Source organism: Lysinibacillus sp. CTST325 (assembly GCF_054665055.1).
Genome location: NZ_BAAFHO010000005.1, coordinates 56,356 through 287,041 on the forward strand (window position 1 = coordinate 56,356; position 230,686 = coordinate 287,041).

Sequence of the window (230,686 nt, forward strand, 5' to 3'; positions counted from 1 at the left end):
GACGTACCCCGTGATCTTCTACTTTGAAAACTTCCATTTTGTTTAGGTCTACATACGTTACAATACCTGTTAAAGGGTAAGCATATCCGTTATCTTCTAGTGATTGTTTTTTCCAACAAATCGCACGAAGTAAGCGTTTACCTTCATGTTCCTGAACACCAAAATTCCCCGCTGACCAAGGATCCACCATAATTAAATCAGGATTGTCAATGCCACGTTTCTGTAAAGCTGCTATAAAATCAGGGTGGCTCTTTACTAATTCTTCACATTGCTCAAATTCCTCTAAGGCTACATTTGGTTGTACGCCAGGAATATATTCGAAGGAATCAACTTTTTCTAAAGTTAAATTTACAACTGCTTCAAATGTTTTCAATTCTTTATCATCTAAAATCACTAAAAATACTTGGCGATCTACAGTATTAACTGGTTTGTAATTTAGTACTTCTGATTTCTTAGGTTCATGTAACATTACCGACATAAATCGTACATGTTCAGACAACTGTTGCTGTTCCTTGACTATTTGAACAGCTTTTTCAATTTCTACTTCAGATAATGGTGATAATGGGTGGCTTAGCTCAACGTTTGCATTAACCTTTACTGACATTCTATCAACCCCTTATAATTTGTTCCCTTTAATTATAATCAGAAAATTCAGTGAAGTGATTGTAAATAACGGCATTTTTATAGATAAGTTACTTTTCAACTATAAAAATGCGATATTTTCTACTTTAAGTATTCTTTATTTTCATAAAAAATACTAATTGAGCTGCTGTCTAGGTCATTTTTTCGTAGCCAATTTGAGAAGCAAGTTGTTTTTGTTGAAAAAAAAAACAGCTAAGCACCTATTCGCTTAGCTGGGTTTATTTTAAAATTATGCCTTAATTCTACCCATGACAATCGTATTATAATAGTTGCCATCTGAAAGGAGCTTATCATTTTTTAAGACGCCTTCAACTTCAAAGCCAAGCTTTTTATAGAGCAAAATCGCTTTTTCATTTGTCTCTACAACAGTCAAGGCCATTTTTTTTATGTCATTAGCGTCAGCCCACTCTACTGATGCTTTTAAGAAGTTTTTTCCTATACCATAGCGCCAAAATTCCTTTAAAACACCTACACCAAAGTCTACTTTATGTGCAATTCTTTTTAATGGAGACCCCGCACATCTAGAAAATCCGACAATGCGATTATCAACTTCTGCTACTAAACACAAATTCCTTGGACTTACCGTGTCCTCCTTAATGATCTCTTCAAAACCTGTCGTATCGATGAAGCCTTCCCCTTGTTCTCTATCGAAGTTTTCCGTCTCTCCATCAAGCTGTAGCCTCAGATTGGATAATGCTTGGGCATCTTCTATATTGGCAGATCTAATAATATAATGAAGTTCATTTACATTAAATTCTTGGCTGTTTATGCGCATTATTGAAACCCCTTTTACTTAGTTTGAAAAAAGTACTTGGCTGAATGGTCACGAATCGATTATGCCAAACGGACTCGTGGTGCCTTATAATTTGCTGTGCATTTAATACGTGACTATCTAGTGTGGTATGTGCATCTTCAACTAAAATATTATGTTGGTATCCACGACTATAGGCATTTCGGATGGTCGTATCAAGACAAAATTCTGTTTGAGCACCAGCGAAAATAAGCTGCTCAATTTGTTGTTCCTGTAAGTATTGCGCTAATTCCGTTTGATAGAATGCATCCCACGTTGTTTTTTGAATCACTTTATCCTCTGATTGTCGTAGAAGCCCGTGATATAGATCCCAGCCTGGCTTACCAAACGAAAAATCATCATCTTTATTTGAATCCGTATGCTGGATAAAAATAATCGGAACTTCGCTGTGGCGCGCCCAAGTTATTAACATATTAATATTTTCTAACACTTTTTCATAATCAAATAAGTAGTTTTCACTATCCAAAAAGAATGCTTCCTGCATATCCACAATAATTAATGCCTGCTTCATATTGTTCTCCTTTAGGAATCTGACTTTAATTCTCTTATTGTACAAAAATATGTTTTCCATTTAAAGAGAATTATGAGAAATAAATATAAACCCCCTCCGCATAATGCCACGAAGGGGGTAAACAACATTTTATTTCATTAATTCTTCAACAAATTCAACTGGTACATATGTTTTAGTTGGTTCTAATAAAGCTGGTGCTACTTTAAAATAACGAAGTGCTTTATTATAGCCGTATTCTTTTTGATCACGTGTAATTGTATAAGATAATGCGCCTTTAGAGATAATAGCGCCTTTTCCTGTTGATTCTACTTTAAAGCCTAACTCTTCGGCAATTAAACGTAGTGGTACCATTTTAGTACCTTCAACCTCATAAAAGTCTTTGTTTATAATTTCTTGTACAGCAGCTTTAGATGGATCAGTTTCACCAGGATCAACCTCACCCGGCTCTTGTGCAATCGTATCTAAAACGACAACTTTTGAAGGTGGTGTTTGTGCCGGGATACTCATTGTTGCAATTGTATAGAACACTAGTAAATGTTGTTCTGCTAAATCCTCATCCTTTACTTTTTTACCAGATAGGCTAAGTAATTCCGTTTCTTTACCAACATTTAATTTTAGCGTGTTATCAGTATTCACTAATTCTTTATTGAAAAAGTCTACTTCAACAGTTCCCATTTCTTTTGTTTCAACAATAATTACTTCTGGGTTATATTGTGGTGGATAAATCATCAGCATTGGCTTATTTGCATACGTGTATGCCGTTACTTTATCACCTTTTTGTAGTTTAACTTCTTTACCAGTATTATCGAAAACTAGTGTATCGTCATTTACGACAAATACATTTGTATTTTCTTCCTCTTTTACAGTGTAATATGTTGAATCCTCACGTTTTTCAACATTCTCAATTGTTCCAGCTATTTTAATAAAAATAGGTTGAACTTGTGGATTTTGCTCATTATTATCAGTAGCGTTCGTCACAACCGCTGTCCCTTCGTTTGCTGATGCAGTTGGAGCTACTACAGCGCCCCCGATTAATAATGCTGACATGGCAAATGGTACGACTTTCATCATTTTCATAAAAAAGCATCTCCTTCATTTCACGAATTCATAGTAGTAGTCGGTTATAAAAGAAAAAGGTTACAACATTGCCAACATTTTTTTCATTCCGTTGAAAAAGCCGTGATTCTTTTACGATGAAGAATCACGGCTTTCTCTTATGCTATTTGAATGAGTATTTTGTTCGATTCGGGAGTATCCGCTTGCCTTCCGCTATTTCCTTCCTTGTTTCGCGCGGGTATTTGCTTGCCTTCCGTGAGTATTTCCTTTCTTGCTTCGCGCGGGTATTTCCTTCTTGCTTCGCGCAAGTATTCGCTTTCCTTCCGCGGGTATTCGCTCTCCTTCCGCGGGTATTCGCTCTCCTTCCGCGGGTATTTGCTTTCCTTCCGCGGGTATTTCCTTCTTGCTTCGCGCGGGTATTTGCTTTCCTTCCGCGGGTATTCGCTCTCCTTCCGCGGGTATTTCCTTTCTTGCTTCGCGCGAGTATTCGCTTTCCTTCCGCGGGTATTTCCTTTCTTGCTTCGTGCGAGTATTCGCTCTTCTTCCGCGGGTATTTCCTTCTTGCTTCGCGCAAGTATTCGCTCTCCTTCCGCGGGTATTTGCTCTCCCTCCGCGGGTATTCGCTTGCCTCCCGCGGGTATTCGCTCTCCTTCCGCGGGTATTTCCTTTCTTGCTTCGCACGAGTATTTCCTTTCTTGCTTCGCGCGAGTATTCGCTTGCCTTCCGCGGGTATTCACTCTCCTTCCGCGGGTATTCGCTTTCCTTCCGCGGGTATTTCCTTTCTTGCTTCGCGCGAGTATTCGCTTTCCTTCCGCGGGTATTCCCTTCCTTGCTTCGCGCGGGTATTCGCTCTCCTTCCGCGGGTATTTCCTTTCTTGCTTCGCACGAGTATTTCCTTTCTTGCTTCGCGCGAGTATTCGCTTGCCTTCCGCGGGTATTCACTCTCCTTCCGCGGGTATTCACTCTCCTTCCGCGGGTATTCGCTTTCCTTCCGCGGGTATTTCCTTTCTTGCTTCGCGCGAGTATTCGCTTTCCTTCCGCGGGTATTTGCTCTCCTTCCGCGGGTATTTGCTCTTCTTCCGCGGGTATTTGCTCTTCTTCCGCGGGTATTTCCTTTCTTGCTTCGCGCGGGTATTTCCTTCTTGCTTCGCGCGGGTATTTGCTCTCCTTCCGCGGGTATTCGCTCTCTTTCCGCGGGTATTCGCTTGCCTTCCGCGGGTATTCACTCATCTCCCGCGGGTATTCACTCATCTCCCGCGAGTATTCCCCCGATCCGCGCGGGTATTTGCATTTAATCATATTAATTTAAAACATAAATTGAAGGAAATTTAATATACGCTGTAAAAAATATTCACGCTCATTTTGTTTTTTCCTTATTTTCATAGCCATATCTGGGAGATCGGTGATGACTCCATTGACATTTTTCCGAATAAAATCGTGTAATGACTGATCTTTATTTAATGTCCAGACAAACAGATTAATTTTTTGTTGCTTCATCTCTGCGATCAGCTGATCTGTTACCCATGCTTCCTCAAGTGATATAAAATCAACTGTTTCATCCATCGGCCCGATGTTTAATGCATAGACAATCCCAACACGTAAGTTTGGCGCTAATTTTTTTAACTGTGACATCATTTGTGGGTCTGATGATTGCACATAATACGTATCGAGCACCTTATACGATTTTAGTTTTTCTACTAACTTGGGTAATACATCTTCCGTTTCTTTACCATGAACTTTCAATTCAATCAGTAAGGAAACATTTAAAGCTTTTGCTATTTCAATAAAATCATCTAAAGATGAAATTTTGTCGTTAAAACCATTTGCATGAATCGTTAATGTCTTTAATTCACCGAGCGTCATATTGGATATAACACCATTTTTACCTGTAAGTCTTCTTAATGTTCGATCATGAAATACAACGAATTGTCCATCTACCGTTTGCTGAATATCGACTTCGATTAAGTCTGCACCTGCACTTGCTGCGCTGACAAGGCCACTGATTGTATTTTCCACATTCCCCTCCGTGTAGCCACGATGAGCAATAATTTTTGTATCTGGTGCATAGACACTTTTCTCTAACGAAATGATATTCATCACACTTAATGCGATGAATACAACCAAAACAATGAATAACAATGGCTTATAGCGCCTTCTTCGAAATTTCGGTGTAAACCTTGACTTGCCTAATGGCGTATTATAGGTAATAGCCACCATTACTTGTGAAATCATTGCTTGCAGTATACTAAATAACACGACGAAAACCATTTCTAAAAAAGCCATAGTAATCCCCGCTGTGACAAGTGCTGTACTCGGTATCAAACGCTCCAAAATATATAATGGCAAGGTGCTTATAAGTGTAATTCCAAGCATTACAAGTAAAAGAACCGTAACTAGCATAGCTAATAATCCAAGGAGTTTAAACAAGCCCTGCTTTGTAAAGCGCCAGCTGTGTATTAATGAACGAAATAATGATATTTTTGGCTGGATTGTAAAGATCGGCAAAGCCAAAATACTGCGTATGCCCACTATTACTAAAATAATTACCACAGCGGCATAAAGTAAACGACCCGAACGACTGCTCATTATTTCATCAGTCAAAAAATGCGGAATGGATATTGCTTGTGTTAACGTTAGTGGAAATATAGATGAAGCTAATGGCAATAAAAATGCAATATAAATAAATAAAAAAATGACTTGAATACTAAAAAATGAAAGTACTTTACGATTGAGTTGTTGCCATATGTGTAGATATCGATATCGAATTTCCCTTTGTTGATAAAAAGCCATTAAAAAAAGAAAGCCCATTTCATAATAAATAACTATAAAAATAAGCAAAATCAAAAGAATAAACATCGAGATGACAAAGGGATGCACCATAAAACTTTGAATATTTTGCTCCGTAATATGTGAGTAGCCCGTTACTCGCAGCATTAGCTTACATACGATAGCCGTCATAGGAACAATTAATAAAAACTGAAATAATTTAATCAGCGCGAAAACCTGTATATAATCGATGCGATACTTATAAATATTGTAGACAGCTTGTCGCATTACTTGTCCCTCTTTGTGCATTTCCTCACCCCAGTCATACCTATCGTATCCCCTATCTTAAGCATCTTTACGATTTTTATAAGCTCTTCCTAAACGATATGTAAAGCCATTTATTTCTAATTGTCTTCCGCTCTAGAAATACAATTTGTTTCATATAATATGCGAGGAAAAATGATAAGATTTCTGTATTTTTAGAGTCTATAAATATTTTCTTGAAACTTTTTTGTATGTAACTCAGTAAATAATACAATCCATACAAAAAAGGGGGCTAATAATTATGAGACAAACAATGTTTAATCTTGGTGATATTATTAGTACAACCGTACTTTTTGTCATTTTCCTAGCGATATTTTTCGTGATGATTAATACGATTAAAAAAATGAAATCGACTGTTCCTTTGCCTCCCCAAGAAACACTTCAGCAAAAAGTAGATGCTTTAACAACACGAGTGACAACACTAGAACATCAAGTGAAAAATTTATCAGAAAGACGCTAGCTTTTAAAAAACGAAAAAACGCTGTAAAGTTTATTCTTTACAGCGTTTTTCATATTCTTATAAAAATATTATGTCAATGAATTAAGATGTTATAGCTCTATTACAAAACGTGGGGTTGATTTCTGTTACGACTGCTCGCTTTTTTCATAAACGATACGGCCATCAACAACCGTATAGGCTACTTTTACTTGTGGAATGTTTTCGATAGCTATTGTAAAAAGATCTTCTTCCAAAACTGTGAAGTCTGCTGTATAGCCCTTTTCAATTTTACCTCTAACATGATCTTGCGCTATTATTTGTGCAGCTCCTACAGTATAGAGCCTTACCGCCTCAAAGCGTGAAATCTTCTCTTCTAGACCGTAGCCGTTATGGGATTCCCCGAAATTTCGTCTTGTTACTGCAGCATATATACCAAATAAAGGATTTGGAACTTCAATTGGGGCATCGCTGCCACCTGCAACAACTAATCCACGATCTAACAGTGATTTTAACGGGTGCAAACCTTTTGCTCGTTCCTCCCCTAGCCTAGCTAGTTCTGCCTTATACTCTCCCTGCACGAATTGGGGCTGCATATCCACTGCGATAGGCAACGCAGCCAGTTTTTCTAAAATACCTTCATCGACCAAGCTACAATGAATAACACGATCTAATTGACCTTCGCAAGGAGGATGGGCGGCAAATACTTTTAAAATTGTTTCAATAGCTAAATCGCCAATGGCATGCACTGCCACTGTTTGTCCATGTTGACGTGCAAGTTGAACATATTCCACTAATTGTTCTGTTGAATGTACAAGCATACCGCAATTGTCTGGTTCATCACAGTACGGTTCACGAAGAGCAGCAGTACGTCCTCCAAAGGCACCATCGATAAAGATCTTCATGGCACCAAACTCTACATACGAAGTAGATACTTCTTCCATCTTGGCAACTTCCTCAAATACCGTGTGGTGTTGTAATAAATGAACTTTAAACGCTTGCTTTGCCTCGACGATTTTCCGAAAAGCATGTATCGGTTGAAGCGGTGGCCCGTAATAGCTTAAATCCTCAGAATGACCACCTACTAAGCCAAATGATTGCAAGGATGTTACCGCCTTTTCAAGAGCGTCCTCAATATACTTGGGCGTAATATGAGGCATATGGTTGACAATCATATACAATGCCGCATCCTTTAAGACTCCTGTAAGCTGTCCATCCACCTTATCAATGACCCCACCTTCTGGAGATGGTGTGTCCTTTGTTATTCCCGCAAATGCCAGCGCCTTAGAATTAGCCAAAATTAAATGATGACAGCTGCGCTTAATGATTAAATGTGCTTCACCTAGGGCATCAAGCTCCGCTAATGTTGGGAAAATAGGATTTTCAAATTGTGTCTCATTAAGCCCTATCGCGATGACCCATTCATTAGCAGGAACTTCTAGCATCCGCTCACGAATAATTGCCAGTAGCTCGTCCTTGCTTCTGACGTTCGAAACATCAATATGCTTTAATTTCTCCCCGTAGCCAATCATATGTAAATGACTATCGACAAAGCCCGGATACATCACATTTCCTTGTAAATGTCTAATAGAAGTAGCTTGTGGCGACAAGCTATCTACTGAGCCTGTCGCCACAATTTTTCCTTCTTTTACAAGGACTGCTTCAACTGTATCGCCAACTTGCGCCATTGTGTAAATTTTTCCACCTGTCCATAACGTAGTCAAAACAATTCCTCCTATGCAATCGCTTCTAATCAATTATGCCTCGGCATAATTGCGTTCGGAAGCTTTGGGCCAACGTGATGTTGGTCACTCAGTCGTGTGTTGCTGTCGCTTCGCTTTCGCACAGATAAATTGCCACAGGACGTGGCGTTCTTAGACTGAGTTCCTCTGTTCAGCTGATGTTAGGACCCCGCTGAAAGAAATTAAATGTGCTCGCTCTAAGCGACGACGAACAATTACGCCAAACCATGCTGCTAGAACCGCTTTCACAATACCTACAACGATAAATGGTGCCGCACCACCCATAAAAGCAGCTGTCCAAGTTAAATCTCCAACAATTTTTAACCAAGTCGTTCCAAACGCCAATGTCACAACCATCCCAATGATGTTCGCAACAATTGCGTGAAAAATTGTAAGCCCAAATTTATCTAAGTATAAGCCCATTATAATTGCCGTAACAAGGAATCCAACAATATAGCCACCTGTAGGACCAATTAAAATAACCCATCCCCCTGACATACCGCTAAATACCGGAAGACCTGCTGCACCAAGTAAAATATAAAGCAGTACTGATAACGTACCAACTCTTGTCCCTAAAATCGTTACGACTAAGCCTACTGCTAATGTTTGTCCTGTAATTGGAATAAGTGGTAGCGGAATCGTTACTTGTGCAAGAACAGCAATAATCGCTGCACCAAATGCCGCTAACACATAATTATATGTACTACTCTTTTTCAAACTAAATGGCCTCCCTTTGTACGTTAACTCATGATGTAAATAAGTTAACACAAAGATAAAGCAAATAAAAACTGTTGTCAATCTATTTTGAAAAATTGCTATAAAAAAAAGAAATTGCTATAGTGAACTAGCAATTTCTCTTCATACATTACCAAAGCGGATCATTGGTAGGATCATCTTCTTGTAAATCAAAGACATATGGTGCTAATTGACGATAATAAATAAGAACTGCCACCACAAGGGAAATAATCCCAATCGTAATATTATTAAAAATAAAATGCATTAAAGAAATAAAAGGAAACGGAAATGCTAAAATGCCACCCATTTGCATAGATTTTTTTGTACGATATTGTTTTTTCCCACAATAAGGACATTCAAGTTGTCCATTTTTTCGGTACATTTTTCGAGCATGCTTCTCTGACCAAGTTTCCCCGCACTCAATGCACATCGGTAGGCCATATCCTTTCTTGATTAGCACACGTTTAATAATAAAGGCAATACCTACGAAAAAACTAAAAAGCAATATACCTCTTACTAAATCGTATTGTAAAAACGTCCATAAGCTCCATGTATCCGTTTCTTGCTGTAAGCTAGCTGCCTGATGACTCCCTGAATTTTTATTGTGTGATAATAAATAACTAAAACCAATGACAAAAATCGTAAATGTTGCTAGTACCACACGATATTGCCACGGGCTACTTCTTCTTTGTTTAGTTTTACTACGAGCTTTTTGGGCAATTGCTTGTTTTTTGTCATCTGTAAGCTTTACATCCTGAAGTTCATTTAGCACATCTTCTTTAAATTGATTCATGGCGTAACACCTCCCAATCATAATCACCGATCGCTGTTGCAAGTTGCTTTCTCGCACGCTGTAATCTTGTACGTATTGTTGCTTCTGGACAACATACGAGCTGTGCAATTTCCACTGTTGTCATATCTTCAAAATAATAGAGAATCAGTACTTCCCTATATGCCACAGATAATGTAAACAAAGCTTCCACTAACTCTCGTTTCGTGGACTTTGCAAGAAATTCTTTTTCAGGCGTGACTGCCGTTGTACGCCCTGTTATTTTTTCAAAGAGTGTCAGTCGTTTACTTTTCCAGCTACGCAAATAATCATGGCTTCGATTGACCGTCATTTTCACTAAATATGTACGTAATGATGATTCTTGACGAAATTGCTCCTGCTTTTGATAAAAGGCGATAAACACATCTTGCACAATGTCCTCAGCCGTTGCTTCATTTTTCACATATAAATAAGCAACCTTTAGTAAATAGTCACCGTGCTCTGCAATAATTTTTTCGATATCCATTTGTTGTCCCACCTTCTTTCTAAACTACTGACGGATGCCACTTCATTTCCGATTCATTTTTTTAAAAAAATTTTTTAAAAGAAAAGAATCTGCCAAACTCCAACGACTGTTCGTTGAAATGCAGCAGATCCTTTATGATTGAATCAATTATACCTCAGCATAATTGCCTCCTCAGCGGATGTTTAGATACCCACTGAAAAAAGTTAAAAATATTTCGCTGAATAGAACGCTTACATTTTAAAATTCGCCAGTACCATCATCTGACCTGTTTATTTACTATTTCCCACATCACTATATTGATTAAAAAACGTGATTTGGTTACGGCCATTGCGCTTGGACGTATACAGTGCTGTGTCCGCATTATGGATCAGCTCTTCGACCGCGGTAATTTGGCCCTGTTTATTTGTACTTACACCAATACTGAATTCCAACTGAACAGTCTCATCATTAATGATTAAGGACAGAGAATTTAATGTTTGATAAAGATTTTCCGCCATTGTTAGAACAGATTCACCTTCCTGTAATTTGCAAAGTACAATAAACTCATCCCCGCCAAAACGAGCAACGATCGACTCAAATGCTTGAAAATAGTCCTTTAATGTAGTTGCAGTTATCGTTAAAGCATCATCACCAAATAAATGACCATTTGTATCGTTGATTTCTTTAAAATGATCTAAATCAATCATCATTAATGCTAATTGCTGATTTTCTACTGAAGCTTTCTCCACCATTTTCTCTGCGTTCTGATCAAAATAGCGTCGATTATAAATATTCGTTAATGGATCAAAGTAAGAAGTTTTTTCAAAATGTTTTTTCTGGTCATCGTACTCCATCTCAAATAATAAATGAGTATAATTTTCCCTTTGAATTTCTAATAAAATGTCAATATATTCCTTTTGTATCGAGCACAATATAAGTTTATTACCTTGCTTTTCTATTAGCTTCACCAAAGAATTGTAGATCGTTTGAAGCATAGCTAAATCATTATTTTGTAAGGCATAGTGCTTCGACTTTTGGTACAAATCAATGGCCTCGCCAATGCGTCCCTGTTTTTCACAAAGTAAAGCATAGGCATTCATAACCTCCAATTGTAGCTTGGAATAAGGTGGTTTCTGAATCGTCACTAACAGCTCTTGCAATAATTCCCCTGCATCATCAAATTCCTCCAGGGAAATTTGCGCAACAGCTAAATTTATTTTTGAATACACAATCCCTGTATATGGATTTTCATGCTTGGTCTCAAAATAATTGGCATAGTATAAGCTCTTTAATGCAAAATCCTTCGCTTTTTGATAGTTCCCTAAAGAGTTTTCTAAGTCGCTCAAATTATTATAAATTTTCCCTATACTATCTGTATGCTGAATACGCTCAGCAATCTTTAGTCCCTTAATCATAAACTCTTTAGACTTCTTTATATGGCCAAACGTTCCCCAATAAATAGCTACAATAATATAATGATGGATTAAATCAATATCATCGCCATATTGAAAGGTTAATTCGCGATACTTCTCAAGTACACTAATGGAAACTTGCAAATCACCTGTTTGAAAATAGCTTGCACAGCTATAACGTAATAACAGGATAGCTTTTTTATACATACCTAGCTCAATAGCACTTTCAATTGCGGCACTACTTAATTCTATATATTCTATAAAGCGATTCGCATCATACAATTCATTTAGTGTAATCCATAGTTCTTCAAACTCCGGTGTGTTCATACCGCCCCTCCTTATATTAACCCCTACTTCTTTAATACTATCTTTATGTGCATAATATTACAATTCCTCAGACTCATTTATTTGCAAATTAATGAGTAAAATTAACCTTAAAATACCATACAGTGATTCATTTCTCCCAAAAAGATAATATACAACCCTGTAAAAACGACTCTTTTTATACTTTAAATATTTACAACAGTACAAAAACTATAATTTCCCAACACTGAAAAAACAAGCCTCTTAATTAAAGAGACTTGCAGAATGTTGGAATGAATAAAAATTAACGTGAACCATCATCTCCATAACTTGGGGTGGCTGGGCGCTTTCCTAGGCGTCAGATGTAGGGTCTCATCTGGAATCAATCATCTAAGAATGATTTTCATTTCAAGTGGACAAGAAAAAGCGTTTGTTTCTTAAGATTCATTAATACCTAATATTTTCTTTAGCTCTTCTGATCTTTTTGGACTAAGTTTTACAGTACCTGAACCTACTTTATACAAATAAAGTGATTGACTGTAACTAACCCAGACATCTACACGAGCTCCCTCTAGTATAAATGAATAATCTGGAGGGGTCCCCATATTCTCAGTAGGCTGCCACTCTGTTTGTCGAAAGAATTGTATGACTTTCTGTTCATTTTGGTTGTTGAGCTTAGTAGTGACTGTTGGTTCACAAATTTCCACATTGTTTAATACCCCGTAGTGTGTGACAATTCCATTTTCATCAATTGACTGGCTACTATTCGATTCTAAACTGACATAATCTCCTTGATGTACCGAAATATTATCCATAATCGGATACCAAGTAGCTTTGGGATACTTTTTCAAGGTTTGCTCTTGCGAAAGGTTTTCTAAGTCCTTCGGAACAACTCCTTCAACAAATAGAAAAGCATTGGATTCTACCTCTACTTTTATAATTGTTCCCACAAACGTAATTCCATGCGAACTACTATAATAATTCTTGATGTCTTTTTGTTCCTGAAACGTTTTTGCCTGCTCTTCGAAATGTTTATTAAAATAGCGGAGAGCATCTTGAGCAGCCATTTGTTGTACTATACCTTTCGGGAAAGTAGGATATTTTTCTTGATAAAAGGTATCAAGCTTTTTTTTAGCTGTATACATCGGTAACAACGGCTCTATATACGTCTTAAAATATTGTTCGACTCCCTTTTCTTTAAAAAGCTCAGCATATTCGGGTAATTGTTGTAGCATTACAAGCTCGTCATAACGCTCCTTGCTCTCAACCTTTAGCTCTGCCTCAGAATATTGAAGACCAAGTGACTTCGCATAATTATACGTGGCAACTACCCCCTTGTAGCGTTCAAATGCCTCTTTTGTATAAAATTCCTCGTCTTGTTTGCTCCAATTAATGCGTGTGATTTTTTCAAAATGAGTAAACTCTGTATCGTTAAACAAGTTTGCCGATTGTTTCGTTTCCTTACTTAGAATTTGTACCATGACAAATCCAACTAAGCAAAACGTCACAATTGCCGTTAAAAGCGCGAAACGAACGGGTTTTTTAGCTTTGATATTCTGCTGTTGTAAGACACGTTTTTTGACACGTTCTTTACTCTCTTCCATGTCCCCTGCTACTTTCACCAATTCCTTTTGCCATTCATTCATGTCCAAGCACCTCCCATTCTTCCTGCTGTAAATGAGACTTTAAGGCTTCTCTCGCCCTTTTTAACCTTGTTTTCACTGTGTTTTCTACAATCCCTAGTACTTGTGCTATGTCGGCAATCTTCATTTCCTCATAATAGTAAAGGATGATTGGCTCTCTATATATTAATGGAAGCTTTAAAATAGCTGCCCCAATATGCGATCTTTCCTCCGCTTCAATCAGTGTATCGCTCTGCATGTTTGCCTTCACCGGAAATATTTTTTCTTGTAAAATTAATTTTTTATAATGCCAGCTTTTTAAATAATCCTTGCTTTTATTAATCGTCAACCTTGATAAATAAGCATGTAGCTGTCCACGCTCTTCATAATCATGCTGTGAAAATTTGATAAAAACCTCCTGCACGATGTCCTCTGCCGCGTGTCTATTTTTCACATAAAAATAGGCGAGACGCAATAAATGTTCTGCATGTTCATCCATAATTTTTTCAAGTATGCCGTCCACCTCCCCCTCTTACACTATAAACGACTGCCATTCACCGACCGTTTCACCATTTTTTTAAAATTTCAATTATCGTATTGACCTTGGAGCATACTCCAATGTTAGGATAAGTTTAGGAGGTGAGGTGCTCACATGCTTATCAAACAATTTGCAACTAAGTATAATTTATCTACTGATACCGTACGTTACTATGAAAAAGAAGGATTACTACACCCAAATAAACGGGACAATGGTTATCGGGTGTATGATGTCACTTGTGAACATACAATAAAATTTATTTTAGTATTAAGACAGCTCGGCTTTACTTTACAAGAAATCAAACAGCTTCTGACACTGGAGCAAAAGCCAATTTCAAATGTCTGCAATCAACAAACATCTCAGCTATTCTCAACAAAGATTACCCACATTGAACAGCAGTTATTTTTTTATCAGCAGGCACTACAATCATTACAGCTCACACAAACATTAATGGCTGAAGGAAAATACGCAGAAAATAAGTTGGTCATCGGCTCACTTATCGAGGATATGTATAATAAATTACAAGAAGGAAGTGGTCATCATGAAACTACGTAAAATTATCTCATTAGAATATTTAATAGCATTTTTAGTAAGTATATATTTCTACTGGTATTTTGAATTTTCGTTCCTATATTTTATTCTGCTTTTATTACTACCGGATATAACGATGTTAGGCTACATAGTAAACACTAAAATAGGCGCGTTATTTTACAATATTGGCCATAGTTTAGTCGTACCAGCTATTCTCTTGATTATAGGCTTTGTCACAGTATCGACCCCGCTACTAATGGCCTCTATAATCTGGCTTGCTCATATATTTTTAGATCGTACGTTAGGCTATGGTTTAAAATATGATGAAGACTTTACTAAAACTCATTTACAACAAATAGCTTAAGTTAGAAGTTGCGATTGTATCGATAGGTTGGATCAGCGATGTTCGTGGTTTATCAGCGATTCTTGCTCTTTTATCAGCGATGTTTGTGGTTTTATCAGCGATTCTTGCTCTTTTATCAGCGATGTTCGTAGTTCTATCAGCGATTCTTGCGCTCTTAGAAATTTGCGTGTTAATGGCATATGGATATTGGGGTATACAAACTGGGAAAGGCATGTTTTCCAAGATTTTACTTGGTATTGGAGCACCGGCTTTTTTCGTAGTTAGTTGGAGTTTGTTCGGTTCACCCAAAGCAACATTTCCATTGAATGGGATTTCGCATTTTATGTTTGAATTTGTGATATTCTCTTTAGCCGTTATAGCTCTGAATGCAACTGGACGAACACAATTAGCTATTGTATTTGCCATACTCATCATCATTAATCAGATATTATTGTCTGTATTTCATCAACGCTAAAAAATCCACGTTTTTAGAAGTGGATTTTTTAGCTTTTTTGAAGGTACTTGTATATCGTTGTAAGGTTAGCTTTCATACCGTTTACTCCCTTCCATTCCTTATAATCTTTAGGTAGATCAAACTCAGCAATAAAATCTTCCAGTGACAATTTTAGGTGAAGAGCTTCTTTTGCTCGGTGAGTCATGAAAAATAAATAATCAATTAATGTATCGCATAATGTCAAATCTGCCACATTACCATGACCAGGTACAATTATATTTATCTCAATTTGTTTAACTTGCTTTAATATCGTCAAAAATTCTTCATGGTTATAAATCGGTACATGTAAATCTTCTGTCGCTAAATCACCCATAAACGCTATTTTTTCTTTAGGTAGGTACATAAATGTATCACTCGGTGAATGTCCTCCGCCTAAACAGTATAATTCCACAGTTCTATCGGAACCGATGATAGTCAATTTTTCTTCAAATAACAAGGTTGGTAACACAATTTGTAATTGAGATAGGTCATCTAACACTTTCGACATTTCTTGATATTGGTTGATCAAACTCGCTTTTATAATGATGTCTTCTGTTGAATCGATTTGATTTTTTAGCTGAAGGAGGTAATGATTCATGTCCTGCTTTTCCTTCTCATAATCTTCAATCTTATTTTTTTCTTTGCATAATTTCTCCGTTACATATGTAGAAATAATCGTTGTATCTGAAAATGCTTGATTCCCAAAAACGTGATCCCCGTGATAGTGACTGTTCATCAAATACTTTACTTTCTTACTCGTTAAACTTTCAGCTTGGCGTCTTAACTCTTCCCCCGCTGAAGGAGTACTTAGCGAATCAAAAACTAGAAGTTCGTCACCTAAATCAATTATTCCTGCATTACTCCAAGCACCTTGACCTGGTTTAGCTATCGCAGCAAATACACCGTCACATAAAGTATGCAATGTAAAATATTTCGTTTCTACAATCTCCCGCTCCATTCTAGCTCCCCCTAGAAGTTTTTACATATTATAGCATTCATACTAGAAGATAAATCAATGTTTCGTGAAATAAAGTTGTTTAATTTATTATCAATACCTAAATTGTAAAAAGCCATAAAAAATAAAGGGTGATATATATTAGTTATCAATAATATGTATCACCCTTTTACTTCTTGTCAACAATCGCTCCTTATAATGGAATAACGAACATACTTTATTAATTTTGAACCCTTTCCATTAATCGCTTTAATTTATTTTCTGTATCCGTTTCCTCTACTGGTGTATAGACACTGCACCGTAAATCCATCTCACCTTGAACTTGAAGAGAAGTTAAATTAAACAACATTTTGCCTGCTTTAGCATGTCTGAATTCAATTATCATTTCTGGAGCTTTACTCACTTGACTTTCTTGCCACAAATTCTGAAATTCTGAATGTGAATGACTCATTTCATTAATAAATTGGTTGTACCATTCATCGCCTAAATAGTGTCCATAATAGGTACGGAAAATAGCAAGAAAACCTTTCGCAAAATGCTCCCAATTGACGGCCAATGCTTTGAATTCTTTTCTAGTGAACACTAATCGAATCAAATTTCTTTGATCATTCGGTATTTGTTCAAAATCTAAAAAAACATGAGCAGCTGCCGGATTCCAGCCCACTATATGGCAATGACGATCTGTAATGATAGTTGGACAATATGTTAATTCAGTTAGTATTCGCTTTAAAGAAGGGCTAAGCTCTGATTGATTATTTTTTTGATTTGTAATTTCTGATTTTGTCCCTAATGCTAGGTCATATAAGTAGTCTCTTTCATCATTATTTAATTGTAGAGCTGTGGAAATGCAATCAAGTACGATTGAAGAAACTTTTATATCTCTTCCTTGCTCTAGCCATGTATACCAAGTGGTACTTACACCTGCTAATTGTGCAACTTCTTCTCTTCGTAATCCAGGGGTCCTTCTCCGGTTTCCAGCAGGTAAACCAACAGTCTCTGGCTTGATTTGAGCACGTTTAGCTTTTAAGAATGTCGACAAAGCTTCAAGCCTAGTATTATCATTCATTTTTAAAACTCCCCATCTTATCAAGTTATTCTATTAGTAATTATACCAGGATAAACTATCACTTGTAATAGGATAAAAGAGATGTAAAATACAAGTAAATCATTTATTTGGAGGTATAAAAAGTGGAAAGAGTTGTGATTACTGGTATGGGGATCGTGTCTCCTTTAGGAAACAACATCCAAACATTTTGGAACAATTTGATTAATGGGGAATCTGGTATATCCACTATTGATACATTCGATGTTACTAATCATAAGACAAAAATTGCAGGTAACGTCCAAGGATTTGATGCAATTGAAGTTTTAGGAATGAACGCAGCTAAACGTTTAGATCGTTTTGCTCAATTTGCTTTGGCGGCAGCTGAACAAGCTTGGGTAGATTCTAAGTTAGACCTTGATTGTATAGATGTAGAAAGGTTAGGCGTATATGTAGGCTCAGGTATTGGGGGAATTGAAACCTTGATTGAAAATATTGATGTGCTTAGACAGAAAGGGCCTAGAAGAGTTAGCCCGACCCTAGTACCTGCCATGATTTCTAATGCTGCTGCAGCACAAATTAGTATCAAGTGGAACGCAATGGGACCTTCTATGTCGCCCGTTTCTGCTTGTGCAATTGGAAATACAGCTATTGGTGAAGCCTTTAGACTAATTCGTTCTGGAGAAGTTGACGTTGTGTTCGCAGGTGGAACTGAGGCAGCTATAACAGACTTATCAATTGCAAGCTTTAGTAATGCTACAGCAATATCAAGAAGAAACGATGACCCCACTAAAGCTAGTCGTCCTTTTGATGAAAAACGAGATGGATTTGTCATGTCAGAAGGAGCTGGAATTCTAATCTTAGAATCTTTATCTCATGCTTTAGGTAGAGAGGCAAAGATTTATGCAGAAGTCATTGGATACGGAGCAAGTTCAGACGCACACCATATCGTAGCTACTCATCCGGAAGGTAAAGGGGCCTACCTTGCAATGAAATCAGCTTTAAAAAATGCAAATTTATCGCCTGAAGAAATTGATGTTATTAGTGCCCATGCAACAAGTACAAAAGTTGGAGACATCTCCGAAACGATGGCTATTAAGCAGCTGTTTGGTAAACAAGCTTATCAGATTCCAGTAACAGCTAATAAATCTATGCTCGGTCATATGTTAGGGGCAGCAGGCGGGGTTGAAGCAATTGCTTTAGCAATGAGTTTAAAGGAAGGTATAATTCCTCCAACAATTAACTTAGAAAATCCTGATCCATTATGTGATCTCGATTATGTACCATCTATTGCTCGCCAAGTGAATATAAATACGGGTCTGTCAAACTCATTCGGTTTCGGAGGTCATAATGCCGCTATTGTTAAAGAAATACGAGTGAATAAACTATCTAACCGTTTCTTAAGGAAATGGTTAGATTTATTCCGTTCAATGGCCCGTTTGTTGAACAAGTAGAAAACGGAGTACCCTTAGATTTTCCTATGAGCTTTTGAATTGCATCCGTCCACGTTTGTGGACTAATGCTTATTTAGACTTCAATATTATATAACTTTATTGTTATTACACAATCAAGACAAAAAGAAAATCCACTCTTTTTTCAAAGTGGATTTCCTCATATTAAATAAGTCGCTTAATCTTCGTTTCATATAACGCAACAATTAGTAAGCCACCAAGTATAGGGATTAAAGAACTAAAGCTAAAATAAAAACCTTCATCATTGTATTGTCCTAAGAAATGAAATTGTAGCCATGGAACGCCATATGTTTCACCTACACCGTATAAAAAAACTGTGCTAAATAAAAACAATGCGAGACATTTTATAAATTCATTTCTTTTCATTACCATTCACCTCATTTAACGATGGTCATTTGTTTTGCATAGGCTACAAGATCTTCGATTGTTTGCTTAGAGTCTACAATAAACATGCTATATTGATAGCCGTTTTCCTGCCAGCTAATACAATGGAATTTATTCTCGTCCATTACAGTGCCTTTTTGACCTCGGATGTCCATTTCTTTTTCACCTTTAATAGGCTCTACATTCTTAGCATTACTATTTGCTTTAAAAACTGTTACTGAAATATCTTGCTGACCATTCTTCGCATAACTAAAAGTATACTCTGAACGATCTTCTATCCCTTTATCTAATGAAATTTCTTCCAAAGTTAGTCCATTTCCTTCTGGCACCATTAAAAATTCGCCAAGTTGTTCTTTCACTGTATCCAGTGTCACTGATTCAGATTCGGGTACATCTATTTCTTCTACTTTTGCATCCTTTGGAATATCAAGTGTAAATTGTGCTTCATCAATTTTTGCATTTTCATCCATTTTTGTATACTCTGTTATCATTTTATTTCCAGCACTATTTGTTATTGTTTTTAATGTTACCCATGTTTTTTTATCGACCCATACTTCAATATCACCTATTAAAGTATCATCTTTTTTAGCTTTCGCTACAACTTTATACGTATCTCTTCCAGCAATCTTCTCCTCTCCTGCCATTTTCACATCATGTGTATCCTTTACTGAGTTAAATAGTAATTCTAATTGGTCTCTTTGTGATGGGATTTCGTCTAACCCACCTTTGCTAATATCTATTTTATGAACAGTATTTTTAACAACATCATACATAATTACTTGTGAGCCATCGTTGACTGCGATGCTATGCTCACCATTTTCAGCTGTTGACTCAATACGTCGTTTACCATCTTTAGTCCAATATTTGACTTGAACTTTTCCACCAGCCTCACCCAAATCCATTGCGTATTCACCGTAATAAGCAGGTGGTTCTTTCGTTTCCTGTAATGCATGATCAATAATTTCCTGCGGTGAATATGACCCCTCTGTATTACAACCTACTAAGCTAAATGTTAATGCGGCAACTAAACCTGCTGCACGTAATGATTTTTTCCAATTCATTATGAATTCTCTCCTTTAAATAGTGGCAGCCAGCAAAGTACAGCTGTTCCATAGCCTTCTTTCGATACAAGCTCTACTGTCCCACCGTGTTTTTCTATTATTTGTTTTGCTATATTTAATCCTAGTCCAGTGCCGCGCTCCCCAGCCTTTGTTCGTGCTGTATCTGCTTGGTACATGGGCTCGAATAACTTCTCAATATCCTCTTTTTTGACACCTTGCCCGCTATTTTGCACAATGATATACATACCGTTCTGCTTATTCAGTGCTGGCGATACAAAATCAAAGCACCCTATAGGACACTGTCCAGCATTCACGGCTGCTAAACCTATCGTTGTACCTACCGCTCCATAGCGCCAAGCATTACTCATTAAATTGTCGATCACCCGTTGAAGCTGCTTCGGATGCACTGCATACATACCCGCTATGTCACAAGTAACTTCAAGCATAAATCCTTGGTCTTTGCATAGCTGATCATAATCAGACAGTGCCATTTCAAAAAACTCGGCCCCATCAACTGCAACAAGTTCTAAATGATAGCTTGTCGATTGCAGTAAAGTGTACATTAGTAAATCCTCTAACATATGCTTCATCGTTTCAGACTTTGTTAAAATAATCTGTCGATACTCGTCTTGTTGTTCTTCTGATAACGCCTTGCTTTGTAAAGATTCAGCATATGCTTGAATAGCTGTAAGAGGTGTTTTCAAATCATGGGAAATACTTGCAATCATTAACTCCTTTTGCTGTTGTTCAGCTTTTAAGTGAGTACGAGCAGTTTCAATTTCGTCCTGCATGGCAAGAAAGGTTTGAGCAAGTTCTCCAATTTCATCTTTTCTTGCCACTAAATTTGATTCCACATGCTCCCCCTTTGCAAAAGCACGCATTTGCCGCATCAGTTCATGTAACGGTCGATTTAATTTACGGTTAAGCAGCATTATAACTGCAAAATAAATAAGGAGAAATAATACTATAGAGCTAGCTATTACAAGCCAAGAACGACTTTCAACACCTTTTACCCAATCCGTCCTAACTAATTGAATCTCATAAACCCCAAGTAATTCTCCATCTTGATAAACAGGTTCTTTATAAGTAAAGGCATTGTAATTTTGCTTTAGCTCATATAAACCTTTAAAAATTCTTTCTCTAGAATCAAACACCTGTTTCAATGGATTTGAGGAATACAAAATCAAATCTGATTTCGAGTAAAGAGTAATTGCAAGATGCTCATTCGTTAGTGCTTCAATATCCTTTACATCCGCATTTTTTGTATAATACTTGGGATTTTGCAGAACAGACTTTACCTGATTAAGCTCTGTTAATTTTTCGAAATACTCACCAACGTTTTTATCTTGATAATAGGCATTAATCCACACATAAAGGCTATAAGCACCTGTTATCGGTAAAACCATCACGATGAAGAAAGTGATGAGTAACCATGTTTTAATCTTCATAATAGTTCACCGATAAAGCGGTAACCCTTGCCCCATACTGTTTGTATATAATACGGTGATTTTACTGGATCATTTAGCTTTTCCCGTAGTGCCTTTATATGTACTGTTACTGTATGTGTTTCATCTACGCTCGCCTGTTGCCAAATATGCTGATAGAGCTCTTCTTTTGAAAAGGTTTGGCTTGGATTTTTCGCAAGTAGTTTTAACAGAGCAAATTCCTTCTGTGTTAAGGCAAGTTCTTGATCATCAAGGCGCGCTGTTTCCTTTTGCCAATCAATTTTTAAGCCGTGTGCAAAGGATGCTACATCTTCTGCTATTTCTTTTTTCGTATAACGTTTCCAGCGACGTAAGTGTGAGGCTACACGTGCCTTTAACTCCTCTAAGCTAAACGGTTTCGCTATATAATCGTCAGCGCCCTGCAAACCCTCAACCTTATCTGCCTCTTCCTTACGCGCACTCATCATTATAATAGGAACATCACTTTCCCAACGAATATTTTGGCAAACCGTCAAACCATCCATCTCAGGTAACATCCAATCGACTAACACCAAATCAAACGTATCGGCTTGAAAATCAGCTAGCCCTTCAAGTCCTGTTGTTGCCCAAGTAATTTGGTATCCTTCTTGCTCAAGCGTATCCTTCACAATACGTCCTATCGCCGTATCATCCTCAATCAGTAATAGCTTTTCTCTCATCTGTTTTCCTCCTGTACTAACCTTACTATGTAAAAAGACATTTTTTCTGAACTTTATACTTTCTTTATAATTACCATAGATTTTGTTATCCGTCACTTCTCGTTTTTTATCCGTCGTTCGGGATGAGCTATCGGTCGGCGCGAGATTTTTCCGTCGCCTTTTCATCCGTCGTTTAGATCGAGCTTCCCGTCACTTCTCCTTCTCTATCCGTCGTTCTACCCGGACTTTCCGTCGCCTTCTTTCCCATCGGTCGTTCTGCTCGGGCCTTCCGTCGCTTCTCCTTTTCTATCCTCGTTCTACCCAAAATGCCCCTCAATTCTTATCTACAGCAACTTCAAAAACTCCATTTCGAAAAAGATTGTTCAATATGGAGTTACTCTTTTAGATAAGTATGAAATTTTTAGTAAAAAAGCTTGAGCGTAGAATCCATGGATGAACTACGCATAGTATTATGACTAGCCCCAACTCTTCCAATATAAAAACATGTGAAGATTTATCAAACCCCATACCTTTTAAGTCTTCGCGGAGTCTAATACTTGAAGAATATACAGTGTCTATATCACGTGTTGGATAGTTATTTTGCGTATAAATCTCTACCGATAACTACCATCTATTAACCTTCATAAACGATCATAGATCTATATGTATTTTTAACTCTTAAAAAATTATTAATCAAAAATAACGGATTTTGTTCATTTCTTTTTAGGACATTCTAGGAGTGGCTTGGTGATAGTGGTTGGTGGTACCAAGTTAAAAAGTGTGACAAAATGGGTAATATTTGTAATTTTTTAAAATAACTGCAATTTTCGACAACATTTTCATTTTTGTTGTGTTATGGTTGTATTGTTCTATTAAATGCAACTTATTAATAGAAAAAACAATTGTAAAGGGAGAGTTAATTATGTTTAAATCAAAAATTTCAAAAATGGTAGGATCACTGGCTTTATCAGGGGCTATACTAATTCCTGCAGTATCAGCGAATGCATGGACTGAGTATGTTTATGTTAAGGACTTATATCCGAACGCTGAACATTTTGTATTTGTAAATAGCGGGGCAAATGACAAGTATGTAATAGTACAAGAAAGAGGATGGGATGATAGAATATACGAAACAAAGGTAAAATGCGATAAAATGATGGATGGTAAGTGTTATGTAGCACGTGAAAGATAGTTCAAAATGTGCTACTAGGTGGGGCATTTAGTATTTATTGAAATACATAAATACAAAAGCGCATTGGCTCATTAACGAGTTGTGCGCTTTTTTTGTTTCTCGGGGAGTGAACCTAGAGTTGTTTAGTTAGTATCTGGTATTATAAAAACATCATTTTAAGTAAGTGATTTATTATTTGTTATATCCAGCCAATCATTCTTCGTACAAACTCTTCCAGAAGATTTAACATTTACTACGATTCTACCTGCGTGTATTACTGCACTTTCTTTATTTATTATCCTTTTTTCAATATACGTTGAGTAAAGTTCTATTGATTAGTTCTTCTCTTCTAATACATTTCCTTGTACATCATATTTTTTAAAGCTCACTAAGCCACCTAATACTCTTATTTCAACTAATTTTAAAACACCATTTTCATAAAACTCTTTTTGTATACCTTCTTAAGTATTTTTTTCGATATGTTTAATTTCTTTGACTTGGCCATTTGGATAAAAATAAACCATCTCCCCGTTCTTAATTCCATTCTTAACCATATAGTAGTTCGCTAAGGTACCATTTTCATAACAGTCATAAATTATACCTGTAAAAAGATGTTCATTATTATTTTGATCATATTCCACTATAAAGGAATCATAATCATCTCCTCCATACCCAAAATTTTTTCCAAATTTCTTCCCATTTTTCATAGCGCATTCTTTGTTTAATATTTTATCTTTCAACTTTGGATACCTCCGATATTACTTCAAATCCATCTAATAAATACGAAGAGTGTGGACAACATTTTAACATTACCCCAGCAGGTTTATTCTTATTAATTCCTGGTCTAATTACATTTACAGTCAAACCTTCTATTTCTGGAACTGCACTATCGATAGTATTTATCGCATGATAATATTCCCCAATTTTTTTCATATACTCCTGCAAATGCTGGTCCCATTTTATCTTTTCCAAAATTAGGTTCACCATTATATATTTATTTAAGTCTCTCCAATTCATTCCTTGTCTCACCAGTAAATTAATTCGTTGATTAATTTATTCAAATGTTAGCGTTACTTTTTTCGCTCATTCACCCAAGCAAGTTCTTCTTTCTTTAAAACTTAGCCAGTCATATTTAGCGGCAAACACCGCTATGACTTTACTACAACTATAACATTTATCAAGCTCTGAATAATTTGATTTTATCAGTAGTTTGTGTATTCTCTCCAAGTCTAAAAGCAATATCATTTATGATTTTATAATCAGTATCTGTATCCCTAAACATCTTTTTCAACTGCTTTCATAGCTTTAAACATCGAATTTTCAGGTTGTAGAGAAGTATCAGGAGCGTTATCTTTGAGTTCATTTATGCTACTTTGAGCGTAAAATTCAAATTTATTTATCCCACTATGTCCTAACTAAACTGCTTCTATGTGCGAATTCTTCTTGTGATAACTTTAGAGATTTGTGCATTTTCGATTTCACTCAAGATAAAATACCCCTTTTAATCAATTACAATGATAGAGTGAGATATATTCCACGTACTATGCCCTTCAAAATACAGACAACACTCTACTTTTTATGGAATATTTTTCTTTTATATGATAATCTTACACGAAGGAATATGAGAAAAAAGAAGTAAAAATAAGTGGTGTTTTTATAGGTCGATAGGAGGATTCATTTGTGAAAATAAGATTAGTAGCATTAATTTTTTTTTTGTAGTATTTGCTTCTTTAGTATTTAGTTCAGAAGCTAAAGCAGAATGGGAGAATTACAAGCCATCAAGTGCAATCTTTGATGAAATTGTTTACTTAGAAGAAAGAGGTTTGTTGCTTTATGGAGCGGAAAATAAATTAAAATCACTCATAAAAAAACAGTCAGCATACAGCTGACTGTTTACATTGCCTAGCGATGTCCTACTTTCACATGTGGAAGCCCACAACTACCAAAAAAGGCTCTTCAAGCTTTTCTATTTGCTATATAATTCCCACTCAATCATCGCTGGTAGAGCGAAATTTTATTTACGATAATATATTAATCTTGCTGTTGTATAAAGTTTGTCATCATTCACAGAGATCAAAGCAGTGTAATCATTCTTTTCCCATCTTGAATATAAATGGCTATATTCTGTATAGGTAAATCGGTAATCATTACCGAATTCTGCTACCCCTTGCCTATGTAGTCGGTCATGTAAAGAAGACATTTGAGCCCATGTGTGATAACTATCTTGTTCAGGAAGGAAATCATAGCTAATCATATCTAATTGCCCACCAGTAAAAAAGTATGTCAACTGTGCTGAAAAGCCATATTTTGTCGTTCCATAGACTAAATAAGTATCTCTACCATCCTGAAGTTTTTGTATAAGCTTTGATTTTTCATTTTTCTCTACATCACGAATAGTCAATTTAAAGTTAATATTATTGAAAGGCACAACAGGCTTCTTTGTAGATAAAAATGCATCTACTACGTATCCTTTGATATTACCAGCAGTCACATAGGACCAACCTACTAATGTAGAATGTACAGTTACCTGTGTACCATTACTTAATGAACCTACTGATGCTCCCGATTGACTGGCAATATTTCGAACGATAACCCCACTACCTGTATTAACGTACTTTGTCGTTGTTTTAGTCTGCCCAATAAAATCGGATTTAACATAACCTACCACATTGCCATATTGCACAAATGACCAACCATTTCCTACTGATCCATAGTCTTCAACAATCATATTATACTTTAATGTAGCTAATGTTGATGCTGAAGGAGATGGCTTAGATTTCACAACGAGACCACTTTTAGAATTTGCAATTTTAATCGTCGAAGGTGGAACACTTAAAAAAGAGGAAGAAACATATCCCTTTAGATCACCTGTTTGTATATGAGACCAACCATCTGAGGAAGAAAACTCTATCACAAATTCATCCTTAGCTAGATTACCAATGGAAGCAGATGTATCATTCGGCGACTCTCTCACAACCAAGTTGGTGCCACTTACAACCTTCACTGTTCGATAATCAGCCGCATCTGCTACTTGATGCTGAATGCTAAATAGCATCATGAGTACAAAAACTGCAACAAACCATTTCTTTAGTATATTCAATCAATTTACCTCCTTTTACAACTCTGTTATTCTACCATTTATCCTATTGATTGTATATATTTTCATATTTTTTATTACTAAACGTGTAAAGACCCATAAAACATTTTTAACATATATATACCAAAGAAAATTTCGATTGAAAACAAATTATAAATTAATAGATCAAAATTGGTCTCATCGCATCTAAAAAAGCTCAGAAAACCTATTATTTATAGGCATGCCAAGCTCAACTACACTTTTTACTTCATACAAATCTTCTCATCATTCGATTGTGTAGTTATTCGAAACTTCTTTAATCATGATATCCTCCTTATTTGTTATCTAATTTTAATTGACCCTTAATGAATATTAAACAGTCTCATTTTGGTTAGCAAAATACTTATTAGGGTCAATTTCATCAATTTTTGGTAGCTTACGTAACTGTGGTATGATAACCCAAGCTAATGATACAAACAACATACCAAGACTCCCTATCGCAAACGCTAAATGACTATTGGTTACGGTACCAATATAACCTCCAAATAATGAGCCCAATGGCATTGCAGAAGACGAAATACTAGCAATAAGAGAGAATGTTCTAGCCAAATATTGTTGAGGGATAATTCGTTGTCCAACAGCAGCCATTGTTACTTCAGCTGCACCTAGAGGGATTAACGCTATCCCAAATATAATGATTGATAATATATTTGATGAGACAAAAACTGAAGAAAGCCAAAATAATGAACTAATAAAGAATGTTGTTATTACCATTTTGCCGAAGTTAAATCTTTTTAAATACGGAGATAATATTACTCCACACAAGAAACCTGCGGAATATGTACCCATAAAAATTCCGTAAAGCTCAACCCCTCCCCTAGAACTTGAATATGCGGGAAGAACAGCTAGGGCTATTCCGAATGAAAAATTTGCCGCTATTGAGCCATAAAAAAATTTAGATATTATCGATCCGCGAACAAATTTGTATCCATCAAATAAGTCATTGATATATCTTTTAGTGTGACCCGTTAAAGTTCCACTTCCGGATTTCACTTTGAGTTCCGTAGGTTCTGAATAACTAAAAAGCAGAAAGATAAATATAGTTATTAAAAACAAAAATGCATCAAAAAAGTATATATTAATTGCGCCAATAATTGTAATTAACACCCCCCCAATACTATTTGCTAAGATATTGACTCCCGAATTAGCAAAACTGAAAAGTGAATTTGCACCAACTAAATCATCAGTTTCCACTATTCTGGGTAGTGCAGCGGATTGGGCAGGAAAAATAAATTGATTTATACAAGTTACTATTGGCATTATAATTAGTAATAACGTTACATTTAAAACTCCAATGTAATGTAAAAGTGGGATAGTTAGAACAAAAATGAATTGAATTAATTGTGTAACTATCAATAATTTTTTTAAAGAAACCCTGTCTACTATAGGTCCAATTAAAAATTGCAACATACGAGGAGCCATAGTTAAGAATCCCGCCAATCCGGTATAAAAAGTTGACCCCCCTATTTCATATACCAACCATATTGCGGCAATAGCATATAAACTATCACCGAAATTAGAAATGGTTCTTCCAAAAAAAAGCGCTGCGAAATTACGGTTTTTAAATAACTTAATCATTCACTCAACCTCTTCTCAATTTTAGACTATAATTATCTGTGGTCCTGTTTAAAAAAATAAACCGAGTTAAAAAAATGAACCGTGTGCCTAAAAAGGCGCCGCGAACTTACGATTTTTAAATAACTTAATCATTCACTCAACCTTTTCTCAATTTTAGACTATAATTATCAGTGGTGCTGTTTTAAAAAATAAACCGAGTTAAAAAAATAACCGTATACCTAAAAAATTATTTTTCCCTAAAAAAAGCATTTGTTATTTCAAACCCAAAGCTGCCTAAATAATACATTCTCGTGTTTGGATTAGACTTATTTTCTTTTTCCATTAAAATAAGCTCATCAAACAATTCATTTATTTTATTAGATATCTTTTCAAATTGATCTTTAGTTAGATTAACCTCCGCTTGAATCATAGATGTGGCAAATTTATCATCCTCAAAAAACGCTTTACTTGGTGCATTAAATACTCGTTCTTTGACCCTATCTATTGTTTTTATTAGCGCCATTCTATTAGCCTGACTTATTTCATCTGCATAAGGGAACAATTCTATACCTGGAAGGAAAGATAATGCAACAGCTCTATAAAACTTTTGTACAGTGCCACCTTTTACCTCTTCACGTATAAGTTGGATAAAATTCACCTTTTCTAAGGCCTTTAAGTGATAATGAACCTTTGAACGTGGGATTTCTAAAACTTCAGATAGTTGTTGCCCAGTATATTCCTTCTCAATGAGTAATACTAATAGCTGGACCCTTAACGGATCGCTTATTGCCTTAAGTTGTTCTCTTGTATGTACAATTTGTGTTTTTTCCATTCTATCGCTCCTCTTTTCTTGTTTGAAATGGTTAATTCCCCCTTCCCCCCTTTTTTATGTAAAATTGAAAGTCCTCGATTACTTGGAACTCGCATCGAAATTTAACTATCATGTATTTTCTCACTATCAAAAATAACTTGCAACTAAATCTCTTCAAAACTTACTTAGCGTTGGATAGGCTACACTTACTTGGACAATGAAATTAGGGTCTTGTAGAATAAAATTCAAATGCTCCATTCTGAAGATCATTGAAGGTTTTATTTAACCATGCAGTAAACTTCTCCTTCTCTTCGAACTGTGGATAATGAGCCGACTCTTCAAATATAATGAACTCTTTTATAGATGCTTCCAGTCTATCATAATATTTTTTTTTGCAGCATTAACAGACGTCATATAATCGAATTTCCCCATTACAAAATAAACTGGGAATCCACTTGCTTTACAAGATCCGGAATATTATGCTTTGTCCCTTCCTTCAACAACGCTTCTTGTGTAACATGAATACCTCTTAGATAATTAAGTGAGATTGGAGCGAATTGCTTCGATCTCTTTTCTTTAATACCCACACATTTTAAAGAACCCCTTTGAAACTCTTCAGTCTTTAGTTATTTGCCGTTTCCTATAAACAATCAAAGCAATAATCGCAAGAATTAAAACTAAAATACTAGAAGTCAAATAGAATAAAGATAAAGCTCTCTTTTCTCCCCAGTTGTTAAACGCTTGCGAAAAACCGATAAAAATCATCCAAAAGGATAGTACCAATTGAAGTTTTGAAACGTCTTTAAACAATAGAATACCTCCCTTCCATACTCCTTCTCCGCAACCAACATATTATATATTGTAGAAAGGAGGTGTTTTTTATGGGATACTATGGCGGAAATGTTGGTGGCATTGGTAACTGCGGCTATTCCGGCGGCGGTTATGGTAATGGTTCTGCATTTGCCTTAATTGTTGTTCTATTTATACTTCTAATTATTGTCGGCGCTACTTTCTTAAATACAAGGTATTAACATTTCCGATGTAAGGGTCGCCCTCCCAGCCTGGTGACCCTTTATTAATTTCTTACATCAGAATGCCCCACCTTACTGAACATTTTCTTTCAGGTATTCATTCAATATAGTTATGAAATTTATAGTTTCACTTTGGTATCTCTGTTTAAAGTAACCTTCTACTCCTTCTTCTTCAACTAACCTGCACCGTTAGCTCAACTAGAAAAAAGATGCTGCCGCTGCAACACCTTGTTTAACTCTAGCCCCCGTTAGCTTAATTAGATTATTTAAGAATTATGAAAAACGCCCCTCAAGAATCCCTCTTCGGTCATTTTAAAGATGAAACCAATATGAAAGCTGCGAAACATTAGAAGAAGTAAAAGAAGTGAAAAGTTATATGATGTATTACAACCATTATCGAGGGCAATGGAACTTGAAAAAGCTGCCGCCTGCAAAATACAGACAGCAGCTCCAAAAGGTTGCCAAGCTTTTTTCAAAATGTCCTTTACAAAGGGTACACTTTAATGAACCGTGTAGCCCTTTTTACTATTGTTTTGAGTAATATTTAGCTCGATCTTCACTATTTGATAGGAAGCCTAGCTCCACTAGAATGGCTGGAATATTCGTACTTGCAATTACAATGAAATTTTCTTTTTTGACCTTTTGATCATTCATATTTACGTTTTTAACAATTTGATTGTTTACAAACGTCGCAAAATCAATGTCTCCCTGATGCATATCACCTAGTGTTTTAGCGAAAAATGTTTCGGTACCTTGCGCAGAAGTATTATCTGCATAATTAACATGGATACTTACGAAAATCTCACCATAATTAGCATGTGTAAAGTCAAGTTGAACAATATTCCCCCTTTTTTAACCTATAAATCTTGAGATAAACGAACCATATCCCTGCACTGAATACCGTTCTCAAAAATTTCTTCTGGGTAATGCTTAACAAAAAAGTCCATATCAACACCAATTATTCTAAAACCGCATTTTTGATAAAGAGCCAATTGCCCTATGCTTGAATTTCCAGTTCCAATTTCTATTGTTTTGTATCCTTTTGTCTTAACTACCTTAATTGCATCCATTACCAACTGTTTCCCTATACCTCTACCGTGTTGCTCCTCTACGACTGCAACATTCACCAGCTCCACTGTTTCTGGTCTTGTTGGAAGTAATACATAAACTCCAATAATTTGCTGTTCGATTTCAGCTACAAAACATTCGCCTCTATTGACATATTCCTCAATAATCTCTCTTGAAGGGTCAGCCAATAGCAACAATTCCATTGGAAGTTTTTCATCTTTATTAAGTTTCCTAATATCCATTTTAATCTCCTTTTTTAACCTCTGACTTCTTTGATAATATATCATTGTTTTTTAAACTAATCTGTCCGTTAGTGAAAAAGCGATTGCTCTAATTGAACAATCGGACCCCGTTAGCCATCCATGAAGCACAAAAATCAGCACTTCACCACAGAAAATGAAAGATGATTAAGTTCTTTCATGGGCGTTGAAGAAATGTATCTACTTAAATTCATTTGCAAATGCACCATTTTCGTTATGCAATAAATATCTTTTATCATTAACTACATTATGGTAATCAATTTCTAAAAAATATGTTGCTTTACTTAGAACGTCATAAAAGAAAGGAACAAACTCCAAATCTTTAAAAACATAGACTTCTATTTGTTCATCATTATTTCTATATGCTTCAAATATACGATGGTTTCCATTGATACAATAAGGTTTGTTGTTGGTTAAATATCGACTCTGAAGTACCATTACAGGATTTTTATGATTGGGTTTTATTCGGTTTGGGTCTTTATTTATGTTACCTTGGTCAACAGCTTCAATTATATTCGATGGAGAAGTCTTTATGGGTTTATTGTTTTTTTCTTTTATAAATGTAGTAGCCCCGTCTATATCTAAGGTATACTCAAATACCCCAGTCGTGAACTCTGCATATAACGAGAATGTCTCCTGACCAATTGGATGTATCACTGGGTAAGTTTCATCTACAAGAGTTTGGTTTAAAATATCAGTCCATTTTGAGGCAACTTCAGCCCCATAGCTGGATTCTTTCCGCATTACTTGAATGCGTGAAATAAAGTGTTTAAAAGGTTTGAATTCCTGAGACTCTTTTTCGTATAATTCTATTTTACTCACCATTTAATATCCCCTTTGCTACTTTTATATCAAAAAATCAAATTCACTTTTTTTAGATTTCTAATAATAACCACCGTTCATACACCCCATTATTTTTTAAGACATTTTATTTACTTCTATGTAAAACAATTATTTTCCATCTTCAATTAAACTGCCTCGTTAGTAAAAAAATAAGAGCTGCCTAAACAGCTCAATGATCTTCAAGTAAAGCAGCTGTTAGTTCAATAATAAAATTATTATTTATTAATAACTACTGACTCACTAAATATTTGTTTTTAACATCATTCTTTGTTCAATTAGTCTGCCCCTACAGCTACAATTTTGCAAGTTGAAATTGCAAATCTAAAGATTGGTTGGTTAGGACTTATTGGTAGAGTACCTAACACAATACCAAGACCTGTTTGTTCCACGTTAAAATCTACTGCAGTAGACCCATTACTTACCAAAAGATTTACTGTTGAACCAATAAGTGTATTCAGCAATTGTCTAATTGGTCTTTCGCGACAATTGCATTCACATCCAGAATCAACAGGTGGCAACAAATTGATAGTAGGTCCTGGTGGGAAAAAACCTACCCCTGTTACATCAGAAATATTTACAACATAAGTTGTAGTTCCATTTGTAACAGTAACTAAAAAATCATTCACCTCAACAATAGTGAATAAAAAAAGGAGAGGAGGTACATTAGGTGCGTCTGCAATAGTACCAAGAATTACAGTTTGCCCAACAAGTTGTTGTAAGACGGACTGAAGTGGAGAAACACAACAGTCACAAAGACATGAAGATGAGGGGACTGAAGGACAATGACTATTAAGAGCTGTGTATTTAACCGGAGGACAACATCCGTTAGGTTTTATTCCAGTAATTTTCTTTTTTTTAGACATAATTTCACCCCACTATTTCTTATAGAGTATGCTTTTAAGAAATATTAGATTAGATTAAAAACTACTCAAGTTTTATTGAACATGAACAAACCCAATGTGCCATCAAATAATGCTTGTGGTGAAAGTAAAATAACCTTTTCAATTTCAAAATCATTAGGTTTTCTAATATCTATTAAAATCAGTCATTTCTATATCCTTATAAAAGTTAAGCTTAGAATTACAATAGAAAATAATATTTTCAGGAATCCCTAAATTAAATTTCGGAAAACGAATAGTTAAACCTCTCTCCCAAAATCAATTAAAAATTTAAAAACTTTTAAAATCTATTTTTATGTAATTTCTCTCTTATTACCATCATCGAATTACGAATATCATTAATTTCACTATCAGTTAGTCCATTAAACAATTGAATTATTTGGTCATCTGACTGAATATTAATTTGACCCAGCAGTTCCTCTCCTTTTTTTGTCAAAAAGAGAAGGCTTTTTCTACTGTCGATTGTTGAGCTTTTTTTCTCTATTAATTCTTCCTTCTCTAATTTACGTAAAATTCTGCTCATATAGCTTCTATCAATATTAAGTTCTTGCACGAGAATATTGGCAATACACTCAGTTCTCTCGCTTATTTCAAATAGTATTCGTGCTTCAGTCAATGAATAATCTGTATCAAGAATTTGGTTATTAAATAAACCAAGTACCTTTGTATAAAATCGATTGAATTGTCTGATATCATAAATAATCTCTTTATCCATAAATTCTCCTTTAGTTGACTTTGTCCACATTTAACATTAATATAACTATATCCTTACAACGTGGACTTTGTCCACATTATAAGGATGCCATTTTCAAAAATCTTTCGCAATCTTTATTATTACCGAATTGAAGGAGATTATATATGATAATTCGAGAAATTAGAAAAGAAGACAATGCAATAGTAAAGGAAATCATACAAGATTCACTAAAATCACTAGGATTAGCAATTCCAGGGACAGCTTATTTTGACCCTCAACTTAACGACCTTCACCAGTATTATAATAATTTAAAACATGCGAACTATTGGGTGGTCGAAATGGAAGGAGAGGTTGTTGGTGGAATTGGTATAGCACCGTTTAACGAACATGATAAAGTTTGTGAATTGCAAAAGCTATACTTAAGTACAAAAACACAAGGTTTAGGATTTGGAAAGATGCTAATGGAAACAGCTTTATCATTTGCATCTAAACATTATGCAAAGTGCTACTTAGAAACAATGCATGAATTAAAAACTGCATGTATATTATATGAAAAGTTTGGATTTACACTTTTACATGAGCCGCTATCAGGTTCTGACCATTCTACTATGAATGCATGGTATTTAAAAGGTTTGAATTAACCATAAGTCTGGTAGCTTGCCAAAACAACTCTTCGGGAACTTCCTGCATCACAATTGTGGTAAAATAGGTTAATTATGGTGTGTTATGTTATTGGGGTACTATAATTGATGAAGAAATCCATAATTATTTTAGTAGTGATAGGCGCAATTGGTGTATATTGGTTTTGTCCTAAAGCACACGTTGAAGAACCTATTGTGATATCCGTTCAACTTGACGAAGTAAGTAAAACATTAGCCGTTTCATACATAGTTGAACAAAATAACGATACGTATTTAATGGAAATTGCACATAATACAAAAGGATTTTACCCTCCACGAAACAGTGGTAATGGGGATGGGGAAACTAATTTTACAGAAGTATTAGCAGTACAAAATGGCTATGAGCTACGAGAAGATGTAGTTGAACTAACAGACGAACAGCTCTCCTACTTTCTTTCATTAGAAGGGCGCACATTACCTGTTGACATTTCATTTGAAAACTATTCTCCAATTGAAACAACAATTGTTCTACTAATGAAAGGTGAGGCAATAGACGTAATAAAGAATGATGATTTACTTCGCTATACGTATACATCCTCTAAAGATGAAACGATTGATTCAATCGGTCATTATGATAGTGTAGCTACGATTTCATTCGAGCAGAATAATGAGAAAGTTGATTTTCCACTCACACTTACACAAGGAAGTTCAGTAGATATTCTTATCCACGAACCATACAAACTTAGTTCGAAGGATAAACTTTTACTTGAAATTACAATGATTGATGGACAATCAGTTACGAATAATATCTTAATGACTAGATCTATTCCAAAAGGATACTTAAAGCAAATTGTAAAGGAAGCGAATGCTAATAATAATTGAGTAGATTATTTATAATCTACCAAAGCCTATTTAAATACATAAGCGTTTTAGTTGAATTAATTTTTACTATATACAAAACAAATCTAATAAACGTTCCTAAATGCTAATTTGGGCACACATAAACCTCAAAATGTTGATAGTACAACGTTCTGAGGTTGTTTTGTGTGCGATACGTCCATACGTTTTTTTATGCAAAGGCCTTGAACGCAGTTACTGTAAGTCTTTTTTTAATTTGCAGAAAAATGCTGCTGGTACACTGTCTGTATAAAATCGTACATATTCAGGCTATTTCTTAACGTCGTAAATATGCACTTTTATTACGAGCCCCTTATTGAACTACCCTGCTCCGTTAGTTGAATAGCAACAATTTTTTCGAAAACAGCCTTAATATTTTATGTACTCGCTATTTAATACAATAATTATAAGAGTAATTATCAGAATTATATATCCCAAAGAACCTAATTTATTATCATTATGTTTATTTTTCTTTTCAATGATTTTTTCAATAATTACAAAGAAAATAGATAGAAAAACAAAAGCTCCAATATACAAATAATCAGAGAATAATAGGATTAATAATAATGCGCAAAATATTAAATATTTAAAAAGTTTACTTTTAAGCATAAATTCTCCTTCAATATATTCTTTAATTCCTTTGTGAACTAAACTGCACCATTAGTTCAATAAGAAAAAAAGAGCTGCATATGCAACTCAATGATCTTCAAGAAAAGTACTCCGTTAGTTTAATTTAGCTAGCTGTTTCAATTAATATTTTTTATATTATAAATCAATTCTTATGTTTTCACTCGGGTTTAAAATTGTAGAGTTTTCCTTGTTCAATACATCACTCGTAATACTCGTAATAATATTTATTGTATTAATTTCACTAAATGGAACCTCTAAATTGGGAATAGCAATATAACTCTCATCGACTACTTTATTTTTGAGGGTTATCGAATCAAATGATGGAAAATAGAAATCCTTCGATTTAATTTGAGTTTTATTATTAATTGTAAGTGTATCAGCAGGGTAGAAAACTATATCTTTATCGGTTGTATTTTCAACTTTATAAGATATATCAATTAAATTTAATTCATCATTGAGATCTTTACCATGTTTCTCTTTGATTCGTTTTACAGTAAACTCAGGTAAATTTGTCAATTGTACAAAATTGATAGATTTAATAGTAAATTTAATAGCACCCATATCATAGGTTTTGTCTACATTTTTTATTTTAACTAATGTAGCTTTATTAAAACCATCACCCAAAAATTTCCACTGCCCTACTTCTGTAAGTGGACCATTTGTTGGTTCGCTATTTTTGACACTTAATTGGACCACCTCTGTTTTCCCTTTTTCTTCATTTAATTCCGTATTTTCATTCATCTGGTTAGTCGGTTTATCTACACGTGCATTTACTAAAGATATAGATGAGACAGCGATTAAAGTAGCAACGCCAAATACAGACCAACGATAAGAGTTTTTGAATTTTTTTATCATAAGGATCCTCCTTTTCAAAGTTTTTTTATTTCTACTTAAGTTTGCCAAACTTGGTATTTGATAAAAATTTGAGTAGTGTTCTAAAAGGCTAATAATAGTATGACCGTATGCAAGTTGCTCCTCTGAATTTATATATGTAAGAGCTAATGAATCACAGGCTAATTCCTGATCTTCTCTCATACATGAGTAGGCATACCAAAGAATAGGATTAAACCAATTTAGAATGAGTAAGCCATACATAAGCCAATTCACCCCAACATCTCTTCGTTTGATGTGGGCTAATTCGTGAAGAAAAATGTATCGTAGCTGTTGCTCATTTAATACTTTCGAGTGTACGCCTGACAATAACACCTTTGGCCTAATAAATCCGACTACAGTTGGACTTGAAATATTTCCAGCAAAAAAAAGTGGGATTTTCTGTTGAACAGACATAGATTTTTTACAATTCTCAAAGATGGTGACAATTCTCTGATTTGTAATCATAGGCTGTTTTTTTATGAAATGAAGTAAACGCCTATTTATAATGATAGTAGTAAAGCCCAAAATGATAACCCCAGTAAGCCAAATGTATATAAGGATTGTATAAAAGGAAAAAGTCTCATCATTTTGGTTTGCATTATCGCGACTTAGTTTCTTATTTTCCTTAGCTACTTGGGTTGAACCAGTTGCAAAGGAATCTTCTTTAGTAACTTTTGAATAGTCTATATCTGTCGATTCTTTCATATGTTCTTTTGAAGAAGAAACAGTGGTAACAGCAGTCCCATTACTGTATGAAAAGATAGAATAGATACTGTAGGTACTATTCAAAGACCATGGCAATAAAAGTCTTACAATTAATATCATCCAAAGTAGATATTGCCATCGTGGATTTAACTGATTTCTAAACAAAATTTTTACACATAAGATTAGAACAACTAGAATACTTGCCATAATTGAGGTTTCTATCAACCAATTAAAAAAATGAGGTAGATAGACGTTTATAAGCTTGTCCATCATTATTAGCTTTCCTTCCTCTGATTTTCCTCAGTCTTCTCATCCAGAATACGCTTAAGTTCGTTAATATCTTCTGAAGATAACTTTTCTTCTTTTAAGAAGTTCACAAAAAGTGGTTTAAATGCTGCGCCATAGAAACGTTTAAGTAATGATTCTGTTTCTACTTGAAGATACTTATCTTGTGACACTAAAGGAAAATATGCATATATACGTCCTGTATCTTGATGGTAAGAAATGGCTTCTTTTTGGACTAATCGATTAATAAGTGTTCGAATTGTCTTCGGTTTCCAATCCGTTGTTGACTCTAATACTTTAATTACTTCATTTGCTGTTTGCGGGGATTTTGACCAAAGAACTTTCATAACTTCCAATTCAGCTTCGGAAATCTTAGGTAATTCTTTCATAATATAAAACTCACCTCCCTGTATTACAAATGTAATCCATATACAAATATTACGTTTGTAATCAATAATTGTCAATCTTATTTTAATTTTTAAATAGATGCTCACAATACGCTCATGCTTTCCGTCGCCTTCTTTCCCAGCCGTCGGTCTACTCAGATTTTCCGTCGCTTCACCCTGTTCGACCTATCCTCACCTTGCCATTTCTATCCGTCGAGCCTACTTTTTAATCAAATCAAAAAAGGAATGCACACAATTTGTGCATTCCTCCCATTTTGTTAGAAAAATAAACTTAATATGAAATAAATAGCTGCAGCCATGACTGCGGAAATTGGCATGGTAATTACCCATGTTGTCACGATTTTTCGTGCCATGCCCCATTTAACACCTCTTACACGGTGTGCTGTTCCTACTCCCATGATAGATGAAGAAATAACATGTGTTGTAGATACTGGTAAGTGAATTAATGTCGCACCGAAGATGATGGATGCAGAAGCAAGGTCTGCTGCTACCCCGTTTACTGGACGGATTTTCATAATCTTGCCACCGACTGTTTTGATGATTTTATAACCACCTACAGAAGTACCAAGACCCATCGCACATGCTGCCGCAAAACGTACCCAGAATGGAATATCGTCTGTATGATGCAATCCTCCTGCAATTAAAGCGAGCGTAATAATCCCCATTGCTTTTTGCGCATCGTTTGTACCGTGTGTAAAAGATTGTAAAGCTGCTGTACCAATTTGCATTGTCCGGAAGCCTTTATTCGTTCGATATAAATTCATATCCTTAAATAACACTTTAAATAAAGACATCATTAAGAAACCGGCTGCAAACGCAAGTAATGGCGAGAAAATAAGTGCCTGAATGATTTTTATAAAGCCGGTATAGTTCAATGCATTAAAGCCAGCAGCCGCAATTGCAGCACCCGCCACAGAGCCAATTAATGTATGTGACGAACTAGATGGAATTCCAAAGTACCACGTTACTAAATTCCATGTAATCGCTGATAATAATGCCGCTAAAATAACGACAGAACCTGTAGTATCTCCATCAAAAGCATTTAAGCTGAATGGGTCAACAATATCCTTTGTTAATGCTTTTGCTACCCCAACGAATGTAATAGCTCCAATGAAGTTCATAATTGCAGCCATATATATTGCGGTACGTGGCTTTAATGCCCTTGTTGATACCGAAGTTGCTATCGCGTTGGCCGTATCATGGAAGCCGTTAATAAAATCGAACACAAGCGCGAATATAACGACTAATATTGTTATCAGTAATATCGTATCCATTTCGTACTCTCCATCTTACGCGTTACGCATAATTATTGTTTCAATTGTATTTGCTACAGTTTGACAGTAGTCTGCAATATCTTCAAATTGTTCATAAATACTTTTGAACACGATGATGCGCATCGGATCTTTTTCTTGAATAAATAATTGCTTCATCGAAGAGCGGAAAATTTCATCACATTCACGCTCATAGTCCTTAATTTGAATAGCATGTTTACGCATTTCAACAAGCTTTTTACTATTTAATAGCTCCATTGCTTGGACCATTTCGTCTGTACTTTTCGCAATATATGTTAAGAATTGGCGCATCGGGTCTGTAACTTCTGTTAAATTGTACATGTCAAAATGAGCAATACAGCCTTCCATTCCATCAATAACATCATCTAATTTATTGGCAAGTGATAAAATATCTTCACGCTCAATAGGTGTCATAAATGATTTATTGAGCATGACGATAAGCTCGTGAATCAATTTATCTCCACTTGTTTCATATCGCTTCATTGTGTCTGCGATTTCTTTTAGTGAATCTATATTTTCAATACGTGCGTTATGAGCGTAATAAATACCTTCTTTAACGTTTTTAGAAATGTTTAATAATGCTTTAAAAAATGGATCTTGCTTGTTTGAGTTGAACATCATGTTCCTCCTGTTGAATGAATATTGTCGATTTCTGCAATCATCATAACAAAACTTTCACATAATTCTACAGATTTTTAAAGATAAAATAGTTGAATTTACAAAAATGTAATATAAAATTTGCCACAATTATTTTTAGGTACTTTTCCAAGTTGAAAACGTTGGAAACTCGATAACAAAAATTATCGATTTCTCTTTAAATATTACCGTTTTTTCTTTCATTTTTATAAAAATACTTGAAAAAACATTTTTTTCTTCAATTTTTTCATCGTTTTAAATGTTAAGGAATTGTAAACGACATTTACATTCCTCCATTGTCATTTATTACAATTCGCAGTACTGTTATAAGAAAAGTTTATCTTACAAATAAGGATGTGGGTATCATACATATGGACATCGATTTACTATCACTTGTAATCCTTTTAGTACTTGGCTTTATCGCATCCTTTATCAATAATGCCTCAGCATAATTGCGTCTGGAATCGGCTTTGTGCTTGGACCTGCACGAAGCAGGTCAGTTAGCCGTTATCGCATGGATGCGATGATTTTTAGGCTAACATCCTTTAAGAACTCCTTTCCGATTCCGTGACATCCGCCGGAGGCATTAACTTCTTTCAGCAGCTGTTTGGACACCCACTGGAAAGTGACTTAAAACCTGTAACTGACACTTTGCTTTCGCTACAAAAGACATTTGCTGAAAGAAGTTAAATGCGATTGTCGGTGGCAGAGGATTAATTTCGTTATCTGCGCTTTTAGCTGTTGGTTTACCCCCAAGTACAGCAATTGCCACAAACAAACTCGCTAATACAATTAGCAACGGGACTAGCATGTTAACTTTTTTACGAGCTGGCAAGGTTGATGTGAAAAAGAATAAGAAAATAATGCCTTTTATTTTTATTGGTTCATTCATTGGTGCATACACCGTACATCTCGTATCGCCAGCTATTTTAAAGCCTCTAATGCTTGTTATGCTCGTACTAGTTACAGCTTATACGGTTTTCAAAAAAGATTGGGGTCAGAAACCTGAAGAGCAGACATTAAGTACTGTTAAAAAAATTGCCTTTGTTGGCGCTTTTGCTGCTGTTGGCTTTTACGATGGTTTCTTCGGACCTGGCACTGGTTCTTTTTTTATTTTCCTTTTATTAATGATGGGAAATGATTTCTTGCAGGCAGCGGGAAATGCAAAAGCCTTTAATTTCACATCGAACTTAGCCGCGCTTGCTATGTTTTTACTATTAGGAAAAGTTAATTTTTTATACGGTTTACCTATGGGCTTCGTCATGATTTTCGGTGCGATAATGGGGTCAAAATTTGCGCTGAAACGCGGGACAAAAAATGATGCGTATTATTTTTATCATCATGACTTGTACATTAATTATCAAAAATGCCTGGGATTATTTCAGTATTCATTAAGGTGGATCATTACCATAACGTGTGGTTGATTTCCGTTCCAACTGGGCGCTTTCCTGGGGGCGTCCGATGAGCCGCTTCGCTTGGCTGCAGGGTCTCATCTGTGACGCTAATCCCCAAGGAGTCGCCCAGTCTCCACTCCAATCAACTAATATACAAGGCATACGTTTTAATGAATGTCATCCACAACTTTTGGTGATGAGCCATTAAGGCCCAGTTTTAAAAGATCACCAAGGAGAAATACTATCGATTTCATCGGCAAAATTTATCAGCCAATTGACAAAAATTATTAGCGTGCTATAATTCTTTTAGGCTTCACCGCGTTGAAGCGAAGAAGTAACTAGTAGGAGGATTAGCATGTTTCGAATAGAAGCTAAGAGTAACCCTCGATTTATTGAGGCAATCTTTATAATAATATTAATAATTGCCATGATGGCAGTCAGTATTGGGTATTTACAAGCAACACCCCATATACCTATTTTTCTTGTTATTTCACTTTTAATTGCCTATGGATTACTAAAAAAAGTTCCTTTTCGTGAGCTTGAAACTGGTATGATTGCTGGTGCAAGTGCTGGACTTGGGGCAGTTTTTATTTTCTTCTTTATTGGCATTTTAATTTCAAGTTGGATTATGGGTGGCACAATTCCAACACTTATCTACTACGGCTTTTTAACAGTTACACCAAGTTTTTTCTTTGCAATCGTATTTTTGATTTGTAGTATCGTTGGTGTTTCTGTTGGTAGTTCTTTAACTACTGTAGCAACTGTAGGCGTTGCCTTTATGGGAATTGCTGGTGCAATGGACATCTCTTTAGCAATAACAGCTGGTGCGATTGTTTCAGGAGCTTTCTTTGGTGATAAAATGTCTCCGTTATCAGATACAACCAATCTTGCCTCTGGTACGGTTGGCGTCGATCTTTTCGAGCATATTAAAAATATGGGTTGGACAACGATTCCAGCATTCGCAATCTCATTCGTTCTTTATGCAATATTATCGCCAACAGAAGCAAATACTTCATTTGAAACAGTTGAGCAATTTAAAGATGGATTACTGTCAACTGGTCTTATTCATTGGTATACATTATTGCCAATTGTTGTTCTTGTTATTATGACTTTTTATAAAGCGCCTGCACTTATCACACTCGCAGTCGTCTCAATTCTTGGTGTTGGACTTGCCTACATACAAGAACCGATTGCACTATCGAATGTCTTTAAAATGCTTTTTGAAGGCTATAAATCTTCTACGGGGAATAAAGACGTGGATGCATTACTGAGTCGTGGTGGTATGAACAGTATGCTATTTACAATTGCCTTAGTCTTATTAGCATTAACAATGGGTGGTCTTTTATTTACGCTCGGCATTATTCAAAGTATTTTAGCGAAGGTAGAGAGCCTCTTTAAAAGTGCTGGCTCTGTCATTACAGGAGCTGCTATTACAGGGATTGGTGTGAACACTTTAATTGGTGAGCAATATTTATCCATCCTACTTACTGGAGAAGCATTTAAAGCACAATTTGCGAAGGTAGGGCTTGCCCCTAAAAATTTATCCCGTGTTATGGAGGACGCAGGTACTGTAGTCAATCCTCTTGTTCCGTGGAGTGTTTGTGGTATTTTCATTGCTAGTGTACTAGATATACCAACAACAACTTACTTGCCGTTTACCTTCTTCTGTCTACTCGGACCAATTTTGACGATTATTTTTGGTTGGACCGGTAAAACATTAACGAAGCTTGAAAAATAAGATTGGTAGCTGATGAATTCGTCAGCTACCTTTTTCTATCTCCCTCTAAAATTTTGGCTATAAATTCATGAAGATCAAATAAAAGAATGACAATAGAAGAGTCGATTACACCCATGCTTCAATTAACCAAACAACCAAATCAGCAGCTATAAAAGGCTATGTGTTATGTTAATAAGTTATTTAATGAATTTATTTGTTTTATCTTACTTTCCTCTGCTATGCTATGCTAAAAGTAATAACTAGTTTATTTGAGGGGGTATAGAAATGACACCAGCTGAATTAATTTATTTTAGCGTGATTGCTCTTGCTCTATTAATCATTATTTTACTAATCGCTTTCATTTTTAGAAAACGAAAAAAATGCGTATTAGCTATTATTATTCTGCTGATTATCAGTTATATAAGCTATATTGCTTACTATCCTACTTTAAAAATCAAAACTCATGCAGAAAGGTATATTCAATTAGAAACTTATTTGAACCAAACATATCCTAATCAACAATTTTCGGTAACGCCTGAGCACTTTGAGCCTGGCTATACAGTTGGTCAGTTTAGTGTGCATGCAATGGAAACACCTCAAATTGGAGTCGATCTTAGAGTTGATAAACAAGGAAAAGTTACGCAAGTCTCTACATGGACAAAAGAGGAATACCCTACACAAGAGAATCTATGGAAGGTGATCGAATTTCACCTTTTTGAAGAATATACACTCGATAAAAATATACCTTTCATTACAAAAAAAGATTATTGGTTTAATGGAGATGGATTAACTGTTTTTGCTTTAAAGGTCAATGATTCACCAGCCATTGCTGTTTTTACATATAGTACAGCTGGATACAGTTTACGACATTTTGTCGAAGGTAAAGCTGGGGAAATGATTTCTATTGAAACTGAGGATTTTGTCTTTGCTTATATGGATGAAAAGTATACAGGCGAAGCAGCAACAATTACTACAAAGTCTGGGGAACAATATGTATTAAATCCAGATAATCAAAAAATGAAATTAACTGTTATTCCTATTGCTAATTAATCTTTCGTTACTTTAACTACAAGATATAAAAGGCGCATTCAAAATACTTGTCTTAAACTCTTTATTTTAAACCCAGCTTATTTATGATAAGGTTCATCGAAACTAATGCTAAATTGACGTTTTTCCTTTCTCTATGACCAAAACCATTTTTTAATTTGCTTGCATCAATTAATATGAGAATTTTCACGAATCTGATAGTAATGTAAGTTGCAGATAAAAAATCTCCAATAGAAGATTGGAACGATGTACTCTTTTCTCGAAAAGGAACCTATAAAATAACAAAAGAGTATGTTTTGAAATAATTGTTCAAAACATACTCTTTTTTTGGCCATGCTGACTACTTAATTATATTGTTACCTTTTGTCTCGTCGAGTATCTTAGTCTTTTTTTCCATTGTCCTTTGATGATAAAAAGTCTTCTAATGCCTGTTTGTTCTTATCTAAGTCAATATCCAAGACGTCACCTACATCGACACGTTTGTCTTTATAAGCATCTGCAACAGGAATTCGTAAAGTATCAATACCTTTAGATTTTCCATTTACTATCCCTTTTGCAATTGTAAGGATTGTTTTATTATCAACATTTGTATCAATGTAGGAATCTGCAACGCCAAGTATTTTTGGCAAACTCATTAAGCTTGAAACACCGATTTGTTCTTTCACCTTACCCAGAACCTCTTGCTGGCGTTCCACTCGCCCAAAATCACTTAAACGATCATGGCGGAATCGTACATAGCCTAATAACTCGTTACCATGTAAAACTTGTTCCCCAGGATGTAATGTCATACCAATTCCATGAGACATTTCATAAGGAATATCGACCTCAATCCCATCCGGTGCTAAAAGATCTACTATTTTAGGGAAACCTTTAAAATCCACAAGTGCGTAGTAATTAACATCAATATCAAAATTTTGCTTAATTGTTTTCCTTACAAGTTCAGGACCCCCTAAAGCAAAAGCAGCATTTATTTTATTCATTCCGTGATCTGGGATGTCGACATACGTATCCCTCATAATCGAAACAAGTTTGACATCATTTGTCGTTTGATCATAGTGTGCAATCATTAAACTATCCGATCTACCATCTTCGTCTCTCGCGTCACTTCCCATTAATAGCACATTAATCTGACCAAATTGGACATCTGCACCTTCAAATGGGTCAAACGCCTTTTCGTTATCTTTTATATGACTATCGTCTGCCATAGCTAATCCGCTATTGTATTGATAAACCCCATAAATAATCCCTGCTACGATTACTAATGCGAATGCTAAGAACAAATTTCTTAGCCATTTACGGCTCTTTTTGCTTCTTCTCATAAATCAATCCACCTATCACTTAAGTCTAAGTTATTTTTTTAGTAATGTCTTTGTAGTAAGTTGCACAGCTATTGCATCGTCTAAATAACCAATAGGAAATAGATAATCCGGTATAACATCTACTGGAATAATAAAATATAATAATGTACTTCCGATTAAGGTTAGTTCAAAAAGTGTTCCTTTCCCCGATGCAAATTTCTCATATAATTCTTTTAATTTGCTTATAAACGGGCCAATGCTTCCTACACTCTTAATTTTTTCGTCAAAATCCTTAAGAATCGAATTTTTACCTTCTTCTGTTTGCGCATAGAGTCCATAGCTTTCTAGTTTCTGTTCAACATGAGACACCGAAAATTCATCATCATAAACATTAGAAGATTTAAGAAGAGATTGTATTGCGTCAACAGAGGTATGAATATCAGAATCTGATTCTGACCCTTCTTGTCTCTGTTCAATTGGGTATCCTGCTGCTTCAAAAAGATTGATTAAAGGCACATCAAGGCAGTCTGCAAATTTTTCTAAATGTTGTGGTGTCGCATTTCTCTTACCATTTATTATCCGTGAGATCGTAGCTGTGTCGATTCCAGTGAGTTCACTAAACTTCCGCATAGATAATGAACGTTCTTTCAATAACTCTCTCAGCAATAAACCAAGTGTATTACTGTTTCTCAGTTCAGCCATTTTCGATTCTCCCTTCTTACAGACTTTAAAGTAGTTGTCAAACATGAAATGACCATTCTCAAGAAGTGTATAATTACGTTGACATTTTGTCAACACATTAATTAGAAGAAAGCAGCAAATGCGATTATTATCAACATTACTCCACTAATAATTGTTCCAAATTGCCCTACAGTAAATGAACCGATCCGAACATCCGCTACTTTACTCCCTAACTTGACACCTAACCAAACAGTAATAAAACTCCCAATTGCAGCAAGTATCGAGATGACAAGCGGCGAAAGACCGAGTAAACCTGCGCCTACCCCGTTCGTAAGTGCATTCGCCGCTAAGGCAATGCCGAGAAGTACAGCCTCTCCCCATCCAATTTCCCCAGACTTGTTGAATTGAGCTTCCTCGGGATTTCTTAAAATATCTTGAACATTATTATTATCATTGTTTCTATTCACTATTGAAGTTTCTTGTTTCCGCGGTTTAGCCAAAAGAATAATCCGAATTCCGATTATACATAATAATATCGCCCCGATAACCACAGGAAGCATACCTGGAAGAATTTTTGACAGCCATACACCAAATGTAATGCCTGCCATACTCATAAGAAAACAAATGACCGCGATTAAAATATTTTTATCAAATCTAACATTTATCTTTCGAATCCCGTAAGAAAGTCCGACGCCCAAATTATCAATACTTGATGAAAAAGTAAAAGCCAAAATGATTAACCAAGTCACCGTACCACATCCTTTATTTTTTTATATCATATTACTCGTATTGACAAATGGTGCCTATTTTCCGAAAATTGTTGACAAAAAAACAACATTATTTTGGTAACACAATACAGTGCGCGAATTAATAAAGTGTATTGGCTATCAGCATAATGTGAGGTTGATTACATTCCGGCTGGGGCTTTCAATGAAGCGATTGTGTCAATGGGTATTAGTTCGAAGGCGATATCGCATTATTACAGCGTTTATCCCTTCTATATTCCACTAGGGAATCAAAACTGATCATTTTACGTATTTCTGTTCAACTAAACTTTTTGGTAAGCTCAAAGAAAGGAGATGAGGGACAATGACAACAAAATGGAATGCCAATTTGTATGATCAAAAGCATGACTTTGTTTCAAAATTTGGAGTGCGCTTAGGATTTGCTTGCACCAAAAAAAAATGAAGGAATTTTAGACGTGGGTTGTGGCACAGGTGATTTAGCCTATGAAATTGCCGCTCTCGGTGCCAATGTTCAAGGGATAGATGCCTCCCACGACATGATTATCGCTGCACAGCAAAAATACCCAAACATTACGTTTCACACAATGGATGCTACCGCACTTCACATCACAAATCAATTCGATGCAGTCTTTTCAAATGCAGCATTACATTGGATGAAACAGCCAGATGAAGTCATTCAAAATATGTACATTGCACTGAAACAAGGTGGGCGTTTCGTTGCTGAAATGGGTGGTCACGGTAATATTGCTTCAATTGTATGGGCACTGCAAAAAAGTATGGAGGAATTAAAATTTTCTTATATTGAGGATTGTTTCCCATGGTATTTTCCAACTTTAAAAGAATATCTGGCGAAGTTGGAAGGCGCTGGATTTACAGTTAAAATGATTACGCTATATGAGCGCCCAACACCGCTTCAAGGCAAGGATGGGTTACGTAATTGGCTAAAGATGTTCAGTAATAATATGTTAAAGCATTTATCAGAAACTGAAAAAGAACAGATTTATGCAAAATGTGAAGAATTATTAAAGCCAAAACTTTATCAGGATCATCAATGGGTTGCTGATTATTGCAGATTACGCTTTGTTGCAATAAAAAAATAACAGCCATTTCACAAATAAAATCGCAGAAAGCTTTGATGAGTAACGTAGCACGTAAAAACGCTTGGAAAATATCCAAGCGTTTTTCTTTATATTTATTTATTTAAAATTCCAGACTGCATTTCGTAATTTCTAACGAGCATCCCGTTTGATTTTATCATTCTAAACTTCTCATAATAAGGAACTAAGTCATCGTCACAACACAAATCAATCATATAGATATCATCAAGTTCCTTTAACATTTGTTTGACTAATTCCTTACCGATGCCTTTATTTTTATACTCTGGCAAAACTTCAAGGAACGGAATGTAGGCAGATAGAACGCCATCGCTAATCGCTGTTATAAATCCAACTACTTGATTCGTATGATCATCTAAAGCAATAACCACCGTACTACTGTTTTTTAACAGCTTTAAGTGAGTTTGTGGATTTGGTGGATTCGGCCAATCAACAAAAAAGCCATTCAACATATCAGAAGAAATTCCATCAAGAGATTTTTGGTATATCAACTTATATCAACTCCTAAATTATTTTGAACATTTTTAGGTAGATGATAGATATTAAAAATAAAGTAGCAAAATTGCGACCTCCAAACATTTCTGGGATTACTATAAGATATTCGATTCAAACTCTCAAAATCCTTCTTCATTGTACTTTTTGATTAAATTCAAGGAATAAACTTTAGTTATATCCAGTAATTTAAGTAAACAAAAAGAACGTATATTTTCATTTGGTAATATACGTTCTTCCATATCGTTTTGAGAATTTAATAGTTTTACATGTACTTTTAGCAAACTTCTAGTTTTCAAACTACATTAATGAAAAATTGACCTTTTTTAGCCTTAATTTCAAAAGAATATTTTATATGATTCTTTAGTCCATCCAATTTTATGCTTTTTCCTGGTGAAATCTCAATTTCATCAACCACAACATGACCATCTACATCTTTTATTCTTAGAATTACATTACCATTACTATTTGCATGATTAACGACTTCCTTGTCCCAAAAAATACTATCGAACATTAAATAATTTTCGTCATTAAAATATAATGTATTCCATTCTTCCTTATCATCCGTTAAATTGACAATAGCCGTACTCATCGGAAAAAAGATTTGATTTACAGCTCCCACTTCTTGAACAACAAAAGAGCCTATAATTGTAATTATAAAAGTAATCAAAATGGAAATTACGATTTGAATACGACGCTTTTTATTTATTCTTTTAAATGGCGCTTTTGCAATCATTACTTCTTCTGGCAGAATATCATTTGTTGGCTGCTCCATCACTTCTAAATACAATCGACACTCTTCACAATGATGTAAATGTTCTTTGACAACTTTAGTAGTATCTTCACTACAAATGCCATCAATATATGAGGGTAATAAATCTTTTATAATATTACAGTTCATCATCATCACCTCGAACCCTTTCTACCAATTTTAATTTAGCTCGATAATACGTTACCCTTGCCCAGTTCTCACTTTTATCGAATATCTCTCCAATTTCCTTGAAACTAAGATTGACGGAAGTTCTAAGTAAAAATATTTCACGATACGGTTCTTTTAATTGATGAATTTCTCTATGTAATGAAATAAATGTATTACGATTGGCAAGCTCCACGTCTGGTAATTCCGAATTAGACGGAACATCCAACCCCATTTCCATCATTTGTTCTACACTACTATGGCTATAACGTTTTTCCCTTTTTAAATGGTTATAGTATGTATGCTTTGCAATTTGACATAACCAAACGGACATCTTACATTCACCGTTGTATCGCTCAATTGACTTTACAGCTTGATAAAAAGTTTCTTGCGTTAGTTCCTCAGCTAAATCGACATTAGTTGTTAAACAAATAAGAAACCGTTTTACTTCATCTGCATAAGATTTGTATATTTCACTTAAATCCTTCACTTTCCGCCCTCCTCTCTCTACTTTTAACGGTGGATACTTATATATAGATTTTAAAGAAGTTTCGTTACAAAAAAATTATATTTTTTTAATTAAATTTTTAATTTAAATCAATTTCTTTTAATTGAATAGCAACAATCTTTTCGAAAACAGCAGCCTTTATTTAAAATAAAAAACCTTCACAATTATGATTTTACTCAAATTGTGAAGGTCCTTAAAAACATTCTATCTATCATGAACGAGGTATTAAAATCACCAAAACACCAATCAAACAAATGCCTGCTCCAACGAAATCCAAGATGTCTGGTTTTTTCCCGTCGATTCCCCAGCCCCACAAAATGGAAAGGACAATAAAGACACCTCCATAGGCAGCGTAGACTCTTCCAAAGGTTGGGAAGGACTGAAAAGTAGCGACAACTCCATATAAAGCCAACACAATCCCGCCTATAACTCCCCAATAAAATGGTTTACCTTCTCTTAACCAAAGCCAAATTAAATAGCCGCCCCCTATTTCGCCAATTCCTGCTAGGATAAATAATAATGTTGCACTAATCATTTTTTTCACTCTTTCTGTATATGTTTCAGTATCTGCTCTATTATACATAAAGCACGTTACCAATAATAAAATCAAAAAATTTCGCTTAACTCCTGTGTAACGAAGGGTAAGAGACGGTTTAATTAAACGGAGGGATGCGAAAATATTTAAGATGATATCGCTATAATGTTTTTACTACACTCCCCTTGCTTATAACACTTTTTAGATATGTTCAGTCTTTATTTTTGGCTGTTTTCGTATAGATTGTTGTTATTAATTGATTAAGACCCCATTAGTTGAATAAGGCCTTTGATTAATTACCCCATTTTGTAATTGCGTATATTATTTCTTTGGGATTTGGATCGTGTTCCAAATAACCTGGATAACGAGAAACTAGAACACCATAGTTAAAATCTTGACTAATAATCCATATATCATCATTGTTGATATGTTCCCATAGAGTGCTAAAGTTCATTAATGCCCATTTTCCGTCAACAAGAAATATTGGACAATCACCGATCCCAACTAACAAGTACACTAATTTATTTTCAATATCAATTCCTTGTACATAATGAATAACCTCTTGTTCCCAACTAAATTCTTTTCTGTAATCACTATATTTAATCGCAAAATCCACTTTATGTAATTCATAATTCCATTTCTCGTGAACTTTATTTAGAATTCTTTCTAATTCTGGAGACGTAATCAACTCACTTTTTTCTATAACAATTGAAATATATTTTGGAAATAAATTCATTAGATTAGTTCTCTGATTTTTTTGTTTGACAACTTTTATTTTTTGCTGCATTCGTCTTTTTCGTTCATCCATAATCTCACCCCACTGCATTTTAGCACCCTTATAATACCATTAATTTAGCAATGAAAAGGACCTATCTTATACAACTATCCTGTAAGTTTGTTAAATAACAACAATCTTTAAGGAAACAGTCTTATTTTTAGATGACGAAATGTTCATAATAGCTGTCTGTGTTTTATGTATACCAACTTGGTTTTACATTACTAAAATACTGATATAGGCTATACAAAGTCCAAAATTCATCACTTTAAAGGCTCTTTAAACGTTTTAGAAGCAAAGGCGCTTCTTCCTCTTTAATACAATCCCCAATATGTAATCGTATCTGCTACCCCTATAATAATCAGAATAACACCCGCTACAATTTGAATCACTCGTCCCATTTTCATGCTTGTACGCATAATGAATCTTTTTGCGTCAAACAAATGAATAAGTCCCAGCATCACTAGTAGTGGTACAGAAGTTGCTATACCAAAAATGGCCGGCAATACTACACCATATGAAGAGGTTACGACTGTTGGCATTAACCACACGAAAAATAGCACAAACATCGTAGGGCAAAAGGCTACGGAAAAACTAGCACCCATCAGAAAGGAGCCCAATTTCCCCTCTTTTAAAACAGGCGGAATATACTTAGGAATTCGGTTTAGAAATTTCAATTTTAAAATTCCAATTAGCACGAGCCCTGTTATGAGCATGATCGGACCAATTGCTTTGCGAAAAATAGGAAAATACTTAGTCATCTCAGTTTCAAAGGACTGACCGAAAAGCCAGGCGAATAAACCTATTAAACTAAATACAACGACTTTCCCTAGAATAAATAACACAATTTCTTGCCAATTGTTTTTCGTTTGAAATGTCCGATTTCCATAAAAAGTGATTGCACTTATATTCCCCGTTAATTGACAAGGTGCTAAAGCGCCTATTAATCCAAGAAGAATCGCAACAATGAAAGGAGAATGTTCATAGGAGTTCAAAAATACTGTAATAGGGTCACTAATGAATTGGCTTATTTTGGACATTAAACTATACATCTATAAACACCCTCTATTTTTTATTAAAGTACGATTACAGATTTAGTACCTCAAGTTATTTACTGCTTCATTGTATATCAGATGACAAACTGCTTAAAATGCCTCAATATCCGCTCGTAAAAAAATAGCTTTTCACGACAAGAACATAAAAGAAAAATCCCGTATTAAAAATTAACACAGGATTTTAATCAAAACACAAATAAGCATTAATCCACCTGAATTTGACCCATCATTCCATTATCCTCATGCTCTAGAATATGACAATGGAACATATAGATGCCCTTCTTTTTAAATTGTACAGCTATTTTTACTGTCTCATCTGGTTTTACGGAGATAGTGTCCTTCCATCCTTGTTCATTTTCAGGTGGCTTTTTCTCATCACGAGAGAGTACTTTAAATTGTGCTCCATGAATATGGAATGGATGAATCATTCCACCCATTGTATCCGGCTTATTATAAATTTCCCATACCTCAGTAACACCTTGTTTTTGGGTAAAATCAATTCTTTCCGGATCAAATTTCTTTCCGTTTATCGTGACCATGTCCATCATTCCAAAGAGTTCCACTTTTTTTGTAACAGGTAGATCAACTTCTTTACCTTCTAATAATAGATCATTTAATTTTTTAGGAAGCATACTCGTCTTTCCACTTTGATCAGTAACTACAAATGGTAAAAGGACAGATCCATCCTCATTTATTAAAGCTAGGTCATTATTGTCCTTCATTTTTGAAAAGTCAACTACGATTTCTGCCCTTTCAGATGGCGTTAGTGTAATCTCTTTTAAAGAAACCGGTTCATTCAAGAAACCACCGTCCGTGGCGATTTGAAGAAATGAATCCCCTGTATTCAATTTAAAGGTATAATTTCTCGCATTAGATCCATTTAATAAACGAAGGCGCACTTTCTCTTTGTTGACAGTCAATTTAGGATTGAGCGTTCCATTAATTAATAATGTATTTCCAATCGTTCCGTCTGTGTTCATTGCAGCGCTATAATTCAATTGCTTCTTATCATCAAATGTTCTATCTTGGAAAATCAAAGGGAAATCGTTCTTTCCATAATCATTTGGCAATCCAAGACTCTTTGAATGATCATCTTCAATATAAACTAAGCCTGCAAGCCCGTTATATACCTGTTCAGCTGTTTTTCCATGTGGATGGGGATGGAACCATAGCGTTGCTGCTTCCTGATTCACTTTAAATTCGAGAATTTTTTCTTCTCCAGGTTTCAGAATGCTTTGTGGCCCACCATCTTTTTCCCCTGACACTTCTAGTCCATGCCAATGAAAAGTTGTATTCTCATCAAGTTCATTGATAGTTCTAATCTTTACAGTTTCACCTTTTTCAAGACGAATCATCGGTCCGAGAAACGATCCGTTATACCCATACGTATTTGTTTGAACACCATCAAATATTTCTGTTTTTCCTTTTTGTGCCCTAACTGTGTATACAACTTCATCCTTTTTATTACTTTTAAGTTCAGCAGGGACTTTTACTTCATTTACTCCTGTCGAATTGTTTAAACTTACCACATTGCTATGACTCTCATGGCCCTTCATCTTGTCGTGATCCATACCCTCCATCTTCATAGAGGAATGTTCCATGTCCTTCATATCGTTACTATTTCCTTGGCTACAAGCCCCAAGTATGCCCAAACTTGCGATAATACTTGCTGCTAATGCTATTTTCCTCATATCAACCATTCCTTTCACCTAAAGTATATAGAACAGTTGTGTAGGAATTATGTAGAAAGAGGCATTTGTATACAAAATGTAGCTCCTATATTTTTCTCACTTTTGACGGAAATTGTACCGTTATGTGCTTCCACTAGTTTTTTTGTAATTGTCATACCAATACCATTGCCAGTATATCGATTTTCCACTCGGTAATTTCGTTCAAAGATTTTTTTACTTATTTCTTCATCCATACCAACGCCATTATCCTGTATAAGAATTATATAAGCGCCACTTTCTTTAAATAATTTAATTAATATCATGCCATCTTTTTGAACATGGTACATTGCATTTTTTATAATATTGTGTAGAATTTGATTCAATCTCAAGGCATCTACCTTTGCATTGATTGTTTTGTCTAAATCCAATTCTACGTGTATTTCTTTTTCAAGTAATTCACTTGCCAACGTTATAACAGAATTTTCAATCACATTAGCAATCGGTTGCTCTTTCATCATGACCTTAAATGTAGGATTATTAATATCATTTAATGTATCTAATTCTCCAACAAGGAGAGTTAGCCTATCAATTTCCTCAACACATGCTTTTAAACGATCTGGAGTAGCTGTCCATACCCCATCTTCAAATGCACTTAAATAGCTTTTTATTGAGGCTAATGGATTCCGAATTTCATGTGCAAGATCCTGTGTCATTTCTTTACGACGGAGTTCATAAGCGTTTAACGTTTCATCTAGTTTCATCAGTGATTTACCTAATTGACCAATTTGATCATTAATCGTATAGCTTATCTTTAAGTGACGATCTCCACGCACTAGTCTTAACGCAAAGTGATTCAGTTCTTGGATAGGTTTCGTTAATGTTTTTGCGATTAACAAACTAGAAATTAGTATAAAAATAAGCAAAAGTCCTAATGACCAAATTGCTGTTTCCCTTAATGCCATGTCAAAGTGGTGAATTAATTCTTTAGAATCTGTAATATGAAGCATCATCAAATGTTCATGACCTTTATAAAGTAATATCCCAGTGATGAATAAAAGTATGCTTGTAGAAAAGATAGCTATAATTAAGGCAATTTTTATATGAAATTTCATTGATTAATAACCTTTTCATTTATTTTGTATCCCAAACCAAAGACAGTTTGGATGTACTCTTCCTTCATTTTTTTACGAATATTTTTAATATGCTGATCCACAATACGAGGATTTATGTTCAAATCAAAACTATATATTTTTTGAATGATATCATCCCTGCTAAAAACCTTTTTAGGATTTTCAGCCAGTAATAGTAAAATGCTAAATTCATGTGGCGTAAGCTGAATACTTTGATGATTTACAAATACTTTTCTCTCATCTTTATGGAATTCCAACTGTCCTAAAATAATAAGTTGTTTTTTATGTGAACTAGGTAACAACCTTTCTGCTCTTATTAATATTTCTTTAGGATGAAATGGTTTAACGACATAGTCATCTGCCCCCATTTCAAATCCAATTACCTTATCATCAATAGAGATTTTTGCTGTAAGCATAATTACAGGAATATCGTAATTTGATTTTACATATTGGCAAATATCTTCTCCGTCCATATCCGGCAACATTAAATCTAAAATAATCATATCAAGAGGAACTTGATCGATTATTTGGATTGCGGATTCTCCTGTATGTGCAATATATGTATGATCTCCGTTTTTTTCAAAATAAGATGACAATACCTCAGTAATCTTTTCTTCATCATCTACGAGTAACACTTTCATTTTCCAATTACACCAACTTTATATAAGAGATTCAAAAATATTATAAACAATAAAAATAGTAAAAGCGCTTCATTCATACTTTTACTCAATCTAATAGCCCTTTAATGAAAGAACATCTACTCTCTAGCTCTCCTATTAATCACTAATAACGTCCTTGTATATCAGATTACAAACTGCTAAAAACGCCTCAATATCCGCAGTTCCATATTTCGTTAAACAATAGGTATTTGAAACAATATGGGAACATTCCTTTAACGAATAGCTTTGAAGCAATTGCTGGTGAGATTCAGCATCGATTACACTCTTTGGTAAAAGAATTGAATGGCGGGGTTTTGCTGCTGAAATGTATGAATGATTACGGGCAATGTAGAATTGGCGATTTGTGGTGAAACACCAATCGTTAACTGGGACGTATAACCATTCAAAAAGGATCTAGTATTTTGTAATCCTTCATCAATCGCTGCCACCATTTTTTCAGCGTGTTGAAGGAAGTGCGCACCGATATGATTTAATTTCACCTTTTTCCCCTGTCGTTCAAAAAGTGTTGTTTGTAGTTCTTTTTCTAGATGTTGAATATGCTTCGATACCGTTGATTGTGTAATAAAACGCTGTTCAGCCGTCTCACGAAAATTCTCTGTTTTCGCAGCAACAATAAAAGTTCGTAACCATTCTGTTTCCATAAACTTGCCTCTCTAGTTTTTCATTCATTATATCGAATACTATTTAAGTCTTGAAACCTTTTCTAACAAAATACTAACGTAAACTTAAAAGCAGTTGAAGTAATACAATTTCTTGTATCTTCAACTGCTTAATAAGCGACTAGCTGGGCGTGCAGGAACTTATTCCTTACTCTTGTATATCTGTTAATATCATAACATTTGGATGCTTTGTTAAAACACTTGCTGGCACATCTTCAGTATAGTCAGAAGCGAGCACACGTTTTAATACATCACGTTTTGCATCTCCAACAGCGATTAACAAAATGCATTTTGCGCGCATTATAGATTGGATCCCCATCGTTATGGCTTGCGTTGGAACTTCATCGATTGAATCAAAGAAGCGTGCATTTGCTTGGCGAGTTGATTGTTCAAGCGTTATAAGATGTGTCAATGAATCAAATGGCGTTCCTGGTTCATTGAAACCGATATGGCCATTTTGTCCGATACCAAGCAATTGGAAATCTAACAGATGCTGTTGTAATTGTGATTCATAGCGTGCAGCTTCCTCTGTAGGATTATTAGCTAAACCATTCGGTAAATAAGATTCTTTAAACGGTTTATGACGAAATAAATGTGTATCCATGTAATACGCATAGCTTTGTTCATGTTTAGCACTTAATCCAACATATTCGTCTAGATTAAAGCTAATACAATTGGAAAAATCAACCTCAGTCTCACAGATTTTAGAATATAGCGGTTCCATTGTACCACCTGTAGCTAAACCGAACGTTGTAGCACCGTTATTTTTTGCATTCGTTATAATGTCTACTGCACGAGCGTATAAATCTTTTCTAGAAGAATAACGTTCTAATTTCAATTCTAGATGCCCCTTTACTCAAATTTTTAATCGTTAAAGCTCCATAACATGTAAATCACATTTCAAGAGTTGTAATCTTCCCATAGAAAGTGATGATGTTCATCTTGTTTATTACTTCTTAATAGAAATAATATTAGTAGAACCAGATCGTTGGAAACCGGATTTTTCAAGTGTAACTTCTCGTCCAATTAAACTTGTGAATACAATTGGTGTGACGATAGAAGGTACTTTGTCTTTAATGTTCTCAAAGTCTACTTTTAATAACAGATCACCACGTTGGATTAATTTGCCCTCTGTAACTATCGTTTCAAACCCTTCACCGTTTAGTTTGACCGTATCTAAACCGACATGAATTAATATTTCTACACCTGTATTGGATATTAAACCAATAGCATGTTTCGACGGGAAAATCATGACTACTCTTCCATCAAACGGTGCATAAACCGTACCATCTGTCGGATGAATGCCAAAACCCGGCCCCATTATACCTGATGAAAAGGCTTCGTCAGGCACTTCAGATAACGGTATTAAATCACCAGTAATGGGCATTTCGAAATCATCTGAAGAAATTGTTGCTTCTGCTGCAGTCTCTTCAATAACAGACGGATCTTGCTGTAAAGAAATATTTGCAGGAGTTGGGTTACCTTTTTTCAAGCGATTTTTCATAGCTTCTGCTAAAAATTCTACAGACGTACCGATAATCACTTGTACGTTTGTCTTATTAATTCGCATAACACCACGCGCACCCGTTTGTTTTAACTCTTTTTCATCCACCTGATCCACATCGCCAACAGTTATACGAAGACGAGTTGTACAGTAATCAACTTGCTTAATATTAGTTGGACCACCTAACGCTTCAATTGTTTTGTAAGCTCGAACATCCAAATCATTAGATATAGCTGAATCAGCTTCTATTCCGTCCTCATCTTCGTCTTCTCGACCTGGCGTCTTTAAATTTAATTTCTTGATTAAAAAATAGAAAATGACAAAGTAAATAGCCCCAAAACCTAATCCCAATGGAATTAATAGCAACGGATTATCTGCTAAACCAAAGTTTAATAAATAGTCTATTAAACCTGCTGAAAAACCGAACCCATCACGGAATCCGATAATATAGGCAACGGCAAGCGAAATACCTGTTAATACAGCATGGATACCATAAAGTACAGGTGATAAGAACATAAATGTAAATTCAATAGGCTCTGTTACACCTGTTAAGAATGCTGTTAACGCGATGGATACAAACATACCACCGACTACTGTACGTTTTTCCTTTTTCGCTGCAAAGTACATCGCAAGACACGCTGCTGGTAATCCAAACATCATGATTGGGAAGAAACCTGCTTGGAATTGTCCTGCTGATGGGTCACCTGCTAAAAATCGATTAATATCCCCTTTAACAAGTTCGCCTGCAGCATTGGTAAATTCACCGAAGTCAAACCAGATGATTGTATTAATAACATGATGTAGACCGACTGGAATTAATAGACGATTGAAAAAACCATACATTCCAACACCAAGTGATCCTGCACCAATAAACCAGTTCCCTACTGCATCGATCCCACCTTGAATTGGTCCCCACACTAAAGCTAAAATACTAGCTAAAACCGCCATTGTAATAGACGTTATAATGGGTACAAATCGCCGTCCTCCAAAGAAGGATAACCATTCTGGGAATTTAACATTATAAAATTTGTTATACAGTAAACCTGCTGTAACACCAGCAATAATACCGCCAAATACGCCCATATTTAAGTCTTTATTAACGGCCTTTAAGACTGCGACTAAGATAAGATGAGCAATGGCACCTGCTAACGCTGATCCACCACTATTATCGTGCGCAAAGCCCATAGCAATACCGATTGCAAAAATAATAGGTAAATTACCTAAAATAGCATCACCTGAAGCAGCCATAATGCTCGCAATATAATGAACAACGTCATTTGGTACCGCACCAAGCATATCATCAGAGCCTAATCGTAATAATAATGCAGCTGCTGGTAATGTTGCGATTGGAAACATTAACGACCTACCTATTTTTTGTAAGAAAGCTAACAATTTTCCGCCTCCCTAGGTATAGTTGTCTATACCAATTATTGTACTATCTATTATATTCTTTATCTTGAAAAAAACAACCTATTTTCAGAATTTTCAATATTTAATGCTTATATTCAACCTCTTATCTTTATGTATCTGTTTTATTTTGCATAAAGTTATCTATGGTCATCCAATACATATAACAACTAAAATTGTCTCATTCAGACAAAAAAAGCACCTCCAATTGTTAGTTATAAATCTAACAATCGGGGTGCAGTAACGCCTTTTTTTATGCTGTTACATCACGTTTCATAAAGGACATATAGCTGATCACAAGGAAAATCACAGCGTAAATCGCAAGAATTGTGAGTGAGAATGGCATTGTCATATCATCTACTATAAAATGGCCTTTTTCATACTGTGTTAAGTCTGAATGTGTTAGCCAAATATATTTAACGATTTCAAATCTGCTTAGGAACATCACAATCATTCCACCTGTAAAAGATAAGAACATCGTTAAGCCAATCGCTAAAGAGCTTGAACGGAAAACTGAGCCCACTAAGAAAGCAAACAATATTGACATGACAAAGTCTCCGCCAGAAAGTAAATAGTGATAAGCTAAATCATTCCATACTGCTTTTTCAACAACTTGACCGTTGACCATTTCTAGCTCAACACCAGTTGAACCGCCAAATAGTATCAGTCCAACAAGAGCACTTACTACTACATTGACCACAAACAATAAGAGTCCAAATATGAAAGTTGTAAGTAATTTTGAAGTTAATATTTTTGCTCGCGAAACCGGACGTGTTAATAGCATTTTAATCGTACCTGTAGAGAATTCACTAGATACAATACTTGCTGCAGTAATAACCGTAAATAATGTCACTAAAGTTAGCATGCCACCTGTAAATGACATAAAGCTTTCAATGCTTCCATTTTCTTGAGACGGCACATTATTGGCTAATCGATACTCCGAAATAGCAATTTGCTCCTCGAAGTATTTTTTATCCTCTGCCGATACATTGTCATCTTTCATCATTTCTTTATTAGTATTAATGGCATTCTGTTCAATTTCCTGCCACGTTATATCCTCTGTCGTTTTTGTATCATAGTATTTCATCATAATACCAGGACCAATAATAAAGAGGATTACTAACGCGACCATTGCCCAAGTTCCTTTTTTATGCCATAATTTCATCCATTCATTTTGAATTAGATTCAGCAATTTGGCCACCTCCTGTCATTTCTAAGAATTGATCCTCTAACGTTTTTTGATGCGGTTGTACGGCAAATAATTGAATGCCTTCATTAACAAATTGCGTAATGAGTTTCGGTATATCCGCTTTCTTTATTTCCACTACATGACCGCTATTTTCTGTAACAAAGTTGTAATCAAGCTTTTGTAAAAGTGCTGCAGTCTGATCATTTGGTGTAGCTTCAATATAATAAAACGAAGAAGTTTCAACGTTAATATCACGAATATCGATAAGTTTACCATTTTGTATAACAGCTACTCGATCACACATTAACTCAATTTCGGATAATAAATGACTGGAGACAAAAACAGATACTCCATCTTCCTCCGCAATTTTACGCAAATACATACGAAACTCGCGAATACCTGCTGGATCCAGACCATTTGTTGGTTCATCTAAAATTAAAAATTTTGGTCGATGAAGTAGTGCCTGTGCGAGTCCTAAACGCTGACGCATCCCTAACGAGTAAGTTGATACCTTTTCATGAATGCGCTTTTCAAGACCAACTTGTTTAACGACTTCTAGAATACGCTCTTTTGTAACGTTTTTATGCATACGCGCAAAGTGCAATAAGTTTTTATAGCCCGTCATATATTTATACATTTCCGGATTTTCTACAATTACGCCGACCTTACTAATCGCTTCCTCATAATTGTCCTGTAAGGAAAGGCCATCAATAATAACTTTCCCCTCAGTTGGACGCATAAGCCCTGTCATCATACGAATTGTCGTCGTTTTCCCTGCGCCATTCGGTCCTAAAAATCCAGTAATTTGACCTGGATATAAATCGATATTCAATTGCTGAATCAATTGTTTACCACCAATGGTTTTTGATATATTTTGCAATTGAACAATTGGTTGTGTTGTCATTAATTTCACCCTTTCTTATAATACGCCTTCATCCATTGCACAGCATCCTTATTCGAGACATCTCGAATCGTCTCTACTTCCTCATGTGCAATAATCGAACCATTTTGCAATAAAATGATTTGATCTAAAATAGGCTCTACCTCATATAACTCATGTGTTGATAATAATATTGTCTGGTGTTCAATATCGGTAAATTGAATTAACCCTTTAATGAGCTGCTCACGAACAATTGGATCAAGACCTGAAAATGGCTCATCCATTAAATAAAAGGGTACTTCTCGCCCAAGTGTTGCGGCCATTTTCATTCGACCACGGTTCCCCTTAGATAATTGCCGTAGCTTCATATTTTTATCAACCTGTAAAAACTCTGCAACAATACATGCCTTATCATACGAAAAATCTTCGAATTGAGAAGCATAGTGCTGAAAAAGCTGCTCACCTGTGTAAAAATCAAAAAACAAATCAATATCTGGTAAATAAGCAATTTTATCAGCACTTCTGCGTGTAACAGGTGTTCCATTTAACAATACCTCACCACTTGAAGGACGTAATAAACCTGCCAACACTTTTAATAGCGTCGACTTGCCACTACCATTTTCTCCAACAAGCCCAATGATTTGTCCAACAGGAAAGGAAAAAGACACATCTTGTAAAATAGGCTTTTTCATATAACGAAAAGAAACATTCGATAACTGTAGCATTTATTTCACCTCACGATTTATTTTGTAAAACAACGAGCATCTCTTCCTTTGAAAATCCAAGTGCTTCAATGGAAGTTAAAAAATGATCTGCTAATTGAGTTTTCATTTCTTCGCGTAAAAGCGCAATTCGCTCTTCTTCAGTTGTAATAAATGTACCTTGACCTCGTTTGGTTTCCGTTATATTCATCGCTTCTAACTCCTTATACACCCGTTGCACAGTATTTACATTAACACCTGTTTCCACTGCATATTCTCGTACCGAAGGAAGTCGTTCCCCAAGCACTAGATTCCCCTTCAAAATGTCCCCACATATCCGATCTACGAGCTGACTATAAATAGGCTTATCACGTGAAAAGTCGATTGTCATCGTAAAACCACCTTTTCAAGCCACTTTGTCGATATGATAAATAGGATGGATACCAAAATAAAAGTTGCTACTTCATCTAAGATATACATTGTGCCCCAGCTTAAATTCATTGTTGGTGACTTCGGGAAAAATTGTTCCAGACCCGTTAATGGAACACCAATACGATGGAAAATATTATCATATAATTTACTTTCTGTAAATTTGAACCATGAATTCAAACTGAAGAAAAAGGTAAACATAGTGATAACTACGGAAAAGTTACCAATAAAATGTTTCATTTGGAGATTAAATGCAAAAAACAGTAGCACTATCACAAACATCATCAATTGGAAAATAACAATAATTGTCACAACAAGTATAAGCAATAACAGTATTTGGACGAAGTTGCCTATAATTTCTTCTTTGATATTGTATATAGCTATACTCACAAAGATAAAATTGAAGATAGCGTATCCTATTAAGGAAAATACAATTTTCACACCTACAAGCTGTGCAATGGAACTAGTTGAATGCAGCCAGATCTCTTTGGTCCTTAAGTCATTACGAATACTAACTAGATATTGTAATACCGAAAAAAATCCACCTAACATAAGTACTAATATTGAAAAGAAAAATGGCAGTTGGTTTTCCATCGTAAATTCACCACTAAAACGCCTTATTAAATATGGAACTACCATGGACAGCATGATCCCAATAAAAATCCCACCGAATAGCCATCCCCTATAGAGCATCCATTCCTTTTTCAATAGCCCTGCAAAATTTTTCAAAGTAAACACCTCATGTCATAGTGTACTAGTCAAATAGTACACTATGACTTTTTGATTTGCAAGCATTAAAAGCAAAAAAAAGGAAGAACCTTTAAAATATAGGCTTCTTCCTTCAGGTTGTAATGAAATTAAGTATGCATCTTCAGCAATTTTGGGGAGTGATTTCCTGAGGGCGTCAAGTCTTCACTCCAATCAACTTATCCACATGACAGACGTTTTAATTTTATCGGAACACTTTTACGTTTTATCACCCAACTTTTTAGTTTTATCGACTAACTTTTGCGTTTTATCGACCAACTTTTTAGATTTATCGACTAACTTTTGCGTTTTATCACCCAACTTTTGAATTTTATCTGACATCCACGACCGGGCGCTTTCCTGGGGGCGTCTCTATACAAAGTTTTTCAACTCTGACTTTAGTCTTGTCAAATTGTCCAGCTTATGTTGGAATTCGCCGCTAAAAGTGTGTGTTGCGCCGCTAACCAAGAAAGAAACAGTCCGATGAACAGCTTGAGACGACACGATGTTGAACAAGAAGGCGTTATCACAGAACGTGAAGCTTTTAGCCTTCGTTCCACTAGTGCTGATCCCCAAGGAGTCGCCCAGTCTTCAATCCAATCAAGAAAGTCCTTATATATTTTATCGTGATTTATTCTACCTCTACCGTAAATCTATAGGCCGTATCTAATGGAGAGAAACTCATTTCGTCCATTACATTAGTAGGGTTAGGAATAATGATTGCTGAATATTCATATAAACCTGCTTTATTAGGTACTTTTACAGAAAAAGTTCCATAATCTACTTTTTCTGAATCATTTTCTAACAATAAATAGTCATCATTATTCATCTTTACTTGCTTCCAATCTATCATAGAAATAATCAAATAATCTTGTATATCTTTATCATATTTCCCTGAATAATATGCTAGTTTTAAATGTTCTCCTTTTTTTGCTTTAATAGAATAACGAGGGAATAATACTTCATTAGATTTTTTGAAATCATTATTAATCATCAACCCTCGATACTGTAGATCAAGTTTATCTATAGGCTGATGATAATCTTTAGTCACTGTCTCTTGTACATTCTGTTTTTTGTTTCCTTCAAAATAAATTGTATATGGAAGCGTCATTCCGTAAAAATTTGTTGTCGCTTTAATTGTTTTAGCATTTTTTTCAGGTGATGCATAAATTGCGACAATTAATTTATGGATTTTATTATCTTTGTTTAATTTTTGGTCTAAAGAAAAAATAATATCTATTGATTTACCAGTTTCTAAATCAAACACATAGGAACTAGCGTAATGATCTTTTTCAATAGAAAACTTAGTTTCTTTAAAGTCATAAAATACTTTCAATATATATTTACCACTATTCCCTCTGTTTTTAAAATTTACTTTTAATAGATCCTGTGGATTTTTCATTAATATTTGACCATTCTTTTGACTTTCTTGATCAATTATTAAACTATTCACTCCCATGCCATAACCAGCACCTATTGCTAATTCTTCTTGCGGTAAACTGGAAACTTCGAGATTTTCTTGTGTTTCTACTTTAGTATTTTCATTTCCAAAAAGAATAAACCCTATATACCCTATAAGTACTATAATTATAAACGAGAAGAAGAATATGCTTTTTCTACTATTGAATGGATATTTTTTCATAAAAGCATCTCCTAAAAAAGTACAGACTATTTTTAGTCTGTACTTTCTAATTTAATTAAAATGAAACTTGTGTTCAGGCTGTTTCCCAATCACTACTTTTATATTTTTTAATTTGATGATATCCAAAGAAAGTAGTTTTCTCAGTTAAAGCTACTAGCGTGGATGTAGAAACCTTATTAGTATTTGATAAAGTGTGCCATCCTGATGTACTAGTATTTGTACCATTATTGTTACTATCAACTTTGGCTTTAACTGTTACAGCTGTTCCACTATTCACAGTAGTGGAAGCAATTGCTCTAGGCTTTAAACCAAAAGGATTACTCCCTTCAAGATGCCCTTTTCCACTTGATGCTCTAACGCTTAAACCCTCAGCTGTTAAAAAGGAATCATCAGATAATGTAATTTCCGGTCCTTCAACAGAATCGTCAACTGGTTCTGAAAAATCTTCAGAAGCCACAGGGGAAGTTAATAAACTAAAACTCAAAATAGAAGATGCGATAATAGACATTGTAAATTCCTCCCTTTCTTTAAATATACTTTTGTTAATCAGAATTTAAATTTCCAAATTACATTACAGATGTAATATTTGTACTTGGAGTCCCAATTGCAATGTAATGTTCTTATTTGCAGTAATATTAGGACGCGTCGGTTTCATTACTTAATCTATATTTTGTATTCTTTTCTACATGGATATAATTCCTAATTTTAAAATTTTAGCATGGTATTACCTCCTTATTTACTTTTCCCGGGAATGCTAGTAGCTTATCATTAGCTATAAAAGTTTCAAAATCAAGTTTTGTAACCAATAGAGAGAAAATTGATACAGATCAGAATCGTTATGGCTATGCTAGTAGCTTATCGTTAGCTATAAGTGTTTCAAAATCAATTTTTGTTGAAAATCAAACAAAATTTGAAAAAATCAAAAAATTAATTTTTACTACTAAAAAGTGAAATTTCTTATGAAGTTACTACTCAAAAAGCAATATATATTTTTAGCATATTTGTTTCCATCTTTGTTTTTTGGTTTATACAGGATTTTGTACAAGAGGTAATCCGTAAAGTAGTCACAAAAATAATTAGTTATTTTAAAAAAGGCAGTAACGACAAGAATTCGTTCCTTGTCGTTACTGCCTAATTCTTTATATTATTATCATCGATTTTGACAGAAAATTATCTAACACAGTGAAGAAAACCTAGACCATCTTACCTATAACTTTAACTTTTAATCTAGTTGCATTTTCTGGGTGATACGCAAGGGGTGTTTCTTCTACTTCCACTAATTCAATCGTCTCAGAAAGTGCTCCAGCTAATACAGCTTGTTTCACTGCTTTTTTTGTGCATCTTTCAATGATATCTCAACCAATTGTAGGAAATATACTGTTGAAATCATTTGAATTATTTTTCTGCTAATCTTCTTTTAAATATAAAGAAGATCAGCAGTGAAAATAGCAATTATAGAGATAAAAAAAGTCTAAATGCTATTGAATTTGCTTTGAACTTATAATTAATTTCATTAAATGGTTGATTTTAATATTAAAACTACACTTTATATAATAAATGTACATCAAAAATTATTAGAGAAGTGGTATATTATGGCTAGTATTATTGATGCAAATATTGAAGTTACAAGTGTTGAAAAAAAACACACTTTCTGATTTTTATAGAGTTTTAATAGAAAATCAATGTAATAATGCCATAGTTTTTGGAGAGTTTTGAGTCTTTAAACAGCCTTATGATTAAGTTGTATCAAAAAACAATGCAAATAAGGAGGAATTAATTATGGCAATTATCAATGGTAATACGGTTTCAATTTGAAACTAACACGTTCTGGCAAAAAAGGAATTAATGTTGCTTGGAGCAAAAAGGGTGGTATTGGTTACAACGGTAAAGTGGAGATCTTCCGTGCGGACGGCAAACTAGTATACACGAAAGATTATTCTCAAACTACTGCAAGTGGTTCATTTGTGTACGATTGCGAGTATCTTAGTGAGTATAAAGTGCATATCAAATCTAATAATGGTTATAGTTATGACTTTGCTTATATTCCAGTACACCTTACAACAGTAGAGACTAAAACGCACACTTACACGGCTGCTGATGTTAAAGCGTACCGAGATAAAAGTCTTTTAGCGGTTGCTGCAATGACTGTTATTGGAGTTACTATGACTATAACTAGTGCAATTTTAACAATCGCCTTTGGTGCATCGGACGCTACAACTACTCGTGTTAGTTTCCCAGCGCCTCGTGTAGGAGATACAATGACAACTACGCTTACGCCAAAAACAGGCGGATTTGAAACAACTCTTGTATATAATCAAAAAGCATACACAGATTCTTCGGGTAATAAACAGTCGGCGGCGACTTATAAAATGAATCCTGTTTTTAAGAAATACCTTGTATACCCACGATAATGATTAAAAATGGGCGCTTATTTATTAAGCGCCCTTTTTTAATCTAATAAAGTTGTAGTAAAAGTCAGCGGCAGAAAGGATAAATATAAAAAATGCGAACTTAGAAGTTAATGACGGCAATGGAAAAGCTACATCTCTAATACCTATTAGCCAAAGTGCAGTTGATAAAAGAACTATGGCATCCATCAACATAGATAAAGGGCGTTTTTTATCTTTGTAGAAAAAATTAAACAAAACTAATCTTGCTAATAGTGGAATTGTCAGAAAAAAAGAGTAGATTAATGAAAGCGCTAAGAGTCCTTCCACAATATCACCCCTTTGTTAATTATCCTATTAAGGTATAAGTATATTGTATAATAAGATTAATAAAACGAGAATATACATTCCTAAAAGGAGGGTCAAGTTACACATGTTGAGAAAAACACTAGTAATGGAACAATTAAAGTAACTTATAAGGTAAAAGCAAAGGATGCAAGGAAAAAAGGCATTGTAATTGGATACGAATGGCCAAGTAATTATCAATTAAGTGATAGTTATTCTACAGGAGTAGCTAATAGTGTCGATTCTCATACCATTACGATTCCTAAACCAAAAGTTAATGCTATTGGGACTCAAAATGTAGTGGCAAAACTTACTGGTAGATATACAGAAACGAAACACCTTAAGTCAGTATTTAACTATCCCTCAAACAGGGTAACAGAATACAAAACAGTTTCAAAGGCAGATGCAATCGCTGAATATATAGTAGTTGTAGATCTTGGTGTTGGTGTGAAGTTTATGAAAAATAATTCTATTGCATTTATAACAAGAACACTCTACGCAGGATTTACTACTCATTATGGACTTAAATCAATTGGTGTAATATCTGGATTCCCTCCGAGAGTGGTAGGACAATACTATAAAGTTGACACTTGGTATTCTTCAAGTGGTCTTCATATAAAAACTACAATTTGGAATACAAAAGCAGCATTTAATCGTAATCATCAACCGAAATATTCTGATACACAAACTTCTACATGGTAAAATTTTATTTTAAGTAGTCCAACAAAAACACATTCTCAAAAGGTTTCTATCGAATAACATCTTGTATTGGCTAATCTATCAAAACTCTATGTATTCTTTTTCTTTTTTATTTTTTCAATTCCATCTATTAAAATACCAATTCCCAAAAGCATGAACCCTATAGAAAATGAATATTTAAAATAAGTAGAGCTGTGATATCCTAATTGATAAACTAGACCAATTAAAATCAAGATTAAACTTAACATAATAATGCTATTTCCAATTTTCATAAAAAGATATACCCCCTATGATTTTATTTTAAATAGCCTCTAATAAATCGTTAATTATAAATTACTTGTAGAAGAAAAAGTTGTTTCAATCAATCATCTTACTATATTGTTTGTTTAACAGACAAAACCCCTGATTTACGACTGATTATATCATGTTATCAGATAAAACAGAAAATTAGAGGCTAAACTTAACCGAAATTCATCTCACACCTTCTTATCTTAATTTCTAGTTACGGGATCTCTGCCATTTATAAATACCGGGGATGTTCTTTCGTTTACAAATGATTGTCCTACAAAGGCTTGGATATCGATATTTTAATTTTCAGTTTATTTTAAATATCCATTCGCACTTTGGCTACATTATGTAAATAGTTTTCTCAGTTAAAGCTGAAAGGCTGTCACAACAAGGTTTATCTTTCATTGAGAATCAGATGGAACATATATAGTTTGAAGAGAATTCGAAATTTCACCATAGGCATTAAGGAGTTCTCCCTGTCTGCACCTCAAAAGGATCCCGCTATATTGTTGACAGGTTGTTGAAATTGTAATAACTGGTAAATAGGGTATTCCGAGAAAAGTTTGAAGAGACAAGAAGTAAGGGGCATAAGTTAAAAAAGAAGCAAAAAAAGAATGAGCTATTTTCAGCTCATTCTCGATCGAGGTCGACGTTATCGTTTCATAGTGGCACTAGCTAATATACTCTGCTGCCAAATGTTTATTGCCAACGTAGTAAGTTAAAATCTTACATTTCTCATTAAGAAACAGTGTTAGGTTGATACAACAAATCATATTCCTACTTCCCACATTTTCTCCGTTACTTTCTCTACTCTACCATCAATATCTGTACCGTCGAACTTCGGAAGTTTCAACTCACTTACGATTTTTCCATCGCGCATAAACATCACACGCTCCGTACGCGCCGCAACCTTCGCGTCGTGAGTGACAAGCATAATCGCAGTACCGCCCGCGTTAATTTCGGAAAAGATGTCCATGATCTCCTGTGCTGATTTTGAGTTTAGAGCACCCGTAGGCTCATCGCCGAAGATAATTTTCGGGTTGTTCAAAAGCGCTCGACAGATTCCTGCTCGCTGTAGCTGCCCTCCCGAAACTTGTGTAATGTCTCGCATTTCAAGCTCCGCAATGCCTACCCTCTTCATAAGTGCTCTTGCCTTCTCTGATATTTTTGCAACGTTTTTTCTGTTCTCGCGCATCGATGGAAGAATAATATTATCGAGAATATTTAGATTTTTAAGCATCGTTGGCTGCTGAAATACAAAGCCCATTTTAGTTCTACGTATATCTGAAAGTTCAACCTCCCCGATTGACGATAAATCATTGCCATCAAAAATAATCCTTCCGCCATCAACGCTGTCCATGCCACTCAGCGCAAACATTAGCGTTGATTTGCCAGAGCCTGAGGGTCCCATTATCGCAACAAACTCACCCTCGTTTATGTCAACGGACGCTCCGTCGAGAACATTACACTTTTCATCGCCCTCGCCGAAAGATTTTACAATATGTTCACCGATGATAATCTTCTTCATAAACTACTCCTTTATATTTTCGGATATTTTTATTTTCCCCGCGCCCAATGTGCCAATTATTGTTGTGATTAGTACCGAGCAAACCATCATTAACGGACAAAGCACATACGCCGAAAGTGGATTGATCGAAAAACTAAACGACGACGCCCCAAACGAGGAGATAACTGCGCCCGCAAGTACTTCTCCGAGAGTATTTGCTAGTAGAGTGCCAATAATAATTCCGATCATTGATATGAATACCGCTCGCGAAGCAAACTGTATCGAAATATCGGAGTTTGTAAAACCTAATGCTTTTATGACGGCAATCGAATATCTGTCCTTTGCGACAAGCATTTTCATAAATAACAGTGTCACTAGTACCGTTATTACGAGCGCTATGGCAATTGCAGCAATGGATGCCTTGCCGACCGATTTTATAGTCGAGCCAAAAGTTTGAGTAACAAATTCATCGATATTGGAAATTTTAGCGAAAGTAAATCTGTCCGCATACTCTGAGACTTTTTCATTAACAAGAGATTTATCTGAAAGCTTCGCGCAAATCACGCTCCACATTATACCTTCCGAATTATCGGTAAAAACAGCCTTTGCCGTTTTTCCGCCGTTCGTAATGTCGGAATAAATGCCGCTTACTGTTAGCTTTGTCTCCTTCCCCTTCATTAAGATCGTAATGACATCGCCAACCTTTTTGCTCATTTCATCAGCGTTCAAAGATGAAAGTGCAATTTCGTTTTCTGCTGCGGGTGCTCTGCCCTCGGTATATTGAATTGGGAATATCGAATGGTCGCCGAGTTCTATTTTTATATTTTCCTCCGAACCGTCTTCCATTTTTGTTTTGAATGTCTTTGTTGTAAGGATAGTATATTTTGAAATGGAACTATCGCTGTTCATAGATGTTAAAACTTCGGCAGATTTTTTAGAAATATGATCAGTCTGTTGAATATCGATACGAATATCGTAGTTTCCAATACCCATATATTTAATGAAGCTTGTTGAGGAAATCGTGTTGTAGAGGTTTTGTGGAACAATAATCATAAATGCTGAAATGACAAGTACTGCAAGGATTGTGGCGTAAAGTCTTTTCCTTGCAAGAACATCTTTGATACCAAGAAAAACATTCGTGTTAAGCAGTTTGTTTTCATTCAAACAAAAACGCTTCGCGCCTGCGTTTTTTTCCTGTGAAGTGCCAAAACGTATTGCTTCTGCAGCAGATATTTTCCGAAAGCGTCTCAGCACTCCGCTTACATAGGCAATGATTGCGAGGAATACAAGCAGAATTCCGATTATTCCTAAAGCCGCGGCAAAGGAAGAGTTTTCGCTTTCCCCCATATAAAGCCGGATATTTTCAAGAAGGATGTCTTTGAATAACAACGAGAGTGCAAAACCAAGAATACTACCTCCCGCCGCGATAGCTGTGTACTTCGCAAGATAAATTTTCTTAATGTCAGAAAGACGCAGCCCTATCGCCTTCATAACACCAATTTCACGGTAATCGTCCTCAATTTTCGCAAGAAGTGTAAAGCGAATGCACATAAATGCGATTGCAACAACGAGAACGCTTATAAGAAGAATAACTGCTATCATTATCCCGTCAGAAATTGCGTTAAGTGTTTTGAAAAGTGGATATGTAATCGTTGGTCCGTTCGCTTCAAGACCTGCGGAGGCATAAGCAGTTTCAAATTCGCCAAGCGCCGATATATCCTTTAATCTAAACTCAATCAAATACTCCGTACTTCCATGGCTCTTTATTTTCGCGTAATCATTTTGACTGACCAGAAATCTTTTTGAGGAAGACAGCATAGAATTCATCTGTGAATCACGGAGGAAGCCCGCAACAGTAAATTCCTTTCCACCTATTACGGCTTTATCACCGACCTTTATGGCGATGTCCTTCATATAGTTTATCGGAGCATAAAGCTCGCCATCGGAGACGTTTATGACGTTTCCGTCAAGATCAAGAAGATAATCAAATTTTTCACTTTGTATGCTAAAACCATTGTCTTGAACATTATTCGCAAGCGAACGATCACCTAAAATAATTTGCCCATTGTCCATATTAAGAAACTCAAGCACTTGAAATTCATCAACATTGCTGTTTTGCTCCGCGAAATTCGTAAGTCGTACAGTATCAATATCCCCCGAGTGCATTTGCATAAAATGCGGCGTTTTCGCCTGATTTATCAGTGAATCGATCGCACCTGAAAGATTGATGATAAGTATCGCCGAGAGGGAAACGAGCATAGCCGCTGCGGCGACAAATATTGTTGTTGTCAACGTTATCAGTTTGCTTTTAGAAATATCATTACGGATTAATCTGAAATACATAAGTCACCTCGGTTTTCAAGTTGAAGAAAATAAATGAAGTAACACAAATTCCCAAGCCCACTTCCTATTACTGAAATGAGCTTTCCCGACTTTTGCAGAAAAATCTTCTGAAGAATCCTCAGAATTAACCACCGTCCGTCGTTTCCAGTTCCTTAACTCTCACCCCCACTGCCAAACATCTTCATCATGTACATAAGACTTCCTCTTTCGACACCGAGCAGTCTTTCTACGTTGAATATAAAAGCTGGTATACGTGCAGCACGCTCTTCATCTGTCAGATCTACCATATCATCATCAAAAACGGTATTCGTATATGCCACAATCATTTCCATACATTCATACGGATATGGCGTACTAAATAGTCCTTGCTCAATACCCTCACGGATTATTCCCGTCAATATCGGCGGAAGACCGTTAATGATGACCTTTTGTATTTTCTGATGCATAAGCGCGTTCTGAGGCTTATGTATATGGTCAATAATTTCCTTGCCGTTTTCGCCGCTTATGTTTAGTGCCATTACAACACGAACAATACGCTCGTGAACGGCTATGCTCTTATCTGCTGCAATTCCATTAGCTGCACCTAAAATTTGAGTATTATATCGATCAATGAGCGCGTCCATAATATCTTCCTTCGACTTGAAGTGATAATACAGCGTTCCTCGTGCAATTCCGACCTTTTCGAGAATATCGTTAGTACTTGTGCCGTCAAAACCCTTCTGACCGAAAAGCTCATCAGCCGCATCGAGTATTTCGTTTCTGCGTTCCATCGCTTCTTTTCTCATGTTTATTCCCCCTCATTAGACCGACTGTCTGTCGATAAAAATTATACCATTTTACAATAAATTGTCAATGGGCTGTTCCTATTTTGTAAAAAACTATTAATTTATTTCCTGATTATCGAGAGGTAAACGATAAATTCATCCATACAAAAATATCTTTTTACGCATAATAAGTGATAGAATTATATGTAAGAAGTTTATGCGTTAAGAGAGGAAAACAATAATGTCTGAAGTACAAAAAATGGATTATACAATAGGAAAAAAGATACGTGAAGGTTTACAGGCTGATTGTCAACGCTGTTTTGGTCTATGTTGCACGGCTTTAAATATTGCTGCTTCTAGCGACTTTGCCATTAATAAAGCAGCTGGGACACCTTGCCCTAATCTACAATCAGATTTTAGCTGTCAAATTCATAGTAAACTTAGAGATCAAGGGTTTAAAGGGTGTACCGTTTTTGATTGTTTAGGAGCAGGACAAAAGGTTTCACAAACAACCTTCCATGGACAAGACTGGCGACAACACCCTGAAATTTCTGAGAAAATGTTTCGTGTCTTTCCGATTATGGAACAACTTTATGAAATGATCGCCTACGTAGCAGAGGCTTTATCGTATACGGTTGATTCATCCCTATTTAATAAACTACATATTCAATTAGAACAACTACAGCGAGCAACTGAGCTAGAAGCAGATGCATTACTAGCAATAGATATTCCTAATTTCCGACTGCCAGTGAATGTTTTACTGTTAGAAACAAGTGAGCAAATTCGCCAAAACCTTATCGAGAAGATTAATGGGAAAAACGCTCGAAAGTATGACAATCGTGGGGTTGATTGGATGGGGAAGAATTTAAAAGGCAAGGATTTAAGAGCAACTGATCTTAGAGGAGCTTATTTAATTGCTGCCAACCTACAAAATGCAGATTTAAGAGGTATTGATTTTATAGGTGCGGATTTACGTGACGCCAATTTACGTGGCGCAGATCTTTCTAGCAGTATGTTTTTAACCCAAATGCAAATAAATTCAGCACAAGGCAATCACCAAACAAAATTGCCCTCCCACCTAAAACGTCCGTCTCATTGGGATAACTAACTTCAACAAAAGAGCAAATGAAAGCAGTTCCCCCCTCAAACTGAGAAAAACACTTTGTTTATTGAAAGCTAAATGGTATTTATAAACCTTGAAAAAATGGAAAAGGCGTGTTTTGAAAAAAGTTTGATCAAAACATGCTTTTTCTATATTCAATTGAACTGTTCCTGTCGCTACGCTTTCGGTACAGAAATTGCTGAAAGAAGTTAAACTCCAAACTGTTTAAAATGATGGTCAAGGTGCTTGTATATTCCCTTACCCCATTGCTCAGAAGTGAGTTTCCCAAAAAAAGGATGAGGATGAGGATGAGTTGTGCACTTCTCAGGTCCGTTATTTTGGAATGTGATAATTTTTTGTTTAAGCTTTTCTTTTTCTGTCTCAAATTCTCTATCATCTGCAATCAAAATAGTTGGAATAGTAGACATATTATGAGGCAATGTCTTGTCATTGTAAACGATTTGTTTTGCAAACCTTCCTACTATTATTCCTAACCAACTCCTTGGTGGAAAAGAATTTCCCATTGCGATGTCTTGGAAAGATGAACAATGCGCTAGCATTTGAGCAACATCCATTTTCCCCCATTGCGGTTGTGAATTGGGACTCAATTTGGCAATACGCTTTAAAACTTCTGCTGTATGTATATGATTAAAAATATTTTTCATTAGTTTGCATTCCCCTTAAAAGATCTATGGTATTATAAACGGCCGACACCGCTTTTCTAATAAAGTTTGATTAAGACTACAGAAGTATTCAAAGCAGCTGTAGTACTTCTGAGCGTTGATTCAATCATAACCACAGCTTTGACTGCTCAAAGAGATGCAATGCCACATATGAAGATGTAGAAGCGCTCTTTGTAAGTGAGTGAACAGCATAACAAAAGGACTTACGTGTATGAGTTGTAATACGCACAAGTCCCCTAGATTGTTGGAGCTAAAAATTCATTATGAAAATCGCACTTAAAGATTAAACAATCCCTATTTCAGTAAAGCTACATTTATAGATTATTAATGACGAATAAATTCAGAACCCAACCAAGAATTGAAACAATAATAATACTCCAAGCATGTTTCTTACGCTGTATTACACCTACAATTCCCATAATCACCCCTAGTAATGGTGAAAATAGAATACCGATAATATACGCAAAAATATTGTAGGTTTGATAACTGTAGATTTCGTTACTTTCATTACCGTATTTGTCACTATCCATCTTCATCCCCCATCTTGCCTTTTTCTTTACTAAACGAAAAACCTTTCAATTCAACTATGCCTCGGCATAATTGTGTCCGGAATCGGCTTTAGGCCAACTAGATGTTGATCACTTAGTCATGGGTTATTGTTGCTTGGCTTTCGTACAGATAGATGCCACAGGACATGATGTTCTTAGACTAAGTTCCTCTATTTTAGAGGATGTTTGGACATCCGCTGAAAGAAGTTAAAACAATTGTAGCACGGATCCAACTTTGAGTTAGCTACCGGAGCAATTTTATTAAGCCTATTCGAATAATAACCAAATAAGTTATTCCTTCTTCCATTTATAGGGGATATTTGCCCAATCGTATAAAATATTAAAAAGGAAAAATAAAAATGAAATTCCAATAATTTGTCCCCATTGAATGTCATCACGAAATAACCATTGAATTATAATAAATAGTATGAAAAAAATTAGCGAATGTTGTATATTTTTCTTTATAATTTTTACCATATTCATCCTCCCCATACAATAATACTCCATTTCTACTTATTGAAGAAACCCCCTACCGTTCGTTTCAATAGCACATACTTTATTCAGAAAAAGTAACACAACATTGTAGAAAATGAACCTATTATTTTCCTTTTGTAACGATGCAGTAGTAATTATAGTAACGTCCAATTCGTTAGTAGCACCGTATATGAAGTCCTGAGTTTACATAAAATAACAAATCAACTTTTTTTATTGATACACTTTAATTTAAATTTATTTTTATCTACAAGTAAAAAGGCAGATGAAAGTATATTCATCCGCCCTCTACTTATTTTTGTTTCTTTTTATAAATAATCGTAGCTACAACAAGTAAAAGTAAAATTGCTTGTCCAATCATTGTTTCTACGGTTGGATAGAAACCAATGAAGCTGACAACTGGCAAGCCATCTACAATTGTTGTTGACACAGTACCTCTTAGCTGCAATGTATGCAGACTGACACCAATAATTTTAAATGCCAATACATAGATTAACACCGTTGCCACTGCGAAAAATTTATGAATAGGAATTTTTCCACTTGCTTTCAATAACACAAATGCAAAAATAGCTAATAATAAAAGTGCTACTACGATACCTAGTACAAATTGAGAGGTTTCCATTTTAGGTGCAATCCCTGCGTAGAAGACAAGTGTTTCTGCCCCCTCACGGAAGACCGATAAGAAGCTAATTGCTGCCATCGCAAACACAGAGCCACTCGAGATGGCATTGCCCATTTGTTTAGAAATATAGCGATTCCAGCTTGTCACACTTGATTTACTATGGAGCCAAATACCAACTCCAATCATCATTGCAGCAGCTAGTAAACCAATATAACCTTCCATCAGCTCTCGACTTGTATCAATTGTCGCAGATTGGAAAAGTGTTGACATTAAAACAGCTGCTACCGCAGATAGTAAAATCCCTACAAATGCACCAACATATATCCATTTGCGCATTGTTTTTTGCCCAGATTTCTCTAAGAACGATACTAATGCCATAATAATGAGCAGTGCCTCTAAGCCCTCTCGCAGTAAGATTAATGCTGCATCCCACAGAGTATAATCTGAGTCACCTTGAATCAGCTCAATTTCAGTACGGAAAGTATCAAGCTTACTTTTAATTGCTTTGACATCGACGTTAGATTTTAATAAGTCACTAACGAGAATCGGCATATCACTTTCAATTTTTGTATAAAGGCTACCGTTACGTGTTGAAATATCTATCTCTACACTCGGCCATATTTTAATGAACTCTCGAATTTTATCAGATGCAGCCTTGTAGTCACCTGCATCGATAAAATCATTCGCCTCATCAATATAAGCGACTAATGTTGCTAAAGAATATTCCCCTTCAACAACTTTCGCCGTATCATTACCTGCTACAAAATCCTCGATTGTTTGTTTTAAATCTGCATATTGCGATTGCATTAAAGCTACATCGGGCTTTTCAGATGCAAGTGAGATCCGAATAAAAGCCATTTGTGTTTCAATTTGGCCGTACATCGCAATGCTTTGCTCACGTACAGGGCGTTCAATTTTCTTCCACTTTGCATTAAAATCCTTATACGCTGCGTCGATTGTAGTTAAATCACCGCTTGCTAAAGCATCTTCAAATGCTTTCATGATAGGTTTAAATTTCGTGCCAAATTCTGCTCGCTGCGCCGCTTCATCTACAGGATTCTCAAGCTTTTCTAATGCACGTAAGGCATTTGACAAGTCAGACAATGCCTTTAAACGTTCATCCTTAGATGTAGCTTCAACTGCTTGCGCAAGAATTTCGTCCACTTTTTCTTTTGCGTCCTTTTGCTCAGAAGTGACTGACGCCCAGGCTGTTGCAAATTGTTCTAGGGCATGTTTTGCCTCAACTTCTTTATCCTGCTTCGTATTCATTAGCGCATCACTAATAGAAATGTACAACTGACTATAGGATTGCGCTGCCTGCACTGGTACAGCAAGTGCCAGTAACAGGCAAAGTACTAAACTACAGCGCGTTAAAAAGTGCTTCACCTATATAACTCCCCTTTGATACACCAGGGAAGCAAGCAAACACTGCACTGCCTCGATGTGTAATATATTCATTCATTTTATCCATACGCCCTAAGCTATTTTGAACTGTCGTAAATTTGGCAGGATCTTTTTGATACGAAATAAATAATAGTCCGGCATCATGCGCACCTGTATTTGTCATAACTCCAGATGCATAAGAGTAAGAACGGCGTAAAATACGTGCACCTGACTTACGTGCCAAATGCACATGCGACGTATCTGGCATAATATACTCACCTTTGCTATCCTTCGCCTCTACATCGAAATCATCGAACTCTTTCTTTTTACCAAAAGGTGCACCACTATCGCGATAACGACCGAATGTTGCCTCCTGATCTTTTAAAGATGTGCGATCCCATGTTTCAAGATGCATCTGAATTTTACGTGCGACTAAATATGAACCGCCTTTTAGCCAACCTTTATCGACCCATACTACTTTATTTAAATCTTTTTCATCGGTATTCGATGGATTCACCGTACCATCCTTGAAAGCAAATAAATTTCTCGGTGAGCCTCCGCCAGCTGGGAATGAGTTAAATCCTGCCTGTGACCATTTAATTTCTACCTTACCAGATGCTGCACGAACTAAATTACGTACTGCGTGGAATGCCACCTGTGGGTCATCCGCACATGCCTGAATACAAAGATCACCACCAGTAAATTCTTTTTGTAGCTGATCCTTTGGGAAATGAGGTAAGTCTTTTAATTCCTCAGGCTTCAAATGCTGGATACCAAGCTTATCAAACAAGGATGGTCCTACACCTATTGTAATCGATAAATTTGAAGCATTTAAGCCCTCCGCTTCACCTGTATCTCCTGTTGGTACTCTAGTATTTGTTGTTAAATCTACCATTAATTCACCATTCATTAAACGCACAACAAGAGGTGTCCATTGTTTGAACAACTCTTGTAGTTCTTTCTTTGATGTAAATAAAACATCCAAAGAAGCAAAATAAATATTTGTTTGAACAGGTGTAATAATGCCAGATTGATGTTTTCCATAGAAATCAACTTTGTTAACTGCTGTCGTGCTGTCCGCAACAGGCTCAAACACATCATAGCCCATTACTTTCATAACACCACCTAAGCCGGAAGCACCGATAGCTACACCAGCTACTCCCATGCCTGTTAGCTTTAACATGTCACGTCTAGATATTTTTTTATTGCTCCATTTTTCATCATTTGACACTGTCATTTATTATCACTCCAAAATAATACCCATTTGACTTAATGGTTCTCCAAGTTGATTTACTGCTGCCGCAAGTGCTTTTGTGTTTTCTTCAGTTAATTTTTCATAAGACACATACCCGCCATCAGCTGTTGCATGCTGTGCCAATAAATCATCTACTGCTTTGAATTTTTCATCTAATGTTGCTACTAAGTCTTTGTCTTTCGCTTCTAATTTTGGACGTAGGATTTCAAAGATTTTTTCTGCGCCTTCGATGTTTGCTTTAAAGTCATATAAATCTGTGTGAGAATAGATTTCTTCTTCACCAGTGATCTTAGATGTTGATACTTCGTTTAATAAATCAACAGCACCCGTAATCATTAAATCCGGTGTTACTTCTACAGTTTGAACTAAAGCGTGTAATTCTTTTGCGTCTGCTAGTAATTGATCTGCAATTGCCTCATAGCCTGCAGTTTTATTTTCTACCCAAAGCGCATGCTCAAGCTTATGATAACCTGTCCATTCTTCTTCGCCCTTGCCTTCTTCTTGGATATCAGCTAAACGACCGTCGATACGTGGGTCAAGGTCACCAAAGCTCTCTGCAATCGGCTCCGAACGCTCAAAATACATACGTGCTGGTGCATATGCTGCTTTTGCTTTTTCAATGTCACCGGCTTTAAATGCGTTCACAAATTTTTCTGTTTCTATTAAGAATTGATCCATTTGCTCTAAAGCAAATTTTTGATAAGCTGCTAGTTCAGTAGATAAATCAACTTTTGTTCCTTTTTCTGCTTGCTCTGTTGCAGGCTTATCTTCTTTTTTAGCTTCATCTGCATTGCCACAGCCAGTCATAAGAATGCCCCCTGCAACTAATACTGACAATAATGATGTTTTTTTCATGCTAAGTACCTACTTCCGAAATAGTTTATATCGAGAATGATAATGATTATCATCTTCGATTGCAAGAACTATTTTCATTTAAAGAAAAAAACATCATTATCTAGCTTGATCATGATGTTTTTTCTTCAATATAACATTTCTAAATTATGAAATTTTTGCTTGTTATCAATTATGCCTCGGCATAATTGCGTCCGGAATCGGCTTTGTGCTTGCACAAAGAACTCCATTCCGATTCCGTGACATCCGCCGGAGGCTTTAACTTCTTTCAGTGGATGTTTGGATACCCGCTGAAAAGTGACTTAAAATTGCATTCATCTCACCAACTATAGAGGTGGGAGATTTCTACTGGAAGAAGTTAATTTTTCATGTTTTCCATATAAGAAATAATAAAGGACAATTGATATTAAAATAACGAATACCATCGCGAAGAAAATAGCACTGTACCCCGACGTAGGAACGAAGAATCCTAAGAAATAAGGACCAACCCCTAAACCTAAATCATATAAGATAAAATATGTCGATGTCGCAAGTCCTAAACGCTCATTTGGTGTAACTTTAATAGCTATTGCTTGCGCTACTGAGTTGAAATTGCCATAACCAATCCCTATGCAAGCAGCAGCTAGTAAAAAGACAACACTACTCGTCGCCGAACTAAAGGCATACATACCAATCGCAAAAATGACTAGACATGGATAGATCACAATGTTCGCACCTCTAGTATCTAGTAATTTCCCTGTAAATGGTCGTGACGCTAAAATGACAATTGCATAAATAATAAAGAAATAACTTCCCGCTGTTACCAAATCAAGCTCTTTCGCATAAAAGGTCATAAATGACATAACCCCTGAGTAGGCAAAGCCAATAACAAGCGCCACAAAAGCAATTGGCACAGCACGCATTTCGATAAAATTGCTTAGCTTAAAGCCTGTTTTCTCTGCCATTTCTTTAGCCTTTTTCGGTGCATCTGGAACGGTTACGATAAAATACATTAAAAAGCAAACAATAGCTAATACAGAATCAACAGCAAAAATCATACGATAATCTTCAAACAGCTGTGTTAAAAGAATACCTACAAAAGGTCCTATAGCCGTTGCTAAAATAGCACTTAAGCTGTAATAACCAATACCTTCCCCTCGTCGATTAGGCGGTAAAATTTGTGCAATAATTGTTCCTGTCGCCGTACTAGCCACCCCAAGTGCAATCCCTTGTACTAAACGATTGATCATTAAAAGCGGCAAATTCGGCGCGATAAAATAAGACATCGTTGATAGCATAAACAAAAATAATCCACAAAATAATGTTTTTTTGCTACCCCAATCTCCAATGATCCGTCCTGTCCCGAGTCGACCAAATAAAGTACCAATAATAAAAATACTCGAAACAAGCCCTGCCGTACTAGTTGAAGCCCCAAAATGCTCAACCGCATAGCCTGCAATTGTTACCATCAATAAATAAAAAATTAATGTAATGGTAAAGTTAATAAGTGAGACGATTAAAAAGTCCTTCGTCCAAAGTTTTTGTCTAGATGCTTCCACTTTTCTCTCTCCTACCGATTGATGTTTGCACAAATATTCGCTAAAACCTGTGTCGCAATTTCAATATCCTGCTTGGATACGCCTGCGAGTGCCTGTTCAAAAAATGGTTTTAATTGTGCATGAATTTCTTGCACAATCTCCTCACCATTAACCGTTAATTGCACAAGCTTTTCGCGCTTATCCCTACCCGCTACCGTTTCCACATAGCCAAGCTCCACAAGCTTTTGCACAAGCCTAGTCACACTCGGCTTTTCAATATACATAAAATTCGCAATGTCAACAAATGTATGTGGCCCTTTATCCTTCAATAATCGAAGGAGCGCCCATTGAGAACTATACAACTGATATTGTTCTAACAGCACATTCACTTGATTGATAAACGGTCTGTACATTAAGCGGTATTGATTAAAAAATTCTTGCTCGATTGTCAAAATTACCACTCCTTTTAAATTAGTTAGCCTAGCTAACTATATACCTAAAAATTCTATTTGTCTAGTGGGTTATTAGAGAGAAGACTGGCATTTTGGGAATGTTCTATACGTCGGTGTAGTAGTTCTTTCTGTTGGGGCCAGGGTTCTTTCTGTCGCTCTGTGACTCTCTTCCGTCGTTGAGGCCTGGTTTTCCGTCGACGCTAATTCTATCCATCACCTTTAGATTACTATCCGTCGATGGAGGAGTTCTTTCCGTCGCTCTGTGACTTTCTTCCGTCGTTGAGGCCTTCCTTTCCGTCGACGCTAATTCTATCCGTCACCTTGAGGGTTCTTTCCGTCGATGCAGGAGTTCTTTCCGTCGCTCTGTGACTTCTTTCCGTCGTTGAGGCCTTCCTTTCCGTCGACGCTGATTCTATCCGTCACCTTGAGGGTTCTTTCCGTCGATGCAAGAGTTCTTTCCGTCGCTCTGTGACTTCTTTCCGTCGTTGAGGCATTCCTTTCCGTCGACGCTGATTCTATCCGTCACCTTGAGGGTTCTTTCCGTCGATGGAGGAGTTCTTTCCGTCGCTCTAAGACTTCTAACCTTCTACAACATTTCTAGCAAAAATTCAGACCGCTTGAATTTTTGCTCTTTAATTTACAATCCAATACTTCCTGTTACTTTTTGTACCCTCAGCTTTCAACGGTAACTTTTGTAGTAATTTATAAGCTGTATTCGGCGAATCTATTGCAAAAAACTCACAAAAGCTTTTATTTGTTAACGTTTCGCCTACTAGCAATCGATAATCTTCAAGCGTCCTAAAAATTGCCTCTTGATCAACCGCTCCGCAACGCTGACAATACCATTTTGGGAAACGATAGTTCATTGTCTGTCCATTTAAACAACTTTCGCATAGCACACCTTTTACTAAATCATGTACAGGCAGTTCAATTTCTCTTTTGATTGGCCTATGCATGGACAACAATTTAGAAGCAAATTGAAAAAGCTTTTCTTCATCCATCGCCGCCACTTTATGCTGTTGAAATAATTCTCTAACATAATATCGTAATCCTGATACATGAAAAATTGGTTGCCCCCTTAAACTCTTTGATAAAATAGCATTTTTCGTTGCAAAAACGACTGCATAATGAACGGGTATCTCAAGCTGTGACTGTTGTAACATACTCATCATCCACTCCATATGCCTCCTTCCTTGATGAAGTGGATTAGTCATTCCCTCGACATCTCCTTCTGCAGTAGTTCTTGTAAATTGATTAAAGGATTCATCAAAATCTAGGAAGCCTGTTACATTTTTAATTTCGAGTATCAATATAAATTGAGGACATAGTAAAACCGTGTCTATTTGATGTGTAGTACTAAAGTGATTGAGTATTTGCAAATTATGAAGAAAATAATGCGGAGGAGGTAAAATAATTTCAAGCCATTCGGCATCTACTCTTTGCTCCCCAGCAAAGCCTGCGTGAATACGCCTCAACTTCTCAAAATAGTTCATGTATTCAGTATGTGTACTAGGTAATCTTCGTATTAAAGCTTCTAAAATTTTGTGCTGCTCCGATTCCTGACGATCTAATAAAATCATTGTTCTCATCACCTCCTATGACTATTTTATAAAAAAAGAACCTAATTAAAAGAGGTTCCAAAAAACTTGAAATGCCTATAGTACAAATTAAATCTTTCATCAACTTTTTTAGATAGAAAGAACGGAAAAATCCCTACTATTCAGCTCTTGCTAGTATTTTTTTGCCCGCTTTCCGTCGATGTAGGCGATCCTTCCGTCGCTCGGAGACTTCTTTCCGTCGATCTGGCCTTGCTTTCCGTCGCCATTAATTCTATCCGTCGCTTTGAGACTTCTTTCCATCGGTCTGGCCTTACTTTCCGTCGATGTCGCTTTTCTTTCCGTCGCTCGGAAACTTCTTTCCGTCGGTCTGGCCTTGTTTTCCGTCGCCATTAATTCTATCCGTCGCATCGGACTTTCTTTCCGTCGATGTCGCTTTTCTTTCCGTCGCTCGGAAACTTCTTTCCGTCGGTAGGGCCTTGCTTTCCGTCGCCATTAATTCTATCCGTCGATGCAGGAGTTCTTTCCGTCGATGTCGCTGTTCTTTCCGTCGCTCGGAGACTTCTTTCCGTCGGTGGGGCCTTGCTTTCCGTCGCCATTAATTCTATCCGTCGCATCGGACTTTCTTTCCGTCGATGTCGCTGCTCTTTCCGCCGCTCGGAGACTTCTTTCCGTCGGTCTGGCCTTGTTTTCCGTCGCCATTAATTCTATCCGTCGCTTTGAGACTTCTTTCCATCGGTCTGGCCTTACTTTCCGTCGCCGTTAATTTTATCCGTCGCATCGGACTTTCTTTCCGTCGATGTCGCTTTTCTTTCCGTCGCTCGGAGACTTCTTTCCGTCGGTGGGGCCTTGCTTTCCGTCGCCATTAATTCTATCCGTCGCATCGGACTTTCTTTCCGTCGATGTCGCTTTTCTTTCCGTCGCTTTGAGACTTCTTTCCGTCGGTCTAGCCTTGCTTTCCGTCACCATTAATTCTATCCGTCGCATCTGACTTTCTTTCCGTCGCCCCGGGCTTTCTTTCCGTCGATGCAGGAGTTCTTTCCATCTCTCTAAGACTTCTTTCCGTCGGTGGGGCCTCTCTTTTCTTCGCCGCTAATTCTATCCGTCGCCCTGGGATTGCTATCCGTCAATGTGGCCTTACATTCCGTAATGCCTTTCAACAAAAAAAACAACCGAACAGCCTAAGCCATTCAGTCGTTTTTTCGTAGTAAATATAAAAAATAAGGTGCACCGATACATGCTACGACAATACCTGCTGGCACTGTCGAACTTGAAATAGCTACGCGGCCAATTGTATCGGCTAGCATTAGTAAACTTGCACCGATAAACAATGTCAGGGGTAAAAAGAACTGGAAGCGCGGTCCGACAAGTTGCTTTGCAATATGTGGAGCCATAAGACCGATAAAGGCAATACCTCCTGTGACCGATACAGCTGCTGCAGCTAGTGCTACAGAGACAATTAATAATTGCAATCGCTCTCGTTCGATATTTAAGCCTAAGCCAACCGCCGTTTGTTCTGTCATCGCCAGTACATTTAACACATTTGCTTTATAAAAAATAAATGGAATGCCTAGCAGAAGCCAAGGCAATAAAGCCCAGAAAAATGGCCAGTCTGTTCCCCAAATATTGCCTGCAAGCCATTGCGCGATAAATTGCACATCACTACGCTCAGCTGAGGAAATTAATATGATCATTACACCCGATAAGGCAGATGCTACACCTACTCCGACTAAAATGAGTTGGACCGGCTGCACACCTTCATTGCGCTTGTACGAAAAAAAGTATATGCAAATTGCCGTTAATAAAGCACTACAAAATCCTACAAGTGGTAACATATACGCAAAGTTTGGTAAATCACCATTGACAAGGAGATAAAAAAGCGTAATTCCCACACCTGCACCTGCATTAATCCCAATAATACCTGGGTCCGCTAAGTCATTACGGGTCACCCCCTGCAAAACGGCACCAGCTAATGCTAACGCCATCCCTGCAGCTGCCAGCACAAACAATCTTGGCAAGCGAACAGAGAACAATACGAATGATTCTTTGAAGCTACCGTCTCCCATTAAAATCGGTATTATGCGATCGATTGAAACCGAAGCTGCTCCCATTGAAATACCCATAACAAAAATAACTATTGTTAATAAGATCCAAGTCATTAACCATCTACGTTGTTTTTTTCGTACGACATTAAACAATCTGACGACCTCCCTTCCGAACAAGAAGTAAGAAGAATGGGAGGCCGATAATTGAAATAATGGCAACTACCGGTGTTTCATATGGAGCATTAATCATTCTACCTGCAAAATCTGCTGTCACCATAAACCATCCACCGATAATAGCACTCATCGGTAAAACAAATCGATAGTCTGTCCCTACAAGGGCACGGACAATATGCGGCACCATTAAACCAACAAATGCTAGATTACCTACAAGTGCTACTGCGGACCCTGCAAGAATTACAACGACAATCATCATAATTCCTTTAATAACGGCTGTATTTTGTCCTAATCCAACGGCCACTTCTTCATTTAAACTTAAAATAGTTAACTGACGACTAAATGCAAACGCAACAATTAATCCGACAACAATAACAGGGGCAATCATTAAAGCTTGCCATGTAGTGCCTATTAAACCACCACTCGTCCACATCGAAACATCTTTTGAAATTTGAAATAATATTCCCGTACCATCTGCTATTGCTTGTAATAAAGCGGATACAGCTGCCCCAGCCAAAACTAACTTTAATGGAGAAAAGCCATTTTTTGTTGAAGCACCAATACCATAGACAACAATCATCCCTACGCCTGCACCTACGAAACATGCAAAAATAAGCATATAATACGACGTATTTGGGATAAATGCCATTGTCAATGCAAGTGCTGCATTCGCACCTGCTGTTAGGCCGAGAAGTCCCGGATCTGCTAATGGATTTCTAGTAACCCCTTGCATAATAGCCCCAGCAACTGCGAGTGCACTACCTACAAAAATAGCAGCAATAATTCGTGGAAATCGAATTTCTCGTAAAATAGCATAATGCTTACCGCCGTCTTGTCCAACAATCGCTTGATAGACATCTTCAATACTCGTATTTGCCGCGCCGACACATAGTGAGATCGTAACTGTCACTGCTAATAAGATCAGTACAAGCAATACTTGAAGCCAAAATGGGAAATGCCGAAACTTTATCATTTTCCTTCGCTACTCTCTACTGAAATTATTGTAAAAATTTCTTTTCAAAGAAATCTAGTTGATTATCTAAAGTGATTGGGTCATTAAAGTAAAATTCGTTGGCGTTCACTTCAAATAAATGACCATTTTTCTCAGCCTCTAAATCTTTAAACCATGCAGCATTTTTAATGGCGCTATCCTCACCTTTAAATGTACTAAAAATCACATAGTCACCCGCATAATCCCCTAATACCTCTTGAGAAATGGCTAAATAACCTGGTTTTAAAGCACCTTCTTTCACTTTCTCAGGCATTTTCAAGCCCATTTCTTGATATAAAATTTCTGTTCCACGACCCCAGTTATCGCCGTAAACATACAATTGTTTATTGAACATTTCTGCGACAGTAACGGTTGCATTCTCACCGATTTTTTCTTTAATTTTTGTACCCGCTTCTGCAGCACGCTCTTTAAAATCTTTTACCCAATCTGTTGCTTCTTTTTCTTTATTAACAGCCTTACCGATTTCAATAAATTGCTGTAAATAATCTACTTTACCATAAGTAAATAATACAGTTGGTGCGATTTCTGCTAATTTATCCGCATTTTCAATACCATTTAAACCAATAATCAAATCTGGCTCAAGCTCGATAATTTTTTCGATATCCGTATTCTCAACAACTACTGCATCTTTAATATCATCTTGGAAGTTTGGATTATCTGCAGCCCATGAATCAACACCTACAACATTAACGCCAAGCTTTAGTAAATCCCCAACAAAAGAAGATAACACAACTACTCGTTTTGGGTTAGCTGGTACTTCAATAGGACCTGATTCTGATTGATACGTAATCGTTTCTGCAGATGCTTTATCTTTAGAGCCCTCGTCTGCCTTCTCTTCTTTATTGCCGCACGCTGCAAGCACTAGTACGACCATCATAAACATTGGTAATAGGCACTTTTTCATAAATATATCTCCTTTTATACTGTTGCTAGTAAGTTATATGTAATGCACATTGGTTTATCTGTACGTGGATCTTTACCAATGACTGCATCAATATTAAACACTTTTTCTAATACTTCAGGTACCATGACTTCCTCTGCAGTACCAAACTTCACAAGCTCTCCTTTTGACAGCGCAACGATAAAATCTGAAAAACGTGCTGCCTGATTTAAATCATGTAGCACCATAACAATTGTGCGCCCCTCTTCTTCGTTAAGCTTGTGAAGTAATTCCAAAACTTCTAACTGATGGGCCATATCTAAATACGTGGTTGGCTCATCTAAAAAAATAATATCGGTCTCTTGCGCTAATGCCATTGCAATCCACACCCTTTGACGCTGTCCACCTGATAAGGCATCAACCGTGTTCTGACGAAAGTCATCCGTTTTAGTTACCTTTAAGGCCCAGTCAATCATTTCTTTATCCTTTTGTGATAAATTACCGAAGCCCTTTTGATATGGAAATCGACCGTAGGATACAAGCTCTTCGACTGTTAAACCATGTGCACTTTCCGGGCTTTGTGGCAAGATGGCGAGTTCTTTCGCTAATTCTTTTGTGTTCATCTCGGAAATATTTTGACCATCTAATATGACTTGTCCACTCTTATGCTTCAAAATCCTTGTAATAGCCTTTAAAAGTGTAGATTTACCACAGCCATTGGAACCAATAATGGTCGTTATTTTACCATCTGGAATTTGTAGCGATAAATCATGCACAATCGTTTTGTCCTCATAGCCGATACGAATCGATTCAACTTGTAAACGCACAACATAACCTCTCTTTCCTTTTACTTCTTTCCATGCTATGATAACGATTAGCCGATAATGATAATCATTATCACTAAAGTTAGTCTAGTTTTCCTATAAAGTTTTGTCAAATACTTTTTTATTATTTTCTAAGGATGTGGTGATATAAATGCAACATTTATACGATGTAACAATTATTGGCGGTGGCCCTGCAGGTCTATATAGTGCCTTTTATAGTGGTTTACGAGGATTGAAAACGAAATTAATTGAGAGTCAACAACAGCTTGGTGGTAAAGTTTTACTTTATCCTGAAAAGCTAATTTGGGATATTGGTGGTCACCCTCCTGTATTAGGCGAACAATTTGTAAAACAGTTAATTACACAGGCACAAACTTTTGATCCAACCGTTTTAACAGGCACAAAAGTCGATTTTATCGAGCGCCAAGATGATATTTTTGTTCTACATACTGCGCAAGGAGATAAACATTATTCTAAAACAGTTCTTTTAGCAGTTGGTGGTGGTATTATTAACCCTCAAAAGCTTTCACTTGAAGGTGCAGAAAAATATGAAATGACTAATTTACACTATACAGTGCAGTCTTATCGACACTTTGTGGACAAGGAAATTATTATTTCAGGAGGCGGAAATGCGGCGATTGACTGGGCAGTTGAGCTTAGTCCTATCGCTAAAAATGTAACTGTAGTTTATCGTAAAGATAAGTTAACTGCCCATGAAGCAACAATACAAGAGGCTTTAGATGCTGGTGTAAAGATTGAATGTCATACAACTATTTCAAAATTGACTGCTAATGCTGACAAAACAGCGATTCAACTAGTGACATGTGAAAACTCAAAAACAAAGCAAAGCTATACGCGTCAAATCGATGAAGTAATTGTTAGTCATGGCTATAACCGCGAAGCATCATTAGCATTGGATCAAACACTGACCATTCCTAAAAAAGATGATTACTACTTCGAAGGAAAAGCAACGGGAGAAACAGCTCAGCCGGGAATTTTTGCAGCAGGTGATATTTTAGCGTTTGAAGGAAAAATCAATCTTCTTCTAGGGACCTTCCAGGATGCAGCCAATGCCGTAAACTCTATTAAAACGTATTTAGAGCCTACTGCCTATCGTCACGGGGTCGTGTCATCACATAATGAAGTGTTTAAAGAGAAAAATCGTTCTATTATTGAAAAGCACCTTATACAAAGTTAAATGCAATAACCCCTCTTAAGAATTTACGCTTAAGAGGGGGTTAATTCAGCTCAAACACTAACAATGCCGCAAGCCTCTCCTGCTATTTTTAATAAAGACAGACTTTACGTTCCTCGAAATAAACTATCTAAAGAAATTTAAAAATGCCCCCATTTGCCTTAACATACCAACTCCATTTGTTATTGTTCCCGCATGACCCATAATTGTATTTATATGCTGTGGTAATCTTCCAAATCTAGAAGTTTGGGGTTGTTGATTAGGGTTAAAGAAAGGTTGCCCCCTTCTACCTTGAATAGGAGGGCCAAAACCTTGTCTATATCTTGGTGGGAATGGTCTCATTCTAGGATTCGGTGGATAAAATGGCATCAATTCACCCCCTATCAAATATCTTTTTACTAGTATACGTCTGTATTTTTTTATTGTTTAGACTATAGGAGAGGTTGCTAAAAAAATATATAGATATGTATTGTAAAAATGTTAAAGCCCAAATATTTATAATTCTCTCCTTCCTTTCTGTAAAGGTTCTTCATGACAACTCAGGAACCATACTATTTTTAATTTCATATTATACAAAAATACGAATAAAGAAGGGATTCCGATTCAAAATTCAAAATATCTAGATTTTCTGTCCAAATTTGGCGTTGGTGGTGCGCATCCTGGTGGCATTAATCTAACAAAGGAAATATTCAAGGTAGAGAGCATTAACGAAAACTCCCGCATTTTGGATGCAGGGTGTGGTACAGGCCAAACTTCTGCCTATTTGGCGGAGACATATGAAGCAAAAGTAACTGGTATTGATATCAATCCTGAAATGGTCGCAAAGGCTAAAAGGAGAATGAAAAAAAATCACTTACCCGTAAAAATAATTCAATGCTCTATAGAACATGTCCCATTACCTAATCATACATTTGACTTTATTATTTCTGAATCTGTTCTTTCATTTGTCAATAAACCTAATGCCCTGAAAGAAATTTTTCGTTTATTAAAAAAAGGCGGTCGGTTTATTGCCATTGAATTTACTATTCATCAACCACTTGAAGAAAAAATTGAAAAGGAAATCAAACAATTTTATGGATTTGATTCTTGTTCAATGAAGAAAGATTGGGTCGCTTTGTTTAATCAGGCTGGTTTTAAAAATATTCGTATACAAAAAAACAAATCAATCTTCTCCATTCCCGAACTTCATCACTCGAAGGATATTGCGCCTGAACTTTATGAGGTAATGGATAAACACTTTGATATGAACTTAAAGTATGAAGGCGTTTTAGACTATAGAATTTATTCATGCACTAAATAGTGTGGGGATGTTTTTCACTTCGTAACTGCTATGTAAATGAAAAAAAGCAGCAGACTCGTTCAACGACAAATCTCCTACTCCAACTTCAATATTAGCGGGAAATTAATCCTCTGTGTCATTTCCCGCTTCTTCTTATTTTTCAAGCCCCCACTCAAAATATTCCGTTTTAAAAAGGAGCAAGATTTCCTCCTTAGTCATTCGTTTGCATATATTTATCTTCATTAATCGTCACTGCATGAATGCCCTCAATAAAAGTATTGATTAGGATTGAAAAGCTTTTATTGATATCAAGTGGCATCCCAAATCCCCCCATTTGTTCAATAGAAGTGAATCCATGTAGAATACTTCGTAATCCTCTGACCATATGAATCGCAATTTCTTCTTGCAAATTATAGGCATTTAGCACTTGAAGTACAAGTTGTACGACAGCTTCTTGGGCTTGCTGTAGTTCTTGATCGTTAGTATCTGCAAAGCGAGTGCTAGCATCATACAGCCCCGGATGCTCTCTAACAAATTGAATATATGCCTGACTAATTGCACGAACAGCATCATCACCTGAACGTCCTACTGCAGCTTGAAGCATATATTCATGTAATTTTTTTACTCCTTGAATGGCTAACTTCTGCTTCAATTCATTTAATCCATCAAGATGGTTATACAAGGAAGGTGGCCGAATTTCCAATTTTTCCGCTAATAGTCCAATTGAAAGTTGCTCCAATCCTTGTTCATCAACTAGCTCCGTAGCCTTTTGTAAAATAATCGATATATCTATTTTCATTCGACGGGACATTTTTTTCACTTCCTATATTGATTGTCTAAATTTTTTTCTGCTTCTGCTATTGCTATGTCCAAAAGTTCCTGTGGTTGCTTCAACATCTTCCCGTGCCCTACTGCAAGTAAGCTTGGATTTAAATCCCTTAATTTTTTTGCACTTATGAGAGCTGTGCTTTTATCCCATGTTGCTAGAGAAGGAAATGGAAACAACGGATTCATCACTCCCGATACTAGTATCTTTCCTCTAGTTACGAGGGCATCACCAGCGATTAAACTTCTATTGCGCGTGTCGAAAAGTGTGATGGAACCAGGTGTATGACCTGGAGTTGCAATCACTTCTAAGGAACCAACTCGATCACCTTCTTCAAGTAATATGTCCGGTTTAGTTTTAATATTTTTGGGAATGCCTCCTCGAATTGGTGTGTTTTTTTCATTTGGAAGTAATGCACTATTTCCCTCCAATAACAGAGCATCTCTGGAAGAAATGCACACCTGACTATCTGGTAATAATTCTTTTAACGTATCTAGCGCTCCTATATGATCACTATGTGCGTGAGTAATGATGATTCTTGTAATCGGTTTACCAATACCCTCAGCCGCTTTTATTATACTTTTTGCACTATATGGTAAGGCTGCATCGATCAGTGTAAGCTCGCTTTCTTCTTCTACAATATAACAATTAACAGGAAAAATCCTTGGCATAAATGACAATTGAAACACTGTACCAATCTTCGTAATTTTCATTCTAAATCAAATCCCCTTTGTAAACTAATTGTATTTCAATTTTAACTAATGCGATTAGTTTTCACAATATTAAAATTGAATTTTCTTACAATAAAATAGCAGTCGATTTCTGAGGGCACTGAAAAAGTCTATATCTTCTCACATTGCGAGGTATTCAATGATTAAATCGTTGAATACCTCGCTTTTTTCATTTGGCACTGTGACTCTACTGTTGTTTTCCGAAGCATTCCGCTCGCTTTCGTTACCTGATAAACCATAAAATGACACCTGTCATAAAGAATCTTTGACTGGTGTGAATATGTTTTTCCTATTCGTTTTCTTATCATTACTGTAAGAAAACAAAGAAAGAGTGATTTTATGATGAAAGTTCAACAAAGATTACCCCTAATCGATATGTTACGAGGCTTTGCTGTATTAGGGACACTTGGTACAAATATTTGGATTTTTGCTTATCTTGGAGATATTTCGTATATCACAACGAGTAGTTATTCAGGTTGGTGGTCATTGAACGACTTTTTACGAATGGCAGTCCTATTTTTAGTAAACGGTAAACTCCTTGGTTTATTAACAATCATGTTTGGTGTTGGTTTGGAATTAAAATATCAGCAAGCATTGCGAAAAGGAAATGCTTGGCCAGGCATGTATATTTGGACGATAGTCTTTTTATTTATGGAAGGTCTGATTCACTTCACCTTAGTCATGGAATATGATATTTTAATGAGCTATGCTGTGACAGCTGTTATCGTTGCCTTTATCGTTAAATTTGGTGATAAAGCGATTAAACGTGCGTTATACGTTTTTGGCAGTTTCCATGCACTGATGATTCTATTGATTTTAGTCGGCACATTGCAGGGTGCCGCCAATGCTTCCATTGCTGGACTCGATTCAGTCGTTAGTCTTTATGAAAATGGCACTTGGTTTGAGCAAATACAATATCGTTTAACACATTTTCTTTATTATAGAACGGAAGCTATTTTTATTATCCCAATGAATATCTTTTTATTTTTACTTGGCGTTAAGCTGATGAGGAATGGTGTATTTTCACAAGATGACAAAGGACGTCAGGCGCGTCAAAAACTATTCAAAATCGGTATTTTTATTGGCGTACCTCTAAACCTTTTAATCTTTATTCCCGGTGGAGCATTTGATTTACCTGTTCGTTATTTATTCGCACCAATTCTATCTATTGGCTATATTGGTATTTTAGGTAAAATGATAGAATATAAGAGGCTTGATTGGTTATGGAAAAGATTTGGCGAGATTGGGAAAATGTCTTTAAGTTGCTATGTGCTGCAAAATGTTATTGCATCTATTATTTTCTATGGTTGGGGATTAGGTTTAGGTGGAAAATTGAATAGTATTGAAGTTATCAGCATTTGGCTAACCCTTTCCCTTCTACAACTTTTCATTGCACATATTTGTATCAAGCATTTTCATGTTGGGCCAATGGAATGGATTCGAAAACACGCCATTCAAAGTGTCACACAGAAATAATCGACAAAGGTTGGTGTGAACTATAAAAATATATCCAAGAGATCAGGCAAAACGCTATTTAATTATCGACGTCGTATCACTAGTTTTTTTATTTACTATGGTATTAAGTTCGAATTCTTCATTACCATTAATGGCTAAAATAAGTATCCTTATGTTATTTTTAGTAGCCTTCTATATTGCTTTATGGTTTAAAGATTGGCGTTTACTGTTAGCTTCTTTACTTGGCTTTACGCTTATTATCATACTGGGTATTTCTGAAGGATCTTCTATGTTACTTTTTGGATTTACATTTGCTGATTTAATTGGGAGAGCTAAAAAGAAATGGCATATTGCTATAGGAATGATTGCCATTGCCTTTATGTTTTTTGTAGTTATATGGTTTGAATCAGGAGCATCTTACAAATTACAATTTCAAGCATTAATACCCATTATGATCATTCAACTACTATTTCCTATGCTAATTTACTTCGTAGAAAAGTCCAAAAAATTACAATTAGAATTAACAGAGGTAAATACCCAGCTTGTTCAGCAAGAAGAAAGACAGCGTATCGCGAGAGACCTCCACGATACGCTTGGTCATACATTAACAATGATTAAAATAAAAACCGAACTAACATCAAAATTAGTCGATAAAGATACTTTGCGTGTTAAAGATGAGCTAAATGATATTTTAGCAACAACACGAACAGCACTAAAGCAAGTAAGAGAATTAGTCTCCGATATGAATTTTATTTCGTTAGAAAGTGAGCTTATACATTGTAAACAACATTTACAAACAGCCGATATCTCCATAAAAATAAAAAATAACTGTCCAAAGCTGCTACTAGCTAGTGTGGAGGAAACGATGCTGTCCTTATGTCTTCGGGAAGCCACTACAAATATTATTAAGCATAGTCAAGCAAAAAAATGCCAAATAGCTATCAACTATTTAAACGGAATTTTAAAGATAAACGTTGTGGACGATGGTGTCGGCTTACATAACCAAGGGCATGGAAATGGACTATCATCGATGAAAGAACGGATGAATGCCCTTCAAGGAAATGCTTCTATTTGCAATTTACCGACGGGCGGAACGATTGTGACCTTAACAATGCCTATTCAACAGTATAGAAAGGAGCCAACTACATGATAAGAGTATTACTAGCAGAGGATCAACAAATGTTACGTGGCGCCTTGAGTTCCTTATTATCGTTTGAGCCTGATATAAAAGTGATTGCAGAAGTTTCAGATGGTCAAACAGCGTGGGAATATATTCAACAAGAGCTACCCGATGTTTGTGTATTGGACATCGAAATGCCGAATCTTACTGGTCTTGAACTAGCTGAAAAAATAAGACAGGCAAATTTACCGTGCAAGGTGATGATTGTCACTACTTTTGCACGCCCTGGCTATTTACAAAAAGCGATGGATTTTGAGGTACAAGGTTATTTATTAAAAGATGAACCGATCGACTATTTAATTGAAACAATAAGAAAAGTGATGAATGGTGAAAAAGTAGTTAGTAGAGATTTAGCTGCAACGTTGTTTATGAAAGAACAGAATCCGCTAAATGAACGTGAAATTGCTGTTCTGCAGCTTGTAAAAGAAGGACTCACAACAAATGAGATTAGTAAAAAGTTATTTTTAACGAAAGGCACTATTCGAAACTATTTATCAACCTCTATTCAAAAACTACATGTCGAATCTAGACAACAAGCTGTTCAAGTAGCCAGTGATAAAGGGTGGCTTTAGAAAAAGAAAAGCGATACTGTATTCCTTATCTATAAAGGATACAGTATCGCTTAGCATTTTAATCGATTTCTTTTTTATTTTTAGACACTAAATTTATAATTATTTCAACGAGCACGACAGCAATTAAAGAAAGTCCAAATAGTGGCATCAGTATACCTAAAATAATCATGAAAATGATAAAAGGAATGGACACCTTTTGAGAGATTTTAGGTGGTGCAGATAGCATACCTTGTTTCTTCCGTAGTAGCCATGTTCTAACTCCCCAAACAATAACTACTAAAAATGCTAGACATACTAGTAAATTTATTAATTTATTTGGCCAGCCAAACAAATGACCTTCATGTAAAGGGATTCCCCACGTGAACCATTTGGCAAGAATGCCATAGTCCTCATATCCAACCTTGTCTATATATTTTCCGCTATATTGATCAAAATACATTGTCGTTTCATCATACGGACTAACATCAAGACCTGTGACACCAGTGTTACTAGATTTTGCAACTGTATAGACACCGACTTCACTAGTAGGATAAATAATCGCGTAAGGTTTTGATATATTCATTGCATCAATTTCATGTTGTAGCTTTTCTACGCTTAGTTGGTAAGGGTTAGCAGCACAGAGCGTATTGGCTCCCATACCGTGATGTGCTGCATGTCCTGAATCTGACGTTGGAGGGGTTTCTTGACGAGTAGCCCAAGGAATCTCACTTACATCAGATGTAGGTGGCTGTTGCTGCAATAACGGCGTACCGAAAGTTGGATGATCTTGTGAAGCTTGATAAATATATTTCCCCATAAACGCAGACCATGGTAAACCTGTGAAAATAATAACAAGCATTGGAATCGTAATAACTGTTCCAACAAGTGCATGGAATTTTCTACTTTTTTGACGTTTGTTTGTCTGCTTTGTTTTCTTTAATATTTTTGCTTTAAACGTCATGTAAATGCCTGAAAGCAGTAAAAAAACAGCCCAGCACGCAGCTAATTCTACTAAATAATTGACAAACGTTCCCCCAATAAATAAGGAACTATGGGCATTTCTCATAATATTTGCAAATGTGTAATCAGCATCTTGACCACCGATAATTTGGTTATGATCATCTAAAAACACATATTTCTCTTTGCCATCTGCATTCTTCATCGATAAACGAGTATTGTAAGGCTCTTCTAACTCTATAATTTTATTTGTTTTATAGCCAGCATATGATTCTTCTGCAAGTTTAACAGCATCATCAATAGATTGTACCTCGGTTTTTCCACTTTCACCAAAAAAGTATTTATCATATAACTGATTTTCAACATTGGTATAAAATAAAAAACCTATACCACTTAATGTTAGCGAAATAAGAAGTGGAGTAATAAATAATGCGGCATAAAAGTGCGTTCGCCAAAAGCTCTGATAAAGCGTGTTCTTCATGTCTAAATCTCCAATCTATAATAATAAGCGCAAAATTATTATATAGTTTAAAAGTGAAATAAGTATGAAGTCCTAGAGTTTTTTTTATGACAAATAAATGTATTCCTATTGAGATAATTAGATTAAAAGCTTGTTTTCATAGAAAAAGGCTACTTAATGTCCCGTAAAATGGTGAACATTAAGTAGCCTTTTAACTTTGGTGAAGACTAATAATCAGTGGGATATTACGCCCCACTGATTAAAGCTTCACTTTATCCCGCTTTAACGGGCAGTAATTTATCTGCTCCGAAAGCGTAGCGTCAGGTACCAGACTCCCACTTCAAATTTCAGCGCAAACAAAGAAGTAAGTTGTGAGATAAACTGCCCGTAAAAGCCCGATTGGTGAAGACTAATAATCAGTGGGGATAATACGCCCCCACTAATTAAAGTTTCACTTTATCCCGCTTTAACGGGCAGTAATTTTTGTACCGAGAGCACAGCGTCAGGTACAACTCCAAACGTTAAATTCGGCAAAAGCGATGAAGTTTGGCGCAAGATTAACTGCCCGTAAAAGCCCGATTGGTGAAAACTAATAATCAGTGGGGATAATACGCCCCCACTGATTAAAGTTTCACTTTATCCCGCTTTAACTGGCAGTAATTTTTGTACCGAAAGCACAGCGTCAGGTACAACTCCAAACGTTAAATTCGGCAAAAGCGATGAAGTTTGGCGCAAGATTAACTGCCCGTAAAAGCCCGATTGGTGAAGACTAATAATCAGTGGGGGTAATACGCCCCCACTGATTAAAGCTTCACTTTATCCCGCTTTAACGGGCAGTAATTTATCTGCTCCGAAAGCGTAGCGTCAGGTACCAGACTCCCACTTCAAATTTCAGCGCAAACAAAGAAGTAAGTTGTGAGATTTACTGCCCGTAAAAGTCCGATTGGTGAAGACTAATAATCAGTGGGGGTAATACGCCCCCACTGATTAAAGCTTCACTTTATCCAATTAGTTCTTTCATTACATTCGTATAAGCTATTAAAATATCATTTTCATGAACAGCATCCTGCCCTACATACTGTTCAACTATCTCTATTAATGTTTGAGAAGTACTTGTATATTGTGTTTCCATGACTTCAAATTTTAATAGACTTTCATAATACTCGATTACTTGTGGATTCATGTGTAACACTCCTTCAATTTTAGCATAAAAAAACATCTTTCCTTCTTCAGAAAGATGCCTACTATGACAAATACACGACATAATACGGTGATTGACACGGCGATAAAAGCTTTCTATTCGTTATAGAAGCCACCTTTTTAGCAATCATCGTACTATGAGCATGCAGGAGAATTTCTCTAGTCACACTCAACACCCCCTATCCTCGTAGGTTTTTTGGTTGTACTAGATAAAGGCAGGTCTCCTGGCTTATGTTCATCACACTTTTCACCTTCCCATTACAATGCGTAACAGTGGTCTTTTGAAACGTGCTCACATTTACAGTTGCGGGACAGCGTCGGATTTACACCGATCTTCCCTTTTAAACAAATCGAATTTATGATTTGTACCTCTATCTTATTATTCCGTTTTTATTATTATACCATAGTATATGGTATAATCGAATACTTCTATCATTTAGTCGTTTATTTGACTGGTCTATGCATCATTTCGAACAGACTAGCCGTCGCTTAAACTTCTTCTGTAGTTGTCCCTTCATTTTTGCTATAAAATTTTCTGTCAACTGAAATAACAGAAAAACCTGACCTCAAAAAAGAAGTCAAGTTTTCTACTTAAAGTATAGATTGTTGGACTTGTTGGCGAAGGGTTTTTGCAGCAGATACCATATGAGCCAGTGCCGCAACTGTTTCTGTTTCCTTCCTTGTTTTTAAACCACAGTCAGGATTCACCCAAAATTGGTTTTTTGATAAGACTTGTAAGCTATCTTGCATAATAGTCAGCATCTCTTCTTCACTTGGTACACGTGGACTATGAATGTCATAAACGCCTAGCCCAATCCCTTTTTCATATGGGTTGACTTGTAGAGAAGAAATCAGCTCGCCATGGCTACGTGATGTTTCTATTGAAATAACATCAGCATCCAGTGCACTAATTGGTTCGATAAAATCATTAAACTCACAATAGCACATATGTGTATGAATTTGTGTTTCATCCTTCACACTAGATGTAGCAAGTTTAAAAGCATTCACCGTCCATTCTAAGTAAGCTCCCCAATTTTCTTCACAAAGTGGCAAGCCCTCTCGTAAAGCTGGTTCATCAACCTGAATAATAGAAATACCTGCAGCTTCTAGTGCTTCCACCTCTTTTCGAAGTGCCAAAGCAATCTGATATGATACATCATTCGGTGAAATATCATCTCGTACAAAGGACCAATTTAAAATTGTCACAGGGCCTGTGAGCATTCCCTTTACATAGCGATTTGTTTGGCTTTGGGCATAGGCTGTTTCTTTAACTGTCATCGGTACTTCCCATGCAACGTCACCGTAAATAATCGGTGGCTTCACACAGCGAGAGCCATAAGATACAACCCATGCTTTCTCTGTAAATGCAAAACCAGTAAGTTTTTCCCCGAAATATTCAACCATATCTGTGCGCTCAAATTCACCATGTACCAAAACGTCGATATCTAATTCCTCTTGAATAGTAATCCAACGCTTTGTCTCTTGTTCTACAAACGCTGCATAATCTCCATCAGAAAGTTGTTTCTTTCGCCATGCACTTCGTGTGCGTTTGACTTCGTCTGATTGAGGAAAGCTCCCAATTGTTGTCGTTGGGAACAGCGGTAATTGTAAGGCTTGTTGTTGAATATTTTGACGTGTTTTAAAATCACTATGGCGTTCAAAATCTTGTGCCGCCACTGTTCGAATCGCTTGTTTAACATCTCTATTTTGACGAGTTGGGTGATTTTTCAATGCTTCAATCGCCTTCATACTTTCAGATATTTTCTGGTTTGAAGGACTTCTTGTGCCTTGTAAATATTTTGTTACTTCAAAGATTTCAACTAATTTTTCATCTGCAAAAGAAAGGGCATTTTTTAGAACTGGATCGAGCTTTGTTTCAAGAGCAGTTGTAATTGGAACATGCTGTAAATTACATGAAGATTGAATCCATATTTCTTTAGCACCACTCAGCTGTTCAATAGCTTTAATAGTTGAGCTAGCCTCTGCTAGATTGGAGCGCCAAATATCTCGTCCATTTATAATACCGGCCGCTAATACTTTATCTTGCGGGAAGCCAAATTGACGTAATGCCTCCATATTTTTGCCATAGCCATGCACAAAGTCTAACCCAATCCCTTGAACAGGAAGTGTCACAATTGACTCATATGCCGATAATGATTCGAAATATGTTTGTAGCATAATTTTAGCCTCGGGTACTGATGCAACTAATTGTGTATATATTTCTTGAACAAGTTTAATCTCCGCTTCATCTAGTGTTGTGACAAGAACAGGCTCCTCTAATTGAATCCACTTAGCACCTGCATCTACAAGCTCCTTTAAAACCTGTGTATAAAGTGGTAGTATTGCTAATATAAATGCTACCTGTGATAACTTGTCATAACCTTTTGTTAATTTACAAAATGTAAATGGGCCAATCAATGTAGGCTTTGCTGTGATACCAAACGCTTCCTTAGCCTCCAAAAAATCTGCCAATATTTTATTTTCTGTTAATTGCAGAGATTGTCCCTCATATTCTGGCACGATATAATGATAGTTTGTATTAAACCATTTCGTCATTTCACTGGCTACGGCTTTTTGGCTACCACGAGCTACCCCATAGTAAGTTTGTAAATCAACTTTATCTCCCTGCCAATTAAAGCGCTTTGGAATTAAGCCAAACATCATTGCCGTATCCAACATTCTGTCATAGAGTGTGAAATCACCAACAGTTATCATGTCTATGCCGAGGCGAAGCTGCTTGTCTATTCGAGCTAAGCGAATATCCTTTAATTGCTGTAAAAATTCATCCTCTGAAAGCTCATTTTTCCAAAAAGCCTCTAAAGCCTTTTTCCATTCGCGATCTTCTCCGATATACGGATAACCAACTGTAGTACTTGTATACGCCATGTTATTCTCTCCTATCATTTCATTAAAAATAAAAAAAGCCACTCTCCTTTTTGGAAAATGGCTGTCATTGCATATCAAAATTAGCTATGAATAAACAATACGAAATCCTTTCAAAATATCGCATGATTCATTGTCGCACAGGGCCGTTACGGTCAAATCTCACCACCTATTTCCACGTAGGTATTTGGTGTGTACTAGATATTGGCAGGTCTCCTGGCTTCTCATCAACACGCCTCACAGCCTTCCCAGTTTCCCAGTGACAATTGTGATTTGCTCCGATTTACAGTTGCGGGACAGCGTCGGATTTGCACCGACTTCCCTTTTAAGCCAAACTTTCATTCGGCACCAACTCTTACACAATATTTAATTATGTTTTACTATAACACATATTTTTCTGAAAAGTAGATCTATTTTTAGATTTGTTTGATTCCTCATACTGCTGTTATCCCGAACATATGGAATCATCAAAGACTAGCAGCATGATCCCCCTGTTGCTAAAACAAACTGGTAACTAGAGGAATATTCTGTTATTTTACAGTTAGTTATTCAACTAACTAATAACGATGGAGGCGTAATTGAATGGCAAAACCAACTGATATCGAAAAGTCAGATTTATTGACTGCTGCCAAGCAAAGTTTAGTGGAAAAAGGGATTGAAAAATTCACCTTAAAGGCTGTTGCTGAGCAAGCTGGTGTGACACAAGGAACTATTTATTATCATTTCAAATCAAAAGAGCAAATCATTCTCGAAATTGTTCAAGACATCTGTGAAAATTCTTGGAATGAGATGTTGACGACCGATCAACAAATGATTCAATCTGCACTTCTCTCTGCAAAAAGTCGATATGAAAATGATGCCTTTTATCATAAATTATTTTTAACTTTAATCGTCTACGGCTTTACGAACCCGACTATTAGACAGCAAATTGGACAAATTTTAGCAGTTGAAAATGAACATTTATGCAACGTTTTAGATAAATTATGGGTTACATCACCCATTGATGGCGTGTCGATGGAAACTTGGAGTATTTTTTTCAACGCCCTTATTGATGGCTTGGCCATACAAGTGATGATGCGGGACGATTTCGATGTAGATGTATTCTATCAGCAATTAGAAAAAATTCTTCAGACATTACATCGTCTAGGAAAATAAATAGAGGAGGAACACTATGCGATTCTTTTTATGCTGGGGTTTTGGAATTTGGCTATTTGCTAGTGCCTGCGTTTCGATTAATAGGGCATTACTTTTTTACCATTGAAGAACCTTTCCTCTTGATCAGTGCTTACATTTTAGTTATTCCGCTCATTTGGATATCGACAATACCTATTTATTCTATGACAAAAATAAAAGGTACAGAGCGATTACTGGCTGCAATCTGTATTGCATTACCCGGAATGCTCATTGATGCAGTCGTATTATTAGTTTTCGACAATGTTTTTCTGAATTTATCGCCTGATGTAGATCGTTATTTCGCCTCATGGCTTCTATTGGCCTATTCTCTAATACTTCTTACTGGTTTTACAAAGGCTTCATTCGTGAGAAAAAATACTATTCATTCGTCAAATTAAAGGATTTTACATTATTATCCTAGAAGTAAGTATCGATGAAGAATTAAAGGAGGAGAAAAAATGGTTATAGGCTTACATCACGTTCAAATAACAATTCCAAAAGGTGAAGAAGAAAAAGGGAAACATTTTTACTGTCAAGTATTGGGACTAAAAGAACTTGATAAGCCAGATTCGCTGAAAGGACGAGGTGGATTTTGGTTACAGGTCGGCAATAGAGAGGTACATGTAGGTACAGAGGATGGCTTTGATAGATTAACGACAAAGGCTCATATTGCTTATCAAGTTGAAAATATCGAACATTGGAAGAAGGTATTAGCCGAACAACATGTAGAAATTTTCGATTCAGTTCCTATTCCTCATTTTGAACGCTTTGAATTTAGAGATCCATTCGGTAATAGAGTAGAGATGATTCAGGAAATTTAAAAGTAAACAGTTATAGAAGGCATGCTGATAAAAATTATTTTGTGAAATAAAGTATGAATCTTCAGCACATCAACGACTTTTCACAGAATGTCATCCAACTTTTTAATTTTATCGGAACACTTTTACGTTTATCGCCCAACTTTTTAGTTTTATCGATTAACTTTCGCATTTTATCACCCAACTTCTGAATTTTATCGACATCTGCTTTCCAAAGAGTAAGAAAAGATAAATCGTAGGCATGATGAAAGGTTGATTTCCATTTCTACTGGGAGCGTTTGATGACCTGCTTCGCTTGCGTTCCAGGATCCCATTTGTGGCGCTCCTCTCTCCTATTAGCCTATAAGAAAACCCCCTCTCATTGTAAAACTCCTCCTCAATAAAGATATCTTTGATCATTTTATTTTCCAACCGTAATTTCGCTAAGTATTCCATTGTGGTTGGTGGTTCGTGGTTGGTGATTATCGTTTAGTCTTTCAATGCCTCCTTCCAACGCTTAGAAAGGCTTGTACTGCAGGCCCCTATGCCCTTTCGTTTCTACAAACACTTCACCCAACTGAAACATTTGTAATAAAACTGTAAATTAAGGCGATGAAGCCTTTTATATCAGGTGTTTACAGCGAATTCCCATCCAGCGTGGTAACAATTACCTCAAAGAAGCCCTACTTTTTCATGCTACGATTAATTCCAGTGACAAACCAAATCAGGATTAATCCTAACAATAGCTTCAGGAGGAAATAACAACATGAATAAACGATTTTTAACAACAACATTAGCATTGACGATAGGTTTTAGCACAGTGGGGATGGTACAGCCAACTGTTCAACCTATAGAAGTTGAGGCTGCAACAACAAATGCGCTAAATAACACACAAGCAGTTAATGCGAAAGCAGATCAACTAATTCAAACTGGAAACAGCTTAATTGGTAAGGCGACATACAGCACTTCCGAATACAAGGCTACATATCCTTATAAATTTTCTTGTGCTTCATTTATCATGTACATTTTCGAGAAAAATGGTGTGGATATAGGTACTTATAATGAAGATTATATGTTACAGCAAGGAACATCTGTTAACAGAAATCAATTACAAAAAGGTGATTTACTTTTCTTTAAGAGTAAAAAGACAGGAACAGACCCTGATCATGTAGGAATGTATATTGGTAACAATAAAATGATTCATATGGCCGATTCTAAGCAAAATATAGTTGTTTCTGATTTAAATAGCAAACCATATTATACAGATAATTATGTAGGGGCCCGTAGAGTATTACCTACATTACTTTCAGCTAATCCTGCATCGAAAGGCGATAAAATTGTTGAAAACGCCTTTAATTATAAAAATAAAGTAACTATGAGCTCTACAAATAATGAAGCCAGTCTTCGCTTTACAGCGCCAGGATATGTAGACTTCATCTATCGTAAGAATGGTATTAAACTTGGTACAACCAATTTAAAGGAACTAATGAATGTTGGAACAACGGTTTCACGTAGCAATTTAAAAAAGGGTGATTTAGTGTTCTTCAATAGTGTTATAGGCTCTAAAACCCCTTCACTAGTAGCTATCTATGCCGGAGATCAACGTCTTATCATTCCAAGTTCAAGTGGTATTACTACAAGAGTACTACTGGTTGACTATTACAAAGATCATTATATTACAGCAAAACGTGTTTTTTAAGAACGTTTCTAGAATCATTTCAAATGCTTAAAAAATTGAAAATTTCAATAGAATTAATGTTTTGAAAAAAGAAGCTTTCGTTAAGCGAGGGCACTGAAAAAGTCTATATCTTCTCACATTGCGAGGTATTCAACGATTAAATCGTTGAATACCCCGCTTTTTTCATTTGGCACTGCGACTCTACTGTTGTTTTCCGAAGCATTCCACTCGCTTTCCGCGAGGGGCGAGCGATGCTTCTCCAAACAACGCAATGTATCACACTATTATTTTAGTCACGCTTTCCTCTATAATAAAAGAATTAATGTGCAGGTGGTGACCCCGTTGATTTCAAATCAAAAACCCCTTCATTTACGTCCATATATGGCGATCTACGATATTGTTGTGCCAAATGATTTTTCATTCATTTTAGAAGAGTTAAAAACAAAATATTGTGTAGACAATGGACGTAATGCTATTCCTCTTAAGTACTTATTATTAAAAGTCGGATACACATGCCGAACAAGAGGCATTTCAAAATAAGCATTTAAGCAATTAGCCGCAAATCGCTACAAAGTAGAAGCGAAGAATAGTGAATTAAAAAACGGACACGGGTACGATACGGCATCGACTGCGGGTCTATTTGGCATGGAAATTCAAGGTGCTTCAACGATATTCGCTGTCAATTTGAAACGGATATTAACGCTACTAAACGAAAATGAATAAGGAATAGAGACAGAAATAAGGCACTTCCTGTTCAAAATTGAACAAGAAGTGCCTTATTTTATCTGAAAAAGGTTCGCTTTTATGAAAACGTAATTTTTCTGTGCCCGCCGTTAAGGAAGCTTCTTTTTTCTATTATTATTTATTTTTTAACTGATTCGCAAATTCTATCATAGATTTGCTAGACATTGGACCTTTAATAAGTACAATCGTTTCACTATCGAGCTTATGCTTTAGTACTTCTAAAACGCCTGTAACATCTTTAAACATATGAACATCGGCCTTCGTGCCTTCCTTCAACGCTTGGTTCGCAATATTTTCTGCTCTATTGCCAATAGTAATAAGTGTATCAACATTTCTTTTCGCGACCATTGTGCCAATCTCTCGATGATATTTTTCTTCAAAATTTCCTAACCTCTTAATGTCACCTAAAATAAGAATTACTTTTTTCCCTTTCCCGATCGTATCTAAAACCTTTAGTGCCGCTTCAACAGAAGTCGGGTTATTTGTCCAAGTATCATCTACTATCGTACATTCACCGATGCCCGTAGAAAATTCTAAGTGTCTTGCCATCGCTTTGAACGTTTTTAATTGCGAAATTGCGACAGCAATGGAAAGTCCCATTTCCTTTACGGCAGCTATAGCCGCTAATGCATTATATACTTGATGTTCCCCGTATCCTGGAACAAATAAATTGTATTTGTCATTTGACACTTTTAGTACAAATTTCATGCCGCCTTTTGTGAATTGTATATCCGTAGCTTGATAATCTGCCTTTTCGTTGACACCAAAGGTAATAATCTTCCCTTTAAATTTATTTAGGGGGATTTTTTTAATATTTTCATCATCACCATTAATGATTAACGTACCACCTTTTCTTATTCCTTCTACAATTTCAGCCTTTGCTTTGATATAACCATCAAGATTATTGCATCCATCTAAATGATGGACACCGATATTCGTAATAATACCAATAGTAGGCTGATAGATCATACACTGGTGTTTAATATTCCCTATATTCCCCAATCCTAATTCAAAGATAGCTGCTTTTGTGTTCTGATCGATTCCAGTCAAGTACGGTAAGGATTGCCGTGGCTCATTTTTACTGCTGACAGATGCTTGAACATTCCATTCCTTACTAGCTATATGTTTAATCATTTCTTTCGTTGTCGTTTTACCACATGTTCCGGTCAAAGCAACGACTGGTATTTGAAATAGATTTCTGTAATGCCCCATAAAATTCCAATATGCATGTAAAATATTCTTAACGCGTATAACGGTCGTATTCTTCAGCGCATTTTTCAATTCCTCTGATGATTTATCAGAAATGACTAGAGATGGTCCCTTTCGATCTATTTCTTGCCAGTTAATTTGATCACTTTTACTAACAAACATAAGTGTATGATTTTGAGTCAGTTCATGCCGGTTATAATAAATTGCATGTTTAACAGACCAGTGTTCAGAACCGCTTAATAATTCTCCTTGTAATAATTTTCTTATATCGCTCACACTTATATGTTGCAAGTTAACTACGCCCCCTTTCTATAAAGTATATTTCTGAATAAATGAGTATCATAGTTTATGCATTTCTAGCAATTGACTATAGATATGCTCATTCTAGTAAATGATGAAAAATAACATTTATTTAGGTGAAATCTATTCGGAAGTAGATGATTTTTTTATTTTTAAATCATCTGCCAACTTAGAAACTTCTTTACTATACATATCTCCTTTAATGAAAAGAACCGTATTTTCATCTACAATTTCCTCTAACAATTTATAGACGCGTGTACTATTTTTAAAAATATACACAGGTGAACTCATTCCTGCCTCAATGGCATGAAGCGCCATAATACTTGCATGTTCCCCTATCGTAATAAGTACATCGACCCCTATTTCACTAATTAATTCTCCCGCTTGTTCGTGAATTATATATCCCCAAGACCCTAAATCTGTTATCGTTCCAATAATGGCAATCGTTTTCTTCCCTTCTCCGAGCGCTTTCAAAACCTTTAATCCTGCCTCCAAAGAAGTAGTCGTAATATTCCATGTATCATCTAGTAATATGGAATTATTAATGCTCTTAAACACCTGAAGCTGCTTATTCAATTTTCGGAATGATGGCAGTTGTTCAGCTGCTAAAGAAATCGGCAAACCCATTTCACAAATAGCTGCAATCGCAGTAAGCGCATTATATACTTGATGCTCGCCAAAACCTGGTACAAAGATTTCATAGAGTTTCTTTTTGTGACGAACGTTGAACAGCATACCATTTTTGTGGTAGCGAATATTACTTGCTTGAAAATCACAGGATTCATGCTTACCTACTTTAATAATACGTCCTTGAAACTTCGATAAATCTATTTTACTTGAGTTGATATCATCAGCATTAAGGATTAAGGAGCCTGTGGGACTAATAATGTCCAGCATTTCACCCTTTGCTTCGATATACCCCTCTAAAGTTTTACAATAATTTAAATGATGTGCTCCTATATTTGTAATAATCCCAATTGTTGGCTTGAAATATTGCCCCGCAAGTTTGATGTCCCCCGGTGAACCAACAGCTGTTTCATAAACGGCTGCGTCGGTATGATCATCAATATTCAGTAAATATTGCAAAGAAGCAGTTCTAGAATTACTACTAAGTGGCGTGGATGCTACATTTTTTTCTGCAGAAAGTATATGTTTGATCATTTCCTTCGTCGTCGATTTACCAGAAGTACCAGTAATGGCTACAACAGGGATATTAAATTGATTGCGATAAAAATTTACAAACTTCCAATAGGCCTCATCTGTATCTTCTACTTTAATGACGATTATTTGCTCAGGTAATTCATTTTGACTGTATAGTCTATCGGTTACAAGCACTATAGGATAAAGTGACTCATAATCTTTCCAATTCACAATACGCTTATTTATAAAAAGGGCGGTATTTGGTTTTTTCACTTGCTTCAGTCGATAAGCGCCATGTTGAATCAACACTTCCTCCGACCCTTGCACTAATTGGCCTGCAGTTATCGCTTTTAAATCCTGCACCGTAAGAGGCTTCATATCAATTTCCCCTCCTTTCCTCTCTAGTATATGTACCTTCTTAAAAGTTGCTTGGATGTATGCAAGATACATAACTAGAAGAAATCTATTTCTTCGCATATATATATAGTTGATTAAGTATCTAACGAACAATAGAAGGAGTGATATACCTGAAAACAATTATATTTATCGGCACTAACAAATCCGGGTCAAGTCGTGAAGCAACAAAAGCAGCAGAAAAATTAGGTTATTTTACCGTCCTATTTACAAACAACGAAAAGCAGTTACAGCAGAGAAAAGCCTACCCAGATATTCATAAAATGATTCTAATTGATACTTCGAATATAGAAGACATGAAAGATGAAATTTATAATTTAACTAAAACTGGGTTAGAAATAAAATCTATTGTTAGTTTTGTCGATCCTTTTGTCCATATTGCCTCAATTTTATGTGATGAATTTTGTAATAACTATACATCTTCAACAGCTATTGAAATGATGGAGGATAAAGAAAAAACTAGAAATTTTTTAAAGAACCAGCCTTACTCTCCTAAGTTTTTTCTTCTCAAGCCAAATGAATCCGTCTCAAATAACATGGCATTTCCACTTATTGTGAAATCTCCAAAATCAACAGGCTCCAAAGATGTTTTGTTAGCAAACGACTCAGACCAACTGGAGAAACACTTGAGCCATCTGCGAAGCAAAAATCCTCGTGAAACAATAATGATTGAAGAATATATCGAAGGTCCGCAATATTTAGTAGAAGCACTTGTCTATAAACGGCAAGCTAATATCATCGGTATTATTGAACAAGAAATTACACAGGGTAAACGTTTTATCATTACTGGTTATGGCGTTCTCGTTAAAGCTCCTAAAGAAATTCAAACTGGTCTTGAGGAAGTTCTCCAATCTATTGTTAACGCGTTTAACATCGAAAATGGGGCTCTGCATTTAGAGCTTCGTTTAACAAAGAACGGATGGAAGCTTATTGAGATTAATCCACGAATCTCAGGAGGAGCAATGAATACTATGCTTCACGCCGCTTTTGGATTTAATTTAGTGGAAGAAACACTTAAATTATTTTTAGGTGAGCGCCCCGATATCAATCCAAGGCATAGAAAGTTTGTCTATACAAAATACGTCATTGTTGAAAGTAAAGGTATTTTAGAAAAAGTTATTGGAAGAAATAGAGCAACGAATTCACCAGGAGTTGTGGATGTATATGTAAAGCCGAAAAGAGGGACATTGCTGACCCCTCCTTTATCGATGGGACATCGTTATGCATATGTAATTGCGGAAGGCACAACATTAGAGGAAGCTAAAAATAAAGCTATTAACGCCGCAAAAGAAATAAAGTTCATTCTAAAAGTATCTTAGATTTTGAAAATGCTCTCATACGATGATCTCTTTAACAAAAAAATATCCCGAATAATTGCTTCCTTCAAAAGGTCAATTACTCGGGTTTTTTATTTATTCTTGATATTTTTGATCTAAAAATTTAACCGTATCAAACATATTCGTTTTACTAGCACCCTTTACTAAAATGGTGTCGTGAGGTTGTATCACTTTTTCTAAGAGTGCATGCAATTCATCCTTATTGAGGAAATGATAAATTTTAGAAGGATCCATCCCTATTGCCTTCGCTGCTGCTCCCATTTCCTCCGTTCTAAAACCATAAGTGATGAATAAATCTATGTCTTGCTCGTAAATGTATTCGCCCAATTTACGATATTCCTCTTCTCTCAAATCCCCTAATTCTCGCATTTGACCAATAATAGCAATTTTACGTTTCTTCGCTATATTTGTCAGTACTTCAATAGCTGCACGTACGCCCTGTGGGTGAGAGTGAACGGTATCGTCAATGAGTGTTATGTCATCGCGACAGTTATAAATTGTTAATCGTCTAGGTGGTTTTTTGAAATTTAGCCCTGCTTTAATATCTGCTGGACTAAATCCTAAATAATCTGCAACTGCAACAGCATTAAGCGCATTATAAACATGATGTTCTCCTAAAATTGGGATATACATTAAAGTTTCCTGTCCATGCAGAATTATTTTAAAACTCATACCGATATCTTTATATTGAATATCAAAAGCTTGATAGTTCGCTGTGCTATGAATACCTACTGTTAAGATTTTTCCTTTAAACTGCTGTGTCTCTAAATACTTTGAATTTTCATCATCCTTATTCAGGATTAATAAACCGTTTTGGTCCATGCCATGTATTAATTCCGATTTTGCCTTGGCTACTCCTTTAATATCGCCATCAAAGTTGCCCACATGAGCTAAACCGATATTTGTGATAATACTAATATTCGGTTGAATAATGCTACAGTGATTTGTTATGATACCTGGATAAGCCATCCCATACTCAAGCACAACAGCCTCATGCGAAGCATTAATTTCTTCTTTATGTTTTTTCGTATGTTCTGTTGTATTCCAATAATCTTTTGACTCAAAGATATTCCATTTTACCGATAAAATGGAGGCTAGGAATGCTTTTGATGTCGTTTTTCCAGCACTGCCGGTAATCGCAATAATCGGTAAAGCCTTTTCTTCTGCTAAAGTTTTTTCTTCTGGTGATGCTTTTACTTCTGGCAAAGATTCTTCTACTAAAGCCTTTTCTTCAGCCGAATCCTTATTTTTCCTATGTTGCCTAATTTCCCTTTTGATTTGCTTCTGGTTCTTAGCAAGGTACATTGCATACCTTATAGTATTGATGACCACATCTAATTCTAAATAAAATGCAGGAGGGCAACCTGGTCGCCAGTTCACTTCATACATCCAAATTTTTCTTTGTTCATCTAAGCCTACATCAATGCCAATTTCATCTATAACTTCTCCAAATTGCGCCATCTGAATGTCATCTAAATGTCGAGCCAGTGACAAGGAAAAATGCTCTAACATACGCCGAATATCATAAGCATCTTCTTTAAATTCCTGCTCTAAAAAAGGATCTAAATAATTCGTAAAACCACCATTGTTAATATTCGGTATAATCGAGCCATTTGGTGCAATTCGCGGATAAACCGTCGTTATAACCCATTCACCCTCACCGTTTTTTTGAACATGTAAACGAAAATCATAAATTTGACCTGATTTTGTTTTTGATTGAATATAGGGCTGCACGATAAAGGTGCCTGTAGAAAGCTGCCCTCTAATTAACTCATCTAGCTGTGACTGTGTACATAAAGTTGTTTCCCTATCCTTCTTTACCTCAAAGTTAGTTCTTCCTACTTTCGAAATAAAATAAATCCCTTTTCCCTTCCTGCCATCTATCGGTTTAAATACAACTTTTTTATAAAAAGCCATAAATTTATGCAGTAAATCAACATTTTCAACAACCTCAGATGGAATTAAATACTTATCAAATTCCTTTGCTTCTTTAAGTCGTTTCATAACATTCCATTTATTTCCTATAGAATGAGTTGTGAAAGGTATTTCCTTTTTCAATTTCTCAATAATGTCCTTTGATACCGATAATTTTTCTGGACTTCCTGCATTGTATATAACATCCGGAAAGGGCATCATTTTTTCATGCCAATCACCATTTTCATATACCTTTCCTCTAATGGAACGTTTATCGAAGTCAACGCTTTTTGGTGTAAAGTAAAAAAATTGAGCTCCTTCTGCTTGTGCAACGGCCGCAAAAGCATATGACTTAAGAACAGTTCTAGGATCTAGCCGATGATGCAGCATTCCGATAATTGTCATTCATTAATCTCTTCCCTTCATAGGATTCTCTCTCTAATAAATTCAATGATTACAACGTGCACCTAGACAGATGCTCTAATTTTTTTGTTATTTTAGTAGTTAAAAATTTACTCACCATTTGGGCTCAATAATAAATTTCCCTTTTAACATGTCAGGCTTTAATAACTGAATCGCAGATATACCACTTAAATCAATGGATTTTTCTGAGGATGTTCGCTCTAATCGGACAACTTCTGCCATTAAATTCGTATCATGCCCTTCATAATCATAGGCTCGCAAAAGCGAAACAGTTCCACGACACCGTTCTCTATCAATAGCCTCTATGCGAAAAAATTCTGTTTCAAACCGCTTTACAGTATCCATAAGCCTTAAATGAGTACCGTTGTGTGTTATTAAAAAAAAGGGAATCGTATCGCTTCCCACTATTTTCACAAGCAGCTGACCAAAATATTTAGAATGAAAATCCTTTATCACATCCTGGAGTGCTTTTATGTCGTAGAGCGCTTCACATAGAAAATGGTTTTTTTTGTTTTCATTATTCATTTCCTCCGCTCCTTCCAAATCTTAATGAGCCATTTCCCAATAATTATTAAAATTTCTAGCATAAACGAGCAGTCCCTCCTACAAGATATAAAACAAAAGATACTATTGGGAGATTAACTGCCCTGAACGAAGTTTCACTTTATTCAACATCCTCTCGTTATAATATGTAAAGACAAGAAATATGACGACCTTTTTCGTTTTACATATAAAACTGGTCCTTTTGATTTAATATGTATGCTTCAAAGTAGAGGGAAAACATTTACACTATTTCTACGCCATCTTCGTAAAAAAGGACATCGGTTAATACTCTTTCTTCGAAAAATCAAATTAATTTAAAAAGATTTTTTAATCCAGGATAGCTTTCAATAAAAAAAATCGTATTTAATAGTGAACGATGAAATTCATAGATGCCTCACCTGTTTGCCTTGATGAGTTTTCGGATAAACAATGTTTTTATTCACTGACCATTCAATCAAACTGGTAAGAAGCAACTTAATTTAGAAAGGAGCTTGTTATGAACATACAAGCTGAAAATGTTGTTTATGAACTACAAAATCACAATGAACATGCTTTACATTTCATCATCGAGCAATATGGTGGATTACTAAAAAGCATCATCACTAAACATCTCTTTCCTTACTTAGAAGAAGTTGATGAATGTTTGGATGACACACTACTTGCTATTTGGGAGAATGGTGAATTTTTCGATGAAGCGAAAGGATCTTTTAAAAATTGGATTGCAATCATTGCAAAATATAAAGCGCTGGATCGAAGAAAAAAATTACAACGTTATAATGAACGCTACATGTCAACTTTAGAATTTGAAGAGTCTTTCACAAATACTGAGAGGACAGAATTAGAGGACGTCGAAGAGCTTTTACAACATTTATCTGTTGAGGACCAATTATTATTTAAAAAATATTATTTAGATAATGTAAATTCCAAGAACATTGCAAAAGAATTTAATGTGTCTGTCCCCGTTATACATAACAGACTTTCCCGTGGACGTCATAAACTTCGTGCATTAAAACAAAAATGGATTACAGGGAGGCTATAAAAATGAGTCAATTATTTAAACTATTTAATCGAGCAAAGATTCAAACAGAAGAATATGATGAAACCCCGTTGTCAGATTTAGAAATAGCACGTTTAAAAAAACGACTGCATTCAAAATTGAAAACTCAAACATCAAAAAAGAAGAAGCTTACAATTTTAAGTGGGGTAGGTGTCGCTATGCTTGCCACTACCATAACCATTTCTAGCCCAAATGCACTTGCTAAATTGCCCATAATAGGTAACATTATTGAACAATATATGAATCACCCAGATGTTAATGACGATATGTATACAACGTATAAAAATATAATCGGACAAACTAAAGAAAATAAATATGGAACCTTAACGTTAAATGAAGTTATGTTAGATCAAGGAGAACTTTTCATCACGACTACTTATCATAGCAATAAACCCGTTCCAAACTCGGAATATCTTCAAGTTAATAAGCACCTTCCAGACACAGATTACCTGCCCCTTTTCCCTGAAATAAAATTAGATGGGAAGGAAGTAGAGTCTGGAGGAGGAGGAGCAGGTAATGATAAAATCGATGACCAAACATTTGTCATTTATAGTCAGATTAGCATTCCAAATATAGAGCTTTCTAAGCCACATAACATTCAGCTTTCTTTTGACACATTAGATGATAAAATTAGTGACCCTTGGGAATTTAACTTCACTGCCACAGGTGAAGCCATTGCGGCTAAAACAACAGAAACCATGATTAATCAATCTTTTGCTTTACCGAACGGACAGAAAGTTGTAGTTGAAAAAATTACTCAATCACCAGTTTCATTAATTCTTTATTATCATATGTTTCCGTCGCCTGATAAGACAATGGATTATGATGTCCTATTTAGATTATACGACCAGAATAATAATCAGTTAGGTCAATCTTCTTCTCAAACAATGCTTGAAAACTCTACACTTCGATTCCAGAAGGAAAACATGGATCCAATAACAAATATTACACTTGTTCCTCACTCTATTAATGTAAAAAGTGGCGTTCCTGACAAGGATGTTGTCAAAGTGTTTCATGAGTACACAATTACTACACAATTGAACAATTAAGTCTACCAATCTTAAAATATAAAAAAGAAAACGTCCAATTTGACAATGGACGTTTTCTCTTTAGACGTTACGTTGTTGCATTATTTCGACTCCCAATATTTAGTAGAATAACACCACCAATGATTAATATAATACCTAAAGCTGAGTAAAGATTAAAAATATCTCCCCATACAACGATACCTACAATGACTGTTAATGCTGTACCTATACCAGACCAAATGGCATAGGCAAGGCTTAATGGTAATGTTTTTAAGCATAGGGACAATGAATAAAACGAAATGCCATATCCTACTGCGACAGCTATGGATGGACCCAGAATTGTAAATGCTTCTGAAAACTTAAGCATCGTTGTTGCAATTACCTCGCTAACAATAGATAACGCTAAAAATAGATATCCCTTCATTTTCAAATTCCTCCTTAATGTCCGCTACCCGCAAGGTTAAGAATAACCACACCGACAATAATTAATAAAATACCCATAATTTTTTTTAGATTGAATAATTCCTTATAAAAGATTATACCGATGATCGCCGTTAGCGCCGTTCCTAACCCTGCCCATATGGCATAAGCAGTGCCAATTGCTAAAGATTGTAATGTTAGAGAAAAGAAATAAAAAGCCGTTCCATATCCAACCACTACACCTATTGAAGGGAATAATCGTTTAAAGCCATTAGTAAGTTTCAGCATCGAGCTTGCAAAAACTTCTGAGATAATTGAAATGAATAAAAAACCCAAAGCACTCATGTATGATAGTCCTTCCTTGTCATGTGCATTAATTGTTCAAAGACACCGTCTGCTGCCTTAGCGGAAATCGGTGCGATATTTAATAGCTTCGAATAATACAATCCATCAATCGTTAACCGAATCAAATGAACAACGGGTTCCTCCAAGCCATCTTGGAACAACTCGTCTAGTAAACATTCATAAACGGTTGAGATGGCTGAATGGTCATTTTGCATAATTTGAATCGCAATATTTAAGGATGCCCCATTTGCAAGATCTTTTTGAGAAGCTAAAATAAATGCTCTCGTTAATCTCCCTGTTCCTTGTTCAAGGCTTGCAAATTGCTCATAGGATTGTACAACCTCGTTCAAAATCGTTTCAGCGATTGCTGTTTGAAGCACATCCTTCGTATTAAAATGATACAATAATCCACCTTTGCTAATGTTCGCCCTACTGGCAATTTTATCTAAAGTTAAAGTACTTAAATCATTGTCCTTAAAATAATCGATCGCCGTTTGGACAATATGTAAACGTTTTAAATCTGCTTTTGATGACATAAAATCGCCCCCTTTTCAAACAAAAACCGTCTGGACGGTCTTTTTTATTTTATAGCTTACATCATACATCGTCAATTATTATGGATTTCATACGTCGCCTTTTCTGCTAATTCCTATCTCTATCCCTTCCATAAATGAAAGTAAACTTTTTATCCTTTCCTAAATAACTTTTCCACAATACACACTTTGTTTTGTATAATATTACAAAGAAAAAAGTTACGGCTTGGAAGGGATGATAAATAATTGGATTCTTTAAATACATACAGAACAATCTTGCAAATGGATCATAAAGGAATCTCTCATACTACAATTAACTTCTTAGTGGAGAATAGTGAATTAAAAAACGGACACTGGTACGATACGGCATCGACTGCGGGTCTATTTGGCATGGAAATTCAAGGTGCTACAACGATATTCACTGTCAATTTAAAACGGATATTAAAGTACTAAACGAAAATGAATAAGGAATAGAGACAGAAATAAGGCACTTCCTGTCCAAAATTGAACAAGAAGTGCCTTATTTTTATCTGAAAAAGGTTCGCTTTTATGAAAACGTAAATTTTTCAGTGCCCTCTCAAATTGTGAGAGGGCTCCTGTAAATTATTTCGGTAATGTAAACGTTTCTTTTTTACCTTTTGAAGTATCCTCCGCTCCTTTATTTCGGATAGGACCTAATTCAATTTCAAAGGCTTTATCTTTCCAAATTTTTTCATATTGCTCTTGATCTAATACGAATACTTGTAATAGCTCGCCAGTTTCGCTAGCTTTAATAACGTCATTATACTTGTAATTTAATAGCATACCTTCGCTTAATGCATATTGCATGCCATCATTGACTGATAATTTCGAAGACATAGAAGATAAGCCAATTTCACTATTAGCTTTATTTTCTAGCTTAAATTTCACTGTTAATAAAGTAACACCATTAGTGAAATTAGAGAAACGAGGGGCTTCGACCTCATTAGGTGTAAACTTTGTAAACTGATACCCTTCTAGAATTGCATTGACATCCCCTATTTTCTTACTTTCATTAATGTCGCTTTTTTCCTTCAACATCGTCTTTTCACCCATGTTGTCCATTGTTACTTTATCTTGATAAAATGAAGAATTACTTGCTACTTTTTTCGACCCATCCGTATTTATAGCAAGATTAAATCTGCCATCTGAACCAATCGTAGAGCCGTAATTTTCCTTTTCAGTAAGCGGTTTTGGAACCACTACTGCTACAGTGCCCAGTTCATTGATTTTTGCTAAATCTGTTTCACCGAATGGATAAGCGATATACCCTGTTACCTCTTCACCGGCTTTTAGCAAATAGTCTGTTTTGTAGTTTAGTTTTGTTGGTAATTGATCTGCTTCAGGAATTAAATCTTTATAATTCGAATAATCTTTATTTGCACCCGTAAATGTTACATATAAACTAGGCATGTAATACACATCTTTATCCATGTCATTCTTCACCGTATATTTAGCTAAAAGGACGCCACCGTTTGTTTGTTCACCAAATGGAATATTAAAATCTGTGTGGAAATCCTTTAATTCTACTACTGAATATGCATCAAGCGAAATTGAAACATTCTCCATTTTATGTACTTGTGGTTCATTGTTTTCAAAAAGAACTTTAGTTTTCCCTTGAGTTTCTTTTTCCATATAAGAAATTAAAGAAGCAAAGTCAGCTGATCCTTTTGTTGATTCTTGATCTTTTTTAGGTTCTTCCTTTTGGACTTTATCTTGTGCTTTTTCCTCTTGTGCTTTCTTTGGTTCATCGTCTTTCTTTGTTTCGTCTGTGCTTTTTCCACAACCACTAAGAATGATTGAAGTTGATAAAATTAGCGAAGACATTAAAAATAAACTCTTTTTCATTTCTTCCTCCACGATGTATCTTTAAATTTTTTGGCTCAACTGTAAAAACGAATTAAAAAAGATATTTTTTGAGCTGATACCCATTTTAATCCACATTTATCACCAAAACAACTTTAACTGGAAGAAATTGTACTAACGAAGGAATGAGTATCCAAATATTGTTTATTGAATAATTCTATCCTATTTTTCATTTCCCATTATTCCCCACATTTAATCTTTTTCGAAGTAATTCCTTTGAGTAATAATTATTTATGTACTAAAAAACGGTATTTCTCTGAAGTTATCAGAAAATAAGGATAATATACCCAAGATTATAGTCGCATGTGAATTCGCGCATTTTTACCTTAGCGCCGCAAATATATTCTCTTATAGAAATGTCAAAATTAAGCTTCACTTTTTACATTGACTCTCTTCAAAATCCGAGATAAACAAAAAAAGCTAGATAAAAGATAAGCATCTCTTTTCTAGCTACTTGTACCATATGATTTTCGTCTTACAACAATCCTGCCTTTGTTAAATAGTCGCGTGCCACATCTTCTATGTTTTGGCCTTCTACATTTACTCGATAATTCATTTCGCGCATTTCATCATCTGTTATTTGATTTGCCAGCTTATTTAATGCTGTTTCAATCTCAGGATATTTCTCTAGCGTCTCTTTCCTTAGTAAAGGAGCTCCTTGATAAGGTGGAAATAGTTGCTGGTCATCTGCTAAAACTTGCAGATTATATTGACGTATTTCACTATCCGTTGAATAAGCATCTAATAAATCTATATTTCCTGATTCGATCGCCTGATATCTAAGCTTTGGCTCCATCGTTGTTATGTTAGAAAGTGTAATACCATAACGCTTTTGAATACCCAAATAACCATCTTCTCGATCATTAAATTCCAATGTAAAACCAGCTTTTATCGTTTCTTGAATAGGCTTAATGTCAGAAATTGTTTGCAAATGATAAGTATCTGCCATTTGTTTTGATACTGCCAATGCATACGTATTGTTATATTTCATCGGACTAAGCATCACCATGCCAAATTTATTATCCATTCCTTCTTTTGCCTGATGATAAACATCTTCCTGATTATTATTGATGGCTTCCTCTTTTAAAAACTCTGAAATTGCCGTTCCCGTGAATTCTGGATAAATATCGATGCTGCCAGATTTAAGTGCATTAAATACAAAGGAAGTTTTACCAAGTCCAGGTTTTAATTGCACCTTTAAGTCTGTTTCATTTTCAATAAGCATTTTATACATATTAATAAGAATCTCTGGCTCAGAGCCGAGCTTACCTGCAATGACAATTTCTTCTTTCTCTTTGAAGTTTAGGAGCGGGAAAATCATCATTATTAATGCCACTACACTAATAATGCTCAAAGATGTCATTGTTTTTTTAAACGACAGTGATTCCAGTTTTTTTAGTAAGAAATCGAACACTAATGCTAAAATCGCCGCAGGGACAGCCCCTAAAATAATAAGTGCGGTATTATTTCGGTCAATGCCAAGCAAAATGATATCCCCTAATCCCCCAGCTCCAATTAATGCTGCTAAAGTTGCCGTTCCGACGATTAATACCATAGCTGTTCGAATCCCTGCCATGATAACGGGCATAGCAAGAGGCAATTCTACTTTCACTAATCGCTTTCGAGTATTCATCCCCATCGCCATCGCTGCCTCTTTTAAAGACGGATCTACTTCGTTTATCCCAGTAAACGTATTACGTAAAATCGGAAGAAGTGCGTAAACAACTAAGGCAATAATTGCAGGTACTTTTCCGATACCAAACAACGGAATCAATAACCCTAATAACGCCAATGAAGGAATCGTTTGTAAAACTGCACTAATACCGATAATACTTTCTGCTATTTTCTTTTTATTCGTTAAAAAGATTCCTAGAGGGATAGCAATCACCACCGCAAGAAATAATGCAATGAATGAAATTTGAATATGCTCTAATAAAGATGCCAATAGCTGGCCTTTTCGTTCACTAAACACATCAAAAAAATTAGCCATTTATATTACCTCTTTCTAAGGAATCATGTGCTAAGTACTGAAGCATTGCTGCTCTCGTGACAACGCCAATTATTTTCCCGTTCTCTTCCACACCTAAACATTCATCATGAGCTAATTTTTGAAGAATGGTATGCAAAGAATCTTTGGTAGAAATGGTGTTCTCTCGATTTCTTTGATGAACCTCATCATCAATTGGTTCCATTACAGCCTGGATATGGAAGGTTCCATACTCTTTTATCCCCACAAATTCTCGAACAAAATCATTAACAGGATTGTCTATGATTTCACGTGGAGTACCTATCTGTACAATCTCTCCATCCTTCATAACACATATGCGATCACCCAGTTTTAAGGCCTCTTGCATATCATGCGAAACAAAGACAATTGTTTTTTGTATCGTTTGCTGAAGCTCAAGAAGATCATCTTGTAATTTCGTACGACTAATCGGATCTAAAGCACTAAAAGGCTCATCCATTAAAATAATTTCGGGATCAGCTGCTAATGCACGAACAACACCGACCCTTTGTTGCTCACCACCAGAAAGCTCTTTTGGCTTACGCTGACTATATTTATCTGGTTCAAGTCCAACCATATCCAATAATTCACAAACTCGTTGCTGAATTTGCGGTTTACTCCATTTCTTTAATTCAGGCACAACAGCTATATTTTCTTCAATCGTCATATGGGGAAAAAGTGCAATTTGTTGAAGGACATAGCCGATATTCCATCGCAATTCATGAATGTTGTAATCACTAATTCTTTTACCGTTAATGCGAATGGTTCCTTCTGTTAAATGAATTAATCGATTAATCATTTTTAATAATGTTGTTTTTCCACAACCACTCGGTCCAATAAGAACAAAAAATTCTCCCTTATGGATCTCTAAATTAATAGATTTCACAGCGACTTGGTCATTTACATATTTTTTTGTTACATTTTCAAATGCTATCATCGTATAAGCTCCCTTTTTAGTAATGCACCTTAATAACGACATACTCTTTTACTCCACTTAGTTCAGAACGGAATTCATCTTCAACATTTGCAAAGATTACCTTGACCATTTTGACAACTATATATATTGACTTGATGTTTTAATATAGAAATAAACTACTATTTTTATCCTCTTCATTTCATATACGTTAAGCATAGTAGGTCTAGAACTAACTCTTTTTAAAGAGACATCGTGTTACTATATATATTTCACTAACTAAAATCATTTCAAACTTATTTCTTTGTTTTATATCAAGACGTTGGTCCTCTTGACGCTCTACTCTATTTGTCTCATAATTTTCATAGAAAATCGTATACTGTCTTTGAGTACAAATAAATAACCTTCAATTAAGATTTCCTTTCAAAATGACTAGCTTCATAAATGTTCATACTATCATTTTTGATTTTTCAGTAATTATTTCAACTATATTTAATTGGCCTTTTATTTCTCGATTATGCTGGAAATAAAGGAACTAAATGAAGGGTTTTTTCGTTCTATGAATGATGTACTCTATAAAAGAAAACTGACTTTATTTCTATTTATAACTCTGTAATAATTAGAAATATATGAACCTCGTTATTGAAAAGAAAGGAGGGAGATGTGGTAATCTACCAACATCAATGAACAATGAAATACTTCATAAATTTTTTAAAAGGTCTTCTGATTACTGTTATTGTTATCTGTATTTCGTTTTTTATGGTGACACAATTTTTCAATACTCATGAAACTGAAGAGCCTGTAGTTGTCGATAATAACCCTAGTGTAGAAGAGTTTATTGGCTCTATTGCTGAAATTGCTCGAAAACAAGGTTCCGAAAATGACTTGTATGCATCGGTTATTATTGCGCAAGCGGTGTTAGAAAGTGAGCATGGACAAAGTGGCCTTGGATCCGCTCCAAATAACAATTTATTTGGTATGAAAGGCAGTTACCAAAATAACTCCGTAACATTGGAAACATCTGAGGATGATGGTTCAGGTAATATGACAAGGGTGATGGCTGCATTTCGCAAATACCCTTCCTATGAAGCTTCCATACAAGATTATGTGAAATTAATGCGTAATGGGGTTTCCTGGAACAAAAATTTCTATGCAGGGGTTTTTAAAAGCAATACAAAGTCCTATACAGATGCTACGAAGTTTTTAACAGGCTCCTATGCAACAGATTCACAATACAATGAAAAGCTTAATACAGTAATAGCAAAGTATGATTTACAACAGTATGACAGTCCTGTCAAAGATAAAAAAACAATTACCGTAGCAGATGGAGACTCTCTTATGCATATTGCAGAGGCTCATAATGTTAAAGTTACTTCCATTAAACAATGGAATCAGCTTCGATCTGATAGACTTGAAGCCGGACAACAATTAAATATTTATAAATATTAACCAAAACCTCCAAGCTTAATTAGGATTTATCCTTGTAGCATGGAGGTTTTAGTAATATTTGCTTTCTATCACTCTTTTAAACGCCACCATGAAAACTCAGTATTAATATCTTTCTGAACATTCAATATCACTGTTTTATTAAGCCTTCGCTAGTCAACTCGTAAACTGTTGTCGCTACTTCGTTTAAATAGCGACGATCATGCGAAATACTAATAATGACTCCACCAAATTCTGCTAATGCACTATACAGTACAGGAGTCGTCAAAGGACTAAAGTTTCTTGTTGGTTCATCTAATACCAATATTTCGCAACGTTCCAATATCATTTTTAACAAGAGTAGTTTCGCCTTTTGCCCCCCACTTAAGTTTCCAATCGTTTGTTGCATTTCATCGTGGGTAAATTTCATACTCCCTAATCGGTTAAAAGCTTTCGTCATAGTTTCTTTATTGCCGGTTGTTTCTAAAAATTTAATAGGTGTTTGAGTTGGATCCAATAAATCCTCATAATTTTGAGGCATGTATCCTATTTTTAAGGAACAGCATTCAGTTAGCTCATCCATTATTCTCTTCAATAAAGTCGTTTTCCCTACCCCATTTTCTCCAATGATCGCAACTTTCTCGGGTCCAGTTATGGATAACTTTATATTTTTTGAAAGCTGTTTATTGTCTATTTGAAGAGCTTCGATCGATAGCTCTAGAATTTTCTTACTGCGATGCACGTATACCGAGGAATCAAAGCGAAATTCGCTTGCCTCTTCTATACTCGGTACTTCTAAAAATTCTTCCGTTGCTTTCTCCATGCGTTTCTTTTGATTTTTTAATGACTTTATTTTCTTTTGTAATCTGGGATCTGAGCGAGACACATTCTGATGTTGATGTTCAGCCTTTTTCCAAACATCTTGCCATTTATTCATTTGTTTTTTATAATCTGCTGCTTGCTTTCTCGCAGTCTGTTCCTGTTTATTCAAATTATTCTCTCGATTGAGAAGATACTTTTCATAGGGTTCTCTTGAGAATGAATATTTAGGTATTTGCTTCCTTTTTATTAGCTCCATGTGAATAATCGCGTTCGCTGTATTACTTATAAATGTTTCATCATGTGATATAAAAATGACAGGCATCGTCGTCTGTTGAATAAATCTTTCCAACCATTCTATCATTCCAATATCCAAATCATTTGTCGGTTCATCTAACAAAAGAACATCTGGATTTTTGGCGAATATATTTAAAAAACGATACTTAAATCGTTCACCTCCCGAAAAATCACCTATCCTTTTTTCTGAAACTAATGATTCAACCCCAAAATCATCCATTACCTTTAACAACTCTTTACTCCAACTATTTTCTGTAAAAAATTCAGTAACGGTCATCTTTTTTTCTTTAGCTGACAGTTCCTGTGAAAGAAATCCTAGTGAGTAATTATTTTTAAGAACTTTTCCTTCAAAAGTACAATAATTAGCAATCAATTGTTCATCGTAAATGAGTTTTAATAAAGTACTTTTTCCATTGCCCTCTTCACCAATGATGACAATCTTGTCTTCCTTTTGAGTACTAAAATTAAAATTTTCAATTAAAGTTCGGAAATCTTTCTTCGTTTTAATTGTAAGATTGTGAATTTCAATCATATAGATTCCCCTTTCATTTTTCCACCCTTACCGTTTGTCTTAGTTGCTCATATGCATCACCCCAAGTCTTTATAAAAACAAAAAAAGATGCCCCTGTTAGTAAACAGAAGCATCTCGCTCAACAAAAGTATTTACTCAATGTGTAAAAATCAAAGAGTAATAGAATAGATATATGACAGGTGAAAATTAGCTTCTTGTTTATTTATTATGGAATTTGCTTTAATAATAAATAAACAATTGCTCATATTCTTCACCCTCCGTTCATTCAAATATAGCTGATTGGTTTAATCTAACATTATATTTATATTTTGTCAATTGTATGAAAACTTATGATGATAAAATGATTTCATTCAGAGGATTAAAATAAGCTCCCTACTGCTGTTATTGTTGTTGCTAAATCTGTTCTATATAGCGGATGTAATTCATTCAGACTATTAATATTTACTTCATTCCCACCTAGTGATGAATGGACATAAAGATCATCTCCAATGTACAGTGCAATATGTCCTGGGAAGTATAATAAGTCTCCCTTTTGTATGTGCTCTAGCGATATTTCCTTGATAGGAAAACCTTCAACGATTTTAGCATCGCGATAAATATTTACCCCGTTTAGCATATATGCCATTGAACATAGACCTGAGCAATCAATACCTAACGGCGATTTTCCTCCCCAGCGATAGGGTGTTGTTAAATAGCTAAGCGCTGTTTGGACAACATTTTCTCGTAATTGTTGCTCGGGTAAGCTGTTTTCTAGAATTTTTTCTTGTAGCCATTGCCTACGTAGATAACCTAGCTCACCCGACACTAATTGTACTGCTGCCCATTCAGGATCTAGCTCGTCAATGACAATCGAACAGATGATAGAGCCTTTAACGAGTGTCATCATTTTCGTACTCTGAATAAGAGGTTGTTGCAAAACATCTGCAAAGCTTTGGCTAATAAAATGGTTTGCCTTTTGTAGCCAAATGTCCGTTTTTACTTCATCAACTAGTAAGTTATCTTTCTTACAATAGCCTTCATAGCGATAAGCAGTTTGTATGCGGACCCAGTTTTCATCTATTTCTTCCATGATTTGAACCGTCATTCCGTATAGTACCTCATCCACTAATTCTGAAGCTTCATCTGGCTTTTCGTGTAAATTCGCAATCATTGACGTCACAATGGCATTCATTCTATCATCTCCTTCCGCTTCACCAAATAATCATAAACAACTTTGGAAATACGACCAATTAGCTGCCTAGCATAATCATTATTAGTAACCTCTGTGACGAAAACGCCAATAAGATAATCCCCAGAGCTACTATATACAATCCCAACATCATGATCTACCGTATCAAGACCACCTGTTTTGTGAGCAAGTTTCACTTCATCTACTAAATAACGCTTTAGTGATTCGTGTACACGTTGACGACATAAAATATCTATCGTAAGCTCACTAAATACTGATGATAACAAGTCCCTACGATAAATTCGTGCAAATAGCAGTGCCATATCACATGCTGACGTAGTATTATCAAAGCCTTTTGCTAGTCTTTCGAAATCCATCATCTTACGTTGAACTGTAGTTTGCAGAAGTCCAATTTCACTAAAATATTGATTGAGCGTATCCATTCCAAGAAAATCGATTAGTACATTTGTTGCTGTATTATCACTCGTAATAATCATCCATACTAAAAGCTCATAGATGGTACTTTGCTCTAGCCGCTGCTCACTAATAACACTAAATTCAACCCATTCTTCTGGTGCTATCTTAATCTCTTGCTCTAATGATAGATTGTTGCTTTCTACATATTTCATAACAGCAAGTAGTATTGGCACTTTAATTAAGCTAGCACTGGAAAACGTGTCTTCTATTTTTTCTCTAATATAAAAATGCTCCGTTTTACAATCTTTCACAAACATATGCACTTTATAGGGTGCTTTTTGAAGAATTTGTGTAATCGTTTGCTTCATATTTCACACCTACTCTATAACTTTTATCATTTGATTCTCCGTGTCCATTGTAATAGTTCGACCTAATGGCAGGGACATCGTTGGTAAACAGTGGCCACAAGTAATGTCTTTAACGATAGGTATATGGAGTGGACCTAAAATTTCTTGAAAAATTGTTTGTAGTGATAAGCTATTCAACGGATGTTTTGGATTTTCTGGACCACAATTTGTCCAAGCTCCCAATAAGATACCAGCCACCTCATCTAGTTTGCCTGCCAATTTTAGCTGTGTAAGCATCCGATCCACACGTTGCTCACTCTCATCTACATCCTCTAAAAATATGATTTTACCCCTTGTATCAATTTCATAAGGTGTCCCAAGAGATGCCGTCACTAGTGTTAAGTTCCCACCAATAAGCTGCCCTGTCGCTTTGCCAGCTACAAGCGTTGTCATTGTACGTCCAGGTGGATTTTCAAGGCAGTAGTCCGTACGTTCTGTTGCTGTCACACTGTCGATAAAGGACTTCCATGTATATTCATCCATCTCCGGCCGAATAAATTCTGTAGAGGGCATTGGTGTATGATACGTGACAAAGTCACATTGTTGGTTAAAAGCGATATGTAATGCTGTTACATCGCTATAGCCAGCAAATACTTTTGGGTTGGCTTTTATCATATCGAAATCTAGAAGCGGTAAAATTTTCGTCGCCCCGTAACCTCCACGTATACAGAAGATGCCGTCAATATTAGAGTTCCTAAACATTTGATTAACTTCAGAAGCTCTTAATTCATCTGAGCCTGCTAAGTAGCCATGTCTTGCTCTACATGTTTCCCCAGCGACAACCTTAAAACCTAGCTTTTCAATACTTTGAACGGCAGGGAGAAATTTTTCAGGTGGGGTAGCACCCGAAGCACTTATCAAACCAATTGTGTCACCCTTTTTCAATGCCTTTGGACGAATCATTTGCTTACCTCCATTTTTAGTGAAGTTCGGTATCTATCCAATTCCTCTTCATTAGCCAAGACAAAATGACCTTCTTCTATTTCGGTAAATGACGGTGGCTGAATGTCATAGTTATGCTGTGAAGGATTGTAGATTTCTACGACTTTATTACGCTCCTTATATGGATTTGGTTCAGGTACTGCCGACAATAAAGCTCTTGTATATGGATGAAGGGGATTAGCAAACAGTTTTTCTGTCTCTGCTAACTCAACAATTTTACCTTTATAAATAACAGCAGTTCGATCCGTAATAAATCGGACTACAGATAAGTCATGAGCTATGAATAAATAGGTTAAATCATTTTGCTGCTGTAGGTTTGCTAGTAAATTTAATACTTGTGCACGAATGGATACGTCTAATGCTGAAATTGGTTCATCCGCAATAATAAACTCTGGCTCCATTACTAGTGCACGTGCAATGCCGATACGCTGACGCTGTCCTCCTGAAAATTCATGTGGGAAGCGACTAGAAAACTCCGGTAATAATCCTACATTTAATAAGGCATTGCGTACCTTCTGTTGACGATCTGCCTCATTTTTGAAGTTCTTTGTATTAATAAGTCCCTCTGAAATAATATAGTCTACCTTTGCGCGTTCATTTAGCGACCCCATAGGATCTTGAAAAATCATTTGGATTTTCTGTGTAATTTCTCGATCCCACTCCTTCGGTATTTTGCCATTTAGTTTCTTACCGTGATACAGTATTTGACCTTCAGTGACTTCATTGATACGCATAATAGCTCGGCCGATTGTTGTTTTTCCAGAGCCTGATTCACCTACTAAACCAAATGTTTCACCTTTAAAAATATCGAAGCTGACATCATCAATCGCTATAAATTTATGTTTACCTTTCCCAAAAACAACCTTTAAATTTTTCACCTCAACTACTACTTCTTTATGACTCATGCGCGTATCGTCTCCCTTCTTCGAAAAAGGCTTGTAGCGCTTCAGGGGGCTCCACTTTCGGCGCAAGTGGATCTAATAGCCACGTACGAGCATAATGTGTGTCACTGACCTGAAAAAATGGTGGACGTTCCATAAAATCAATCTTTAACGCATATTGATTGCGAGGTGCAAAGGCATCTCCTTTAATTTCTTGAAAAAGATTTGGTGGAGTACCTTTGATAGAATAAAGCTGCTCCCCTTTTGAGCCTAGTTGCGGTAAAGAAGAAATGAGTGCCCATGTATAAGGATGCTTGCCATTAAAGAAAATTTCATGCGTCTTCCCTATTTCGATGACATCACCTGCATACATCACTGCAATACGGTCAGCAACCTTCGCTACGACGCCTAAATCATGCGTTATATAAACAGTCGTTAGTCCATATTTTTGTTGAAGATTTTTTAAAAGCTGCAAAATTTGCGCTTGGATTGTTACGTCTAATGCAGTTGTTGGCTCATCACAAATTAAGATCTTAGGCTTACACGCTAGTGCAATAGCTATTACAATTCGTTGACGCATACCTCCTGAAAATTCGTGAGGATATTGCTTATAACGCTTTTCCACATCGTGAATCCCAACATCTTTTAACAATTTTAAAGTTTCTTCGTATGCTGCCTTGCCCTTTAAATTCTGATGTAAAATAACACATTCCTCAATTTGCTTGCCAATCGTTTTCAGTGGATTTAATGATGTCATTGGATCCTGTGTAACCATTGCCACTTCTTTTCCACGAATGCTTAGCCACTCCCGCTCGGATTTAAACTGTGCTAAATCCCTATCATTGTAGATGATCTGCCCCTGATCGATGTAGCCATTTTTATCGAGTAAGCCCATGATTGATTTCATTAGAACAGATTTTCCTGAACCTGACTCGCCAACGATTGCTAGACTTTCACCTCTGTATAAATCGAGGGAAATATGACGAATAGCCGTTAGCACTCTGCCACGAAGTTTAAATTTAATAACAAGGTTTTGGATAGTTAAAATAGGTGATTTTTGTGTCACTTCCAACATCCCCCTTTATACGTGATTTTTCGGATCTGCTGCGTCTGCAAATGAATTTCCTATAATATAAAATGCGATTGTAATCATACTTAATACAATACTTGGAAAAATGAGCTGATATCTTAATTCTGGAGACATCATGAGTACTCGTCCTTCATTAATTAAATTTCCTAAAGACGGCTCACTAATCGGTAGTCCTAATCCAATATATGTTAAAAACACTTCTGAGCCTATAGCAAATGGTATGGCTAGACTCATTCGTAACATAATGACGGAAATGAGATAGGGTAATAGGTTTTTTAAAATAATTCGATAATCGGGTGTACCTAAACATTTTGAGGCTAAGTTATACTCACGATCACGCAAAATAACAATTTGATTGCGTATAAATCTTGCCATTTCTACCCAGCCCGTAATACACATGGCAATAATAATAGTTGAAATACTTGGTCGCAAAATATAAGACATTAAAATAAGCACAATTGTTGTCGGTATATTATCAACGACGTTGTAAAGCTGTGTAATGGGCATCTCTAATTTCCGCGAAAAACCCCAAAGTGTGCCGATCGTAATACCGACGATAGCCTCTACTAAAGCAACTACACAGCCAATAAATAACGATGTCCTTGTCCCTGCCCAAATACGTGACCATAAATCCTGTCCAATGGAATTTGTCCCAAACCAAAATTCGGCGTTAGGTGCAACATTACGTGCTTGGAGACCCGTCTGCTCATCTAAATATATTTCAGTCGGTGATTTTTGTGCTGGTAAATACGGCTGTAAAATGGTAAAAGCTACGATAATAAGCACGCCAACTAATAAAAAGACAGCGATGCGATTTTTCAAAAAGGATTTCCATGTTGAACGCCAATAGGAATAATTAGAATAGGCTGTTTCTTCAGCTTGACGGTCATCTACTTCCGCAAAATCGAACAATGTTTCACGTGATTTGTTTGAGATATTATTTATTTCTTCTGAATACATTCCCATTAACGTACACTCTCCCCTTTCCCCAATTTAATGCGCGGATCAACAAGAGCCATTGCAATATCACCTAAAATTAGTCCGATAATTCCAAGTGAAGAGAACACAAGCACTAAGCCTTGTACAATCGCATTATCCTGTCGCTGTATAGCATCTACGAGTAAGCCCCCCATACCAGGAATAGAATATAAGGATTCAATGTAGATGGAACCTGTAATGGTAAAAAGAATAGTTGCTGGTAAATACTGTGCCATCGGAATAAAAGCGTTTCGTAGTACATGTTTAAACATTAATGCACGCTCTTTAACTCCTTTTGCTCTCGCTAGCTTAATGTAATCTTTGTTTAGTTCATCCACCATGTACCGCCGCATCCACATAGCATAGGAGGCAGTCGGTGCTAATGCCATTGAAGTCAGTGGTAAAATCCAAGTAATAGGATTATATTCATCAAAAAGCATAGGTAAATGGAAAATTTCTGTAATATACATTTGGATGACTAAATAATAGACGGCGGCTGGCACTGCAACGATAATGACGATATAGCCTGTCCCTAAGCGGTCCAGCCAGCGTCCCTTCATCTGGGCCATCAATATGCCGAGCGGAACTCCAATTAGAAGAGATAGCGCAACCGCCCCTAAACCAAATAACAAGGAATACATGATCTTATCTGCAATAATCGTGACGACTGGTACATCTGTCCGATATGTAACGGATTTACCTAAATCACCATGAAACAGCTTAGCGTAAAAATTTCCTAACTGTACAAGTAACGGGTCACGTAAGCCTAAATTCGTTAAATATACTTCTTGTTGTGCAGGTGACATTTTATTCGCTGCTGCCCCTAAATAGCCTTCTTCTGGCATTAAACGTAGTAATGAAAAAACAATCGTAATAATAATAAATAGTGTTAAAACTGATTGTAATAAACGCTTACCTATATACCTCAGCATCATTTCATCCTCCTTCTTCAGAAAGACAGAAGGAGATGCCGACTTTTTTATTTCGGTATCTCCTTCATAAAATACTAACTACTTTTGACTTTTTCTTAAATGTCGCAATGAACCTACTATTTTCACCATCATCCAATGTCCGATTCAACTATCAAAATTTGAGCATTGATTGAAGTTTCACTTTATTTTGCTGCTTTAGCTAACGCATCCGCACGTTCCTGCTCCCACTTCGCTAAAGCTTCTTTAAACTCCTCATTACTCATCGGTTTATCTAACACTCGCTGACCTTTAAATTTCTCAGCAGTCACACCAAATGGAGAATATTGAGCCTCAAATGGATTTAATTTAGAAGCAACATAGCCACTTCCCCCTACTGAATAAGGGATAACAAATGCCTCATCAATTAAGAAGGCTTCCGCTTTGGCAAACACTTCGTACCGTTTTGCTGTATCGATCGTCGCTTTTGCTTCGTCCACTAAATTTTGATATTTTGATTTTCCATTTGCTTCAGTATAGCCTTCAGCTAGCTCTGGTTTATTATAAGTACCGTCTGCAGTGAATGGATCTGTATACGTTGATGGATCGGCATAGTCTGGACCCCAGTTTGCTTCAAGTAATGCAAATTTACCAGGTTTACGAACCTCTGATAAAAATCCTGTAGATGGTCCGGCCTCTATGATAATATCTACAAAATCAGTACCTAATAGTTTTTCAATTTGCTGTTCAACCACTTGTGAACGATTTGCCCAATCTGGACCACCGGAGTTATAAGGCATTAACACTTTTACTGGGAAAGTTACTTTTCCTTCTAGAGCTTTTTTCGCTTTTTCTTTGTATTCCAATGCCTTCTCCTTGTTGAAGGAGTCATTATTTGTAATATCAGCTAATGGTGCTAACTGTGTATAGTCAGCTCCCTCCACATTGACAAAGTTTTTAGGAGTAATCGTGTTGCTAAGCAAATCTTTTGGATTATAAGGTTCTAAAGTTAACATTGCAGATTCACGGTCGAGTGCATGGAATAGAGATTTTCGGAAATCTTTATTATTGACCGCTTTCTTCCAATTTTCAGGCTCGTATTCCGCATCAAATTGCGGGTTAAAGTTTAATGCATAGAAATACGTATAGAAGTTATTTTGTGTTTGACGAATTTGTGATTTTTTCTTATCATCTTTAAACCACTCATCAATTATAGAAGTTGGTATGCTTGCTGAATCGACTTCTCCTCGTAAAAATAATTCTGGTTCAACTGTAGCCGCTTCTTTATTGTATTTATAACGAATGCGATCGATCAGAACATGGTCTTTATCCCAATACTTATCATTTCTCACAAGTACTCGCTCATTTTGCGGCTCAAATTTATCTAAAATAAAGGAACCGTTATAAAGGAAATTTTCACGAGTTGTACCAAAACTATCACCTTTTTCTGCTATAAACTTGCCATTAACCGGGAAGAAGCAGACATAGTTCAACATAGAAAGGAAATAAGGTGTTGGCTTTTCTAAAGTATATTCTACTGTATGTTCATCTATTGCCTTTATGCCAACCTTCGTAAAATCTGTCATATCACCGTTATAGAAGGCTTCCCCGTTTTTCACGACTGTAGCAATCCAAGCTGTTGATGATTCATTTTTCGCATCAAGTACATAATGTAAGCCATCTACAAAATCTTGAGCAACAACATCCGCATACTCTTTCCCGTCATGAGTGACCCATTTTGCATCGTCACGTAGCTTGAACGTCCAAACTGTAGCATCGTCATTTGATGACCATTCTTTGGCTATGCTTGGTTGTACAACGCCATACTTATCATACTCAATTAATCCATCAATTAAGTTCGCCGCCACAGCAAACTCATTGGTTTCAGAGGTCTTTAAGTAATTTAACGTTTTTATTTCCCCCGAATAAACAACGCGATACTCTGATTTTTTTTCACTTGAAGAATCATCACTACATGCTGCACAAAGCATGACAACAAGACACACGAAAAGCAACCAATACCTTTTCATTATAAGCATCCCCCTAGTAATCTTATTTATCTACATAAAGTGACAGTAAAAATCCCACTTTAGTGAAGCATAAGTGAGAGGTCCACTATCCTAAAGCCCGATTGGTTCTATTTACAGTCAGTAGGGATGACGAACCCCCTCACTGATTGAAGCTGCACTTTATTATGAAAAGCCAATTCCAACAGCATCCGTCATCCTAATTCGATCATTTTCAAATATTGGACCACCCGCAATAGAATCTTTCAAACATAAACTTGGTCCGTCTAAATCAACCATCGTGATATTTTTCTGTGATGCGGCAAAATGTGCAGCGGCACTAACGCTAATTTTTGTCTCTAACATACAACCAATCATGCAAGGTATGTCGTTCGCCTCCGCAATATGGCAAATTTTCTGTGCTTGATAAATGCCTCCTGTTTTCATGAGCTTAATGTTAATCAAATCTGCCGCTCGCTTTTCAATAATTGTATAGGCATCTTTTGCAGAGAAAACACTTTCATCTGCCAAAATATTTGTCAACGTATTAGCCGTCACGAATTGCATTCCTACTAAATCATGGCAATGAACAGGCTGCTCCACCAATTCAACATTCGTACCTGCATCTTCAAGTGCACCAATAATTTGTACAGCTTGCTTCGGTGTCCAGCCCTGATTCGCGTCAACTCGTAATGTTATGGCGTGTCCAACTGCATCTCGAATGGCAACTACTCGCTCTACATCACCTGCTGGATCTTTCCCCACCTTGATCTTTAAAATTTGAAAACCTCGTTGTACAGCGGCAATACTATCCTTCACCATTTTTTCAGCATCATTTACACTTATCGTAATATCTGTTATTAACTCTTTCCGATAGCCACCTAATAATTTATACAGAGGTGTTTGATAGTGTTTTGCAAACAAATCATAAATCGCCATATCTACCGCAGCTTTTGCACTGGTGTTTTGATAAATACTGTTGTCAATGCGAACCATGATTTCTGTCAATTCTTCAATATCCATTCCGATAATGGCTGGCTTTATATACTCTTCTATAGCGTGCGAAATAGACCCTAGTGTTTCACCAGTAATGGCTGCAGTTGGCGCCGCTTCACCGATGCCTATTTGCCCATCATCAGCATGGACATAGACGGCAATATTGTGAATGCTATGAACTGTTCTTAAAGCTGTTTTAAACGGTGTTATTAGCGGTGCCTCTACCTTCCCCACGACAATATTTTTAATTTTCATCCATTCACCTACCTTTAAGTTACTTATGTTAAGAACTGTAAAAGACGAAGCACCTCATAAAAATCCTCCGTTACGAATTCCACTGTATTATGTGGTTTAAACGTAGCATTCGGATAGAAAGAATTTCGATACGCTCGTGTATGATCACGATAAATGATTTCTACAACAAAGCGCTCTGGTAATGTCACTTGTAAATCTTCACGTGCCACCTTCATCGAGTCCTCAACAAGTCGTTTCGTTTCTTTAATCGTCAGCTGTGGACTCACGCTAATGGTCGCATTTCCTATGCCTTCTTTCGTAGCAAATGTGATGATATTATCATTGATAGATTGAATTTCCTCTGTTAACCCCACATCTCCACTGACAAACGAAACGGGAACACCATGTAAAGCAGCCGCATACGTATTAATTAAAAATTCGCTCGTGTACTCCCCATTAATTTTCACATCGGCAAAAACACAAAGCGTATGTGCTAAAGGATTACGCGCACTGCCTCCTTTACTGTGATAGCCAATAAAAATGGCGCGATCAAAGCTCTTGTCTAGTCCCGCAACCATACACATCGGATCATACGTCCAACCACGAATAACCTTGCAGTTTACTGGTAGATTAGAAATATCAAGATTACGCGCTGAATCATGAGCGTCCTTTAATAAAATTTCGGTTGCTCCACCAAGAATAGCCCCCTCTATAGCGGCTTCTACTTCCTTTGTCATTTGCTTTTGGAAAAACTGATAATCTGGCGCGTTTAGCTCCGTCTCACTCCAAGCTGTTGTGCCAGTAATCCCTTCAATATCTGCACTAATATAGACCTTCATAGAAATCGAAACTCCTTTACTTTATTGTCTTGGATCATTGCTTCCACAGCTCCATAACTAGCTTCTTGCGCCCCAACACGTCTTGCCCATGAAACATTATTAAAATCGTAATGCCACCATTCCTCTGAATAATTCGTAAAGCCAACCATTGTCATACAGTTATATAGTAGACGTCGATGAACACAGGCTTCCCAATCTTCCTCTGGATGTTGTTCAAAATAGCGTGTCGCAGACTTTTCACTGATTTCATCAAATGCGGTACCTAAATTTAAAGCATTACCATCTAAATCGCCTAGTGTCACATCAATCGCTCCACCTGTTAAATGAGGGGCAAGATGAGCATGTTCAATGCTAGGAAATGCAACATACTTTCGCGTTTCTCTTTCAACCTCTTGCTCAGTAAAATGCGGAAAACTTTGTGCGATTTGCTTTGAAAAACTCGTAAACAAAAATTGCTGCACTTGGAACGGACGATAGCCATCATATAAAATAAGGCTATAATTTTTAGACAATAATAATAGCGCTTGTGTTAATCGCTCATATACACCCTGACGTAAATAAATCGCTTGTAAACTGTTTGGTATTTTTTGATGATAGTAAATTGGCTTAACAAAAATCCTCGAATGTTCTTCCCTGATTTGAATGAATGGCTCGCCATTTTCACGAATTGTTGGCGTTGAGTCCCCAATTAAAGTTTTATTTACTTCAATTGGATAAAAAACAGCGTCATGTATAGTACACACCTCCAATTTCAGATTTCGATAAAATTTTCGGATAATTCAGTTTTCATTGAATGTATCATACCTTATATTTATTGACTAGATAAAAAAAGAAATATTACAGAGTACTAGCTATTCTCTGCTTTTCAAACAATATCCGCCAAATAATTTATGCAAGAAGTCGAAAAACAATGTTTCTTCACCTATTTAGGAATTTTATTCGCGGAGGGAATAGAAGATTACAGAAAATGATAAAAAATGGCGAATAAATCTTCAACGATTTCATTAGTTTAAGCTCCTCTCCATAACATATGGTTGATTTCGCCTTGGCCTAAATTGTCGCTGCCGCTTCGCTTTCGCGCAGGAAACATTTGCCGCTGTCACTTCTCTTTCACACAGCTAAATTACCGCAAGACGTGGCGATCTAAGACTGAGTTCCTCTATTTCAGTAGTTGTAGGGAATCACATCCACATTTATCCCACCACCTTCAGAGGTAGGAGTCTTCTACTTAATGGAGATAGATGGTATACATTTTAACAAATGTCATCCACAGCTTTCGATGATGAGCTTTGGTTAATTGAATCAAATTTAATTGGTTATAAAAGGATATTCCCTTAAGAATTGTTGCTTTTAGACATAAAAGAGGAATTTACTTTTCATGGTATGATGGTTATAGAGATTTAGTCGATTGAGAAAAATAGAAGTTAAGGAGAATACTTAATGAAAGTTAGATTATCAGATTACACTGGGAATTGGAAAGTTATGTTTGAAGAAGAAGTAAAAATATTAAAAACTATTTTTGGTGATGAAATAATATCTTTTGAGCATTTTGGTAGCACTTCCATTCCAGGTATGAAAGCAAAGCCTGTAATAGATATGATGTGTATAGTAAATGATATCAAAAAAATAGATTCATACAACGAACAAATGAATTCAATGCAATATGATGTAGTTGGTGAATGGGGAATTGAGGGGAGAAGGTTATTCCGTAAAGGTGGAGAAAACCGGACACACCATATTCATTTTTATCAATCTGATAACCCGCAGATTAAGCGTCACATAGTTTTTCGAGATTATCTTCTTACAAATCCAGAAGAAGCTAGTAGATATAGTCAATTTAAAGAAGCTTTAGCGAATAAATATGAGTCAACTCATGATTATAGCCCTGCTAAAAAAGCATTTGTTTCAGAAATGGAGAAAAAAGCACTTGCTTGGCACAAAAGAGAACATGCAAAATAAATTAAAATAATTGTTTGTTTGTTTGTTTGTTTTGATACCGTATAAAGGAGTAGAGCTGTTTTTTGATGAGACGGCTTTGTTAGCTACTTGATTGTTGACAAGCACCTTAGCAGCATTTGACTTTTCCCTCCATTTTCTTTGTTGAAGAAAACCGAACCAATAGAGGTAGTTGTTCAAATATTTAGTTGCTACGCCTTGAGATCTATCCATCCTGTCCTTTAATCGTTTGTGATAGTTGCTGATATTATTCAGATGGTAGTACCCTTTTTTACATCCCCTTCTTTATTTAGATTAAAAAAACCTCCATTTTGATAGTAATCAAAATGAAGATAAATTCTTCTAGATATTTCTACTAAACGGGCCAACTAAATAGTATTTTTATTAATATTTCACGCACTAAAGATGACGTTTCATTTACTGAAGAACGAATATGACATTGAATAATTTTATTATCAAACCTAAACCAGAACCATCTCGCTGGATTTTTAGTTTCTTGAACTCCATAATATACTTCAATTTTTCTATTTTCATATGGAATTTTCAATAATCTAAATCTCCATTTTTGACGAGTTCCAATATTTCTTCCCAAAACTTTTGGTAAATCTTGTTCTAATGTATGCGGTGCAATTGAAATCCAACACCCATCTGTAAGGTTTTCATTTTGTCGATATAGTAATTGAACTTCATTCGCTTCTTTACCAATCCCAACCGAATCTAGCTTATAATCTAATAATGTCTCTGAGAAAGTATTATCCAAATTAATTGTTTCTGGTTCAAACCATTTTACTCTCGTTACTTCATCTTCTCCCCATTTTCCTTGATTATATCTAACTGTATAACTTACAGTAGCAAATGACTTTTTTGACAAATCCAAGTTTATTACCAATAAATCCGCAAGATATTCTATTAACTCATCATCAGCGGCATCACCTTCAAAAACAGATATTTCGACAGTTGTAAATCCTACAGAATAGCTTAAAGCCTTGTTATTTTTATAATCAATGCCAATAAAGCCGACTCTATTATTTATTACGAAAGGATTACCTTGTTTAACCAAATTTGTATCTGCATAAATAAAAGGGAAAGCCCAATCATAGAAAAATTGTTTTACTCGAATAATTCCATTCTGAAGTTTTGCATAAAAGTAAATCGAACTACGATTATCTTTTGTTTCCGGGCGCAATGAAAAATTATAGATATTTTGCATTTGCTTTTCATTCGGTAGTATAGGGCTAAAATTAATATGGTCTACAAATTCCTCTAATGACATCCCATCATATATAAAGTTAAAATTGATAAGCTTCAACTTTATGTCCATTTCGACCAATCGTAGTCTGTGCCTGTGAAAGTGAATTTAAAATGGCTTCCTCTGTTGCTTCTGCAGCTGCTGCAAATAATTGATTCATAATAGGATGATCCTCACGTAGTTGTATCCGTGTTTCGACGAGCTGATCTGATTGATGAGCGATATGATGTGCTGTTGTAAAGCCAATGACTATATCTCCGCTGCCATGTGAAAAGTGACTGCCTGTACGCCCTAGACCGATACCACAACGTTTAATGACACGTGTCAGTTGACGACTACTAAGCGGAGCATCTGTGGCAAGTACGATGATAATGGAGCCATCTGTCGAAGATAATGTCGATACACTTTGACCATTAGAAGCAAGATATTGGTGTGCTAAAAACTCAGAGCTTTGCCCGAAATTACTTAGGACCATACAGCCTACCGTATAGTTCGTTGACCCTTGCGTCACGATTCGAGAAGATGAGCCAATCCCACCTTTATAGCCAAAGCACATCATTCCTTTTCCTGCACCAACTGCCCCTTCCCCTGCAGTATCATTCGACGCCTTGTGAATCGCTTCTACAGCATGCTCGGGTGTGATAGGACATTCTCGAATGGAATTTAAATAGCTATCATTACACTCCCCAACTACGATATTAATAGTGCCTGTCGAATGACCTATTTCACTATTCGTATCTAGCATAAATTGCAGCGTTCCCTGTGTTACAGCTGGAACGCCAAATGTATTCGTTAACATAATTGGTGATTCAATAACCCCAAGCTCATTTACTTGCACGAGCCCTGTTGTTTTTCCAAAACCATTTATCACATAGCTTGCAGCAGTAACCTTTTGCTGAAATAAATTGCCTTCATGCGGTAAAATTGCTGTTACTCCTGTACAAGCATAAGCGCCGTCTTGATTCATTTTCTCATCAAGCGTTACATGACCTACACGCACGCCAGCTACATCGGTAATACAGTTTTTCGTACCAGTTGGTAACGTTCCAATGACGATCCCTATTTCTCGTACTTTTCTTGGCATTTTACTCCCCCTTATGAATCGCCATATTTACCGCGGCCTGTGCATGTAAAACAGTTGTATCAAAAACAGGTACGTTTACATCATCTTGTTTAATGAGTAATCCAATCTCTGTACAGCCTAATATAATTCCTTGTGCTCCCGATTGCACAAGGTTCCCAATCACCTGTAAATAATAGTCCTTCGATGCTTGTTCAATTCGACCCAAGCATAATTCTTCATAGATAATACGATTGACCTCAGCGCGCTCCTCAGCAAGTGGAACAAGCACTTCAATGCCAAACTCCTCTACTCTAGCTCGATAGAAATCTTGCTCCATCGTGTACTTTGTCCCAAGAAGGGCAACTTTCTGTAAACTAGCTTTTTTTATTTGATTTGCTGTCGCATCAGCTATATGTAAAATTGGAATGCTAATCTTTGCCGTAATGATATCAATAACCTTGTGCATAGTATTTGTACAAATAACAATAAAATCTGCCCCTGCACTCTCCAGAGATTGCGCTGCCTCTGCAAGAACTTGCCCGGCCTTCTCCCACGCTCCCTCAGCTTGATAATGCTCAATTTCTTGAAAATCTACACTATACAAAATACATTTAGCTGAATGCAAGCCTCCTAACTGTTGCTTTACCTCTTCATTCATCAGACGATAATATTCTGCTGAAGACTCCCAGCTCATACCGCCAATCATACCAATTGTTTTCATGCATATTCCCCCATTTATTTGGCTCATCATCATACCTGCATACGGTTGATATAGATTTTAACAAACGTCATACCCAACTTTTGGTGATGAGTCTCTAATTTTAATTATTATACTAAAAATTCTTAGGGTAAATAAGGGAATTTTCAAAAAAAATAACCTTTACTAGCTTTACTCCACTTCCATTTCTTCAGCTTTTCTTTTCAAGAATAGTAAGTATCTAATTAATATGATGGGAATAGAAGTAACAATAACATTTATACTAATAAGAAAGTATCTAGCGTCCGTGAAATCAATTAAAATGGAATACACTAAACCAATTAAACCACTAATGATCAATACAACAATAGAAGGAAACCTTGGAAATAGAAAAGTGATAATACCTGCAAATATTTTAATAAGCATAACCATCAGAAAAAATGCCAATATAACAGAAAATAAAATGCTATACTTAACCCCCTTTTATTACATGCATTTTTTCTTTTGCATCATTATATTATTTTCTTGCTGTAAAGTTTCGACAAATGGTTCATCACAATAATCTATTTCTATTCTAAGTATAAGTAAGTCCTTCACTGCACTTGCATTTGAACTAGATATTTCAACTATTGGAAAAATATTTATTAATAAAATTATTTTCTAAAATTCAGTATTTTCAAAAAGTGGATATATTACAAAAAAACAGTGTAAACTGAAGCGTATTGAGATTGGAGGTAAGCAAAATGGAATGGATATCGAATATTGTAAATGATACTAATAGTATTTTATGGACATATTTCATTATCACACTATTATTAGCTGCAGGATTATATTTTTCCTTTGGCACAAAGTTTGTTCAAATTCGACTTTTCCCTGAAATGTTTCGTTTAATAGTGGAAAAAAGAGATGGAGAGTCAGGTGTTTCTCCGTTCCAAGCCTTTACGATTAGCGCAGCCTCGCGTGTAGGTACTGGGAATATTACAGGCGTTGCATTAGCTATCGGAGTAGGTGGACCAGGAGCAGTATTTTGGATGTGGATTATCGCCGTATTAGGAATGGCGACTGCCTTTATTGAAAGTACGCTTGCACAGGTGTACAAAGTAAAGGATGGCAATACGTTCCGTGGTGGACCAGCCTATTATATGGAAAAAGCATTAGGCCAACGAAAATTAGGGATCATTTTTAGTATTCTTTTAACGTTAAGCTTTGGCTTTATTTTTAATGCTGTACAATCGAATACGATTGCAACTTCCGTTGGTGAGGCATTCCATATTAAACCTTATATCATTGGTATTATGTTAGTTGTGTTAACGGCCATGATTATTTTTGGTGGCGTACATAGAATTGTAAAAGTTACGCAAGTACTTGTACCCGTGATGGCAGTTTTCTATTTAGCTGTAGCCCTTTTTGTTGTTGTGACAAATCTGTCTGAAATACCTGCCGTTTTCAAGCTGATTTTCACTGAAGCGTTTGGTCTTCAAGAAGCTGCTGGTGGAGCGATTGGTATTGCAATTATGCAAGGCGTACGCCGTGGTTTATTTTCAAATGAAGCCGGTATGGGTAGTGTACCTAACGCCGCAGCTACAGCAAATACCTCACACCCTGCAAAGCAAGGGTTAGTGCAAAGCTTAGGTGTATTCTTTGATACAATTATGATTTGTTCTGCAACAGCGTTTATCATTATTTTAGCGGGTCTATATAATACAGGTGAAAGCAATGGAATTATTCTTACACAAAATTCATTAGCTGTACATGTAGGTTCATGGGCTCCTTACTTTATCGCTATTGCTATTATTTTCTTTGCCTTTAGTTCCATCGTCGGAAATTACTATTACGGTGAATCTAATATTGAGTTTATGAATGCGCATAAAGGCTGGATGTTTGGCTACCGTATTTTAGTTCTTGTTATGGTGATGTTTGGTTCTCTTGCACAGGTACAGCTTGTTTGGAATTTAGCCGATCTGTTCATGGGACTAATGGCTATAATCAATATTACGATCATTATGTTACTTGGTAAAATCGCCTTCCTCGTGTTAGACGACTTTACAAAGCAAAAGAAAGCAGGCAAAAATCCTGTATTTTATGCAAAATCAATCCCAACATTGAAAAATACTGATTGCTGGGAAGAAGATCGATAATTAGTCAAAAACGCCATTCCTCAAAAGAGGAATGGCGTTTTTGGTTATGTCCGATTTCTAATTCTATTAATATTTAAATTGACTAATTAGCTGTTTTAGCTCATCTGCCATATGCGCAAGAGCTTGTGCAGAAGCATTAATCTCCTCCATCGAAGCTAATTGTTCCTCTGTAGACGCTGCAACGTCCTCTGAAGCAGCTGAATTTCCTTGTGCAGAGAATGCTAAATCCTCCGTAATAGCTGTCACTTCTTGTACACTTGCTGACATTTGTTCAGATGCAGAAGATACCTCTTCCATTTTAGGAGTGATTTTATCCATGCTTGTCTTAATGACTTGGAATTTTGTGATGGCTTCATCCGATACATGTAGTCCATTTTGAACATCCTCTGTAACTTTTGCCATGATGTTTACAGATTGTTCTGTTTCTAATTGAATGCCATGAATTAGCTCAAAAATTTGTTGTGCAGACTTCTGCGATTGCTCCGCCAGTTTTCTTACTTCATCAGCAACGACTGCAAAGCCTTTTCCGTGCTCTCCTGCTCTTGCTGCCTCTATCGCTGCATTAAGAGCCAGTAAGTTCGTTTGATCTGCAATGCTTGTAATTACATCTAAAATGGATGTAATTTGCTTCGAGCGTTCATGTAATGTTTGAATTTTCGTGTTAGAGTCTGTTACCGATAAATGGATAGATTGCATTTGATCTTTAGTATCCTGGACTGCTTTTCCACCTTCATCTGCCTGTAGCGTTGCATGCTGTGAAAGATCTGTCACAGTAGAAGAAATCTCTGCAATATGAAGAATGGCCTTAGAAAGTTCCTGTAACGATTCTGCATTCTTGTTGGCACTCGTCGTTTGCGTGTCCGCGCTCGTCGCAACATCTTGAATCGAAATGGCCACCTTTTCTGTAGCAACGCTCGTTTGAGTGGCATTTGCTGTTAGTTCCTCTGCCGACGAAGCTACCTCTTCAGCATTTCGTTCTATTTTTTGAATAAGTGTCCTTAGACTGTCTTGCATATCATTAAAGGCTTGCCCTAGCTGACCTATCTCATCATGAGAAGCAATTGTCACTTTTTCAGTTAAATTACCTTTACTAATTGTCACTGCACTATCCTTAAGAGATTTAATCGGTTTTATGATTCCCTTCATGACAAAATAGAAAACAATCGTACTTATGACAATCGCAATAATTAACACAAGTAACGTATGATTTAAAATGGATGATGCTGATTTATCAATTTCCTTCGAAAAAATTGTGCCAGTAATTTTCCAATTCGTTAATTCATTTGTTGTATAGAACAAAATACGGTCTTCACCTTCAAAGACATATTCAAACGTTCCGGATTTACTTTCATACATCTTATCTGCGAAGCTCTCTTTTAATTCCCCACCTGCTTTTAAAGTAGGATGTGAAATGACCATTTTATTTTCGTCAAAAATAGAAGGATAACCATTTTTTCCGATTCGAATTGAGCTTGCGGTTTTTTGAATGTCTGCCAATTTTAAATCAATCGCTATTACCCCAGATTTGTCCTTTAACTGACGTGCAACTGTTACAACCATCTCTCCAGTAAATGCATCAATATAAGGATTCGTTATTAAAATTTCTCCCTTTAAAGCCGTAGCCTCTTTATACCAATCTCTTTCTAAAACATCGTAATCCTTAACTTTCAATTTTGGTTCTAGAAATAATGCTCCCTCATTTGTTCCAAGATAAACACTTAAAGCATCTTGATTCATCTTCATATATTGTTGGAAATTTGTTAATATTGCGGCTCCATTCTGTTTATACGTAGAAGAATTTATTTCCTCGCTAAAAACATTAATGTCATTTATTTTAGCACTAATGGTTTCATCAATTACTTTATTTAAAATATTTACACTTTCATTTGCACTAAATAATATTTCTTCTTTTATCGATTTTTTTGCCGAAAGATATGAAAAACTTCCAACAGTAATAACTGGAACTAACAAGATTAGAGCAAACAATGTGTAGAGCTTGCCCTTAAAGCTTCCAAATAATTTTTTCATGCAATAATTCTCCTTTTGTCTTCATTAGTTCTTAAGATGTGTGTGTTTTTGTATATTTTTGTATTATCTTTTACTGGCACTATACTCGATGATTTAGACTCAATAAGAATGCCTCTTCTATCTACTCTTTACAACCTGCCCTTCTTTTATGGATGAAATTTCACCCTAGGCTTTTATCGGACGGAATACATATATTCAAACCTTTTTTTTCATTTTTTTTGATTAACTAATATAAATTCTTCTATTTCGTCCTTCTTCATCATTCAACTAAACTTAGAATCTCACTTTAAATAGGTTTATAGCTGTCGCTTCGCTTATGTATACAAAAACCTGTTGTGCCCGAAAAAGAATATGTAAGACAAAAGCTTTCAGAAAAACAGGTGCCATCTAGCGACAACGGAAAAGCGATGTAGAACCCGTTTTGAATTATTGAAGGCAAATTTGCGTTTCACTCAAGTCCATAGAAAATCAACGGTTGAAAACGAAATGTGCTTTGCATTGATGACAGTAAATCTCCCGAAATATACTGCCGTTATTAACAGAAAAGTAAGGTAAAGAAAATAGAATGACTTGATCAAACAAGAAAAAAGAGAAATCGATGCTGTTCGATTTCTCTTTTTCTTAATATCAGCTAGTTATGACCCAGCCTCATTTATTAGTGTTGATAAACAAAATGGTCACGCAGTCGAGTCTCAAAACAGAAATCGCTAAAGGTGATTTCATTCGTTTTTATAGGAATACTTTGTAGAATTATCGCAAAACAATCTCTTTCTACCAAGAAACGACTCAAGTAAGCGCCCATTCGTTTTGTCTAAGAGTCATACTTTATTTAATAGGACACCTTAATCTCATTGACACAATAGTTTTTCGTATATTTGATTCTGTTAATATTTAAATTGACTAATTAGCTGTTTTAGCTCATCTGCCATATGCGCAAGAGCTTGTGCAGAAGCATTAATTTCTTCCATCGAAGCTAATTGTTCCTCTGTAGACGCTGCAACGTCCTCTGAAGCAGCTGAATTTCCTTGTGCTGAGAATGCCAAATCCTCCGTCACAGCTGTCACCTCTTGTACACTTGCTGACATTTGTTCAGATGCAGAAGATACCTCTTCCATTTTAGGAGTAATTTTATCCATGCTCGTCTTAATGACTTGGAATTTCGTGATGGCTTCATCTGATACATGTAGTCCATTTTGAACATCCTCTGTAACTTTTGCCATGATGTTTACAGATTGTTCTGTTTCTAATTGAATGCCATGAATTAGCTCAAAAATTTGTTGTGCAGACTTCTGCGATTGCTCCGCCAGTTTTCTTACTTCATCAGCAACAACTGCAAATCCTTTTCCGTGCTCCCCTGCTCTTGCTGCCTCAATCGCTGCATTGAGAGCAAGTAAGTTCGTTTGATCTGCAATACTTGTAATCACATCTAAAATGGATGTAATTTGCTTAGAGCGTTCATGTAATGTTTGAATTTTCGTGTTTGAATCGGTTACCGATAAATGGATAGAATGCATTTGATCTTTTGTATCCTGGACGGCCTTTCCACCTTCATCTGCCTGTAGCGTTGCGTGCTGTGAAAGATCCGTTACCGTAGAAGAGATCTCTGCAATATGAAGAATGGCCTTCGAAAGTTCCTGTAACGATTCTGCATTCTTGTTGGCACTCGTCGTTTGCGTGTCTGCACTCGAAGCAACATCTTGAATCGATATAGCCACCTTTTCTGTAGCAATGCTTGTTTGATTAGCATTGGCTGTTAGCTCTTCTGCTGACGAGGCTACTTCTTCAGCATTTTGTTCAATTTTTTGAATAAGAGTTCTTAAGCTGTCTTGCATATCGTTAAAGGCTTGCCCTAGCTGTCCAATTTCGTCTTGAGAAGTGATTATCACTTGCTCTGTTAAATCACCTTTACTAATGGTTACTGCACTATCTTTGAGCGATTTAATCGGTTTTATGATTCCCCTCATAACAAAATAGAAAACAATTGCACTAATGACAATCGCAATAATTAACACGAGTAAAGTATTAAATAAAATGGGTGATGCTGATTCATCAATTTCTTTTGCAAAAATTGTGCCGGTAATTTTCCAATTCGTCAATTCATTCGTTGTATAGAACAAAATACGGTCTTCACCTTCAAAGACATATTCAAACGTTCCGGATTTGCTGTCATACATTTTGTCGATGAAGCTTTCTTTTATTTCGCTACCCGGTTCTATAGTCGGATGTGAAATGACCATTTTATCTTCACCAAAAATAGATGGATATCCATTTTTCCCGATACTGATAGAGTCCGAGACTTTTTGAAGGTCTGTCAATTTTATATCAATTGCAACTACCCCAGATTGATCCTTTACCTGACGAGCAATTGTTACGACCATATCTCCAGTACCCTCATCTATATAAGGATTCGTAATTAAAACTTCTCCTTTTAATGCTGTAGCCTTTTTATACCAGTCTCGTTCCAAAAGATTATAATCGGCGCTATTCGATTTTGGTTCTAGAAATAATGACCCCTCATTTGTTCCAAGATAAATGCTCAGAACATCCGGATGTAGCTTTATATATTGTTGAAATTTTGTTTGTACGGCAGATCCCTGCTGTTCATACTTAGAAGAATCTATTTCCTCACTAAACACATTGATGTCATTTGTTCTTTCAGTAATGGTTTTATCAATTAACGTATTTAAAATTTCAACACTTTCATCTGCACTAAATAGTATTTCATCTTTTATCGAATTCTTTGCTGAAAGATACGATAAGCTTCCTACAGAAATAACTGGGATTAGTAAGATAAGAGCAAATAATATGTAGAGCTTACCCTTAAAGCTTCCAAATAATCGTTTCATGCAACAGCTCTCCTTTTGTTTTCATAAGTTTAGAAATATGTTTTATCCGATTCAGTTTCTTTTTATATTGAAATAAGAATACCGCTCCGGTTTGCCACTTCCCTTCTCTTATAGATTAAATTTTCTTCATAAGCTTTTATCGGACGAAATACTTAAATTCAAACCCCTTTTTTCATTTTTTTGATTTTCTTAACATAAATTCTTCTATTCTCGCACTTTTTCATAATATGTAGTTAAACATAAAACCCCTATGTATCATGCTTTAGCTATGATGCATAGTGGCTCTTGTTGTTAGTATTTAAATGCCTGGATTGATTCTTGTAGGTCAATCGCCATTTTTGCCAAATGTGTTGATGCTGCAGCTACTTCCTCCATCGCTGCATTTTGTTCCTCAGAGGATGCCGCAACACTTTGAACATTACTACTCGATTTCATAGATACTTCGCTAATGTAGTCGATTTCTTTTACAAGTTTTTCAATATCTTGATGGATTGTTCGAATGGCTGTTGTAACTGATTCAGTTTGTGCTTGCACGTCATTAATGGCATCGTCAATTTGTATGAAATTATCCCTTGCCACATTTACTTTTTCACGACCAACTTTTACAGAATCATTACTGTTGATCATGTCTTCCTCGATAATTCTTGTATCATCCGTAATTTGCACAACAATCTTTTCAATATCTACTGCCGCTAAGTTCGATTCATCCGCTAGCTTCCGTACCTCTTCTGCTACTACGGCAAAGCCCTTGCCATGCTCACCGCTTCGTGCTGCTTCTATAGAGGCATTAATAGCCAAAAGATTTGTTTGCGTTGCAATATTTTTAATAACATTGACTGCTGAGACGATAGCTGCTGTATTTTCATCTAAGTCTTTAACACGTGTACTTAGCTCCGCTGTATTATCCGCAATTTCATTCATCTGTCCAATGACATTACGGACTGAGGATCGTCCTATGCTAGCCATATTTTTAGTTTCTACCGTTGCATCGTTCACATGATCAATACTCGTTGATATGTCATTCATTTTTTTCAAAATGTGGGAGGATAAGTTACGTACATCACCTGTCAATGTATCCTGTTCTTCAATACCATGGGCAATATCTTGAATCGATTCTGAGACAACTTCTGTTGCCTGTGTCACTTCCATACTACTCGCTGTGAGCTGCTCGGAAGTTGCTGCTACCTGCTCAGATGAATTAGCGACATGCTTCATAGTAATGCTAAGCTTTTCGGACATCGAATTAAACGAAGCTGCCAGCTGTGCAAACTCATCTATTGTTTTAAATTGCAGGTGCGTTTGTAAATTGCCATTTGAGAATTTGTCCATTTCTACTACAGTTTGTTGAATATTTTTCGCTACTCTACGACCAAAAACTGTCGCAATAATAATGCTTATGAGCAAGGAAACAATTGCTAGTACGGCAATTTCTTTGCCACTGTTGTCGCCTTTTTGCTTTGTTGCTTCTATACGCGCCTGCATTTCGTCTTGCTGAGCCGTTGCCATCGTTTTCCCAAACTCAACAAGCTTTAGCGAGCCTTCCCCTAAAATCGGTAATGCCAATTCCTGTGCCCGCTGTTTTTCACCACTTTGAAAAAGCGGTACAATTTGTTCATCTATAGGCTTTTCCCATTCCTCTAACTGCTTTAAAAACTGTTCAAAGTCCATATTTTTATGTGCGAGCTCTTCAATACGATGAATAGATTTATGTAAAGTATCTCTTATTTCGAGATGATTATTGAGCATGTCTTCTTTACCATATAACATATACCCCCGGATGGCAGCGTTTGCCCGAACCGTTTGGAAGGAAATATCATTATATAAATTGATTAATTCCGTGTTTTTTTCGATTTCCGCAAGTGTTTGTTTATTATCATTTAAAAAGTACATGGCAATACTAGTAATTAGTAATAGAAAGACTAAAACTATACCAAAAGAAAATTGCAGTTTTCGTTCTACCGTTGATTTCATACGACACCCTCTATTCCCCTCTAAACGTTATTACTCTTGAGTATAGACTAAATTTACCTATCTCCCTATTAGAAATGCGCCTTTTGTCATAAATTAACACAAAAATTTTACAAAAATAAAACACATCACCAAATGTCTTGACTTCTATAAATTTTATAAAGCTGTTTAGATATTCAAAAAAGAACACTTAGCAAGTCACTCAACCAAAAATGTTCCTACGGCTCGTAATTATTTATTAATAGGCTGTTTTGACACATCATCAATAAATTAGAGATATCATTTTTAAAATACGCATCCTATGGATATAGGCTGTTTGGAGTGGAAGCTGGGTGAATCCTCGGGGATCAGTGTCACAGATGAGACCCTGCAGCGGCAGCGCGAGTGAAGCGGCTCATCGGACGCCACCAGGAAAGCGCTCAACAGAATGGAAATGACCAATATTTTTAAAAGGTCCAATTCTACCGGTTTTAAAAAAATAATCAGTGAGCTTTTATCATTCATTTGGTTACGACTTCCAATTTCAGATATACTATTACCATAAGTATAAATAAAGGAGAATAGTAGAAAATGAGTAAGCCAGATTTGTATGTTAGTTTAGTAGTAGGCTCTAATTGTGATATCGAATCTCTTGCATTACGCTCAGTACTCGAGTCATTTGGTGTTCGAGTAACACTTCATTTAATAGGAAGACCAAATGATTTTATTGATGTTTTATCTGGAGAAGATTTGGATGATCGAGTAGATTATTTAATTTTAAACTTCCACGGGGATGAAGGACGCTTTTGCATGCCAGAGCTAGGCCCAGAAATTTATGAGTTAAATGAACCAAGAGGTGAATTTTTCGGTCCTCAAGAGATCTCGAATTATTGTAAATTAAAAGATGTGAAGGTTATTGCCTCTGGCTGTACTTTAGGTGAAAAACAGCTAGCAACTGCGTTTTTTAAAAGTGGTTGCCATTCATATTTAGGACCGGATGATTACATAGATGGCAATGCAAACTTAATGTTTCTCATAAGATTTATGTATGAAATCATTGCTAATGAGCGAACACAGCAAGAAGCCTTTGAAATCACAAAATCGATTGACAAAGAAACTTCAATGTATCAGCTTTATTTTGCTTAGAAGACAAATCCAAAAAAGAGGCTGGGACAAATGTGTTTCAGCCAACAAAAATACCGAACTATCCAATGAAACTCTCATGACGTGTTTCGGAATAGTTCGGTTTTTCTATCTATCGTGTTTTGTTCATTTAGAGATTATTCGGCTTTATGAAGGAACCATTTAGTTACGTCCCAGCCTCTTCTTATTTATTGTTGATGTTTTTTTACCATAGACTCTGTAAAAGCTTGAGATTGCCCCTTTGGAATACTTAATGTTTGCCACTCAGAGCCCTTTAGTTGCTTAGCGATGTAAACGATTTGACCTACATGTTGTGAGTAGTGGGACATTTGTCTTTCGATAGCGTCTATCACGGAATGCCGTTCTCCTCTTATCGTTACAAACCCTTGTAAATCATCTTCTGTCAATTCTTGTAAAGCGTCTAAAAATACTTGCCAGCCCTTTTCCCATGCTCTCATAACCTCATCTTTTGTCTGAAGGCTATCGGTAAATTCATCGTCACGATTTCTCGTTGCTTTCTCACCGTCTGTCGTTAGAAAGTCAGTCCATCTCGATATCATATTTCCACTAACGTGTTTTACAATCACTGCGATACTATTTGAATCTTCATTATACACCCAGTGCAATTGGGCCACTTCCAGTTGGTCGAGTGTTTTATCGCCTAGCTCTTTGACACTTCTAAATCTTTTTTGAACAACATTTAAATACGTTTGCGCTACCGTCATTGTTGACCCTCCATCCTCTTTTTTACTATTTTAATATAGACAGAATGAGATGTGCCAATTTGGTAACTAGTTGTTGCCAAAAATAGAGTAATACTTACTCACTGAAGGGTTCTTTATCACCACTGAATGCTTAGCCTTCACCAATCGAGCTTTTACTGGCAGTTTATCTTCCACCTTACTTCTTTGCTTTCTATCAATTTAAGTGCGGGATAAATTCTCTTGCAAGAGCAACCATTTTTTCTCGTGCTTCCTGTTGATCACCATTTAATTGATAGCCTATTTGATATACATAGCCATTATAATACGTATAAAACTCATTGGCTCTTGTACTCATTCGATAAATGCGCTTGTCTGCCTCATCATAATTATAGTATAAATAAGCAAACCATTTATCTGGTGTCATCGCACGATAATACAAAGGATTCATAAAATTCAAACCTACATTCGTGATTTCCTCCTGACTATCTTCCGTAAATTTATAGTTTATTAAAGGATTATGATCTACATTTGTTACCGTCAAAATAATATATTGACGATCGACTCCAGTGAGAGACTTTTCTTTATAACTAAACTGAAACTGCTTTTGCAGGCTACCATCTTGCATATCTGATGTTACCGCATAGACCTCTTGTATATTTGATTTAAATGGAAGATTTTCAGGGTCTATTAGATGGACAGCACTCTCCATAGTATCCGCCACTTCCTTCATAGCCTCGAAGCCCTGAAGCGGTGCATAAAATTTGATATTTTCGCGGTGATGTAATTGATCTGCTATTTGAAAAGTCTGACTGAATGTTGTCTCTTTTCCTTCAACTTCTGTTTGAAATAAATCAGTGAATGATTGTTTTTCTTCTTTATGAAGTATTTCTGTCGTTACATGGTCAATCGGTTTCGAAGTTTGCCATGCAATAAATAGTAAGATAGAGCTTGTTATCATGACGGCCAGTGCACGATACGGCCAAAGTTGCTTTGATGGATACGATCCTTGTTGAACTTGTTGTCGAACCTTATGAATGATTGCTTCTTTATGGGCTGAGACATCCTTCAATACATGCATTGTATGCTTATCCATGGAAAAGTACCTCCCATTCATATGCTGTAAGTCTACTTTTAATAATTCCTTCCCTTTCTTTAAACGAGATTTCACGGTACCCTCAGGGATTGCCAGTAGCTCTGCTATCTCCTTAATCGTCATCTCCTCCAAATAAAAATAGACAATTGCTTCACGTTGCTTTAATGGTAACCGTAAAATGGCTTCATCTAAAAGAGCTTGTTCATCTTGACGAATGAGTGTATCTTGTAAAACAGTTTTTTGTTTGGCAAAAAAATTATGCTGAAATGTAATTTTTCGATAAGCCCAGCTTTTTAAGTAATCCTTGCATTTATTAATGGTCATGCGTGCTAAATAAGCCTTCATCTCGCCTCTTTCTTCATAATACTTTTGGTGATGATAGAATTTAACTTCTTTCAGCAGAAGTCTCCCACCTCTATAGGTGGTTAGATGAATGGGTTATTAGTCACTTTTCAGCAGGTGTCCAAAATCCGCTGAAAGAAGTTAAAGCCTCCGGCGGATGTCACGGAATCGGAAAGGAGTTCTTTGTGCAAGCACAAAGCCGATTCCGGACGCAATTACGCCAAGGCATAATTGATTAAATACATCTTGAACAATATCCTCAGCTATTCGTAGATTTTTCGTATAGTAGTATGCGATTCGAAATAAGTGGTCTGTATGTAGCTCCATTAGTTGCTCTAAATATTCTGTATCCGACAAAATCTTTCCCTCCTTCTACACTATAAACGAGGCTACAGTTAGAAAAGATTATATTTCAATCAAAAAAAAACCGTCTCTTTATTAATTGAGACGGTTTCCTTCTATCCATTATAAATTTTCATCAATATATGTTTCTATATCTGATGCAATTGTGTCAATAGGAACATCCTCTGTATTCTCTGCAAATCCAGAATACATTTTTACGATTTTGCCATCTTTATCAACTAAGAAAAATTGATTTCCGTGAACCACTTGGTCGGTGTTTGGATCATCTTTGACGATTATTTTTGTTGATTTCACAGCGAACTGCTCGATATATTTTTGTGAATAACCAGTAAGTAGATTCCATTTTGAATTATCTGGTACATTATATTTTTTCAAATAATCTGCTAATACTTCTGGTTTATCAACGTCAGGATCAACGGAAAACGCAACAATATTATAATCTTCCACTCCTTTTTTCTTCAGCTTTTCCTGAACTTGCTTCATATTATAGGTCATTGGTGGGCAAATGGATGTACAGTTCGTGAAAATATACATACCAATCCAAGGTTTTCCTTTTAAACTCTTTAAAGAAACTTTTTCTCCACGTTGATTGACATGTTCAAAATCTGGTAACTCCAAGCTATAATCTGCTTTAAATTTTGTATTTCCACACGCACTAAGCACTGCTGCTAATGCAAAAAGTAGAACAAGTCCTATTATTTTATTTCTCATCTTTAACACGCTCCCTACTTACACTACCCTCATCCTAACGTACGATGCAAATATTGACAAGGACACCCAAGTGACAGCTTTCGTACATCTTTGTGAAATCGATTTCACTTTAAGGAAACCAGTGCATCATGAATTGCATCTAATTTAACTTCTACTCGGTGCAGTAAATAAAACGACACTAGGATAGGAAAACCGATATCCGATATCATGTTTAACCACTGTTCCATGTTGACCCCCTCCTTCACACTAAGCTTATTAAAACCATTATTGTCGAAAATGGTCCTTGCAGGAAATTCTGCAAAGACCATTTCACGACTATTCGATTCCTAATTCAATTTCTCTTACTTGTCGATCAACGATGCGAGCCCCAGTCATTGCAACTAGAGCACTAGCTTGTCCATCAAAAACATTTTTGGCGATGATCGTTTGCATGACCTGTTGAATTTCCTCCGCTGTTACATTTGGCTTCGGCGCATCAATCACAATCGTTGTCGTTTTCCCCGCTGCTGTCTCAAATTGCAGCTCTAAAACTTGTGTCATAGCTCTCCCCCCTTAGGATAAATCTGTTGTTTCTTGTTTTACAATGCTATCTAGTTCGTGTGAAGATAGACCTGCAATTGCTTTTGCTACCTCTACTAAATCCTCTGCTGTATGCGAGCCGTTTAAATTGCGGTACGTTTTAATTGTAAACATGGGCTCGTTATGTGCATTGTGTCCAGCGACATACTTTAAGCGTAGTGTAGCACCTATGAAATTGACTTTTGCCATGAGCGTCACCTCCTTTACACAATATATACTGACTTATTGCTAAAAAAGGGACATTTAGGATGGATTTTTTTCTGCAAGCTTTTATAATAGAGTAAGAGAAGGCAAAGAGGTGAACGATTTGTTAACTGGTTGGTTTTTATGGTTTATCCTATTTTGGGTAGTTGTGCTTATTTCGTTTATGGCGATAGGCGGATTTTTCATGTTCCGCAAATTTTTAAAGGCATTACCGAAGCAAGATGGTAAATCTGATTTAGATTGGCAAGAGTATTATTTAGATAAAACTATTCATTTATGGGGACAACCTGAGAAGGAGCTTTTATATGAACTTGTAAGCCCTGTACCTGAGCTATTTAGACAAGTAGCTAAGGAAAAAATAGCAGGAAAAATTGGTGAACTTGCTTTAGAAGAAAAAGCACCTGCCATTAACCAAGATTTGATTATTCGAGGCTATATCCAAGCAACACCTAAGCGCGACCATAAATTTTTACGCAAAAAATTAGATGAAATGCAAATTGACATCGCCCCATATCAACATCTATTTGATTAATGGTACGCTGCACAATGATATGTGCAGCGTTTTTACTGACCTTAGATAAGTTTCATCATCTATTTTTTCAATAAGCTTTTCCTGGAACCTCGGGGAGTCTTTCTGTCGCTTCTGTCTTTCATTCCGTCGCTTGAACGACTCTTTCCGTCACTCCGGCAATTCTATCCGTCGCTCTGAGTTCTATCCTTCACTTTGACTCTTCTTTCCGTCGCTCGAACTACTCTTTCCGTCACTTCGGCAACTCTATCCGTCGCTCTGAGTTCTATCCTTCACTTTGACTCTTCTTTCCGTCGCTCGAACTACTCTTTCCGTCACTTCGGCAACTCTATCCGTCGCTCTGTTTTCTATCCGTCGCTTGGACGATTCTTTCCGTCGCTCGGACGATTCTTTCCGTCGCTCGGACGATTCTTTCCGTCACTCCGGCAACTCTATCCGCCGCTCTGTTTTCTATCCGTCACTTTGACTCTTCTTTCCGTCGCTTTCGCCCTTCATTCCGTCGCTTCGACGATTCTTTCCGTCACTCCGGCAACTCTATCCGCCGCTCTGTTTTCTATCCGTCACTTTGACTCTTCTTTCCGTCGCTTTCGCCCTTCATTCCGTCGCTTCGACGACTCTTTTCGTCACTCCGGCAATTCTATCCGTCGCTCTAATTTCTTTCCGTCACTTTGGCTCTCCCATCCGTCGCTTCTGTCTTTCATTCCGTCGCTTGAACGACTCTTTCCGTCACTCCGGCAATTCTATCCGTCGCTCTAATTTCTTTCCGTCACTTTGGCTCTTCCATCCGTCGCTTCTGTCTTTCATTCCGTCGTTTGAACGACTCTTTCCGTCACTCTGGCAATTCTATCCGTCGCTCTGAGTTCTATCCTTCACTTTGACTCTTCTTTCCGTCGCTTTTGGCTTTCTATCCTCCGCTTGGACGATTCTTTCCGTCACTCCGGCAATTCTATCCGTCGCTCTAATTTCTTTCCGTCACTTTGGCTTTCCCATCCGTCGCTTGAATGACTTTTTCCGTCGCTCTGACAACCCTATCCCTCGCTCTGAATCCTTTCCGTCACTTTGACAACCCTATCTATCGCTCGAACCGCTCTATTCATCAGCCAAACTGCGCGCAATAAAAAAACTACACTAGATGAAATCTCTAGTGTAGTCTTCATTAAATATTCTTCAGAGGGATAGTTTTTTTGATTTTTATAAATTGAACAAGCATTGCGATTCGCCAAGGGAGTAACATAGCGAACGCTAAAATCCAAAACATTCCTGCTAACTCACCAACGTCAATGGAGCTACTTAAAATCATTTTTGCAATTATACGGAACACTAACAGTCCGATTAATATAAAAACAAATGCTTTTGAACGTTTTAAATAAATATCTTGGCCTTTTACTTCAAATTTAGAAGTGGCAATTAAGATTGTTGAGAACAATATGCCGACTGCTGCCGCTTCAAGGATTTGCATAGGCGGTACTCGAAATTGTTCAAATAAAAACATTAACGCACCTGAAGACATTGCAATAGGTGGAATGATAATTTTCTTCTCATTTGTCGGTTTCTTAGATGCTCGCATACGTAAAACCATGACAAAGGTACCCATAAAAATGGCCATTATGGTCGAACCTATTACATAATATTGAGAAGGGATATTGCTAAACATAAAAATTCCTCCTCTAACGTCATTAACAATTTTGTCCTAGTAATTGATCAACTACAGCTTTTAATCTTTCTGGCTCGAAAGGCTTTGTTATAAAATCCTTTGCACCACTTTCAATTGCTTCCACGATTAACTTCTGTTGTCCTAAAGCTGTAATCATAATTATTTTTGCATCTGGAAATTCGGGGATGATTTCTTTTACTGCTGCGATACCTGTCATAACGGGCATTGTTACATCCATCGTTACAAGATCTGGTTGTAACTCACGATACATCGCCACAGCTTCTTTACCATTTGCTGCCTTGCCGACTACCTCATAACCCCAATCAGTAAACATATTACTGATTGCAACACGCATAAAGAGCGTATCATCCACTACTAAAACTGTAGGCACATGTTCATCTCCCTCCACGTTAAAGTACGGTATGGCCTTTTTAGTTTAGCAGATTAGAAGCCTGTAAATCCACCAAAAATAGGCTGTAAAATGCGTGTTAAATACGATAATCCGTCAAAGAATAACAATACACCAACGACAATCATAATATAACCGCCGATTTTCACAATTTTTTGGCTGTGTGTACGAATCCAAGTCATACGTGCTATAAAGAAAGATAACACGAAAAACGGAATCGCAAAGCCTAAATAATAAGCTAACATATAGCTAAATCCGGCGCCTGGATTTGCACCAGCTAATGAAATAATCGATGCTAAAATCGGACCTGTACAAGGCGTCCAACCAGCCGCAAAGGCTATTCCGATTAATACTGATCCCAAATAACCAGATGGTCGGTTTTTAAATTGGAATTTTCGATCCTTCATTAAAAAGTCAATTTGTAGTAATCCCACAATCATTAAACCAAATACAACGATTAAGATGGCACCAACCTGACGTAATAATGTGTGATAATTAAGGAAGAACTCTGCTGCTAATGATGTGCCTAGTCCAATCATAATAAAGATAATTGAAAATCCTAGTAAAAAGAAAAGGGTATGCAAAATTGCACGCTTTTGCATCATACCTCGTTCTGATTTCAGCTCATCTAATGACATACCTGTTATGTATGATAAAAATGCTGGATATAGCGGTAGGGTACATGGTGAAATGAAGCTTAAAAACCCTGCACCTAAAGCTAAAAATAAGTTAATATCAGTTTCCATATTTTCTCACTCGCTCCTTACAGTTACTGTCTCCATCGTACCAAAAATCACTGTAAATTGCGCCCTTCCTGTTTGTGAACGTTTCATGGCAAAAAGATGTTAAAAAAGTGAAGTTCCATCATATTATCATACAAATTTTTTTCAGACCTTATTACATCAATTTGTATTTGCTAATGTACTTTTGCATTATGCGCTCCCCTTATATTATCTGTCAACAAAATACGCCATAATTCTACATATCAAGTTATGGTGAGGATGCATTTATTAACATAACCTGTTTTAAAGCCGTTACCTACCGCTTCTTGCAGAGTTGTAGTACCCTTTTTATTTACTGTTAATAGTTAGTAAATTAATCTTCTTCATGTATAATAAAAAAAACAACAGAGCAATTGATAGAGATAAATGAGGTGTAGTCCTTGGAATTAAGAAAAATTAAACCGAAAAAAATATATGAGGAAGTATCTGAAATCCTCTATGAAAAAATTAGAGCTGGTGAACTGAAGCCGGGTGACCGACTTGATTCAGTAGAACAACTTGCTGAACAATTACAAGTAAGCAGATCTGCCATCCGAGAAGCTCTTTCCGCGTTAAAAGCAATGGGACTTATTGAAATTAAACAAGGCTCAGGTACATTTGTTAAAAGTAATCAATCCAATCAACTCGATTTTCCCTTATCTACTGCCATTCTAACAAACAAGCAAGATATCTCACATTTGTTAGAAGTACGTAAAATTATCGAAGTAGGCGCAGCGGCTAGCGCAGCTATTCATCGAACAGAAGAAGACATACAGTCCATGTTGCAAATTTTGGATGAGATGAAACGAGTACAAGGAGATGGAGAGCTAGGAGAGAAAGTGGATTTTCAATTTCACGCGGCCATTTCTGCAGCATCTCAAAACCCCCTACTTACAACTTTATTAGACCAGGTTTCAGGTTTAATGATTGAAACGATGAAAGAGACACGTCGAATTTGGTTGTACTCAAAAAAAATTACAAGCGAAAAGCTGTATGATGAACATATGCAAATTTTCCTCGCAATTAAACAGCAAAATGAAGAGCTCGCAAAACATGCTATGGCTTCACATTTAAGTAATGTGGAAAAGGTCTTAATGCAATATTTTGAAACAACTGAATCTATGGAATAACAGCAGCTGCCTAGTTTTTACTATGGGCAGCTTTCGATTTTTTTGAAAATTAACAATAAACACCTTTTAATCATCTGAACAGTTGTAGTATTATAAAAACAATATATTTATTCACCAAGTCATCAGATGACCTGTTGATTAGTTATTTATGGATTAATAGAGTCAAAAAGGAGCGATTCTCATGAAAATAACACTTTTTGTGACTTGTTTAGTTGATATGTTTCAAGGTGATGTAGGAAAAGCCGTTGTTGAAGTTCTTGAAAGGCTCGGCTGTGACCTAGACTTTCCTGAAAATCAAATTTGCTGTGGGCAGCCTGCCTATAATAGTGGCTATGTAAAAGACTCTAAAAATGCTATAAAAAAAATGATTATGGCCTTTGAACATGCCGAATACGTTGTCTCTCCTTCTGGTTCCTGCGCTTATATGTTTAAGGAATATCCAGAAGTGTTTAAAGGAGATCCTGTTTGGGAGCCAAAAGCGCAAGCATTAGCAGATAAAACATATGAATTTACACAGTTTATCGTAGATGTATTAAAAGTCGAGGATGTAGGAGCACAATTAGAGGGCAAGGCTACTTATCATACCTCCTGTCATATGACACGTCTACTCGGGGTTACAGATGCACCATTTAAACTATTAAATCAAGTTAAAGGACTACAGTATGTAGAACTCCCAGGAAAAGAAAGATGCTGTGGATTTGGCGGAACATTTTCAGTAAAAATGGGCAATATTTCTGGAGAAATGGTCAATGAGAAAGTACAAAATATAGAAGAAACAGGGGTAGATATTTTAATCGGTGCAGATGCTGGTTGCTTACTCAATATTGGTGGTCGAATTAATCGACAAGGTAAACCTATTAAAGTCATGCATATTGCAGAAGTATTAAATTGTCGCTAAGAGGGGGTAAAAAAATGTCCATGAAAACAAGTGATGAACGCTTTAATCATCGGGTAACGAAAGAATTAGAAAATTCGTTTATGCGCGGAGCTGTGTCAAGCGCACAGGAGCGCTTACAAACACGTCGACTAAAACAAGCTGATGAGCTTGGACATTGGGAGGAATGGCGCTCTCACGGCGAAGAAATTCGAAAGCATGTGCTAGCGAACTTAGATTATTACTTATATCAGTTGAGTGAAAATGTCGCTAAAAGAGGGGGACATGTCTACTTTGCGCAAACAGCGAAAGAAGCGACAGACTATATTCAAAGTGTCGCTAAAAAGAAAAATGCCACTAAAATTGTGAAATCAAAATCTATGGTGACGGAGGAAATTGATTTAAACGCCGCTTTAGAAAAGCTCGGGTGTGAAGTCATTGAAACAGATCTTGGAGAGTACATTTTGCAAGTAGATGATCACGAGCCCCCCTCTCATATCATTGCCCCAGCTTTGCATAAAAACAAGGAGCAGATTCGTGACATTTTTAAAGAAAAACAAGGTTATGAGAAAACCGAAAAGCCTGAAGAACTAGCTCTTTATGTACGTGAAAAATTAAGAAATGAATATTTAACAGCAGACATTGGCATTACGGGCTGTAACTTTGCTATTGCAGAGAGCGGCTCGATTACACTCGTGACAAATGAAGGGAACGCAGATTTAGTAACAGCTTTGCCAAAAACACAAATTACGGTAATGGGAATGGAAAGAATTGTTCCTACATTCGAAGAGATGGAAGTACTAGTAAGCTTATTAACAAGAAGCGCAGTTGGGCAAAAGCTAACAAGCTATATTACTACATTAACGGGGATCAAAGATGAAGGTGACACAGATGGACCTGAGGAATTCCATTTAGTTATTGTTGATAATGGACGTTCTAATATTTTAGGCAGTGAATTCCAGCCTATTTTACAATGTATTCGTTGTGCAGCTTGTGTTAACGCTTGTCCTGTTTATCGACATGTTGGCGGGCATGCTTATGGTTCTATTTATTCTGGTCCAGTAGGTGTCGTTCTTTCACCATTATTAGGCGGCTATGAGGATTTTAAAGAGTTGCCATACGCCTCCACATTATGCGGTGCCTGCACAGATGCTTGTCCTGTCAAAATCCCGTTACATCAGCTTATTCATAGACACCGTCAAGTAATTGTCGAAAACGAAGGAAAGGCACCTGTATCGGAAAAGTTATTAATGAAGGCTTTTGGTCTAGGTGCTTCCTCCCCTGCCCTATATAAAATAGCGACAAAAATGGCTTCACCAGCGATGGCTCCATTTACAAAAGATCAGAAAATTTCTAAAGGCCCAGGACCACTAAAAGCATGGACGGAAGCAAGGGATTTTCCAGCCCCTAATAAAGATAATTTCCGTGACTGGTTTAAACACCGCCAAAAAGGAGGCGATGAATAATGACAGGTACTATTGAAAAAAGAGATGTATTTTTAGCAAACATTGCGAAACAGCTTGGACGTTCACCAAAAACAGAAATCGTACGACCTACATGGCAATATAACCCTCAAAATCGCGTCCTAAATGAAGCGACAAAAGATGAATTACTAGAGGTTTTAGTTGATCAATGCAAAAATATTCATACGGATATTGTCATTACAAATACAGCTAATCTTCCTGCAGATTTCCAAAAAGTAGTTGGACATTATGGAGGTCAATCTGTTATAACATGGAAAGATGAGCGTTTCCAAAACTACGGCCTAGGAAAATTAATGACCGAGCATTGGCCTCAAGAAAATATTCAACTGTACGAATGGAATTCTGAACAGCCAGAGGAAAATATTCGACAGGCTGAAAAAGCTAACATCGGCATTACGATAAGTGAAATAACATTAGCAGAATCAGGAACTGCTGTACTTTTTAGTGATAAGGATAAAGGTAGATCAGTTAGCTTTTTACCAGAGAAGTCTATTATTTTAATTCCTAAAAGTACAATTGTTCCACGCATGACGCAAGCAGCCCGCCTTATTAATGAAAAAATCAGAAGTGGCGAGAAAATTGCATCCTGCATCAACTTTATAACAGGACCAAGTAATTCAGCAGATATCGAAATGATGCTGATCGTTGGTGTACATGGACCAATTAAAGCCACTTATATTGTGATTGACGATCAGTAAAATCAATCAACCAGGCATACTTCAACATTGAAGAAATGCCTGGTTTTGTATGTTGCTATATAATCTCGTCGATAGATGGTTACAAATCGCTGATAAAACTGCTATTATCGCTGATAAACCTCACGAATCGCCGATAAAACTACGCATTTCGCTGTTACATTAATTTGCAACACTCTCAGTTACTATCTTCTTTTGCTCATAAAACTCTGGATGTGCTTCTTTTAAGACAGATGTTCGTAGCATAACTAGTGATATCGTCACGATAATTGCACTCGTGACAAGTAAAATAACCGTTGCTGGGAATGTATCATACAAGATGCCATAAACGACCATACCAATCGGCATCATTGACATTGCCATTGTTTCCATTAATCCCAATACACGTCCACGGTATTCTTCTGAAATTAGCTTTTGCATATAAACCATAATTGGCATGTTAATCCCCATCTCAAAAATAGCGAAAATAAAGTAGATTACAATATAAAAGATAACAATAGCTAAATAAGATAAATTCGTTACTAATGGAACAACCGCCAGCCCTAAACTACTAGCCAACAGCAATAAGCTGAATTTAGAAAAACGTAGTGGCGCCTTAACCTCTTTCCGTGTAGCGAAAACGAGGGAAGTAACAAGCATACCAACCGCACCCGATGCCTCTATAAAACCAAAATGAGTTGATTTTACTTTTAATAATTCAATAACAATATAGGTCCCCCCAACAACGATGGCAGAGAAAAACAAATTAATCCATAATGAAAGCCACATAATTGTTTTAATCACTTTTTGTTGCTTAATATAACGAAAGCCACTAGCAAGCCCAGCCCATATCTTTTCCTTTTCTACAGTCTGCTCTCTTGTACTATAGAGAGTAAAATTCATTGTCGCTTCTAAGCAGAATGCAATCACATAGGCCACCATATGTACAAGCAAAAATGCTTTCATGGAGAAAAATCCATACATCATTCCCCCAATTACTGGCCCACCAATTGCTGCTAATGACACTGACATTTGATTGAATGACATTGCTTTCTGTAGGCGTTCTGGATTTACTAGTGTTGCGATAGAGGAAGAAAATGTTACACCTGAAAAGGCTGAGCATATTGTATTAAAAACAGTTGCGATATAAATAGCATAAACCGACAAACCGACCATTTCTGTATAGAGTAGTAGCCCTGTAACGGTCAATATTGTACCTGCTTGTGCTAATAAAATCGTACGTTTCTTTGAATAATTATCAGCTACATAACCCGCCAGTGGCGCGACTAATGCTCGAGGCAAAATAGAACATATCATCGTTGTCGCAAAACTCATCGCTGACCCTGTCAGTGCCAAAATATATAACCCTATCCCAAATGACAATACATGTGACCCTAACAACGAGATCATTTTACTGGTTGTGAATGTCCATAAATGATACGTCGCCTTTTTATATTTTTCCGCTTCATTCATCTAAAATCCCTCCAATTTTTTAATTAGATTAAAAAGTTTAATTTAATTAAACAAAATATAGCACAGCTCCCCCTTTTCACGCAAGAAAAAGTTTAATATAATTAAACAAAATGGTTGTATTCATTTTTAATGAAAACGGAGGCGAGGCAATGAACTCTTTAGGCACAAGAATTCGTAAATTAAGGAAGGAACGAAAATTAACATTAGAGGAACTTGCTGGTGAACGTCTAACAAAAGGTATGTTAAGTCAAATTGAAAATGATAAGGCCAAACCTTCGATGGAAAGTCTTGATTATATAGCGGAACGTTTGGGAGTAAAAGCAAGTGAATTGCTTGAACAAGTAACACCCTCTTCGCTACGTCATCTTTTAGAGCAGGCAGAAATTTTGTTTGCACCATTAAATCTTGGTGATATAGATAATGCGCGGCAAATCATTGAAATGATTGAGCCTTATGTTGAAGAGCTTCCGCTTAGTTATGAAGCGGGTCGTTTACTGTATATATATGCAGCTGCGCAATATTTTGCGGAATTAACGACATGGGAGTCACCACTTCAACAGGCACGTATTATGTTTAAAGAAATTAATTTACTAAGTCATTGGTTTGATACCTATATATTACAGTTGGGTATATTAGCAGAAAAACGACAATACAATATAGCTTATTCCTGTATTTTACAGGCGAAAGAAGAAGCAGAGCAGGAAAATTACCAGTTAGATTCACGAGATGATGTGAAAATGGCTTATTATATTAGCATTTTTCAGGTAGCAGTTGGTGAACTTGAAGCAGGTCAACAGCTCATTAATGAAACCATTACCAATGCACATAAAAATCAATTTTACTCTTATATAGATGATATGTATCGTATTGGGGCATTTTGTGCCATGATTGACAATGATTTCGAGCAAGTAGAGCAAATGCTGAAGAAGCTTGAGCAGTATCGGATTTTTGCCGAACAAGTGAGTGTGGATGCTTTTATTTTCGTATTAAGAGCGCATTATTATAACAATTACACTCACGATTATAAGCTGGCACTCGAGGAAATAGAGCGTTTTGGCGCGATTAAGCCTGAGGTCTCAATCAATTTCCAAAAAGACCTTTACTATGCAGAAAAAGGGAAATCCTTATATTTGCTAGGTCAATATGAAGAAGCTAAGGAAGCATTTGAACATTTTACAAACGTTCCCCCATTCATCTTACATCCATTTGACATATTAGGTTTAAATGAGTGCTTTTCCTATAAAGCACTTTGCTATGCTCATTTCGGTGAGTTAACAACTGCTTACGAAATCGCCAAAATGGCCTATATGGATTCCCGGGATTTAATTGATCTGCCCTATAAAGAAAAAATCGAAGAAACTTATTATTCAATTAAAGCACAAATTAATTCGTTTCAATAAATAAAAGGGATTGCACAATTTAAAATTTATGTGCAATCCCTTCAGATTATTAGCTCGATTTATCTCTCTTTATTTCTTTCTGAATCTTGCGAAGAGCTTTTTTCGAACCACGCTCTAAATCATGCTGAAGCTTTCGTTCTTTATAGTCCACAAACAATGTCTCTACATCATATCCTTCTGGGTATAATTCTGTTGCTGGTAGCTCTAATGCTAGACGCTTGACATTTACCTTAATAAATTCTCCCTCATAGAACACGACAACATTATAGAAATTATCCATTTCTTGATAAACGATTCCAACGTCATCATAATCTAACAGCTTCACACGATCTCCCTTTATAAAGTCATACTTTGCTTTGGTTCTCTCTTGCTTAATCTTAGGCTTCCTGATTTTACTGTCATTTACTTGTTCTAGATGATAATCCTTATTGTCAATATAGCCCTTCGCTCTTTGTAATACTGTTTCACGTATATTCATTTTCTTAGAAATCCATAGCGCATTACTTTCTCCAGATGTTCCGATGACTAATTTATATAACGGTTCTAAAGTTTCACTATTAAAACGCATAGCCGCATTCATAAAATCACTATGCATTTCAGAGAAACGCTTAATTTCTCCATAGTGAGTAGTTGCCACTGTTATACAGCCCATATGATAGAACTCTTCTAAAATAGAAATCGCCAGTGCTGCTCCTTCATTTGGTTCCGTACCACTTCCTATTTCATCAAATAGCAAAAGCGTATTATTATTGGATGCCCTCATAATATCCGAGAGATTTTTCATATGAGATGAGAACGTACTAAGTGCATTTTCAATACTTTGATTATCACCAATGTCTACAAAAATATGATCGAATACAGCTATTTCAGTACCTATATCTGCAACAATATGGAAGCCTGACATTGTAGCCAATGTTAACAAGCCAATGGTTTTTAGAACAACGGTTTTACCACCAGCATTCGGTCCTGTAATGATTAAGCTCCGATAGTCTTTACCAATTTCAAAATGAAGTGGCACCGCCTTACCTGTTAACAGTGGATGCTTACAATTAACGAGCTGAATATAGCCATAATCATTTAAGCTTGGTTCAACTCCTCCAATGTGTTTGCTAAACTTGGCTTTGGCAAACACCATATCATATTGGCTAATCAACTCCATGTTGATATTGATTTCATGAATATTTTCCATCAGGAGCCCAGATAAAGTTGCCAAAATCTGATATTCCTCCACCGCTTCCTCTGCTCTTAAAGTGGCTAATTCCACATTAAATTTCGCTACTGTATTTGGCTCCATAAAGACTGTTGCGCCTTTAGATGAAACCTCTACAATTGTCCCTGCACATGATTTTTATAAGAAGCCTTAATGGGAATTGTATATCGATCATCCTTTTTACTGATAAAAAATTCCTGGATATATGTTTTATTGGCACTATTATTTAAAAATTTAGTTAGGCGGTCTTTAATTTTTTCCTCTGTTGTTTCAATATGATTGCGGATACGCTTTAACTCTCTACTAGCAGCTGAATCAACTCGATTTGCTTTAATCGCAAAGTTAATCTCCTCTTCCACACTTTTAAATTCAGCCATCGAATTAGCATAGGATGCAAGTACTGGGGCAAAAAATTCCTTTTCCAGCATAAATTTTTTAATTTTTCTACAGCCTCTTAAAAAGTCTGAGATGCTAACCAATTCACTAGGGTCTAAAATAATCCCCTTTTCAAGTTTTTTAATCGTATTGTCAATATTTGATACCCCTAAAAACGGGACATGACCTTCCGCATCTAAAATTGCTCGTGCCTCTGTCGTTTCATTCAAACGATTTTTAACAACTGTCAAATTTGGGCTCGGTGTTAATTTATCTAATAACTGTTTACCTAATCCACTGACACAGTATGATTTAACGATATCCTTCAATTCATTGTATTGTAACTTCTCAAAAGTAGTATGATTCATTTTAAATTCTCCTCACCTTGATTTTTCCATAATCATTCATGAAGATACCTACTCAATAGATATCAATGATTTTTTATTTATTCAATTAAAAAAGACAAAAAAAGCTGTGGGAGAACCCACAGCTTTTACATTACAAGGCATGTGTAAAAAGCATCGTGAAAAAGACTTCATCTACATGAAGTTTAGTCAGTGCATTACAAGCTTTATAAAGTATTGTAGGTATCTTCATAGGTATCGAAATAAATCCACGACTAAATAAAGGGTGACATACTGACATAAATCCCCTGGCGTCATTAAATTTATTTCATTAAGTTGTTCCTATTTAGAACCTACCGCACTCATCAAAAGCACCTCTCATTAATTTATAATATTCATCATTGTTATCTAATTGATTGACATTATATTACTATATGTTGGTAAGAAAGTAAAGTTGCTTATGACTATTCATCATTTGTTTTCTCTAATACATCAATTAAAATCTTTTCATTTTTTTCAGCAATTAATTTTAATTCTGGGTCATTTAACAAATCTATCATAGCAGTTGGTTTTGGAAGGCCGATTTTCGTTTTCCTTGCATCTTATATAAACCGTTATCTTACACGGCAGAAAGTATCCAACTAATGCATTATGACCAAGTACCTTTGCAGCTTCTACTGGATTACAGACCTCGAGAATTCTATAAGGCATTTTAAAACCATCTACACCTTTTTTATGCAACGTTTCAGTCAAGTGGAGCTCCATAAAACGCAAAATTACGTTCTTTTAAATTAATTGCTATTGCTGAAATTGTCTCTTCAATCGTTTTATTTGATGACTGTATAGTGAAAATCCATAAAGTAGTTTCTCCTCTTTCATCGTAAAAGAAATTCATTCGTGACATTTTTTATCTGAGTTTAAGATAGAATAGCTTGATTTTTATGGAACATACAAAAAGGACCTGTAGAAAATTTCTACAAGTCCCTTTTTAGGCAGATTTATGTTGAGCCCTTCTCACTTCAATGATTTTCGATCCTGAAAACAGTAGTAAGGCTGCCCAAATAATACTAAATGCCAAAAGCTCTATTTGACTAAACGGTTCCTTATAAAGTACGATCCCTATAACTAACGTAATCGTTGGCGATACGTATTGAATAAAGCCTAATAAATAGAGTGGAATATTTTGTGCACCTTTCGCAAATAAAATTAACGGTACTGCTGTCACGATACCACTTACAATCATGAGGATGTCTGTTTTCACATCAACATGTAAAAATGAGGCATGATTCGTTGTAAAGAGGTAAACATAATAGCCTAATGCAAACGGTAGAATAAATAACGTTTCTATGGCTAGACCTCTTGTCGCATCAAGCTTAATTTTCTTTTTCAGAACACCATAAATAGCGAAGGATATAGCAATAAGAAGTGCTACCCATGGGATTGATCCATAATTTATCGTTAAAATAATAACAGCAATAAAGGCAATCCCGGTAGCCACCCATTGCGCACGACTAAGTGCTTCTTTAAAGAAAATAACCCCTAAAATAACTGACAGTAAAGGATTAATATAATAGCCTAAGCTCGTTTCAATTAAGTGGTTATGGTTAACTGCCCAAATATATAAATACCAGTTCATCGAAATAACAAATGAAGCTCCAGCAAGCTGCCAAAAATGCTTTTGGTGTGACCACAAATATTTTAAGTCTGCGAGGAGATCCTTGCGCATTCCAAATACTATTACTGCTAGTACTGTAAAGACAAAGGACCAAATGACGCGCGATAATAAAATTTCCATACTCGGTACATGTTCAAGTAGTTTCCAATAAAGCGGAAATGCACCCCAAAAAGCATAGGCAAAAAATGCCGCCAAAACCCCTTTTTTCTCATTTGACATTGCCTCTAACTCTCCTACCCCGTTTGAATCTATACGACTTTCGCGTAATATTACCATTTAAAGAATAGACTTATTATAGGACTTTGATTGAAAACTGTAAATGAAAACTTGTATATTTACTCTTTATTTTCAGATTCAAGCTCTGAAATATATTTACGCACCATACTATAGCTGATATCAGAATTTATTTGACGTTTAATGCGAATGTGAATTTCTTTAATTCCAACACCCTGCTCTCTCATATCACGAATCATAGATTTTAACGGACCTGACAGGGCATCCTTAGACAGAACAGTATGTTTACTTAATTCAATTAATAGCTCTGTATTTTGTCGACGAATCTCCTTTAGCTCCTCTACTACACAATTATATTCCATTAACTTTTTTTGCAAGACCGCATTTTGCTGCTTCATTTTTTTCATATCATCTACAAGCTGTACATTTAGTTTTTTTAAATTTTTTTGATCCTGCTTCAAAACATGATGCTTTTCATCTAAATCTTTAGGTAAAGCATTATATTGCTTTTCTATATGTGTCAATTCTTGATAGCGACTTTGCGATAACAGCATAAGTGGTTCTGTCATATCAATAGCAAGTGTTCCATCTTTTAACGTTTCACACGATAATATTGTTGTATTTATTTTGTTCATCGACTTCTCTTCACTCCATCACGTATTTGTTCGTGTAATGGTATAGCCTTATTTAACATTTTTCCTCTTCCTTCACAATTGAAAATAATTCTCATTGGTCTTATTATCGTATTAATTTCTATTTTGTCAATATAAATAAGCTTCTTGCGAAAAGAGATGCAAGAAGCTTTACGATTACATTTTTTTCAGTTTTTCGTATTCAAGCTGCAGACGTTCAATACGTTTACGGCCTTCCTCACGATTTTTAGCTGTTTCTGCTTGAATTTGCTTCGTTTCTTGAATACCAGACATAATTGTTTGCCATGTCGTTTCAATTGTTTCGATTTTAATGCTTGGGCTACCAGCCGCACGCGCGATATTAACACTATTTTTACTAATATTTTCAGCATTACGTACAAGCATTTCATTCGTACGACGGTCTAATTCAGTCATTGAATCGGAAATAAGCTTTTGGCGCTTTAACGTCACTGCATGAATAAGCCCTTGCTTGAATATAGGAATTGTCGTCACAAACGCAGAGTTAATTTTAGCAATTAAATGGTTATTGCCTTGCTGCATTAAACGAATTTGTGGTGCAGATTGGAATGAAACTTGCTGCGCCATTTCTAAATCATAACGACGTTGTTCTAGTAAATCAACAGCACGTAACATTGTTTCATATTCCATTGCCGCTATTTGATCACCAGTTTGTGCTTTTTGTTCAAGTGCCGGTAATGATGAACGTACTTCATCTGTTTTCACTTCAATTGCCGCAATAAATTTACTTAAAGTTTGGAAGTAATTTAAGTTTTGATCATATAAATTTTCAAGATCAATTGTATTACGTTTCATTTCACCTTCGTATTTTTGAACTTCACGGAAAATGACATCCACTTCCTTGTTCATGCTGTCATATTTGGATAGAAACTTTTCTAATTGTTCCTTTCCTTTACTGAATAGCTTAGTAAGGAAGCCACCTTTTTTATCCTCCGCAAAATCTTGAGGATCAAATTTATCCATAATTCTATTTAAATTATTTAATAATACACTTGATTCCTCAAGCTTACTTGTTTTCATCGTTGCTAGCATTTTATCTGAAAAAGTAGAAATACCATTCGCAGTTTCTTTTCCAAGCTCTAACATAGCAATTTGGTCTTTTACATCAATTTTTTGTGCTAATGCATGAACCTCTGGATCTTGCTTTAAAGCAAGTTGATTTTGAGCAATCTGTGATAGCTCTTGCTCAGAAACAAGTACTGGTTTTTTTGGCTCTTGCTCCACCTGTAATAATGGATTAGGCTGTAATAATGGATTTTCTGATGCAAATGGATCTTTTGATTTTAATAGGTCGTTGTCGAATTCAGACATAAAAGTTTTACCCCCTGCGATTTATCTCTTTTATTTACATACGATTCTAAGCTGAAAAAGTTTCATTTTAGTCAAGCCTTGCAAAATAAGAGTCACTTAATATATATGAAGCCTCATGATGCTCTAGGTGAAAGCTATAATGAACTGTGTTAAAAACTTTACTTGCCCATGATTTTTAAAATGTCTATTAATTCATCTCTCATGGATACTTGACGCTCAAGCTTTTGAAAGAAAACTGTACCTTCTCAATAGACTTGCTATAAGTTTGGTCGGCTAAAGTTTCAACCTCTAATTTACATAACATAGCAGCATCATTCCTAAATTAAATTATAGCTCGTTTTAATAGGAAATTCGAATGATTCTGTAAATCACTTTACATTACTTTCTAATATTGGCATGCTTAATCTAATAAATCAACCAAATTATGATCATCAAAATTTAACAAACCCTATCGACTATTTAACGTGTGTGAATGAGCAGAATTTATTACAAAGTGACCTCATAAATAGGTTTAATACATATCTGATTTTAACTCAACGTTTTCTATTACTCATTTAAGGGTGTTTAAGTGAAGGTATTAAAACCATTTTTACATAGAGTGCGATAAAAATAGAAATATCAGAAAGGAAGTTACTGAATGAATATTTGGGCGTGGATTGGGCTACTAGGAATCTTGTTGTTTTCACTATTGCCTTTACTAAAAAAAAGAACAGGACAAAGGAGGAAATTAGAAAGACAATCGTAACTGGATTGATTGTACTAGGAATCATCGTTGCTGTGCTATTTTTTAATGTTAATTATTTACTTGCATTGATTGTGGGCTTCATTGCAATGATTGTCTTCGATAAAAAAACATATACGAAGAAACGAATAATAATTTATGGATCCTTTATTCTCGTTGTTGGAATTGCGAGCTACTTCTTTTTCAGGGATAATCCTGATTATGTTCTAAACCATTTAAAGGACTACCCACAAACAACTTCTCTTTACGTCGCGGAAAATGGTGAGGAATTAATTACATATCAATCGGATATAGTCAGGCCACTAGCAAGCACAGTAAAGATGCTAATTGCTGTCGAATATGCGATGCAAATTAATGCAGGAATCATAACTAAAGACAGCCCCGTGTCGTTAGACAATTTAAAGCGTTATTACATTAAAAATACAGACGGTAACGCACATGAAGATTGGCTGAAAACAATGAGCAGTGAAGGTAAAGTTAAAAACAATGAAGTAACATTGCATGATGTTGCAAAAGGAATGATTACTAACAGCTCTAATGCCAATACAGATTTTCTAATCGATTTACTAGGCATAACTAACATCAATGAAAGAGCAAAATCTCTAAAACTGACACAGCATGAGGAGGTCTATCCAATTGTTAGTGCACTGTTACTACCTGAGTACATAGAGAACGAAACGTCGAGTGAGAAACAGTTGATCAAAAAGCTTAGGAAGATGCCGGTAGCAACATATCGTTCTAAAGCGGAAGAACTAAGTGAACTAATGAAAGTTGGAACGATTAAAGCTGAGGATGTATCATTTGATATGTCTATGGATTTGCAAAAAGTATGGTCGGATCGTTTAATAGGTGCATCAGCAAATGACTACGGGAAGTTGTTAGCAATCATATCGAATGACGAACTTCCAGGGACAGCTGCTGATACTATAAGAGATTTATTAGAATGGCCAATGCAATATAACGAGCAGAACAATGAACGTTTTATCCACCTTGGAGCAAAAGGTGGTTCGACTGCATTTGTGTTAAACGACGCAATATATGCAGAAGATCACAATGGCAATAAAATTGAAATGGTAATTTTCACAAATGACTTGAACTTCTGGCAAGGGCTACTAATCAGAAAAAATGTGAATTCATTTGAATCCAAATTACTAGGAAGTAAAGACTACCGTCTGAAAGTCCAGAAAAAACTTTCCGAATCTTAATTCATACGATTTTTCACAAATTATTTGCACTTAATTAACGATCCTTATAGTATCTAATAACGCTACCTGAACAATAAGTTAGCACGCTATGTTTATAGCATGATAGGCTGGATAAACAAGCAACAATTAGAGTCGCTATTAAAATACCTAACGATATAAGTGATACCATTACTCCTATATCAGTAGCCCTGATACGCATCGGCATGACCATTTAGGACGTAAATGGAATATAAGAGAATATCTTAATGAAAATTGGATCTGGACTGCCAATTCGCAGCTTGATTATTTAATTCCAACAGCGTGAAAGTAGAAATTTCGGAATGGAGTTGACCATTTTGATCTATTATTTTAATGATTGCATCTAGCTTTTCATCCTTTGCCTTTTTCTCTAACGCCGGTATATTTGACTCATTTTGTAAAATTTCACATCCCCAATAGATAGTTGTTTCTGGGATAAATAATTAAAAATATGGAATCATCTGATAAAATAACTATGTAAAAAAAGGAGGTAATCCGTTGTCACAGGGACTAATACACCATATTGAAATATATGTTTCAGATTTAAAGAATTCAGTTAGCTTTTGGGGGTGGTTATTAGAAGAATTGGGATATGAGCCTTTTCAAGAATGGGATCGTGGACAAAGTTGGAAGATTGGAGAAACATACATCGTTTTCGTTCAAACAGATGAACAATTTATGGACATACCTTACCATAGATGTCGAGTAGGTTTAAATCATTTGGCTTTCCATACAAGTTCACGTCAACAGGTTGACGATATGACAAAAAAGTTAAAAGAAAAAGGTATTAAAATTCTTTATACTGATAAGCATCCCTTTGCAGGAGGGGAAGAACACTATGCAGTTTATTTTGAAGACCCAGACAGAATTAAGGTTGAATTAGTAGCGCCCTAACCTCTATATTTAGAGGTCTTTTTTATGTTTTCCTTAACCTTTCGACTGTTGTGTAGTTGGACTTTTAACACGCTGAAATTAGCTTTGTTTATCTCGCTAAACCTTTCAGTTTTTAGTGAGCACTCCTTATCTGCTCTCACTCTCACCCCACACCTTAAGGATGGGGCTTTCCCGTTCGGAAAAACTGTCATTATAAAATGTATAACCCCTTAATAAATCATTCAAAATAAAAAACACATTACTAATTTTTCATTTTAGTAATGTGCTTTTTAAATGTTAAATAAATTCAAAATACAATTACTTGTACTTAATCTTAAAGAGTGTAGCTGCTTTCATCATCATGTTGTCACTTTTAGCACAGTTTTAATTTTCTTAATAACGCCACCTGAACTATAAGTTAGAACGCTTCGTTTATAGAATGAAATACTGAATAAATAAGCAACAATAATTGTCGCTATTAAAATACCTAACGATATAAGTGGTACCATTACACCGATATCAGTAGCCCCGATACGCATCGGCATGATCATTCCAGACGTAAATGGAATATAAGAGAATATCTTAATGATAAGAGTATCCGGATTTCCCATTCCCGATAACATAACATAGAAACCAATTAATGTAATCATCATGGCTGGCATTAATACTTGACCTGCTTCTTCAACTTTAGCCACTAAAGAACCGAATAATGCGCCAACAATTAAATAAAGAATAATTGTTAATAGTAAGAATAGCACGGCATATATGACATAACCAATCGATAATTCACTAACGATACTAGCTGCCATATCCCAAATAACACCGTTCTTCGCAAATTTCGCATAGATTAAGAAGACAACTATAATAATACCCATCTGTGTTAACGCGAGTAATAATACACCAGCAATTTTTGCTTTAAAATGGGTAGCTGGTTTAACACTTACTAGTAGCATTTCCATTGCACGTGAACCTTTTTCAGTCGCAATTTCCGTTGTAATCATAGATAGGAATGTAGAAATAAAGAAATAAATTAAAATACCTACTGCATAAGATACAAATTGTCCTGATTGTTTTTCTTCTTTGCTTTTACCACCTGTAGACTCTGTATTTAAGTTTTTATCAGTAATAATCGTTTTGGCATCCATAATTTGAGCTGCTTGGTCTGGTGTTAATGATAACTGTTGTACAGCATAATTTTGGCCAGCAAGTTGCAATATCGAATTTATCGCACCTTGATCATTTAATTTCAACGGAGTGAAAGTGGCAATTTCAGCATGTAGCTGTCCATCTTGATCTGTTATTTTAACGATCGCATCTAGCTTTTCATCCTTGACCTTTTTCTCAAGCGCCGATATATTCGATTCATTTTGTATAAATTCCATATCGCCATTCGATACAAAGAGACCACTTAAATCAGCTGTTGTTTCATTGACGATTGCAATTTGTTGCGCTTGATCATCACCTGTAAAAAGCTCTTTAATATCTGACCAGAATACTGCAACGGACATCCCAAGTATATAAATGACTGTCATTACAACAAAAGATTTTGATTTTATTTTTGATATGTAAAGCTGTTTCATTAATAAATTAAACTTCGACAACGTTGCCACCTACCTTATCTTTAAAGATCTCATCTAACGATAAATAATCTAAACTAAACTTTTCTATATATTTGCCATTTGATAGCTTCTCGAAAATACTTTGTGCATAGCTTTCATCCTCTAGAGTGAGTACTGTTTGCTCTTTCTCTACTCGAACATCTTTGACACCTTCAAGTTCCATCAATTGAGTTGTAGACCACTCTGTACGTACTGCCAATCTTGTTTTTCCGTATTGTTTCTTTAAATCTAGTAGACTACCTGAAAATAGAGAGACTCCACGTTTTAATAGACAAAGATGATCGCATAGCTCCTCTACATTATCCATTTGGTGACTGGAGAACAAAATCGTAGTGCCCTGTTCTTTTAAAAGCAATATAGCATCCTTCAGTAAATCTTTATTCACAGGATCAAGTCCACTGAAAGGTTCGTCTAGTATTAAGAACTGAGGTTTATGAATAAAGCTAGCAATCAGTTGTACTTTTTGCTGATTCCCTTTTGACAAAGTTTCAGCCTTATCTTTCCGTCTTTCTTCAAGCTCAAATCGACTAATCCAATAGTCAATCTCCTTCTTTAACACCGACTTCTTCATGCCACGTAGCTCACCAAAAAAGTAAAGCTGATCCTCTACCTTCATTGTCGGAAAAATGCCTCGTTCCTCTGGTAAATAACCAAGTACATCACGGTTTATAGCATTAACCGGCTTGCCATCCCATGTAATTGTACCAGCTGTTGTCTCCTGTAAATCTAAAATCATACGAAACGTTGTTGTTTTTCCTGCTCCGTTTTGTCCAATCAGTCCAAAAATCTCTCCTTTTTCAATGGTGAAATTTAAATTGTCGACCGCTGTGAAATCTTTGTATTTCTTCGTGACATGCTCTAATTGTAATGTCATCTTTTTTCCTCCTACGCTTCAAATATATGTAATTCTCTTTGCAGTCCTTTTTTACGTCTTTCAACCTTCAAAATTTGTGTACACATTATTATTACGACTACAAAATTTAAGATTGATACTCCAGTGTTTAAGATTCTTTCTGTTGATTCACCAAGTACCATATAAAGATTGATAAATCCAATTAATAGATTAAGAAATGTTACGGCTATAAAAAGACGGCTTATCGATGTTAAATATTTTATTTTTGAAGAATTATCTGAAAATAATTCAAACGGACCTTCTGATTTCTTTTTTCGGTAATAGGCCCATACACCAAATTTTGAAACAAACTCAATATTCATCGTCTCTAAAAAATCATAGTAGTCCTGCTTTTTACCTTTAACTAGTTCATTGCGATAAATGTATTGACCAGGTTCCCCTTTTTCAAAAATAAAGTATCCGACCATTGTACGCTTTAGATGCCAACCTTGTTCTGCCATATCATTTACCCATGCTTCTTCCTTTTCATAATCAAGAAAAAAGCGATACACTCTTTTTTTCATAAGTCCCACCTCCAATCTTATAAAGCTGATGCGAACTCCTGGTTAAATATGAGCCTTAATAATAGTTTTATAACTATTGATTGATTTTTCCGATTTCCCGGAAAATAATTTCGAGGCAAATATGACATCCCATATTAATGACGCTTTCTTATTGGCATTAAATGCAACCCTTTTTCAGCCATACATTCTCCTATACTAATCTGTAAACAGATCCAAATCCTTCTTCAATTTATTGCGCACGCGCACAAGTTTTAATAATGGAATAGAAAATAACACGACTACAAGAATATTAGTGATATTCATTGATAATTTAATCCAGTCTATAGCCTGTACTGAAAAAATCCCACTTAGACCAATTACTCCTATAGCCAAATTAAGAAGGATGAGCGATAGTAGCAACGAAATTCTTTGGGACAGCTTATTCATTTTATTTCTCTTATCAGAGTAAAGTTCAAAAGGTCCATCATTTGCTGGTTTCCTAAAGAACACGAGATTGCCAGAACGATCTACCTGTTCAATTCCTGAGGACCTCAGAAATTCTATGTATTCGTCTTCATATGAGGCACCATATCGCTCCATTTCATCATGCCGATAAATATAGCTACCTGGTTCTCCACGTTCGAACGTGAAACGTATCCAAGCGAACTTTTTTAAATGCCAACCTTGGCTTGCCATATCGTTAACCCATTTCTCAATATCATACGGGTTCACGGTCAATCGATATTTATCCATTTGTTCCATCCTCCTTCGTTATACGGATGCCATTGTCAAAAAGTTCCCTTAATCTCAAAATTTCGTATTCAACAACTTCTTTTCCACTCTCTGTAATGATGTATTCCTTTTTTCGTCCATCACCATCTAGCGCCTCAATCCATCCTCGCTCGAGTAAAGTTTTGATAGCTCCATAAATCGTCCCTGCTCCAAGCCGAACACGACCATCGCTCATTTCTTCTACCAGTTGCATGATGCCGTAACCATGTCTTGCATCAAATAAAGCTAATAAAATATAATAAACACCTTCTGTTAATGGCGGATGTTCTTGAGTCATACAAACCCCCCTCTTTATATCGTCTAACAATATATCGTCATACGATATACCAAAAATATATCAGCCCACGATATAGTTGTCAATGTTATTTTTTCCATTAAAAGTTATTAAAACTTTTCATACTAGCAGTGTAGCACTATGTTGTTGTTTTGATTCACCTTGAGTGATTTTTGATTTTATCTTAGATTTTCCTGGCTACTCGAGAGGTTCTTCGTCTTCTCTTGGTTATCCGAGCAATTCCTCTTATCATCCAAACATTACTGATTTCCATTGTCTGTTAATATTTTTTATTGCACATGGAATTACTCTATGCTAACATGTAAGTAATCACTTGCACGGAAGGAAGAATTCTATTGTCAACAAAAAGCACCGCAGAACGAATCATTGAAGCTGCTTTACAACTCGTTAGTGAGAAGGGCTATACTGCGGCAACTACTAAAGCTATTGCTGAATTAGCAGGGGTCAATGAAGTTACAATTTTTCGCCATTTCGGCAACAAACGTGGCATTTTGAAGGCCATTATTGAGCAATTTTCCTATTTCCCTCTTCTACAGCAAGAGATCAATAAAAATGTTACATGGGATTTGGAAACGGATTTACTAAATTTCTCTGTAAAGCATTTTAACTTTTTAATGTCTATTAAAGACTTTGTAATGATTGGCTTTAAGGAAGCGATGCAGTTTCCGGAAATTAATGAAGAGATTGCTAATATCCCTCTTCATATTAAAAATGAGCTAATTCATTATTTTCAGGAAATGTATGAAAGAGGAAAAATTAGAGAGATTGATTTTGAAGCAGCAGCGTTATCTCTTATCGCTATTAATTTTGGTCATTTCATGTCACGGGCACGCTTAGGAACCATTGTTTCTAATATGCCTACTGAAGAATTGTTAAAAACGAGCATTTCAATTTTTTCTAGGGGATTGACTCCCTAGAAAAAATTTTTCCTTTCAATGCAAGTAAGTACTTACTTTACAGGAGGTCTTTTATGAAAGGGTTACAAGCTTTATTTAAAATTCGAGAAACTTATATTGGCATTGTCATTACAATTGCATTCCAGGTGATTTTCTTTTCCGTCTGGATGACTGCCTATGATGGTGTAAATGACAGAACAGAAAATTTAAAGATTGGACTAATTAGCGAAGATACTGAAATAGGGCAACAAGTGGCAAATGAACTAAAAGGAAAACTACCTTTTACAATAGAAAATTACACTTCTCTAGACAGAGCTGAACAAGAATTAAATCAACGTGATATCCATATGATTATTCATATTCCAAGCAACTTTACGAGTCAATTACAAGCAGGTAAAGAGGCTGAAATCATTTACTCTATCAATCAAGCAAATGCAAGCATCGCAAAAAATATGATGGATGGAATAGCAAAACAAGCAACAGTGGAAATTAACCATACTATCTATCCTTTACAGCAAGGCAAAACCATTGAGGCATTTTCTCAAAAGTTCTCACAGCTTCCAATGGAGCCAAATACAGCACAACAAATTAACGAAGCCGTTGCTACAACAATTATGAGTGTAAAGGATCATACGATAGGTTCTACTATTATTAAAACGAATAATGTTGAAGAGTTTGCAGCGAATTTTGTGCCATTGATGGTTATTATTTCGTCATTTGTTGGTGCAATGGTAATGATTATGCAGCATCAGCAGGCTGCACAACTTGTGCAAGATACAGTTTCCAAATGGCAATTGTTCCTAGCAAGACAGCTCATTAATATTAGCGTAGCCTTCGCTCTTCCACTATTAACTATTGGTTTAATGCATCTATTTAATATTTCTAGTCAAGCAAATTTTTTAACAGTATATCTTTTTCAAGCATTAATGTTTTGGGCTTTCCTCTGCTTGGCACAAGCCTTTATCATAGTTTTTGGTAACTTGGGTATGATTTTAAATATTTGTGCTCTTTCGATTCAGCTTGTTACTTCAGGTGTTCTTGTTCCACAAGAAATGCTATCTGATTTTTACAATAAACTAGCGTCACTTCTCCCAGCTACTTATGGAGCTGATGGCTATTTCACCATTATTTTTGGCGGAAGCACTGATAATTTAATGAGTGATTGTAGCTCGTTAGGAATTATCATAGCTGTAACACTGGGCATTTCTACTATTGTCGTTGCTTTAAAAAAATCAAAAGCAAAGAGTGAAAGCGAGCAAATTTCATCTGCTACTTTTCAATAATATTGTCGTAAAAAGCGATGTACTAATGATGAGTTAGTACATCGCTTTTATAGTAAAATCATGAAACAGTGAAGATACCTTCGCTAAGATGCGGTACTTTAAATAAAGATGATTCCCGTTCTAGGCTATCGCTTTCCTGTGGGTGAAAGTCGAGCCACCTCCTCCTCTTATATTGTTGCTGTCGCTACCTTTTCGCATAGTAAACATTTGTACTGACGCTATTACTATCTTTCGGCTATATCATTGAAAGTGACCATGCCAGAAGATCCATATTTAGCAAACGGTTGATTGAAGTGGAGACTGGAGAACTCCTTGGGGATTAGCGATAGGGGAACGAAGGCTAAAACCATCACGTCCTGTGATAACGCCTTCGTGACCAACATCGTGTTGGCCTGAGACCCTGCAGCGAAGCGGCTCATCGGACGCCCCCATTCGGAACGGAAATCACCCCCTTGTTTTGCCGAAGAGCGATTCATTATTTACTATGATACCTAAATTTCATCATCCTTCATTACTTTTCACCAATTCGCAAAATGGCCGCAAGTTGTTTATTCAAGGTACTTACGCTTTCCACAAAATCTTGACGATACCATTGAATGATTAGGCCAATGATTGCGTTTGCTTGATAAGCACTATAATACTCAATGGATATCTCATCATGTACTTGATTATGGAGTGTGATATCTCTTTTTAGCAGAGCGAAAATTCCATCAAATAACATGTAATAGTATGTCAGTGGCACATTTTTAGAAAAAACAATACGATAGAACATTTTAAAGCGCTCAATATGATGAAAAATACGAATAGTATTTGGATCTATTTGGTTTTTATCCAATGTTGTTACTGCACGGTACGGTTCCTCATAGGAATTATTTAAATCCTCCATAATTTCCTGAAAGTATTCCTCAAATAGCCCCTCCTTTTGCTCATAGTGCAAGTAGAAGGTACCCCTATTTACCTTTGCCACCCGACAAATTTCTGCGATTGTAATGTTTTCTAAAGGCTTCTCACTCAATAACGTTAGTAAAGCATTATGTAATGCATGCTTTGTTTTAACAACTCTTAAATCGTTAGTGCTCAAATTTTTTCCCCTTACTAAACAGATTTTTTTATATGTGTTGATTACTGAACAGTTTTTAGTATTTTGCGCATTGAAATCGCTTACAAAATCATTATATTATTTTAATGAACACATGTTCAATATCTAACATTTTATATCCTCGAAATCACTGGAATAAACTCTGGTGAAAGAACATAAATTATAGGAGGTTTTTGTGATGAGATTAGAAGGGAAAGTAGCCATCGTAACAGGTGCAGCGTCTGGTATGGGTAAAGCAATTGCAGAAGGCTATGCAAAAGAAGGAGCAAAGGTCGTAGTTTCTGACTTAAATTTAGAAGGTGCACAAGCTGTTGTTGAAGGTATCCAAGCAGTTGGTGGCTCAGCGATCGCCATTCAAACAAATGTTGCATCAACAGAAGATTTACAGCGCTTATTTGATGAAACAAAAGATGTTTATGGCAAATTAGATATTGTAGTGAATAATGCTGGTATTATGGATGGCATGGAGCCGGTCGGTGAAGTTTCTGATGAGCGATGGGACAAAGTATTCGCGGTAAATACAACTGCCGTAATGCGTTCGATGCGTATGGCAACAGAGATTTTCCTTGCTCAAGGACATGGTGTCTTTGTTAACAACATATCTGCTGGCGGCCTATATGGCGCTCGTGCTGGGGCTGCCTACACTGCTTCTAAGCATGCTGTTGTTGGTCTCACTAAAAACACAGCATTTATGTATGCAGATAAAAATATTCGATGTAATGGTATCGCACCAGGTGCAGTTATCACAAACATTGCTTCTTCCATGACAAATGTTAGTCAAACAGGTGCAGCTCGCCAAGGACTTGGTTTAGCTATTAACCCACGTGCAGGACAACCTGAAGAAATTGCTCAGCTCGCTATATTCCTTGGCTCAGATGAAGCAAGTTTTGTTAACGGACAAGTAATTGCTGTTGATGGTGGTTGGACAGCTTACTAATCTTCTATATAGCACATATGAAAAGGATATTTCTTTAGGAGCATTTTAAAAATGAGTTCGGTATTGTATCGAACTCATTTTGTATTTTATCCGTAAAGTTGATTCATATCAATGTTTAGAAGGACACTTGCGTAATAAAAAATGATCTCTTAGAAACACGCAATCTCAAGAGACCATTTTTATCATATTTTATTGTAAATTTACAGTATAAAGCTATTGTATTGCTAATTGACTTTAGCCTTACTTAATAGATTATCTATGGCAAACGAAAATATTTACTGTGCTTTCTTAAAAGTGAGTGACTTCCCTTTTGTTTCTTTTACAAGCATGATACATGAAATAGAAATGATACTTGCTATGACCAAATAAATTGATATTGGGATGGAGCTATTAAATTTATTTAGAAGACTTAATGAAATTAATGGAGCCAATGAGCCCGCTAAAATCGGTGCTACTTGATAACATAAAGACAAAGCTGTATATCTGATATGAGTTGGAAATAACTCTGTCATTAAAGCAGAGTATGGTGAATACGTCATCGATTGTATGAATAAACCAATCGTAATGGCAGACATAATAATCCAATCATTTCCTGTATCCATCATTGGAAACCCAATAAATCCCCAAAATGCAGTTAGAACGGCTCCTGTAATATAGATTGACTTCCGCCCCCAAACATCACTTAAGTGTCCCATTAATGGTATAAAGAAAAAGTGAATAGCATGGGCGCCAAACATTAATAATAAAATTTGTGAAGTATCTTTATTGACGACAAGTTTTAAATAACTAATGGAGAAAGTGACAACCATATAGTATAAGATGTTTTCTGCAAAACGAGCTCCAATACCAGCAATGATCGCTTTTTTATGGTATTTAATCACTTCTATAATACCTAATTGTTGTTTTTCTAGTTGGGCTTGTTTTTCTTGCGCTTCTTTGAAAACAGGGGCATCATCTACACTTTTACGAATCCAAAGACCAATTAATACCACAACTGCAGAGAACCAAAATGCTACACGCCATCCCCAGTCCATAAATTGATTCGGGCTTAAGTTTTTAGATAAAAGTAAAAGGACAACTGTAGCTATTAAATTCCCCAACGGCACACCCGCCTGTGGCCAGCTTGCCCAATAACCTCGTCGATCGTCAGGACTGTGCTCAGATACTAAAATAACTGCTCCTCCCCATTCTCCACCAAAAGCAAATCCTTGAATTAAACGTAAAGTAACGAGTAAGATAGGAGCCCAATAACCAATACTATTGAATGTTGGAATACATCCCATTAAGAAAGTCGTAATTCCAACGATAATCAAACTAATCTGTAATAAATTTTTACGCCCAATTTTATCACCATAATGACCAAAAACAAGTCCGCCGATAGGTCTAGCTAGAAAACCTACCGCATAGAGAGCAAATGCAGCTAGGATTCCGTCAATGGCGTTCCCTGTTTTTTGAAAAAATAATTCTCCAAAAACGAGAGCAGAAGCGGTACCGTATAAGAAAAATTCATACCATTCAGCTACAGATCCAATCATCGATGCAGCAACAACTTTTTTTAGCAGCTTTTTATCTGTTTTCCCCATATATACTCCCCCAAAATAATCCGATTCAAATTATTATGAATGAACGTACCAAATTCCTTTTGTCTGCACATATTGTTCAAATGCTTCTAAGCCATTGTCTTTGCCACCAAAACCAGATTGCTTAAAACCTCCAAATGGCGTGGTAATATCGCCCTCGCTAAAGCCATTTACAAAAACGGTTCCTGCTTTTATGGCACGTGCCACGTGCATCGTCCGCTGTACGTTTTGGCTATAAAAAGAAGCGACCAAACCACCGGGTGCGGTTTTCTAATTTGCTGGCTGCAATCGTAAAACCATCAATTAAGTTGCCTGCCCATAGCTTTCCTTCATTAGCAAGGGCAAAGACTTGTTCTTTGATACGATCATCTGTCTCTCCTCCCTATTTATTTATTAAAAAAAGCCAAAAATTCTGCTTTTTCCGCTTCTGATAAATCAGATAAAGGTAGGCGTACCGAACCCACGTTGATTTCACCTTTTAGGCAGCCTAATTTAGCTTTTTGGTTATAGTTACCGGACTCCATAGAATGAATAGCTGGGTAGATAGCCCTCATGATTTGCCGAGCCTTATCCCAGTCACCAGCTTGCGCAGCATTGAACATAGCTACTTGTTCTTCCGGGAACACATTACCAGCACCAGCAATCCAACTTTTCGAACCCCAGAAGAAAAAGTCCACAGGTTGATCATCACAACCGCAAATCACTTCAAAATTCTCAAATGGCGTTTGTAGTAAACGTAATGCGCGGCTAAAGTCACCACTACTTTCTTTAATAGCAACAATATTCCGATTTTTCGACAAATACACCACTGTGTCGTATTCAATTTCAATGCCGATGCGAGCTGGAAAGTTATACATGATAATAGGTAAATCGGTTGCCGATGCCACCGTTTCATAATGGGCAATCAATCCAGCTTGATCTGGCAGGCTATAAGGTGTGGGTGATAACATTAAGCCTTCATAGCCCAAATCTTTGGCTTGTTTGGCACGGTTAACCGCACCTTCAGTTGATAAATCATTGATACCTGCAATTAAAGTTATGCGACCTTTAGCAACTTCTACCACTGTTTTTAACACGATTTCACGTTCTGCTTCGTTCAAGGCGTAGTATTCGCCTGTTGTGCCACACACAACTAAACCAGTAACACCTTTGTCAATAAATGTATTAGTCAATTGTTTTAAAGTATCTACATCTAAACTTTTATCGCTTTTAAACGGAGTCACTAACGGAACCAAAATACCATGAAATTTCATCTTCATTCTCCTTTATTTGTGATAGATTACTTGATTTTAAAAAGCTATAATTGAAGTACGACTTCAATTACCCATGATAATAACACATTGAATTTTCATTGTAAACGGAATTTTCTGAATATTTTAAGTTTCCTTTACGAGCTATTAAAGTGGTACTTCAACATTAATTAACACTTTTCATTTTGTCATTACGGTACAATTTACTATACTTCTACAAGTCGATTTTTTGTAATCTAGCGCTTTTATGTTATCCTTATCAACGCAACTCCTTATATTTGGGATTTACAAAAACTGCGTTACTATAAATCGAAAAGTAATTAGGTGTTCTGAAAATATTTAAGGACAATTAACCATTAACATACATCTATGCAACAGATTTTAACAAATTTTATTTACATATCAGTAACAGGAGTTGAGGAAAGTGAATAACTTAATTGGAGCAAAAATGAAGAGTTTACGAAAAGAGCGAAAGTTAACCTTGAAACAAATTGCTGATCAAACGAATCTTTCAATTAGCTTTTTATCTCAGGTCGAACGATCAAAATCATCCATAACGATCGAATCATTGAAAAAAATTTCTGAAGTACTCGGTGTCAATCCAAGCTATTTTTTTTCAGAATCCGATGAGCAAACAGCACCATCAACAGTTATGAGAAATATTATTAATAAGACAAACACCATGCATAACCAATTTTTTTATAGAGATTTAGCGAGAAACGTTGAAAATCCACTCTTTAATCCGATTTTAGTATTACTGAATCCAGGTGCAAATCGAGAGGATTCTTATTCACACTCGGGGCAAGAATTTCTTTACGTTCTAGAAGGGACGCTAACTATTGTCATTGACACAGAAGAGCATGATTTGAATCCTTATGATTGTATTTTCCTTGATTCAACCACCCCTCATAATTGGATAAATAAAACAGATTCCACTGTAAAGTTCCTTTGTATTTCTAGTATTCCAGTATAATGTTTTAGCGGGATCGTTAAACACTTTGATTTAAGGAAAAAACACTCACAGCGCATTGCACACTGTGAGTATTTTTTATGAATTCGAAGTTGAATACGGTCAATGACCAAACTTCCTGAAAAAAGCAAAATAGAAGAAACTGCTCTAGTATTCTTCTAAAACGTGGAATTACATGCGAGCCTTTCTGTTACATGTTTTCATGTCAGTATATGAATAAATCTCAAAACAAAAATACCACAACCCAAAGTTGAGGGCACTGAAAAAGTCTATATCTTCTCACATTGCGAGGTATTCAACGATAAAATCGTTGAATACCCCGCTTTTTTCATTTGACACTGCGACTCTACTGTTGTTTTCCGAAGCATTCCGCTCGCTTTCCCGCAGGAGTCGAGCGATGCTTCTCCAAACAACGCAATGTATCACACTATTATTTTAGTCACGCTTTCCTCTATAATAAAAGAATTAATGTGCAGGTGGTGCCCCCGATGATTTCAAATCAAAAACCCCTTCATTTAAGTCCATATATGGCGATCTACGATATTGTTGTGCCAAATGATTTTTCATTCATTTTAGAAGAGTTAAAAACAAAATATTGTTTAGACAATGGACGTAATGCTATTCCTCTTAAGTACTTATTATTAAAAGTCGGATACACATGCCGAACAAGAGGCATTTCAAAATACGGAAGCATTTAAGCAATTAGCTGCAAATCGCTACAAAGTAGAAGCGAAGAATAGTGGATTAAAAAACGGACACGGGTACGATACGGCATCGACTGCGGGTCTATTTGGCATGGAAATTCAAGGTGCTACAACGATATTCGCTGTCAATTTGAAACAGATATTAACGCTACTAAACGAAAATGAATAAGGAATAGAGACAGAAATAAGGCACTTCCTGTTCAAAATTGAACAAGAAGTGCCTTATTTTCATCTGAAAAAGGTTCGCTTTTATGAAAACGTAAGTTTTTCAGTGCCCTCCACAAAGATTGTGGTATTTTTAATTTTCACTCTCTCCTTGCTGGGAATAAGCATCCTATAAAAGCACCCATTAACGCTGGTAATATCCATCCTAAGCCCAAGTCGTAAAAAGGTAAAAAGTTCGAATAAGCTTTTTCAATCGCATCAAAAATACCTAGTTTCGCTGCAGGAATGCTGCCCACTAACGCTTTATAACCATCAATTACACTAATAAAAATTGTAAAAATCATCGCAATCGCATATACAGTTTGCTTATTTTTAAATAGTGATGAACATAATGCGAGGACAATTAAGACAATTGCTAGTGGATATAAGAACATCAGCACTGGAATGGCAAACTTAATAATATTTGTTAATCCGAAGTTGGCAATTGTAAATGACACAACACACAATATGAAAACAAACCATTTATAGCTTATTTTCGGGAACACTTCGTGGAAAAACTCACTACAAGATGTGATTAAGCCAATACTTGTCTTTAAACAAGCTAGGACAATAATAACTGCCAATAAAATAGCCCCGTATGATCCAAAATAATGATCTGCCACTGCGGCAAATATTAAGCCACCGTTATCAAATGTACCAACAGCATCAATACTCGATGCACCCATATACGTTATTAAACCGTATATTAACGTCATTAATGCCATTGCAAAAATACCAGATTTCCACGTCGCTTTAGCAATTTCCTTTCTATCTGATATTCCTGCGCTTTTAATTGCGTTAATAACGACAATACCAAAAGCTAATGAGGCTAATGCATCCATTGTGTTATAGCCTTCTTTAAAGCCTGTCATAAATGCTGAATCAATATAATCTCCGATTGGCTGCTGGAAATGCCCCATCGGTTTTACAATACTAATAATAATTAAAATAAATAACACAATCAAAAAAGCTGGTGTTAAATATTTTCCGATATAATCCATAATTTTCGCTGGATTCAATGAGAAATAAAAAACGATGGCAAAAAATACGAAGCTAAATAAAGCAAGTAAAAGTGTTGTATGCTCGGCTTGTATATAAGGTTCAAAGCCAACAACAAACGGAACTGTCGCTGTACGTGGAATCGCAAAAAAAGGACCGATCGTTAAATAGAGGGCTAATGAAAAGATGACACCGAATAATGGGTGAACACGGCTCGCTAAGTCACGCAAACCGTTACTGCCTGATAAACCGATAGCTAAAATACCTAGAAACGGTAAACCGATAGCTGTTACTAAAAATCCAATTAGGCCAAACCAAAAGTTGGTCCCTGCTAATTGTCCAAGTTGAATCGGAAAAATAAGATTCCCTGCTCCAAAATACAGTCCGAAAAGCATTGTACCAATGACTGCATATGTTGAAAAAGGTATTTTCTGTTGCATTTTGATGTACTCCTTAGATGTATTTAACTTCTTTCTGCAATTATTTTCTGTACCGAAAGCGTAGCGCTAGGTACAGGCAAATTTGATCCATTGAATAATTTAAATCGAAGAGATTTCTTGCTACAATTCCACAATAGTATCAAGCATTTATTTTAAAAACAATAGTTTTTTCTTTTAAAATCGTTAATTGTACAGTTCCTAGCTATAAATAGACAAAACTAAAAGAGCTGTCTGCTGACAGCTCTTAGTTTGCTACAGACCAATCTATATGATCTAAAAACTTATATACGTCCTCATACACTTTTTCGCGCTCTTTATCTAATGTAATAATATGACCAGAATTTTCATACCAAATAATCTCTTTATCATCAGTTTCCACAGTGTCTAAAATGAATGGTGCACTTTCTTGATAAAGTTCATCATCTAATGAACCTTGTAGTATTAATGTAGGTGCTTTAATTGCAGATAATTCATCGCGTGTTTCAGTAGTTAAACGTGTAACACCGTCTAATGAATCCTTTGGTGTAATACGTAGTTCATGTAATTCAGAAATAATTTGATCTTTTGATTTATTTTCAAAATGTTTATATAAGCGAGCGTAATGATAAAGACGAGTAAATAAACCTTTAGAATTGTCGCGTGTTATTGGTGCACACATTGCAACAACCGCTTTAACTGGAAACGTCTCTGCTACTTTTAAAGAAAATACGCCGCCAAGTGAAATCCCTGCTACAGCAATTTCTTCATAGCCTTTACTTTTTAGGAAGTTATAACCTTCCACAACATCGTTCCACCAGTCTTCTGGTCTTGTTTCAAGTAACGCTTCTGGCTCTACGCCATGCCCACTATAAATCGGTGCATGAACTGTATAACCACGTTTTGATAAAAATTCACCTAGCTTTTTCACATCTTTTGTGCTACCTGTGAATCCATGCAGTAATAGTACGGCTTTTTTGCCTCCCTCAATTGTTAGAGGTTGTGGCTTTGTTAAATTCATTTTATAATATCCCCTTCACGGAAACTTGTAATTGTGTAATTTATGTGTCTATCTTAACACCCTTTATTGATAATGTACAATTTATAGTTTTTATCATATTAATGTCTTTTATGCATTAACGATGTGAGGTTAATGACTGTTATAACACACTTTCTGCTACTTTCATTTTGCAATCCTCATTTTACGTACTTCGTTTTTTAAAAAATTTTTCATCCCGCATTTCCAGGTAGTAATTTATCAGCACCGAAAGCGAAGTGACAAGTACAAGACTACTACTTAAAATTCGGCGAACTAAAGAGATGAACTGCCCGTAATCCGATTGATGAAGACTAATAATCAGTGGGAACATCTCTACTGATTAAAGTTTCACTTGATGTGCCTATACTTCCTACTCTTTTACCGTTATAATGCAGTTAACTCAAAATAACGGGACTTGAGGTGAAAAAATGGAATGGCAGCAATTAGAATATTTTGTAGCAGTAGCAAAGCTTGAGCATATGACTCGTGCAGCTGAAGCATTGGCGATTTCTCAACCAGCATTAAGTCGTTCGATTTCAAAGCTTGAAGAGGAATTAGGCGTCCCCTTGTTCGACCGTCAAGGACGTTCGATTATGCTCAACCGATATGGCGAGCTTTTTTTGTATCGTGTCCAACGCATGCGTAAGGAATATGAAAAAGCAGTTCTAGAATTACAGGAGCTTAATAATCCAGAGCTTGGAGATGTATCACTCGGTTTTTTACATACTCTAGGGACTAGCATCGTACCTGACCTGATCCGCGCTTTTCGTCAGAACCATCCGCATATACGCTTTCACTTTACACAAAATTACTCACATTCCCAGCTTAAGCAATTACTCGCGGGAGAGTTAGATCTTTGTTTACTTGCATCGATTGACACGGAACCACCTGTTTGCTGGAAGGAGCTGTGGCGTGATGAGCTTTATATTATGGTGCCGATTGACCACCCCTTCGCCAACCGGACAAGCATTAAAATGAAGGAACTTGAACATGAGAATTTTGTTCTTATGAAAAAGGGTTACGCATTGCGACGTACAGCTGATAAATTATTAAATGCTGCAGGGATCAAACCGAAGATTACTTTTGAAGGTGATGAGGTATCAACCGTAGCTGGTTTTGTAGGTGCTGGCCTCGGCGTATCGTTACTGCCTGTTGACGAAGACTTGAATCCAAATAAATTGGCTAAAATTCGTGTAGAGGATATGGTTTGTGAACGGATAATAGGTATGGCTTGGATTGAAAATCGATACCTTCCACCTTCAGCACGACAATTTCAGCAATTTGTATTCGATTTTTATGAAAAAGAATAATCGAAAGCTCCTTTCATTCATAAAAAATGGGCTAAAGCATAAAAGCGAGTAACTATTTCACCTTTGCATAATTGTTACTCGCTTTACTTTAAATATTCAAATGGGTTTAGAAAAAGTCAGTTATGCATTTTTACCTGCAACCTTACTCTTATGGTATTGTGATAAAACTAATACTAGGCTCGTCACAAGGACGATAAGTAATGCAATAAATTGCGAAGTCGAAAATATACCTACTTGTCCCCGAATTACATCACCTCTGTAAAACTCAATTACAAATCTTCCTGCACTATAAAGAAGCAAATACACACAAGAAACTAGTCCAGGTTTTTTAGTCTTTCTCGCTAATAGAAGCAAAAGTATACATAGTGTAAAACTAAACACACTTTCCATAATTTGTGTAGGTATTAATTTAATATCATTCGGTGCAATTATTGAGTTATGAAAAGTAATTCCAAACGGACTATGTGTTTCCTCTCCATAGCAGCAGCCAGCAAGTAGACAGCCAATTCTTCCACATCCTTGAGCTAGTGCAATCGAGGGGACAAAAAGATCAAGGTATTGCAAAAATTTAATATTATGTAGTTTACAATAAATGAAACCGGACAAAATCCCGCCAATAATTCCACCGTAAACAACGAATCCTTCACCTATGTTCCAAAGAATGCTAGGATTATTGATGATATTTGGGAATTGAGTAATCCAATACAAAAGCTTTGCCCCAGTAAAACCACCTATCAATCCCCACACTGTCAAAGAATAAATATGTGATAATTCAAACTGACGATTCTTAGCACGATAAACAATGAGTTGGTATGCAAGGAATATGCCCAGCGCAATCATTAATCCATACCCATATATGGTTATCGGTCCTATTTTGAGAAGTTCATTATACATACTCTTCCTCCTTAAACTTAATTTATTTCAGTTGTTGGTGATTTTCATTACACCTATTATATCCACAAATTAAATTTTTTCTAAATAAAAACCACCTTCTTCATAAAAGGTGGTTGCTTCAAAGAAATTTATTATAACTTTCCTACATATTTTACTTGATACGAATACATATCTGTTGTATTTCCATCAATCTCAAAAAGTCCCTGCTTTGCAAGGGTCCTCAAGCGTTTTTCCACAAATTCTTCACTTATATAGTCATCAATTGCTCCAATTGTTTCACCGATGATACGCATCGGTATAAGCCATTCTTCTTTTAGTTCGGCATGTGCTCTTCCCGCACTTTCCATAATGATAGAATCCAATGCGTCTTCCGTTACGTGTGCAATTCCATCTTGCCAAATTCGCAGTGTACTAGGGTTTTGTTTCAGCTCTTCCCATTCCTTTGCAAGTTGCTGACACTCATCAATAGAAAAACGCTTAGCCTCAGAACGGAGCTTCATTAGCAAGTCTGACGCTAGTTCACCTGATTGACGAACCTTCATGTTTGGCTGTACACGCTTTAAGCCCTCTGTAGCATCAATCCCATATATCATACTACATTTATTGATCAACTCACTCATGACAAAACGTAACCCAATCTCTTCATGAGTACTTTGGCTATACCAAACCCAGACATCAACATCGCTCGGTAAATCTGCAATTTTTTTCTTCCATGCTTGTTGAAGATCCTCATACAATTTACGTTCTTCATTGTCCCTAAAGATATGGGCTTCTAACCAGCTTTTTCGTTCTTCTGCGCTGCTTAGTGGACCAATCGAGAAAATCTCATTGACACTAAGCACTGACTCATCTCGTTGTAAATGATGCTGTCGTATTGCATGTTTTATCGAACCTTGTGTAGATAAGCTAAACGTTATATGTAAAATTGCCATGATAATCCCCCATTTTACTGTTTACTCAGCGCTATTTGTATCCCAATAAAAGTGAAAAGTACGCCTTGAATCGTATTTAATCGTTTAGCAATTGCAGGCTTCCCAATAATTACTTTTCTTACTTTACCGGCAAAAATGCTAAATAATGAAAATAGTATAAGCGCTTGTACTAAAAATACAATACCCAAAATTAACATCTGTAAACCTACATGGCCATTAGAAGGATTTACAAACTGTGGCAATAGTGCTAAGAAAAATAAAGAAACTTTTGGATTTAAAATATTCATTAAAATACCTTTTCGATATAACGTCATATAAGCTTGTTCATTTTGCTGTTCCAGCGTGAATGGATCACCTTTCGCGCGAAACGATTGCCAAGCTAGGTACAATAAATACGCTGCTCCTGCAAACTTAACAATAGAAAAAATAACTGTTGATTGATAAATAATAGCTGAGATTCCTAGAACAGCCGCTCCTATATGAACGAGCAAACCTGTACAGAGACCAAGTGATGTCGCTATACCCGCCTTTTTATCCTGTGTAATGCTTTGCGCAAGAACAAATAAATTATCTGGTCCTGGCATTAATGTTAAAATAATTGCTGCTCCTAAAAACGCCAATAACGTTGAAAACGTCAATACTACCCCTTCTTTCCATTACTTTTAAATAGGCTCATCAACTTAACATACGTTTTAACAAAATGTCACACCCAACTTAACTTTAGGTAATGAACAATTACTTTTAGAAAAGAACCATTATAATATGGTTTTATTTCCATTATACTACACGACGACTCGCTATTTCTAAATTTTTACAAAAACCTCCAACCAATTATGCTCGCTTAAGCAACACTTTTCTCTTTTAATACATTATAATAAATATTATCATAACGTAAAGGTGTATTGTTTTGGAGAAAGAGGTGTTTGTCGATGGCAGTAAGTGATATTGTAAAGCAATATGAAGACGAGCAAGGAAATATCTATTATAAAATGAAAACACATGATATCGAGGTACAAGCTGCGCAAAATTCAGGGTTAGCACCAGTTATTACTTATTGGATGGGTGAAAAAGAGATTACTGATGATATTCGAAGTTTACGTTTTAGCCCTCGCCCTCCCTCAAGTTATATTCAAGATTACGATGAATTTCAAACTATGCTTTATGCTAAAGAACAACGTGCCATCAACAAACTATATGAACAAATGAGTATAAAACCAAAAAATATGTCTTCAGGAAAACAAATAGTATGGAGCTTTTTCGTAATTGTTTTAGCGATGCTCCCACTGTTAGTCGCAATCTGGTGGTACAGATAAACAACGTTTTCCCTTCTCAGCTTGCCCTCGATTGTTCAGAATTACCTACTTATTTTTTAGATCTTTCTATTAACATTCCTAATCAGCTTGACAGACTTGCTAAAGTAGTGCATTCTTTATTCAATTACTTTTTGAGGAATAAGACATCATTCAAAAAAGATAGTCAATTATAAAAATAAAAGCGGCGAAGACTAGTACCTAGAAACTGCTTGATCAGAGAGCGATGTCCATCGGCTGTAAGGCATTGCACAAGAAAGACTAAAGAACCTACTTCGTAAAACGTCCTAGCTAAACTAGGCGCAGTCTCAAGCGTTATGAGCAAAGTGGAATGTCAATGACGTTCAATGTAGGTGGTACCACGGAAAGCAAGCCTTTTCGTCCTAATTTTTTAGGATGAAAAGGCTTTTTATTTTTAATTTTTAGCGAATCTTAGCAGTTGCTAAAGTTTTAATCATAATGCAAATGTAATGGCGAAATGGAGGTATTGCAATGGAAAGAAAAAGAATCGTCGTCAAAATTGGGAGTAGCTCCTTAACAAATGCAAAAGGTGAAATTGATAAAGTACGTTTAATGGACCATGTTCAAGCGATAGCTGAATTGAAAAAAGACGGTCATGAAGTATTGCTTGTTTCATCAGGTGCAGTTGCAGCAGGCTTTAAACAGCTGGGGTACCCTTCTCGTCCTGTCACAGTAAAAGGTAAACAGGCGGCAGCGGCAGTTGGGCAAAGTTTGCTTATTCAAACCTACAATGCTTTATTTAGCATTTATGATATTGTACCTGCTCAAATTTTATTAACACGCACTGATTTTTCTAAAAAAGAGCGCTATAAAAATGCCTGTGCCACATTTGAGGAATTATTAGAGCGCTCCATACTGCCAATCGTTAACGAAAACGATACTGTATCTGTTAGCGAATTAACCTTTGGAGATAACGACATGTTATCGGCACTTGTAAGTGGTCTCGTTCATGCCGATCAGCTCATTATCTTAACAGATATCAATGGCTTGTATAACGCCAATCCAAATAAAAACCCACAAGCCAAACGCATTGATCGATTAACAGAGGTATCAGATGAAATGCTAGGTTTTGCAGACGGTGCAGGTTCGAAGGTCGGAACAGGTGGTATGGAATCTAAATTACTTGCAGCTCGAGCAGCTTTAAATGCAGGCGTCAAGGTGTTTATCGGAACTGGCCACGGTGCTAAAAAGCTTGTAGACATACTAGATGGCCGTGGTGATGGTACGTATGTTGAGCATGATGCGCTTGCTGTTTTAACAAATAATAAACAGTGGATTGCACTCACGGAAGTATCTGGTAAAATTTTTATAGATAGCGGTGCTGAGCATGCATTATTGGCAAATGGGAAAAGTTTGTTACCCGCTGGTGTATATCGTGTCGAAGGCGACTTCGCAAATGGAGACGTTGTCGAGGTCTACAGTAACAATGGACTACTTGGTCGTGGTGAGGTCTTATATTCTTCCCTAGAATTAGCACATGCGATGGGAAAACGTACAGATGAGTTAGCGAACTATCCTATTGAGGTCATTCACCGAGATAAATGGCTAAAAATTCAAACAAATTAAGGAGGAATTCATATGACAAGTGAAGTTCAACAAAAAGGAAAGCTAGCAAAAGCCGCCAGCTATATTTTAAATATTAAAACAACTTGCGAAAAAAATGAGGCGCTCACAAAAATTGCTGAGCAATTAATCATCGACCAAGATACTATCATTGCTGAAAATGCAAAGGATTTAGCTCATGGCGAGAAACAAGGAATGCCCGCTTCTACACTTGATCGCATCATGCTAAACAAAGAACGAGTGAAAGCTATGTCAAGTGCTATTCAGTTACTTGTTGAATTAAATGATCCAGTAGGCAGTCTCTTAGAACGTATAGAAAAAGATAATGGGCTATTGATTGAAAAGCGTCTAGTACCCATTGGCGTTATCGGGATGATTTACGAGGCGCGACCTAATGTTACAGTGGATGCGGCAACATTATCATTGAAAACAGGTAATGCAGTCATTTTACGTGGTAGCTCTTCTGCCAAATTTTCTAATGTAGCACTTGTGGCAAGTATTCATCGCGCACTTAGCAAAACGTCTATCCCTGTGGACGCTGTACAATTAATCGAGGATACGAATCGTGAAACTGTTAAAGAGTTATTCCATTTAAAAGAATACTTAGATGTATTAATTCCTCGTGGCGGAAAAGCACTTATTGATTTAGTAGTAAATGAAGCCACTGTACCAGTACTAGAGACAGGTGCTGGCAACTGTCATATTTATGTGGACCATACGGCCGATTACATAAAAACAGAAAAAATTTGTATCAATGCGAAAACGCAACGCCCATCGGTTTGTAATGCAGCAGAAAGCTTACTTATTCATCCTGATTGGTTTAAGGAGCACGGCAAACAACTTCTAAGTGCTATGCATCTAGCCGGTGTGACAATTATCGGTGATGAAACCGTTTGTCAAGCTCTTGAATTCGCTCAACTAGCAACAGCTGAAGACTATGCAACTGAATATTTAGATTTAAAGATCAGCGTTAAAATTGTGGAAAACGTTTATGAAGCAATCGAACACATTAATAAATACGGCACGAACCACTCTGAAGCCATCATGACTGAAGATCAGTTAGTAGCAGATACGTTCTTAAATAGCGTGGATGCTGCAGCTGTTTATCACAATGCCTCCACTCGCTTCACAGACGGCTTTGAATTTGGCTACGGTGCAGAAATCGGCATTAGTACGCAAAAATTACACGCTCGGGGACCAATGGGTTTACCAGCATTAACATCAACAAAGTATTACATCCACGGTAACGGCCAAATCCGAGAATAATTGTAGAACTATTAATGAAGAGCCGACAGCGTATGTCAACTGTCGGCTTTCTTTTCTTAAGATTTGTAGAGGAGCAGGGGCGGATTCTTCTCCAAGATGAGCAGTTTGAAACTATATCTGAGCGAAAAACTTTGAGAACGAAGCGAAATAACGTTAAGTTTCCCCTATTTTCACAAGCGACAAAAATTATAATAATTCTATAGAAAGAAGGATTTGGATGAACATTTCAGCGATTATCAAACTAACTGTTTCAATGGCCCTTTTTGGCTCTATTGGATTTTTTACCGTTCATACTGGCGTACCTGCTACCGAGCTAGTATTTGTCAGGTGTATTTGCGCTACCCTCTTTCTAGGAGGAATGTGGTTGATCACAGGTGGTCATAAAACAGAGGTATGGGATAAAAAAGAAATATTGCGTACACTTCTATGCGGTGTCTTTATTGTCTTAAACTGGGTATTTTTATTTAAAGCCTTTGAAGAAATGTCAATTTCCATTGCCATTTCTATCTATAATTTAGCACCAATATTCGTATTAATATTTGGCGCATTGTTTTTAAAAGAAAAGATGACTATTCAAGCATTGCTAGCAACAGTAACTTGCTTTATCGGCAGTATGCTCATTATTGGTTTAAATAATTTTATGTCACTCTCTGAATTTATGAAATCCGGTTTTATTTGGGCATTATTGTCTGCATTGTTTTACGCGTTTACGATGCTCACAAGTAAAACAATCACAAAGCTTAGCTCCTATGCCTTAACATATATCCAAACTGCAGTCGGAATTATCATACTATTGCCATTTGTTAATTTTTCATTATTTGATGGCTTAACGACAACAAACTGGCTATATATTTTAGGAACGGGCTTTATTCATACAGGATTTGTTTACTATTTATTTTTTGATAGTATTCGTAGCCTCTCTACCATTCTAGTTTCAGTATTAGTATTTGTTGACCCAGTTGTGGCTATATTCCTTGATATGCTGTTGCTTGATTTTATACCGAGCTTTATGCAAACGGTTGGTATTGTATTAATTTTTGGTGGCATTTTTTACACAATTTACGTTCCAAAGAAAAAGCGTGTGTCTCAGACTTAGTTTTTATTAAAGGAGATTTTTCCCGTGAGTAAACTTTATGCAATTGGTGAATTATTAATTGATTTTACACCTACTGAACAAAATGCTTCCCTTGCTACAGTTGAGCAATTTACTAAAAATGCCGGTGGGGCTCCTGCTAATGTTGCAGCTGTTTGTGCAAAACTCGGGCAACAAGCTGCCCTCATTACACAGGTAGGTCAGGATGCTTTTGGAGATTTTCTCGTTGAAACGTTAAAAAAAGCCGATGTCGATACGAACTATATTGTTCAAACAGATAAGGGTGAAACGAGTCTAGCTTTTGTTTCTCTGGCAAGTGATGGAGGCCGTGATTTCTTATTTTATCGTCGACACGCAGCAGATTTACTTTACAACAAAGAGCAACTCCCACCTAATCTATTAACAGATCACGATATTCTTCATTTTTGTTCAGTTAATTTAGTGGAAAGCCCTATGAAACATGCACATATGGCATTGATTGAACAAGCCCATCAGGCAGGTAGTCTTGTATCTTTTGATCCCAATGTTCGCTTGCCACTATGGAATGATGAGAAGGCATGTCGTCAAACTATTTTAGAATTTTTACCAAAGGCCCATATCGTTAAATTGTCCGAGGAGGAGCTTTTATTTTTAACAGCGATTGAGGATGAGGAAACAGCTGTCCATTCATTATTTCAAGGGGAAGTACAAGTAATCATAATTACTCGTGGCGCAGAAGGTGCAAGTCTTTATACTAAAAAGCTTCATGTAAAGGTGCCAGCTGACAACGTTCATGCGATTGATACTACTGGCGCAGGTGATGCCTTTATTGGAGCATTATTAGCTATTCTCCTTCGCAAGCAAATTACAGCGACCAATCTAATTGAGTTTTGTAAGCAACATGCTGTCCCGCTTCTTACTTTCGCGAGTGGCTATGCAGGAGCTTCGACAGAAAAACATGGTGCCATAGCATCTTACCTTACCAAGGATGAATCGCCACTTAAAGATAATATGCTCTTTTAAATATTTCACAACTTATTACGAGGAGGGGATCTGGTGAACTCTATTTCAAAAAAACGAACAAAAGCATTTCTAATCGATATTGCTATTTCGTCGGCTGTCACGGCTGGCGTGGCGTATATCCTCCGAAAAAAGGTAAAAAACGAGGCGATTCATGCCATCGTTACACCGACAGTCGTTATGTGGTCACTTGAATTTGCACAATTACGTAAAAAAGGGCAAACAGTTGGCTACAAAAAAATGGGACTAGTTCTCGAAAATAAGAATGGGACTAAGGTGACTTCCTCCCAAATTATAAAACGCATGGCTTACCGTGACTCAATTAGCACATTCGATTACTTGAAAAATCCAAAAGCATTCGAACAACAAAATGGACAACTTCTTCCACACGATAGCTTCTCAGGCACTGTTGTTAAGGAAATCTAGCAAAATAAGGCTGCTCAAAAATAACTTGAGTGGCCTGTTTTATTAGAAGGAGAGGATACACTTGAAATTAGATCTTGTAGTTGAGATTTTACTTGAAGTTTAAAAGATGATCAATATATTGAAGCTGTATTTTTAAGAGGATCAATGGCTAGAGAGGAGCATGATGAATTTTCAGATATCGATATTTATTGCGTTGTGAATGAAGAAAATGTCGAAGCTTTTTTACCCAACCGCAATCAACATATTGAAGCTTATAAGAAAACAATTTTTGTAGATGATATCTATATTATTGCTCCCCAGCTATTAGTCATATATGAAGATTTGATTCATATCGATTTATTTACAGTAACTTCCTCTGAAATAAGTGAAAACGATGCGATTAAAATATTATTTGATCCAAATGGGATCCTTACAGCAAAACAAAAGAATACAACTTTGTCATTAACTCCACACGAATTTCAAGATGCTGTAGATGATACTGTCTGGTATTTGTATCAATATTATTGGAGTGCTCAACGTGGAAATGAGATTTGGAGTGTTCATTTACTGCGGAATAGTTTAGAACACTTCGCAAAAGTACTACTGCATAAGTATTGTCCAAGCGGGCTTTACTTGGACTTAAAACGTTGTCTAATTCATTACCCCCTGACCCATTACATGACATAGTCGATATCATGAATTGTATGAGCCTTGTAACTCATGAGATGGCAGTAAAGAAATTAGTGAACGCCTTCAACAATGAATCAGATTGGATTTTTGAAAATGTGCCGAATAAAGAAAAAATTAAGCCGTTATGGGGAAAAATAAATGCGCTATTGCATTAAAATAAAATAGCAAACTAACATTAAACCTAGTTTGCTATTTTTTAAAATGAAAAATAAATACCATTACACCCTATTAAATTGTTTTTTTCATTAAAATATGTGGGATGCCACAATCCATAAATTCTTCACCTTCACGCTTATAGCCTAATTTTTCATAAAAGCCTTCTGCATAGGATTGTGCATTTAATTTATATTTTGTTAAACCTTTTTCAAGTGCTATTTCCTCTAAACTTTTGATAATCACTTTACCTAAACCAAATTTGCGGAATTCTATTAATATACATATACGTTCTAGTTTGCCATAGCCATCAACAACTCGCAGTCTGCCCGTGCCAACAGGTTGTTCGTTATAGTACACGAGAATATGATCACATGCTGCATCTAGTGTATCGAATTCATCAAATTCTTCTTCCTCTGGTACCTCTTGTTCCTCTATAAAAACTTTTTGACGAATGGTAAATGCTGTTTGTAAATCTTGTTCATCTGTAATTTTTTTCGTGTTCATTTTTACATTCCTCCTTGTTTTTCGGAGCGTACTCTCCGTTGGTAGAACTTTGTTTTCCGACGGTAGAACCGTCTACTTCGACGGTAAAACTGTCTATTGCGCGGCATAATCTGCTTTTTCCGCCGCTAAGCCGTCCACTCCTCAACTAGAACCGCTTTGCAAAAGAACCTCCATTGTAGATATAAAGTGAAATTTCCTTGCATGGATGATAATATATAGTATAGAGCATTTTTTATTGCAAATACAATAAATTTTTCGGAGGCAATCAATGAAGGAAATTTTGCGAGATATTGGTGCAATTGCGCGGGCACTTGATTCCATTAGTAATATTGAGTTTAAAGAACTTGATTTAACAAAGGGACAATATTTGTATGTCACCCGCATCTGCGAAAACCCTGGTATTATTCAGGAAAAGGTAGCTGAACTATTAAAGGTAGATCGCACAACTGCCTCCCGAGCAATTCAAAAGTTGGAGACAAAAGGTTTTATAGAAAAGCGTAATGAGATTGGCAATAAGAAAAACAAACAGCTTTTCCCGACAGAGAAAAGTCTCAAGATTTATTCATTGTTAAAGCGAGAAGAAGACTATTCGAATGCTAGAGCATTAGATGGTTTTTCTCCTAAAGAAATTGACAGTATTCATGACTTATTAATTCGTATTCGTCAAAATATTGAAACTGATTGGGAATATGTAAAGAAAGGTCATACACGAAATTATTAAAGGCGATTCCATGCGCTTCTGAACATTTGGAATCGCCTTCCTTTGCGAAGAATACCTTTTTAAATAATGTCAGCGTGAGCTCCTTTCCCTTCACCAATTTTAATGATGTTATAGCAAGCCTACGTTCAATGCCTTTAAGTGTAATATGATCACTCCTCGCATTATTCACCGATTTTACTCTATTATTCTATTTAATATTGAAATTTTCTGATTAATCAAACATAATTATTGTACATTCGAAGGGTAGGTGCTTATTTATGTCGAAACATCCTCTACTTGTACGTGATGTATTAAAGCGAAAGCATTTTGAATCTGCCAAGCTAATCGCAGGACAACAAGGCCTAAATCGACAAGTACTATGGACACATATATTAGAAATAAAAGATTTTGATACTTTAATAAATGGCGGTGAGCTCATTTTAACAACTGGTGTAGGTTTACAGTTAGAGCGTGAAACACAAATTGCTTATTTGCAAAACCTTATTCGTAACGGTGCTGCAGGTCTTTGTATTGAGATTGGTGATTATTTTAATTATGTCCCTATAGAACTGGTTACAATGGCTAATGCTCATGATTTTCCTATCATCATTTTTGAAGAGGTTGTAAGATTTATCGATATTACGCAGGATCTACATACGTATATTATTAACCAGCACCAGCTAGCATTAACACAGCTAGATACACTATCAAAGACTTTTATGGAATTGTCGTTAATGCCAAATGGAATTTTAAAAATTTTACAGGTGCTTCATCAAGATACCGATGCATTATTTTTATTTGTCTCCGAAGATACAAAAAGCTTCTATTATCCAATAGAAGCCAAAAAGTATTTACAATTTATGGAGGACCACTGTCAGCAACTAGAATTACAAGAACCCATTCAACAACTATCCATTGACAAAGATCATTTCGTAATCATTCCGGTCAATGGACTTGGACAAGTATGGGGCTATTTATGTATGCATTCTTTATTGCTAAAGCCAAGTGATTATACATTGTTAAATCTTGAACGTGCAACGATGTCTATTGCCCAAATATTAATGCGTAATCGAATGCTTCAGGAACGTCAACAAAGTCGTGAGGATGAATTTATCCTCGCCTTAATACAAGGAGAACCCATTGATCTTCAGTATTATCAAAGTTATTTGCCGCTGGAAAACCGCAACTTATTTTATCGCGTAGTTGTGTTTAATATGCTTGATTTTGCCAATACCTTTTCTGAGGAGGACTGGCAAGAAATACAGCTGCAAAATGTTATGTTTGTTCGTTCCATCCTAAAAAAACTTGGCTTTTTCCCTACTGTTTCGGTTCGACAGCATGAAATTATTATCCTTGCATTTTACATTGCAACAGATGATATGAAGAAAAATCGAGACTCTTTTCATCAAGCTATACAGCAGATTATTGCTCGAAAAACACCACAGCTTTTCGAGCAAATAACCCTTATCTTTGGCATTAGCAATGTTTATCAATCCATTAAGAGCGTACAGCAAGGCTATGAAGAGGCAATAACAACCATTCAAATGCAACACAATGAACTTGCTTCTTCTATTTACTACAAGGATTTAGGTGTTTACAGATTGTTATTACATCAGGACTACGCTGCCCTTTTGCAATACGTTAAAGATTATTTACATGAAATACTGTTGATTGATCAAAAGAATGGTAACGACCTGTATCAAACGCTCTGTGTTTATTTAGCATGCAATGGTGCCAAAAATGATACTGCTGAACAATTATTCATTGTCCGTCAAACACTCTATAAACGAATTGAACGACTAGAAAATATTTTAGGTGCTGATTTTTTACAGGCACCACATCGTCTCAATATAGAAATAGCAGTAAAGGCCTATGAATTATTGAAAAAAACAGCACCTGATATTTTACGCTTTTGAACGTGGATCCATAAAATCGCGTAACGCATTGCTAAGCATATACAAACCTAATACAAGTACTGTAATGGCTCCACCTGGCGCATAAGTGTACCAAGGGGCTCCAACTAAATAAGCTTGTGAATCTTTTAACATTCGTCCCCAACTAGGGTTTGGAGGCTGCACGCCAAGCCCTAAATAACTCAACGCTGCCTCCGCAAGCATTGCAGTCGCAAAGGTTACAGTTGCGGCGACGATAATCTGCGATGAAATATTGGGTAATATATGGCGAAACATAATGCTATAAGATTTTACGCCGATTAACTTTGCGGCTAAGACATATTCATTGTCACGATGTTGGACGAAACCACTACGTGTAATTCTGGCAATGGCTGGTATGGCAATAATGCCTAATGCAATAGCTGTATTTACAATTCCTGGTCCAAATACCGCAACGAGCATTAAAGCTAATATTATTCCTGGAAAAGCCATTAATGCATCCATTATGCGCATAAAGATTTCATCGATCCAGCCACCTACATACCCCGCTATACCACCAATTAAAATACCAAAAATTGTTCCGATAGATACCGTTAGTAGACCGACTGCAAAGGCCGTTTGTGTTCCTTTCATCATACGGCTAAAAATATCACGACCAAATTCATCCGTACCAAAAAGATAATCACTACTTGGGCTTCGTAATTTTTGAGGTATATTCATAGAGTTCACATCATGTGGTGTATAAAAAAAGCTGATAATCATTACGATTAGAAAACCGACAATGACTAGTAGACCAATGATTAAATTGATATTTTTCATGTACTTTTGTATATTTTTCATCGTATCCACCTCTCATCGTAATCGGATTCTAGGATCTAACACAGAATATAAAATATCGACCATAAAATTAATCATGACCACCGCTACTGTAATATACATAACGATTCCCTGCACTAATGGAAAGTCACGATTACTAATAGCCGTGATGAGGAGTTGGCCGACACCAGGTAGTGAAAATACTTGCTCCACAATAATTGTCCCTGCAACAACTTCAGCCATGATCAATCCAAATACCGTTAATATTGGAATCATTGAATTTTTTAAAACATGCTTATACATAACATTTTGCTCAGACATCCCTTTACTACGAACCGTACGCACATAATCGAGCTGAACTTGCTCTAAAATAGCCGTACGAACATAGCGGAAATTGACCGCAATTTGTGGAATCGCAATTGTTAACGCTGGCAGAACAAGTGTACTTAACGCCCCTGTTACACTTTGCGTCCACGGAATATACCCACTTATTTTAAAGAAGCTGAACTGCATGCCAATATACAAAATGAGTATCATCCCAAGCCAGAAAGAAGGAATGGCCATGCCAACTTGCATCACTGTCGACAACGACACATCACTGAGCTTATTTTGTCTTCTCGCTGCAAACATACCCAATGGTAAGGAAATGAGTAGTACAATTAAAAGGGTGAGCCCAGCCAATGACATCGTTACAGGTAGTCTGTCAAACAGTAAATCTTTTACTGGCATTGAAAAACGAATAGAATTTCCTAACTCTCCTGTCAATAATCCCTTCATCCAATCTGTATATTGCTCGTAAAGTGGGCGATTCAAGCCAAGCTCTGATCGCAAATTTTCAATTTGTGTGGGATCCGCTTCCGTGCCTAACATTGTCCGAACCGGATCACCAGGTAAAATTTGAAAAACACCGAATGTAATGATCGACACTAGAAGGATGGTTGTTATTAACAGGATGAATCGACGTAATATATACATCATCTAGCACTCATCCCTTTCTAGTTAGAAAACTTAACCTCAGACATATCATGGAACCAGAATGGGTAGCTCTTTAATCCAGTAACTTTTTTATTAGAACCCCAAACAATCTGATAATCTGCGATGTAAACTGCTGCTGCCTGCTCAGCTAAAATTTCCTGTGCACGATGATAATAGTCTATTTGTTTTGCCTGATCTCTTTCCTTTAAAACATCTGCCATAATTTTGTCGTATTCATTATTTTTAAATTTGAAGAAGTTTTCACTATCATTTGTTGAAATGTAATCATTTAAAATATCATAAGCAGAGGCACGACCTGTTAAATCGATCGTTGTCATTTGATAGTCGCGACCAAAGTAAACTCGGTCTAGCCAAATGCCCCACTCTACTACTTCAATTTCCACATCAATACCGATTTCCTTTAAATTAGCCGCTACGATTTGCGCGATATTTGAATACATATCATTATGTGAAGACACTGTAATTTTTGTTTTAAAGCCATTAGGATAGCCTGCTTCTGCTAATAACGCTTTGGCTTTTTCCACATCACGCTTATACATATTTTCTAAGCCTTTCTTTTGATAGTTCCCCATCGCTGGACTCATATTTGAACCAAGTGGTACAGCATATCCTGCAAATACTGAATCGATAATATCGGACTTATTAATAGCGTAGTTCATTGCTTGACGGACCTTTACATTATCAAAAGGAGCTTTAGTTTCATTAAATGTAACGATTAGTGATGAGTTATTATTTTGATGAGATAAGTTATAATTATTTTCTACTTCACTTACGCGCTGCCAAGGTACACTCGTTAAATCGACTTCATTGGCCATTAAACTCATAATCGCCGCTTGATCATCTGATTGGAAGGTAAACGTCACTTTATTCAAGTACGGCAACCCTTCCTTCCAGTAGTGTTCATTTTTCTTCAATTCTAAATTAGAACCTGGAGAGTATTTCACATAAGCAAATGGTCCAGTACCTATTGGGTTTTCATTATGTTTTCCATCATTGCTTTTTGGTAAGATGGCTGATTGTCGAGCAGTTAATGAATATAAGAAGTTAGAGTTTGGCTCTTTTAGCTTGATCACAAATGTATTGGCATCTGGTGCTTCAGTTGACGCAACATTATCAAAACTGTTTGACATCTTTTCGCCACCGTTTTTCCCCATTAAACGATCAAATGAATACTGAATATCTTCAACAGTTAAATCCTCTCCATTATGAAATTTCACACCCGGACGAATTTTGAATGTATATGTTAAACCATCGTCAGATACTGCATAGCTTTCGGCTAACCCCTCTTTTAAAGTACCATCTGTTTCTGGTGCCATAAGTCCTTCAAAAATATTGAGTATCATTTGGTACGATATAGATGCTGTTGCTTTATGTGGATCTAAAAAGTCTGGGTCATCATTTATACGTACTACGATGTCTTGAGGTAAATCTGCTACGGACTTTTCTTTAGAACTTTCATCTTTTTTGTCATCATTTGAACAGGCACTAACTAGTAAAACTACTATCAATGTCAACAACAGCATCAACCAATTGTTCTTCAGTCTCATGTCATTTCCCCCTATTCTCTATGTGCTCATTATTTGAATGCTTTTATAGCTTTCTACTTCAGCTAGTTTATCAGCAGCTGTAACGCCAGTAATGATCGCTTCCTCCATAACTCTTGTAGCCAAATGGCCCAAATAGTCAACTGGGTATCTTTTATCTCCCGTGCCAAGCACGAAAATCGTATCTCCATCCAGCATTGTGTGTACAGGATAAATTGTTCGTGCGAGAGCATTTTGTGTAAGCTGGGCTATTTTTTTTGCCTCTGCTTTTGTCAGCTTGGCATTCATTGCAATGACACCGATGGTCGTATTCGTACCAGATAGTCCTTCCGATTGCACATACTCCTCTAAATAAGTACAACAATCAATCCATTCCCCCGTTTTCGGATCCCTTGCACCCGCTAGCGTTTCTCTTGTATTAGGATTTTTTACATCCCCAACAGCGTTGACAGCTACGATGGCGCCAACTACAACCCCCTCTTTGCCAGCTACAGAGGCGCTACCTAGCCCCCCTTTCATACAAAATTGAGGACCTGCCAATTTCCCTACAGTCGCACCATAACCAGCTCCTGTATTACCATTTGCAAATGGACCAACAACCGCACTCTTTGCCGCTTTATAGCCCATTGAAGCAGTAGGTCTTGTCTTGGGATCACCGATAAATAAATCGAACAGCACCGCGCTAGGAACAATTGGGATCGTAGCAACGCCTACCTCTACTCCAACTCCCTGCTCCTCTAAAAATTGCATGACTCCTGTAGCTGCATCCAATCCGAATGCACTTCCTCCTGACAAGCAAATCCCATGAACATGATCAATTTCATTAATAGGATCCAGTGCATCAGTCTCTCGAGTGCCTGGCGCTGAGCCTCTTACATCGACACCGCAAACTACACCATTTTCCACTAAAATCGCTGTACAGCCTGTAATGCCCTCACTATTTTCTGCATGTCCAACTCTAACTCCAGGCACATCTGTAATATTTCCAAACATTACACACACCTCTCAAAAAGACTAAATTTTCGGTTTATTTATCATATAAAAAACACGCTACCCGTTGATGTATATTTTCCTCCTGAAGCACAGGTCTTTCCTGATGACATCTTTCCATCACATATGGACAACGTGTATGAAACACACAGCCTACAGGAGGATTCATAGGGCTTGGCAATTCACCTTGTAACGGTATTTCTTGTTTCGGTTGATCAAAATTGATAACTGGAATGGCTGATAGCAACGCCTGGGTATATGGATGCAGAGGATTCGCATATAATTCTTTCTTCGCGCCAATTTCCACTACCCTCCCTAAATACAACACAGCCACTCGATCGCTTATATGTTTCACAACACTTAAATCATGTGAAATAAATAAATAGGTCAAATGAAATTCATCCTGTAAATCCATCATTAAGTTTAAGACCTGTGACTGCACCGAAACATCTAGTGCAGATACAGGCTCGTCCGCAATAATGAACTCTGGATGAATAGCAAGCGCCCGAGCAATCCCGATTCGTTGTCTTTGACCGCCAGAAAATTCATGCGGGAACTTTTGCATAGCATCTTCCGGTAGACCTACCTTTTGTAAAAGCTCTTTTACACGTTCTTTGCGTTGCTCTTTCGTTAATGTTAATTGCAGCTTCATCGGCTCTTCGATAATGGCACCTATTCGCATACGAGGGTTGAGTGATGCAAAAGGATCCTGAAAAATCATTTGCATTTGATTACGATAGATTTGCAGCTTACTGCCCTTTAACTGCTGAATGGGCTGTCCTTTATATAAAATTTCTCCTTCGGTCGGTTCGACGAGTTTTAAAATAGTTCGGCCGAACGTCGATTTTCCGGAGCCGGATTCTCCTACAATCCCAAGCGTCTCGCCACGGAAAATTTCAAGCGAAATATCATCCACTGCTTTAATGACTTTTTTCTCTTCCTTCATCGACTTACGTTTCACAGGAAAGTAGGCTTTTAAATGATTAATTTCAAGCAAAACTTCTTTCTTCATCATGATCAAGCGCTCCCTTCTCCGTAAATAAATGACAGCGCACTTTATGTTCGTCTTGAATATGGATTACTTCTGGTAGCACCTCATGGCATTGTTCCATCGCAAATGGACAGCGCGGTGCAAAGCGACAGCCCTCTGGTAATGCATAAGCTGGGGGAACAGTGCCTGGGATTGACGGCAATCTTTTAACATCTGAGTCTAGATTAGGCATTGTTTTTAATAGAGCAGTTGTATATGGATGCTTCGGATTCATAAATAGCTCTCGCACGGGTGCTTCTTCTACGATTTGTCCTGCATACATGACCATAACGCGATCTGCCGTTTCTGCTACAACGCTCATATCATGCGTAATAAATAATATAGCCGAATGATGTTCTTCCTTCATCTTCATCATAAGCTTTAAAATTTGTGCCTGTACGGTTACATCAAGTGCCGTTGTTGGCTCATCCGCGATCAGTAGCTGGGGGTTATTGGACATTGCGATGGCGATCATGACACGCTGGCGCATTCCACCTGATAATTGGTGCGGATATTCAGCAATAACCTTTTCTGCATTGGCAATACCAACTTCTTTTATCAGCTGTAAAGATTTCTCCCATGCCTCTTTTTTTGATATTCTTTGATGTCTACGAATTCCTTCTATCATTTGATTACCGATTGTGAAAACTGGATCTAATGACGTCATCGGCTCTTGAAAAATCATACTAATTTCATTGCCTCTTATAGTGCTCATCTCTTTATTTTTATAGTCTAAGAGATTTTTACCATTCAATTTAATCATACCAGCTGTAATTTCTCCTGGTGGTATGGGCAGTAACCGCATAATGGATAACGATGTAATACTTTTACCGCTTCCAGACTCACCTACAAGCGCAACGGTTTCTCCCTTACGGATCGTAAAACTTACATCATCAACCACTTTTGCCTGCTTACCATTTTTTAAATGGAATTTTATTTTTAAATGATTTACCTCTAGTAGCACTTGATTTTCTTTTGGTTGATCCATATGCATCCCTCCGTCTATTACATTTGATTAGGTGGTGCATAGCGTATTGCGATATTTTTCATTTGCGTATAGTTTCTCAACGCGACAAAACCTTTTTCTCGACCAATGCCGCTCTTTTTATAGCCACCAAACGGCATTTGAATTCCGCCTGCGGCTCCATAGTTATTAACAAACACTTGTCCAGCTTTTACACGGCTTGCGACATAATGTGCAGTATCCAAATCCTTCGACCAAACCCCTGCAACTAAACCGTAGTCTGTACTATTTGCCAAGGCAATTGCTTCCTCAACGTTCGTAAACGTCAATACCGTCAACACCGGTCCGAAAATTTCCTCCTGCGCAAGTGTATCGTTAGCTTCTACCCCTGCAAGTATTGTTGGTTCAACATAATATCCTTTTTCATAGCCCGCAATCGTCAGTGTCTCACCACCAGTAATCACATAACCATCTTCCTTCGCCTTTTGCAGCAGTGTTGAAATCTTCGTATATTGTCGTTCATTTAGAAGTGGACCCATATCAACGTCTGCCTCACCTGGACCAACTCTTAACGCTTGAAATTTAAGCACTAATTGTGCAATGAATTTTTCTTTGGCACTCTCTTCAATTAGTAATCTAGCCCCGGCAGAGCATGTTTGTCCGGCATTCTGAATAATGGCACGTACAACTCCCTCAAGCGCTTGCTCCATGTTGGCGTCCGCAAAAACAATATTTGGGGATTTCCCACCGAGCTCTAACGTTACAGGTACAACATTTTCAGCCGCTGATTTCATCACTGCAATGCCTATTGGAACAGAGCCTGTAAACGTAATATGATTGATATCAGGATGAGCTGTTAAATACGGTCCTACATCACGACCTAAGCCTGTAATATGCTGAAAAATACCTCTCGGCAATTTATCCGCAAACCATTCCGTTATAGCGTGTGTAGTTAATGGCGTATCTTCCGCACTTTTGACAATTACTGCATTGCCGGTAGCAATGGCAGCTGCTACACTTCTCGCTGTGATTTGAATAGGATAATTCCAAGGCACGATATGTACGGTAATTCCAACAGGCTCTAACACTACCGCATTTAAAATGCCGTCTTCAATAGGAATCGTGTCTCCCATTACTTTATCAGCAGCACCCCCATAAAACTCAAAATAGCGAGCTGCCGCTTCAATATCCGCTCTTGCTTGTGTTAACGGCTTTCCAACATCACGACATTCCAATAAACTCCATTCCTCTGCATGCTTGCGTATATAGTGCGCAAATTCCACAAGTAGCTGTCCCCGTTCATAAGCTTTTATTTTCCGCCACTCTTCACTTTCAAACGCTACACGCGCAGCACGTACAGCCTCGTCGGCATGCGTTTTACTCGCATTCATAATCTGGGCAATGACTTCACCAGTAGAGGGGTCCATAACATCTAATAAGGCCTCTTTCATAGCACCGTAAACCCACTCACCATTTATAAACATCGGAATTTTTTTCACCATTATTCCTCCTATAGTCCGCGACCGCCGTCCACATGTAAGGTCGTTCCTGTAACCATGCCCGCCGTATCAGACAGTAAATAACTTACTGCTCCTGCAATGTCTGATGGATTCACTAAACGTCCAAGGGGGACCGATTGAACAAAGACACTTTGCTTTGTTTGCTCGATATCCGCTCCTTGTGCCGTAAATTGACCAAGCATCTGTGTATCGGCTGGACCTGGGTGAATTGTATTAACACGTATTTGTAACGGCGCTAGTTCAATAGCCAAAGCACGTGTAAAACTCTCCGCCGCTCCTTTAGAAGCAATATAAGCCTGTAACCCTGGGCGTGGACGTACAGCAGAAATGGAAGCGATTGTGACAATTGAACCTGTGCGCCGCTCTTTCATGTATGGAACGACTGCTTTTGTTGTAATAAATAAACTTTTAACATTGACATCCATTAACCGATTCCACTCGTCCATCGTTACTTGCTCAAGCGGTGTGGCTGACTGCGCTATACCAAGTGCATTGACAAGTCCATCAATCCGTCCGTACTTGTCAAAAACCTGCTTGAACACTTCGTTCACGCGCTCCTCTTGCAAGACATTGACTTCAAAGCATTGTAAGGTATCCTGCGCTAAATCGTTTAAAGAAGCTACTGATAAATCAAGTCCTACAGCTATATTGCCCTGCGCAAGTTGCTCCTGAATAATGGCTTTCCCCATACCGCCCCCGGCACCTGTGACGATAATGACCTGTTGTTCTACTGCCATGCTATACACCCCTTGCCGTTAAATTCATTTTAATAATCTCCTGACAAATCGCATCACCCATTTGTGCTGTTGTTGCTTGTCCACCAATATCTGCAGTTTTCACAGCACCTTCTCGAAGCACCGTCTCAATCGCACGAACAATTAGCTGTTCTATATCCGGCCTCCCGATATGACCAAGTAACAAAGCAAGTGACCAAATTTGAGCGATTGGGTTTGCTATGCCCTTTCCTGCGATATCTGGTGCTGATCCATGCACAGGCTCAAACATAGATGGGAATTCTTTTTCCGGATTTAAATTAGCTGATGGAGATAACCCAAGCCCCCCTACAATAGCTGACCCTAAATCTGATAAAATATCTCCGAATAAATTAGAGGCAGCTATAACCTGAAAATCTTGCGGTCTCTCTACGAAATAAGCTACTAAAGCATCGATATAGACTGATTCTAACTCTAGTGCTGGCGAGCTTCGTGCTAGAATTCTTTTAGCATGCTCATCCCAGAACTTCATTGAATGGATAATCGCATTCGATTTTGTCGCACTCGTAATTTTGGTTTTGCCATTTTTATAGGCATAATCACAGGCGGCTTGGACAATTTTTTCAATACCGATTCGTGTCATAATCGTATTTTGAATCGTCATTTCCTGCGGTTGATTATGATAAATTCGCCCACCACTATCGGAATACTCCCCCTCTGCATTTTCCCGGAAGATCACAAAATCAATATCCCTTCCGTTAGCAAGCGGTGAGGCTATGCCAGGTAGTGATTTAATCGGACGGAAATTAACATATTGCTGGAAGCTTTTTCGTATCGGCATAATTAATTCCCATACTGTCACATCATCCGGAACACGAGCATCTCCAATAGCCCCGAATAAAATCGCATCGTATTCTTTTAATATGTCTAATGCATTGTCTGGCATCATCCGACCGTGCTTGAGGTAATAATCTGAACTCCAAGGAAAAATTGTTGTTTCTATTTGTAAAGATGAATCATGTTCCTGAAGAGAATTCAGTACTTTTAGTGCTTCCTCCATAACTTCCTTTCCAATGCCATCACCTGGAATGACTGCGATTTTTGTGTAAGTCATTGTGTATCACCTGTTAAAAACTTTATTGCTGCCAAACGGTAAATGGCTGTTGTTTCTGCTAATTCTTCGATATCGACATATTCGTCAATTTGATGAGGAATATCACGATCACCCGCTCCAACGGTAACGATTGGTACTCCATGCACATGAAGGAACGTTCCATCCGTAGCCCCTGGGACACCGTTATATTTCGGCTCTTTTTCCGTTACCTCAGCGACAGCCTCATAAATGGCTTGTACAACAGGATCCTCCTTCGCTGTTGCTGTTGCAGGGCGGTTATCAAGCACTGTTAGCTCAACTTTAAAATCTGGATCAGCTGCTTGCAGATGTTTAATAATGGCATCGATTTTACCGAGAAGCTCATCATGATCCTGTGCAGGTACTGTACGAATATCAAGCGTTGTCATACAATGATCAGGAATGACATTAATTTGCGCATCTCCTTTTACAGGTGCTCGTAAAATCGTTGGTGTAATAGATGGCCAATTAAGCATCGGATCACGCCCTAAACGTGCTTGCTCTTCTTTTTCTAATTTTTCAAGCTCCACAATAAAACGTGCCATGCGCCAGTTCGGATTAATGCCACTCCATGAAATTGCACCGTGCGCCATTTTACCGAAGATATCTACTTTCAAACGAATTGCCCCACGCTGTGCGATACAGACATTGTTTTCCTCTGGCTCACAGATAATCGCCCCATCCACATCATCTGCCCAGCCATTTTTGATAAAGTGTTTAATTCCAAGCATCAATCCTTCTTCATCACATGGAATACATAAAATAATCTTGCCTGTAAATACCTCCTGATCCAGTAACAACGACTGACAAGCTGTAATCATACACGCAAGATTTCCTTTTGTATCATTTGTGCCTCGGCCATACATTCGACCATCAATAATTTCTGCACCGAATGGATCGTACGTCCATGCTTCACGATTTCCTTCCGTAACGACATCTGTGTGTCCTTCAAAGAGTAATGTTTTTCCTGGCTTACCCGAATCAATAATACCAATAACATTCGGCCTGCCTGGCACAACTTCCTCTACATGTGTTTCTATTCCGATATCACGTAAATATTGTGCGACAAAATTCGCGACTTCTTGTTCATTGCCATTTGGATCACCTTCTCGATAAACACTTTCTATTCGTACTAGCTTTTGTGTAAGCTCGATAACAGCTTCCCGGTCGCGCATATAAGTTTCTGTTGTCTTTAAACTTGTTACCGCCATTCAAATGCCTCCTTGTTTATAGAATATTCTAGAGATCCATTATGCCTCGGCATAATTGCGTCCAGAATCGGCTTTGTGCTTAGGCCTGCGTGAGGGCCAACACGATGTTTGTCATTTCGGTAATGCCACAGGAAGTGGCGCTTTTACCGAGGGCCGACACGATGTCGGTCATTTCGGTAATGCCTCAGGACGTGGCGCTTTTACCGATGCAGGTCAGTTAGCCGTTATCGCATGGATGCGATGATTTTAGGCTAACATCCTTTTAAAACTCCTTTCCGATTCCGTGACATCCGCCGGAGGTTTGGGCCAACATGATGTTTTTTGTGCGAAAGCGTAGTGCTAACGTAGCGGCAGCAACGTGTTTTTATCTGTGCGAAAGCGAAGCGACAGCAACACAACATGATGTTGGTCACTCAGTCGTTGCCACAGGACGTGGCGTTCTTAGACCGAGTTCCTCTTTTAGCAGGTGTTTGGACACCTGCTAAAAGAAGTTAAATCATTTTAACATTGTCCTATTAGACAAGTATTAGACACTTTGTTAATAATACATAGAATGCTATTAACGTTTTGTTTAGTAGTAAAAAGTTAGAAAACAACAAAATTATCTATCTTATGTTGTTTTTCGATAATAAAAGATTGGATTTTTACCATAATGTGGGATTGGTTTTCGTTTCTCAAGGCGCTTTCTTGAGGCGTCTGATCTTCACCACAATCAACTTATTCGCATGACATAGGTTTTATCAAAATGTCATCTCATTTTTAGGTGATAAAAAAATAAATAGCATTAGTTTTAAGCTATTTTCGAAAAGAAATAAAGAATGCGAAAATGAACAAGGATACAGCTATATTTGACTCAATAATAAGTAATGATACAAAATCGTTAGTGGAACATTTACAAACATGAATACGAGAAAATGAAGGGGACACTTTTGCTGCCAATTGAGAATAAACCGTCATTATTCAGCCAGTTGAATAAACGATGGAATCGAAAAAAATGGCTGCTTATTTCAGGAGCGATTTTAACGACGACTGTAATAAACTTTGCATTATTACACAAAGCCAATTCCTTACCAAGCAAATTTATTTAAAATTGAAGAAACAGCAGATGGAACGCTTATCTTTAATTATTTTGGAGAAAGTCAATCAATTGCTAACTCTCCAACTAGAGATAACTTAATAAAATCGGACGGTAAGGTTTCCAAAGTTTCTGATCAATTTACTTTGCCAGACAGTCAATACACAGACGCTACCTATTATGGAGAATTTGAATTTGACCTTGACAAAATAACGAAAGAAAAAAAGCAAACATGGGAAGAGCTTCTACAACAAATGACGTTAATTTGGGAGAGAAAAAGAGGAACTGATTTGTATTAAATATGGCAAGAAAATCAGAAAGAATATGTCACAGTTAGTTTAGTAGGTGATAATATTTTTAAAGGGATTGCTTTATAATAAAAACCAAAAAGAGAAATTGCGCCGTGCAATTTCTCTTTTTGCTTGAACTGAAATTAATTATAACTCATACTCGATAACTTCATTATTATTTTTATTACCATTGCCGTTGCCATTACCATTACCGTTGCCATTGCCATTGCCATTGCCGTTACCATTATCATTCCCTGGCTTTACAACCAATACATCAAATGTTAGTGTGTGCTCACCATACGTTACCGTAATCGTCGTATTACCTTGACCTTTTCCTTTTACAGCCCCAGCTTTTACAGTAGCTATTTTATCATTCGCTACTTCGTAGGTTACAAGCTTTGTAACATCTTTTTCTGTTGTTTTACCATCAAAAGTAGTTACTTCAGTAATCTTAACTGTAACTTCTTTACCTATTCTAGTTTCAACCTGAGCTTGGTCAATTTCTAGTGTTACTATTGGTTCTTTTACAACAGGTGCTTTAACTGTAACATTTATAGTAACTTCATTATTACCATATGAAATAGTAATTGCAGTCGTCCCCTCACCTACTGCAGTTACTAATCCATTTACTATTGTTGCAACTTTTTCATCTCCAACAACATAAGTAGCTTTTGAAGTTACGTCTTCCTCTGTTGCATTACCTTTTGCAGGCGTTGACGTTTCTGTTACCGTAAGTTGTGCAGTTTCTCCAGCTGTTAGGTCTAGCTTAGTTGGATTTACAGAAAGTGATATTGCTGGTTCTACCACTTCTTTTTCATAAATCATTGCTTCACCAACATTCCCTGCAGCGTCTTTAATTATTACTGATACAGCATTAGTTTCTGCTGTTACTGGGAATGTGAAGCTACCGTCTTGATTTAATTCAAAAGCAACTGGTGCTTGTACTTTGCCATTTACCGTCGAAACATAGGAAGCTTTTAATTTATCATTTAAATTGTAATCTAAACCGTATAAATATAACTCTTCATTGTAGTCGATATACTTATCTGTTACCTGTCCTGTAGCGACACCTTTAGCTACTGAACCAGTAATTTCTGGTTTAGTCGTTTTCACGACAATAGGTCCAACATAATCGGAAACTACACCAGATGCTGCAAGACCGGTGAAGTCAATTGTATACAGACCATCTGGAATCGTTGTGGCAGGTTTTGTTCCCCATGGTTTGTACTGCCCACCAACATTCAGCGTGTAAGAGCCTTTTGCTAGCGCAGTACCTGCATGTAGATAACCAATGTAGCCGTCTCCATATTCTCCACCTTCAGGATTCATAATATCCCAAAGCTCGATATAGTTAGTTGTTACATCTCCAGTTAATGTGAATGAAAGTACAGCTGAGTCTTTCACGTCATCTCCGTTAAAGGATAGGTCTGTTTCTGTAATTTTAAAATCTTTAATTTCAGTTACTGCCGCGCCGCCAAAGTCAGCTGCGAATGGCAATGAAATTTCTGTATCTCCACCGCTGATGTAAATATACCCTAGTATTTCAGAGCCTTTTGGTGCCGTAGCTTGTGAAGCAGTTAATGTAATATTTAAAACTTGCTCACCAACTAGATTAAATGTCGGCTGATCTACTGTAACAGTTGCATCACCAAATGTTTTTGTCACATCAATTGATACGTTATAATTGCCGCCGTTCCCTTTAATATCTTTTACTAAAACTTGTTTCGTTACAGAAATATCCCGGTCTTTAAGTGATTGTGGACCGAAAGTAACTGTACCTTTCAAGTTTTCTGTCACTGCACCAGTTCCATCTAAAATTGCGCTATCAAGTGCATAGGCAAGAATTTCCGGATGAGCTGCTGCATAAGCATTTACACGCCCTGCACCCTGAGAAAACACATCGTATTTTGTTTTATCTAAAACCTTCGCTGTATTAGAAAGCGCCACTTTTACATCGAATGCGTTCCAATCAGGATTTGCTTGTTTAACTAATGCAGCAATACCTGCAATATGCGGTGTTGCCATTGAAGTTCCTGTTTTACGACCATACGCTTCCCCATAATCTGCATCAGGGAAATCTTTTTTATACATTGGAATCGTTGACATAATATTTGTTCCAGGTGCACTTACATCTGGTTTAATATCAAAATTTGGTGTAGATGGTCCACGTGAACTTGAAGAGTTTACATCATCCCCCAGTGTCTTTGTGGAAGCAAATTTACTAAAGCTTACTTTTCCGGTCCCGCCTGCTAATGCCGCGCGAATTGCATCGCCATCCGTTTGGGACATATCAAATGTTGGTAGAAAATCAAATGAATCACCAAGGAATGTGCCTGAAATGTTCGGTGCATTCGTTCCACCAGCAAAGTTATGAATAATTGTTGCGACTGCTCCATTTGCCTTTGCATTCGCAATTTTATCAACGAATGCGATACTGCCACGAGAAATCAATGCCACTTTACCTTTTACATTAATTCCTTCAAAGTCTTTTACTTCCCCGTTTCCAGGAACAGCAACTAGGTCAAATTCTCCTTGAAGCTGTGTTGCTAAATTTTTTGCAAAAGTCGTTCCCATTAATGGAAGTTGTTTCGTTAAGTTGTAGTTTCCAACTGTAACATTCACTTCCCCGTTATACATTGTTTCAGGATTTGATGTGTTACCAACAGCAATTCCTAAACGAGCGGTTGCAGGCGTGCCCATTGTTCCGCGATTTGGACCCTCGTTCCCTGTTGCAATTACTCCGATTGTTCCAGCCATCATTGCATTATTAATAGCAAATGAACCAGCATCCGTTTCAGAGTTAGCCCCCCCGCCAAGTGAAAGGTTGATAACGTCCATTTTTTCTATTACAGCAGTTTCAATTGCTTTAATAATACCAGATGTAGCTCCACTTCCGTATGCCCCAAGAACACGGTAAGCATAAAGGTCTACTTTGGGAGCAATTCCTTTAATACCGAATTCGTTAGCTCCGATTGCTGCAATTGTTCCAGCAACATGTGTACCGTGAGAAGTATAGAACGAGCTTCCCTTTTCATTAAATTCAGGTGTCCCAACTGGACGCTCCGAAGGCAATGTTTCCGATGCATCGTTATCTGCCCGAGGCTTCGTGTAAGTTGCTGAATATGGAATGAAGTTTTTCCCACCTTTGTAAACCCCAGCAAACTCAGGGTGATCTGCATCAATACCAGTATCTAATACTGCTACTTTTATTCCTTGTCCTTCAATTCCTTCCTTCCAAAGCTGTTCGATGCCAAGGAAAGAATTACTTGTATTCATTTGAGCTTCTAATGGATCTTCCTTAATAAGTTCCGATGATTTCATCGTATTATCTTCTGATGCGAAAACAATTGCATCAGGTTCGATTAATGTAATTCCTTCTACTGTAAGCAATTTCGGGAGATCATTTGCTTTCACAGTTGCCGCAAAACCGTTTAAAACAGTATCAAATGTGTATCCTTGAGTCATCTGTACTTTTTTAGTAGCTAGCTCTTTTTTAACTTTTGCTTGTTGTGCTTTTACATTTGAACGAACTTCATTTGCTCGGGCATTAGAGAATTTTTGGCCTTTGACTTGGCTCATTCCTTGCTCTAGTGCCACAGGCTTTTCAGATAAATGAATGATGACTGCAACATCTTGATTGCCTGATACATTTTGCAAGCTTTCGTGAAGAGTTGGACCATCTTTAGACAAACTTAGCTGTTCAGCAATAGCCGCCTTTAGTTGAATGGTACTTTCACTTTGACTATCCTGCTTGAATGGTTTCGATTCTTCAGCACTCGCACTCGACAATGGAACCACTAGAGAAAGCACCATAAAGAAAGCTAAAATACTACTTAAGAACTTCGTAAACTTAAACTCTTTCAAATCTCGTTTCCCCCTCCGCCTTTAATTGTCACATTTTTCAGTTTAATGTGATATTTCCAATCTATCACAAGGGAATTGATTCGAATATCTTAATGTTTGAATATTCTAAAATATTGATAATTAGTATTAGTTTATCAAATATAGATTAAATCTATCTTCCTAATAATTTAATAAAAAAGTAGAACTTTCAAATGAGAAACGACTTACAGTATTTCATTAATTTTTTCAATTAATCCTATCAAGATTGCAGGTGTAGGTACAGTCGGTGGTGTAGTTGCTTATAGAAAATGAGGTGGGCAGTAAGGGGAGTGAAATTTAGGGGGGATATTTACTTTTCAGAAAAAGCAACAATAAAAGAAAACCAGCGTCTCTGTTGAACTACATTCAGAGAGCTGGTTTATTTCTTTTATCCACATTATCGGGTCACTGATTCAAGTTTCTCATTATTGCTGGCGAGATTCCGTCATTTGCTTCCAAACAGAACCTTTTGCTTCCTCACCCTGTTCGATGCGGGCAATCGCCATTTTTACTTGTAGCTTCACTTCAAACTCTTTATCATCTGCAGTAGCCTTTAGTGCTGCTAATGAGTTCTCAGTGCCGACCTCATATAAGTACATAGCTGCACGCCAACGAACAAGTTTGTTTTTATCCTGTAATGCTTGTTGCATCGCGTCTTCAAATTCCACGAAGCCGAGGTCACTCATACAATCTCCTGCAGTTCGACGGACCGCCGCACTTTTGTCCTGTAATGCCTTTTCCAAATATGAAACAACTGCCACATCTTCAATCATCCCTAAATAAACGGTTGCTAGTCGACGGATAGACATTTGCTCATCTTGTAACGCCAAATCTAAAAGCGGTAAATCATCTAGCTCTGGATCTGCCATTTGGTCAAGCAATTGGAAACGTTTTTCCCATTCTGGTTGCTTAAACTGTTCAACAGTAATTTTTAGTTTAGCTGGCTTTTTAATAGTTTTCTCAGAATCATTAATCGTTGCAACAATTTCCGCTATACGTTCCTCAGAATATGTCACATCGATTTCTTGTTTTACGGCTTCCGCAATTTCCTCAAGCTCTCCATAACGTACGCCATAGTCGATCCATTTACGTTGGAAAATATAATTTTCATCAACTGCTGTCTCAAGAATTTTATTGAAAGCTTCCTCAAAGCGCTCACCACAGCTTACACGGTGCTCACGTTGATTATCAAATACCTTTACTTGAAGTGGTACTTGCTTATAAAATTGCACATGAACGTACACTTCACCATAAAATTCATTGGCTACTTGTTCTTTGTTTACTTCCTGTACGTCTTCACCTAACACTTGGCGAATGCTTGCTAAAATACCTTCCCATGCATACTTTGCGTTACGCTCAACAGCGAAGAAATCTGCTACATGATAAACACCTTTAACACCTTCGATTGCTAAAATCGCTGCTGTTTCACCAGTTGCTTCATCTTTATTATCCTTTGTAAAATTATAGCTTTTGCCAAAAGGTAACTCTGTATCAACGACAATCTTCATAGAATTAGGACTTGGTGTCGGTTCAATTGTAATAATCTTCATGTCTATCGCTCCTTATCCATTTACGATTTCATCTAAATATGACCATCTTTCAATAAGGTGTTCATATAGTGCATTTAGCTCATCTAGCTTCGCCGTTAATTCTTGTAGCTTTGTAAAATCAGCACCAGCGTTGGCGATACCTTCTTCTGTCTCCATAATCGCTGTTTCCGTCTTTTCTATTTCATCAGCAATCGTTTCCCATTCTTTCTGCTCTTTAAAGGATAACTTTTTCTTGTCCGATTTAGGCTTTTCGGTCTTAGGTTTTTCGACCTTTGGCGACTCTACCTTAACAGCGGTTTCCTGTTCACGCTTTTGTAAATATTCACTGTAAATATCAAGCGTCTCATCAACATGCCCAAGACCATCTAAAATCCATAGCTTTTTCGCAATTCGATCTAAGAAAAAGCGATCGTGGGATATAGTGATAACAACTCCTGGGAAATGCTCAATGAAATCTTCGAGCACACCTAATGTTTCAATATCCAAATCATTTGTAGGCTCATCTAGTAACAGTACGTTTGGTTGCTCCATTAATAATCGTAATAAATGGAGACGTTTACGCTCGCCACCCGATAATTTACCGATAGGTGTACCGTGTGCATGAAGTGGGAATAAGAAACGCTCCAGCATTTGAGCAGCTGAATAACGTACACCCTCAGCATCTGTTATATCATTGGAAGCTTCTCGGATATATTCAATCATCCGCTCATTTTCATTCATTTTCGGTAAAGTTTGTTTAAAATGCGCTAACTTCACTGTCGAACCAACAAGAATTTCACCAACATCAGGTGTAAGCTCTCCTGATAACATGTTCAATAATGTTGATTTTCCTACACCATTTGCTCCGATAATTCCAATACGATCGCCCTGTTGCAGTAAAAATGAAAAGTTTTCGAGGATTTTTTGATTACCAAAAGCCTTTGAAATATTTTCAGCTTCTAATACCTTTCGACCAAGACGAGTTGTTGCAAGGCCAATTTCAAGAGAAATATCCTCAGATTTACGCTCTAAGTTATCCTCTAACTGCTCGAAGCGCTGGATACGTGCCTTTTGCTTCGTAGAACGCGCTTTCGCTCCACGACGAATCCATTTTAATTCTGAGCGATAGCGGTTGCGGTCTTTTTGTGCGGAAGCTGCTTTCATTTCCTCACGAATAGCACGTGCTTCTAAATAATCCCCATAATTCCCAGTATGTCGGTATAAAGTTTGATCAGCTAGCTCGTAAATATGAGTAGACAGCTCATCTAAGAAGTAACGATCATGGGTAATAAATATTACTGCTCCCTTTAAACGTAACACCATTTCCTGTAGCCACTCTGTAGACTGCACATCTAAATGGTTGGTAGGCTCGTCCAATAAATATAAATCTGCCGGCTCAATTAATACTTTAGCTAAAGCAACGCGCTTTTGCTGACCGCCTGACAGTGTTAAAACTTCTTTATCAAACATTTCAATACCAAGCTTCGTAAGCGCCGTCTTAGCAAGTGCATTGACATCCCATGCCTGCTCCTCATCCATACGATGCTGCAAGCTAAATAACGTTTTTTGTAAACTTTCCGAGGTCGGATTTAATGCAAGCTCAGCAACCGTTTCCTCATATTCACGATTAAGTTTTAATATAGGTGAATCCCCTGCAAACACTGCTTGTAACACAGTTTCGCCACTATTAAAAGTAGGCTCCTGTGGTAAATATGCAACACGATATTTATTTGGGCGGTCAACTTCCATTGAATCCGCTTCAATTTCACCAGCTAAAATAGAAAGCAATGTGGATTTACCAGTACCATTAATACCAATTAGCCCAGCGCGCTCCCCTTCATAAATCGTAAATTCAATATTTTGAAAGAGCGTTTTATCGCCCACTGTTTTCGTTAAATTTTGTACAATTAAATGACTCATTACACTTGTCCATCTCTTTCATTAGGTGTTGTTTAGTGTCCATACTACTTTTATATGTAGTTTATTATTGATATCCATTTTTATCATAACACCAAATGACAGGTAAACAAAGGACAACAACCTCTTCTTACCTATATAAAAAAACGCCTCTCCATTAACTCCAAATGAAGAAGCGTTTAAAATTTCAAAAAAATATCCGGATAGAAATATGATCTATCCGGATACAGAAGCTAATTATTTCACCAATAACCTAGAAGCTTCCACCATAGTCCTCCTACTATAACAAATATCAGGATGGTAACTACGGAAACTACAAATCCAACTGTCCACCATTTCTTTTGGTCAATATAGCCTGCACCAAAGAAGACCGGTGCTGGACCAGAACCATAATGAGTAGTGGCGCCAAATAAATTACTAAATGCCGCTAATAATATAGCTGCCAACATGGCAGGTGCTCCCGCTTGCAACATAACAGATAAAAATGCTGCATACATCGCACTAATATGTGCAGTGGAACTCGCAAAGAAATAATGAGAATAGAAATAGACTAAAGCTAATATGACAACCGCCCATATCCAGCTATATCCAGATACAAGTCCACCAACTTCATTACTAAACCACGGAATCAACCCTAGTTTGTTCATAAAAGATGCCATCATAAATAGCGTTGCAAACCAAATTAGTGTATCCCATGCTCCTTCTTCCTTTTTGATATCTGCCCATGTTAATACATCTAACAATAACAGCAATGAAAGACCTATAAGAGCTGCTGTAGTAGCACTAATGCCTAAGTAGTCTCCGCCAATCCATAACGATAACACAACAACAAATACTACAATCATTCGTTTTTCAGAACTTTTCAGTGGACCAAATTCATCCAGTTTCTGTTTAGCGATTGCTGCTGCCTCAGGCGTTTCCTTGATTTCAGGCGGATAAATTTTATAAATAACATAAGGAACAACGATTAAAGCTGTTAACCCCGGGACAATCATTGCCATTGCCCAACCAAACCAAGTAATTGTTACTCCAGCTGAATCACTTGCTAGCTTTACAATTAAAGGATTCGCTGCCATAGCTGTCATAAACATAGCAGACGTGATTAAATTCCCTTGAAAGCCTACCTTCAATAGAAAGGCACCCATCTTACGCTCTGTCCCGTCTTCTGGTTTAGATCCGAAAGTATGAGATAATGACTGGATAATCGGGAATATAACACCACCTGCACGAGCTGTATTACTAGGAATAGCCGGCGCCAATAATAGGTCACTCGCTAGTAAAGAGTAAGACAGACTCAAGGTTTTTTTCCCAAAAAGACGAACAAATACATAGGCAATTCGTTCCCCTAGTCCCGTTTTAATAAATCCACGAGAAATAAAGAAGGCAATAACAATTAGCCAAATCGTTGAATTACCAAAACCGCTTAATGTCTCTTCAATCGTTAATGTATTTGTTATGGCAATCATAGCCATAGCAATAAATGATACTGCTCCCATTGGTAACGGTTTCGTTATAAATCCTATAATGGTCGCAACAAAAATAGCGAACAGATGCCACGCTTTTTCATCTACTCCTGTAGGCACTGGACAAAACCAGATAGCCACGCCAACAGCAAGGGATATGAAGAAAGGAATCCATTTGACTGCGCTTTTTGCTTCTTTCATGATGTTAAAACTCCTTTGACAGTTACCCCAATGTATTTAAAAGGAGATTTCTCCCACGATCTAATAGGTGAATGAAAAATAGACCTAATTCAAGATCTCCTTTGTCGAAAAAACATAAGTAATTATATATGCTTTATGTAATGAATGAAAAGACTTTTAACTCATTACTAAAAAAAAAATGATCTTGATTCAGAAATATTTCCTTTTTTGTTAATATTATTGGTAAAAAGATACTTTTTCATATTAATTTATTGAGATTAGCATGTACAAGATCCATTGAAAAGATACACACAGCGTGCGTTTAAATTAGCTTATATGTCGAGAATCAATCCTCTTACATTTCATACAGTAAAAAAGTGAAATCATCTCACATTCTGTCTTGCAAATACAATGTAATAATCTTACAAAGTTCAATTATCCCTCTTTCAAGCTCTTGATGATCTGGATAGGGATAACTAATTCTCATATGATGATATCGGGGTTCTCCTGTATAACATGCAGAGCTTGGTAAAAAGAAATATTGTATGAGAATAGTTATATCAATACACACTGATAGTAACAGTTACTGCGTTATAACCCCATTAATTGAAAGGAGTATTCATAGATGCCACTTGTCACCGTATTTGGAGGAAAAACCTTTGAAGTAGAGGAAGGAAAAAAATTAGTATTAGCTCTTGAAGATAATAATATAAACATTTTTCATCAGTGTGGTGGAATAGCAAAATGTACAACTTGTAGAGTGGAGGTATTAGCTGGTGAATATAAGGATATTTCAAAAATAGAAAAACACGCCTTCTCAATAAAAAATATTGATGAGAATCTATATGAAGATTGTTTGCGGCTATCTTGCCAAATTCGTGTAATAGGAGACATTACAGTTCGGCCTATTTTAACCTCGGAAAATACCCAGGGCGATAGAGGTCCAAGACCAGCAAATTAACCAAGTATCGATTAATAATTTTAACTTAAAAAGATGTGATAAAAAGTTCCTTAGTCTTTCAGATTTATTTTATCTATAACCTAAAGAAATTGGAAAACGCGGTCTTAAAGGAGATCCGCGTTTTTTAATAATGGCTAAATTATTTTTTCTGTATATGTAAAATAAAGAAAGGCATTGGAAGGGGTTAAATGTCTGTTAGGTTCCAATGCCAGTTTTTATTTATGCTATTTTTAATTAAATAAACAAACGCATCAATGAAGTATTATAAGAATTTAACCGCTTTGAATAGGGAAGATAACCCCATTTTCCATTACTTACCCACGACCTGCTTGGAAAGAAGGGTATAAGGTCATTCCGCCGTCAGCAAATAAAGTGATTCCTGTTACATAACTAGCTTGGGATGAAGCAAGCCATGCTGCTGTTGCTGCAATCTCCTCTGGTTTTCCGATATAACCCATCGGAACCATACTTTCAACATCTGCACGCTTTTCGGGATCAGCAAATTTCTCAGCATTAATAGGTGTATTGATCGCACCAGGCCCAATATTATTGACACGAATTCCTTTTGGAGCATATTCTAATGCTAATGTTTGTGTCATCAGTTTAATGCCTCCTTTGCTAGCTGCATAGTGAACAAACAAAGGCCACGGAATAACTTCGTGAACACTGGACATATTGATCACTGTACCTTTAATATCATGTTCGACGAAGTACTTAATCGCTTCTCTACTTCCTAAAAATGCACCTGTTAAATTCGTATTGATTACTTTATTCCAATCTTCAAGCGGCATTTCATGTGAGGGTACTGGATTTTCTATTCCAGCGTTATTAATCATCACATCTAGGGTTCCAAACTTATTTACAGCAGTCTGGACGAGGTTGATGACATCCCCTTCAACTGACACATCGCCTTTTACAGCGATCGCTTCCCCACCTGCTTTTTTCACCCCTTCAACAACAGCATTTGCCTCTTTTTCATTTGAGCGAAAATTAACGATAACTTTTGCTTTCTCCTCGCCAAAGCGTAATGCCATCGCTTTTCCTAATCCTGTTGAAGCACCTGTAATAACAATAACTTTTCCTTCCAAATCTGGATACATACAAAGCCTTCCTCCTTATACTTTCGCCATTCCTACCATCAATCCAGCAGCCACAATAAAAATAATCCCCATAAAAATTGCTATTGTTTTTCTCATTTATGATAAAAAAATTCGGCCCATATGTGTTTCCAACTACTTAAAACATAATAGTAATATGGAACGAAGGAAAACTTTTATACCATTGATATAAAAAAACGTTACTTTAAATTAAAGAAGAATCCCTTCAACACAGATTCTTTTTACATTTTTCGGGTATTTTAACGTATTGCAAAATGATGCATAAGAGGTACCGTCAGGAAAATGCGAATTTACAACACTAAGCCCATTTCCAAGAGGATTCCCACGTTTTTAACAACGCTAAGAAATCCGGATTAAAACAAACAACCAGTCGCCGGCTCAATACCGTCAACTGGCTTTTCTTATAGTCTTAAAAATGACACTCAGTGCCGTACTGCTTGGTATATCGTATACATAGCAGATAATTACTTGTAAAATTTCATCCGATCTTCAAGTGGTTGGAATTCTTTTTCGCCTGGTGTTACCGTTGGATTGCCAAAGGGCATTTGCGCAATTAGCTTCCAATTATCAGGGATATTCCATTCTTTTTTCACTTCATTATCAATTAGTGGATTATAATGTTGTAAAGAAGCTCCTAATCCCTCTGCTTCCAATGCTGCCCACACAACTAATTGGTGCATACCTGATGCTTGATTTGACCAAATTGGAAAGTTCTCAGCATATGAAGCAAATTGCTCTTGAAGCGATTTAACTACCGCTTCATCTTCTAAGAATAATACTGTACCATAACCTGCTTTAAAGGAATCCATTTTTTGTTGAGTTCCTGAAAAATCTCTATCTCCAACTACTTTTTTTAATACTTCAGTTGTGATGTCCCACAATTTATTATGTGCCTCACCTGATAATACAACAATACGTGCAGTTTGAGAGTTGAATGCTGACGGAGTATATTTCACAGCAAATTCTACAATTTCTTTAATTCTTTCATCAGATATTTTTACCTCTTTATTAATTCCGTAGTAAGTACGTCTTTCTTTTAGTGTAGTGTAAAAATCTTTTGTCATCATTTTCTTCCTCCTAATTTACTGAAATTTTTCATCTGTCGTTTAAAGGATTTTTAATGGCTGTTTTATTTCCTAAGACCTAGCCCAATTACAACAGGAACACCTGTCCATAATGAGCACTGCCATTCATAATTTCTTTAATCCTTTCGACTTTGTTCGCTACTTCTACTATTTTAAATTAAACTAATTATAATATTATGATAAAAATATGTTATCCAAACAAACGAAAGAGTATTCAAAAATGAAAAATGTCTTATATGTTTAAAAAATTCCCAAGTTTATTGCACAACGCTATCCTACTTACAATTTTCCGAGCTATAGGGTGTGATGATGCAACGGCCTTTTTTATTTAGTATAGATAACCTATTTTTCACACATTAATATTTGAGTATATCGCACGTAAAAAAATATACTGACATGTTTTTTTATTTATCTCCTTCCGAAGTAAATGAATCAACATTATTCACCCTAAAAAATCCGTTGTCTATTGAAATAGACAACGGATTTTTTAGTAGCATGAGGTATTACTCACCTATTTCATTTTGTAATTGCTCTAAAAACTGTACCATAAATTGATGGCGCTCTTTAGCCATTTGCTTACCCTTCTCGGTAATCATTAAATCCTTCAGCAATAATAGCTTCTCATAAAAATGGGTAACTGAGGATGTATTTTTATTGCGATACTCCTCCTCTGTCATATCATTACGTGCATCCTCTTCCTTATCATAAAGCTTTCGACCCTTAGCTCCACCATAAGCAAATGTTCGCGCAATTCCGATTGCTCCAATCGCATCTAAACGATCTGCATCTCGTACTATTTTTGCTTCCAGAGAAGTTACTTCTAGCTCATTGCCACCATTAAACGATACTTGTGCAATGCAATCTCGAATATGTTGCTTCTTCTCCTCGCTTAAAGACAGCTCGGCAATTAGCTTATTCTCTTGCTCCTTACTATCGGTATACTTTTTATCACTAACATCATGCAACAGCACAGCAATTTCCACGACCTCGGCATCGGCTTCTGGTTCTGTTTGTAATATCGTTAACGCATTTTGATACACACGTTCAATATGTTGAAAATCATGACTAGCATCAAATTGCTCGTAAATCCCTCGTACTTTGTCCATTAAATTATTCATATTCTTAGTTCAGTCCCTTCATCTTTTATTATACGGTATTACTTAGAATAGTTGGTAATTAAGTAACCTCTAGGCTTAACAAAAAAAATCAATTTGGGAAGTTGATTTCAATTGACTAATTTTTCTGAACATTGTATGATAAATGTACAGAACAACTATTTTTGTTCTGTAGGTTCACTATTTCAGTGATGTACAAGAACTATGTTTTAACAGATTAAACAACTTCAGCGGGCTTTAAAATTGAATACTGTGTTGAAAGATGACGTGCGTATAGTGAAAACCAATCATCTAAACAAATAAAAGTGAACACTTTCCCTTAGAAATTCTTTGTTTTAACCCGCATAGTGAATGTACATGTCGAGATAAGTGAACAAATAATTATCTTATTTTCACGACCAAGAAAGCTTTGAGCATATGTCGCAAGCGTGTGATATTTTTATCATTAATCGATGTTACCTTCTTCTATTCATTATCTTGAATATGTGTGAACGTAACTCCTCCCATTAATGGCAAATAGCATACCAATTTCTTGCCATTTTGCGAAAAGTCTAATCATCAGAGTCGTGCTAACAAAACTAGAGAATTCTTTTTTAGGCAACAATTTTTCCGATTTAAGCCGTAAATGAAGTATTAAGTTATGAAGGAAGTAGGAACGATAGTTATGTTACGTAATACCAACCCGCTGAAGAAACAATAAAAGCTGCCCATCTTAATTATTGTAGATGATGGCAGCTTTTATTGTTTCTTCAATTTCCATTTTAAAGACATATATCTCCTATCTCCCTTTTCCTTGCTACTTGTTATCCCTTATTCCCCTTCTATGACATTCCTAAGGAAGAAATTCTGAACACGGGAGATTTTAGGTTCATGACAAGCTTTGTTAACCTTTTCGTTATTTGTCTTCACGCCTTTGAATTAGCCCTTCTTTGATTTCTTCAATGCGCTCCACAGATAAATCTGTTATTTTATGAATAAAATCAATATCCATGCCATTCGCTAAAAGTTTGTTAGCCGTTTCTTCTTTCACTTCTAATTTTCCTTTCCTTTTTCCTTCTTCTCTACTTTTTTCTATTCCTTTTTCTATTCCCAGTTGCTCTGCCATATACTTCACATCCTCTAACTTCGCCGCTTCATCGAGGATATACTTTAAGCGTGATAGATAAGCAATTACTTCTTCCTGTGATAAACTTAGCTCTTCCCAAACAGCGATAGCCTTGTCAACCTTTTCGTTATTTATCTTCACGTCTTTGAATCAGCCTTTCTTTGATTTCTTCAATACGCTCCGTAGATAAGCCTGTTATTTTACAAATAAAATCAATATCCATGCCATTCGCTAAAAGTTTATTAGCGGTTTCTTCTTTTTCTTTTTCGATACCTTTTTCGATTCCCAGTTGCTCTGCCATATGCTTTACATCCTCCAACTTTGCCTCTTCATCAAGGATATACTTTAAGCGAGATTGATAAGCTATAACATCTTCTTGTGATAAACTTAGCTCTTCCCAAACATTAAATGCCTGTAATAAATGTTCATCCTTCATCGCTAGTTCCTCCATTTCACGATAAATTTTTTTATAGACCTTTTTCTTTCGTGCATCGACCATTCCTAATAACAATAACCAACGTGCTAAAATATCATCCAGTGGCTTAAGAACTCCCCTATGCCATTGTTCAAGGAATTTATTCATTTCAATAAAGTGCACTTCCAAAGCATCATTCTGTATAACTAATCGCTTTAATGTTTTATCCTCATATAAATGGAAGGTACTGTGATAATATGCACTTTGAGGAAACAATGTGAAATTACATATATTAATAGTAATCGTCGGTAGCAGGTTATGATACCCCATGCCCCTTTGTAATTGTGATGTATAAAGTTGAGCCCAGTAAAATAATGTACGCTTAAACATATCATGTTGATTAGACAATTGAATTTCAATATTAATCATTTGCTGATCCTGTGTTTTCACAATAATATCTAATCTTGACTGCTTATCATCCTTATATTCGCCACCAAACTTCTTGTTTCATAAAAGCCACTTCTTGGATGGTATTTCGACCAGTTCGATTTAAAATCGCATTAAGAAAAACAATGGTTATATGTTTACTTTTTTCACTACCAAACATTTGCTTAAATGCATAGTCTACTTTCAAATCCATCAATTTAGTTAACGGAATCCTACGTAATGCCTTTTCACTCACAACTATCACCTCCTTTTGTTCAACCAATTATGCCTCCGGCGGATGTTTGGACACACACTGAAAGAAGTTAAAAGTTCGATC

Annotated in this window: 228 protein-coding genes, 10 pseudogenes and 2 riboswitches (1 of these 240 cut by a window edge); of the genes and pseudogenes, 73 read left to right on the forward strand and 165 right to left on the reverse strand. The window is 36.4% G+C overall.

Translation table 11 applies throughout. The features are described from left to right. From ACYQ73_RS13560 to ACYQ73_RS13585, 6 genes are all read right to left on the reverse strand, one after another. A protein-coding gene (locus ACYQ73_RS13560) for a primary-amine oxidase (protein ID WP_460012971.1) crosses the window boundary here: on the reverse strand, positions 1–604 show its start. The gene continues 1,343 nt to the left of window position 1, outside the view; 604 of the gene's 1,947 nt are visible here — the first part of the coding sequence; its start codon is at positions 602–604; its stop codon lies off the left edge, out of view. A 267-nt stretch (positions 605–871) separates the two neighbouring features. Beyond that, positions 872–1,417: an N-acetyltransferase family protein gene (locus ACYQ73_RS13565; protein ID WP_460012972.1), complete on the reverse strand. Its 546-nt coding sequence runs from the start codon at positions 1,415–1,417 to the stop codon at positions 872–874. Continuing rightward, positions 1,392–1,964 carry a cysteine hydrolase family protein gene (locus ACYQ73_RS13570; protein ID WP_460012973.1) on the reverse strand — a complete coding sequence of 191 codons (573 nt, stop codon included), beginning with the start codon at positions 1,962–1,964 and terminating at the stop codon, positions 1,392–1,394. Before ACYQ73_RS13570 ends, ACYQ73_RS13565 begins: the two co-directional genes overlap by 26 nt. A gap of 129 nt (positions 1,965–2,093) precedes the next feature. Next, positions 2,094–3,041, reverse strand: a complete 948-nt coding sequence (locus ACYQ73_RS13575; RefSeq protein WP_460012974.1) for a stalk domain-containing protein — start codon at positions 3,039–3,041, stop codon at positions 2,094–2,096. 192 nt (positions 3,042–3,233) lie between these two features. Then, positions 3,234–4,319: a hypothetical protein gene (locus tag ACYQ73_RS13580; RefSeq protein WP_460012975.1), complete on the reverse strand. Its 1,086-nt coding sequence runs from the start codon at positions 4,317–4,319 to the stop codon at positions 3,234–3,236. Between the two features lie 6 nt (positions 4,320–4,325). Beyond that, positions 4,326–6,095, reverse strand: a complete 1,770-nt coding sequence (locus tag ACYQ73_RS13585) for a glycerophosphoryl diester phosphodiesterase membrane domain-containing protein (RefSeq protein ID WP_460012976.1) — start codon at positions 6,093–6,095, stop codon at positions 4,326–4,328. Between the two features lie 256 nt (positions 6,096–6,351). On the opposite strand from ACYQ73_RS13585, the gene ACYQ73_RS13590 reads away from it, so the two are divergent. Continuing rightward, on the forward strand, positions 6,352–6,570 hold the full coding sequence (locus ACYQ73_RS13590) for a hypothetical protein (RefSeq protein ID WP_460012977.1): 219 nt from the start codon (positions 6,352–6,354) through the stop codon (positions 6,568–6,570). Between the two features lie 125 nt (positions 6,571–6,695). On the opposite strand, the gene ACYQ73_RS13595 is transcribed toward ACYQ73_RS13590, so the two are convergent. The 7 genes from ACYQ73_RS13595 to ACYQ73_RS13625 form a co-directional block, all read right to left on the reverse strand. Then, positions 6,696–8,270: an amidohydrolase gene (locus tag ACYQ73_RS13595; protein ID WP_460012978.1), complete on the reverse strand. Its 1,575-nt coding sequence runs from the start codon at positions 8,268–8,270 to the stop codon at positions 6,696–6,698. A gap of 150 nt (positions 8,271–8,420) precedes the next feature. Next, positions 8,421–9,005: a biotin transporter BioY gene (locus ACYQ73_RS13600; RefSeq protein WP_460012979.1), complete on the reverse strand. Its 585-nt coding sequence runs from the start codon at positions 9,003–9,005 to the stop codon at positions 8,421–8,423. A 148-nt stretch (positions 9,006–9,153) separates the two neighbouring features. Next, positions 9,154–9,816 carry a TIGR04104 family putative zinc finger protein gene (locus ACYQ73_RS13605; RefSeq protein ID WP_460012980.1) on the reverse strand — a complete coding sequence of 221 codons (663 nt, stop codon included), beginning with the start codon at positions 9,814–9,816 and terminating at the stop codon, positions 9,154–9,156. Further along, positions 9,803–10,318: a sigma-70 family RNA polymerase sigma factor gene (locus ACYQ73_RS13610; protein ID WP_049666144.1), complete on the reverse strand. Its 516-nt coding sequence runs from the start codon at positions 10,316–10,318 to the stop codon at positions 9,803–9,805. Before ACYQ73_RS13610 ends, ACYQ73_RS13605 begins: the two co-directional genes overlap by 14 nt. Before the next feature lie 269 nt (positions 10,319–10,587). Next, positions 10,588–12,036, reverse strand: coding sequence for a GGDEF domain-containing protein (locus tag ACYQ73_RS13615; protein WP_460012981.1), 1,449 nt, complete (start codon positions 12,034–12,036; stop codon positions 10,588–10,590). 413 nt (positions 12,037–12,449) lie between these two features. Further along, a complete protein-coding gene (locus ACYQ73_RS13620; RefSeq protein ID WP_460012982.1) occupies positions 12,450–13,658 on the reverse strand; it encodes a hypothetical protein in 1,209 nt (402 codons plus the stop codon). After that, a complete protein-coding gene (locus ACYQ73_RS13625; protein ID WP_460012983.1) occupies positions 13,651–14,157 on the reverse strand; it encodes a sigma-70 family RNA polymerase sigma factor in 507 nt (168 codons plus the stop codon). Before ACYQ73_RS13625 ends, ACYQ73_RS13620 begins: the two co-directional genes overlap by 8 nt. 129 nt (positions 14,158–14,286) lie before the next feature. On the opposite strand from ACYQ73_RS13625, the gene ACYQ73_RS13630 reads away from it, so the two are divergent. From ACYQ73_RS13630 to ACYQ73_RS13640, 3 genes are all read left to right on the forward strand, one after another. Further along, positions 14,287–14,727: a MerR family transcriptional regulator gene (locus ACYQ73_RS13630; RefSeq protein WP_460012984.1), complete on the forward strand. Its 441-nt coding sequence runs from the start codon at positions 14,287–14,289 to the stop codon at positions 14,725–14,727. Next, a complete protein-coding gene (locus ACYQ73_RS13635) occupies positions 14,714–15,067 on the forward strand; it encodes a DUF4260 domain-containing protein (protein ID WP_460012985.1) in 354 nt (117 codons plus the stop codon). Before ACYQ73_RS13630 ends, ACYQ73_RS13635 begins: the two co-directional genes overlap by 14 nt. 79 nt (positions 15,068–15,146) lie before the next feature. Next, on the forward strand, positions 15,147–15,521 hold the full coding sequence (locus tag ACYQ73_RS13640; protein WP_460012986.1) for a YrdB family protein: 375 nt from the start codon (positions 15,147–15,149) through the stop codon (positions 15,519–15,521). Positions 15,522–15,549: 28 nt separating this feature from the next. Here ACYQ73_RS13640 and ACYQ73_RS13645 read toward each other — a convergent pair whose 3' ends face one another. Then, positions 15,550–16,497 (reverse strand): MBL fold metallo-hydrolase, encoded by a 948-nt coding sequence (locus tag ACYQ73_RS13645; protein WP_460012987.1) that lies wholly within the window; start codon positions 16,495–16,497, stop codon positions 15,550–15,552. Positions 16,498–16,714: 217 nt separating this feature from the next. Continuing rightward, the gene (locus ACYQ73_RS13650; RefSeq protein WP_460012988.1) at positions 16,715–17,560 is read right to left on the reverse strand and encodes a helix-turn-helix transcriptional regulator; all 846 of its coding nucleotides are present in this window, start codon (positions 17,558–17,560) and stop codon (positions 16,715–16,717) included. A 122-nt stretch (positions 17,561–17,682) separates the two neighbouring features. Between ACYQ73_RS13650 and fabF the strand changes: the two genes are divergently transcribed. Continuing rightward, positions 17,683–18,990 (forward strand): beta-ketoacyl-ACP synthase II, encoded by a 1,308-nt coding sequence (gene fabF / locus ACYQ73_RS13655; RefSeq protein WP_460012989.1) that lies wholly within the window; start codon positions 17,683–17,685, stop codon positions 18,988–18,990. A 162-nt stretch (positions 18,991–19,152) separates the two neighbouring features. On the opposite strand, the gene ACYQ73_RS13660 is transcribed toward fabF, so the two are convergent. Genes ACYQ73_RS13660 through ACYQ73_RS13675 form a run of 4 tightly spaced genes read right to left on the reverse strand, consistent with a single transcriptional unit; the run spans position 19,153 to position 22,596 of the window. Continuing rightward, complete coding sequence (locus ACYQ73_RS13660) at positions 19,153–19,374, reverse strand: hypothetical protein (RefSeq protein WP_460012990.1); 222 nt, start codon at positions 19,372–19,374, stop codon at positions 19,153–19,155. A gap of 11 nt (positions 19,375–19,385) precedes the next feature. Further along, positions 19,386–20,453 carry a LolA family protein gene (locus ACYQ73_RS13665; protein ID WP_460012991.1) on the reverse strand — a complete coding sequence of 356 codons (1,068 nt, stop codon included), beginning with the start codon at positions 20,451–20,453 and terminating at the stop codon, positions 19,386–19,388. After that, entirely contained in the window at positions 20,453–21,901 is a 1,449-nt protein-coding gene (locus ACYQ73_RS13670) for a HAMP domain-containing sensor histidine kinase (protein WP_460012992.1), read from the reverse strand. The genes ACYQ73_RS13665 and ACYQ73_RS13670 overlap by 1 nt, the downstream gene beginning before the upstream one ends. Continuing rightward, entirely contained in the window at positions 21,898–22,596 is a 699-nt protein-coding gene (locus ACYQ73_RS13675) for a response regulator transcription factor (protein WP_460012993.1), read from the reverse strand. Before ACYQ73_RS13675 ends, ACYQ73_RS13670 begins: the two co-directional genes overlap by 4 nt. A gap of 82 nt (positions 22,597–22,678) precedes the next feature. On the opposite strand from ACYQ73_RS13675, the gene ACYQ73_RS13680 reads away from it, so the two are divergent. Beyond that, positions 22,679–22,981, forward strand: a complete 303-nt coding sequence (locus ACYQ73_RS13680; protein WP_460012994.1) for a hypothetical protein — start codon at positions 22,679–22,681, stop codon at positions 22,979–22,981. A 516-nt stretch (positions 22,982–23,497) separates the two neighbouring features. After that, positions 23,498–23,767 (forward strand): hypothetical protein, encoded by a 270-nt coding sequence (locus ACYQ73_RS13685; RefSeq protein WP_370082352.1) that lies wholly within the window; start codon positions 23,498–23,500, stop codon positions 23,765–23,767. A 440-nt stretch (positions 23,768–24,207) separates the two neighbouring features. On the opposite strand, the gene ACYQ73_RS13690 is transcribed toward ACYQ73_RS13685, so the two are convergent. The 6 genes from ACYQ73_RS13690 to ACYQ73_RS13715 form a co-directional block, all read right to left on the reverse strand. Then, positions 24,208–24,486 (reverse strand): toxin-antitoxin system YwqK family antitoxin, encoded by a 279-nt coding sequence (locus ACYQ73_RS13690; protein ID WP_460012995.1) that lies wholly within the window; start codon positions 24,484–24,486, stop codon positions 24,208–24,210. Continuing rightward, positions 24,476–24,763 carry a hypothetical protein gene (locus ACYQ73_RS13695; protein WP_460012996.1) on the reverse strand — a complete coding sequence of 96 codons (288 nt, stop codon included), beginning with the start codon at positions 24,761–24,763 and terminating at the stop codon, positions 24,476–24,478. Before ACYQ73_RS13695 ends, ACYQ73_RS13690 begins: the two co-directional genes overlap by 11 nt. A gap of 997 nt (positions 24,764–25,760) precedes the next feature. Next, the gene (locus ACYQ73_RS13700; protein WP_460012997.1) at positions 25,761–26,846 is read right to left on the reverse strand and encodes an SH3 domain-containing protein; all 1,086 of its coding nucleotides are present in this window, start codon (positions 26,844–26,846) and stop codon (positions 25,761–25,763) included. Positions 26,847–27,194: 348 nt separating this feature from the next. Then, positions 27,195–28,460: an MFS transporter gene (locus ACYQ73_RS13705; protein ID WP_460012998.1), complete on the reverse strand. Its 1,266-nt coding sequence runs from the start codon at positions 28,458–28,460 to the stop codon at positions 27,195–27,197. A gap of 226 nt (positions 28,461–28,686) precedes the next feature. After that, on the reverse strand, positions 28,687–29,271 hold the full coding sequence (locus tag ACYQ73_RS13710) for an ArsR/SmtB family transcription factor (RefSeq protein ID WP_460012999.1): 585 nt from the start codon (positions 29,269–29,271) through the stop codon (positions 28,687–28,689). 594 nt (positions 29,272–29,865) lie between these two features. Next, positions 29,866–30,060 carry a hypothetical protein gene (locus ACYQ73_RS13715; protein ID WP_460013000.1) on the reverse strand — a complete coding sequence of 65 codons (195 nt, stop codon included), beginning with the start codon at positions 30,058–30,060 and terminating at the stop codon, positions 29,866–29,868. Positions 30,061–30,131: 71 nt separating this feature from the next. Between ACYQ73_RS13715 and ACYQ73_RS13720 the strand changes: the two genes are divergently transcribed. Both ACYQ73_RS13720 and ACYQ73_RS13725 read left to right on the forward strand, forming a co-directional pair. Then, complete coding sequence (locus tag ACYQ73_RS13720; protein WP_460013001.1) at positions 30,132–30,281, forward strand: YjcZ family sporulation protein; 150 nt, start codon at positions 30,132–30,134, stop codon at positions 30,279–30,281. A gap of 281 nt (positions 30,282–30,562) precedes the next feature. Beyond that, a pseudogene (locus tag ACYQ73_RS13725) lies at positions 30,563–30,732 on the forward strand (IS3 family transposase); the annotation flags it as partial. A 74-nt stretch (positions 30,733–30,806) separates the two neighbouring features. On the opposite strand, the gene ACYQ73_RS13730 reads toward ACYQ73_RS13725, so the two are convergent. The 5 genes and pseudogenes from ACYQ73_RS13730 to ACYQ73_RS13750 form a co-directional block, all read right to left on the reverse strand. Beyond that, on the reverse strand, positions 30,807–31,121 hold the full coding sequence (locus ACYQ73_RS13730; RefSeq protein ID WP_460013223.1) for an N-acetylmuramoyl-L-alanine amidase family protein: 315 nt from the start codon (positions 31,119–31,121) through the stop codon (positions 30,807–30,809). Positions 31,122–31,138: 17 nt separating this feature from the next. Beyond that, entirely contained in the window at positions 31,139–31,591 is a 453-nt protein-coding gene (locus ACYQ73_RS13735; RefSeq protein WP_400935602.1) for a GNAT family N-acetyltransferase, read from the reverse strand. 198 nt (positions 31,592–31,789) lie between these two features. Next, on the reverse strand, positions 31,790–32,431 hold the full coding sequence (locus ACYQ73_RS13740) for a hypothetical protein (RefSeq protein ID WP_460013002.1): 642 nt from the start codon (positions 32,429–32,431) through the stop codon (positions 31,790–31,792). A 296-nt stretch (positions 32,432–32,727) separates the two neighbouring features. After that, positions 32,728–33,219: pseudogene (locus tag ACYQ73_RS13745) on the reverse strand (bclA protein); the annotation flags it as partial. A 412-nt stretch (positions 33,220–33,631) separates the two neighbouring features. After that, positions 33,632–34,066 (reverse strand): MarR family winged helix-turn-helix transcriptional regulator, encoded by a 435-nt coding sequence (locus ACYQ73_RS13750; RefSeq protein ID WP_370082336.1) that lies wholly within the window; start codon positions 34,064–34,066, stop codon positions 33,632–33,634. 143 nt (positions 34,067–34,209) lie between these two features. Here ACYQ73_RS13750 and ACYQ73_RS13755 point away from each other — a divergent pair, with 143 nt between their 5' ends. Together ACYQ73_RS13755 and ACYQ73_RS13760 are read left to right on the forward strand one after the other, a co-directional pair. After that, positions 34,210–34,686 carry a GNAT family N-acetyltransferase gene (locus ACYQ73_RS13755; RefSeq protein WP_460013003.1) on the forward strand — a complete coding sequence of 159 codons (477 nt, stop codon included), beginning with the start codon at positions 34,210–34,212 and terminating at the stop codon, positions 34,684–34,686. A gap of 105 nt (positions 34,687–34,791) precedes the next feature. Then, positions 34,792–35,547: a hypothetical protein gene (locus tag ACYQ73_RS13760; RefSeq protein WP_460013004.1), complete on the forward strand. Its 756-nt coding sequence runs from the start codon at positions 34,792–34,794 to the stop codon at positions 35,545–35,547. 1,338 nt (positions 35,548–36,885) lie between these two features. Here the strand turns inward: ACYQ73_RS13760 and ACYQ73_RS13765 are convergent. The 5 genes and pseudogenes from ACYQ73_RS13765 to ACYQ73_RS13785 all read right to left on the reverse strand — a co-directional run. Continuing rightward, positions 36,886–38,043 (reverse strand): annotated as a pseudogene (locus ACYQ73_RS13765) (M56 family metallopeptidase); the annotation flags it as partial. 2 nt (positions 38,044–38,045) lie between these two features. After that, complete coding sequence (locus tag ACYQ73_RS13770) at positions 38,046–38,447, reverse strand: BlaI/MecI/CopY family transcriptional regulator (RefSeq protein ID WP_460013224.1); 402 nt, start codon at positions 38,445–38,447, stop codon at positions 38,046–38,048. Positions 38,448–38,719: 272 nt separating this feature from the next. Continuing rightward, the gene (locus ACYQ73_RS13775; RefSeq protein ID WP_460013005.1) at positions 38,720–39,736 is read right to left on the reverse strand and encodes an inorganic phosphate transporter; all 1,017 of its coding nucleotides are present in this window, start codon (positions 39,734–39,736) and stop codon (positions 38,720–38,722) included. A 15-nt stretch (positions 39,737–39,751) separates the two neighbouring features. Next, a complete protein-coding gene (locus ACYQ73_RS13780; RefSeq protein WP_370082328.1) occupies positions 39,752–40,372 on the reverse strand; it encodes a DUF47 domain-containing protein in 621 nt (206 codons plus the stop codon). 604 nt (positions 40,373–40,976) lie between these two features. Beyond that, positions 40,977–41,189, reverse strand: a complete 213-nt coding sequence (locus tag ACYQ73_RS13785; protein WP_460013006.1) for a hypothetical protein — start codon at positions 41,187–41,189, stop codon at positions 40,977–40,979. On the opposite strand from ACYQ73_RS13785, the gene ACYQ73_RS13790 reads away from it, so the two are divergent. The 4 genes from ACYQ73_RS13790 (at position 41,107) to ACYQ73_RS13805 (ending at position 44,551) form a co-directional block, all read left to right on the forward strand. Beyond that, positions 41,107–41,814: a sulfite exporter TauE/SafE family protein gene (locus tag ACYQ73_RS13790; protein ID WP_460013225.1), complete on the forward strand. Its 708-nt coding sequence runs from the start codon at positions 41,107–41,109 to the stop codon at positions 41,812–41,814. The genes ACYQ73_RS13785 and ACYQ73_RS13790 overlap by 83 nt on opposite strands. 37 nt (positions 41,815–41,851) lie before the next feature. Beyond that, positions 41,852–41,992: a hypothetical protein gene (locus tag ACYQ73_RS13795; RefSeq protein WP_402869170.1), complete on the forward strand. Its 141-nt coding sequence runs from the start codon at positions 41,852–41,854 to the stop codon at positions 41,990–41,992. A gap of 147 nt (positions 41,993–42,139) precedes the next feature. Then, positions 42,140–43,522, forward strand: coding sequence for a Na+/H+ antiporter NhaC (gene nhaC, locus ACYQ73_RS13800; protein WP_460013007.1), 1,383 nt, complete (start codon positions 42,140–42,142; stop codon positions 43,520–43,522). A gap of 264 nt (positions 43,523–43,786) precedes the next feature. Next, on the forward strand, positions 43,787–44,551 hold the full coding sequence (locus ACYQ73_RS13805) for a hypothetical protein (protein ID WP_460013008.1): 765 nt from the start codon (positions 43,787–43,789) through the stop codon (positions 44,549–44,551). A 377-nt stretch (positions 44,552–44,928) separates the two neighbouring features. Here the strand turns inward: ACYQ73_RS13805 and ACYQ73_RS13810 are convergent, their stop codons facing one another. From ACYQ73_RS13810 to ytaF, 3 genes are all read right to left on the reverse strand, one after another. Then, positions 44,929–45,867, reverse strand: a complete 939-nt coding sequence (locus ACYQ73_RS13810; RefSeq protein ID WP_460013009.1) for an LCP family protein — start codon at positions 45,865–45,867, stop codon at positions 44,929–44,931. A 30-nt stretch (positions 45,868–45,897) separates the two neighbouring features. After that, positions 45,898–46,548, reverse strand: a complete 651-nt coding sequence (locus ACYQ73_RS13815) for a helix-turn-helix domain-containing protein (protein WP_460013010.1) — start codon at positions 46,546–46,548, stop codon at positions 45,898–45,900. A 101-nt stretch (positions 46,549–46,649) separates the two neighbouring features. Next, on the reverse strand, positions 46,650–47,276 hold the full coding sequence (gene ytaF, locus ACYQ73_RS13820; RefSeq protein ID WP_460013011.1) for a sporulation membrane protein YtaF: 627 nt from the start codon (positions 47,274–47,276) through the stop codon (positions 46,650–46,652). A 416-nt stretch (positions 47,277–47,692) separates the two neighbouring features. Between ytaF and ACYQ73_RS13825 the strand changes: the two genes are divergently transcribed. Next, on the forward strand, positions 47,693–48,373 hold the full coding sequence (locus ACYQ73_RS13825) for a class I SAM-dependent methyltransferase (RefSeq protein ID WP_460013012.1): 681 nt from the start codon (positions 47,693–47,695) through the stop codon (positions 48,371–48,373). A 92-nt stretch (positions 48,374–48,465) separates the two neighbouring features. Here the strand turns inward: ACYQ73_RS13825 and ACYQ73_RS13830 are convergent, their stop codons facing one another. From ACYQ73_RS13830 to ACYQ73_RS13915, 18 genes are all read right to left on the reverse strand, one after another. Next, entirely contained in the window at positions 48,466–48,879 is a 414-nt protein-coding gene (locus ACYQ73_RS13830) for a GNAT family N-acetyltransferase (RefSeq protein ID WP_460013013.1), read from the reverse strand. 296 nt (positions 48,880–49,175) lie between these two features. Continuing rightward, positions 49,176–49,781 (reverse strand): zf-HC2 domain-containing protein, encoded by a 606-nt coding sequence (locus tag ACYQ73_RS13835; RefSeq protein ID WP_460013014.1) that lies wholly within the window; start codon positions 49,779–49,781, stop codon positions 49,176–49,178. Then, complete coding sequence (locus ACYQ73_RS13840; protein ID WP_460013015.1) at positions 49,771–50,286, reverse strand: RNA polymerase sigma factor; 516 nt, start codon at positions 50,284–50,286, stop codon at positions 49,771–49,773. The genes ACYQ73_RS13835 and ACYQ73_RS13840 overlap by 11 nt, the downstream gene beginning before the upstream one ends. Before the next feature lie 229 nt (positions 50,287–50,515). Beyond that, a complete protein-coding gene (locus ACYQ73_RS13845) occupies positions 50,516–50,839 on the reverse strand; it encodes a YnfA family protein (RefSeq protein WP_100544371.1) in 324 nt (107 codons plus the stop codon). A 292-nt stretch (positions 50,840–51,131) separates the two neighbouring features. Next, positions 51,132–51,647 (reverse strand): hypothetical protein, encoded by a 516-nt coding sequence (locus ACYQ73_RS13850; RefSeq protein WP_460013016.1) that lies wholly within the window; start codon positions 51,645–51,647, stop codon positions 51,132–51,134. A gap of 281 nt (positions 51,648–51,928) precedes the next feature. Further along, entirely contained in the window at positions 51,929–52,666 is a 738-nt protein-coding gene (locus tag ACYQ73_RS13855; RefSeq protein WP_460013017.1) for an urease accessory protein UreH domain-containing protein, read from the reverse strand. A 206-nt stretch (positions 52,667–52,872) separates the two neighbouring features. After that, the gene (locus tag ACYQ73_RS13860; protein ID WP_460013018.1) at positions 52,873–54,360 is read right to left on the reverse strand and encodes a multicopper oxidase family protein; all 1,488 of its coding nucleotides are present in this window, start codon (positions 54,358–54,360) and stop codon (positions 52,873–52,875) included. Positions 54,361–54,407: 47 nt separating this feature from the next. After that, positions 54,408–55,451: a sensor histidine kinase gene (locus ACYQ73_RS13865; RefSeq protein WP_460013019.1), complete on the reverse strand. Its 1,044-nt coding sequence runs from the start codon at positions 55,449–55,451 to the stop codon at positions 54,408–54,410. Then, positions 55,448–56,110, reverse strand: coding sequence for a response regulator transcription factor (locus ACYQ73_RS13870; RefSeq protein ID WP_460013020.1), 663 nt, complete (start codon positions 56,108–56,110; stop codon positions 55,448–55,450). The genes ACYQ73_RS13865 and ACYQ73_RS13870 overlap by 4 nt, the downstream gene beginning before the upstream one ends. Before the next feature lie 296 nt (positions 56,111–56,406). Further along, positions 56,407–56,790: a LysR family transcriptional regulator gene (locus tag ACYQ73_RS13875; RefSeq protein ID WP_460013021.1), complete on the reverse strand. Its 384-nt coding sequence runs from the start codon at positions 56,788–56,790 to the stop codon at positions 56,407–56,409. Positions 56,791–56,956: 166 nt separating this feature from the next. Beyond that, entirely contained in the window at positions 56,957–57,646 is a 690-nt protein-coding gene (locus ACYQ73_RS13880; RefSeq protein ID WP_460013022.1) for a glucosamine-6-phosphate deaminase, read from the reverse strand. A gap of 111 nt (positions 57,647–57,757) precedes the next feature. Then, entirely contained in the window at positions 57,758–59,704 is a 1,947-nt protein-coding gene (gene nagE / locus ACYQ73_RS13885) for an N-acetylglucosamine-specific PTS transporter subunit IIBC (RefSeq protein WP_460013023.1), read from the reverse strand. 268 nt (positions 59,705–59,972) lie between these two features. Then, a complete protein-coding gene (locus tag ACYQ73_RS13890) occupies positions 59,973–60,911 on the reverse strand; it encodes an ABC transporter permease (protein ID WP_460013024.1) in 939 nt (312 codons plus the stop codon). Then, entirely contained in the window at positions 60,889–61,812 is a 924-nt protein-coding gene (locus ACYQ73_RS13895; RefSeq protein ID WP_460013025.1) for an ABC transporter ATP-binding protein, read from the reverse strand. The genes ACYQ73_RS13890 and ACYQ73_RS13895 overlap by 23 nt, the downstream gene beginning before the upstream one ends. Before the next feature lie 5 nt (positions 61,813–61,817). Next, positions 61,818–62,513, reverse strand: a complete 696-nt coding sequence (locus ACYQ73_RS13900) for an ABC transporter ATP-binding protein (protein WP_460013026.1) — start codon at positions 62,511–62,513, stop codon at positions 61,818–61,820. A gap of 10 nt (positions 62,514–62,523) precedes the next feature. Next, a complete protein-coding gene (locus ACYQ73_RS13905; RefSeq protein ID WP_460013027.1) occupies positions 62,524–62,880 on the reverse strand; it encodes a GntR family transcriptional regulator in 357 nt (118 codons plus the stop codon). Beyond that, positions 62,877–63,647, reverse strand: coding sequence for a hypothetical protein (locus ACYQ73_RS13910; protein ID WP_460013028.1), 771 nt, complete (start codon positions 63,645–63,647; stop codon positions 62,877–62,879). The genes ACYQ73_RS13905 and ACYQ73_RS13910 overlap by 4 nt, the downstream gene beginning before the upstream one ends. A gap of 237 nt (positions 63,648–63,884) precedes the next feature. Further along, a complete protein-coding gene (locus ACYQ73_RS13915; RefSeq protein WP_460013029.1) occupies positions 63,885–64,007 on the reverse strand; it encodes a hypothetical protein in 123 nt (40 codons plus the stop codon). A 141-nt stretch (positions 64,008–64,148) separates the two neighbouring features. Here ACYQ73_RS13915 and ACYQ73_RS13920 point away from each other — a divergent pair, with 141 nt between their 5' ends. Beyond that, positions 64,149–64,295 (forward strand): hypothetical protein, encoded by a 147-nt coding sequence (locus ACYQ73_RS13920; protein ID WP_460013030.1) that lies wholly within the window; start codon positions 64,149–64,151, stop codon positions 64,293–64,295. A 1-nt stretch (position 64,296) separates the two neighbouring features. Here the strand turns inward: ACYQ73_RS13920 and ACYQ73_RS13925 are convergent, their stop codons facing one another. From ACYQ73_RS13925 to ACYQ73_RS13935, 3 genes and pseudogenes are all read right to left on the reverse strand, one after another. Beyond that, entirely contained in the window at positions 64,297–65,307 is a 1,011-nt protein-coding gene (locus ACYQ73_RS13925; RefSeq protein WP_460013031.1) for a hypothetical protein, read from the reverse strand. A 73-nt stretch (positions 65,308–65,380) separates the two neighbouring features. Further along, positions 65,381–65,815 carry a hypothetical protein gene (locus tag ACYQ73_RS13930; protein ID WP_460013032.1) on the reverse strand — a complete coding sequence of 145 codons (435 nt, stop codon included), beginning with the start codon at positions 65,813–65,815 and terminating at the stop codon, positions 65,381–65,383. Between the two features lie 685 nt (positions 65,816–66,500). Beyond that, a pseudogene (locus ACYQ73_RS13935) lies at positions 66,501–66,638 on the reverse strand (hypothetical protein); the annotation flags it as partial. Positions 66,639–67,118: 480 nt separating this feature from the next. On the opposite strand from ACYQ73_RS13935, the gene ACYQ73_RS13940 reads away from it, so the two are divergent. After that, on the forward strand, positions 67,119–67,718 hold the full coding sequence (locus tag ACYQ73_RS13940) for a hypothetical protein (RefSeq protein WP_460013033.1): 600 nt from the start codon (positions 67,119–67,121) through the stop codon (positions 67,716–67,718). 24 nt (positions 67,719–67,742) lie between these two features. On the opposite strand, the gene ACYQ73_RS13945 is transcribed toward ACYQ73_RS13940, so the two are convergent. After that, positions 67,743–68,024 carry a hypothetical protein gene (locus ACYQ73_RS13945; protein ID WP_460013034.1) on the reverse strand — a complete coding sequence of 94 codons (282 nt, stop codon included), beginning with the start codon at positions 68,022–68,024 and terminating at the stop codon, positions 67,743–67,745. Between the two features lie 315 nt (positions 68,025–68,339). On the opposite strand from ACYQ73_RS13945, the gene ACYQ73_RS13950 reads away from it, so the two are divergent. Next, the gene (locus ACYQ73_RS13950) at positions 68,340–68,741 is read left to right on the forward strand and encodes a hypothetical protein (protein ID WP_460013035.1); all 402 of its coding nucleotides are present in this window, start codon (positions 68,340–68,342) and stop codon (positions 68,739–68,741) included. A gap of 86 nt (positions 68,742–68,827) precedes the next feature. On the opposite strand, the gene ACYQ73_RS13955 is transcribed toward ACYQ73_RS13950, so the two are convergent. The 4 genes from ACYQ73_RS13955 to ACYQ73_RS13970 all read right to left on the reverse strand — a co-directional run bounded on the left by ACYQ73_RS13955 (position 68,828) and on the right by ACYQ73_RS13970 (position 73,661). Continuing rightward, the gene (locus ACYQ73_RS13955) at positions 68,828–69,010 is read right to left on the reverse strand and encodes a hypothetical protein (RefSeq protein ID WP_460013036.1); all 183 of its coding nucleotides are present in this window, start codon (positions 69,008–69,010) and stop codon (positions 68,828–68,830) included. Between the two features lie 785 nt (positions 69,011–69,795). Beyond that, a complete protein-coding gene (locus ACYQ73_RS13960) occupies positions 69,796–70,554 on the reverse strand; it encodes an ABC transporter ATP-binding protein (protein ID WP_460013037.1) in 759 nt (252 codons plus the stop codon). 3 nt (positions 70,555–70,557) lie between these two features. Continuing rightward, on the reverse strand, positions 70,558–72,876 hold the full coding sequence (locus ACYQ73_RS13965) for an ABC transporter permease (RefSeq protein ID WP_460013038.1): 2,319 nt from the start codon (positions 72,874–72,876) through the stop codon (positions 70,558–70,560). 152 nt (positions 72,877–73,028) lie between these two features. After that, positions 73,029–73,661, reverse strand: coding sequence for a TetR/AcrR family transcriptional regulator (locus tag ACYQ73_RS13970; RefSeq protein ID WP_460013039.1), 633 nt, complete (start codon positions 73,659–73,661; stop codon positions 73,029–73,031). Positions 73,662–73,881: 220 nt separating this feature from the next. Between ACYQ73_RS13970 and ACYQ73_RS13975 the strand changes: the two genes are divergently transcribed. After that, entirely contained in the window at positions 73,882–74,748 is an 867-nt protein-coding gene (locus ACYQ73_RS13975) for a pentapeptide repeat-containing protein (protein ID WP_460013040.1), read from the forward strand. Positions 74,749–74,951: 203 nt separating this feature from the next. Here the strand turns inward: ACYQ73_RS13975 and ACYQ73_RS13980 are convergent, their stop codons facing one another. The 8 genes from ACYQ73_RS13980 to ACYQ73_RS14015 form a co-directional block, all read right to left on the reverse strand. Then, a complete protein-coding gene (locus tag ACYQ73_RS13980; RefSeq protein ID WP_460013041.1) occupies positions 74,952–75,407 on the reverse strand; it encodes a DUF1569 domain-containing protein in 456 nt (151 codons plus the stop codon). A 332-nt stretch (positions 75,408–75,739) separates the two neighbouring features. Beyond that, the gene (locus ACYQ73_RS13985; RefSeq protein WP_460013042.1) at positions 75,740–75,955 is read right to left on the reverse strand and encodes a hypothetical protein; all 216 of its coding nucleotides are present in this window, start codon (positions 75,953–75,955) and stop codon (positions 75,740–75,742) included. A 309-nt stretch (positions 75,956–76,264) separates the two neighbouring features. Further along, positions 76,265–76,450: a hypothetical protein gene (locus ACYQ73_RS13990; protein WP_460013043.1), complete on the reverse strand. Its 186-nt coding sequence runs from the start codon at positions 76,448–76,450 to the stop codon at positions 76,265–76,267. Positions 76,451–76,757: 307 nt separating this feature from the next. After that, positions 76,758–78,473 carry an FTR1 family iron permease gene (locus ACYQ73_RS13995; protein ID WP_460013044.1) on the reverse strand — a complete coding sequence of 572 codons (1,716 nt, stop codon included), beginning with the start codon at positions 78,471–78,473 and terminating at the stop codon, positions 76,758–76,760. Further along, the gene (efeB, locus tag ACYQ73_RS14000) at positions 78,448–79,707 is read right to left on the reverse strand and encodes an iron uptake transporter deferrochelatase/peroxidase subunit (RefSeq protein WP_460013045.1); all 1,260 of its coding nucleotides are present in this window, start codon (positions 79,705–79,707) and stop codon (positions 78,448–78,450) included. The genes ACYQ73_RS13995 and efeB overlap by 26 nt, the downstream gene beginning before the upstream one ends. Positions 79,708–79,713: 6 nt before the next feature. After that, positions 79,714–80,580: an iron uptake system protein EfeO gene (gene efeO, locus ACYQ73_RS14005; protein WP_460013046.1), complete on the reverse strand. Its 867-nt coding sequence runs from the start codon at positions 80,578–80,580 to the stop codon at positions 79,714–79,716. A gap of 323 nt (positions 80,581–80,903) precedes the next feature. Continuing rightward, on the reverse strand, positions 80,904–82,115 hold the full coding sequence (locus tag ACYQ73_RS14010) for an MFS transporter (RefSeq protein ID WP_460013047.1): 1,212 nt from the start codon (positions 82,113–82,115) through the stop codon (positions 80,904–80,906). Positions 82,116–82,126: 11 nt separating this feature from the next. Next, a complete protein-coding gene (locus tag ACYQ73_RS14015) occupies positions 82,127–82,546 on the reverse strand; it encodes a MarR family winged helix-turn-helix transcriptional regulator (protein WP_460013048.1) in 420 nt (139 codons plus the stop codon). Between the two features lie 340 nt (positions 82,547–82,886). On the opposite strand from ACYQ73_RS14015, the gene ACYQ73_RS14020 reads away from it, so the two are divergent. Next, a complete protein-coding gene (locus tag ACYQ73_RS14020; RefSeq protein WP_460013049.1) occupies positions 82,887–83,018 on the forward strand; it encodes a hypothetical protein in 132 nt (43 codons plus the stop codon). 160 nt (positions 83,019–83,178) lie between these two features. On the opposite strand, the gene ACYQ73_RS14025 is transcribed toward ACYQ73_RS14020, so the two are convergent. Further along, entirely contained in the window at positions 83,179–84,126 is a 948-nt protein-coding gene (locus ACYQ73_RS14025) for a nuclease-related domain-containing protein (protein ID WP_460013050.1), read from the reverse strand. Positions 84,127–84,273: 147 nt separating this feature from the next. Here ACYQ73_RS14025 and ACYQ73_RS14030 point away from each other — a divergent pair, with 147 nt between their 5' ends. From ACYQ73_RS14030 to ACYQ73_RS14045, 4 genes are read left to right on the forward strand one after another with little or no spacing between them, the layout of a single operon-like run. Next, positions 84,274–84,498: a hypothetical protein gene (locus ACYQ73_RS14030; RefSeq protein ID WP_460013051.1), complete on the forward strand. Its 225-nt coding sequence runs from the start codon at positions 84,274–84,276 to the stop codon at positions 84,496–84,498. 33 nt (positions 84,499–84,531) lie between these two features. Continuing rightward, positions 84,532–84,807, forward strand: a complete 276-nt coding sequence (locus tag ACYQ73_RS14035; protein ID WP_460013052.1) for a hypothetical protein — start codon at positions 84,532–84,534, stop codon at positions 84,805–84,807. 14 nt (positions 84,808–84,821) lie between these two features. Continuing rightward, the gene (locus ACYQ73_RS14040; protein ID WP_460013053.1) at positions 84,822–84,971 is read left to right on the forward strand and encodes a hypothetical protein; all 150 of its coding nucleotides are present in this window, start codon (positions 84,822–84,824) and stop codon (positions 84,969–84,971) included. Continuing rightward, entirely contained in the window at positions 84,902–85,093 is a 192-nt protein-coding gene (locus ACYQ73_RS14045; RefSeq protein WP_460013054.1) for a hypothetical protein, read from the forward strand. The genes ACYQ73_RS14040 and ACYQ73_RS14045 overlap by 70 nt, the downstream gene beginning before the upstream one ends. Positions 85,094–85,292: 199 nt before the next feature. Here the strand turns inward: ACYQ73_RS14045 and ACYQ73_RS14050 are convergent, their stop codons facing one another. The 4 genes from ACYQ73_RS14050 to ACYQ73_RS14065 are packed head-to-tail and all read right to left on the reverse strand — an operon-like array spanning position 85,293 to position 89,040. Then, positions 85,293–86,300, reverse strand: coding sequence for a FecCD family ABC transporter permease (locus ACYQ73_RS14050; RefSeq protein ID WP_460013055.1), 1,008 nt, complete (start codon positions 86,298–86,300; stop codon positions 85,293–85,295). Further along, positions 86,293–87,294, reverse strand: coding sequence for a FecCD family ABC transporter permease (locus tag ACYQ73_RS14055; protein ID WP_460013056.1), 1,002 nt, complete (start codon positions 87,292–87,294; stop codon positions 86,293–86,295). Before ACYQ73_RS14055 ends, ACYQ73_RS14050 begins: the two co-directional genes overlap by 8 nt. Before the next feature lie 25 nt (positions 87,295–87,319). Beyond that, positions 87,320–88,237: an iron-hydroxamate ABC transporter substrate-binding protein gene (locus ACYQ73_RS14060; protein ID WP_460013057.1), complete on the reverse strand. Its 918-nt coding sequence runs from the start codon at positions 88,235–88,237 to the stop codon at positions 87,320–87,322. A 14-nt stretch (positions 88,238–88,251) separates the two neighbouring features. Beyond that, positions 88,252–89,040: an ABC transporter ATP-binding protein gene (locus tag ACYQ73_RS14065; protein ID WP_460013058.1), complete on the reverse strand. Its 789-nt coding sequence runs from the start codon at positions 89,038–89,040 to the stop codon at positions 88,252–88,254. A 148-nt stretch (positions 89,041–89,188) separates the two neighbouring features. Between ACYQ73_RS14065 and ACYQ73_RS14070 the strand changes: the two genes are divergently transcribed. Beyond that, positions 89,189–90,235, forward strand: a complete 1,047-nt coding sequence (locus ACYQ73_RS14070; protein ID WP_460013059.1) for an NAD(P)/FAD-dependent oxidoreductase — start codon at positions 89,189–89,191, stop codon at positions 90,233–90,235. Between the two features lie 123 nt (positions 90,236–90,358). Here ACYQ73_RS14070 and ACYQ73_RS14075 read toward each other — a convergent pair whose 3' ends face one another. Further along, on the reverse strand, positions 90,359–90,601 hold the full coding sequence (locus ACYQ73_RS14075; protein WP_460013060.1) for a hypothetical protein: 243 nt from the start codon (positions 90,599–90,601) through the stop codon (positions 90,359–90,361). A gap of 259 nt (positions 90,602–90,860) precedes the next feature. Here ACYQ73_RS14075 and ACYQ73_RS14080 point away from each other — a divergent pair, with 259 nt between their 5' ends. Continuing rightward, positions 90,861–91,532, forward strand: coding sequence for a class I SAM-dependent methyltransferase (locus ACYQ73_RS14080; RefSeq protein ID WP_460013226.1), 672 nt, complete (start codon positions 90,861–90,863; stop codon positions 91,530–91,532). A 190-nt stretch (positions 91,533–91,722) separates the two neighbouring features. On the opposite strand, the gene ACYQ73_RS14085 is transcribed toward ACYQ73_RS14080, so the two are convergent. Together ACYQ73_RS14085 and ACYQ73_RS14090 are read right to left on the reverse strand one after the other, a co-directional pair. Continuing rightward, positions 91,723–92,322, reverse strand: coding sequence for a TetR/AcrR family transcriptional regulator (locus ACYQ73_RS14085; protein WP_460013061.1), 600 nt, complete (start codon positions 92,320–92,322; stop codon positions 91,723–91,725). 5 nt (positions 92,323–92,327) lie between these two features. Beyond that, a complete protein-coding gene (locus ACYQ73_RS14090) occupies positions 92,328–93,050 on the reverse strand; it encodes an MBL fold metallo-hydrolase (RefSeq protein ID WP_460013062.1) in 723 nt (240 codons plus the stop codon). Between the two features lie 357 nt (positions 93,051–93,407). On the opposite strand from ACYQ73_RS14090, the gene ACYQ73_RS14095 reads away from it, so the two are divergent. The 3 genes from ACYQ73_RS14095 (at position 93,408) to ACYQ73_RS14105 (ending at position 96,275) form a co-directional block, all read left to right on the forward strand. Next, on the forward strand, positions 93,408–94,544 hold the full coding sequence (locus ACYQ73_RS14095; RefSeq protein ID WP_460013063.1) for a DUF418 domain-containing protein: 1,137 nt from the start codon (positions 93,408–93,410) through the stop codon (positions 94,542–94,544). 130 nt (positions 94,545–94,674) lie between these two features. Continuing rightward, entirely contained in the window at positions 94,675–95,673 is a 999-nt protein-coding gene (locus tag ACYQ73_RS14100; RefSeq protein ID WP_460013064.1) for a sensor histidine kinase, read from the forward strand. After that, on the forward strand, positions 95,670–96,275 hold the full coding sequence (locus tag ACYQ73_RS14105) for a response regulator (RefSeq protein ID WP_460013065.1): 606 nt from the start codon (positions 95,670–95,672) through the stop codon (positions 96,273–96,275). The genes ACYQ73_RS14100 and ACYQ73_RS14105 overlap by 4 nt, the downstream gene beginning before the upstream one ends. A gap of 58 nt (positions 96,276–96,333) precedes the next feature. On the opposite strand, the gene ACYQ73_RS14110 is transcribed toward ACYQ73_RS14105, so the two are convergent. From ACYQ73_RS14110 to metE, 3 genes are all read right to left on the reverse strand, one after another. Further along, entirely contained in the window at positions 96,334–97,692 is a 1,359-nt protein-coding gene (locus tag ACYQ73_RS14110; RefSeq protein WP_460013066.1) for a PepSY-associated TM helix domain-containing protein, read from the reverse strand. A 979-nt stretch (positions 97,693–98,671) separates the two neighbouring features. Further along, positions 98,672–98,854 carry a hypothetical protein gene (locus ACYQ73_RS14115; protein ID WP_460013067.1) on the reverse strand — a complete coding sequence of 61 codons (183 nt, stop codon included), beginning with the start codon at positions 98,852–98,854 and terminating at the stop codon, positions 98,672–98,674. Between the two features lie 214 nt (positions 98,855–99,068). Beyond that, a riboswitch (cobalamin riboswitch) is annotated at positions 99,069–99,259 on the reverse strand. Positions 99,260–99,462: 203 nt separating this feature from the next. Next, positions 99,463–101,757: a 5-methyltetrahydropteroyltriglutamate--homocysteine S-methyltransferase gene (gene metE, locus ACYQ73_RS14120; RefSeq protein ID WP_460013068.1), complete on the reverse strand. Its 2,295-nt coding sequence runs from the start codon at positions 101,755–101,757 to the stop codon at positions 99,463–99,465. A gap of 186 nt (positions 101,758–101,943) precedes the next feature. Beyond that, positions 101,944–102,122, reverse strand: a riboswitch (cobalamin riboswitch). A 214-nt stretch (positions 102,123–102,336) separates the two neighbouring features. Between metE and ACYQ73_RS14125 the strand changes: the two genes are divergently transcribed. From ACYQ73_RS14125 to ACYQ73_RS14145, 5 genes and pseudogenes are all read left to right on the forward strand, one after another. Further along, a complete protein-coding gene (locus tag ACYQ73_RS14125) occupies positions 102,337–102,909 on the forward strand; it encodes a TetR/AcrR family transcriptional regulator (RefSeq protein WP_460013069.1) in 573 nt (190 codons plus the stop codon). Positions 102,910–102,971: 62 nt separating this feature from the next. Beyond that, on the forward strand, positions 102,972–103,325 hold the full coding sequence (locus ACYQ73_RS14130) for a DUF5367 domain-containing protein (protein ID WP_460013227.1): 354 nt from the start codon (positions 102,972–102,974) through the stop codon (positions 103,323–103,325). 60 nt (positions 103,326–103,385) lie between these two features. Further along, on the forward strand, positions 103,386–103,748 hold the full coding sequence (locus ACYQ73_RS14135; protein ID WP_460013070.1) for a VOC family protein: 363 nt from the start codon (positions 103,386–103,388) through the stop codon (positions 103,746–103,748). A gap of 742 nt (positions 103,749–104,490) precedes the next feature. Beyond that, positions 104,491–105,423, forward strand: coding sequence for a C40 family peptidase (locus ACYQ73_RS14140; protein WP_460013071.1), 933 nt, complete (start codon positions 104,491–104,493; stop codon positions 105,421–105,423). A 478-nt stretch (positions 105,424–105,901) separates the two neighbouring features. Further along, positions 105,902–106,125: pseudogene (locus tag ACYQ73_RS14145) on the forward strand (transposase); the annotation flags it as partial. 135 nt (positions 106,126–106,260) lie between these two features. Here ACYQ73_RS14145 and ACYQ73_RS14150 read toward each other — a convergent pair. Beyond that, positions 106,261–107,646 (reverse strand): UDP-N-acetylmuramoyl-tripeptide--D-alanyl-D-alanine ligase, encoded by a 1,386-nt coding sequence (locus tag ACYQ73_RS14150; RefSeq protein WP_460013072.1) that lies wholly within the window; start codon positions 107,644–107,646, stop codon positions 106,261–106,263. 132 nt (positions 107,647–107,778) lie between these two features. Then, the gene (locus ACYQ73_RS14155; RefSeq protein ID WP_460013073.1) at positions 107,779–109,173 is read right to left on the reverse strand and encodes a UDP-N-acetylmuramoyl-tripeptide--D-alanyl-D-alanine ligase; all 1,395 of its coding nucleotides are present in this window, start codon (positions 109,171–109,173) and stop codon (positions 107,779–107,781) included. Positions 109,174–109,322: 149 nt separating this feature from the next. Here ACYQ73_RS14155 and ACYQ73_RS14160 point away from each other — a divergent pair, with 149 nt between their 5' ends. After that, positions 109,323–110,528: an ATP-grasp domain-containing protein gene (locus ACYQ73_RS14160; RefSeq protein ID WP_460013228.1), complete on the forward strand. Its 1,206-nt coding sequence runs from the start codon at positions 109,323–109,325 to the stop codon at positions 110,526–110,528. Between the two features lie 93 nt (positions 110,529–110,621). On the opposite strand, the gene ACYQ73_RS14165 is transcribed toward ACYQ73_RS14160, so the two are convergent. Then, entirely contained in the window at positions 110,622–112,865 is a 2,244-nt protein-coding gene (locus ACYQ73_RS14165; RefSeq protein ID WP_460013074.1) for a YheC/YheD family protein, read from the reverse strand. A gap of 111 nt (positions 112,866–112,976) precedes the next feature. Continuing rightward, the gene (locus ACYQ73_RS14170; RefSeq protein ID WP_460013075.1) at positions 112,977–113,408 is read right to left on the reverse strand and encodes a hypothetical protein; all 432 of its coding nucleotides are present in this window, start codon (positions 113,406–113,408) and stop codon (positions 112,977–112,979) included. A 514-nt stretch (positions 113,409–113,922) separates the two neighbouring features. On the opposite strand from ACYQ73_RS14170, the gene ACYQ73_RS14175 reads away from it, so the two are divergent. Then, positions 113,923–114,465: a sigma-70 family RNA polymerase sigma factor gene (locus ACYQ73_RS14175; protein ID WP_460013076.1), complete on the forward strand. Its 543-nt coding sequence runs from the start codon at positions 113,923–113,925 to the stop codon at positions 114,463–114,465. A 2-nt stretch (positions 114,466–114,467) separates the two neighbouring features. Next, complete coding sequence (locus ACYQ73_RS14180; RefSeq protein WP_460013077.1) at positions 114,468–115,532, forward strand: DUF4179 domain-containing protein; 1,065 nt, start codon at positions 114,468–114,470, stop codon at positions 115,530–115,532. Between the two features lie 67 nt (positions 115,533–115,599). Here ACYQ73_RS14180 and ACYQ73_RS14185 read toward each other — a convergent pair whose 3' ends face one another. The 3 genes from ACYQ73_RS14185 to ACYQ73_RS14195 are packed head-to-tail and all read right to left on the reverse strand — an operon-like array spanning position 115,600 to position 116,812. Continuing rightward, positions 115,600–115,935: a DMT family transporter gene (locus ACYQ73_RS14185; RefSeq protein WP_460013078.1), complete on the reverse strand. Its 336-nt coding sequence runs from the start codon at positions 115,933–115,935 to the stop codon at positions 115,600–115,602. A gap of 14 nt (positions 115,936–115,949) precedes the next feature. Then, on the reverse strand, positions 115,950–116,276 hold the full coding sequence (locus tag ACYQ73_RS14190) for a DMT family transporter (protein WP_460013079.1): 327 nt from the start codon (positions 116,274–116,276) through the stop codon (positions 115,950–115,952). Beyond that, positions 116,273–116,812, reverse strand: a complete 540-nt coding sequence (locus ACYQ73_RS14195) for a TetR/AcrR family transcriptional regulator (protein ID WP_460013080.1) — start codon at positions 116,810–116,812, stop codon at positions 116,273–116,275. Before ACYQ73_RS14195 ends, ACYQ73_RS14190 begins: the two co-directional genes overlap by 4 nt. Before the next feature lie 243 nt (positions 116,813–117,055). On the opposite strand from ACYQ73_RS14195, the gene ACYQ73_RS14200 reads away from it, so the two are divergent. Next, entirely contained in the window at positions 117,056–117,262 is a 207-nt protein-coding gene (locus tag ACYQ73_RS14200) for a hypothetical protein (protein ID WP_460013233.1), read from the forward strand. 150 nt (positions 117,263–117,412) lie between these two features. On the opposite strand, the gene ACYQ73_RS14205 is transcribed toward ACYQ73_RS14200, so the two are convergent. From ACYQ73_RS14205 to ACYQ73_RS14215, 3 genes are all read right to left on the reverse strand, one after another. Continuing rightward, a complete protein-coding gene (locus tag ACYQ73_RS14205) occupies positions 117,413–118,675 on the reverse strand; it encodes a DUF5068 domain-containing protein (protein ID WP_460013081.1) in 1,263 nt (420 codons plus the stop codon). A gap of 493 nt (positions 118,676–119,168) precedes the next feature. Next, positions 119,169–120,683 (reverse strand): ABC transporter permease/substrate-binding protein, encoded by a 1,515-nt coding sequence (locus ACYQ73_RS14210; protein WP_460013082.1) that lies wholly within the window; start codon positions 120,681–120,683, stop codon positions 119,169–119,171. Next, on the reverse strand, positions 120,676–121,635 hold the full coding sequence (locus tag ACYQ73_RS14215; protein ID WP_460013083.1) for an ABC transporter ATP-binding protein: 960 nt from the start codon (positions 121,633–121,635) through the stop codon (positions 120,676–120,678). Before ACYQ73_RS14215 ends, ACYQ73_RS14210 begins: the two co-directional genes overlap by 8 nt. 666 nt (positions 121,636–122,301) lie before the next feature. Here ACYQ73_RS14215 and ACYQ73_RS14220 point away from each other — a divergent pair. Beyond that, positions 122,302–123,060, forward strand: a complete 759-nt coding sequence (locus tag ACYQ73_RS14220; RefSeq protein WP_460013084.1) for a glucosaminidase domain-containing protein — start codon at positions 122,302–122,304, stop codon at positions 123,058–123,060. 127 nt (positions 123,061–123,187) lie between these two features. Here ACYQ73_RS14220 and ACYQ73_RS14225 read toward each other — a convergent pair whose 3' ends face one another. The 12 genes from ACYQ73_RS14225 to ACYQ73_RS14280 all read right to left on the reverse strand — a co-directional run bounded on the left by ACYQ73_RS14225 (position 123,188) and on the right by ACYQ73_RS14280 (position 136,293). Next, complete coding sequence (locus ACYQ73_RS14225; protein ID WP_460013085.1) at positions 123,188–124,684, reverse strand: ATP-binding cassette domain-containing protein; 1,497 nt, start codon at positions 124,682–124,684, stop codon at positions 123,188–123,190. A 358-nt stretch (positions 124,685–125,042) separates the two neighbouring features. Further along, positions 125,043–125,855, reverse strand: a complete 813-nt coding sequence (locus ACYQ73_RS14230; protein WP_460013086.1) for an NlpC/P60 family protein — start codon at positions 125,853–125,855, stop codon at positions 125,043–125,045. Beyond that, a complete protein-coding gene (locus ACYQ73_RS14235; protein WP_460013087.1) occupies positions 125,852–126,637 on the reverse strand; it encodes a serine hydrolase in 786 nt (261 codons plus the stop codon). The genes ACYQ73_RS14230 and ACYQ73_RS14235 overlap by 4 nt, the downstream gene beginning before the upstream one ends. A 9-nt stretch (positions 126,638–126,646) precedes the next feature. Then, positions 126,647–127,579, reverse strand: coding sequence for a S66 peptidase family protein (locus tag ACYQ73_RS14240; RefSeq protein WP_460013088.1), 933 nt, complete (start codon positions 127,577–127,579; stop codon positions 126,647–126,649). After that, positions 127,576–128,523: an ATP-binding cassette domain-containing protein gene (locus tag ACYQ73_RS14245; protein ID WP_460013089.1), complete on the reverse strand. Its 948-nt coding sequence runs from the start codon at positions 128,521–128,523 to the stop codon at positions 127,576–127,578. The genes ACYQ73_RS14240 and ACYQ73_RS14245 overlap by 4 nt, the downstream gene beginning before the upstream one ends. Beyond that, on the reverse strand, positions 128,513–129,565 hold the full coding sequence (locus ACYQ73_RS14250) for an ABC transporter ATP-binding protein (RefSeq protein WP_460013090.1): 1,053 nt from the start codon (positions 129,563–129,565) through the stop codon (positions 128,513–128,515). Before ACYQ73_RS14250 ends, ACYQ73_RS14245 begins: the two co-directional genes overlap by 11 nt. A 15-nt stretch (positions 129,566–129,580) precedes the next feature. Beyond that, positions 129,581–130,555 carry an ABC transporter permease gene (locus ACYQ73_RS14255; RefSeq protein ID WP_460013091.1) on the reverse strand — a complete coding sequence of 325 codons (975 nt, stop codon included), beginning with the start codon at positions 130,553–130,555 and terminating at the stop codon, positions 129,581–129,583. Beyond that, positions 130,555–131,499, reverse strand: coding sequence for an ABC transporter permease (locus ACYQ73_RS14260; RefSeq protein ID WP_460013092.1), 945 nt, complete (start codon positions 131,497–131,499; stop codon positions 130,555–130,557). The genes ACYQ73_RS14255 and ACYQ73_RS14260 overlap by 1 nt, the downstream gene beginning before the upstream one ends. Positions 131,500–131,681: 182 nt before the next feature. After that, the gene (locus tag ACYQ73_RS14265) at positions 131,682–133,505 is read right to left on the reverse strand and encodes a peptide ABC transporter substrate-binding protein (protein ID WP_460013093.1); all 1,824 of its coding nucleotides are present in this window, start codon (positions 133,503–133,505) and stop codon (positions 131,682–131,684) included. A 162-nt stretch (positions 133,506–133,667) separates the two neighbouring features. After that, complete coding sequence (locus ACYQ73_RS14270) at positions 133,668–134,732, reverse strand: dipeptide epimerase (RefSeq protein ID WP_460013094.1); 1,065 nt, start codon at positions 134,730–134,732, stop codon at positions 133,668–133,670. Positions 134,733–134,755: 23 nt separating this feature from the next. Then, positions 134,756–135,550 carry a M55 family metallopeptidase gene (locus ACYQ73_RS14275; RefSeq protein ID WP_460013095.1) on the reverse strand — a complete coding sequence of 265 codons (795 nt, stop codon included), beginning with the start codon at positions 135,548–135,550 and terminating at the stop codon, positions 134,756–134,758. Continuing rightward, entirely contained in the window at positions 135,547–136,293 is a 747-nt protein-coding gene (locus ACYQ73_RS14280) for a M15 family metallopeptidase (RefSeq protein ID WP_460013096.1), read from the reverse strand. Before ACYQ73_RS14280 ends, ACYQ73_RS14275 begins: the two co-directional genes overlap by 4 nt. A 697-nt stretch (positions 136,294–136,990) precedes the next feature. Between ACYQ73_RS14280 and ACYQ73_RS14285 the strand changes: the two genes are divergently transcribed. Next, positions 136,991–137,509: a GrpB family protein gene (locus ACYQ73_RS14285; protein ID WP_460013097.1), complete on the forward strand. Its 519-nt coding sequence runs from the start codon at positions 136,991–136,993 to the stop codon at positions 137,507–137,509. A 93-nt stretch (positions 137,510–137,602) separates the two neighbouring features. Here the strand turns inward: ACYQ73_RS14285 and ACYQ73_RS14290 are convergent. From ACYQ73_RS14290 to ACYQ73_RS14305, 4 genes and pseudogenes are all read right to left on the reverse strand, one after another. Next, positions 137,603–137,802: pseudogene (locus ACYQ73_RS14290) on the reverse strand (IS1595 family transposase); the annotation flags it as partial. Positions 137,803–137,861: 59 nt separating this feature from the next. Then, the gene (locus tag ACYQ73_RS14295) at positions 137,862–138,779 is read right to left on the reverse strand and encodes a hypothetical protein (protein WP_460013098.1); all 918 of its coding nucleotides are present in this window, start codon (positions 138,777–138,779) and stop codon (positions 137,862–137,864) included. 16 nt (positions 138,780–138,795) lie between these two features. Beyond that, positions 138,796–139,839 (reverse strand): DmpA family aminopeptidase, encoded by a 1,044-nt coding sequence (locus ACYQ73_RS14300; RefSeq protein WP_460013099.1) that lies wholly within the window; start codon positions 139,837–139,839, stop codon positions 138,796–138,798. Between the two features lies 1 nt (position 139,840). Then, positions 139,841–140,539, reverse strand: a complete 699-nt coding sequence (locus tag ACYQ73_RS14305; protein ID WP_460013100.1) for an aspartate/glutamate racemase family protein — start codon at positions 140,537–140,539, stop codon at positions 139,841–139,843. A 719-nt stretch (positions 140,540–141,258) separates the two neighbouring features. Here ACYQ73_RS14305 and ACYQ73_RS14310 point away from each other — a divergent pair. Beyond that, complete coding sequence (locus ACYQ73_RS14310) at positions 141,259–142,653, forward strand: alanine/glycine:cation symporter family protein (RefSeq protein ID WP_460013101.1); 1,395 nt, start codon at positions 141,259–141,261, stop codon at positions 142,651–142,653. Positions 142,654–142,719: 66 nt separating this feature from the next. Here ACYQ73_RS14310 and ACYQ73_RS14315 read toward each other — a convergent pair whose 3' ends face one another. The 3 genes from ACYQ73_RS14315 to ACYQ73_RS14325 all read right to left on the reverse strand — a co-directional run bounded on the left by ACYQ73_RS14315 (position 142,720) and on the right by ACYQ73_RS14325 (position 149,498). Continuing rightward, positions 142,720–144,681, reverse strand: a complete 1,962-nt coding sequence (locus ACYQ73_RS14315; protein WP_460013102.1) for a methyl-accepting chemotaxis protein — start codon at positions 144,679–144,681, stop codon at positions 142,720–142,722. Between the two features lie 884 nt (positions 144,682–145,565). Then, positions 145,566–147,527, reverse strand: a complete 1,962-nt coding sequence (locus tag ACYQ73_RS14320; RefSeq protein WP_460013103.1) for a methyl-accepting chemotaxis protein — start codon at positions 147,525–147,527, stop codon at positions 145,566–145,568. A 291-nt stretch (positions 147,528–147,818) separates the two neighbouring features. After that, positions 147,819–149,498: a methyl-accepting chemotaxis protein gene (locus ACYQ73_RS14325; protein ID WP_460013104.1), complete on the reverse strand. Its 1,680-nt coding sequence runs from the start codon at positions 149,496–149,498 to the stop codon at positions 147,819–147,821. A gap of 567 nt (positions 149,499–150,065) precedes the next feature. On the opposite strand from ACYQ73_RS14325, the gene ACYQ73_RS14330 reads away from it, so the two are divergent. Continuing rightward, complete coding sequence (locus ACYQ73_RS14330; protein ID WP_460013105.1) at positions 150,066–150,620, forward strand: delta-aminolevulinic acid dehydratase; 555 nt, start codon at positions 150,066–150,068, stop codon at positions 150,618–150,620. A 185-nt stretch (positions 150,621–150,805) separates the two neighbouring features. On the opposite strand, the gene ACYQ73_RS14335 is transcribed toward ACYQ73_RS14330, so the two are convergent. The 7 genes from ACYQ73_RS14335 to ACYQ73_RS14365 all read right to left on the reverse strand — a co-directional run bounded on the left by ACYQ73_RS14335 (position 150,806) and on the right by ACYQ73_RS14365 (position 154,598). Continuing rightward, positions 150,806–151,342 (reverse strand): DUF1572 family protein, encoded by a 537-nt coding sequence (locus ACYQ73_RS14335; RefSeq protein ID WP_460013106.1) that lies wholly within the window; start codon positions 151,340–151,342, stop codon positions 150,806–150,808. A gap of 193 nt (positions 151,343–151,535) precedes the next feature. After that, positions 151,536–152,759, reverse strand: a complete 1,224-nt coding sequence (locus ACYQ73_RS14340) for a sigma-70 family RNA polymerase sigma factor (RefSeq protein WP_460013107.1) — start codon at positions 152,757–152,759, stop codon at positions 151,536–151,538. Between the two features lie 138 nt (positions 152,760–152,897). Next, complete coding sequence (locus ACYQ73_RS14345) at positions 152,898–153,113, reverse strand: RNA polymerase sigma factor (RefSeq protein ID WP_460013108.1); 216 nt, start codon at positions 153,111–153,113, stop codon at positions 152,898–152,900. Positions 153,114–153,221: 108 nt separating this feature from the next. Then, on the reverse strand, positions 153,222–153,830 hold the full coding sequence (locus ACYQ73_RS14350) for an SCO family protein (protein ID WP_460013109.1): 609 nt from the start codon (positions 153,828–153,830) through the stop codon (positions 153,222–153,224). Positions 153,831–153,934: 104 nt separating this feature from the next. Next, complete coding sequence (locus tag ACYQ73_RS14355) at positions 153,935–154,057, reverse strand: YvrJ family protein (protein WP_082337366.1); 123 nt, start codon at positions 154,055–154,057, stop codon at positions 153,935–153,937. A gap of 88 nt (positions 154,058–154,145) precedes the next feature. Further along, the gene (locus ACYQ73_RS14360) at positions 154,146–154,370 is read right to left on the reverse strand and encodes a DUF2922 domain-containing protein (protein ID WP_460013110.1); all 225 of its coding nucleotides are present in this window, start codon (positions 154,368–154,370) and stop codon (positions 154,146–154,148) included. A gap of 12 nt (positions 154,371–154,382) precedes the next feature. After that, entirely contained in the window at positions 154,383–154,598 is a 216-nt protein-coding gene (locus ACYQ73_RS14365; RefSeq protein ID WP_460013111.1) for a DUF1659 domain-containing protein, read from the reverse strand. Between the two features lie 118 nt (positions 154,599–154,716). On the opposite strand from ACYQ73_RS14365, the gene ACYQ73_RS14370 reads away from it, so the two are divergent. The 3 genes from ACYQ73_RS14370 to ACYQ73_RS14380 all read left to right on the forward strand — a co-directional run bounded on the left by ACYQ73_RS14370 (position 154,717) and on the right by ACYQ73_RS14380 (position 156,205). After that, positions 154,717–155,145 (forward strand): DUF2621 domain-containing protein, encoded by a 429-nt coding sequence (locus tag ACYQ73_RS14370; RefSeq protein WP_460013229.1) that lies wholly within the window; start codon positions 154,717–154,719, stop codon positions 155,143–155,145. A 192-nt stretch (positions 155,146–155,337) separates the two neighbouring features. Next, on the forward strand, positions 155,338–155,898 hold the full coding sequence (locus tag ACYQ73_RS14375; protein WP_460013112.1) for a hypothetical protein: 561 nt from the start codon (positions 155,338–155,340) through the stop codon (positions 155,896–155,898). A 118-nt stretch (positions 155,899–156,016) separates the two neighbouring features. Continuing rightward, positions 156,017–156,205, forward strand: coding sequence for a hypothetical protein (locus tag ACYQ73_RS14380; RefSeq protein ID WP_460013113.1), 189 nt, complete (start codon positions 156,017–156,019; stop codon positions 156,203–156,205). 93 nt (positions 156,206–156,298) lie between these two features. On the opposite strand, the gene ACYQ73_RS14385 is transcribed toward ACYQ73_RS14380, so the two are convergent. The 3 genes from ACYQ73_RS14385 to ACYQ73_RS14395 are packed head-to-tail and all read right to left on the reverse strand — an operon-like array spanning position 156,299 to position 157,951. After that, positions 156,299–156,796 carry a CcdC family protein gene (locus tag ACYQ73_RS14385; RefSeq protein WP_460013114.1) on the reverse strand — a complete coding sequence of 166 codons (498 nt, stop codon included), beginning with the start codon at positions 156,794–156,796 and terminating at the stop codon, positions 156,299–156,301. Between the two features lie 22 nt (positions 156,797–156,818). Beyond that, positions 156,819–157,205: a response regulator gene (locus ACYQ73_RS14390; protein ID WP_460013115.1), complete on the reverse strand. Its 387-nt coding sequence runs from the start codon at positions 157,203–157,205 to the stop codon at positions 156,819–156,821. Positions 157,206–157,240: 35 nt separating this feature from the next. Further along, on the reverse strand, positions 157,241–157,951 hold the full coding sequence (locus ACYQ73_RS14395) for a cytochrome c biogenesis CcdA family protein (protein WP_460013116.1): 711 nt from the start codon (positions 157,949–157,951) through the stop codon (positions 157,241–157,243). Positions 157,952–158,367: 416 nt separating this feature from the next. On the opposite strand from ACYQ73_RS14395, the gene ACYQ73_RS14400 reads away from it, so the two are divergent. From ACYQ73_RS14400 to ACYQ73_RS14415, 4 genes are all read left to right on the forward strand, one after another. Next, entirely contained in the window at positions 158,368–159,096 is a 729-nt protein-coding gene (locus ACYQ73_RS14400; RefSeq protein ID WP_460013117.1) for a FadR/GntR family transcriptional regulator, read from the forward strand. 181 nt (positions 159,097–159,277) lie between these two features. Continuing rightward, entirely contained in the window at positions 159,278–159,994 is a 717-nt protein-coding gene (locus ACYQ73_RS14405; protein ID WP_460013118.1) for a (Fe-S)-binding protein, read from the forward strand. 14 nt (positions 159,995–160,008) lie between these two features. Continuing rightward, complete coding sequence (locus ACYQ73_RS14410; RefSeq protein WP_460013119.1) at positions 160,009–161,436, forward strand: LutB/LldF family L-lactate oxidation iron-sulfur protein; 1,428 nt, start codon at positions 160,009–160,011, stop codon at positions 161,434–161,436. Continuing rightward, a complete protein-coding gene (locus ACYQ73_RS14415; RefSeq protein ID WP_460013120.1) occupies positions 161,436–162,152 on the forward strand; it encodes a LutC/YkgG family protein in 717 nt (238 codons plus the stop codon). Before ACYQ73_RS14410 ends, ACYQ73_RS14415 begins: the two co-directional genes overlap by 1 nt. Positions 162,153–162,311: 159 nt before the next feature. On the opposite strand, the gene ACYQ73_RS14420 is transcribed toward ACYQ73_RS14415, so the two are convergent. Further along, complete coding sequence (locus tag ACYQ73_RS14420; RefSeq protein WP_460013121.1) at positions 162,312–163,601, reverse strand: MFS transporter; 1,290 nt, start codon at positions 163,599–163,601, stop codon at positions 162,312–162,314. 149 nt (positions 163,602–163,750) lie between these two features. On the opposite strand from ACYQ73_RS14420, the gene ACYQ73_RS14425 reads away from it, so the two are divergent. Next, complete coding sequence (locus ACYQ73_RS14425) at positions 163,751–165,001, forward strand: helix-turn-helix domain-containing protein (protein WP_460013122.1); 1,251 nt, start codon at positions 163,751–163,753, stop codon at positions 164,999–165,001. Between the two features lie 49 nt (positions 165,002–165,050). Here the strand turns inward: ACYQ73_RS14425 and ACYQ73_RS14430 are convergent. The 6 genes and pseudogenes from ACYQ73_RS14430 to ACYQ73_RS14455 form a co-directional block, all read right to left on the reverse strand. Next, positions 165,051–166,954 (reverse strand): annotated as a pseudogene (locus ACYQ73_RS14430) (endonuclease MutS2). Between the two features lie 516 nt (positions 166,955–167,470). Continuing rightward, complete coding sequence (locus ACYQ73_RS14435) at positions 167,471–167,695, reverse strand: DUF302 domain-containing protein (RefSeq protein WP_460013123.1); 225 nt, start codon at positions 167,693–167,695, stop codon at positions 167,471–167,473. Next, complete coding sequence (locus tag ACYQ73_RS14440) at positions 167,676–167,834, reverse strand: hypothetical protein (protein WP_460013124.1); 159 nt, start codon at positions 167,832–167,834, stop codon at positions 167,676–167,678. Before ACYQ73_RS14440 ends, ACYQ73_RS14435 begins: the two co-directional genes overlap by 20 nt. A gap of 84 nt (positions 167,835–167,918) precedes the next feature. Further along, positions 167,919–168,824, reverse strand: coding sequence for an EamA family transporter RarD (gene rarD, locus ACYQ73_RS14445; protein ID WP_460013125.1), 906 nt, complete (start codon positions 168,822–168,824; stop codon positions 167,919–167,921). Positions 168,825–168,940: 116 nt separating this feature from the next. Beyond that, a complete protein-coding gene (locus ACYQ73_RS14450; RefSeq protein WP_460013126.1) occupies positions 168,941–169,474 on the reverse strand; it encodes a hypothetical protein in 534 nt (177 codons plus the stop codon). A 174-nt stretch (positions 169,475–169,648) separates the two neighbouring features. Beyond that, a complete protein-coding gene (locus tag ACYQ73_RS14455) occupies positions 169,649–170,821 on the reverse strand; it encodes a toxic anion resistance protein (protein WP_460013127.1) in 1,173 nt (390 codons plus the stop codon). A 651-nt stretch (positions 170,822–171,472) separates the two neighbouring features. Between ACYQ73_RS14455 and ACYQ73_RS14460 the strand changes: the two genes are divergently transcribed. Together ACYQ73_RS14460 and ACYQ73_RS14465 are read left to right on the forward strand one after the other, a co-directional pair. Continuing rightward, positions 171,473–172,768: a serine hydrolase gene (locus ACYQ73_RS14460; protein ID WP_460013230.1), complete on the forward strand. Its 1,296-nt coding sequence runs from the start codon at positions 171,473–171,475 to the stop codon at positions 172,766–172,768. A gap of 516 nt (positions 172,769–173,284) precedes the next feature. After that, entirely contained in the window at positions 173,285–173,680 is a 396-nt protein-coding gene (locus ACYQ73_RS14465; RefSeq protein WP_460013128.1) for a VOC family protein, read from the forward strand. 338 nt (positions 173,681–174,018) lie between these two features. Here the strand turns inward: ACYQ73_RS14465 and ACYQ73_RS14470 are convergent, their stop codons facing one another. The 5 genes from ACYQ73_RS14470 to ACYQ73_RS14490 form a co-directional block, all read right to left on the reverse strand. Next, entirely contained in the window at positions 174,019–175,260 is a 1,242-nt protein-coding gene (locus ACYQ73_RS14470; RefSeq protein WP_460013129.1) for an ABC transporter permease, read from the reverse strand. Continuing rightward, positions 175,247–176,152 carry an ABC transporter ATP-binding protein gene (locus ACYQ73_RS14475; protein ID WP_460013130.1) on the reverse strand — a complete coding sequence of 302 codons (906 nt, stop codon included), beginning with the start codon at positions 176,150–176,152 and terminating at the stop codon, positions 175,247–175,249. Before ACYQ73_RS14475 ends, ACYQ73_RS14470 begins: the two co-directional genes overlap by 14 nt. Before the next feature lie 11 nt (positions 176,153–176,163). Beyond that, positions 176,164–176,694, reverse strand: coding sequence for a DUF2812 domain-containing protein (locus tag ACYQ73_RS14480; RefSeq protein WP_460013131.1), 531 nt, complete (start codon positions 176,692–176,694; stop codon positions 176,164–176,166). A 195-nt stretch (positions 176,695–176,889) separates the two neighbouring features. Next, positions 176,890–177,426, reverse strand: coding sequence for a DUF2812 domain-containing protein (locus tag ACYQ73_RS14485; protein ID WP_460013132.1), 537 nt, complete (start codon positions 177,424–177,426; stop codon positions 176,890–176,892). Beyond that, positions 177,419–177,742 (reverse strand): PadR family transcriptional regulator, encoded by a 324-nt coding sequence (locus ACYQ73_RS14490; protein ID WP_460013133.1) that lies wholly within the window; start codon positions 177,740–177,742, stop codon positions 177,419–177,421. Before ACYQ73_RS14490 ends, ACYQ73_RS14485 begins: the two co-directional genes overlap by 8 nt. A gap of 353 nt (positions 177,743–178,095) precedes the next feature. Here ACYQ73_RS14490 and ACYQ73_RS14495 point away from each other — a divergent pair, with 353 nt between their 5' ends. Together ACYQ73_RS14495 and ACYQ73_RS14500 are read left to right on the forward strand one after the other, a co-directional pair. Next, positions 178,096–178,677, forward strand: coding sequence for a TetR/AcrR family transcriptional regulator (locus ACYQ73_RS14495; RefSeq protein ID WP_460013134.1), 582 nt, complete (start codon positions 178,096–178,098; stop codon positions 178,675–178,677). Between the two features lie 53 nt (positions 178,678–178,730). Then, complete coding sequence (locus ACYQ73_RS14500; protein ID WP_460013135.1) at positions 178,731–179,939, forward strand: YhgE/Pip domain-containing protein; 1,209 nt, start codon at positions 178,731–178,733, stop codon at positions 179,937–179,939. 273 nt (positions 179,940–180,212) lie between these two features. On the opposite strand, the gene ACYQ73_RS14505 is transcribed toward ACYQ73_RS14500, so the two are convergent. Further along, positions 180,213–180,371 carry a hypothetical protein gene (locus tag ACYQ73_RS14505; protein ID WP_460013136.1) on the reverse strand — a complete coding sequence of 53 codons (159 nt, stop codon included), beginning with the start codon at positions 180,369–180,371 and terminating at the stop codon, positions 180,213–180,215. Positions 180,372–180,450: 79 nt separating this feature from the next. Further along, on the reverse strand, positions 180,451–181,020 hold the full coding sequence (locus tag ACYQ73_RS14510) for a TetR/AcrR family transcriptional regulator (protein WP_460013137.1): 570 nt from the start codon (positions 181,018–181,020) through the stop codon (positions 180,451–180,453). Between the two features lie 196 nt (positions 181,021–181,216). On the opposite strand from ACYQ73_RS14510, the gene ACYQ73_RS14515 reads away from it, so the two are divergent. Further along, positions 181,217–181,975: an SDR family oxidoreductase gene (locus tag ACYQ73_RS14515; protein ID WP_460013138.1), complete on the forward strand. Its 759-nt coding sequence runs from the start codon at positions 181,217–181,219 to the stop codon at positions 181,973–181,975. Between the two features lie 275 nt (positions 181,976–182,250). Here ACYQ73_RS14515 and abaF read toward each other — a convergent pair whose 3' ends face one another. The 3 genes from abaF to dapA all read right to left on the reverse strand — a co-directional run bounded on the left by abaF (position 182,251) and on the right by dapA (position 184,808). Then, positions 182,251–183,558 carry a fosfomycin efflux MFS transporter AbaF gene (gene abaF, locus ACYQ73_RS14520; RefSeq protein WP_460013139.1) on the reverse strand — a complete coding sequence of 436 codons (1,308 nt, stop codon included), beginning with the start codon at positions 183,556–183,558 and terminating at the stop codon, positions 182,251–182,253. Positions 183,559–183,591: 33 nt separating this feature from the next. Then, complete coding sequence (locus ACYQ73_RS14525) at positions 183,592–183,807, reverse strand: aldehyde dehydrogenase family protein (protein WP_460013140.1); 216 nt, start codon at positions 183,805–183,807, stop codon at positions 183,592–183,594. A gap of 134 nt (positions 183,808–183,941) precedes the next feature. Then, the gene (dapA, locus tag ACYQ73_RS14530; RefSeq protein ID WP_460013141.1) at positions 183,942–184,808 is read right to left on the reverse strand and encodes a 4-hydroxy-tetrahydrodipicolinate synthase; all 867 of its coding nucleotides are present in this window, start codon (positions 184,806–184,808) and stop codon (positions 183,942–183,944) included. A gap of 421 nt (positions 184,809–185,229) precedes the next feature. On the opposite strand from dapA, the gene ACYQ73_RS14535 reads away from it, so the two are divergent. From ACYQ73_RS14535 to ACYQ73_RS14545, 3 genes and pseudogenes are all read left to right on the forward strand, one after another. Then, positions 185,230–185,778, forward strand: coding sequence for a helix-turn-helix domain-containing protein (locus ACYQ73_RS14535; RefSeq protein WP_460013142.1), 549 nt, complete (start codon positions 185,230–185,232; stop codon positions 185,776–185,778). A gap of 485 nt (positions 185,779–186,263) precedes the next feature. Further along, positions 186,264–186,431 (forward strand): annotated as a pseudogene (locus ACYQ73_RS14540) (IS5/IS1182 family transposase); the annotation flags it as partial. Further along, a pseudogene (locus ACYQ73_RS14545) lies at positions 186,421–186,648 on the forward strand (transposase); the annotation flags it as partial. The pseudogenes ACYQ73_RS14540 and ACYQ73_RS14545, both read left to right, overlap by 11 nt. Before the next feature lie 136 nt (positions 186,649–186,784). On the opposite strand, the gene brnQ reads toward ACYQ73_RS14545, so the two are convergent. Beyond that, on the reverse strand, positions 186,785–188,122 hold the full coding sequence (gene brnQ / locus ACYQ73_RS14550) for a branched-chain amino acid transport system II carrier protein (protein WP_460013143.1): 1,338 nt from the start codon (positions 188,120–188,122) through the stop codon (positions 186,785–186,787). Between the two features lie 244 nt (positions 188,123–188,366). Then, complete coding sequence (locus tag ACYQ73_RS14555; RefSeq protein ID WP_460013144.1) at positions 188,367–189,119, reverse strand: alpha/beta hydrolase; 753 nt, start codon at positions 189,117–189,119, stop codon at positions 188,367–188,369. A 446-nt stretch (positions 189,120–189,565) separates the two neighbouring features. Here ACYQ73_RS14555 and ACYQ73_RS14560 point away from each other — a divergent pair, with 446 nt between their 5' ends. After that, on the forward strand, positions 189,566–190,447 hold the full coding sequence (locus ACYQ73_RS14560) for a LysR family transcriptional regulator (RefSeq protein ID WP_460013145.1): 882 nt from the start codon (positions 189,566–189,568) through the stop codon (positions 190,445–190,447). Between the two features lie 120 nt (positions 190,448–190,567). On the opposite strand, the gene ACYQ73_RS14565 is transcribed toward ACYQ73_RS14560, so the two are convergent. From ACYQ73_RS14565 to ACYQ73_RS14575, 3 genes are all read right to left on the reverse strand, one after another. Further along, positions 190,568–191,341, reverse strand: coding sequence for a prolipoprotein diacylglyceryl transferase (locus ACYQ73_RS14565; protein WP_460013146.1), 774 nt, complete (start codon positions 191,339–191,341; stop codon positions 190,568–190,570). Positions 191,342–191,472: 131 nt separating this feature from the next. Continuing rightward, on the reverse strand, positions 191,473–192,273 hold the full coding sequence (locus tag ACYQ73_RS14570) for a DUF1835 domain-containing protein (RefSeq protein WP_460013147.1): 801 nt from the start codon (positions 192,271–192,273) through the stop codon (positions 191,473–191,475). 14 nt (positions 192,274–192,287) lie between these two features. Further along, positions 192,288–192,911 (reverse strand): LysE family translocator, encoded by a 624-nt coding sequence (locus ACYQ73_RS14575; RefSeq protein ID WP_460013148.1) that lies wholly within the window; start codon positions 192,909–192,911, stop codon positions 192,288–192,290. A gap of 291 nt (positions 192,912–193,202) precedes the next feature. On the opposite strand from ACYQ73_RS14575, the gene ACYQ73_RS14580 reads away from it, so the two are divergent. From ACYQ73_RS14580 to ACYQ73_RS14615, 8 genes and pseudogenes are all read left to right on the forward strand, one after another. Beyond that, positions 193,203–193,586 (forward strand): sodium:proton antiporter, encoded by a 384-nt coding sequence (locus ACYQ73_RS14580; RefSeq protein ID WP_460013149.1) that lies wholly within the window; start codon positions 193,203–193,205, stop codon positions 193,584–193,586. A gap of 489 nt (positions 193,587–194,075) precedes the next feature. Then, positions 194,076–195,170, forward strand: coding sequence for a glutamate 5-kinase (proB, locus tag ACYQ73_RS14585; RefSeq protein WP_460013150.1), 1,095 nt, complete (start codon positions 194,076–194,078; stop codon positions 195,168–195,170). A 12-nt stretch (positions 195,171–195,182) separates the two neighbouring features. Next, positions 195,183–196,433, forward strand: coding sequence for a glutamate-5-semialdehyde dehydrogenase (locus ACYQ73_RS14590; protein ID WP_460013151.1), 1,251 nt, complete (start codon positions 195,183–195,185; stop codon positions 196,431–196,433). A 217-nt stretch (positions 196,434–196,650) separates the two neighbouring features. After that, on the forward strand, positions 196,651–197,529 hold the full coding sequence (locus ACYQ73_RS14595) for a DMT family transporter (protein ID WP_460013152.1): 879 nt from the start codon (positions 196,651–196,653) through the stop codon (positions 197,527–197,529). Between the two features lie 24 nt (positions 197,530–197,553). Then, the gene (locus ACYQ73_RS14600; protein WP_460013153.1) at positions 197,554–198,528 is read left to right on the forward strand and encodes a carbohydrate kinase family protein; all 975 of its coding nucleotides are present in this window, start codon (positions 197,554–197,556) and stop codon (positions 198,526–198,528) included. Between the two features lie 33 nt (positions 198,529–198,561). Then, positions 198,562–198,951, forward strand: a complete 390-nt coding sequence (locus ACYQ73_RS14605) for an RDD family protein (protein ID WP_460013154.1) — start codon at positions 198,562–198,564, stop codon at positions 198,949–198,951. A gap of 111 nt (positions 198,952–199,062) precedes the next feature. Next, positions 199,063–199,617, forward strand: a pseudogene (locus ACYQ73_RS14610) (aminoglycoside 6-adenylyltransferase); the annotation flags it as partial. A 17-nt stretch (positions 199,618–199,634) separates the two neighbouring features. Next, entirely contained in the window at positions 199,635–199,775 is a 141-nt protein-coding gene (locus ACYQ73_RS14615) for a hypothetical protein (protein ID WP_460013155.1), read from the forward strand. A gap of 73 nt (positions 199,776–199,848) precedes the next feature. On the opposite strand, the gene ACYQ73_RS14620 is transcribed toward ACYQ73_RS14615, so the two are convergent. Then, entirely contained in the window at positions 199,849–200,280 is a 432-nt protein-coding gene (locus ACYQ73_RS14620; RefSeq protein WP_460013156.1) for a GNAT family N-acetyltransferase, read from the reverse strand. A 268-nt stretch (positions 200,281–200,548) separates the two neighbouring features. On the opposite strand from ACYQ73_RS14620, the gene ACYQ73_RS14625 reads away from it, so the two are divergent. Next, positions 200,549–201,001: a MarR family winged helix-turn-helix transcriptional regulator gene (locus ACYQ73_RS14625; protein WP_460013157.1), complete on the forward strand. Its 453-nt coding sequence runs from the start codon at positions 200,549–200,551 to the stop codon at positions 200,999–201,001. Positions 201,002–201,258: 257 nt separating this feature from the next. Beyond that, positions 201,259–202,896: a PucR family transcriptional regulator gene (locus ACYQ73_RS14630; RefSeq protein WP_460013158.1), complete on the forward strand. Its 1,638-nt coding sequence runs from the start codon at positions 201,259–201,261 to the stop codon at positions 202,894–202,896. Here ACYQ73_RS14630 and ACYQ73_RS14635 read toward each other — a convergent pair. The 10 genes from ACYQ73_RS14635 to ACYQ73_RS14680 are packed head-to-tail and all read right to left on the reverse strand — an operon-like array spanning position 202,885 to position 213,788. Next, a complete protein-coding gene (locus tag ACYQ73_RS14635; protein WP_460013159.1) occupies positions 202,885–203,712 on the reverse strand; it encodes an ABC transporter permease in 828 nt (275 codons plus the stop codon). The two genes, ACYQ73_RS14630 and ACYQ73_RS14635, sit on opposite strands and share 12 nt — an antisense overlap. 12 nt (positions 203,713–203,724) lie before the next feature. Next, a complete protein-coding gene (locus ACYQ73_RS14640; RefSeq protein WP_460013160.1) occupies positions 203,725–204,666 on the reverse strand; it encodes an ABC transporter permease in 942 nt (313 codons plus the stop codon). 17 nt (positions 204,667–204,683) lie between these two features. Next, entirely contained in the window at positions 204,684–206,231 is a 1,548-nt protein-coding gene (locus ACYQ73_RS14645) for an ABC transporter substrate-binding protein (protein ID WP_460013161.1), read from the reverse strand. A gap of 18 nt (positions 206,232–206,249) precedes the next feature. Beyond that, positions 206,250–207,221 carry a P1 family peptidase gene (locus ACYQ73_RS14650; protein WP_460013162.1) on the reverse strand — a complete coding sequence of 324 codons (972 nt, stop codon included), beginning with the start codon at positions 207,219–207,221 and terminating at the stop codon, positions 206,250–206,252. A gap of 34 nt (positions 207,222–207,255) precedes the next feature. Continuing rightward, positions 207,256–208,233 carry an ABC transporter ATP-binding protein gene (locus tag ACYQ73_RS14655; protein ID WP_460013163.1) on the reverse strand — a complete coding sequence of 326 codons (978 nt, stop codon included), beginning with the start codon at positions 208,231–208,233 and terminating at the stop codon, positions 207,256–207,258. Further along, positions 208,208–209,236, reverse strand: a complete 1,029-nt coding sequence (locus tag ACYQ73_RS14660; protein ID WP_460013164.1) for an ABC transporter ATP-binding protein — start codon at positions 209,234–209,236, stop codon at positions 208,208–208,210. Before ACYQ73_RS14660 ends, ACYQ73_RS14655 begins: the two co-directional genes overlap by 26 nt. A 17-nt stretch (positions 209,237–209,253) precedes the next feature. Next, positions 209,254–210,711: an aldehyde dehydrogenase family protein gene (locus ACYQ73_RS14665; RefSeq protein ID WP_460013165.1), complete on the reverse strand. Its 1,458-nt coding sequence runs from the start codon at positions 210,709–210,711 to the stop codon at positions 209,254–209,256. Positions 210,712–210,722: 11 nt separating this feature from the next. Beyond that, a complete protein-coding gene (locus tag ACYQ73_RS14670) occupies positions 210,723–211,469 on the reverse strand; it encodes an SDR family NAD(P)-dependent oxidoreductase (protein ID WP_460013166.1) in 747 nt (248 codons plus the stop codon). Between the two features lies 1 nt (position 211,470). Beyond that, positions 211,471–212,559 (reverse strand): tartrate dehydrogenase, encoded by a 1,089-nt coding sequence (locus tag ACYQ73_RS14675; RefSeq protein WP_460013167.1) that lies wholly within the window; start codon positions 212,557–212,559, stop codon positions 211,471–211,473. Beyond that, the gene (locus tag ACYQ73_RS14680) at positions 212,556–213,788 is read right to left on the reverse strand and encodes a M20 family metallopeptidase (RefSeq protein WP_460013168.1); all 1,233 of its coding nucleotides are present in this window, start codon (positions 213,786–213,788) and stop codon (positions 212,556–212,558) included. Before ACYQ73_RS14680 ends, ACYQ73_RS14675 begins: the two co-directional genes overlap by 4 nt. Positions 213,789–213,843: 55 nt before the next feature. Between ACYQ73_RS14680 and ACYQ73_RS14685 the strand changes: the two genes are divergently transcribed. Together ACYQ73_RS14685 and ACYQ73_RS14690 are read left to right on the forward strand one after the other, a co-directional pair. Beyond that, positions 213,844–214,032 carry a hypothetical protein gene (locus tag ACYQ73_RS14685; protein ID WP_460013169.1) on the forward strand — a complete coding sequence of 63 codons (189 nt, stop codon included), beginning with the start codon at positions 213,844–213,846 and terminating at the stop codon, positions 214,030–214,032. Positions 214,033–214,829: 797 nt separating this feature from the next. After that, positions 214,830–215,162, forward strand: coding sequence for a hypothetical protein (locus tag ACYQ73_RS14690; protein ID WP_460013170.1), 333 nt, complete (start codon positions 214,830–214,832; stop codon positions 215,160–215,162). Positions 215,163–215,300: 138 nt separating this feature from the next. On the opposite strand, the gene ACYQ73_RS14695 is transcribed toward ACYQ73_RS14690, so the two are convergent. From ACYQ73_RS14695 to ACYQ73_RS14710, 4 genes are all read right to left on the reverse strand, one after another. Then, on the reverse strand, positions 215,301–219,017 hold the full coding sequence (locus ACYQ73_RS14695; RefSeq protein WP_460013171.1) for a S8 family serine peptidase: 3,717 nt from the start codon (positions 219,015–219,017) through the stop codon (positions 215,301–215,303). Positions 219,018–219,460: 443 nt separating this feature from the next. Then, entirely contained in the window at positions 219,461–220,585 is a 1,125-nt protein-coding gene (locus ACYQ73_RS14700; RefSeq protein ID WP_460013172.1) for a conserved virulence factor C family protein, read from the reverse strand. A gap of 12 nt (positions 220,586–220,597) precedes the next feature. After that, a complete protein-coding gene (locus ACYQ73_RS14705; protein WP_460013173.1) occupies positions 220,598–222,484 on the reverse strand; it encodes an ABC-F family ATP-binding cassette domain-containing protein in 1,887 nt (628 codons plus the stop codon). 239 nt (positions 222,485–222,723) lie between these two features. Then, positions 222,724–224,145 carry an anion permease gene (locus ACYQ73_RS14710; RefSeq protein WP_460013174.1) on the reverse strand — a complete coding sequence of 474 codons (1,422 nt, stop codon included), beginning with the start codon at positions 224,143–224,145 and terminating at the stop codon, positions 222,724–222,726. Between the two features lie 604 nt (positions 224,146–224,749). Between ACYQ73_RS14710 and ACYQ73_RS14715 the strand changes: the two genes are divergently transcribed. Then, complete coding sequence (locus ACYQ73_RS14715) at positions 224,750–225,085, forward strand: 2Fe-2S iron-sulfur cluster-binding protein (RefSeq protein WP_460013175.1); 336 nt, start codon at positions 224,750–224,752, stop codon at positions 225,083–225,085. A gap of 314 nt (positions 225,086–225,399) precedes the next feature. Here the strand turns inward: ACYQ73_RS14715 and gdh are convergent, their stop codons facing one another. The 6 genes from gdh to ACYQ73_RS14745 form a co-directional block, all read right to left on the reverse strand. After that, positions 225,400–226,185: a glucose 1-dehydrogenase gene (gene gdh, locus ACYQ73_RS14720; RefSeq protein WP_460013176.1), complete on the reverse strand. Its 786-nt coding sequence runs from the start codon at positions 226,183–226,185 to the stop codon at positions 225,400–225,402. A gap of 482 nt (positions 226,186–226,667) precedes the next feature. Next, entirely contained in the window at positions 226,668–227,267 is a 600-nt protein-coding gene (locus tag ACYQ73_RS14725) for a nitroreductase family protein (RefSeq protein WP_460013177.1), read from the reverse strand. 524 nt (positions 227,268–227,791) lie between these two features. Next, a complete protein-coding gene (locus ACYQ73_RS14730; protein WP_460013178.1) occupies positions 227,792–228,406 on the reverse strand; it encodes an HD domain-containing protein in 615 nt (204 codons plus the stop codon). A gap of 892 nt (positions 228,407–229,298) precedes the next feature. Beyond that, entirely contained in the window at positions 229,299–229,649 is a 351-nt protein-coding gene (locus ACYQ73_RS14735) for an Rpn family recombination-promoting nuclease/putative transposase (protein ID WP_460013179.1), read from the reverse strand. Continuing rightward, complete coding sequence (locus tag ACYQ73_RS14740) at positions 229,636–230,373, reverse strand: Rpn family recombination-promoting nuclease/putative transposase (RefSeq protein ID WP_460013180.1); 738 nt, start codon at positions 230,371–230,373, stop codon at positions 229,636–229,638. The genes ACYQ73_RS14735 and ACYQ73_RS14740 overlap by 14 nt, the downstream gene beginning before the upstream one ends. Before the next feature lie 31 nt (positions 230,374–230,404). After that, positions 230,405–230,605, reverse strand: a complete 201-nt coding sequence (locus ACYQ73_RS14745; RefSeq protein WP_460013181.1) for a PD-(D/E)XK nuclease family transposase — start codon at positions 230,603–230,605, stop codon at positions 230,405–230,407. Positions 230,606–230,686: the final 81 nt, after the last annotated feature.

Excerpts from the sequence above, each read along its gene's own strand:
- ACYQ73_RS13675 (WP_460012993.1), bottom strand. The coding sequence starts at position 22,596 with ATGAGAGAAAAGCTATTACTGATTGAGGATGATACGGCGATAGGACGT.
- ACYQ73_RS13975 (WP_460013040.1), top strand. The coding sequence starts at position 73,882 with ATGTCTGAAGTACAAAAAATGGATTATACAATAGGAAAAAAGATACGT.
- ACYQ73_RS13750 (WP_370082336.1), bottom strand. The coding sequence starts at position 34,066 with ATGGATAAAGAGATTATTTATGATATCAGACAATTCAATCGATTTTAT.
- ACYQ73_RS14680 (WP_460013168.1), bottom strand. The coding sequence starts at position 213,788 with ATGGCGGTAACAAGTTTAAAGACAACAGAAACTTATATGCGCGACCGG.
- ACYQ73_RS14175 (WP_460013076.1), top strand. The coding sequence starts at position 113,923 with ATGAACATACAAGCTGAAAATGTTGTTTATGAACTACAAAATCACAAT.
- ACYQ73_RS13795 (WP_402869170.1), top strand. The coding sequence starts at position 41,852 with ATGAGCCGCTTCGCTTGGCTGCAGGGTCTCATCTGTGACGCTAATCCC.
- ACYQ73_RS14385 (WP_460013114.1), bottom strand. The coding sequence starts at position 156,796 with ATGTTTAGCAATATCCCTTCTCAATATTATGTAATAGGTTCGACCATA.
- ACYQ73_RS14650 (WP_460013162.1), bottom strand. The coding sequence starts at position 207,221 with ATGTTTGGAAATATTACAGATGTGCCTGGAGTTAGAGTTGGACATGCA.
- ACYQ73_RS13615 (WP_460012981.1), bottom strand. The coding sequence starts at position 12,036 with ATGAACACACCGGAGTTTGAAGAACTATGGATTACACTAAATGAATTG.
- ACYQ73_RS13635 (WP_460012985.1), top strand. The coding sequence starts at position 14,714 with ATGAAACTACGTAAAATTATCTCATTAGAATATTTAATAGCATTTTTA.
- ACYQ73_RS14640 (WP_460013160.1), bottom strand. The coding sequence starts at position 204,666 with ATGATGTATATATTACGTCGATTCATCCTGTTAATAACAACCATCCTT.
- ACYQ73_RS14505 (WP_460013136.1), bottom strand. The coding sequence starts at position 180,371 with ATGGGGGCGTCCGATGAGCCGCTTCGCTGCAGGGTCTCAGGCCAACAC.
- ACYQ73_RS13610 (WP_049666144.1), bottom strand. The coding sequence starts at position 10,318 with ATGGATATCGAAAAAATTATTGCAGAGCACGGTGACTATTTACTAAAG.
- ACYQ73_RS14265 (WP_460013093.1), bottom strand. The coding sequence starts at position 133,505 with ATGAAAAGGTATTGGTTGCTTTTCGTGTGTCTTGTTGTCATGCTTTGT.
- ACYQ73_RS14215 (WP_460013083.1), bottom strand. The coding sequence starts at position 121,635 with ATGATAGCATTTGAAAATGTAACAAAAAAATATGTAAATGACCAAGTC.
- ACYQ73_RS13915 (WP_460013029.1), bottom strand. The coding sequence starts at position 64,007 with ATGTCAGATAAAATTCAAAAGTTGGGTGATAAAACGCAAAAGTTAGTC.
- ACYQ73_RS13755 (WP_460013003.1), top strand. The coding sequence starts at position 34,210 with ATGATAATTCGAGAAATTAGAAAAGAAGACAATGCAATAGTAAAGGAA.
- ACYQ73_RS14425 (WP_460013122.1), top strand. The coding sequence starts at position 163,751 with ATGAACTCTTTAGGCACAAGAATTCGTAAATTAAGGAAGGAACGAAAA.
- abaF (WP_460013139.1), bottom strand. The coding sequence starts at position 183,558 with ATGGGGAAAACAGATAAAAAGCTGCTAAAAAAAGTTGTTGCTGCATCG.
- ACYQ73_RS13705 (WP_460012998.1), bottom strand. The coding sequence starts at position 28,460 with ATGATTAAGTTATTTAAAAACCGTAATTTCGCAGCGCTTTTTTTTGGA.
- ACYQ73_RS13575 (WP_460012974.1), bottom strand. The coding sequence starts at position 3,041 with ATGAAAATGATGAAAGTCGTACCATTTGCCATGTCAGCATTATTAATC.
- ACYQ73_RS13660 (WP_460012990.1), bottom strand. The coding sequence starts at position 19,374 with ATGAAAAGAAATGAATTTATAAAATGTCTCGCATTGTTTTTATTTAGC.
- ACYQ73_RS13580 (WP_460012975.1), bottom strand. The coding sequence starts at position 4,319 with ATGATTAAATGCAAATACCCGCGCGGATCGGGGGAATACTCGCGGGAG.
- ACYQ73_RS13965 (WP_460013038.1), bottom strand. The coding sequence starts at position 72,876 with ATGTATTTCAGATTAATCCGTAATGATATTTCTAAAAGCAAACTGATA.
- ACYQ73_RS13905 (WP_460013027.1), bottom strand. The coding sequence starts at position 62,880 with ATGACAATCGACTTTTCACGTGATAAGCCTATTTATAGTCAGCTCGTA.
- ACYQ73_RS14655 (WP_460013163.1), bottom strand. The coding sequence starts at position 208,233 with ATGATGAAGAAAGAAGTTTTGCTTGAAATTAATCATTTAAAAGCCTAC.
- ACYQ73_RS13565 (WP_460012972.1), bottom strand. The coding sequence starts at position 1,417 with ATGCGCATAAACAGCCAAGAATTTAATGTAAATGAACTTCATTATATT.
- ACYQ73_RS13860 (WP_460013018.1), bottom strand. The coding sequence starts at position 54,360 with ATGAGGAAAATAGCATTAGCAGCAAGTATTATCGCAAGTTTGGGCATA.
- ACYQ73_RS13710 (WP_460012999.1), bottom strand. The coding sequence starts at position 29,271 with ATGGAAAAAACACAAATTGTACATACAAGAGAACAACTTAAGGCAATA.
- ACYQ73_RS13925 (WP_460013031.1), bottom strand. The coding sequence starts at position 65,307 with ATGAAAAAATATCCATTCAATAGTAGAAAAAGCATATTCTTCTTCTCG.
- ACYQ73_RS14125 (WP_460013069.1), top strand. The coding sequence starts at position 102,337 with ATGGCAAAACCAACTGATATCGAAAAGTCAGATTTATTGACTGCTGCC.
- ACYQ73_RS14025 (WP_460013050.1), bottom strand. The coding sequence starts at position 84,126 with ATGATTTTATTAGATCGTCAGGAATCGGAGCAGCACAAAATTTTAGAA.
- ACYQ73_RS14320 (WP_460013103.1), bottom strand. The coding sequence starts at position 147,527 with ATGAAACGATTATTTGGAAGCTTTAAGGGTAAGCTCTACATATTATTT.
- ACYQ73_RS14205 (WP_460013081.1), bottom strand. The coding sequence starts at position 118,675 with ATGAAAAAGAGTTTATTTTTAATGTCTTCGCTAATTTTATCAACTTCA.
- ACYQ73_RS14625 (WP_460013157.1), top strand. The coding sequence starts at position 200,549 with ATGAAGGAAATTTTGCGAGATATTGGTGCAATTGCGCGGGCACTTGAT.
- ACYQ73_RS14615 (WP_460013155.1), top strand. The coding sequence starts at position 199,635 with ATGAGCCTTGTAACTCATGAGATGGCAGTAAAGAAATTAGTGAACGCC.
- efeO (WP_460013046.1), bottom strand. The coding sequence starts at position 80,580 with ATGAAAAAAACATCATTATTGTCAGTATTAGTTGCAGGGGGCATTCTT.
- ACYQ73_RS14195 (WP_460013080.1), bottom strand. The coding sequence starts at position 116,812 with ATGTCATCAAAAGCAGATTTAAAACGTTTACATATTGTCCAAACGGCG.
- ACYQ73_RS14085 (WP_460013061.1), bottom strand. The coding sequence starts at position 92,322 with ATGTCCCGTCGAATGAAAATAGATATATCGATTATTTTACAAAAGGCT.
- metE (WP_460013068.1), bottom strand. The coding sequence starts at position 101,757 with ATGGCGTATACAAGTACTACAGTTGGTTATCCGTATATCGGAGAAGAT.
- ACYQ73_RS14395 (WP_460013116.1), bottom strand. The coding sequence starts at position 157,951 with ATGGAAACTGATATTAACTTATTTTTAGCTTTAGGTGCAGGGTTTTTA.
- ACYQ73_RS13570 (WP_460012973.1), bottom strand. The coding sequence starts at position 1,964 with ATGAAGCAGGCATTAATTATTGTGGATATGCAGGAAGCATTCTTTTTG.
- ACYQ73_RS14455 (WP_460013127.1), bottom strand. The coding sequence starts at position 170,821 with ATGTCTGAATTCGACAACGACCTATTAAAATCAAAAGATCCATTTGCA.
- ACYQ73_RS14105 (WP_460013065.1), top strand. The coding sequence starts at position 95,670 with ATGATAAGAGTATTACTAGCAGAGGATCAACAAATGTTACGTGGCGCC.
- ACYQ73_RS14285 (WP_460013097.1), top strand. The coding sequence starts at position 136,991 with ATGAAAGTTAGATTATCAGATTACACTGGGAATTGGAAAGTTATGTTT.
- brnQ (WP_460013143.1), bottom strand. The coding sequence starts at position 188,122 with ATGCAACAGAAAATACCTTTTTCAACATATGCAGTCATTGGTACAATG.
- ACYQ73_RS14070 (WP_460013059.1), top strand. The coding sequence starts at position 89,189 with ATGCAACATTTATACGATGTAACAATTATTGGCGGTGGCCCTGCAGGT.
- ACYQ73_RS13665 (WP_460012991.1), bottom strand. The coding sequence starts at position 20,453 with ATGAATTGGAAAAAATCATTACGTGCAGCAGGTTTAGTTGCCGCATTA.
- ACYQ73_RS14730 (WP_460013178.1), bottom strand. The coding sequence starts at position 228,406 with ATGAATAATTTAATGGACAAAGTACGAGGGATTTACGAGCAATTTGAT.
- ACYQ73_RS14055 (WP_460013056.1), bottom strand. The coding sequence starts at position 87,294 with ATGATAAAGTTTCGGCATTTCCCATTTTGGCTTCAAGTATTGCTTGTA.
- ACYQ73_RS13920 (WP_460013030.1), top strand. The coding sequence starts at position 64,149 with ATGAACAGCTTGAGACGACACGATGTTGAACAAGAAGGCGTTATCACA.
- ACYQ73_RS13970 (WP_460013039.1), bottom strand. The coding sequence starts at position 73,661 with ATGAGAAAAGAAGCGATGGAACGCAGAAACGAAATACTCGATGCGGCT.
- ACYQ73_RS13875 (WP_460013021.1), bottom strand. The coding sequence starts at position 56,790 with ATGGAAACAGAATGGTTACGAACTTTTATTGTTGCTGCGAAAACAGAG.
- ACYQ73_RS14490 (WP_460013133.1), bottom strand. The coding sequence starts at position 177,742 with ATGACTCAAGAACATCCGCCATTAACAGAAGGTGTTTATTATATTTTA.
- ACYQ73_RS14635 (WP_460013159.1), bottom strand. The coding sequence starts at position 203,712 with ATGAAAAATATACAAAAGTACATGAAAAATATCAATTTAATCATTGGT.
- ACYQ73_RS13620 (WP_460012982.1), bottom strand. The coding sequence starts at position 13,658 with ATGAATGAATGGCAAAAGGAATTGGTGAAAGTAGCAGGGGACATGGAA.
- ACYQ73_RS14305 (WP_460013100.1), bottom strand. The coding sequence starts at position 140,539 with ATGAAAACAATTGGTATGATTGGCGGTATGAGCTGGGAGTCTTCAGCA.
- nhaC (WP_460013007.1), top strand. The coding sequence starts at position 42,140 with ATGTTTCGAATAGAAGCTAAGAGTAACCCTCGATTTATTGAGGCAATC.
- ACYQ73_RS14420 (WP_460013121.1), bottom strand. The coding sequence starts at position 163,601 with ATGAATGAAGCGGAAAAATATAAAAAGGCGACGTATCATTTATGGACA.
- ACYQ73_RS14340 (WP_460013107.1), bottom strand. The coding sequence starts at position 152,759 with ATGAAGGCTTATTTAGCACGCATGACCATTAATAAATGCAAGGATTAC.
- ACYQ73_RS14225 (WP_460013085.1), bottom strand. The coding sequence starts at position 124,684 with ATGATTGAAATTCACAATCTTACAATTAAAACGAAGAAAGATTTCCGA.
- ACYQ73_RS13735 (WP_400935602.1), bottom strand. The coding sequence starts at position 31,591 with ATGGATATTAGGAAACTTAATAAAGATGAAAAACTTCCAATGGAATTG.
- ACYQ73_RS14255 (WP_460013091.1), bottom strand. The coding sequence starts at position 130,555 with ATGGGAATGTATTCAGAAGAAATAAATAATATCTCAAACAAATCACGT.
- ACYQ73_RS14155 (WP_460013073.1), bottom strand. The coding sequence starts at position 109,173 with ATGAAGCCTCTTACGGTGCAGGATTTAAAAGCGATAACTGCAGGCCAA.
- ACYQ73_RS13810 (WP_460013009.1), bottom strand. The coding sequence starts at position 45,867 with ATGAGAAGAAGCAAAAAGAGCCGTAAATGGCTAAGAAATTTGTTCTTA.
- ACYQ73_RS14675 (WP_460013167.1), bottom strand. The coding sequence starts at position 212,559 with ATGACTTACACAAAAATCGCAGTCATTCCAGGTGATGGCATTGGAAAG.
- ACYQ73_RS14170 (WP_460013075.1), bottom strand. The coding sequence starts at position 113,408 with ATGAATAATGAAAACAAAAAAAACCATTTTCTATGTGAAGCGCTCTAC.
- ACYQ73_RS13585 (WP_460012976.1), bottom strand. The coding sequence starts at position 6,095 with ATGCACAAAGAGGGACAAGTAATGCGACAAGCTGTCTACAATATTTAT.
- ACYQ73_RS14475 (WP_460013130.1), bottom strand. The coding sequence starts at position 176,152 with ATGACATTACAATTAGAGCATGTCACGAAGAAATACAAAGATTTCACA.
- ACYQ73_RS14645 (WP_460013161.1), bottom strand. The coding sequence starts at position 206,231 with ATGAGACTGAAGAACAATTGGTTGATGCTGTTGTTGACATTGATAGTA.
- proB (WP_460013150.1), top strand. The coding sequence starts at position 194,076 with ATGGAAAGAAAAAGAATCGTCGTCAAAATTGGGAGTAGCTCCTTAACA.
- ACYQ73_RS14570 (WP_460013147.1), bottom strand. The coding sequence starts at position 192,273 with ATGGCAATTTTACATATAACGTTTAGCTTATCTACACAAGGTTCGATA.
- ACYQ73_RS14045 (WP_460013054.1), top strand. The coding sequence starts at position 84,902 with ATGTCGCTTTTCTTTCCGTCGCTCGGAGACTTCTTTCCGTCGGTGGGG.
- ACYQ73_RS14035 (WP_460013052.1), top strand. The coding sequence starts at position 84,532 with ATGTCGCTTTTCTTTCCGTCGCTCGGAAACTTCTTTCCGTCGGTAGGG.
- ACYQ73_RS13930 (WP_460013032.1), bottom strand. The coding sequence starts at position 65,815 with ATGTCTATTATCGCATCTTCTATTTTGAGTTTTAGTTTATTAACTTCC.
- ACYQ73_RS14410 (WP_460013119.1), top strand. The coding sequence starts at position 160,009 with ATGTCCATGAAAACAAGTGATGAACGCTTTAATCATCGGGTAACGAAA.
- ACYQ73_RS14245 (WP_460013089.1), bottom strand. The coding sequence starts at position 128,523 with ATGAGTCATAAAGAAGTAGTAGTTGAGGTGAAAAATTTAAAGGTTGTT.
- ACYQ73_RS14190 (WP_460013079.1), bottom strand. The coding sequence starts at position 116,276 with ATGAGTGCTTTGGGTTTTTTATTCATTTCAATTATCTCAGAAGTTTTT.
- ACYQ73_RS13835 (WP_460013014.1), bottom strand. The coding sequence starts at position 49,781 with ATGAACTGTAATATTATAAAAGATTTATTACCCTCATATATTGATGGC.
- ACYQ73_RS13985 (WP_460013042.1), bottom strand. The coding sequence starts at position 75,955 with ATGGATAGTGACAAATACGGTAATGAAAGTAACGAAATCTACAGTTAT.
- ACYQ73_RS13955 (WP_460013036.1), bottom strand. The coding sequence starts at position 69,010 with ATGAAAATTGGAAATAGCATTATTATGTTAAGTTTAATCTTGATTTTA.
- ACYQ73_RS14360 (WP_460013110.1), bottom strand. The coding sequence starts at position 154,370 with ATGACACAAGTTTTAGAGCTGCAATTTGAGACAGCAGCGGGGAAAACG.
- ACYQ73_RS13685 (WP_370082352.1), top strand. The coding sequence starts at position 23,498 with ATGTTTAAATCAAAAATTTCAAAAATGGTAGGATCACTGGCTTTATCA.
- ACYQ73_RS14075 (WP_460013060.1), bottom strand. The coding sequence starts at position 90,601 with ATGCCATTTTATCCACCGAATCCTAGAATGAGACCATTCCCACCAAGA.
- ACYQ73_RS13640 (WP_460012986.1), top strand. The coding sequence starts at position 15,147 with ATGTTTGTGGTTTTATCAGCGATTCTTGCTCTTTTATCAGCGATGTTC.
- ACYQ73_RS14315 (WP_460013102.1), bottom strand. The coding sequence starts at position 144,681 with ATGAAAAAATTATTTGGAAGCTTTAAGGGCAAGCTCTACACATTGTTT.
- ACYQ73_RS14165 (WP_460013074.1), bottom strand. The coding sequence starts at position 112,865 with ATGACAATTATCGGAATGCTGCATCATCGGCTAGATCCTAGAACTGTT.
- ACYQ73_RS14555 (WP_460013144.1), bottom strand. The coding sequence starts at position 189,119 with ATGAATTTAACAAAGCCACAACCTCTAACAATTGAGGGAGGCAAAAAA.
- ACYQ73_RS13645 (WP_460012987.1), bottom strand. The coding sequence starts at position 16,497 with ATGGAGCGGGAGATTGTAGAAACGAAATATTTTACATTGCATACTTTA.
- ACYQ73_RS14180 (WP_460013077.1), top strand. The coding sequence starts at position 114,468 with ATGAGTCAATTATTTAAACTATTTAATCGAGCAAAGATTCAAACAGAA.
- ACYQ73_RS14210 (WP_460013082.1), bottom strand. The coding sequence starts at position 120,683 with ATGGCTAATTTTTTTGATGTGTTTAGTGAACGAAAAGGCCAGCTATTG.
- ACYQ73_RS14330 (WP_460013105.1), top strand. The coding sequence starts at position 150,066 with ATGAGTAAGCCAGATTTGTATGTTAGTTTAGTAGTAGGCTCTAATTGT.
- ACYQ73_RS14295 (WP_460013098.1), bottom strand. The coding sequence starts at position 138,779 with ATGTCATTAGAGGAATTTGTAGACCATATTAATTTTAGCCCTATACTA.
- ACYQ73_RS13980 (WP_460013041.1), bottom strand. The coding sequence starts at position 75,407 with ATGAAAAATATTTTTAATCATATACATACAGCAGAAGTTTTAAAGCGT.
- ACYQ73_RS14710 (WP_460013174.1), bottom strand. The coding sequence starts at position 224,145 with ATGAAAGAAGCAAAAAGCGCAGTCAAATGGATTCCTTTCTTCATATCC.
- rarD (WP_460013125.1), bottom strand. The coding sequence starts at position 168,824 with ATGTCAAATGAGAAAAAAGGGGTTTTGGCGGCATTTTTTGCCTATGCT.
- ACYQ73_RS13900 (WP_460013026.1), bottom strand. The coding sequence starts at position 62,513 with ATGCTACAGTTATCGAATGTTTCTTTTCGTTATATGAAAAAGCCTATT.
- ACYQ73_RS14270 (WP_460013094.1), bottom strand. The coding sequence starts at position 134,732 with ATGAAAATTAAAAATATTGTCGTGGGGAAGGTAGAGGCACCGCTAATA.
- ACYQ73_RS14300 (WP_460013099.1), bottom strand. The coding sequence starts at position 139,839 with ATGCCAAGAAAAGTACGAGAAATAGGGATCGTCATTGGAACGTTACCA.
- ACYQ73_RS14135 (WP_460013070.1), top strand. The coding sequence starts at position 103,386 with ATGGTTATAGGCTTACATCACGTTCAAATAACAATTCCAAAAGGTGAA.
- ACYQ73_RS13815 (WP_460013010.1), bottom strand. The coding sequence starts at position 46,548 with ATGGCTGAACTGAGAAACAGTAATACACTTGGTTTATTGCTGAGAGAG.
- ACYQ73_RS14580 (WP_460013149.1), top strand. The coding sequence starts at position 193,203 with ATGGCAGTAAGTGATATTGTAAAGCAATATGAAGACGAGCAAGGAAAT.
- ACYQ73_RS13805 (WP_460013008.1), top strand. The coding sequence starts at position 43,787 with ATGACACCAGCTGAATTAATTTATTTTAGCGTGATTGCTCTTGCTCTA.
- ACYQ73_RS14590 (WP_460013151.1), top strand. The coding sequence starts at position 195,183 with ATGACAAGTGAAGTTCAACAAAAAGGAAAGCTAGCAAAAGCCGCCAGC.
- ACYQ73_RS14560 (WP_460013145.1), top strand. The coding sequence starts at position 189,566 with ATGGAATGGCAGCAATTAGAATATTTTGTAGCAGTAGCAAAGCTTGAG.
- ACYQ73_RS14630 (WP_460013158.1), top strand. The coding sequence starts at position 201,259 with ATGTCGAAACATCCTCTACTTGTACGTGATGTATTAAAGCGAAAGCAT.
- ACYQ73_RS14485 (WP_460013132.1), bottom strand. The coding sequence starts at position 177,426 with ATGGATAAATATCGATTGACCGTGAACCCGTATGATATTGAGAAATGG.
- ACYQ73_RS13695 (WP_460012996.1), bottom strand. The coding sequence starts at position 24,763 with ATGAATTGGAGAGACTTAAATAAATATATAATGGTGAACCTAATTTTG.
- ACYQ73_RS14260 (WP_460013092.1), bottom strand. The coding sequence starts at position 131,499 with ATGCTGAGGTATATAGGTAAGCGTTTATTACAATCAGTTTTAACACTA.
- ACYQ73_RS14480 (WP_460013131.1), bottom strand. The coding sequence starts at position 176,694 with ATGAAAAAAAGAGTGTATCGCTTTTTTCTTGATTATGAAAAGGAAGAA.
- ACYQ73_RS14095 (WP_460013063.1), top strand. The coding sequence starts at position 93,408 with ATGATGAAAGTTCAACAAAGATTACCCCTAATCGATATGTTACGAGGC.
- ACYQ73_RS14660 (WP_460013164.1), bottom strand. The coding sequence starts at position 209,236 with ATGGATCAACCAAAAGAAAATCAAGTGCTACTAGAGGTAAATCATTTA.
- ACYQ73_RS13605 (WP_460012980.1), bottom strand. The coding sequence starts at position 9,816 with ATGAATCAATTTAAAGAAGATGTGCTAAATGAACTTCAGGATGTAAAG.
- ACYQ73_RS14700 (WP_460013172.1), bottom strand. The coding sequence starts at position 220,585 with ATGAAGATTATTACAATTGAACCGACACCAAGTCCTAATTCTATGAAG.
- ACYQ73_RS13850 (WP_460013016.1), bottom strand. The coding sequence starts at position 51,647 with ATGGATGAACGAAAAAGACGAATGCAGCAAAAAATAAAAGTTGTCAAA.
- ACYQ73_RS14715 (WP_460013175.1), top strand. The coding sequence starts at position 224,750 with ATGCCACTTGTCACCGTATTTGGAGGAAAAACCTTTGAAGTAGAGGAA.
- ACYQ73_RS13870 (WP_460013020.1), bottom strand. The coding sequence starts at position 56,110 with ATGAAAGTGTTACTCGTAGATGATGAAGAAAAGATTACTGAGGTATTG.
- ACYQ73_RS14365 (WP_460013111.1), bottom strand. The coding sequence starts at position 154,598 with ATGGCAAAAGTCAATTTCATAGGTGCTACACTACGCTTAAAGTATGTC.
- ACYQ73_RS14515 (WP_460013138.1), top strand. The coding sequence starts at position 181,217 with ATGAGATTAGAAGGGAAAGTAGCCATCGTAACAGGTGCAGCGTCTGGT.
- efeB (WP_460013045.1), bottom strand. The coding sequence starts at position 79,707 with ATGACAGTGTCAAATGATGAAAAATGGAGCAATAAAAAAATATCTAGA.
- ACYQ73_RS14090 (WP_460013062.1), bottom strand. The coding sequence starts at position 93,050 with ATGAAAATTACGAAGATTGGTACAGTGTTTCAATTGTCATTTATGCCA.
- ACYQ73_RS14235 (WP_460013087.1), bottom strand. The coding sequence starts at position 126,637 with ATGAAGCAAACGATTACACAAATTCTTCAAAAAGCACCCTATAAAGTG.
- ACYQ73_RS14565 (WP_460013146.1), bottom strand. The coding sequence starts at position 191,341 with ATGTATAATGAACTTCTCAAAATAGGACCGATAACCATATATGGGTAT.
- ACYQ73_RS14240 (WP_460013088.1), bottom strand. The coding sequence starts at position 127,579 with ATGATTCGTCCAAAGGCATTGAAAAAGGGTGACACAATTGGTTTGATA.
- ACYQ73_RS14335 (WP_460013106.1), bottom strand. The coding sequence starts at position 151,342 with ATGACGGTAGCGCAAACGTATTTAAATGTTGTTCAAAAAAGATTTAGA.
- dapA (WP_460013141.1), bottom strand. The coding sequence starts at position 184,808 with ATGAAATTTCATGGTATTTTGGTTCCGTTAGTGACTCCGTTTAAAAGC.
- ACYQ73_RS14355 (WP_082337366.1), bottom strand. The coding sequence starts at position 154,057 with ATGGAACAGTGGTTAAACATGATATCGGATATCGGTTTTCCTATCCTA.
- ACYQ73_RS14110 (WP_460013066.1), bottom strand. The coding sequence starts at position 97,692 with ATGAAGAACACGCTTTATCAGAGCTTTTGGCGAACGCACTTTTATGCC.
- ACYQ73_RS14115 (WP_460013067.1), bottom strand. The coding sequence starts at position 98,854 with ATGAATCCACAAGTAATCGAGTATTATGAAAGTCTATTAAAATTTGAA.
- ACYQ73_RS14450 (WP_460013126.1), bottom strand. The coding sequence starts at position 169,474 with ATGAACAAAATAAATACAACAATATTATCGTGTGAAACGTTAAAAGAT.
- ACYQ73_RS14725 (WP_460013177.1), bottom strand. The coding sequence starts at position 227,267 with ATGACAAAAGATTTTTACACTACACTAAAAGAAAGACGTACTTACTAC.
- ACYQ73_RS14275 (WP_460013095.1), bottom strand. The coding sequence starts at position 135,550 with ATGAAGGTCTATATTAGTGCAGATATTGAAGGGATTACTGGCACAACA.
- ACYQ73_RS14500 (WP_460013135.1), top strand. The coding sequence starts at position 178,731 with ATGAAAGGGTTACAAGCTTTATTTAAAATTCGAGAAACTTATATTGGC.
- ACYQ73_RS14100 (WP_460013064.1), top strand. The coding sequence starts at position 94,675 with ATGGCTAAAATAAGTATCCTTATGTTATTTTTAGTAGCCTTCTATATT.
- ACYQ73_RS14670 (WP_460013166.1), bottom strand. The coding sequence starts at position 211,469 with ATGGCAGTAGAACAACAGGTCATTATCGTCACAGGTGCCGGGGGCGGT.
- ACYQ73_RS13865 (WP_460013019.1), bottom strand. The coding sequence starts at position 55,451 with ATGAAATTTCATATAAAAATTGCCTTAATTATAGCTATCTTTTCTACA.
- ACYQ73_RS13855 (WP_460013017.1), bottom strand. The coding sequence starts at position 52,666 with ATGTATAGTTTAATGTCCAAAATAAGCCAATTCATTAGTGACCCTATT.
- ACYQ73_RS14705 (WP_460013173.1), bottom strand. The coding sequence starts at position 222,484 with ATGAGTCATTTAATTGTACAAAATTTAACGAAAACAGTGGGCGATAAA.
- ACYQ73_RS13960 (WP_460013037.1), bottom strand. The coding sequence starts at position 70,554 with ATGAAGAAGATTATCATCGGTGAACATATTGTAAAATCTTTCGGCGAG.
- ACYQ73_RS13650 (WP_460012988.1), bottom strand. The coding sequence starts at position 17,560 with ATGAATGATAATACTAGGCTTGAAGCTTTGTCGACATTCTTAAAAGCT.
- ACYQ73_RS13590 (WP_460012977.1), top strand. The coding sequence starts at position 6,352 with ATGAGACAAACAATGTTTAATCTTGGTGATATTATTAGTACAACCGTA.
- ACYQ73_RS14620 (WP_460013156.1), bottom strand. The coding sequence starts at position 200,280 with ATGAACACGAAAAAAATTACAGATGAACAAGATTTACAAACAGCATTT.
- ACYQ73_RS14435 (WP_460013123.1), bottom strand. The coding sequence starts at position 167,695 with ATGGAGCTCCACTTGACTGAAACGTTGCATAAAAAAGGTGTAGATGGT.
- ACYQ73_RS14020 (WP_460013049.1), top strand. The coding sequence starts at position 82,887 with ATGCAGGAGTTCTTTCCGTCGCTCTGTGACTTCTTTCCGTCGTTGAGG.
- ACYQ73_RS13720 (WP_460013001.1), top strand. The coding sequence starts at position 30,132 with ATGGGATACTATGGCGGAAATGTTGGTGGCATTGGTAACTGCGGCTAT.
- ACYQ73_RS14415 (WP_460013120.1), top strand. The coding sequence starts at position 161,436 with ATGACAGGTACTATTGAAAAAAGAGATGTATTTTTAGCAAACATTGCG.
- ACYQ73_RS13670 (WP_460012992.1), bottom strand. The coding sequence starts at position 21,901 with ATGAAGATTAAAACATGGTTACTCATCACTTTCTTCATCGTGATGGTT.
- ACYQ73_RS13895 (WP_460013025.1), bottom strand. The coding sequence starts at position 61,812 with ATGACAACACAACCAATTGTTCAATTGCAAAATATATCAAAAACCATT.
- gdh (WP_460013176.1), bottom strand. The coding sequence starts at position 226,185 with ATGTATCCAGATTTGGAAGGAAAAGTTATTGTTATTACAGGTGCTTCA.
- ACYQ73_RS13845 (WP_100544371.1), bottom strand. The coding sequence starts at position 50,839 with ATGATTAGTGCAACATTATTATTTATCCTAGCAGGAATTGGCGAAATA.
- ACYQ73_RS14185 (WP_460013078.1), bottom strand. The coding sequence starts at position 115,935 with ATGAAGGGATATCTATTTTTAGCGTTATCTATTGTTAGCGAGGTAATT.
- ACYQ73_RS13990 (WP_460013043.1), bottom strand. The coding sequence starts at position 76,450 with ATGGTAAAAATTATAAAGAAAAATATACAACATTCGCTAATTTTTTTC.
- ACYQ73_RS14060 (WP_460013057.1), bottom strand. The coding sequence starts at position 88,237 with ATGAAAAAGTGCCTATTACCAATGTTTATGATGGTCGTACTAGTGCTT.
- ACYQ73_RS14220 (WP_460013084.1), top strand. The coding sequence starts at position 122,302 with ATGAAATACTTCATAAATTTTTTAAAAGGTCTTCTGATTACTGTTATT.
- ACYQ73_RS13630 (WP_460012984.1), top strand. The coding sequence starts at position 14,287 with ATGCTTATCAAACAATTTGCAACTAAGTATAATTTATCTACTGATACC.
- ACYQ73_RS14140 (WP_460013071.1), top strand. The coding sequence starts at position 104,491 with ATGAATAAACGATTTTTAACAACAACATTAGCATTGACGATAGGTTTT.
- ACYQ73_RS14405 (WP_460013118.1), top strand. The coding sequence starts at position 159,278 with ATGAAAATAACACTTTTTGTGACTTGTTTAGTTGATATGTTTCAAGGT.
- ACYQ73_RS14310 (WP_460013101.1), top strand. The coding sequence starts at position 141,259 with ATGGAATGGATATCGAATATTGTAAATGATACTAATAGTATTTTATGG.
- ACYQ73_RS14440 (WP_460013124.1), bottom strand. The coding sequence starts at position 167,834 with ATGTCACGAATGAATTTCTTTTACGATGAAAGAGGAGAAACTACTTTA.
- ACYQ73_RS13775 (WP_460013005.1), bottom strand. The coding sequence starts at position 39,736 with ATGGATACGATATTACTGATAACAATATTAGTCGTTATATTCGCGCTT.
- ACYQ73_RS13780 (WP_370082328.1), bottom strand. The coding sequence starts at position 40,372 with ATGTTCAACTCAAACAAGCAAGATCCATTTTTTAAAGCATTATTAAAC.
- ACYQ73_RS14595 (WP_460013152.1), top strand. The coding sequence starts at position 196,651 with ATGAACATTTCAGCGATTATCAAACTAACTGTTTCAATGGCCCTTTTT.
- ACYQ73_RS14350 (WP_460013109.1), bottom strand. The coding sequence starts at position 153,830 with ATGAGAAATAAAATAATAGGACTTGTTCTACTTTTTGCATTAGCAGCA.
- ACYQ73_RS14325 (WP_460013104.1), bottom strand. The coding sequence starts at position 149,498 with ATGAAATCAACGGTAGAACGAAAACTGCAATTTTCTTTTGGTATAGTT.
- ACYQ73_RS14230 (WP_460013086.1), bottom strand. The coding sequence starts at position 125,855 with ATGAATGCCATTGTGACGTCAATGATTGCGAATTTACACGAAAAGCCA.